Source organism: Pseudonocardia sp. DR1-2, from assembly GCF_023717215.1.
Lineage (GTDB): Bacteria > Actinomycetota > Actinomycetes > Mycobacteriales > Pseudonocardiaceae > Pseudonocardia > Pseudonocardia alni.
Genome location: NZ_JAMQOF010000011.1, coordinates 1 through 179,143 on the forward strand (window position 1 = coordinate 1; position 179,143 = coordinate 179,143).

The window sequence follows — 179,143 nt, forward strand, 5'->3', positions numbered from 1 at the left end:
TCTCCGGCCCGGTACTGGCCGCCCGCCTGGGCAGCCCCGAGGAGCGCGCCGCCGACGTCGCCCTGGCCTGGAACAAGGGCTTCACCCCACGCCGGTTCACCCTCGCCGAGCCCCCCGCGGACTCCCCGATCTTCCCGTTCGCACCCGGCCTGTTCGGCATCGGCGCCAACCTCGCCGTGCGGGCCGGCGCCGCCCGCGCCGTCGGCGGCTTCGACGAGGCCATGGGCCCGGGCACCCCCACCCACGGCGGCGAGGACTGCGAGTTCCTGGTCCGCATGATCCTGGCCGGCAACGTCCTCGGCTACGCCCCGGGCGCCTACCTGTGGCACCACCACCGCCCCGACCAGGCCGCGCTGAACACCCAGCTCGAGGGCTACGCGATCGGGCTGGGCAGCTTCCTGGCGAAGGTGGCGCTGTCGCCGCAGGGCCGGTCGGTCGCGCTGCGCCGGCTCCCGGCGGCGGTCGCCCGGCTGCGCCACATCTCCGACCGCGAGGCAGGCGCCGGCGACGCGATGCCCGACAGCGGGCTGCTGGAGCGCGGCGGCCGGATCGCCCGCGGCGGCTGGGCCTACCTGCAGCGGTCCCGCGAGGTGCGGCGCAACGGTGGCGCGGTGCCGCCGATGCTGCTGCCCGCGCGCTCGGCACTCGTCCCGGCGCACATCCGCCGCGCCGCCGAGGCCGCGCGGGTCCGGGCCGGGGCCGGCGCCCACGTCGGCCCGGCGGCCGTCCCGGCTCCGCGTCCCGACCGGCAGGCCGAGGCCGAGGCCGGCGACGACCGCGGGGCCGCGGAGCTCGCCCGGAACTCCGCGGCCTGAACCGCTACAGCCCGTAGGACTTCCCGATGATGTCGCGCTGGATCTCGCTGGTCCCGCCGTACACCGTCGAGACGACGCTCTGGCGGAGCAGCCGCTCCATGCCGTACTCGGTGGCGTAGCCGTAGCCGCCGAGCATCTGCATCCCCTCCAGGGACAGGTGCTTGGCGAGTTCGGTGGCCTTGAGCTTGGCCATCGACGCCTCGCGCGGGAACAGCGCACCCGCGGGGGCCTCGTCGATCACCCGCGCGGTGTCGTGCACCAGCAGACGGGTGGCCGCCAGCTCGGTGGCGTTGTCGGCGATGCGGTGGCGCATCGCCTGGAAGCTCCCGACGGGGCGGCCGAACTGCTTGCGCTCCTTGACGTAGGCGACGGTGTCGTCGAAGGCGCGCCGCGCCAGTCCGAGCATGAGCCCGGCCAGGATCATCCGCTCCAGGTTCAGCCCGGCCATGAGCTGGCGCCAGCCCTGGCCCTCGACGCCGACGACGGCGTCGGCGGGCAGCTCGCACCCGTCGAAGTAGAGGTCGTTGACCTCCTTGCCGCCCATCGTCTCGATGCCGTGGATCGACAGGCCCGCCGCGTCGGCGGGCACGACGAACATGGTCAGGCCGTCGTGCTTGCCGCCCTCGGTGGAGGTGCGGGCGACCAGCAGGATGTGCGACGCGATGTGCGCGTTCGAGCACCAGGTCTTCTGGCCGTCGATCCGCCAGCCGGTCTCCGTCTTCGTGGCCTTGCACTTCAGTCCGCCGACGTCGGACCCGGCCTCCGGCTCGGACATCGAGATCGACAGCACGTCGCCGCGGCACATCCCGCCCAGCAGCTCCTGCTTCTGGGCCTCGGTGCCGAACTTCTCGATCGCCGCGGCGGTGATGGTGGTCGTGCCGAACCCGGCGATCGGGGCCTGGCCGTACGCGGACTCCTCCAGGAAGACCAGCAGGTCACGCATGCCCTGGCCGGCGCCGCCGTACTCCTCGGGGGTGGCGATGCCGAGCCAGCCGAGGTCGGCCATCTTGCGGTAGATCTCGTCGGAGTGGGCGTGCCGCCCGCCGCCGGTCAGCTCGTCGCGGCGCTCCTTGCTGCCGATCTCGCGACGGCAGAAGTCGCCGATCGCCTTCGCCAGGTCGGTCTGGTCCTCGGTCAGGGTGACGGGCATCAGGGGTCTCCTCGGTCGTCGGACCACATTCCGGTGCGGTCCAGGTGGGTGAGCAGCAGGTCCCGGCCGTCGAGCACGTGACGGCGCATCGCCGCCCGCGCGGCGTCGGGATCGGCGGCGCCGAGCGCGTCGAGCAGGACGACGTGGGCGTCGACCGCGCCGGCCCGCCACTCGGGCGAGCCGGTGTAGAAGTGCGCCGGCAGGTAGTGCGACGAGCGCCCCACCAGCCAGGCGAGCTTGCGCGAGCCGGCCAGCCGGTTGACCTCGGCGTGCAGCCGGTGCTCGGCGGACACGAGCGGGTCCAGCTCGGCCGGGTCGTGGGTCTCGGGGGTGCGCTCGCACAGCGCGGCGATCCGGTCGGCGAGCTCGCGCAGCGGTGCGAGGTCGGCGGGGGACAGCCGCTGCGCCGCGCGCGCGGCCAGCGTCCCGGTCAGGTCGGCCTGCACCTCGAACAGGTCCGCGACGTCGTCACGGGTCAGCTCGGCGACGACGAACCCGCGCCGCGGCACCGCGTGGACCATGTCCTCGGCGCGCAGCGACTGCAGGGCCTCGCGGACCGGGGTGTGGCTGACGCCCAGGTCCGCGGCGATCCGGTCCATCCGCAGGAAGGTGCCCGGGCGCAGCTCACCGGAGAGGATGCGGTCCCGCAGGACGAGCGCGATGCGGTCGGGCAGCTGCGGGGCGCGGCCCGGGGCGAGCTCACGCACGAAGTCGGCCGTCGACACGGCAACTATCATATACGATTTCGCCGGACCTGCGTCGCCGACGACCGAGGGAGAAGAACGTGCCGGGTCAGAGCCCTGCCGAGGATTTCCGCCTGACCGACATCCTCGCCGATCCCGACCGCGCCGGCCTCGTCGCGCTGTCGTTCGACGGCGCGACGACCACCTACGGCGAGCTCGAACAGCGCGCCGGGCGCACCGCCGCGGCCCTGCGCGACCTCGGCCTCGGGGCCGGGGACCGCGTCGTGTGGATCGGGAAGAACCGGCCGGAGTTCCTGGAGCTGCTCTTCGCCGCGCCGCGGATCGGCGCGGTGTCGGTCCCGCTCAACACCCGGCTCACCGAGGCCGATCTGCTGGCGCTCGTCGCCGACGCCCGGGCCGGTCTCGTCGTGCTGGGGCCGGACTTCGCGGGGCTGCGCGATGCGCTCGAGGGGCGCCGGGTCGTCGTCGTGGGGGAGGACCACGCGGACTGGCGTGACGCGGCCGCCGACGTGCTGCCGCCGTCGTCGCCGGCCGGGTCCACCCCGGACGACACCGTGCTGCAGCTCTACACCTCCGGCACCACGGGGCTGCCCAAGGGCGTGCTGCTCGCCCACCGGCAGTTCTCGGCGCTGCTCCTCGCCGCCGGGCACTGGTCGATCGACCCCACCTCGACCGCGCTCGTCGCGATGCCGCTGTTCCACATCGGCGGCGTCGGCTACGCCCTGGTCTGCCTGGCCGCCGGGGCGCGGTGCGTACTCGTCGCCGACATCGTCCCCGGGCCGCTGCTCGACACGATGTCCGACGAGCGCGTCACGAACGCCTTCCTCGTGCCGGCGGTGCTGCAGATGCTCTCCGCGGTGCCCGGTGCCGCCGACCGCGACTGGTCCGCGCTGCGGTCGATCGCCTACGGCGCCTCGCCGATCACCGTCGGCGCGCTGCGGGCGGTCGTCGAGACCTTCCGGGCGCCGCTGTTCCAGGTCTACGGCGCGACCGAGACCACCGGTGCGATCACCCAGCTCGACCCGGCCGACCACGACCCGGACGGCCCCCGGGCGCACCTCATGCGCTCGGCCGGACGGGCGTACCCGTGGGTGCGGCTGACGATCGTGGACCCGGCGACCGGCCGGGAGCTGCCGTCCGGCGAGGTGGGGGAGGTCCGGATCCGGTCCGACCAGGTCACCGCCGGCTACTGGAACCGGCCCGAGGACACCGCGGCCGCGCTCGGCGACGACGCCACGCTGCGCACCGGCGACGGCGGCTACCTCGACGCCGAGGGCTACCTGTTCCTCACCGACCGGATCAAGGACATGATCGTGACCGGTGCGGAGAACGTGTATCCGATCGAGGTGGAGAGCGTGCTGTCCGAGCACCCGGACGTCGCCGACGTCGCGGTGATCGGGGTTCCCGACGAGCGCTGGGGCGAGGCGGTGAAGGCCGTCGTCGTGCCGCGGCCGGGGGCGACGATCGATCCGGACGCCCTCATCGAGTGGGTCCGGCCGCGGATCGCGGGCTTCAAGCGGCCCCGCTCGGTCGACGTCGTGGAGGCGCTCCCGCGCAACCCGAGCGGCAAGATCCTCAAGCGCGAGCTGCGTGAGACCTACCGCAGGGCCTTCACCTGACCGCGATCGTCGGTTAGCCTCGCCTCAGTACCGGTGAGGGAGGGCTTCCATGTCTCTGCGTCTGCCGACCGGCAGCATCACGGTGCTGCTCGGGCCGTCGGTGCAGCGCCGCCGCATGATGAACCGGCTGGACGACGCGAGCGGCCGGTGTGCCGACGGGCACGACGCCGTGGTCCGCAGGCTGGGGGCCCGCGCGACCGAGTCGGCGGCGGACCGGCTGGCCACCGTCGACGCGGCCCGCCGGGGCCCCACCGCGATGGTCCTCGCCGACCGCCTGACCGACGGTCTCGACGCACACGACCGCAACACGGTGCTGTCCGCGCTGCGGGCCGTCGCTGCGGACGGGGTCGCCGTCCTCGTCGACGACATCGACCCCGTCGCGGCCCTCGCCGTCGCCGACGGCGCGTTGCGCGTCGACGAGCGTGGCGAGGTCCGGGCGGAGGAGCTGGCCTACTTGGCCTCGTAGGTGAGGCAGTCGGCGGCGTCGGCGCCCGCGCCGATGTTCACCGACGACGCCGTGCACTCGAGCTTCTCGTTGAACCGGCAGTCCGAACGGTGGCAGGCACCGACGAGGCCGTTGCCGCTGCCGCCGCGGAACGAGATCTCGACGAAGGTGCCGCAGTGGGCGTGCTCACCGGAGATCGTGATCGCCCCCGCGCCGCAGCTGGAGTCGGAGTTGTAGGAGCAGCTGGTGGCGGAGCACTGCTGAACCTGGGGCATGTCCTGGGCCGTGGTCATGACGCTCAGGTTGTCGGGGTCGTGCGGTGCGCGCCAGGCAACAGAGGCTCGCCTGACCGGCGGTGCGGGGCGCCTCATTTGCGCCCTCCACCTGGGCGATCGGTGCGGCAAACGCGGCACTTGTGTGGTGTGAATCACATTGCACGCCCGCCGGACGGGTGATCCGCGGCGGTCACGGAGGTGACCGGCCGGCGACGACACCCGACCGTTCGGTCGCCCGGTGGCGGCAGCCGTCCGTCGCACGGTCCCGCCCGGTGCGACGACGGTGCCGGAGCCGTGCGTGGCCGCCGACCCGCGGTGGGCGATGATCCCCCCGCCGGACCCGCTGGACCGGGCCGGAGAGGGAGGCGACGTGGACGAGGACCTGATGGGCCGGCTCATCCGGTTCGCCGACCTGACCGCCTGGCCGGCGTTCGCGGCGTTCGGGGTGCAGGAGGAGTCGATCGACCGGCTGCTCGCGACGACCGCGGGCCTGGACCCGTCGGCCGTCGCCGGGGTGCGGGCCGGGCTCGCCGGACGGGTCCGCGCCGCGGCGCGGGCACTGCGGAACGAGCCGCCGGTCGCGGACGGCCTGCACCGGTTGGCGCTGCGTCCGGGCGAGCGGATCGTGGTCGTCGGCGACTCCCTGTCCGCCGACCGGCTGAGCTGGGCACGGCTGTTCGCCGAGCTGGTCCCGATGGTCGAACCGGAGGCCTCGGTCGAGGTGCTCGCGCTGTCCGGGCGGACCAGCTCCGAGGCACTCGCACTGGGCCCGGTCCTGGTCTCCCGGGTGCCGACCCGGGTGCTGGTCATGCTGGGCACCAACGACATCCGCCGGGAGGGCGCGACCACCGGGATCCGGATGGTGTCGATCAGCGAGACGGCCCGGAACCTGCGGGCGCTGCGCCTGCTGCTGGAGACCGAGAGCGGCGCCCGGGTGCGGTTCGTCGTCCCGCCGCCGGTCGACCCCGGACGGGTGGCCGCCACCCGCGAGCTCACCGGCGAGTGGTGGGACCCGGCCGACGTCCCCGGGCTCGTCGCGACGGTCCGTGAGGTCGACCCGGACGCGGTCGACCTGTCCCGGATGCCGATCCGGCCCGACTTCTGGGAGGACGACGGCCTGCACCCCAGCCCGATCGGGCAGGTCGCGATCCTGCGGGCGGTGCTGGCCCGGATCTGACCCGGCACGCTCAGCCGCGCAGCGCGGCGATCGCCGCCCGGGCCGCGGCGGCGACCGCGGCCTCCCCGCGCGCCGTGTCGGCCGGGTCGGCCGGGACGGTGAAGACCGTCAGGACCAGCGGTGCGCCGTCCGGCGGGTGGAGCACCCCGGAGTCGTTGCGCTCCCCGAGCGGCCCGGAGCCGGTCTTGTCGCCGACGGTCCAGCCGGCCGGGACCGCCGCGCGGATCTGCCGGTCGCCGGTGGTGTTCGCCCGCAGCCAGCCGGTCAGCCGGTCCCGCTGCGCGGGCGGCAGGGCGTCGCCGAGGACCAGGGTGCGCAGCGTGGCGGCCAGTGCGGCCGGGGTCGAGGTGTCGCGCTCGCCGTCGCGGTCGTTCAGCGCGGTCTCGGACCGGTCGGCGCGGGTGACGCCGTCCCCGGTCGTGCGCAGCCACGCGGTCAGCTCGGCGGGGGATCCGACCTCACGCAGCAGCAGGTTGTGCGCGGTGTTGTCCGAGACGGTGACGGCGGCCTCGCACAGCCGGCCCACCGTCATCCCCGTCGCCAGGTTCCGGGTGGTGACGGGCGCGTACTCCAGCAGGTCGGCGCGCCCGTAGCGGACCGGGCGGTCGAGCAGGCCGGGCTCGGACAGCGAGCGGTGCAGCACGAAACCGGCCATCAGCGCCTTGACCACCGAGCACATCAGGAAGCGGTCGCCGTCGCGGTGCCCGGCCGCCGCGCCGGTACCGGTGTCGAGCACGTGCACCCCGATCGTGCGGGCGTACTCGCGTTCGACGTCGGCCAGCGCGGGGATCGGCGCGCTCCCGGCACCCGGGCCCGCCGGGGCGGGCGCCGCGGGTGCGGCCGGTGCCGCCGGTGCGCAGCCGGTCAGCGCGGCGCCGCCCAGTGCGGCACCGGCCAGGAGCAGGGAGCGGCGGGTGATCGTCATGGTCGCACCGTGTCGCATCCGCACCGATAGCGCGAATACGATCGTGCTTCGCGTGTGATAGCCGTTCGATATGGGGCGAGGCCGGTGGACCTGCTGCGGCACCTGACGTTCTTCGTCGCCGTCGCCGAGGAGCGGCACTTCGGGCGGGCCGCCGCCCGGCTCGGGATGACGCAGCCGCCGCTGTCCCAGGGCCTGCGACGGCTGGAGGCCCGGCTCGGCACCCCGCTATTCGACCGCGGACCCGGTGGCGTCTCCCCGACGGCGGCCGGTCGCGACCTGCTGCCCCGCGCCCGTGCCCTGATCGAGGACGCCGCGGCGCTCGGCCGCGCCGCCGCCCGGCACGCGGAGGCGGCCCGGGTGCTGCGGCTCGGCGTCGTCGCCGACCTCGGCCCGGCCGCCACCGCCCGGCTGGCGGTCCGCGCCGCCGCCGCGACCGGCCTGCGGGTCGCGCCGACCGTGGCGACCACCGTCGCGCTGGTCGACGCGGTGTCGGACGGGACGGTGGACGTCGCCGTCGTCGCGCACCCGACGGTGCTGGAGTCGGCGCGGGCCGGGCCGGTCGTCGCGCTGCCGACCGAGGTCCTGCTGTCCGCAGGCCACCCCGCTGCGGCCGGGCCGGGGCCGGTGGTGCTGCGCACCCTGCGCGGGACGGCGCCGGCCACGGCGCCGCGGGCGCACGCCCCGGCCGCCCACGACCTGCTGCTCGACACCCTCGACGCCCGCGGGTGCCCGGCCGGCCCGGCCGACGCGGCGTCCCCGGCGGAGGCGCTGGCGCTGGTCGCGACCGGCGCCGCGTTCCTCCTCACCGCCGATCCCGGCCTCGCCGGCGACGGTGTGGTCCGCAGGCCGGTGGCGGGGGAACCGGTGCCCTACCGGGTCCGGGTGGTGCACCGCGACGGCGTCCCGGACGGCCTGGTCGGGGCGCTCGCCGACGCGCTGCGGGAGGGTGCGTGACACCGGCCGCGGAGGTCCGCGCGGTGTTCCGCGACGCCGGGGTGCGCGGCTGGCTGCACGCCCGCCCGGTCACCGGCGACGGGACCCGCCCGACGGCGCGCGAGGTCGGCGTCGGCGCACACGTGCCGGTCGTGATGGCGTCGGTCTACAAGGTGTTCGTGCTGGTCGCGTACTGCCGGGCGGTCGACGCCGGCACGATCGACCCACGCGAGCCCGTGGTCGTCCCGGTGCGGCGCACACCGGGGATCACCGGGATCTCCGCGCTGGCCGACCCGGTGACGATGAGCTGGCGGGACCTGGTCACCTCGATGGTGACGGCCTCGGACAACGCCGCGGCCGACGTCGTCCACACCCGGGTGGGGCGGGATCGGGTGGCCGCGCTGCCCGCCGAGCTGGGCCTGGGCGGCACCCGGATCCGGGGCGGCACCGACGACGTGTTCGCCGACCTGCTCGCCGACACCGGTACCGACGACGTCGCCGCGGCCTTCGGGGTGCTCGCCGACAACGACGTCCCCGTCGAGACCCGTGCGCTCAGCCCGGTCTACGGCTCCTCCACCACGGCGGCGGACACCACCGCGCTGCTCGGGCTGCTGTGGCGCGGCGAGCTCGCCTCGGACGGGTCCACCGCGTTCGCCCGCCGGGTGCTCGGTGCCCAGATCTGGCCGCACCGGCTGCGCGCCGGGTTCCCCGCGGCCGCGCGGGTGGCGGGCAAGACCGGCACGGTCGGCGCGGTCCGCAACGAGGTCGGCGTGGTGACTTACCCGGGGGAGCACCCGGTCGCCGTCGCCGTCTACACCCACGCCGCGCGCAGCGATGCCGCCGTCCCGCGGGCGGACGCGGCGATCGGGGCCGCCGCGCGGGTCGCGGTGCACGCGCTGCGCGCCCCCGCCCTCTGACCCCGGTCAGCCGGCCGGCAGCCACTCCCGCGCCGCCGCGACCAGCGCCGCGACGCCGACCGACAGCGTCGGCTCGACCACCGGCGCGTAGCGGGGGGAGTGGTTCGACGGCAGCGACGCGGTCCGCTCCCGGATCTCCGCGACGGTGCCCGCGCCCTCGAACGCGGCCGGGTCGGCCCCGCCGAGCAGCCAGTACACGCACGGCACCCCGGCGGCGACGGCGAACCGGCCCACGTCCTCGCTGCCGGTGACCGGCCCCGGGTCGACGACCGGGAGCGGGGTGACCGCGGCCAGTGCGGCCCGGGTGCGCTCGGCGGCGTCGGCGTCGTTGACGACCGGCGGGAAGGACTCCAGCAGCCGGATCTCGGGGTCGGTCGGCGCCCCGGAGGCCGCGGCCTCGCCGCGCACGGTGCGCTCGATCCCGGCGAGCACCCGGTCCCGGACGCCCGGGGTGTAGGACCGCACGGTCAGGCCCAGCTCGGCGGAGTCGGGGATGACGTTCTCCTTCGTGCCCGCCCGCAGCATGCCGACGCTGAGCACGGCGGTCTCGGTCGCGGCCACCTCCCGCGGCACGACGGTGTGCAGGCGCAGCACCGTCGCGGCGGCGAGCAGCACCGGGTCGACCGTCGTCTCCGGGCGCGAGCCGTGCCCGCCCGAGCCGTGCAGGGTCACCCGCACGGTGTCGCTGCCCGCGAACGCCGGGCCGGCGGCGAGGGCCAGCAGCCCCGCGGGCAGCGGCGCGACGTGCTGGCCCAGCACGACGTCGGGGGTGCCGAAGCGGGCGAACAGACCGTCGTCGAGCATCGCGTCGGCGCCGGCGCCGAACTCCTCGGCGGGCTGGAACACCACCAGCAGCGTGCCCCGCCAGCTGTCGCGGGCGGCGGCCAGCTCGGCGGCGGCGCCCACCAGGCAGGTGACGTGCATGTCGTGCCCGCAGGCGTGGGCGACGGCGGTCTCCTCCCCGTCGCGGCCGACGGCGCGGACGGTGCTGGCGTAGTCCAGGCCGGTGTCCTCGGCGACCGGCAGCGCGTCCATGTCGGCCCGCAGCAGCGCGGTCGGGCCGTCGCCGTTGCGGAGGACCCCGACGACACCGGTGCGTCCGACCCCCTCGGCGACGTCGTAGCCGGCGTCGCGCAACCGGGCCGCGGCGATGCCCGCGGTGCGGGTCTCGGCGAAGGACAGCTCCGGGTGACGGTGCAGGTCGCGGTACAGGTCGGCGAGTTCGGCGCTGCTCACCCGAGTGAACCTAGGCGGCAGGTGCCGGAGGTGGCTGGGCCGGACGAGGTCCCTCCGATGCCGTCACACGGACCGGTGAATCCGCCATCCCAGGGACAACCACAGGACCGGTCGAGTTAACCCCTTGTTCAAGGGGGTCCTATCATTCGCTCATGGCGGAACCTTTCGGGACGAGCCGGTGACCCTCGAGGAGACACGGCGCGGCGCACCGGCCGCGGCCGACCGCTGGCGCGGTCTGGCCGTGTTCGTCGTGCGGTCGGCGGCCGCGCCCCTGCTCGACGAGGCCGTCGCCGGTGTCGCACGCGGGCTGGAGATCCTCGACGTCGTCGTCCTGGACGACGCGCAGGTCGCCCGGGTCCGCGGCACGCTGCCCGCGCCGGCGTCGCGCCCGGTCCCGTCCGGTGCGCCCTACGCCCTGATCGTGGCCTGCGACGTCGTCGCCCCGGTCGGGACGTCGGGCGTGCAGGCGGTCGCCGACCGGGTCGCCGCCGTCCTGGACTACACCGACAAGCGGGTCCTGCGCCGCGTCCCGCCGCGGGAGCACTACCTGCCGGTGCAGGCGTCGTCGTCGCCGGAGCACGCCCTCGCCCTGCTCGACGCGCTCGGCGATCCGGGGATCCTGCACCGCATCGCCGGACCGGTCGAGGACCTCGGCCGCCGGTGCGCGATGCCCTTCCCGGTCGTGCGGATGCTCGGCGGCACCTCGCCCGGGTTCCGCGCCCGCGTCGCGCTGGTCCACCACCCGGTGCACGGGCCGTCGGTGTGCAAGGTGTTCCGGCCCGGGGCGCACGAGGCCTTCGGCCGCGAGCTGCGGGCCCGCCTCGACCTCGGCGACCTGCCCGAGGTCCCGGAGCTGCTCGAGCACGGCCCGAACTGGCTGCTCACCCCGTTCTACGGCGACACCGGACGGCACATCGTGCGCCGGCTGCCCGGCGAGCTCGCCCAGCTGCGCCCGGAGGTCGTGCGGACGCTGCTGCGGTTCTGCCGCGACCTGCACGAGCGCGGCCGCTTCGTGCTCGACCTGTCCCCGCACAACCTCGTGTGGGACGAGCGGGCCGGGCTCAAGGTCCTCGACCTGGAGTTCGTCCTCGAGTACCCGGGCGAGCCGCCGGCGTGGTCGGACTGCTGGAGCCTGCGTGGCGTGCCGCCGGCCTACCGGGCGTCGGTCGAGGGGCTGCCCGACCTGGTGCTGACCCGTGGCGTCGGCAACTCGGTTTTCCACCCGGCGATCTCCGGGATGCGCCGCGCCCGGCTGCTCGCCGAGCCGCGCCGGGGCGAGGCCGCGCACAGCGGGGCCACCCAGCTCGCCTGGTTCAGCGCCCTCGGTACCGTCGGGCGGTTGCATCCCGCACTCCGCGGGAAGCGGCACTGACGGCGCGCCCCCCGACGCGCCGACCCGCCCCGACGACCGGAGGACCCGCGTGACCGGACCCGGTGGCGACCTGCCCGACGACCCGACCCGGCCGCTGCGGCCCGTGCCCCCGGAGCCCGCACCGGCCCCCGGCCCGCCGGGTGCGGCGGGTCCGTCGGCATCGTCCGGGTCGTCGCTGACCGCGCGGACCGCGCGCGGGTTCGCGTGGGCGTTCACCGGCACCGTCGGACAGGCGGTGCTGCAGATCGGCGCCACCGTCGCGCTGGCCCGGCTGCTCACCCCGGAGGAGTTCGGTGCGGCCGCGGCCGCGCTGCTGATCGTCGGGCTGACCCAGCTGGTCACCCAGCTCGGCGTCGCCGCCTCCCTGGTGCACCGCGAGGACCTCGACGACCGCGACGTGACGGCGGCGTTCTGGTTCTCGGTGCTGGTCGCGGCGGCGTTCGCCGCGGTGCTGGCCCTCGGCTCGCCGGTGATCAGCCCGCTCGTCGGGCTCCCGGCCGACTCCGCGCTGCTGCCGCTGCTGTCGATCGCGCTGCTGTTCGCGGGGGCCTCGGCGACCCCGCTCGGCCTGCTCCAGCGCGACCTGCGGTTCCGTTCGATGGCGACGGTCGACCTGCTCGCGGCGGGCCCCGCGCTGATCGGGGTCAGCGTCGTCCTGGCCGCGGCCGGGTTCGGCGCCTCCGCGCTCGCGTTCGGCGAGATCGCCGCCGCCGTCGCCAAGTGCGCGGGCTACCTCGCGCTGACCCGGCCGCGGTTCCGCCCCGAGGGGCCCACCGCGAGCTGGGGCCGGCTGCGGCCGCTGCTCGGCTACGGCGCCGGGTTCTCCATCGCCCAGCTCGGCAACTGGTTCGCGCTCAACGCCGACAAGCTCGTCGTCGCCAACGCGCTGGGCACCGGTCCGCTCGGTGTCTACGGCCGCGCCTACAACCTGCTCTCCGAACCCGCGAACATCATCGGCGGCGCCGCCGACAAGGCACTGTTCCCGGCGATGGCCCGGGTCCGCGACGACGGCCCCCGCCTGCGCGCCGCCTACGTGCGCAGCGCGAGCCTGGTCGCGCTGGTCACCGCGCCGGCCGCGGTGCTGCTCTGCGTGCTCGCCCCCGAGGTCGTCCGGGTGCTGCTCGGGGCACAGTGGGACGCCGTCGTGCCGCTGGTGCAGCTGTTCGCGCTGGTCCTGCTGCCGCGCACCTCGTACAAGATCAGCACCTCGCTGACCCGGGCCACCGGCGCCGTCTACCGGGCGGCCTGGCGGCAGTGGCTCTACGCCGGCTACGTCGTCGTGCTCACCGTGACCGGCGGGCTGCTGTGGGGCCTGGTCGGCGTCGCGGCCGGGGCGTCGCTGGCGATCGTCGTCCACTTCCTGGTGATGCTGCAGTTCTCCGCACGCGTCTCGCCCGGCCTGATGGGGGCGGTGCTGCGGATGTACGTCAAGCACGTCCCGGCGCTGGTGCTGACCGTGGCCGCGACCTGGGGCGTGGCGGTGCTGGTCCGCCCGCTCGGGATCGACCTGGTGACCCTGGCCGCCGCGGCCCTGGCCGGCGGGGTCGCGTCGGTCGGCACGCTGGTCGTGCTGCGCGGCCGCTTCGCCGCCGAGCTGTCGGTGGTGCGGAGCCTGCGCGGGGGCGGCGCGCCGCGCGGGCCGAGGCCGGACCGCCCGGCCGACGCGGCCGCCCCGGCGGCGACCGGGGGCCGTCGTCGCCTCCCCGACGACGCCACCGTGCAGCTGCCCGCCGTCGGTCGCGGGGACGCGCCCCGCGCCGTGGGGCACCCGGCCGACCGTCGCTGAGCCGACGGCCTGGCCCGGAGGGGGCGGCGTCCGGGTCCGCCGCCCGCGTGCGCGGCCGCCGCACGGCCGCGCCGGCGGAGTGAGGCCGGGCACCCGTCGTCGCGCCGGGTTGTGCCCCGCCCCCCGCCGACGGAAGTCTCGACGGTTCGACCGCGTCCCGGAGATCCCGGGACGCGCAGAGGGAACTGAGGTGCTCATGGAGCGCGTAGGCGTCGTCGGCTGCGGTCAGATGGGATCCGGGATCGCGGAGGTCGCGGCACGGGCCGGGTACGGGGTGCGGGTCGTCGAGACCTCCGCCGCCGCGGTGGAGGCGGGCCGGGCCCGCCTGGAGTCGTCGCTGGCCCGGGCGGAGAAGCGCGGCCGGATCGACTCCGCCGAGGAGGTTCTGGCCCGCCTCGAGGTCGTCGAGGGGCTGGACGCGCTGGCCGACCGGGAGCTCGTCGTCGAGGCGATCGCCGAGGACGAGGCGCTCAAGACCGGTGTCTTCCGGGAGCTGGACCGGCTCGTCACCGACACCGGCGCGGTGCTGGCGTCGAACACGTCGTCCATCCCGATCATGAAGCTGGCGGTGGCGACGAAGCGTCCCGAGCAGGTCGTCGGCATCCACTTCTTCAACCCGGTGCCGGTGCTGTCGCTGGTCGAGCTCGTCCCGAGCCTGATGACCTCCGAGGACACCCTGGCCCGGGCGCGGAGCTTCGTCTCCGACGGTCTGGGCAAGAAGGCGATCGACTGCCAGGACCGCGCCGGCTTCGTCGTCAACGCGCTGCTGGTGCCGTTCCTGCTGTCGGCGATCCGGATGATGGAGTCCGGCTTCGCCACCGCCGAGGACATCGACGAGGGGCTGGTCCGCGGCTGTGCGCACCCGCAGGGCCCGCTCGCGCTGTCCGACCTGATCGGCCTGGACACCGTGCAGGCCGTCGCGGAGTCGATGTACGCGGAGTTCAAGGAGCCGCTGTACGCGCCGCCGCCGTTGCTGGCCCGCATGGTCGACGCCGGCCTGCTCGGCAAGAAGACCGGGCGGGGCTTCCACACCTACGCCTGACCGGGCGTCCCGGGGGGCGCGATTGTGCTCCCCGGGACAACGTCAGTGCTCCCGGTGCCAAGACCGGCGCGCGGCGGGCGACCAGTCTCGTGGGTGACGCCATCCCACCACGAGGCGAGGAGCACCCATGACCGCGACGCACGAGGCCCCGGCCACGCCGCTGACCGAGAAGGTAGTCAAGGCCGCCTGTCCCCAGGACTGCCCGGACACCTGCGCGATGCTGGTGACCGTCGACGGCTCGGGGACGGCGACCTCGGTCGTCGGCGACCCGGACCACCCGTACACCAACGGCGGCCTCTGCGTGAAGGTCAACAACTACCTCGACCGCGTGTACGACCCGGGCCGCGTGCTGTTCCCGATGCGCCGGACCGGGCCCAAGGGCAGCGGCCGCTTCGAGCGGATCACCTGGGACGACGCCGTCACCGAGATCGCCACCCGCTTCACGGCCATCGCCGCCGAGCACGGTCCCGAGGCGATCATGCCGGTCAGCTACCTGGGCACCCAGGGCATCCTGAACGGCCTCAACGTCGGCGACCCCTTCTTCGCGAAGCTGGGCGCCACCGTCGCCGAGCGCACCTACTGCGACTCCGGCTCCTGCACCGCCTACGCCATGACCATCGGCGACACCGCCGGGGTGGACCCGGAGAGCCTCGTGCACTCCAAGTTCATCCTGGTGTGGGCCTGCAACATCATGAGCACCAACCTGCACCTCTGGCCCTACATCGCGAAGGCGAAGAAGAACGGCGCGAAGGTCGTGGTCGTCGACCCGGTCCGCACTCGCACCGCGGCCGCGGCCGACCAGCACATCCCGATCCGCCCCGGTACCGACGGCGCGCTCGCGCTGGCCATGGCACACGTGATCATCGCCGAGGGCCTCACCGACGACGACTACATCGCCAACCACACCGTCGGCTACGACGAGTTCGCCGAGCGCGTCTCCCGCTACACCCCCGAGTGGGCCGAGACCGAGACCGGCGTACCCGCCGAGACCATCCGGGTGCTCGCCCGCGAGTACGCCGGTGCGCAGCCGTCGGTCATCCGGATCGGCGTCGCCGTCGAGCGGCACGCCGGCGGCGGCCAGACCGTGCGCGCCCTGTCCTGCCTGCCCGGCCTCGTCGGCGCCTGGCGCAGGCCCGGCGGCGGCATCCTGCAGCTGCCGCTGTGGGCGTTCCCCGTCAACTGGGGCGCCTTCATGCACCCGGAGATGCTCACCCCCGGCACCCGGGTCGTCAACCAGTACCGGCTCGGCGCCGCCCTGGCCGGTGACCTGCCCGCCGGCCCGCCGATCAAGGGCCTGATGGTCTACAACTCCAACCCGGTCGTCACCACGCCCGACCAGGACCGGCTGATCAAGGGCCTGGAGCGCGAGGACCTGTTCACCGTCGTGTCGGAGCAGTTCATGACCGACACCGCGGAGTACGCCGACATCGTCCTGCCGGCCACGACGCAGCTCGAGCAGGACGACATCATGTTCTCCTGGGGCCACCTGTTCGTGACCTACAACCACCGATCCATCGAGCCGCTGGGCGAGGCCGTCCCGAACACCGAGATGTTCCGCAGGCTCGCCGCCGCGATGGGCTTCGACGACCCGGTCTTCCGGCGCACCGACTCCGAGATGATCGCCGAGGCGTTCGACTGGTCCCACCCGCACATGGAGGGGATCACCGTCGAGTCGCTGAAGGAGAAGGGCTGGCAGCGGCTCAACGTGGCCCCGCCGGAGGCCTACGCCCCGCACGCCGAGGGGAACTTCCCGACGCCGTCGGGCAAGGCCGAGTTCGTCTCCGCCGCGGCGGCGGGCGGCAACTTCGTCGTCCCGCTGTTCCGGCAGGGTTCCAACGACCACCAGCCCGGCCAGCCGGTCGACCCGCTGCCGCACTACATCCCGCCGCGCGAGTCCGCCGCGGCCGACCCGGAGCTCGCCGCCCGCTACCCGCTCAATCTGCTCACGCCCAAGTCGCACGCGTTCCTGAACTCGAGCTTCGGCAGCCACGAGTTCCACCGCCGCGTCGCGAACGAGCACACGCTGATCATCCACCCGGACGACGCCGCCGCCCGCGGCATCGCCGAGGGTGCGCCGGTGCGCGTGTTCAACGACCGGGGCGAGTTCACCGTCGTCGCGTCCCTGCAGGACACCGTGTCCCGCGGGGTCGTGGTGAGCCCGATGGGCGGCTGGCGCAAGAACTCCAAGGCCGGCACCACCCTGGCCGCGGTCAACCCGACCGTGTTCGGCGACCTGGGCAACGCGCCCACGTTCTCCGACACGCTCGTCGAGGTCGAGACCGCCTGAGCCGCACGGCCCGGCCGGATCGCCCTTCTCGGCCCGGCCGGGCCGTGCCCCACCCCGACCGTCCACATCGGAGGAAAGACTCGTGGCCTACGTCGTCACCGAGGCCTGCATCGACATCCAGGACCGCTCCTGCATGGAGGAGTGTCCGGTCGACTGCATCTACCCCGGCGAGCGGATGATGTACATCCACCCCGACGAGTGCGTCGACTGCGGCAAGTGCATGCCCGCCTGCCCCAGCGAGGCCATCCACTGGGAGCACAAGATGCCCGCGGACCTGCTCCCGTTCGTCGACGCCAACGCGGCGTTCGTGCGCGAGCAGGGGTTCTCCGGCGGTGGCGAGGACGCCGACCCGGCCGACAGCGACCACCCGCTGGTCACGCAGCGGAAGCCGCGATGACCGGGGAGCTCACGGCCGACCTGGTCGTCGTCGGCGCCGGGCCCACCGGCCTCTACGCCACCTACTACGCCGGCTTCCGCGGGCTGTCCGTGGTCGTCGTCGACGCCCTGGACCAGCTGGGTGGGCAGATGTCGGTGCTCTACCCGGAGAAGCCGGTCTTCGACGTCGCGGGCTTCCCGCGGGTCCGCGCGCAGGACCTGGTCGACTCCCTGGTCGAGCAGGCCGCCCTGGCCGAGCCGACCTACCTGCTCGGGCACGACGCCGTGGAGCTGGAGCAGTTCGACGACGGCGTCGCCGTCACCACCGACCGCGGCGTGCGGGTCCGGGCCGGGGCGCTGCTGGTCACCGGCGGCATGGGCCGGTTCACCCCGCGCCCGCTGCCCGCCGGTGGCGACTACGCCGGCCGCGGGCTGCGCTACGCGGTGCCGCGTCCGGCCGAGCTGTCCGGCCGCGACGTGCTGATCGTCGGCGGCGGGGACTCCGCGGTCGACTGGGCGCTCTGCCTGGAGCCGATCGCCGCGTCGGTGACCGTGGTGCACCGCCGCGACGCCTTCCGCGCCCACGAGCGCAGCGTGACCGAGCTGCGCGCGTCGACGGTCCGGATCCTGACCCCGTACGAGGTCGCCGACGTCCGCGGCGACGGCCGCGTCTCCGAGGTCGACGTGTCCGGCCCGGACGGCGTCGAGACCCTGCGGGTCGACGAGATCGTCGCCGCGCTGGGGTTCAAGGCCGACCTCGCGGCGCTGTCGAGCTGGGGGATCGGGATGAGCCGCCGGCACATCGCCGTCGACCGGTCGATGCGCACGACGCTGCCCCGGGTGTTCGCGGCCGGGGACATCACCGACTTCGAGGGCAAGGTCCGCCTGATCTCGGTCGGTTTCGGCGAGGCCGCGCTGGCGGTCAACAACCTCGTCCCGCTGGTGCGCCCCGACCTCCCGGTGGTGCCCGGACACTCGAGCGACGCGGCATGACCGGCGCGGCGCCCGACCGGTCCGGGGTGGGGTGGGCCCCCGGCAGCACCGGCGCGGCGATGATCGGACACCCCCGCACGTGCGGGCGCACCACCACGGTGCACCAGGCCCGGGAGGTGTTCCGCGACGACCACGTGCACGCGCTGCTCGTCGTCGACCGGGGTGTGCTGCTGGCCGTGGTGGAGCGCGGCGACCTCGCCGGCCGTCCCGCCGCGGCGCCGGTCCGCTGGCTCGGCACGCTGGCCGGGCGCACCGTCGCCCCCACCGCGCCGGCGACCGCGACGCGCGACCGGATGCGGGCCGAGGGGCGCAGGCGGCTCGCCGTCGTCGACGGGCACGGCCGGTTGCTCGGTCTGCTCTGCCTCAAGCGGTCCGGGGCCGGCTTCTGTACGGACGAGGGGGTGCGGGCCCGGGCGGCCGAGCGGGCCGCGCGACGATCTCCTCACATCGGAGCAACACGTCCGTGACGTCCACGTGCGATGCTCGGGTATGGCATTGGTCACGATCGACACCACCACCGTGGCCGAGACCGACCGGCTGGACTTCTGGCGCGCGACGGTGTGCGACCAGTTCGTCGCGCTGGACGTGACACCGTCCACCACCGGGTTGGTCTCCGGACGGGTCACCGCCTCGTCGGTGGCCGGCACGCATCTGCGGCGGATCTCCTCGGTTCCACACCGCTTCGACAGGACAGTACGCCAGGTTCGCGCCGCAGACGAGGACTACCTGCAGATCGCGCTGGCCCGCCGTGGCCGCACACTCGTCGCACAGGACGGGCGGGAGGCGGTGATCGGCCCCGGCGAGTTCGTGATCTACGACAGCAGCAGGCCGTTCACCTTCGTCACCACCGACAGCTTCGAGTACCAGGTCTGCCTGCATCCCAAGAGCGCGCTGCCGCTGTCCCGGGCGGAGATGGCCGAGGCCACCGCGGTCGCCCTCGACGGCCGTCGCGGCGTCGGCGCGATGCTGCCGCCGCTGCTGTCCTCGCTGGACCGGGCGATCGGCGACGACGTCCCCGTGGCCGCGCAGGAGGCCGTCGCACGGACCATCGGGGACGTGTTCGTCGCGCTGGTCCGCAGCACCGTGCCCGCGTCCGCGCCGGAGAACCTGCACATCGCGCGGGCCCGCGGGCACATCCGCGAGCACATCGCCGACCGCGACCTCGACCCCGCGGGTGTCGCCGCCGCCTGCGCGATCTCGGTGAGCTACCTGCACAAGCTGTTCGCCGAGGAGGGCACCACGGTGGCCGGGGCCATCCGCGAGGAACGCCTGCAGGGCGCGTGGACCGACCTGCGCCGACCCGAGCTCGCCCACGTCGGGGTCGGCGCGGTCGGTGCCCGTTGGGGGATGCCGGACCCGGCCGCGTTCAGCCGGGCCTTCCGGGCGCGCTTCGGGCGGTCCCCGAAGGCGCACCGCGACTCCTGATCGCCGGCCGGGCGGGGCGACCCCGCCCGGCCGCTCCGTTCAGATCCGCTGTTCGCCGAGGAACCCGGTGACCAGCTTCGTCAGGTCCTCGGGCCGCTCCAGGTGCATGCAGTGGCTGGACCCCGGCCCGGTGACCAGCTCGAACCGGGCGCCCGGGATGCGCTCGGCCACCGCGCGGGACTGCCAGTGCGGGGTCAGCAGGTCCTGCTCGCCGACCACGACCAGCGTCGGTGCCGTGATCGCGTCCAGCCGGTCGAGGGTGTCGTGCACGAGGTCGGCGTCCCACTGCTCGACGGTCACCTGCATCTGCGCCTCGTCCTGCGGGAACGCCGGCAGCAGCGCCTCCAGCAGGGCGCCCACGTTCGGGTCGTCGAGGGCCTGTGGGGAGAACGCGAGCCCCGACGCGGCCAGTGCGGACTCCATGTCACGGTGCACGTAGGGCAGGCGCAGCGCGGTGAGCACCGCGCGCTGGAAGCCGTCGGTGCGGCCCCAGGTGCCGTAGAGGACCTGCGAGGCGACCTGCTCCGGGCGGGACAGCGCCATCTCCTGCGCGACGGCCGAGCCCAGCGACCAGCCGAGCACGTGTGCCCGCGGGATCTCCAGGGCGTCGAGCAGGGCGGAGGTGTCCGCGGCCATCGACCCGACGCTGATCGGGCCGGCGCCGCGGTCGCTGCCGCCCAGGCCCCGGTTGTCGAAGGTGATCACACGATGGGTCTCGGCGAGCCGGGACGCGAGCTCGCCCCACAGCGGGATCGCGCCGGACGTACCCATGATCATGAGCAGGGGGTCGCCGTCGCCTGCGGTCTCGTAGTTCAGCTCGACGCCGGTGGACACGGGGATGCGGGGCACGGTGGGTCTCCTCGGGGTGTGCGGTCGGTCGGGGTCAGCGGTACTGCAGGCCGTCGTCGAGGTCGGCCTTCGGCAGCTCGACCCGGTCGACGTCGTGCTCGTGCATGTGGGTCCAGGGCTCGCGGTCGCCCTGCCCGAACATGCGGTGCTGGGAGCGTCCGATGTAGCCGGGGTTGAAGTTGTCCTCCGAGACCCACGGCAGCCGTGGCATGTCGGCGTCCTGGGCCCGCAGCGTGGGCACGACGACCCGGTCCCCCCGCTCGTCCATGCGCGCCAGGATGCGGCCGATCAGGTCGTTGACCAGGTCGATCCGCAGCGTCCAGCTGTGCCGGAAGTACCCGAAGGCGTAGGCCATGTTCGGGATGTCGCTGATCATCAGACCGCGCCAGGTGACGTGCCGGGTGAAGTCGACCGGCTCGCCGTCGACGGTGAAGGGGATGTCGCCGAACACCGCCAGGTCGAAGCCCGTCGCGGTGACGACGACGTCGGCCTCGATCACCTCGCCGGAGGAGACCTGCACGCCCTTCTCGGTGAACTCGGAGATGGTGTCGGTGACGACCGAGGCCTTCCCCTCGCGCATCGCGGCGAAGAAGTCGCCGTCGGGCACGAACGCGATGCGCTGCTGCCACGGCCGGTAGCGGGGGACGAAGTGCTTCTCGACGTCGGTGCCCTCGGGCAGCAGCGGCCGGATGGACTCGACCAGGAACTCGTGCAGCGCGTCCGGGTCGTCGCGGCCGGTGGTCGCCAGCCAGTCGAGCTGCTGGACGTAGGTGCGGCGCAGGATCTCGTGGGTCCACTCGCCGGGCAGGTCGAGCGGCTCCAGCATCGTCGCGAGCTCGTGCACGGTCGGCGCCGGGAACCAGTACGACGGCGAGCGCTGCAGCATCGTCACGTGCTCGGCGGTCGCGGCCGTCGCCGGGACGACCGTCGCCGCGGTCGCGCCGGATCCGATGACCAGCACCTTCTTCCCCGTGACGTCGAGGTCCGACGGCCAGGACTGCGGGTGCACGACCGTCCCGGCGAAGCGCTCGGTGCCCGGCCACTCCGGGGTGTAGGGCTCGTCGTGGTTGTAGTAGCCCTGGCACATCCACAGGAACGACGCGGTCATCCGCAGGGTCTCGCCGGTGTCGGTGCGCGTGACGTCCGCGGTCCAGAGGTTCTCCTCCGAGGACCAGCTCAGCGCGGTGACGCGGTGGTGGTAGCGGATGTGCCCGGCGAGGTCGTCCTCGTCGATGACCTCGCGGAGGTAGGACAGGATCTCCCCGCCCGCTGCGATCGACGGTCCCTTCCACGGCTTGTGCCGGTAGCCGTAGGTGAACAGGTCGCTGTCCGAGCGAGCACCCGGGAAGCGGTGCGTCCACCAGGTCCCACCGGGGGCGTCCTGGGCCTCCAGCAGCACGAAGCTCCGCTCCGGGAACTCCTCCCGCAGCCGGTGCGCGGCGCCGATGCCGGACACCCCGGCCCCGACGATCAGGACGTCGACGTGCTCGGTGGTCGTGGTGGCCATGGGGGTCCTCCCGGTGCAGGGGTGACGACGGTCACCCGACGCTAGGTCGGACCGGGCGTCCCACGGGTGTCCGAACTTCGGACAGCGACAGGTGTTGACCGGTGACGCATCATGTGATGACGAGCACAGAGAGGTGCGTCGATGGGGGATCTGCTCGCACGCCGCCGCGAGCTCGTGTCCGCGCGGGCCGAGCTGCTCGACCGGCCCGACGTCGCGCTGCCCGGCGTGCCCGGCCACGTCGTCGCGTCGTGGCGGCGCAGCATCGCGGGCGGGGTGGACCCGGCGATGATCGTGAACCGGTTCCACCCCGACCTCGACACCGGCTCCCGGCTGGTCCGCTGCGCGCGCCCGGTGATGGAGCAGCTGGTCGAGCAGGTCGCCGGGATCGGGGTGTGCGTCGCGCTCACCGACCACCGGGCCCGGCTGCTGGTGCGGCTGGACACCGACGCGGTGATCGCCCGGTCCGCGGACGTCAACGCGTTCGCCGCCGGGTTCGGCTACGCCGAGGGCGCGGTGGGCACCAACGGGGTCGGGACCGTGCTGGAGTCCGGCCGGCCGGTGCACATCGTCGGCGCCGAGCACTTCGTCGAGCAGCTCCACGACTACGCCTGCGCCGGCGCCCCGGTGCGCGACCCGGCGACCGGGCGGATCGAGGCGGTACTCGACCTGTCCTGCCGCGCCGAACACTCCTCGCCGCTGCTGCTGTCGCTGGTGCGCTCCGCGGCCGCGCGCATCTCCGACGCCCTGCTGCACGACCGCGACCCCGCCCAGCAGGCCCTGTTCGACGCCTACGCCCGCACCGAGTCCCGCACCCGGCGGGCGGTGCTCGCCGTCGGGCGCCGCACGGTGCTGGCGAACACCGCGATGCAGACCCTGCTCGACGCGGGCGACCACGCCGCGCTCACCGACCACGCCCGGTTCCTGCTGCTCCGCGGCCCCGGCGTCGACGACCGGGTGGACCTGCCGTCGGGGACGCGGGCGCGGCTGCGCGGCGCGGTCGTCCCGGTCGGCGGGTCGGTCGCCGGCCTGGTGGCGGTGGTGACGCTGCTGCGCGAGCCGGACGGCGGCGGCCCCGCCGGACCGGTCGCGGCGACCCCGCGGTCCGACGCCGGCGGGGTGAGCCCGGCCTGGCGGGCGGCGCGGGCCGCCGTCGCCGGGGCGCTGGGGGCGGGGGAACCGCTGCTGGTCACCGGCGAGCCCGGCTCCGGCCGGGCGCGGCTGGTCACGGACTCCTGGCCCGGCCCGGTCGTCGAGGTCGGCCCGGACGACGACGGCGCCGACCTCGAGGACCGCGTCCGGCGGGCCGGGCGGCGGGCGCTGGTGCTGCTGCGCGACCTCGACCGGCGCGACGCCGGGGTGCCGCCCGCCGTCGCGCGCGGGGGTCTGCCGACGGCCGGCACCCGCGCGGACACCGCCGTCCCCGACCCCGTCCGCGACGCCGTGCTGGCCCGGTTCCGGGTGTCGGTGCCGGTCCCGCCGCTGCGCGGCCGCCCCGGCGACCTCCCCGGCCTGGTCGCCGCGCTGCTCGCCGAGCTCGCCCCCGGTCGCGACGTGCGGCTGTCCGCCGGGGCGCTGCGGACGGTGAGCAGGCATCCGTGGCCGGGGAACGTGACCGAGCTGCGCGACGCGCTGACCGCGGCCCTGGGCCGGCGGCCGGTGGGTGTGGTCGAGGCGACCGACCTGCCCGAGTCCTGCCAGAGCGCGCCGTCCGGGACGCTGCGGGCGGTGGACCGGGCCGAGCGGGACGCGATCGTCGCCGCGCTGCGCGACACCGACGGGAACCGGGCCGCCGCGGCCGCGGCGCTGGGGGTGGCCCGGTCGACGCTCTACCGGAAGATCGCGCAGTACCGGATCACGGACTGAGCGGGCCGCATCACCCCGTCAGGAACGCGGTCAGCTCCCGCGCCACCTCCTCGGGGCGCTCCTCGGGCAGGTAGTGGTCGGCGTCCAGGGCCGTCCCGTGCACGTCCGTGGCGTAGCCGGCCCACACCGCGGGGACGTCGTAGGACCGCCCGACGAAGGAGTGCGCGCCCCACAGCGCCAGCAGCGGCGCGGTCACCCGTCGGCCGGCGTCCACGCCGTCGTGGACGCGGTCGATCCCGGCCGCGGCGCGGTAGTCGGCGCACGACGCGGCGATCGCGGCCGGGTCGGCGAAGCAGCGGACGTACTCGGCGACGGCGCGGTCGTCGAACGGGGTGCCGCCGTGGTGGCGCGACCGCATCCGAGCGGTGATCCAGAACTCCGGGTCGCCCCCGATGAGCCGCTCCGGGATCCCGGCCGGGGCGGTGAGGAAGAACCAGTGCCAGTAGCCCAGCCCGAAGCCGGCGTCGGCGGTGTCGAACGCGTGCCGGGTCGGGACGATGTCGAGCACCGCCAGCGCCGACACCGCGTCCGGCGCGTCGAGGGCCAGCCGGTGCGCGACCCGGCCGCCGCGGTCGTGCCCGGCGACGGCGAACCGGTCGAACCCCAGCTCCCGCATGACGGCGAGCTGGTCGGCGGCCATGGCGCGCTTGGCATAGGCGGCGTCGTCCGGGCCCGGGGGCGGCTTGGCGCTGTCGCCGTAGCCGCGCAGGTCGGTCGCGACGACGGTGAACCGGTCGGCGAGCAACGGCGCGACCCGGTGCCAGATCGCGTGGGTCTGCGGGTAGCCGTGCAGGAGCAGCAGCGGCGGCCCGGATCCGCCGGTCACGGTGTGCACCACCGTCCCCGCCGCGTCGACCGTGCGGGCGGTGAACGGGGCGGGCAGCAGGGTCCGCGGGCTCATCGTGCCGGACCCCCGTGGGCTGGGGTAGGACGGGCGGCATGCCGCTGCCGGGCCCCGTGCCGACCGACCCCGTGCCGACCGACGCCGTGCCGACCGACCCCGTGCGACCCGGCGCCGCGCTGCCGGACACCGTCCTGCTCTGGGACGCCGACGAGGTCGCCGACCCGCCCCCGGAGCCCTGCTGCCTGGCGGGGACCGCGCCGGGCGACCGGGCCGTGGTCTACCGCACCGGGCCGGGCGGCGGCGTGACGGCGCTGTTCGCGTTCACCGGTCCCGCCGAGCCGCACCCCGGGGGACGGCACGCGGCGGGCGTCGTCGTGCCGGTCGGACGGCCGGTGCCGCGGGCCGAGCTGCTGGCCGACCCGGTGCTCGCGCCGGTGTTCCGGCACCTGCGCGGCCGTCGCAGGCTGCCGCCCGACGCGGCCCGTCGCCTGGTCGCGCTCCTCGCGGGCTGAGCCGCGACGCCCGGCCGCCGGGGCGCGCCGGCCGGGTCGGGACGGGCTCATCCCCGCACGACCTCGGCGATCGCCGCGCCCAGCTCGGCGGTCGTCGCGGTGCCGCCCAGGTCCGGGGTGACGGTCGCGCCGCCCCGCCCGACCACGTCCTCGACCGCGGCCAGCACGGCCGCCGCGGCCTCGTGCTCGCCGAGGTGCTCCAGCATCATCGACCCGCACCAGATCTGGCCGACCGGGTTCGCGACGCCCTTCCCGGCGATGTCCGGTGCGGACCCGTGCACCGGCTCGAACAGGCTCGGGAACTCCCGCTCCGGGTTGATGTTCGCGCTCGGCGCGATGCCGATCGTCCCGGTGCAGGCCGGCCCGAGGTCGGACAGGATGTCGCCGAACAAGTTGCTGGCGACCACGACGTCGAACCGCTCCGGGCTCATCACGAACCGCGCCGCGAGGATGTCGATGTGGGAGGAGTCGACGTCGACGTCGGGGTACTGCGCCGCCATCGCCGCGACCCGCTCGTCCCAGTACGGCATGGTGATCGCGATGCCGTTGGACTTCGTCGCCGAGGTCAGGTGCCGGTTCGGGTGCCGCCGCGCGAGCTCGAAGGCGTAGCGCAGGATCCGGTCGACGCCGGTGCGCGTCATGACGGTCTCCTGGATCACGATCTCGCGGTCGGTGCCGGAGAACATCCGCCCGCCCACCGACGAGTACTCACCCTCGGTGTTCTCCCGGACGATCAGCATGTCGATGTCGCCGGGGGAGCGGCCGGCGAGCGGGGCGGCGACGCCGGGCAGCAGCCGGGCCGGGCGCAGGTTGACGTACTGGTCGAAGCGGCGGCGGAACTGCAGCAGGCTGCCCCACAGCGACACGTGGTCGGGCAGCACCTCCGGCCACCCGACGGCGCCGAAGAACAACGCGTCGAAGCCTCGCAGCTGCTCGAACCAGTCCTCGGGCAGCATCGTGCCGTGCTCGAGCCAGTGGTCGGCGCTCGCGAAGCCGAACTCGGTGAACTCCAGCCCGATCCCGAACCGCTCCGCGGCCGCGGTCAGCACGCGGACGCCCTCCGGGACGACCTCCTTGCCGATCCCGTCGCCCGGGATGACGGCGATGCGGTGCGCGGTCATGTCGTGTCCTCCTCGACTCGGTTGCTTCTATCCTGATCGGCGAACCGGACGCGGTGAACCGTCGTCCGGACCGGACAGTCTTTCCGCAGGCGAAAGGAGTGGGTGTGGAGCTGCCCGAGTTCGACGACCTGCGCTTCTTCGCCGGGGTCGCCGCCGCGGGCACGCTGACCGAGGTGGCGCGCCAGTGGGGTGTGTCGGTGTCGGCGGTCAGCAAGCGGCTCGCCCGCCTGGAACGACGTCTGGGCGTCCGCCTGGTCAACCGGTCCACCCGGCGTCTCACCCTGACCGACGAGGACCGCCGCTACGCCGAGGGCGCCCGCGACGTGCTGGGCCGGATCGACGACCTGGAGGACGAGATCGGCCGGCGTCGCTCGGGGCTGCACGGGCGGATCGCGGTGCACTCGTCGATGGGGTTCGGCCGGGCGCACGTCGCGCCGCTGCTCGGCACGTTCGAGGCGGCCAACCCGGACCTGCGCATCGACCTGGAGCTGTCACACCTGCCGGTCGCCGTCGGCGGCTCCGGCTATGACTTCGCGGTGCGCGTCGGACCGCTGCCCGACTCGCGGCTGCACGCCCGGGTTCTGCACCGCAACCGGCGCGTGGTGTGCGCGGCGCCGTCGTACCTGGGCCGCCGCGGCGCCCCGCGCACCCCCGCCGACCTGGCAGGACACGACTGCATCGTGATCCGGGAGAACGACACCGCCTACGCCCACTGGCGTTTCGGGACCGACGCCGACGCCGCCGGGGTCCGCGTGACGGGCGCGATGACCTGCAACGACGGCGAGGTCGCGACGGCGTGGTGCCGGGCCGGCCGCGGGCTGGTGATGCGCTCGCTGTGGCAGGTCGCGCCGCTGCTCGCGTCGGGGGAGCTGGTGCAGGTGCTGGCGGACATCCCGACGCCGTCGGCGGACCTGCTGGCGGTGCACGGGGCGGACCCGCCACGGCGGGTCCGCGCGGTGCTCGACCACCTCGTCGACGGGCTGGCGGAGCGGCTGCCGGTCAGGCCGGCTCCCGTTCCCGCCGCCGCGTCCACGCCCACGTGATCACCGCCCACCCCACCGCGACCAGAACGAGCTCGACGACCAGGTAGACCGGCCACGGGCCCAGCAGGTCCAGCGCGGAGGCGTTGGTCGGCTTGTGGGCGAGGAAGCCGTAGTTGGTGCCCACGGCCAGGTTGAACGGCAGCACCACCGCCGCCCAGGCGATCGTGGCCGCCAGCGTCACGGCCATCCCGCGCCAGGTCGGCCGCACCCCGGCGCCCCAGGTCAGGTACACCGCGGCCCACGTCACCAGCAGGTGCAGCGCCCAGAAGTGCAGGAACGCAACGTGCGGGAAGTCGGGGGAGTCGGTGGCCGGGGTGAGCAGCGCCTGCGGGGTCAGCGTGAGACCCCAGTAGTACAGCGGCGCGCACACCCACCAGCGCCGTGTCCACAGGGCGACCGCGGCGGTGACCCACGACAGGTCCGACAGCTGCAGCGGCAGCGAGATGTGCACGTCGAAGGTCTGCGGGGTCAGCAGCCGCAGCTGCAGCGGCACCAGCAGCACGACGACCACGACGGCGAACGCCCGCGAGACGCCCGGCTCGGCGGGGGTGCCGCGCAGCCGTCGTCCCAGGGCCACCAGCGCGACGGCGCCGAGGACCCCGACGGTCAGCGCGGCCCAGTGGGTCGCGCCGTAGGGCACGAAGACGCCGGTGTCTCCCATCGCCCGATCATGACGGACCGGTCAGCGCCGCGAGCAACCGCCACAGCGGGCGCTGCACCGCGTCGGGGATCCCGGCGAGGGTGAAGTCCAGGTCGTGGGCGACGTTGAGCCGCGCGAGGCGGCGCAGCGGCGGCAGCCGCCCGGCCGTCGCCAGGATCCGGAACTGCTCCTCCAGGGACCCGGCGGGGGTCTCGACGGTGCGCACGCGCACCGGGCCGTCGCCCCCGTTGCCGAACGAGTGCGTGACGCCGGGCGGCACCACGATCCCGTCGCCGGGGTGCAGCAGGCTCGTCCAGCCCTCGACCCGGACCCGCAGGACGCCCTCGAGCACGGTGAACGACTCGGTGGCGCCCCGGTGCCGGTGCGGCGGGGGACCGGCCACCCCGGGCGGTACGACGGCCTCGAACTCGAAGGCCGGGGCGCCGCTGTGCAGCACGTCGATCGTCTCGCCGGACGGCATCTCGATGCGGCTCACGGCGGCCTCCCGGGTCAGGCGCCGGCGGTCCCGGCGGTCTCGGCGTCGTCGTCGGTGTCGTTCTTCTTCCTCCGCTTCGGCACCAGGTGCGCCACGGCGACGATCACCGCGCCGACCACGACCCCGAGGATCGCCGAGCCGACGGTGTTGGTGAGCCAGCCCAGGAACCCGCCCAGCGCACCGGTCGCGTCGGCGACGGCCACCTCCAGATGGTGCACCAGGTCGTAGATCGGGGAGAAGCCCAGCTCGTCCATCCCGACGAGCAGGATGTGCCCGCCGACCCACAGCATCGCCGCGACGCCGACGACCGACAGCGTCGTCAGCACGATCGGCATGGCCTTCACCAGCCCGCGCCCGAACGACGCGACGGGGCCGGAGCCGCGCTTCGCCAGGGCCAGGCCGGCGTCGTCCATCTTCACGATGAGCGCGACCGCGCCGTAGACGAGCGCGGTGATCGCGACGGCGACGACGGCCAGGATGATCGCCCGGGACACGATGCCCTCGGACGCCACCTCGTTCAGCGCGATGACCATGATCTCGGCCGAGAGGATGAAGTCGGTGCGCACGGCGCCGGAGACGACCCGGCGCTCGTTCTCCGCCGGGTCCGCCGCGACCTTCTCGTCGCGCTCCTCGGGGTGCTCGGAGTGCCCGGAGAAGTACTCCCAGAGCTTCTCCGCGCCCTCGTAGGCCAGGTAGCAGCCGCCGACCATCAGGATCGGGGTCAGCAGCCACGGCGCGAACTGGGACAGGATCAGCGCGACCGGCAGGATGAACACGATCTTGTTGATCAGCGAGCCCCTGGCGATCCGCCAGATGATCGACAGCTCGCGCTCGGGCTTGAGCCCCTGCACGTAGCGGGGGGTGACCGCGGCGTCGTCGACGACCACCCCTGCGGCCTTGGCCCCGGCGCGCCCGGCGGCCCCGGCGACGTCGTCGAGGGAGGCCGTCGTCAGGCGCACCAGCGCCGCGACGTCGTCGAGCAGGGCGAACAGTCCGCTCATCGGGTCACCGTCCGTTGCATGGCCGAATCCGTGCGCACGCGCGGAGCCTACGGCGCGGGCGGGACGAACGGGACCGAACCCGCCCGATCGCGGGGCTTGACCGTGCCGCGGCGGCACGGTGTCGACTGGGCCCATGGCAGAGGACACGACCACCGCCGCGCCGACCGCAGGCCCGGACACCGTGGACCCGTCGGACCCGGTCGCCGGCTTCTCCGCGCTGCGCGAGGTCGCGGCGGTCGTGGAGATCCCGCTGGAGATCCCCGGACGGCCCACGCAGCAGGGCCTGATGGTGACCCGGCACGCCGAGGTCCGCGCGATGCTCACCGACGACCGCTTCCGGCACGACGCGGCCGCGGTACCGGAGGCGGAGAACTACCTGCGCAACGCCCAGACCGGGCTGATCGGGCTGCCCGAGGACCTCGACCTGCTCCGCCGTCCGATGCTGGGCCGGGACGGGGAGGACCACGCGCGGCTGCGCCGGCTCGTGTCGCGGGCGTTCACGGTGCGCCGGGTGAACGGGCTGCGTCCCCGCGTCGGGGCGATCGTCGACGGCCTGCTCGACGACGTCGCCGCGGCCGGTGCCGGCGGCACCCCGGTCGACCTGGTGGAGGCGCTGGCCTACCCGGTGCCGATCGCGGTCATCTGCGAGCTCGTCGGCGTGCCGGAGGGCGACCGGGACCGCTGGCGGGAGTTCGCCCGGCTGCTGATCCAGCCCGACCCGGCGCGGATGCCCGACGTCGCCCGGGGGATGGTCGCCCACGTCCGGGACCTGATCGAGGCCCGTCGCCGGGAGCCGGCCGACGACCTGCTGTCCGGGCTGGTCGCGGCGCACGACGAGGACGGCGACCGGCTCTCGGAGCAGGAGCTCGTCGACATGACGGTGAACCTCACCGTCGCCGGGTTCGAGACCACCGCGCACGTGCTGGCCAAGGGCACACTCGCCCTGCTCAGCCGCCCGGACGAGCTCGCCGCGCTGCGGGCCGACCCGCAGTTGTGGCCGACGGCGGTGCACGAGCTGGTCCGCACCTGCGGTCCGATCCCGGCCGGTGCCCCGCGCTACGCCGCAGAGGACCTGGAGATCGCCGGGACCCCGGTCCCCGCCGGGACCGCCGTGCTGCCCGGTCTGCTGCCGGCGAACTTCGACCCCCGGGTGCTCGACCGGCCCGGGGAGCTGGACGTGCGCCGCGACCCCGGACGCGGCGAGGGGCACCTCGGGTTCGGGCACGGGGCGCACTACTGCCTCGGGGCGGCGCTGGCTCGCCAGGAGGTCGAGGTCGTGCTGTCGGCGCTGGTCACGCGCTTCCCGGGGCTCCGGCTCGCCGAACCGGCGGACGGCCCGTCGCGGCTGGGGTTCGAGCGGCTGCCCGCCCTGCCCGTCCACGTCGACCGCCCGCCGGAAGGCTGACGCTCAGCGCGCCGCGCGGGTCTCGTAGAGCCGGCGCGACCACAGCAGGCTCCCGACGGTGATCACCACGCACCAGCCGACGGCGAGCGCGGCGTCGGCGCCGAGCCCGGCCCCGCTGCCGGGCCCGGCGCCGAGCAACCCGCGCAGGGTGTCGATGACCGGCGTGAACGGCTGGTACTCCGCGAACCACCGCAGCCCGGCCGGCATGGACTCCACCGGCACGAACCCGCTGCCCAGGAACGGCAGCAGCATCAGGAACATCGGGGTGTTGCTGGCCGTCTCCACACTGGCGGCGGCGAGCCCGAGGGCCACGGTCAGCCAGGTCAGGGCGACCGTGAGCAGCACCAACATCCCGGCGACGCCCAGCCACGCGAGCGGCCCGGCACTGCTGCGGAACCCGAGCGCCAGCGCCACCCCGAGCACGACGACCAGACCGACCGCGGTCTGCACGAACGCGCCGACGACGTGCCCGGTGAGGACGCTGGACCGGGCGATCGCCATCGTCCGGAAGCGGGCGACGACGCCCTCGGTCATGTCGGTGGCGACCCCGATGGCGGTGCCCATCGCGACGCTCGCGACGGTCAGCAGCAGCACCGCGGGGGTGACGAAGGCCAGGTAGTCGCTGCGGTCACCGCCCAGCCCGGCGCCCATCGTGCCGCCCAGGACGACCACGAACAGCAGCAGGAACACCAGCGGCTGGGCGATCAGCATGATCGTGAGCGACGGGTAGCGGCGCAGGTGCCGGATGCGGCGGCGCAGCATGGTCACCGAGTCGGTGAGCAGGCGGGGACGGTCGAGGGCGGTGGTGTCCATGACGGCGGCGCTCATGACGCGGCCACCTCCGGGGTGCTCGGGTGGCCGGTGAGGGCCAGGAAGACGTCGTCGAGGTCGGGGGTGTGGGTGGTCAGCTCCTCGGGTTCCACCCCGGTCCCGGCGAGGCGGTCCAGCAGGTCCCGCAGGTCGCGGGCCCCGGCGGCGGGCAGCTGCAGCGTCACCGCGGCGGTGTCGGCGACGGCGGCGGGCAGCACGGTGCGGGCGGCGGCGAGGGCGTCGTCGTCGGCGAAGCGCAGGCGCACGTGCCCGCCGGGGACCCGGGCCTTGAGCTGCGCCGGGGTGCCGCGGGCGACGAGCCGGCCCCCGTCCAGGACGGCCACCTCGTCGGCGAGCTGGTCGGCCTCCTCCAGGTACTGGGTGGTCAGCAGCACGGTCACGCCGCGGCCGACGAGGTCGCGCACGGCGTCCCACAGGCCGCGGCGGCTGCGCGGGTCCAGCCCGGTGGTCGGCTCGTCGAGGAACAGCACCTGCGGGTCGGAGACCAGCGTCATGGCCAGGTCCAGCCTCCGGCGCATCCCGCCGGAGTAGGTCCCGGCCCGGCGGTCCGCGGCGTCGGCGAGGTCGAACCGGTCGAGCAGCTCGCGTACCCGTTCCCGGCGCCGCCCGCGGGGCAGGTGGTGCAGGTCGGCCATGAGCCGCAGGTTCTCCGCCCCGGTCAGCAGGCCGTCGACGGCGGAGAACTGGCCGGTCACCCCGATGGCGGCGCGGACGCCGTCGGGGTCGGTCGCCGGGTCCCTCCCGGCGATGCGGATCCGGCCGGAGTCCGGCGCGAGCAGCGTCGACAGGATCCGGACCAGGGTGGTCTTGCCGGCGCCGTTCGGGCCGAGCAGGGCGAGCACGGTCCCGGCGGGGACGTCGAGGTCGATGCCGCGGAGCACGGCGTGGTCGCCGTAGGACTTGTGCAGGGCGGCGACGGCGACGGCGGGCGGGGGTGTGGGCACGGTGGTTCCTCTCGTGGTGGTGACGGTGGACGGCGGTGCTCAGGCGCGGCGGACGACGATGTCGCCCTCGCGGGACCGGGCGTGCACGGCGACGGTGTCGACGGCGTCGCCGTCCGGTGCCTCGCGCGGTGCGAGGTCGTTGCCGACCCGGCCGGTGGTGTCGAGGTCGAGCCAGGCGGCGCTGCCCTGCGCGACGCCGATCTCCAGCCGGCCGTGCGTGCTGGTCAGCGACACCTCGCCGCGGTGGACGCGGCCGAGCCGGACGTCGCCGTAGGCGGTGCGCACGCGGGCGCCCGCGCCGAGCTCGTCGACGTCGATGGGGCCGTGCGTGCCGGTCAGCTCGGCGTCGCCGGTCAGCTCGTCGGCGCGGATGCCGCCGTGCTTGCTGCTGAGCGTCGCGGTTCCGCCGATGCGGTGGATCTGCATGCCGCCGTGGTCGGAGCGGACCGTGGCGTCCCCGGTGACGGTTCCGCCGATCCGGACGTGACCGAAGCCGGTGCTCAGGTCGGCGGAGGCGGCGTCGTCGACGCGGACGTCGCCGAAGCGGGTGCGGGCCTCGCAGGCCCCGAGCGGGCCCTCGACGACGATCCCGCCGTAGGTGGTGGCGGCGGTCAGCGCCGACCCGGCGGGCAGGGCGATCCCGACCTCGATCGAGCGGCCGGGGGTGCGCGGGGTGAGCTTCTGCAGCAGCCCGAGCTGCGGGCCGGTGACGCGCAGCTCCCGCCCGGTCAGCTCGACCCGGACCCGGTCGGCGTGGGCGCGGTCGGCGTCGGAGCTGCGGACCTCGACGACGGTGTCGGTGCGGTCCGACGCGGTCACCCGCAGCTCGCCGATGGCGAGGTCCACGATCGCGGTGACGGGCTCGGGGGTGTCGTAGGTGGGCACGGGGCATCGCCTCCTCGGCGTCGCGGTGACGCCGTGAGTCAGGGGTGGGTGGCAGAGGTCGTGTGGCTCAGCCGAACCAGCCGACGCGGCCGCGGCGGGCGGCGTCGGGACGGTCGGGCGTGGTGGCGGGGCGGTCCAGCGCGGCCGCGGCCACACGGGTCAGCCAGGTGTTCACGCTGAGGCCGTCCCGCCCGGCGGCCTCCTCGATCCGGGTCTTGAGCGTCTCCGGCGGCCGGAAGTTGATCCGGGCGACCGGCCCGGACTCGCCGTCGGCGCCCGCCGGTGGCGATGGCGCCACGGGTGGCACCTCCGTCGTCGCCGGGGGTGCCGACGGCGGGGCCGACCCTGCGGTGACGACGAACTCGGGGTCGCTGCCGCGCAGCCGCACGTGCACCGACCCCGGTGCGAGCTCGAGGGTGATCTCGTCGGCCGCCGCGGCCAGCGCCTCGAGCAGGACCAGGCGGGTCGTCGACGTCAGGGGCGTGAGCAGCCGTTCCGCGGCCGCCCGCGTGTCCTCGCCCGCGGCCTCGCCCAGTGCGGCGAACTCGGTGCGCAGGCGGTCGACATATCCGTCCAACTCCATGGCGCAACTATGGCGCACGATGGCGCCATCGTCAAGAGTGTGGCGCCACGCAGATTGGTCGGCGCCGCGGGCTTGACCCTGCCGCGACGGCACGGTGTCCGATGGACCGGACCTGCTGACGCCGTCGAAGGAGTACGTCGTGGACCGCACCACCTGCCCGGTCGCCGCCTTCGGGCGCCTGCGTGAACAGGGGCCCGTCGTGGCGATGCCGGAGTCGCCGATGGTCGCCGCGTCGCTCGTCACCCGGCACGACGACGTGCACGCCCTGCTCCTCGACCCGCGGTTCCGCAACGACCCCACCGGGGTGCCCGGCGCCGGGGACGTCATGGGCCCGCTCCTGACGGGGCTCGGGCTGCCGCCGGAGCTCGACCACCTCGGCCGGGGCCTGCTCGTCCGCGACGGCGCCGACCACGCCCGGCTGCGCCGGCTCGTCTCACGGGCGTTCACCGTGCGCCGGGTCGCCGCGCTGCGCCCGCGCGTGGAGCAGCTCACCGCCGAGCTGCTCGACGACGTCGCGGCCGCCGGCGCCGACGGCAGCCCGGTCGACCTGCTGCCCACGGTGTTCCGCGCGCTGCCGATCGCGGTGATCTGCGAGCTCGTCGGCGTCCCGGTGGAGCAGCGCGGACTCTGGCGGGAGCTGGCCGCCCTGCTCGTCGCACCCGACCCGGAGCGGATGCCCGACGTGGCGCGCGCCGTCGTCGCACAGATCCACGAGCTCGTCGCGGCCCGGCGGGCCGACCCGCGCGACGACCTGGTCGACGTGCTCGTCGCGGTGCACGACGACGGCGACCGGCTCACCGCCGACGAGCTGGACGTCCTGCTGTTCGACCTGGTCGTCGCCGGGTTCGAGACGACCGCGCACGTGCTGTCCCGGTCGACGCTGGCCCTGATGACCCGCCCCGACCAGCTCGCGACGCTGCGCGCCGAGCCGTGGCGGTGGCCCACCGCGGTGCACGAGATCGTGCGGACCTGCGGCGCGGTCCCGGTGAGCACGCCCCGGTACGCGAGCGCCGACGTCGTCGTCGGCGACACCCGGATCGCGGCGGGGGAGTCGGTGACGGCCGGGCTGGTCACCGCGAACTTCGACCCGCGCCGGTACGACCGGCCCGACGAGCTCGACGTGACCCGGGACCCGGGTCGCGGTGAGGGGCACCTCGGGTTCGGCCAGGGCGCCCACTACTGCCTGGGGGCCGCGCTGGCCCGCCAGGAGATCGAGGTGGCGCTGCACGCGCTGGTCGAGCGGTTCCCCGCGCTGCGGCTCGCCACACCGGCCGACCGGCCGTCGGACCTCGGGTTCGAGCGCCTCGGGTCGCTCGAGGTACGGATCGACGCGCCGTGACCGCCGGTGTTGCGCGACCACACCCGTGCTGCCGTCGTGCCCGGTTCCGGCCAGGATGACCGGTGTGACCCGTGACCCGCACCCCGCCCGTCTCCGTCGCGCCGGGACGGCGGCCGCGGCCGTCGCCCTGATGGTCGCCGCCGGCTGCGGCGCCGCCGCACCCGCGCCCGCCGAGCCGGCGCCCGCGCCGCCCACCACCGACGCCCCGGCGGCGGCCGGGGACCTGGCGCCGGTCGTCGTCGCGGGCGGGTTCTCCCACGTCTGGAGCGTCGGCGTGCTGCCCGACGGGCGCGCGCTGGTCACCGAGCGGGACGGGCGCCTGTCGCTGCTCGCCTCGCTCGACCCGGGCACCGCGGTCACCCCGGTCGCCGCCGATCTGGGCGACGTGTTCGCCCGCGGGGAGGGCGGGCTGATGGGCCTGGCCGTGCACGCCGACTTCGCGACGTCGAACCGGTTCACCACCTGCCAGACCCACGCCGAGAACGGGAGCCCGGTCGACGTCCGGCTGGTCACCTGGACGCTGTCCGCGGACGGGGCCACCGCGACCCGGGTCGCGGACCCGCTGGTCGGTGGCCTGCCGATCGCCTCGGGCGGACGGCACTCGGGCTGCCGGGTCGCCGTCGACGACACCGGGGCGCTCGTCGTCGGGACCGGCGACGCGGCGATGCCCGCCACCCCGCAGGACCTCACCTCGCTCGGCGGCAAGACCCTGCGGGTCGACCCGGCCACCGGCGGGCCCGCGGCCGGCAATCCCTTCGCCGACGCCGCCGACCCGGCCCAGCGGCTCGTGTACACCTCCGGGCACCGCAACGTGCAGGGCGTCGCTGTCGAGCCGGGCACCGGGCGGGTCTTCACCGCCGAGCACGGCCCCACCCGCGACGACGAGGTGAACCTGCTGCGCCCGGGCGGCAACTACGGCTGGGACCCCTCGCAGGGCGGCACGGTGACCACCTACGACGAGTCGGTCCCGATGACCGACCGGGACCGCTTCCCCGACGCCGTCCCCGCCGTGTGGGCCTCCGGCAGCCCGCCCGAGGCGCTGGCCGGCGCCGCGTTCCTCGACGGCGACGCGTGGGGGCAGCGGAACGGGATGCTCGCCGTCGCCGCGCTGCGCGGGCAGAAGCTGCTGCTGATGCGGGTCGGCCCGGAGGGCACCGACGGCGCGGTCTCCGACGTCGAGATCCCGGCGGCGCTCGACGGGGACTCCGGGCGGCTGCGCGGGGTGTACGCCGTGCCCGGCGGTCCGCTGCTGGTCACGACCTCGAACGGCGACGACGACCGGATCCTGCGGATCGACCCGAGCTGACCCCGCGGTACGGGGCCGGCCCGGGCCGGTGGTGGTGCCGGGTCAGCGCCCGGGGTCGGTCCGATCCCGCAGCTCGCTGCCGGTGGCGACCTCGCCGCCCCCGGTGCCGACGGTCGCCACGGCGGCCGTGCGCTCGACGGCCCGGGCGTCGTCGTCGGCGCCGGGCTCCGCGGCGGCGTCGTTCTCGGCCCTCATCAGCTGGTCGACGTCGACCTGCCCGGGGTCGTCGAGCACGGCCCGCAGCCGGTCGCGGTCCAGCTCCCCGGTCCAGCGGGCGATGACCAGGGTGCCGATGCCGTTGCCGGTCAGGTTGGTCAGCGCGCGGCCCTCGGACATGAACCGGTCGATGCCCACGATCAGGGCCAGTCCGACCAGCGGGATGATGTGGTCGAACGCCGCCAGCGACGCGGCGAGCGTCACCAGCCCGGCGCCGGACACCCCGGCCGCGCCGTTGGACGAGATCAGCATGAACAGCAGGATCCCGATCTGGGTGCCGAGCGGGACGTCCACGCCGAACGCCTGGGCGATGAACATCGCGCCCATCGTCATGTAGATCGCGGTGCCGTCGAGGTTGAAGGAGTAGCCGGTGGGGATGGTCAGCCCGACGACGTGCTTCGGTGTGCCGGCCGCCTCCAGCTTGCGCATCATCCGCGGCAGCACCGTCTCCGACGACGACGTGCCGAGCACGATCAGCAGCTCGTCCTTGATGTAGCGCAGGTACTTGAACAGCGAGAACCCGGCGAGCCGGCAGATCGGGCCGAGCACCACGAAGACGAAGATCAGACAGGTCGCCCAGAAGGTCAGCATGAACCCGGCCAGGCTGCCCAGGATCGAGCTGCCGTGCTGGCCGATGGTGAACGCGATCCCGCCGAACGCGCCGAGCGGGGCGACCCACATGACCAGCTTGATCACGCCGAACATGACCTGGGCGAACGAGTCCAGGGCCCGGGTGATGCCCTTGCCCCGCTCGCCGAGCATGGTGATGGCGACGCCGACCAGGATCGCCAGCAGCAGCACCTGCAGGAGCTGGCCGTCGGTGAAGGCCGAGGCGAACGAGTCCGGCACCAGCGCCAGCAGGAAGTCGGTGAGGCCCCCGCCCGCGGCGGCCCCGGCCGACTCGATGGTGGAGTCCGCGGCCGAGCCGTCGAAGCTCTCCCGGTCGTAGCCGAGCCCGACGCCCGGGGCGATGACGTTGATCGTCAGCAGGCCCAGGGCCAGCGCGATCAGGGTGGTGACGTTGAAGTAGACCACCGTGCGCCCGGCGAGCCCGCCGACCTTGGCGAGGTTGCCGAGACCGGCGATCCCGACCACCACGGTCGCGAAGATGACCGGCGCGATCACCACCTTCACCAGGCTGATGAACAGCGTGGCGAGCCACTGCATCTGCGCGCCCACCTCGGGCAGCAGCAGGCCGACGAGGATCCCCGCGGCGATGCCGGCGAGCACCCAGACGTAGAGGTGCTTGTAGATCGGGGTCCTGGTCCGGGGCCGTGGTGCGGCCGGGACGGCGTCCGCCGTTGGACTGCTCATGCTCGCTCCCTCGCGTGACGATGCCGGCCCGACGGTGGTCGGGCGGGACGTCGTGCGGGGCCGGACGACCGGATTCTTGGGCTGTTCTTGGGATTACCGGCATACCGGACGAAAACGTAGGATGCGGACATGGCCGGATGGTCGCGCCGCGACGTGCTGCGGGGCGGCGGACTGCTCGCCGGGACCCTGCTCGCCGGTGGTGCGCTGACCGGCTGCGCGACGCCGCCGCCCCGGCCGCCGTCGCCGTTCCGGCTGGCCACGGGCCCGGAGGGCGCGGTCTACCGTGAGATCGGCGCCGCGCTGGCCCGGCTGCTGGACCGCGAGTGGGGCCGTGAGGTCGTCGAGGTCGTGCACACCGACTCGGCCCCGGAGAACGTCGCGCTGCTGACCTCCGGGCGGGCCGAGCTGGCGTTCGTCAACGTCGACGTCGCCCTCGCCCACCCGGAGCCGGTCGTCGCACTGGCCCGGGTGTTCGACTCGGTGCTCCACGCGCTCGTGCCCGCCGCGAGCCCGGCCCGCGACGCCCGCGACCTCGACGGCCTGATCCTCGCCGGCGGTGCGCCCCGCTCCGGGACCCGGTTCGTCACCGAGCGGCTGCTGGAGGTCGCCGGGGTCCGGGCGACGCTGCGCAGCCACACCCAGGCCGACTCGGTGCGGGCGTTCCGGGCGGGGGAGGTCGACGGCGTCCTGAGCCTCACCGGCATGCCGACGCCCGCGGTCACCGAGCTCGCCGCGTCCGGCGGGGTCCGGCTGCTGGACCTGACCGTGCAGGTGGAGGCGCTGGTCGCGCGGCACCCGCTGGAGTACGTGCCGGTCGTGGTGCCCGCGACGATGTACCCGCCGCTGGCGGCCGCGCCCGCCCCGGCCGTCCCGACGCTGCTCGCGGTGTCGCCGTCGATGGACGACGCCCTCGCGCACTGGCTCACTGACCAGCTGTTCGTCCACTCCGGCGAGCTGTCCCGCGTCCGGCTGGAGGCGGGCCAGATCAACCCGCGCACCGGCGCGGCGACGACGCCGGTCCCGCTGCACCCGGCCGCGCGCCGCTGGTTCCGCGACCACAAGCCCTAGGCCGGGGTCGGGGCGACCCGGGCCCCGGCGCCGACGGCTCCGGTGGACGTGGTGATCACGGCCGCGGGTGCCCCGGGGGTGACGTCGGCCGGGTTCCTCGTGGGGCGGTCGTCGTCGGCGGCGGCGGTGTGGAGCGCGGCGGCCATAACCTGTCACGGAGGACGCGTCGACGGCCGGTCGCCCGGCCGGGAGGAGCCGCACGTGATGCCCGAACGGTTCGAGGTCACCGTCACCGACGCCGAGATCGCCGATCTGCGCGACCGGTTGCGTCGGACCCGCTGGCCCGAACCCGAGCCGGTGCCGGACCGGTCGCAGGGCCTGCCGCTCGCCGACGCGCAGGAGCTGTGCCGGCGCTGGGCCGAGGACTACGACTTCGGGTTCGCCGACCGGGTCAACGCCTTCCCCCAGTTCCGCACCACGATCGACGGGATCGGCATCCACTTCCTGCACGTCCGCTCGCCGGAGCCGGACGCGTTCCCGTTGGTCCTCACCCACGGCTGGCCGGGGTCGGTACTCGAGTTCCTCGACGTCCTCGGGCCCCTGACCGACCCGCGCGCGCACGGCGGGGACCCGGTCGACGCGTTCCACGTCGTCGCGCCGTCGCTGCCCGGCTACGCCTGGAGCGACAAGCCCCCGACGACCGGCTGGGGGGTCGAGCGGACGGCCCGCGCCTGGGACACGCTGATGGTGTCGCTGGGCTACCCGCGCTACGGCGCGCAGGGCGGCGACTGGGGCTCGGCGGTGTCCGGCGCGCTGGGCGAGGTGGCGCCCGACCGGGTCGCCGGCGTGCACGTGAACCTCGGATCGGTGGAGTTGGGCGGGTTCGACGACCCGACGCCGGCGGAGCGCGCCGCCCTGGAGGCCGAGCGGGAGTTCGCCCGGTCCGGACGCGGCTACTCGGCCCTGCAGGCGACCCGCCCGCAGACTCTCGGCTACGCCCTGACCGACTCGCCCGCGGGACAGGCCGCCTGGATCGCCGAGAAGTACCTGGCCTGGACCGACGAGGCGAGTGCGGTGTCGACGCAGGCGCTGCTCGACGAGATCTCGGTCTACTGGTTCACCGCCTCGGCCACGTCGTCGGCCCGGCTCTACTGGGAGAGCTTCGCCCGCTTCCGCGACCCGGTGCACGCCCCGTCCGGGCTGTCGGTCTACCCGCACGACATCACCCGTCCCTCGCGACGCGAGGCCGAGCGGCGGTTCACCGATCTGCGCTGGTTCGCCGAGCTCCCGCACGGCGGCCACTTCGCGGCGCTGGAGCAGCCGGCCTCGTTCGTCGAGCAGGTGCGCGGCTTCTTCCGCCTCGTCCGCTGAGCCGTGGCGCCCGGCCGTCGCACGGCGCGACGCCCTCCGGGCCTGCGGGACCACCCCGGCTCGGGGACGGACGGGCGCACGGCCTCCGCGTCAGCGGTCCCGGCCTGTTCCCCGGTGCGGACGCCCCGTCGCCGTACCCCCGTGGGGCGCCGCGACCGGCCCGGGCACCGTGACCACCGCGGTGAGTCCGCCACCCGGGGTGGCCTCGAGCGACAGCGCGCCGCCGGCGTCGTCGAGCACCTGCGCGACGATCGCCAGCCCCAGCCCGGTCCCCGGCACGTTCTGGTCCCGCGGCGAGCGCCAGAACCGCTCGGTGGCCCGCCGCCGCCCGGCGGGGTCGAGGCCGCGGCCGTCGTCGGCGACGGTGAGGCGGTAGCCGCCGACCGGGGCCGCGGCCCCGCGCACCGTGAGGGTGCGCCCGGCGGAGAGCCGGCAGGCGTTCGCGACCAGCTCGTCGACGGCGGCGGCGAGCCCGCCGGTGGGCTCGCGCACCGTGGTGGCGGTGTCGGCCAGCTCGGCGGTGAAGGCCAGCCCGGCGTCGCCGGCCACGCCCCGCCAGACCTCGGCGCGCCGCCCGAGCGCCCCGGCGACGGTCGCGGTGCCCGCCGGGCGGTCCCGCAGCGCGGTCGCGGCCAGCATCCCGTCGACGACCGAGCTCATCCGGTCCAGGTCGTCGACGGCGTCGTCGTAGGTCGCGCGGGCGTCCGGGTCGCGCTCGGACAGGTGCGGGGCGAGGTTCTCCACCGACAGCCGGGCCGAGGCGATCGGGTTGCGCAGCTGGTGCGCGGCGTCGGCGACGAAGCGCTGCTGGCGCTCGATGGTGCGGTGCACCGCCTCGACCATGTCGTTGAACCCGGCGGCGAGATGACGCAGCTCCGGCGGGCCGCCGGCCGGGGCGGCCCGGGCCCCGAGGTCACCGGCGCGGACGGCGGCGGCGCTGCGCTCCAGGTCGGTGACCGGCCGCAGGATCCACCGCGTCATCGGGCCGACCGCCCCGATCACCAGCGCCGCGACCAGGGCGAACAGTCCGCCGAGCAGGCCCCAGTCGCGCAGGATCTCCCCGCGGACGGTGTCGGTCGGGACCGCGAACACCAGCGCCGCGACGACCTGCGAGTCCCGCCCGACCGGCGTCACGACGATCTCGTCGGCGGTGTCCCACGGCCACACGGTGCGGTCCAGCGGCGGCAGCCGCCCGGCCATCGCACCGGTGAGCCGGGGCAGCGCCGTGTCCGGCGGGCTGCCCGCGTGCCCGGGCCCGGTCGCGTGCAGGACGTGCTGTTCGCGGTCGAGGAACCAGACACCGGTGTCGTAGAGGTCGGCGTACTCGTCGAGCTCGGCGCGCAGTCGCGCCAGGTCGGCCTCCAGTGCGGTGCCGCCGGTCAGTGCGGTCAGTGCCAGCACCGAGAACCGCGACGCGTCGGCGAGCCGGTCCGACACCAGCGTGGCGGTGTGCCGCTCGGCGATCGTCGCCGCCGTCGGCACCAGCACCCCGAGCAGCAGCAGGACCAGCAGCGGGGCGACCGCGACGACGAGCCGTCGCCTCACGGCCCGGCCTGGTAGCCGACCCCGCGCAGGGTGCGGATCCGCAGGCGCCCCTCGACCTTCCCGCGCAGCGTCGCCATGTGGGTGTCCAGGGTGCGTGAGCGCGCCTCGGACGGGGCCGACCACACCCGGTCGAGGATGACGCCGCGCTCGACCGGGCCGTCATGGGCGAGCAGCAGGGCCAGGACGGCCGACTCGGTCGCGGTGAGGGCGACCGACCAGCCGTCGTCGGTGTCGGACAGGGTCCGGGCGGTCGTGTCGAGCTCGAGCGACCCCCGCCGGTGCACGACCGGTGCCGGTGCCTCGCGCAGGGCGCGGGTGCGCCGGCTGACGGCCTCGATCCGGGCGAGCAGCTCGGCGAGGCTGAACGGCTTCACGACGTAGTCGTCGGCGCCGGCGCGCAGCCCGACGACCCGATCGGTCTCGCCGTCCTGCGCGGTGACGATCAGGACCCCGGTCGCGGGGTGGTCGCGCAACCGTCGCACGACGGCGGAGCCGTGTCCGTCGGGCAGCCCCATGTCGACCAGGGCCAGGTCCGGGACCTGCTCGGCGATGGCCTCGTACGCCTCGGCGACGTCGGCGGCGCGCACGACCCGGTAGCCCGCGCGCAGCAGGGCGCGCACGAGGCCGCGGGCCACGCGGTCGTCGTCCTCGACCACCAGGATGCGCATCCGGCCAGGATAGTCCGGCAAGACGGACAAAACGCACGGAAAGGGTGTCCGGACGTCTGAACCGCCCGGAGCCGGGTAGGCGGCGCGGATGGTCGTGCCCGAGGAACCCGTGACGGTGTCGCTCCCGGCCGGGGCAGCGCTGTCCGGGCTGTCCGCCTACGACGTCTGGGTCCGCTACGCGGGTCTCGGCGGCACCGGCAGCGAGCACGACGTCGCCGACATGCTGACCGACCCGGCCGCGGGCGCCCGGGCCGACCGGGTCCTGCTCGCCCGGGTGCTCGACGCACACCTGGTCGTGCTGGGCTGCCGCCGCCGGGTGCGCCCGGACACCGGCGACGACCCGGCCCCGCCCGCCGTGTCCTGACCCGGCGGGCTCAGCCGCGCACCGACCGGGCGAAGCCGACGACGTCGCGCACGGCGTGCGCGTAGACGTCGGGCATCGCGTCGCGGAACAGGATCATCCCGACGTGGCAGAGCCCCGGGTACACGAGCCCGACCGACGGCACGCCGGCGGCGAGCAGCCGACGGTGGTGGGCGAGCCCCTCGTCGCGCAGCGGGTCCAGCTCCGCGCACGCGATCACGTGCGGCGGGAGCCCCTGCAGGTCCTCGGGGCCTGCGGCCGCGGCCCAGCAGGTCGGGTCGTCGGCGTGTACGGAGCCGGGGTCGTAGACCTCGGCGAGCAGTGGGAACAGCTCCCGGTTGAGCCAGTAGCGGTCGTTCTCCCACAGCGACGCCAGGTCCGCGGGCGGCCGGTCCCAGGACCCCAGCACGTAGGGGCACTGGGCGTAGACCCCGGCGATCCGCCCGGACCAGCCGTCGCGACCGGCCCGGATCGCCAGCCCGAGCGCGAGGTTCGCCCCGCCGGAGTCCCCGGTGACGATGACGTGCGTCCCGCCCAGCTCGGCGAGGTGTTCGTGCACCCAGTGCAGGCCGGTGACGCAGTCGTCCAGGCCCGCCGGGAACGGGTGCGGCCCGAGCCGCCCACCGCCGTTGCGGTACTCGACCCCCACGACGACGGCGCCCTCGGCGGCCAGCTCGTCGCGCCAGCGCACGTAGAGCGGCCCCTCGGTGGCCAGCATGACCATCCCGCCGCCGTGGACCTGGTAGATCACCGGCAGCGGCCCGTCGACGCCGGTGGGGCGGTGGACGTGCAGGGTGATCTCGTGCCCGTCGGCGGCGGGCACGGTCCGTGTCGTGCGGTCGATGCCGGACATCGGGGCCCAGCCCGCGGCCAGCGCCGCGAAGAGCCCCTCGAAGCCCTCCTCGACGGCGTCGACGAACCCGAGCAGCGCCGGGCGGCCCGCGGTGCGGTCCATCGGGGCGTCGTCGGCGTGCCCGGTCAGGCCGAAGCCCTCCAGCACCGCGACCATCCGCGGATCGGCCCGCGGATCGTCGCCGATCGTGGTCGCCGGGTCCCCGAGCCTGCCGGGTGCGCGGGTGGGTACGGAGGCGTCGGTGCTCATGCGGGCTCCTCGGACGGCGGATGGCCGCCCGATCGTGTCCCGCGTCACACGCGTCCGTCAACGGCGTCGTCGCGCCGCGCCGGAGCGGCCGGTTCGAGCAGGTGGACCTCCCGTTCGAGCTCGCCCATCCGGTCCCGCTTCACCGGCGGCGGCTCGGGCACCGGGCCGCCCTCGCGGATGACGCGCACGGTGTCGGCGAGCCGGTCCACCCGGCGCAGGATGCCGTTGCGGTGCAGGAACCAGGCCAGGAACCGGGTCAGCACGGCGACCGCGAGCGCGATGCCGACCGACAGGTAGTCGCGGAGGCGGATCTGGTTGATCTCGTCGATCCGGTCGTCGAGCAGCTCCCGTTCACCGGTCCGCATCTGGTCGACGCGGCTGCGGATGCCGTCCATGAGGTTCTTGCCGTAGGCGAGGTCCTGCCGGATTTCGCCCTCGGTGTCCCCGCCCGCGGCGACGACGTCGCGCTGCCGGGCCAGGTCGGTCATCTGCTTCGACGTCAGGTCCCGCAGCTCGGCGATCCGGGCCAGCTTGTCCGTGCGCGGCCTCTCCCCGGGCTCCGCCGCGGCCAGCGTCTCCAGCCGTCCCAGCACCGCCGGGAGCTCCGCCGACGCGTCGGTGAAGGGCTCCAGGTACTCCGTGCGCCCGGTGAGCTGGTAGCCGCGCACCCCGGTCTCGGCGTCGACCATGAGCGTGGTGAGTTCGCCGAGCGATCCGGTCATCTCGAACTTGCGCTGGATGTCGGTCTCGATGTCGACGCGCTGCAGGTTCCCGGTCAGGGCCAGCCCGGCCGAGATCAGCACCGCGAGGAGCGGCAGCCCGATCGTGATGCGCCCCTGCACGCGCATGGGCAGGTCGTTCCAGTACCGCAGGACGGGTCGCGCCGGAGCGCTCAGGGTGTCGCGAAGGCTCCTGGCCACCGACGGAGTGTACGGACGGGTCGCACCGGCCGGCCCGGCCGAGTGGCCGGGGTCGGCACCCGCCCCGGCCACCGGCGGCCGGGCCCGGCGTCGCTGTCCCGGGCGACGTGCGGCGTGCAGACCTCAGCTCCGGCGCTCCACGAACGCCCCCGCGACGAGCGCGACGGTCCGGTCGGCGTCGTCGGCGAGCCGGCGCAGCACCGACCGCGGACCGGGGCCGGGCAGCTCGACCAGGGCCTGCGCGACCCGGATCCGGGTCGCGGGGTCGGTACCGTCCAGATCGCGGGTCAGCGCGTCGAGGACGAGCCCGGTGGCCACCGGGTCGTCGTGCGACAGCGCCGCGAGGATCTCCGCGGCCTCGACGTCGTCGACGCCCGCGCGCACCATCGCCACCAGCTCCGGGACCGCCCCGGTGCCGCCGGCCCGCCCGACGACCGGCGCGGCGCGGCGCCGCACCGCCGGGTCCGGGTCGGCCAGGGCGTCGGCGAGCGCCGCGTCCGCCGCAGGCGACGGTGCGGCGTCGGCCAGCGCGTCGGCCGCCCTCCGCCGGACCCCGGGCTCGCCCGAGCGCAGACCCGCCGCGAGCGCGGCCACGGCCGCCCCGTCCGGGTCGCCCGCGCGGGCCACGGCCCGGCGCAGGGCCCAGCGCAGCGCGCCCGCGGCGTGCGGGTCGGTCTCGGCGAGCAGCGTGCGGGCCAGTACCTCGGCGGGCAGCGCGGGCCCGTCGCCCGCGGCCAGCGCGGCCTGCTGGCGGTGCCCCGCCGTGGGGGAGCCGAACGCCCGCAGCAGCCCGACGACGTCGACGACCTCCGCCCACGTCCCCGGCCCGGCGGCGTCCACGGTGCGCAGCCGGGCGAGCAGCTCCCGGTCCTGTTCCAGGCGCTCCTCGGTGGCCCGGACCAGGTCCGCGACCAGCGCCGACGGGTCGAACCCCGGGTCGTGCAGTGCCTCGCCGACCTGGGCCAGCGACAGCCCGAGCGTCCGCAGGCCCTCCACGTGGAAGAGCCTGCGGACGTCGTCGGGGGAGTACTCCCGGTAGCCGCCGGCGGTGCGTCCGGTCGGTCGCAGCAGTCCGACGGCGTCGTAGTGGCGCAGCATCCGCACGCTCACTCCGCTGCGGCGGGCGACCTCCCCGATCAGCACGGCGGCCCGCCCGGCACGGCGCCGATCAGCACGGCGCCGATCAGCACGGCGCCGATCAGCACGGCGCCACCTCGTGTCCCGGGCCGAGCGCGACCAGCCGGCGGGCCTGCTGCACGGCGTCGTCGAACCCCGCGTCGGGGTCGGCGCGCAGGAGCAGGGTGGCCCGTGCGTGCGTCGCGACCACCGGGTCGGGGTCGGCCGCGGCCCGGTCGAGGACGCCGTCGGCCGCCTCACCCAGGTCGGCCAGCGCCCGGGACAGGCTCAGCCGGACCGCCCGGTCGCCGCGGCCCAGCTGACGGCCCAGCTCCGCGGCGAGCGCGGCACGGCCGCCCGCGGCGACGAGCACGACGGCGGTGCGCCACGCGGTGCGCGCGACCTCGTCGTCGGGGTCGCGCAGCAGGGCGGGGGAGACCCGGTCCGCGGTCGCCGGGTCGGCGATCTTGGACAGGGTGTGCAGGGCCTGGGCCCTGGCCCGCGGCCGCGGCGAGCCCAGCTCGACGTCCAGCCGGGGCAGCACGGTCGCGGCGGGGAGCCGGGTCAGCGCCCAGGACAGCATGTCGCGGACGAAGAAGTCCGGCTCGTCCCCGCAGCGCTCCACCAGGGCGTCGAGCAGGTCAGGGTCGGCGGCCGACCCGGCGGCGAGCGCGGCCCGCAGCCGGACCGACGGGTCGGCGGCGGACAGGGACGCGGTGATCTCCGGTGGTGTCATGGCCGCCACCCCAGTGCCTGTCACGGTGTCAGGGTCAAGCCCGCCGCCCCGCGGGCGCAGGCGACGGCGACGGCGACCACCGGATCGCGGGGCTCGCTGCGCCCGGCGAGGACGGCGCGGTCCACAGCGGTGGTGATGCCGCCGACGACGAACCCGGCCACCAGGTCCGCGTCCGGAGCGCCGTCGCGGAGCCCGCGGTCGAGCAGGAACGCCCGCAGGTCGGTGACCAGCACGTTGTCCGAGAGCGCCTCCCGGCTCGTGACGGGTCTGCCGTGGAACAACGCGTCGTGCAGGGCCAGGTCGTCGAGGTAGCCGTGCACGACGCCCGCGGCCCACGCCGCGAGCACGTCCCCGGGCGGTGCGTCCTCCGGTGCCGCGTCGGCGGCGGCCCTGGCCCGGCCCAGGATCCCGTCGGTGAACCGCTGCTCCAGGGCTGCGACCAGCTCGTCCTTCGAGGTGAAGTGGTGGTAGACCGCGCCCTTGGAGACACCGGCGCGGGCGGCGACGCGGTCGATGCTCGTGCCGCCCACGCCGTGCTCGACGACCAGCTCGTGCGTGGCGTCGAGCAGCGCCGCCCGCCGCTGCGCGGCCGGCAGGGTCCGGCTCACGCGGGCACCGCGACGTGGCCGGCGACCCAGACGCCGAAGGCGGCGAGGAAGCCGGTCAGCAGCTCCCGCACCGCGTCGGACCGCAGCATCCCGTCCGCGTCGAGCATCGCGTCGCTGCCGCCCAGGTAGGCCTCCGGCTGCTGCATGGTCGGCATGTCCAGGAACACCAGCGACTGCCGCAGGTGGTGGTTGGCGCCGAACGCGCCCATCCGGCCCGGGGAGAGGCTGACGATCCCGGCCGGGCGGCCGGCGAACACGTTCCGCCCGTGCGGGGCCGACCCGACGTCGACGGCGTTCTTCAGCGGCGCGGGTACCGACCGGTTGTACTCCGGGGTGACGAACAGGACCGCGTCCACCGCGCGGACCTCGGCCCGGAAGCGGGCCCACGGCGCGGGCGGTGGGCCGGCGTCGAGGTCCTCGTCGTAGAGCGGGAGGTCGTCGATGCGCAGCGGGCGCAGGGTGAGGCCAGCGGGGACCAGCCCAGCCATCGCGGTCGCCACCTTCCGGCAGATCGAGTCGCGGCGGAGGCTGCCCACCAGCACCCCGGCGGTGAACTCGGCGGGCGCGTGGGACGTGTGGTCGCTCATGTCGGAAGCGTAGCCGACCGACCGTCGGTCGGTCGAGTGTGCGGACGGTTCCCCGACGCCCGTTCGGCGTGCCCGCGTCGGCCGCGGTCCGGTCCTCCCGACGACCCCGCACGGGGCCCCGGCGCGGGCGGGGCCCCGGGAGCGGACGTCACGCCGGGGTGATGACCACCTTGAGCGCCTGGTTCGCCGCGGCGTTCTTGAACACGTCGTAGGCCTCGTCCATCTGGTCGAAGGTGAACGAGTGGGTGCCCATCTTCTCCGCCGGGATCCGTCCGCCCGCGACCATCTTGAGCAGCGTCGGGATGGACACGGTGTCGACCAGGCCCATCGTCAGCGTGACGTTGGAGATCCACATGTCCTGCATCGGCAGCTCCACCGGGGTGCCGTGGACGCCCACGTTGGCGATCGTGCCGCCCGGGCGCACCAGCGACGCCGCCGTCAGCAGCGTCTCCGGGTAGCCGACGGCCTCGATCGCGACGTCCACGCCGAGCCCGTCGGTCAGCGCGGTCACGTCGGCGACGGTGCCCGGCCCGACCTCGACGCTGTCGGTCGCGCCGAACTCGACGGCCTTCTCCAGCCGGAACTTGTTGGAGTCGATCGCGATGACCTTCGACGCGCCCCACAGGCCGGTCGTGAGGATCGCCGAGAGGCCGACCGCACCCGCGCCGACGACGGCGACGGTGTCGCCCGGCCGTACGTTGCCGGCGAGCACACCGACCTCGTAGCCGGTCGGCAGCGAGTCGGCGAGGAAGATCGCCTGCTCGTCGCTGACCGACTCCGGCACGGCGTAGAGCGAGGTGTCGGCGTAGGGGACCCGGACGTACTCGGCCTGGGTGCCGTCGATGAGGTGGCCGAAGATCCAGCCGATCCCGCCGACGGTCTGGCAGTGCGACGGCATGCCGCGCTGGCAGTAGTCGCAGCGGCCGCACTTGGTGATCGCGGGGACGAGGACGCGATCGCCGACGGCGAACCCGGACACGGCGTCGCCGACGGCGGTGATCGTGCCGACGGCCTCGTGGCCGAGGATGCGGCCGTCGGTGACGGCCGGGACGTCGCCCTGCAGGATGTGCAGGTCGGTGCCGCAGATCGTGGTGGTGTCGACCTTGACGATCACGTCGGTGGGGTCCTGGATCGTCGGGTCCGGGACCTCCTCCCAGGCCTTGGCGTCCGGTCCGTGGTAGACGAGTGCCTTCATCTGCTCACTCCGTTGGTCGCAGGGGGTGCCGAGAGCGTCGGCGGGCCCGACGCTAATGCGGGAGTGCGCATGTGACTGTCCCGTTCTGGGACGACTCCGCGGGCGGCACGACCCCCGGCGACGGCGGTGTGTCCCGGTCCCGGGACACCTCAGCCGATGTAGCTGATCCCGAACGCGTCGATCTTGCGGTAGAGCGAGGACCGGGCGATCCCCAGCAGCTCGGCGGCCTGGTAGCGGTTGCCGCGCGCCTCGTAGAGGGCCTGGATGATCACGTCGCACTGCGCCGCCTCGAGCATCGACATCCGCGGTGCGCCGCCGGTGAAGCACGACGACGGCAGGTCCGGTGCCTGCACCACGCCGACCGGCTTGCGGGCGATGACGTAGCGCAGCACGTCCTCCAGCTCGCGCAGGTTCCCCGGCCAGGCGTAGCCCTCCAGGACCCGCACCACCTGCATGCTCAGGCTCAGCGACCGGCCGCCGGACAGCGAGTGCAGCACCGACCGCGCGAGCTCGCCGAGCTCGTCGGCCCGGTACCGGAGCGCGGGCACCCGGACCGTGTCGTGGAAGTGGCGCAGCAGCAGCCCGTAGGGCCGGGTGGCGTCGACCGAGGGGGTGTCGATGCACCCGACGACCGTCGGTGCCGCGGGTGTGGCCACCAGCAGCCGCAGCGACTCGTCGAGGCGCCGCGCGGCGACCGACCCGAGCAGCGGGAGCCGGCGCAGGACGAGCAGCCGCGGCCGGTCCCCGTCGGTGCCGCGGACCGTCGGCAGGAGGGGGCCGCCGGACTCCGCGATCCGCGCGCAGTCGAGCACCTGCACCGTCCCGGACGGGTGGCTGCGGCGGAACTGCTCGACGGCCAGGGTCTGCTTCCCGACCCCCGGCTCGCCGACGAGCAGCAGGTGCCTGGTCCGGGCGGCGACCGCGGCCGCCACGTCGCGGCGGGCGCGCAGGTAGGGGCTGAGCAGCTCGCGGTTCGCGCGGCGCCGCACCTCGGCGGCGGCGCCGTCGGCGTGGGCGTCCCGGAAGTCGGCCGCGAAGTCCCGGCGGGCGGTCGGCGCGACGTGCGACCCCTGGCGGCGCATCGCGTCCGTCACCAGGGCCCCGGCCGGTACGGGAACGCTGCGCCGCCCGGAGCTGACGTGGCCCACGACGGCACGGCCGTCGCGGACGACGGAGGTGACGACGTCGTCGCGGCGGCCCGACGGGAGGGCGGCCGTGGACCCGGCGGGCGGCGGCTCGGCGAGGGCGGCGTCGGCGAGCGCCCGGTCGAGCAGGTGGTCGCGGTCCTCGCGGGGCAGGGCCCGGAACCCGGGGCTGCACAGGGTCGCCCGGCCGTCGGTCGCGAGGACCCACTCGGCCCCGGAGCGTGCGCAGACGTCGTCGAAGCGGGCGTGCAGCATCCGCCCGGCCCGGTGCCCGCGGTCCCGGACACGCTCGCCGACCTGGCGGGCCAGCTCCGCGGCGACGGCCGCACGCAGCGCCGACGTAGCGCCCGGCGTCGACCGGTGCGTCACGACCACCACCGTCTGCGGGGCCGCGTCGGTGTCGGACGGCACCGGTGCGGCGGCCTCGGCCAGGTGGGCGAGGTCGGGGTGGAGGTGCTCGGGACCGTCCACCCGGGCGGCGCGACCGGTGGCCCGCACGAGCGCGGACGCCGTCGTCGCCACGTCCTGCTCGGCGATCCGGAAGCCCGGTGCGACCAGGACGGCGTCGAGCAGCGCGGCGAGGTCCGGGCAGGCGTCGCGGCGGACGCGGACCACACCGTCACCGTCGACGAGCAGCACCGAGCAGTCCAGGTCCTCGGCGCCGACGAGGAAGCGGTCGAACACCTCGTCCGCCTCGGCGACGGCGGCGGCGCCGGGTTCGTGCCCGACGTAGGTCGCGGACCGGGCGAGGTCGGCGCCCAGGTCGACCGACCGCTGCCAGGACTCCGCGACGACCGGGCGGACGTGGGCGCCCACGTCACCGACGTGCCGGGCGTGCCGCACCCGCCGGGCGGCGGCCTCGACCCCGGCGCCGGCTTCCACGGCCCGAGCGTAGCCACCCGGTGCCCCGCGCCGCGAGGATCGTCGACACCCGCCCGCCCCGCGGGGAGCCCCGGTGACCACCTCGGCCCGGGCGTGGCGACGGACCCGCGCGGCCGGCCCGATCGGCGTACCGTCGAGTCCACGGCCATGTGCTGCTGGACAGCCGGATGCTCCGCCAGTCGGGGGGCACGCACGATCCGGAGGATCCGCCGGGGTTCCCGGGTCCACACGGCGACGCGTCCTGCTCCGCCGTGACCATGCCCGCGTCCCGCCGGACGGCCGCCCTGCAGGGCGCCGCCCGCCGGCCCGCGGCGGCCGAACGGAGCCACACCGTGAGCGATTCCCGTACCCCGTCACCCACCCGCCCCGCCGCCCCGCCGCGCCCGTCCGCGGCGCGTGTCGCGCTGAAGGAGGATCCGAGACCGGTCGGGGAGGTCGACGGGGCGTGGTGGCCGCGCTCGCGCGTGCTGGTCGACGAGCTGCGTGAGCTCGGCGCGGGGGTCGGCGACCGGCTCGGCCCGGTGACCCGGGTCGGCTACAGCCTGCGGACCTGGTCGTCGGTGCCGCGCCGGACGACGACCGACGGGCACCTGATCCGCCTCGGCGGCTTCGCCAGCACCCCGCCCGAGGTCGTCGACGTGTTCGGGGTGCACGGCCGGCTGTGCCTGCTCGTCGTGCCGCCGGAGAGCTCGGACGCCGACGCGCGGCGCTGCCTCGACCGGGCGTCGGCCGCCGGGAACGACGAGGACGTCGCGACGCTGCTGGCCGGAGTCGGGACCCGCGCGAGCGCCTGAGCGTGTCGTGGGATCCGGAGGGCCGGCTCTCAAGGTCCTCCGCCGGTCGGCTTCCCCCTCCACGTCACCACGGGGCGGGGGAGCCGCCGTCGTCGGTCAGCCGCACTCACCGGTCCCGGGCGGTGCGGCCGCTCGGGGCAGCACGGCTAGGCGGGGAAATCCGCGCTGCGGGAGAGGTCCTCGTTCGCCCGCAGGTCGGCCAGGGTCTTCTCCAGTGCATCGGTCACGGCGTCGTATCCGCTGTTGCCCAGGACCAGCCGGCGGGGCGGCGGATCCTGGGACATCGCCATGATCACCGCACGGGCACCGCGGTGCGGGTCGCCGGGCTGCACGCCGTCCATTCCGACGAAGACGGCCCGGACCTGCTCCAGCATCTCGTGGTACACCGGGATCGCCTCCTCGACGGCTTCGTCGGCGAATCCGGCGTAGGCGTTGGTGCGGAACGCTCCCGGTTCGACGGTCAGCACGGAGATGCCCTGTGCGGCGACCTCGTCGTGCAGCGCATCGGTGACGGCTTCGACGGCGGACTTCGTCGCGCTGTAGTAGCCGAACCCGGGCGCCGGGACGAGCCCGGCCACCGAGGACACGGTGACGATCCACCCGTCGCCGCGGGCGCGCATCCCCGGCAGCACTGCGCGGGTCACGGAGAGCACGGCGAAGAAGTTCAACTCGAACATCGACCGCATCGCGGACTCGTCCATCGCCTCGATGGATCCGTACCAGCCCCGGCCGGCATTGTTGACCAGCACGTCGATACCGCCGAAGTGCTCCTCGGCTGCTCGTACCGCGCGCTGCACCTGCGTCGCGTCGGTCAGTTCCAGCGGTACGACGAGAACGCGGTCACCGAACTGGTCCGCCCACGTCGCCAGCTCCTGCGGGCGGCGGGAGGTCACCACCACGCGGTCACCGGTGTCGAGCGCCGCCTCGGCGAAGGCCATCCCGAAGTTGCCGGGCGTGCCACCGGTGATGAACCATCGCCGCGTCACGGCTCGATCACCAGCCGACCGATCACTGCACCATCGAGGGTGAAACGGTAGTTCAGGTCGACGACCCCGCCCGGGAAGTCGCCCTCCAGATGCTGCCCGACGTCGACGCCTCCGTCGGTCGTGGACGCACCGGTGAACTCGGCGGTGTAGGTGTACTCGGTGACCGCGGTCGCCAGCCAGGCCCCGATCTCCTCGGTGCCCACGTGGTCGCGCCCGTCGTCGGTCACCACGGCGTCGGAGGCGAAGGTGGCGAGTGCCCGATCGAACTCCTGGGAGTCGAGTGCGGGCATGAACGTCTTCACGGTTTCCGGGAGTGCTTCCCATTCTGCTGTGGACATGGCCCCACGATGGAGTTTCCTGTCAGGGGAAGGTCAACCCGTGGTCGCGAGCATCCCGCGACGTTGACCTTGCCCCGGGGTGAGGCTTCAGGATCGCCTCGTCCGGCAGGCGACGCGACGTGGAGGAGAACGCCATGGGGGCCCAGGTCTCGATCGGTGACTTCGCGTTGATGACCGGTCTGAGCCGTAAGGCACTACGCCACTATCACGACATCGGCATCCTCGAACCGGCCCATGTCGACCCCGGCACCGGCTACCGCTTCTACGACACCGGCCAGGTCGACCATGCGCACATCATCCGCCGGTTCCGCTCCCTGGGCATGTCCATCCCCGATATCAAGGCGCTCCTGAGCACCGACGACGCCGGGGCCCGCACCGCGATCATCACCACCCATCTCGAGCAGATGGAGGCAGCGCTCGCGCAGACCCGTGACACCGTGGGGGCGTTGCGTGAACTGCTCGCCCCGGCGAGCCCTCCCGCCGACGTCACGTTGCGCCACGAGCCGGCGCTCGCCGTGTGGTCCGTCAGCGCCACCGTCGACGTCTCCGAGATCGACGACTGGTTCGCAGCGGCACTGCGGACACTGCACCGGGCTGTCGCCACGGCCGCAGGCGCGCCCGACGCGGTGGTGCCGGGCGGCCTCTACGAGAGAGCGCTGTTCCTCGAACAGCAGGGCCGCGCAACCCTGTTCGTCCCCGCACCACCATCGGTCGGTCCGCCGGCGGGTGTCCGGGCCGAGGTCCTCCCCAGGACCGAGTTCGCGGTGCTCACCCATCCGGGCGGCCACGATGGCATCGACCGCAGTTACGCCGCCCTGGGGATCTATGTCAACGAGCATCTGATCAGCAGTCAGGGGCCCATTCGCGAACACTACTTCGGGGGTACCCCCACGGATCCGGCCCGGTTCACCGCCACCGAGATCTGTTGGCCGATCTTCGGCACCACGGCACCCCCGGTATGAGCGGCCCGGAACGCGATCCTCGTGACGGCGATCGTCACCGGCGGGCCGGCCCCGCTGCATCGCCCGCCGTCGTCACCGGATCGTCGACCGCCACGGGCGGGACGACACGCCCTCACCGGCCCACGGGGTCGCGCAGGATCGTCCGCAGGTGGTCCTGCGGCGTGCTCGCGGTGAACGGATCGAGGTGGATCTCGTGGTGGTCGGCGACCCGGCGCAGGCCGTGGCCCGCGGCGAACGAGCCCAGCTCGGCGAGGGTCCGCCGCTCGTCGGCGAACGGCCCGCGGTGCAGGACCTGCACGACCAGGCGCTCGGGCAGCGTGTGCAGCTCGACGTCCGCCCCGTCCGCCGCGGCGGCGAGCTCCTCGTCGGTCGTCGCCGGGTCGACCTGTGCGAGCACCCGGTACTCCAGGTCGTCGACCGGGTTGACCCAGTAGAAGTCCGCGATCCCGACCGGGACCGAGCCCTCGGGGTACCGGTAGAGGATCTCCACGACGGCCCCGGAACCGGGCACCCGCCGCGCGGGAGGCAGCGCGCGCTCCACCGTGCGCACGGTCCGCTTCGCCCGGTGGAACGCCTCGGTGCCGGGGCGCCCGCTGCCGCGCAGCGAGACGAAGGTCGTGGCGGGCGCCACGACCAGCTCCGGCTCGTCGGCGGCGGCCAGGTGCGGGGTCGTGGGCACGGCGTCGGTGGTCATCGGGGTCCTTCCGGTGGGGAGTCGCGGTACCGCCGACGGTAGGAGCGGTTGTGGACCGTTCCCGTCCGGAACCCGGACCTATCCTGCGACGGTGCTCAGCGCCTCGCACCGGCTCCTCCAGCTCCTCACGGTCCTGTCGACCCGCCCGGAGTGGTCGGGTGCCGAGCTGGCGGACCGGCTGGGCGTGCACGAGCGGACCGTCCGCCGCGACGTCGTCAAGCTGCGTGAGCTCGGGTACGGCGTCGAGACGTCCACCGGACCGTTCGGCGGGTACCGGCTCGTCGCCGGGTCACGGACGCCCCCGCTGAGCCTCGACGACGACGAGGCGCTGGCCACCGCGATCGCGCTCCGCCGGCTCGCGTGGAGCCACCCCGACGGCGAGGGACGCGCGGCGCCGGCGGCCCTGCTCAAGCTGCGCCGGTCCCTGCCGCCCCGGGCCGCCGAGGCACTGGGCCGGTTCGACCTCGCGATCGCCGAGGCCGGGGTGCGGCCGGACGCCCGCGGCGAGGTGGACCCGGACACCCTGACCGCGCTCGCCGGCGCCTCCCGGACCCGCGACCGGGTCCGGTTCCGCTACCACGACCGCCACGGGGCGGAGAGCACCCGCGCGGTGGAGCCCGAGCAGGTCGTCCGCACCGCGCACCGGTGGTACCTCGTCGCCTGGGATCTCGACCGCCGGGACTGGCGGGTGTTCCGGGTCGACCGCGTCGCGGCCGTCGCCCTCACCGGCCCGGCGGACCCGCGCCGCAGGGAGGTCGACGCGACGGCGCTGGTCGAGGAGGCGATCACCACCACGCCCTACGCGACCTACGCCGAGGTCGAGATCCACCGCTCCCTCGACGAGACCCGAGCCCTGCTCCCGGCCACCATCGCGCGGCACCGTGCCGACGGCCCGGAGCGGACCCTGAGCACGGTCGGCGGGCTCGACGCCCGGTGGATCGCGGAGTTCCTGCTCCGGCTCGGGGTCCCGTTCCGGGTACTCGGACCCGACGAGGTCCGCGAGCACGTGGTGGCCCGGCTGGAGGAGCTGCTGGCGCTGCAGCGCCACCCGTGACGCGGGCCACCGTCGCCGGTTCCGGACAGGAGCGGTCCGGAACCGGACCTAGCGTCGTGGTCACACGAGACGAAGGGCGTGACCATGATCGACGACACCGGGCCGGCCGACGACGGACTGGCCGACGCACGCAGCCGCGCCCGCGAGGTGCGGGCGCTCTACGAGCAGCTCGAGGACCGGCTGCTGGGGCGCACCTGGACCCTCCCGGAGCTGGCGCTCGGGTTCACCCACGACGCCGCCTACGTCGGACGGCTGGTGCTCGCGGCCGAGCGCACCTGGGACATCGACGGCGACACCGACGCCGAGCTGCGGCACAAGCTCGCCGAGTGCCTGTGGTGGCTGTTCGTGCTCGCCGACCGGCTCGACGTCGACCTCCCCGAGGCCTACGGCGCCACGATGGAGCGCATCGGGGGCGGACTGCGGCGCGCGGTCGCCGAGGGGGCCGGGTGACGGTGCGTCCCACGGCGGCGCCGGGTCAGACGCGTCGCGCCAGCACGTCGGACCAGTGCCGCTGCGCGACCCGGGGGTGCGAGCGCAGCCAGCCGGTCAGCGCGTTCTCCCCGTAGCGCGCGTCGAGCGGGTTGTCGGCGTCCTCGCTGATCCCGCGGGCGTCCGCGGCCAGCTCGGCAGGCAGGTCGAGCGGCGCGACGACGGCGTCCAGGCGCGGCGCGAGGAAGAACGGCACCGAGATCCGGTCGACGCCGGGCGGCGGCGACACCACGCGGTGCCGCGTCGCGGTGAGGTAGCCGCGGGTGGCGATCTCCAGCATCTCGCCGATGTTCACCACGAACGAGCCCGGCACCGGGAGGGCGTCGATCCAGCCGCCGTCGGGGCCCTCGACCTGCAGACCGCCGACGTCGTCCTGCTGCAGCAGCGCGAGGTAGCCGTAGTCCTTGTGGGCGCCGACGCCCTGGTCGGAGTCCGGGTCCGGCCGCCCGGGATAGCGCACGATCTTGAGGTGCAGCGAGGACTCCTCGTCGAACCAGCCGTCGAAGTAGCCCTCCTGCTGGCCGAGCGCGGCGGCGAGCGCACGCAGTACCTCGCGGGAGACCCGCAGCGCCTCGGCCTGCCAGCGCAGGACGACCTCGCGCAGCTCGGGCAGGGCGGCCGGCCACTGGTTCGGTCCGATCAGCCGCAGCCAGTCCGGGTCCCCGGGACCGGGGTCGACGGCCGTGCGCTCGGGCCCGATGTCGATCTGCTCGCGCCAGTCGGCGGTGCCGCCGGTGTGCTCGGTCCCGGCCCGGGTGTAGCCGCGGAACTGGGGGGAGTGGACGTTCTCGATCGCGAGACGGTCCTCCATCCGCAGCGCGAAGAAGCGGCGGGCGAGCGCGTCCATACCGGTCAGGACGTCATCGGGGACGCCGTGACCGGTGACGTAGAAGAACCCGACCTCGCGCGCGGCGCGACGCAGTTCGGCGAGGAAGGCCGCCCGCTCATCCGGATCGGCACGGAAGCGGGACAGGTCGAGGACCGGGAGCCGGTCGGTGGCAGGGGGCGGCATGGTGCCTCCGACGGGGTGGCGGGCGGCACCTCGGACGTGGTGCGCCGGGCGTACCAGACAACCCGGCCGTCGGAGGGGGCGTCAAGGCACCGTCCGCGGACCGACCGTCGTGATCAGCCGCGGCTGCTGCCGACGAGATGGGCGAACACCACGGTGTTGTCCCGATAACTCCGCGCGCTCGAGTCGAAAGATCCGCCACAGGTGATCAGGCGCAGTTCCGCGCGGTCGACGTCGCCGTAGACGGATTCGGTCGGAAACGCATTCTTGGGAAACGACCGGACCTCGTCGACGCGGAACGTCGCGGCGATCCCGTCGGCCCGTGTCACGACGATGTCCTCGCCCGGACGCATCCGGCCGAGGTCGTAGAACACCGACGGTCCCTCGGCGGCCGAGTCGACGTGGCCGAGGATGACCGACGGGCCGCGGAAGCCCGGCGCCGACGACCCGCGGTACCAGGACGCCCGGTCGTAGCCGGGGCCCGGGGCCGGGACCTCGAGGGTGCCGTCCGGAGCGAGACCGGACTGGTCGACGACCGACTCGACCCCGATCGACGGGATCGAGATCGACCGGGGCGGGGAGGGCGGGAGCACCTCGCCCACCGGCCGGGCCCCGGCGGGCGCGGTGCCCACCACGGCCGGTCCCACCGGGCCGGCGGCCGCGGCCACCGGCTCCGGGGGACCGCCCGCCGTCAGCGCCGACACCAGTACGACCACACCCGCGACGGCCAGCAGCAGCGCGCCCAGCGGAGCGAGCAGCCGCCGGACGCGGGACGGGTGTGGTGCGGTCATCGGGTGCTCCGGTCCTGGTGCCGGTCGGGGAACCGGTCGTGGTGGTCCACCACGACCGGAGCCGGGTGTGCCGCCCGCCTGTGCGGACGGCACACCCGGGGTGGATCAGTGCCCGCGGACGCCGCGACGGCGGACGACGAGCACCAGCGCGGAGCCGGCGAGCAGCGCGACACCGGTCACGACCAGCGCCGTGTCGGTGCCGGAGGTGCTGCCACCACCGGTCTCGACGCCACCCTGCGGCATCGGCATGGTCCCGCTCGTCGTGTTGACGACGATCGTCGCGATGCCGATGGTGGTGCCGCCCTTGAGGGCGTCGGTGGAGAAGGCGCCGTTCAGGGCCTCGGCGGCCCCGGCGTTCAGGGTGACGGTCGTACCGGTCAGCGTCGCGGTGCCCGCCGACTGGTCGATCGTGATGGGCTTCAGGGTCGAGCCGTTGAGGTCGAACAGGGTGGTCGACTCGGCGACGGTCTGGCCGCCGGCGCGGACCCGGCCGGTCAGCACGGCGGGGTCGCCCGGGTCGATCACGAAGTTGTCGAGCGTGACCTCGGTGTCACCCTTGGTGAGGGTGAGCCCGCTGCCCATGTGCTCGATCCTGCCCTGCACGTAGGGCAGGACCTCGTTCGGCTTGTAGACGGTCACGTTGCCACCGGTGATCGGGAACGACGCGGTGCCGTCGGAGATCGAGGCGGACCCGAACGGGCCGGGGGTGACGTCGAGCGAGGTCAGCGCGTCGGTGAAGCCCTTGTCCAGCGCGACCGAGGTGCTCTTGCCGGTCAGGTTGGAGATCATCGCGACCGGGGGAGGGGTCTCCTGCGCGGAGGCGACCCCGGCGCCCAGCGCGGTCGTCGCGGCGGCGACCAGGCCGATCGTGGCCAGACCGATCACACGTCGTACTGAATTCGCCATGGTGGTTCTCCTCGGATCACACCGACCGACGGGCGATTCCCGGCGACCTTTGCTCCTGTATTCGACGGCCGGAGCTCGGGGGTTCGGAGAAATGCGGGAAAGAATGTCCCGGAGCCCGGATATCACTGCCGGTGACGTAATCCGGACCCCGGGCAGCGGAGCGTGTGCGGCGGAGCTCAGCCCCCGGGGCGGCCGAGCTCGTGGTGTCGGATGCGGGCCCTCATCTCGGCGACGCCGTCGGCGAACCGCCTCGCGTAGACCTCCTCGACGGCGGCCGCGCCGGCCGCGGTGACGCTCCCGTCGGCGTCGATGAGGCCGAGGGCGAGCAGGTGCCGGGCCACCGCCGGGCGCAGCAGGTCGACGTCCACCTCGCGCGCGTCGAGCAGTTCCAGGGCCCGTGACTCGTCGCGGGTCAGGAGCATCCGCCTCACCTCCACCCCTGGGTTCGTGCGCGGGGCGCGAGGGGTTCACCCCGGCCCGGCGACGGACCCGGCGGGCCCCGGCGACGGCGGTCCCCCCGGGGGACCGGTGGCGGCATGCTGCCGGGATCCGGTCACGAACGGCCCCGGCCCCGGCCGTGTGCCGCGGGTCAGATCAGGCCCGCCGCGCGGGCCGCGATGACCGCCCGCGCCCGGTTCTGGGTGTCGAGCTTGCGCATCGCGCTGTGCAGGTAGGCCTTGACCGTCCCCACCGTGATCCCGAGCTGCGCGGCGATCTCGGCGTTGGTCGCGCCCACCGCGACGTGCTGCAGCGCCTCGATCTCCCGTGGGGAGAGGGCGGGCGTCTCCCCGACCGTCCGGCCCGCGGTCGGGCGCACCCCGGCGAGGCCGGTGTGGATCCGGCGCAGCCTCTCGCGCAGTTCCGGGTCACCGGTGCTCTCGATCAGCGCAGCGAGCTCCAGCAGTGCGTCGGTCCGGCTCCCGGCGTCCGCGGCGGCCGGGTACGCAACGGCCGGGGGAGCGTGCTGGTCGAGCAGGGTCGTGGCGTCCCGGGCGATGGTGGCGGCCACGATGCCGGCGTTGCGGACCGCGACGTCGCCGATCGGCCGGTGCTCGCGCATCGCCCCGTACATCACCCCGCGGACCGAGCCGCGGACGACGATCGGGTACGCCAGGATCGACGCGAGCCGCTCGTGCTCGACGACGACGTGGTCGTAGTCGTGGGTGATCCCGGGGGTCGAGGCATAGTCGCTCACCCGGCACGGGATCCGGCGGGCCATCGCGGCACCGCCGAGTCCGCGTCCGGTCAGGACGCTGAGCAGCCGCAGCGAGTCGCCGAAGGTGCCGATCAGCTGGTTGATCGAGAGCTGCTGTTCGTCGCCCACCGTCCGGGTGGTCCCGCCGAAGACGACGGGCAGGCCGGTCGTCGCGCTGAGTTCGTGCAGACGCCGGGGCATGACCCGGTCCAGGGCCCGCGCGACTGCGTCGTCGTCCTGCACGAGTGCTCCTCCCCGTCCTGGCGGCGTCGTCGCCGGCTCCGGACCACCTCGTCACGTGCAACGAGTCGTGCCCGGCGGGGATGTTGTGCCAGACACGCCCCGGCGCGTCAATCGGCCCGGTCGGTTCCAGCCTGTCACCTGCCACCGGCGACCTCACGGCGGCGGGCACGTCGTCCGGGCCGTGGGACCCGCTCCGTGGACCCGAACACTGACTTCGGTTGGTAGCGGACGGTGGACCGCTGCGGCGAGTCTCGGTGCTCCCACCAGGCCGCGCTCGACGAGGAGCCACGCATGACCACCACCCCCGCACCGGTCCCCCTGAGAAGGGTGGCCGCGGCCAGCTGCGCGGGCACCACCATCGAGTTCTACGACTTCTTCATCTACGGGACGGCCGCGGCGCTGGTGTTCCCGAAGGTCTTCTTCCCGGCCCTGGGCTCCACCGCGGGCACCGTCGCCTCCTTCGCGACGTTCGCCGTGGCGTTCTTCGCCCGCCCGGTCGGCGCGATCGTGTTCGGCCACTACGGCGACCGGATCGGCCGGAAGAAGACCCTGATCTCGACGCTGTTGTTGATGGGCATCGCGACCGTCCTGATCGGACTGCTCCCGGGCGCGGAGACGATCGGCGTCGCGGCCCCGCTGATCCTGGTCTTCCTGCGGTTCTGCCAGGGCTTCGCCGTCGGCGGCGAGTGGGCGGGTGCGACCCTGCTGACCGCGGAGTACGCGCCGAAGGAGAAGCGCGGCCTGTACGGCGTGTTCCCCCAGCTCGGCCCGGCCATCGCGTTCGCGCTGTCCTCGGGCACCTTCCTGGTCACCGGGTTGGTCATGGGTGACACCGACGACGCGTTCCTGACCTACGGCTGGCGGATCCCGTTCCTGCTGTCGATCCTGCTCGTCGGCGTCGGGCTGTGGGTGCGGCTCTCCATCGAGGAGACCCCCGCGTTCGCCGAGGCCCGGCGGCGCGCGGCCGCGGAGGCGACCGCGCTCGACCGCTCGAAGCGGCTGCCGTTCCTGGAGGCCGTCCGGGCGCAGCCGCGTGAGGTCCTGCTGTCGGCCGGTGCGCTGTCGATGCTGTTCGCGTTCTTCTACATGGGCACGGCCTACCTGACCGCCTACGGCACGAACCCGCAGGGTGCGGCCCTGGACCGCCCGGTGGTGCTGGGCATCGGCATCGCCGCGGCCGTCGTGTTCGGGCTCGCGACCGTGGCCGCCGGGATGCTGTCGGACCGGTTCGGGCGTCGCGCGGTCATCCGGACGTCCTGCGTCGCCGGGATCGTCTGGGCGCTGGCGCTGTTCCCGCTGCTCGACACCGGCAGTGCCACCGCGTTCGCGGTCGGCCTCTGCGGGACCTTGGTGATCTTCGCGGTCGCCTACGGTCCGGCGGGCTCCTTCCTGCCCGAGCTGTTCTCGGCCCGGCACCGCTACACCGGCGCCGGGCTCGGCTACAACCTCGCCGGCGTCCTCGGCGGGGCGATCCCGCCGCTGGTCGCGCCCGGTCTGGCCGCGGCGTACGGCTCGATCGCGATCGGCGTGATGCTCTCGCTGATCGGCGTGATCTCCCTGGTCTGCGTGTCGCTGCTGCAGGAGACCCGCAACGTCGCGCTCGAGCACGAGCGCCCCGCGACCGCCCCGACGACGGTCTGACCCGCACCACCGACCCGGAGGTCGTCCGCCCCATGGCCAACCACGACATCTACCGCGACGCCCGTGACCGGCTCGTCGCGCTGCACGGCGAGCACGAGAAGGCCGTCGCCGACTTCACCTGGCCGCAGTTCGACGGCGCGTTCCAGTGGGCGCACGACTGGTTCGACGTGATCGCCGACGGCGAGTCGCGGACCGCGCTGCGCATCGTCGAGGAGGACGGTGCCGAGGGTGCCTGGACCTTCGACGAGCTGCGCCGCCGCTCCAACCAGGTGGCCCGCTGGCTCGCCTCGCACGGCGTCGGGCGCGGGGACAGCGTGCTGGTCATGCTCGGCAACCGCGTCGAGCTCTGGGAGTCGATGCTCGCGGTGATGAAGCTCGGCGCGGTGATCATGCCGACGACCACCGCGCTCGGCGCCGTCGACCTGCCGGACCGGCTGGAGCGCGGGGGAGCGCGGTTCGTGATCGCCGACGCGTCCTGCACGGGCAAGTTCGACGGCCTGCTCGACGGGCTCACCGCGGTCTCGGTCGGCGGGTCCGCCGAGGGCTGGCTGGACCTCGCCGACTCCCGCGACGTCGACGACGCCCCGGTCGAGCACCCGGGCACCACCGCCGACGACCGGCTCCTGCTGTACTTCACCTCCGGCACCACCAGCCGGCCGAAGCTGGTCGAGCACACCCAGACGTCGTACCCGGTCGGGCACCTGTCCACCATGTACTGGCTGGGCATCACCCCGGGCGACGTGCACCTCAACATCAGCTCGCCGGGCTGGGCCAAGCACGCGTGGAGCTGCTTCTTCGCGCCGTGGATCGCCGGGGCGACGATCTTCCTCTACAACTACACCCGCTTCGACGCGGCGTCGCTGCTCGGCCAGATCCGGGACAAGGGCGTCACCACGTTCTGTGCTCCGCCGACGGTCTGGAGGATGCTGATCAAGGCCGACCTGTCCGGCGGACCCGGCTCGCTGCGCGAGGTCATCGCGGCGGGCGAGCCGCTCAACCCGGAGATCATCGAGCAGGTCCGGGCGCAGTGGGGCCTGACCCTGCGCGACGGGTTCGGCCAGACCGAGACGACGGCGTCGGTGGGCAACACGCCCGGCTCCGTCGTGAAGCCCGGGTCGATGGGGCGTCCGCTGCCCGGTGTCCCGGTGGTGCTGGTCGACGAGCTCACCGGCGAGGTCTCGGGGACCGAGGGCGAGATCTGCATCGACCTGTCCCGGCGGCCCACCAGCCTGATGGTCGGGTACCTGGACATGCCGGAGAAGACCGCCGACGCCATGGCGGGCGGCTTCTACCACACCGGTGACACCGCGACCCGCGACGAGGACGGCTACCTGTTCTACGTCGGCCGCACCGACGACGTGTTCAAGGCCAGCGACTACAAGATCTCGCCGTTCGAGCTGGAGAGCGTGCTCGTCGAGCACCCGGCGGTGCTGGAGGCGGCTGTGGTGCCCCAGCCCGACCCGGTCCGGCTCGCCGTGCCGAAGGCCTACGTCGCGCTCGCCCCCGGCTACGAGCCGACCCGGGAGACCGCGGCCGCGATCTTCGCCCACGCCCGGGACCACCTGGCGCCCTACCTCCGGGTGCGGCGGATCGAGTTCTCCGAGCTGCCGAAGACGATCTCGGGCAAGATCCGGCGGGTGGAGCTGCGGGCCCGCGAGCGCGACGAGGCCGGGGCGGCCGCGGGCGGGGAGTGGCGCTACGAGGACTTCCCGGAGCTGAAGGGCTGACCGCCCTCCCCGGGAATGCTCCGGGGCGGTGTCCGCCGAGCCGCCTCGGACCGGACGGTCGGCCCGTCCCGGGGACGGGTCGACCGTCTCTCTCACTGCGTGGAAAGTGCTACCGTCCAGCGGGAGACAGCCGGGTCCGTGTCGCGACGACCGGCGCGCTCGACCGAGGTGAGGACTCCCGTGGAGATGCTCCGTTTCCCTGCGGACACCATCAGGGCCCAGATCGCCGGCGTGCTGACGGCGTGGGGGATGGCACCGGAGCAGGTCGTGACCACGGCCGCGGTGATGACCCACACCGACCTGTCCGGGATCGACTCGCACGGGATATCGATGCTGATGTCCTACGAGGAGCTGTGGCGCTCGGAACGGCTGCGGCTCGACGCGCAGCCGGAGGTCGTCCGCCGGACCGCTGCGATGGCGTTGGTCGACGCGCAGGGGGGACTCGGTCACCCGGCCGCCGTCGCCGCGATGGAGCTGGCGATCGGGATGGCCCGCGCGGCCGGTGTCGGGGTGGTGTCGGTGCGCAACTCCCATCACTTCGGCGCGGCCGGCTACTACGCCGCGATGGCGGCCGAGGCCGGGCTGATCGGCCTGGTCACGACGTCGGCGAAGGTGGTCAGCGTCGTACCGACCGGTGGTGCGCTCCCGCGGCTGACCACCAACCCGATCGCGTTCGCCGCGCCCGCGCGGCGCAACCCGCCGTTCGTACTGGACATGTCGACCAGCACGGTCGCCGCGAACAAGATCAAGGTCCACGACCTGCTCGGCCGGCCGGTGCCGCAGGGCTGGGTGACCGACGAGGCGGGGGACCCGGTCACCGATCCGGCGGCCGCGATGGCCTACCTCCACGAGCACCTGTACGGCGGGCTCACCCCGTTGGGGGGTGACGGTGCGACCGGCGGCCACAAGGGGTACGGCCTGGCGGTCATGGTCCAGATCCTGAGCGCCGCGCTGTCGGGCGCCGATCTCGCCGCGCGTCGTCCTCCCGGGGCCCCGGAGGACATCGGGCACTTCCTCCTCGCTCTCGACCCGTCCGTGCTGCGCCCCGACGGGGGATACCTCGACGACGTCGACGAGCTGCTCGACACCCTGCGCGAGACGCCGCCCGTGGACGCCGAGGTGCCCGTCGTGGTCGCCGGCGATCCCGAACGTCGGCACCGCGAGGAACGTGCCAAACACGGTGTTCCCCTGCCCGGCAGCCTGCTCCGGAAGCTCGAGGCCGTCTGCGAGCGGGCCCGGGTCCCCTTCCTGCTCGACGCCTCCCGCTCGGCGGACGGGGGCACGAGCACCTCGTGATCGGCGGCACCGCCGCCCGGGGGGAGTCTCAGCCGGCGGGGACCGCACGGCCGATGGCCAGCGCGGCGCGCTGCACCTCGAGGCCGAGCGCGGCCGTGCGGGCCTCGGGGACGTCCTCGGTGTAGCCCGCCACCTGGACGGCGGCCCGGACGTCGCCGTGCAGCGGGATCGCCGCGGCGACGCTGGCGACCCCGGGGGCCCGCTCGTTGTAGGCCACCGAGTAACCGAGTTCGCGGGTGCGGGCGAGGTCGGCCAGCACCGCCTCGACGTCGGGTGCCGGGTGCTCGGCGGTCTCGCCGAGGCCCTCCAGCAGTGCGCGGGCGTCCTCCGCGCTCCGCTGGGCCAGCAGCGCCTTGCCGGCGCCGAGGTGCAACGGCAGCCGGGCCCCGACCGGCAGCTCGTACCGGAGCCTGCGCTGCGCGTGCGCCCGGGTCAGGACGACGCGGGTGTCGTCGTACTCCCGGAACAGCGACGCGGTCAGCCCCGTCTCGACCGCCAGGTCGATGAGGACCGGACTCGCAACGAGCAGTAGCGGGTTGGTCGTCAGGTAGGCGTGCGCACCGAAGGTGAGGGCGACGCCGGGACGGTAGCCGGCACCGCTGCGCTCGACCCGGTCCCGCGACTCGAGCACCGCCAGGATGCGCTGCGCGGTGGGCACCGGCAGTCCTGCGCGCCGCGCGATCTCGGTGAGCCGCAGCGGTTGACGCGCCTCGTCGAGCACCTCGAGGACGTCGATGGCCCGTTCCAGGGACCGCATCGTCGAGCTCTTGTCCATGCCGTCCCGCTTCCGTCGCCGATCACGCCACGCCACCCCCACCTTCTCACACAGTGGTAGATCGCCTCGCCAAGCGGGCGCGGCGACGCCCTTGACAGACCCGGAACCACCACCCACACTCATTCCGCGAGCAAGACTTCCATTCTGTGAGACATCTTCTCACCAGAGTCCAACATCGACGTCGGGACTGGTCCACATGCCGATCGCGCTCCTAGCGCTCTGTGCGTTCATCGCCGTCATCGTGACCTGGAACGTGGTCCTGCGCCGGAACATGGGCGAGGCCATGCTGATCGGCCTGCTGGTCACGGCGCTGTTCGCCGGTACCGGAGCGCCCCGGGCCCTGCTCGACGGCATGGTCGGCGCACTGGAGCACGAGGTCCTCTTCGCCGCGATGGCGTTCGTGCTGATGGCGTACGTCATCGACCGCCTCGGGCTCATCCAGCGGCTGCTGGCGATCCTCAACTCGGTGTTCGGGCGGCTGCGGGGCGGCCCCGCCCTCGTGGACACCGCGGGGTCGGCGGTCATGGGGGCGTTGTCGGGGTCCAACTCCGGCAACACCGCCGCGACGGGCTCCTTCACGGGGCCGTGGATGGTGCGCAGCGGCTGGGACCCGGCGCGCAGTGCCACGGTGCTCGCCGGGAACGGCGGCATGGGTGCGGCGCTCCCGCCGAGCGCCTCCATGGTCATCATGATCGGTTTCGCCGGCTCCATGGTCACCACCGGCCAGATCTACCTCGCCCTGCTCATGGCCGGGATCTACCAGATCGTGTGGCGGTTCCTGCTGATCTACTGGTTCGTCCGCCGCGACGGCATCACCCGGGTCGACGACGAGGCGATCACCCCGCTGCGCGCCAGCGTCCGCACGGCGGGGGCCGCCCCGCTGATCATGATCGGCGCGTTCGTGCCGATCCTGCTGACCGTCGGCCCGCTGTCCGCGCTCCTCGGGACCGACGACCGTCTCGGTGACTCGCTCGGCGACATCTCGATCCTGATCTGGATCCCGGTGCTGATCACGGCGATCGCCCTGGTCGTCGGACACAAGCAGCTGCCGCGCACCCGTGCTGGGTGGTTCGACTTCACCACCGGCGCCATGCCCCGCCTCGCGGTCATCGGCTCGCTGCTGTTCTTCGCCGTCGCGGCCAGCGAGGTCCTCAACGGCCTCGGGCTCTCCGACGACGTCGACCGCATCCTCGGCGGTCTGGCCATCAACCAGTACGTGATGGTCCTGATCGTCGCAGTGCTGGTGGCCGTGGTGGCCGGGCCGTTGTCCTCGACCGCGACCCTGACCGCGGTCGGTCAGGTGTCCCTGCTCGCGCTGGTCGCGGTCGGCGTGGACCCCGTCCTCGCCGTGACGGCCATCCTCGTGTTCGCCTCGACCGAGGGCGCGTCCCCGCCGGCATCCGGATCGATCTTCGTCGCGGCCGGGCTCACCGGTGCGAAGCCGGAGAAGACCTTCGTCCCGCTGATCGTCTACTACATGCTCCCCGTCCTGCTGATCGGATGCCTGATCGCGTGGGGCGTCCTGCCGGTGACGCTGTGAACGACGACGCACACCGTCCGCACCCCGCCCAGCCCCGAGGAGACGAGCCGATGTCCACCACGCACACCACCACCCCGGTCGGCGTACGCGGCCGCGCCCGGTCCGTCGTCAGGATCCTGTTCCTCGCGGCGATGGCGGTGTTCGTCCTCGTCGGCGCCACCCTCGTCGTGATCCAGGCGCTCGGTGTCGTCCTGATGCGACCCGCGCTCGTCTCCGGAGCGTCCGACGCGCTGCTCGTCCCGGCCATCGGCGCCGCGGTCGTCTTCGGGCTCATCGCCTTCGCCGGTGGCTACCTGGAGGACCGCGATCCCGCCGAGGACGGGTCGACCGGGGACTGACACCGGGCGAACCCGCCGCCCGTACACCCGCTCCATCTCGAGAAAGGCTCTCTCATGCACGCCACCGTTCTGGGACTCGGCGAGGCCGGCGCCGTCTACGCCTCCGGTCTCGCGGCTCACGGATGGACCGTCACCGGCTACGACCCGGCGTCGGTCCCCACGCCCGCGGGGGTGCGGCGGGAGACCGGTCCCGCCGACGCCGTCCGCGGCGCCGACCTGGTGCTCAGCCTCGTCGGTGGGCGGCACGCGCAGTCGGCGGCCGAGGCCGTCGCACCACACCTCGACGAGTCGGCCGTCTACGCCGACATGAACGCCGGGGACCCGGCGACCAAGATCGTGATCGCCGACGCCGTCGGGGCGGGCCGCTTCGCCGACGTCTCGGTGATCGGGCCGGTACCGCGCCACGGCATCGCGACGAGCGTGGTGATCAGCGGGGCCGGGGCCACGGCCGTGGCCGGGTGGTTCCGCTCCTTCGGCGCCGAGGTCGACGACATCGGGGGAGCCCCCGGCGACGCGTCGGCGCGCAAGCTGCTGCGTACGACGTGGATGAAGGGGCTCGGAGCACTCATCACCGAGGCGCTGCGGGCCGGGCGGGCCGCGGGTGCCGAGGAGTGGGTCGCCCGGCAGATCGACGGCGAGCTGGTCGACGGCACGGCGACCCGGGAGCGCCTCCACATCGGCACGGCCAAGCACGCGGCACGCCGCGCCGGCGAGTCCGATGCGGCCGCCCACCTGCTCGACCAGCTGGGGGTGGCACCGGGCATGACCCGCGCGACGGCGCAGCTGCACCACGCCCTCGCCGACGAGCAGCTCGTCGACCAGGACGCCCTCCTGGACACCTACCGCGGGCTCGCGGTGGCGACGATCGGCGACGCCCAGGACCGCATGGGCATGATGGACGGCGGCATCCACGCCCTCTACAAGGGCGCCCGCGCGGTCGGCCGGGCCCGCACCGTGTGGGTCCGCAGCGGGGACAACGCGGCGATCCACCGGGCGCTGCAGAACGTCCGGCGCGGTGACCTGATCGTGGTCAACGGGCACGGCGACACCACGCGGGCCCTGATCGGGGAGCTCATCGCGGAGCGGGCCCTGGCCCGCGGCGTGACCGGCATGGTGATCGACGGGGCGGCTCGCGACGTCGTCGAGCTGGAGAAGATCGGCTTCCCGGTGTGGGCGCGGGCGACCACGCCGGCCGGGCCGTTCAAGCACGGGCCCGGACGGATCGACGAGCCGGTCGCCGTCGGTGGGGTGGTGGTGCAGCCCGGCGACGTCGTCGCCGCCGACGACGACGGCGTCATCGTGGTCCCCGCGGCCCGCGCCGCCGCGACCGCGGTCCGCGCCCAGGAGGTGACCGCGGACGAGGAGCGGCGCCGTACCGCGATCCGCGCCGGAGCGGCCTGACCCACCGGCACGGCCCCGACGGGCGTGCGGGCGGCCGTCCGTCCGAGGTCGCGGACGGTCCTCCCGCAGCCCGTCCTCACCGCGGGCTGACCGGACCCGCCGGGGCCGGGACGGACGCGCGGGCCCCGAGGAGCGCAGCCACGAGGGCTCCGGTCACCCGGGCCGGTGGTCAGGCCGGGGACGGGACGGGCAGGAACGCGGCCTCGGCGGCCTCGGCGACGACCCGGTCCTGCTCCCCGCTGCCTCCCGAGACCCCGACCGCGCCGACGACGTTCCCGTCGCTCCCGTGCAGCGGCACCCCACCGGCGAAGATCATCACTCGGCCGTGGTTGGAGCCGTTGATGCCGAAGAACTGCTCGCCGGGCTGGGAGCTCGTCGCGAGGTCGCCGGTCGGGATGTCGAAGGCCCGCGCGGTGAAGGCCTTGTTGATCGAGATGTCGATGCTGCCCATCCAGGCGTCGTCCATCCGGATGTGGGCGACCAGGTTCCCGCCCGCGTCGACGACCGCCACGTTGCTCGGAGAGCCGATCTCGTGGGCTTTCCGCTCGCCCGCGGCGATCACCCGGCGGGCGTCCTCGAGGGTCACTGTCTCGATCTGTCGCATCGTCGTGTCCTTTCGGGGCCGGCCGCCGGGTGCGGCGGTCCGGCCGGTCTGCTCGGTCAGCCGGTTCGGGAGGGGGTGCGGACGACCTCGGTCCGGCCGTCCCCGCGGGCGGTGGCGATGGCGGAGGGCATCGGGTGGCGGTTCCTCCCGCAGGCGGGTCCGTGTGCTGCCCGCCGCCGTGCCGGTGCGTCGGTCAGGCCCGGGCGGGCACGGCGGCGAAGCGGGTGACGATCGCGGCGCAGAAGGCGGGGAGGTCGAACGGGGACCGGCTGGTGACGAACTGACCGTCGACGCAGACCTCCTCGTCGACGACCTCGGCGCCCGCGTTGCGCAGGTCGGTGCGGATGCTCGCCCACGAGGTGAGCCGGCGCCCCCGGACCACGTCGGCCTCGACGAGGGTCCACGGGCCGTGGCACACCGCCGCGACCGGCCTGCCGGTGGCCACGAAGGTCCGTACGAACTCCACCGCGACCGGGTGGGTGCGCAGCTGGTCGGGGTTGACCGTGCCCCGGGCAGCAGCAGGGCGTCGTAGTCGTCGACCGAGGCCTCGGCGACGTCCCGGTCGACGGTGACGGTGCCCGCGGGGTCCTTGTCCCACTCCCGGGTCCACAGCGATCCGGTGTGGACGGACAGCACCTCGACCCGGGCCCCGGCGCCGTAGAGCGCCCCCCGGGGGAGGTCGAGCTCGACCCGTTCCACGCCGTCGGCGGCCAGGATGGCGACCGTCCGGCCGTGCAGGCTCCCGGCCGTCATCGGTCGGCCCCGTCCCGGACGGGCCGGCCGGCGCCGGGGTGCCCGGGCCGATCGAGCAGGTCCTGGACGACCTCGGTGACGACGCGGCAGTGCTGCGGGAGTTCCGGTCTGCGCTCGCGGACCCGGGTGACCAGGGTGAGGGCGAGGTCGGCGAGCTTGGTGTTGGTGTGCTGGGAGATGCGGGTCAGCAGGGCGAACGCCTCGTCGGCCTCGATGCCGTAGTGGGCGACCAGGACGCCCTTGGCCTGCCCGATCGCGTCCCGGGAGTGGAGGGCTCGGGCGAGGTTGTCCACCCGCCGCTGGAGCACGGTGGTCGGGTTCTGGTCGGGTCCGGTGGCCGTGCGGGGCCGTTCCCGTCCCGGGTGGTCGGTGGCGAGCTGTGGCGGCATCAGGGGTGTGCTCCCCTTCCGGTGGCTGCGGTGGGTTGGTGCGCCGGGCCCGGCGGGTCCCTGTGGCGCGGTCACGACGCTAGAGAGCCCCGGAGCACCGCGATCGGGCCCGACATGCCCAGCGACACCGTGCAGGTCCGGCCCGGCGGGCCGTGGCCGCCCCGGTCGGAGCAGGCCGGCACCCGGCGGTCAGAGCAGGCCGTGTGTCCGCGCCCGGGAGATCACCTGGGCCCGGTTGCGGGCCTCGAGCTTGCGCATGACGGTGCCCAGATAGGCCTTGACCGTGTTCGGGGACAGGTGGAGCTGCTCGCCGATCTCGGTGTTGGTGAGCCCCGTGGCGACGAGCCGGATGACGTCGTACTCGCGGGCGGAGACCACCCCGCCGCCGCGGGGCGGCTGCCGGCCGTCGGCGCGGTCCGGGGGCCGGTACCGGCCGGTGCGGGCGACGTCGCGGACGGCGACCGCGAGGGTGTCCGCCGACGCGTCCTTGACGACCATCCCCGCTGCCCCCGCCGCGAACGAGGGGCCGACGCCCGCGTGCTCGGGGAACGCGGTGAAGAGCAGGATCCGGGTGCCGGGTGATGCGGAGCGGATCTGCGCCGCGACGTCGGGGGCGGGCCGGTCGGGCAGCCGGACGTCGAGCACGACGACGTGCGGACGGAGCCGGGCGGCCTCGGCGACGGCCTGTCCGCCGGTGGTCGCGACGCCGACGACGCGGATGTCGTGGTGGCTCGCCAGCTGGGCGGCGACGCCGTCGCGCACCACGGGGTGGTCGTCGACGACCAGGACGTGCACGGTGCCGCCCGGTCCCGTCAGCACGGCAGCTCGATGCGCCACGTGGTGCCCCCGTCCGGGTCCCCGTCGACGGTGAGCCGGCCGCCGACCCGGGCGACGGCCTCGGCGGTGGTGCTCAGACCGATCCCGTGCGGGCGGCCGGGGGTGATGCCGACGCCGTCGTCGGTGACCGCGACGGTGAGGCGCTCGGGGGTGCGGCGGCGGCCGACGGACACGACCACGCCGTGCGCACCGGCGTGCTTCTCGACGTTGTGCAGGGCCTCGCGGACGGCGGTGACGGCGATGTCGCGCCGGGTGGGCGCGAGGGTGAGGTCGTCGTCGAGCATGATGAGCTCGGCGGGAGTGCCGGTGCGCTCGGTGAACGCGGTGCAGTCGGCGCGCAGCGCGACGGCGAGCTCCAGGGCGGCGGGGGAGGCGCGCAGGGTGCGCATCGAGTCCCGCAGCGCGGTCGACGCCTCCGCGGCCTGCGACCGGAGCTGGTCGAGGCGGGCACGCAGGACGGGGTCGGCGCCGGCGGACTCGGCGAGCCCGGCCATGCCCGAGCCGATGGAGAACAGCAGGGCCCCGACGCTGTCGTGCAGCTCGGCGGCCAGGCGGGAGCGCTCGGCGTGGACGGCGGTGTCGCGCGCGGCGCGGGCCCGGTCGGCGACCTCGACGGCCCGGGCGACCTCGTCGGCGACGGTGGTGGCGTGCCCGACGGCGACCGAGCCGAACGCGCCGTCGGTGCGCACCCCGACGCCGAGCACACCGAGGGTCCGGCCGTCGGCGACGACCGGGACGGCGAGCAGGCGGCGGATGCCCTCGTCGGCGATGTGGGTGTCGAAGGTGTGGGTGATGCGGGCGGCGGTGAAGTAGTCGTCGACCCACTCCGCGCGGGCGAGGTCGAAGACCTTGCCGGTCAGGCCGTGCCCGGGCGGGATGTGCAGGGCGTGGAGGGTGGTGGTGCGGTCCCCGTGCAGGTGGCGCAGGACGGCGCCGCCGTCGGGGGCGTCGGGGTCGAGCTCGGCGATCCACGCGACGTCGCCCAGCGTGCGCGTGACGACGTCGACGCAGGCGCGCCAGGCCCGGTCGCGGTCGGCGAACGCGGCCAGACCCGCGTGCTCGCGCACCAGGCCGCGCAGCGTCGCGGCACGGTCGTCCCGCGGGACCGGCGCCGGTTCGTCCACCGGGTCAGTCAACCGTCCGGCCGTCGACGCTGTCGACCTCCACGGTCTCGATCAGCTTCCGGCGCATGATCTTCCCGGTGGAGGTGGCCGGCAGCGCGTCGACGAACCGCACGAGACGGGGGACCTTGTAGGCGGCCAGGTGCTCGCGGGCGTGGGCGATCAGCTCGGCGCCGGTGGTGGTGTCCCCGTCGGCCCGCACGACGTAGGCGCAGGCCAGCTCGCCCTTCACCGGATCGGGCACCGGGCCCGCGGCGACCATGGCGACGCCGGGGTGGCCGGCCAGGACACGTTCGATCTCCGCGGGGTAGACGTTGTACCCGGCGGTGATGATCATGTCCTTGCGGCGGTCGACGACGAACACGTAGCCGTCCTCGTCGACGGTGGCGATGTCGCCGGTGTGCAGCCAGCCGTCGGGATCGAGCACCTCGGCGGTGGCTTCGGGCCGTCCGTGGTAGCCGAGCATGACGACCGGGCCGCGGATCATCAGCTCGCCCGGCTCCCCGGTCGCGGCGTCGCGGGCGGTGTCGTCGAGGTCGGCGATGCGCACCTGCACGCCGGGCAGCGAGACCCCGATCGACCCGGGCCGCGGCGGGGCGTGCAACGGGTGGGTGGTGCCCAGCCCGGAGATCTCGGTCATCCCCCACAGCTCCAGCAGCGGCGCCCCCGAGCGCTGCTCCCACCGCTGCACCGTCGACACCGGGATCGTCTGCCCGCCGACGGTGCACCGGGTCAGCGAGGACAGGTCGGCGGCGGCGAGGTCCGGGTGGGCGAGCAGCATCGCGTACATCGCCGGGACGCCCTCGAACAGCGTGGCCCGGTGCTCGGCGATCAGCCGCAGGGTCTGTGCGGGGTCGAACCGTGGCATCAGCACGACCGTGCCGCCGGCCAGGAACGTCCCGTTGATCACCACGTTGCCGTAGACGTGTGGCGCGGGCAGCGCCGTGACCACGACGTCGTCGGCGCTGCGCCCGTGCATGGTCGCGGTGGCCGCGCAGTTCCACAGCACCGCGCGATGGCTCTGCACCGCGCCCTTCGGGTGCCCGGTGGTGCCCGAGGTGTAGCCGATCGTGCACGGCGCGGTGGGGTCCGGGTCGGGCAGCGCGGGCACCGGGCCGGTCGCCTCCGACAGCTCGGCGAACGGCACCACCCCGTCCGCCGGGGCCGCCGCGGGGGGCCCGAACGCGATCACGCTGCGCAGCTCGGGCAGGTCGGCGACCAGCTCGGCGACCCGGCCCGCCTGCTCGGCGGTGGTGAACACCGCGGCCGCGCCGCAGTCGCGGAGGACGAACGCCAGCTCGTCCACGGTCAGCATCACGTTCACCGGGTTCACCACGGCGCCCGCCTTCAGGGCGCCGTGGTAGGCCACGACCCACTCCCAGCTGTTCGGTGCGTAGATCGACACCGGCCTGCCGGGGCGCACGCCACGCTCGGCGAGCCCGGCCGCGACCCGGTCGCTGAGCCCGTCGAGCTCGGCGAAGCTCAGGACGCGGTCGGGGGTCACCAGGGCGGTCCTGTCACCGAACCGGCGGGCGAGGCCGCGCAGGATCTGACCCGGCCCGTTCACGACCGGCCCTCGTGCGGCCGGGCCCGGTGACCGGGCCACAGCCCGTCGCTCTCCGCGTTCATCGGCACTTCCTCGTGTCGGACGGGTCTCGTCGACGACAGTCAAGGCGAGCGGCCGGGACCTGCACTACACCCGAACGGACATGGTGGCGGGACCGGCCGCCGCGGATGCCGCCGGCCTCGTCGGCCTCGAGTTCAGCCGGCCAGCAGCCTGGGGAGCAGGAACACGACCGAGAACGCCTCGTAGTAGGCGCCGACCACGAGGACCACGACCGTCGGCACCGCCAGTCGTGCGAGGCGCCGCAGGCCGACGACGTACGCGCCACGGCGCGTCGTGGCTCCGAGGTAGGACGGGCGGACCCATCCGCGACCGAGCTGGTAGACCCCGAACATGACCACGGCGTAGCCGGTGAGCTCGATCAGCAGGGTCAGGGCGTGCGGGACGAGCACGGTCGCGGTCGTCGGATCGGTCGGCGCGATCGAGACGCCGACGTCGAACATGTACAGCGTGATGACGGGGACACCCAGGAAGGGCACGACGAGCGAGGGCACCACGATGCCGCCGACGGCGGCCACGAACAGGTTGATCAGAAGGATCGTGGTCCCGAAGAGCCAGGGATTCGTGATCATCGTGCGGACGAGGTCGTCGGACACGCCGCCCGCGACCAGGGTGGGCAGCTCGAGGTCGGGGAACAGGACACCGACCCCCATGCCGACCAGGAGCGCGCCGAAGATCAGCGCGACGAGCAGTGTCAGCCCCAGTGGGTCCGAGCGCAGGATGTCGGTCGTCCGGCGGAGCGCGGTCATGGTGTCCCTCCCGGGAGGTCGGTGGTACGGCTGTCGGCACGGCGGGTGACCGGCGGCGGGAACCGCCGCACGGCGCTGCCCCGGTCCACCGGGAGCACGGCGCCGCCGATCGTGCGTGAGGGCCGGGCCCGCGAGGCCCGAGGCCGGTCAGCTGCCGCACCGGGCGCCCGGCGGCGGTGTCACGAGGTCGACGAGGTAGTCGGTGACGGCACGGTCGACGCAGGCGTTGCCGCCGTAGAGGGCGATGCCGTGCTGGGCCGCCTCGACGGTCAGCAGGCTGCCGCCCAGAGCTCGGGCGAGGTGGACACCGCCCTGGTAGGGGGTTCCCGGGTCGTCGGTCAGCGAGAGGGTCAGGGTGGGTGGCAGCCCGGCCGTGTCGGTGCTCCAGGGGAGGGTCCGGCTGGGGGGCTCGGGCCACGCCTCGCACTCGTAGTGGGTCGGTCCGCCGGGGCGGCCGGGGTCGAGGAACGGGGCGGCTCGCCGGGCCTGGTCACGCAGCTCGGCCTGTGCGGCGGGGGTGCGGCGGGGGTTGTCCATGCAGCGGGTGGCGAGGTTGGCGTCGATGTGGGTGGAGCCGCCGTAGTGGCCGTCGGGGCCGCGTCCGAGGGCCGCGTCGCGCAGGGCGAGCAGCGTGTCCCCGCGTCCTGCGGCCAGGTCACGGAGGCCCTGGAGGAGCTGGGGGCGCTGGGCGGGGGAGAACAGCGAGCTGTAGACGGCCGGGACCATGTCGGCGTAGGTGAGGGTGCGGCCGTCGGTGGTGGGGGCAGGGTGGTCGAGCAGGGGGCGGGTGAGGTTCTGGAAGACCTCGGTCGCGCGGGCCGGGTCGCTGCCCAGCGGGCAGTCCGGCCCGGTGGCGCAGGTGGCGGCGAGGTCGTCGAACGCCTTCTGCCAGGCCTCGAACTGGGACAGCCGGAGCTGTGCCTCGGAGATGTCGGGGTCGACGGCGCCGTCGACGACCATGGCGCGCAGGTTCTGCGGGAACGCCTGTGCGTACATCGCGCCGAGCTCGCTGCCGTAGCTGTAGCCGAGGTAGGTGAGCTTCTCCTCGCCCAGGGCGGCGCGCACGACGTCCATGTCCTGCACGACGTTGTCGCTCCCGACGCTGGTCAGGGCCTCGACACCGCCGGTGGCGTCGGCGCACCGGCCGGCGATGTCGCGGGCCCGGTCGGCGTCGGCGACGTCGAACAGGTAGGTCGAGGGCAGTGCGTTGCGGTCGGTCTCGGCGTCGGTGAAGCAGTCCACTCGCGGTGTCGACGCGCCGACTCCACGTGGGTCGAACCCGATGACGTCGAAGCGCTCCCCGACCGGGACGTTGTCCCAGACCGGGCCCAGCGAGGCCACCAGGCTCGCTCCGGACCCGCCGGGACCACCCGGGTTGACCAGCAGCGAACCGATCTTCTCGCCGCGTGCCTCCGCCCGGAGCAGGGCGACCTGTCCGCGGGGGCCGTCGGGGTCGGCGTAGTCCAGCGGGACCTGGACGCGTGCGCAGTCGAAGCGGTCGTTCGCGTAGAGGGTCCGGTCGGCCGCCGAGGTGGCGAACCCGTCGCAGGGCTGCCAGGTGATCTGCTGGTCGTGGAAGGCGGCGAGCTGTGGTGGCGGTGTGGGCGCGGCCGCGGCGGCTGCTCCGGGTGGGGCGGGGGCGCCGCAGGCGGCGACGGCGGTCAGCGACACCACCCCCACGGCGAGCCGGAGCAGGTGCGAGCGGAACATGTCGTCTCCTCGGGTCGATCGGGTCGTGTCCCATCGCACCCGCGCACGCACCGGTGGCACAGTGGCGTGAGGTCACCGCGGCACATGACGTGGTGTCACTACCGTCGCCGAGGAACGTGCCGGACCGTGGACGACCATGAAGCTGCTGGACCTGGTCCTCACCGCCGTCACCGTCCTCTCCGTGACCGTGGTCATCGCCTACGTCGGACTCGCCCACGACACCGGGCTGTTCACCGTGCTGCCCGAGCCGGTCACCGCGTTCTTCCTGCGCAACGGCTCCCTGCAGTGGGTGGCGCTCGCCGTGCTCGTCGTGGGGCTGATCGGCAAGACTCTTCTCGGGCGCATGCTGAAGCAGCGCCGCCCGCAGCCGACGCGGTCGTGACCGACCGCCCCACCGGGAGCCCCATGGCCGACTCCGATGCCGCCGCCACCGATGCCGCCGACTCCGATGCCGCGGACACCGATGCCGCCGGCACCGGCGCGGCTACGGGGACCGCGGCCGCCCGGGCGCGCCGGGCCGCGATGCTCACCGCCCTCGCCGCCATCGCCCCGCTGTGCGTGGTCGGTGTCGTGCTCACGGCGCACAGCTGGTGGGAGGGCGCCATCGTCGCGGTGGGTCTGGTCCTGGCCCTCGGGGTGCTGCGGCAGTGGAGCCTGGACGGCTACTCGCGCGGCGCCGTGTTCACCCTGGCCTTCACCGGGGTGAACTGGCTCGTCGCGGCCCTGAGCGCCGCGAGCCCGATCACCTTCGTGCCCTTCGCGCTCATCGGGTCGCTGCTGGTGTCCGCCCGCCCGCGCCACCGGCGGGCGTGGGTCGGTGCGCTCGCCGTGGTCGTCGCGGCCTCCGGCGCCGCGGCGCTCCTGCCCCGGCCGCCCACCGTGGCCCTCGCCGGCCAGTACGTGCTCCTGCCCCTGCTCGGCACCGTGTTCGTCGCCGGCGCCATCGTCGTCTCCGAGTACGCGTGGGCCGTCGTGCGTCGTCTGGAACGCGCCCGCGAGGCCGAGCGGGAGCTGGCGGTCGCCCACGAGCGGATGCGTTTCGCGGGCGACCTGCACGACATCCACGGGCACTCGCTGCACGTCATCAAGCTCAAGGCCGCCTACGCCCAGAGCCTCGTGCGCGGCGGCGGCGAGGACGCCACCGCGACGGCCGTCGCCGAGCTCGGTGAGATCCGGGGACTCGTCGACGACGCCCTCGCCCGGACCCGCGAGCTCGCCCACGCCCGCCACCGGCTCAACCTGACCGCCGAGCTGGAGAACACCCGTCGGCTGGGCGAGGCCGCCGGAATCACGGTCGAGGTCCGCCACGACCCCGGCGCCGCCCCCGCCCACCCGCTGCTCGCCCAGGTGCTGCGCGAGGCCACGACCAACCTGCTCCGCCACGCCCGCCCGAGCACCGTGCGCATCACCACGTCGGCGACCCGGGTCGAGATCACCAACGACGGGGTCGCCCCGGCCGCGGACGCCGGGCCGGAGCTGCGCGGCCTCGCCCGCCTGCGGGACCGCCTGGCCGCGGCCGGCGGCGACCTGGACGTGACCACCACCCCGACGACGTTCACCGTCGCGGCCCGGCTCGCGAGCCCCGGGGCGGGCACGCGCGGTGACGGCGCGGCCCGACCCACGGGAGGCGGGGACCATGACCGGCGCTGAGCCCGTCCGCATCGTCCTGGCCGACGACGAGAAGCTGCTGCGCACCGCGATGGCGGCGCTGCTGCCCCGGGACGGGACGATCGTCGTCGTCGCCCAGGCCGAGGACGGCGACGGGGCCGTGCGGGAGACCCTCGAGCACCGTCCCGACGTGCTCGTCGTCGACCTGGAGATGCCCGGGGCCAACGGCCTCGACGCCGTCGCCCGGATCCGGGAACACCACCCCGGGCAGGCGGTGCTCATGCTCACCCGCCACGCCCGCCCGGGTGTTCTGCGCCGGGCGCTCAAGCTCGGGATGCAGGGGTTCATGAGCAAGAGCGCCGACCCCGAGGACATCGTCGCGGTCGTCCACGAGCTGCGGGCCGGGCGTCGGTGGATCGCCCACGAGGTCCTCGAGGCATCCGTGATCGACGACTGCCCGCTCACCGACCGCGAGATCGACGCCCTCGCCGAGACCCGCGAGGGCTACTCCGTGGCACACATCGCCCGCCGGCTGCACCTCGCCCACGGGACCGTCCGCAACTACCTGTCCAGCGCGATGCAGAAGACCGGCACCGCCACCCGCCACGACGCCGCGCGCCACGCGCACGAACGCGGCTGGCTCTGACGTCGCGACCGGCCGGGCTCCCACGGCGGGCCGCCGCTCGCGGTGGGACGGTGCAGACCACCCCCGTCGATCGGCGCCCGGCCGGTCGCCCGCGGTGTCACCCGGCCGTCAGGACGCGGCCGCCGCGTCGAGCTCGGCGGCGTGCTCCTCGGCCCACCGCGCGAGCTCGAGCACCGGACCGTGGGCGAGTGAGGTGCCCAGCCCCGTGAGCCGGAATCCCGCCCGGTCCGGGACCGCCTCCACGAGGCCGTGGGCACACAGCCGCGCGAGCGATTCGTGGAGGACCTTGTCACTGACGCCACCGACGTCCCGGAGCAGCTCGCGCCGCCGCGCCGGCCCGTCACGCAGCCGCGTGAGGACGACGGCGTCCCAGGTGTGGGCGATGAGCTGGACGCCGAGCCGGACGTGGCAGTCGGCGGTGAACGGGCGACCATCGGGCATGCGAGGAGTATGGCGCGACATGTCCTACCGGACGGTAGGAAGCGCAGGTCCACGCTGACGGCCATGACACCGACATCGGAACCGATCGGAACGACCACGGCCGCCGAGCCGCATCGGGGAGGCGGACGGCCGGTCGTCGTGCTGGGCGGGACGGGGGCACAGGGCGGCGCCGTGGCGCGGGCGCTGCGTCGCGCCGGGTGGCGGGTCCGTGCGCTGGTCCGCGACCCGTCGTCCGGCCGCGGCGATGCCCTCGCGGCGGCCGGCGTCGAGCTGGTGCCTGGCGACCTCGGGGACTCCGCGTCGCTGAGGGCGGCGTTCGCGGAGGCGTACGGCGTCTTCAGCGTGCAGCCCAGCTCGGGGCAGGCGGGATCCGGCGTGAGCGACGAGCAGGAGGTCGCCTTCGGTCTCGCGGTCGCGGACGCGGCGTCGTCCGCCGGGGTCTCCCACCTCGTCTACAGCTCGGCGAACGCGGTGGGGTCCGAGCCGACCGGTGTCGGGCACTTCGACTCCAAGCGGCGCGTCGAACGACACCTCGCCACGGTGCCCATCGCGACGACCGTCCTGCGACCGGCCGCGTTCATGGAGATCCTCATGCTGCCCGGCACGGGGCTGGACCGGGGGGAGATGTCGTTCCTCATGCGGCCCGACGCGCCGATGCAGTTCATCGCGGTCGACGACATCGGCCGGGTCGCGGCTGCCGTGTTCGACGGCGGTGACCGGTACGCGGGGCGCACCCTGGAGCTGGCGGGGGACGAGCTGACCGGCGACGGGCTGGCTCGGATCCTGACCCGGGCCACCGGCCGTCCGGTCACCTACCGACGCTTCCCGGCGGAGCTGCTCGACGGGAACCCGTTGCTCGATGCGCTCGCCCGGCTGGTCGACGACGGTCGGCTGGCCGGCGGCGCCGACCTGAGGTACCTGGAGGCGGAGTTCGGCCCGTTCCTGCGGTTCGGGCAGTGGCTCGACGGCCCCGGGGCGCCGGCGCTGCGGGCCGCATCGGCCGAGGGTGCCTCCCGCGGTGGGCCGTCCCTGCGCTGACATCGTGACGGCGGACGCTAGACCGGCTGGAAGCGAGTTTGACGAGCGATCGCTCGTGGGGCTCTCATGTACCGGTGCCCGACGACTTCAGCGTGGACGAGCTCGACGAGATGAGTCAGGCGGTGGGAGACCTGCTCGCGGCATCGCACACCGTCGTCGGCCGGCTCGCGCAGTCGTCCGGGCAGAACGCCAACGACATGTTCGCGATCGGGCTGCTGATCCGGCACGGCCCACTGGGTGCGGGGGACCTCGCCCAGCGCCTCTCGATCACCACCGCGTCCGCGACGGTGCTGATCGACCGGCTGGAGGCCTCCGGGCTGGCGCGCCGGGAGCGCGACCCCGCTGACCGGCGCCGGGTACGGGTGCACGAGACCCCGATGGCCCGGGAGCTCAACCTCACCCTCTGGCTGCCGGTGATCCGGGGCGTCGACGCCGTGTGTCGCGACCTGCGTGGTGCCGAGCGGGAGGCGGCTCTGCGGCTCGTCCGCCGGGTCACGGCGGTCATCAACAGCGACGGCCGCGCCCCCGACGGCGTCCCCGAGCCCTCCGCGGGAGGCCCGGCGGCGCCCTGAGGACGGCCTCGCGCCGGCCGCCCCGCGACGCGGGACCGCCCGTACCGCGGCCGTGTCCTCCCCGGGCCCGCCGGGATCACTGCCCCCCGGTGGGCCGGGCCGCGGTGGTGTCCGGGACCTCCTCCGGGACGTCGGTCGCGCCGGAGGGGGCGAGGACCGCGCAGAGCACCGCGCCGAGGAGGGCCACGGCCCCCGCGGCGACCAGTCCGACCTGCACGCTGCGGGCGAACGCGTCCCCGGCCGCGGTGAGCAGGTCGGTCCCCGCCGGCCCCAGCTCGGTCGCCACCGCCCGCGCCTCCGCCAGTCCGGCGGCGACGCGGTCGCCCTGCTCGGGCGGCAGCGCGCCGGTGACCCCGTCGAGCTCGGACCGGTAGGCGCCCAGCGCGACCGCGCCCAGCGCCACGGCCCCCAGAGCCGGCCCGACCTGGCGTCCGACGTCGTTGAGGGCCGATCCCGAGGCCGGCCGGTCCGTCGCGACACCGCTCAGCACCAGGGCGGTCGCGCTGGTGAGGGTGGCGGTGACACCGGCGCCGAACAGCACCAGGGCTGCGACGGCCGGGAGTGGCGACGGCCCGGGCACCGCGACGGCGAGCACCACGAGCGCCAGAGCGCCGCCCGCCGCGCCGGCGGCGCCGACCCACCGCGCCCCGAAGCGGCCGAGGGCCCAGGGGAGCACGGGTGCGGCGAGGAGCAGGCCCACGTCGTTGGGCAGCAGGGCCACCGCCGAGCCCAGTGTGGACAGACCGAGGACACCCTGGAGGTACTGCGGCCCGAGGAACGTCGGGACCGAGAAGGCGCCGAAGGCCAGTACCAGCAGCGCGAGTCCGGCGAGCACCGAGCGGTCACCGGGGCGGCCACGTGGCACGATCGCCGCGGCCCCCCGGCGCTGCAGCCGTCCGACGGCGAGGAGTGCGACCACCGCGACCGCCAGCGCGCCCAGGGTGACGGGGTCGGCGATCCCGGCCCCGGCCTGCCCGACGCCCAGGACCAGCGCCCCCAGACCGACGAGGACGAGCAGGGCGTTCCACGGGTCGACGCGGACGCCCGGATCGGGCGCGTCGCGCACCGTCCGGCCGGCCGGCAGCACCAGGCCGAGGGCGAGAAGGCCCAGGGCGAGCGGCATGGCCCACCACCCGACCCGGTCGGTCAGAGCGCTCCCGGTCAGGGCGCCGACGGTCGCCGACAGCGACGTGGTCACCGCCCACACCGACACCGCCGTGGACCGCCGGGAGGCCGGGAAGGCGTCGACCAGGACGGTCAGGGCGGTGGGCAGCACCGCGGCCGCGCCGAGGCCGGCGAGCACCTGGAGGCCGATGACCGGGACCGGCGTCCCGGCCAGCGGGAGCACGACGTTGGCGATCCCGAACGTCAGAAGACCCAGGATCAGCACCCGGCGCCGGCCGAAGCGGTCGGCGCCGCGACCCGCCGGGAGCAGCGCCCCCGCCAGCGCGACGCCGAACGCGCCGGCGATCCACCCCAGCTCGGTCTGGCCCGCGCCCACCTCGGCCGCGATGACGGGTAGCGCGAGGCCGGTGGAGGCGAGTGAGGCGTTGACCGAGACGAGGGCGAGGCAGGCGGTCAGCAGTGCCGGTGCTCGGATCGCGGTGTCGGCGGGCCGCGACGGTGTCGTGGAGGGGCGGGTAGCCATATTAGCTAGATAACCTAGTAGTCAGGCGCCGAAACCTCTCGCGCTTGAACGCTCAGCATGTTCTATGTTGGTAAACATAGAGACTGGCTCGCGTCGCGGAAGGGGAGAGACATGCAGTGGGGACGTTCGGTCGCCCTCGTCACCGGAGGTGCCCGGGGGATCGGCCTCGGGATCGCCCGGGCCCTGGCGCGCCGGGGGGTACGCCTGGCGATCTCCGACATCGACGAAGACGCACTGGCGTCGTCCGTGCGGGAGCTGTCGGACCGGACCGAGGTCCGGGGCCACCGGCTCGACGTACGCGACCGGGACGGGTTCGCGGCCACTGCGGACCGGATCGCCGAGGACCTGGGGCCGGTGGACCTGCTGTTCAACAACGCGGGGGTGATGGCGCACGCACCGGTGTCGGGCCTCGACTACCCCCTGTGGGACCTCGCCCTCGGCGTCAACCTCGGCGGGGTGGTCAACGGCGTGCAGACGTTCCTGCCGCGCATGATCGAACGCGGGGCGGGCGGGCACATCGTCAACACCGCCTCGGGGGCCGGGCTGGTCCCGAACCGCAGCGTCGCCTACACCACCGGCAAGTTCGCCGTCGTCGGGCTCTCCGAGTCGCTGCGCGCGGTCGCCGAGCCCCACGGCATCACCGTCAGCGTGGTGTGTCCCGGACCGGTGGCGACCGACATCCTGCGCAACACCCGGGCGCACAACGGCGACGACGCAGTCGACCTGGCGGACGACCGGCGCGCTGCGGTGGAGGAGTACCTGCGCGGCGGGGTGGGCATCGACGAGGCGGGGGAGAGCGTGGTGGAGGGGGTGCGGCGGCGGTCGACCTGGATCCACACCGACGCGTCGGTGCGGGACGACCTGCGGCGGCGGGCCGACGCGCTGCTCGCCTCCCTGCCGTCGTGACCGGCGCGCGCGGGGGAGTCGTGGACGGGCCCGGCCGGTCCGCGCTCCCGGGGGGCGGGCGGTCGGTCCTCGCGCTCGTCCTGGCCCTGCAGGTGGTCGACAGCGTCGACGTCGCCGTCTTCGCGGTGTTCTCCGCCGACATCCGGGACGACCTGCAGGTGTCGGAGGCGGCGGTCGCCACGGTCGCCTCGTTGGCCGGGGTGATGGTGGCCCTGGCGTCGCTGCCGCTCGGCCTGCTGGCCGACCGGCGGCCGCGCACCCTGATCGCCGGCGTCCTCACCGTGGCGTGGGCCGCGGCGGCCGCGCTCCTCGGTGCGGTGCAGTCGCTGTGGCAGCTCGTGGCGGTGCGGGCCGTCGCGGGCCTGGGCAAGGCCGGGGAGGGTCCGGTGCAGACCACGATGCTCGTCGACGCGCACCCGCCCGCCGTCCGCGGCCGGGTGCTGGGTGTGCAGCGAGCGGGCCAGCCGTTCGGAGCCGCGGTCGGCCCCGCTCTCGCCGCGGTGGTGGCTGCATCCGTGCCGGCCGGCGAGAGTGCCTGGCGCTGGGCGTTCGCGATCCTGGCCGTGATCGGAGCCGTCCTCGCGGTGTGCGCCCTGCGGCTGCCGGACCCGGGGCGCGGGCGGTTCGACGGGACGTCGCCCCTCGTCGCCCCCGTGCCGGTGCGTGTCGCGTGGCGGCGCCTGTACGCCGTGCGCTGCCTCCGCGCGGTTCTGGTCGGGCTGGGGGCACTCGGCCTGTGCCTGGCCGCGATCCCCTCGTACCTGGGCTTTGTCCTCGCCGACGACCTGGGGCAGGACGCGGCAGCCCGCGGCGTGATCACCGCGGTCTGCGCGTGCGGTGGCCTCGTCGGTGCCGTCGTCGCGGGTGCGGTCGGGGACCGCCTGTTCCGGCACAGCCCGCCGCTGACCCTGCGCGTCGCGGGGACCGCGCTGGCCCTGCTCGGCGTGGGGTTCGCCGTGCAGGCCCACGCCTCCACCGTCACGGTCTTCGTCGTCACGGGGGTGCTCACCCAGGCCCTGACCTTCGCCGGGGTCGTGCTGGTGACCCTGGTGGTCTCCGCGGTCACTCCGCCCGAGCTGCGCTCGACGGCCTTCGCCGCTGTCGGTGTGTACCTCGCCGTCGTCGGTGGTCTCCTCGGCGCCCTGATCACCGGGGTGGCTGCGGACCTGTGGGGCGCCCGCCCGGCGATCGCGGTGGTGGCGGCACCGGCGTCGGTCCTGGCCGGGGCCGTCCTGGTCGCCGGCGCCGCCCACCTACGACGGGACGTCGCCGCCGTCGCCGCCCTCCGGGGCCGGGCTCCTTCCGACATCCGATGACCGCTGCGGGCTCGCGGTCGGGGGCGCGGTCCAGACCTCGGTGAGGTGGGTCTCCACCAGGCCGGCGATCGCGGCCAGGGCGGCGTCGAGGTCGACGTCCGCCGGACCGACGAGCGATTGCAGGTGGATCCCGAGCAGGGCCCCGTTCAGGGCGACGGCGACGTTGCGTTCGCGTACCGCGGCCGCCTCCGGGTCGACGCCGGCCGGCCGCTGCGTCTGCAGCCAGCGCTCGAGGCCCTCGACGCGGCGGGTCACGAAGTCCTGGTACCGGGCCCGGACGTCCTCCCGGCCGCCGATCGCCTCCGCCAGCATGACCAGCATCAGCGCCGAGTCGCCCCGGCGGGCCAGCTCCGCGGTGTCGGCGAAGACCTCCGTCAGCGGGGTGGACCCCGTGTACCGGCCGGGCGGCATCGCCCGTTCGATGGCGCGTTCCACGACCGCGACCACCAGGCCGTCCTTGTTGGCGAAGTGCCACGGGATGGAACCGCGGCTGATCCCGGAGCGTTCGGCGATGTCCACGAACGTCGTGCGGGCGGGCCCGCGCTCGGCGAAGAGCTCCTCGGCGGCATCGAGGATGCGCCGGCGGCTCTCGTCACCGATCTCGTCGATGCGGCGGCGGGCGGTCACGGGGTGAGGCTAGCCGCGACACCGGACCGGGCCGGCGGGATCGGGCACTCCCACGTTGCAGCTAGTGAAACTAGCGATTAGTTTATCTAAATATACGGGCCGATCGGTCACCGTCGTCGTCCATCACGGAGGAACGTCATGTCAGAACGTCCGACCAGCAGGCACGCGGTCGTCTCCGGCGCCAGCATCGCCGGGCCCGCGCTCGCCCACGAGCTGTCCGCGCGCGGCTGGCGGGTCACGGTGCTGGAGCGCGCCCCGCAGCTGCGCGACGAGGGGCAGAACGTCGACATCCGGGGCGCGGCCCGTGAGGTGTGCCGCCGGATGGGCATCGAGGAGGCCGTCCTGGCCGGTGGCACCGGGGAGGCCGGTCTGCGCTACGTCGACGCCCGGGGCGCCACCATCGCCGAGCTCCCGGCCGGTGACAACGACACCGACGGCGCCACCGCCGAGGCCGAGATCCTGCGGGGCGAGCTCGGTCGGTTGCTCCACGACCGCACCCGTGACCGTGTCGACTACCGCTTCGACGAGCAGATCGCCGGGATCGACGACCGCTCGGACGGGATCTCCGTACGCCTGGCGGGTGGGGACACGCTCGAGGCCGACGTCCTGGTGATCGCCGAAGGCGCCCGCTCGCGGACCCGGGCGACGGTCTTCGACGACGTGACGGTGGAGGAGCTGGGCCTGCACGTCGCCTACCTGCCGGTTCCCCGCATTCCCACCGACGACCGCTGGTGGGCTGTGCACCAGGCGACGGGATCGCGCGCGGTCGGACTCCGGCCGGACAACGTCGGGTCCACCCGGGCGGCGCTGACCTTCATCAGCGCGGTGCGCGGCCTGGAGACCCTGGACCGCGACGCGCAGATCGAGGTCCTCCGCCGGACCTTCGCCGACGTCGGCTGGCAGGCCGACCGCGTGCTCGCCGCACTGGACGAAGCGCCGTTCTACTTCGACGCCACCGCCCGGGTGAAGGTCGGCCGCTGGAGCCGGGGGCGGACCGTCCTGCTCGGAGACGCCGCCTGGTCGGCCGGACCGTTCGGGACCGGGACCAGCCTCGCGCTGGTCGGGGCCCACGTCCTGGCCGGAGAGCTGGCCGGTCGCGACGACCACGTGGCGGCGTTCGACCGCTTCGAGCAGGTGATGCGCCCGTTCGTCGACCGGGCCCAGTCGGTCGGTATGGGCACGATGAAGGCGATGAACCCGTCCGGATCGGCCGGACTGGCCGTGCAACGGGTCGTCCTGCGGGCCGCGGCACGGCTGGCGGCGACGCCGCTGCGCGGCCTGGTGGAGGCGATCAGTCGTCCCCCGTCGGACGCCGTCGACCTGCCCGACTACCCGCCCGCGCGCCCGGCGGCCCTCGCCGCCGTACCGGGGGGCGACCGCGGTGTCGAGGGGATGTCGGCGTGAACCGCGACCGTGTGCTCGGCCTGACCATGCCCGTGCTGCGCCCGGCCGTGCGCATGCTGGCCCCGCTGCGCCGGGCCGACCTCGCCGCGCTGCCCGCGCCGGACGGACGGGTCGTGCTCTACGGCGACAGCATCACCGAGGCGGCGGAGTGGGACGAGCTGCTGCCCGACCTCCCGACCGCCAACCGCGGGATCGGTGGCGACACGACCGTCGACCTGCTGGCCCGGCTCGGCGACGGGCCGGGCCGGCCGCGGGCGATCTCCCTGCTCATCGGCACCAACGACCTGCACGCCGGCCCGCGGACGCGCCGTCCGGCTGGCATCGCCGACCGGGTCGAGGACATCGTGGGCCGCCTGCGTCGCGCCCATCCCGACGCGATCCTGGTCGTGAACGGCCTGACCCCCCGGACCGGTCTGCTCGCCCCGCGGATCCGGCAGCTCGCCACGCTCTACCGCCGGATCGCCGAGCAGCACGGCGCGCGGTTCCTGGACCCGTTCCCGCTGCTCGCCGACGCGGAGGGGAACATCCGCCCGGAGTACGCCCACGACCGGCTCCACCTCACCACGGCCGGGTACCGCGTGTGGTGCACGGCGCTGCGCCCACTGCTCGACGACGTCGGGCCGGCCCTGCGGCACCACCAGGGCCCGGACCGGACCCCGGAGCCGGGGAGCCGGGTGTGACCGGACCCGGTGGAGCGGACCCCGGAGCGACCCACCGCCGCGGAACGGTCACTGCCGGGATCGGCGCCGTTCCGTGGGACACCGGAGAGCTGCAGCCCGCCCTGCAGCGACTGGTCGCGGACGGGGGCCTGCGCGGTCCTGTGCTGGACTCCGGCTGCGGGGCCGGTGAGCTCTCGTTCGCCCTGGCCGAGGCGGGGCACGAGGTCCTCGGCGTCGACATCGGGCCGACCGCCGTCGCCGCGGCCCGGGCGGAGGCCGGACGGCGGGGGCTCGACGCGCGCTTCGACGTCGCGAACCTCACCCGGCTCCGGGAGTCGCCGACGCGGTTCGCCACCGTCGTGGACTCCGTCCCGCTGCGTGGCCTGGACGACGCCATGGCGGCCGAGCACGCCCGGGGACTGGCCGAGCTCGCCGTGCCGGGGGCCCGGCTGTGGGTGCTGGCGTTCAGCGACCGGGTCCGCCTGCCCGGGGTCCTCGGTCGGTCCCGGGAACGGCTCGCCGAGGTCGTGGGTGGGGCGTGGTCGGTCGACGAGGTCGCGGCGAGCTCGATCAGCTTCCTGGCCCCGGACGGGGTCGGCGCGGAGTTCGGACGGGACCCGACGGGTCACCTGCTCCTGCCCGCCTGGCTGCTGTCCGCCCGCTGGGGCGGGTGAGCGTGCGCTCCTCACCCGCCCCGCAGGATCCGGGCCCACCGGGTGTCGTCCTCGGCGAGGTCGAGGGTGGCGACGACGTTGTCCAGCAGTCCGGTGGCGAACCACCGGCGGACGGCGGCCTCGTCCCCGTCGAGCAGCTCGGCGACAAGGGTGACCTGCTCGGCGTAGCAGGCCCGGACGGCGTCCCGCACGACCGGCTCGTCCACGGCGCAGTGGGCCTGCTGCAGGAAGCGCAGGACATCGCGGTCCGTGACGAGTTCGCTGAACGCCGTCCGGAGGTGGTCGGCCTGTTCGTCCGACGGTGGACCGGGCGCCGCACCGCGACGCAACGCGGTGGAGAGCAGGTCGCCGACGTGCGCGACTGTCCGCGCGAACAGGGTCGGTTTGTCGGGGAACAGCCGGTAGAGGTAGGGCTGGGAGATGCCGGCGCGCTCGGCGATCTCGTGGGTGGTCGTGCCGTAGAGACCCCGCTGGGCGAAGCAGGCCACCGCCGCCTCGAGGACGCGCTGCCGACGTTCGTCGCTCCTGCTCGTGTCACCGGCGGCGGGCATGCCGGCCAGTCAATCATCCGGTCGTGCCCGCGACGGGGAGTGACCCCGTCGCGGGCACGGGCACGTCAGCGTGCGAAGACCTCCGACACTCCGTCGGCACCCGCACCGTCCGTGGCCAGGGCCCGCATCGCCACCAGCGGGTTCCAGTAGTCGTCGAAGCGCGTGATCCGGCCGTCGTGATCGGTGTGCGCGACACCGATGCAGTGCTGCTCGAACGGCCTGCCGGTCGGCCTGGCCGTGCCACGCAGCACGAAGGTGGCCACGGCGACGTCCGGGGAGGCCGTCTCGACGAAGACCGGGGGGTCCGCCCGGGTGTCGAAGGCCTCGGGGAAGTTGCGCATGTGCGCCGCGACCGCCTCCCGACCGTGCAGCTCGGTGGCCATGCCCTCGGCGAAGGGGAAGGTGAACACGCAGTCGTCGCTGAAGAGTGCGGCGTGTCGGTCGAGCTCGCCCGCGGTGAGCAGTCGCAGGTGCTCCGCGAGTGCGTGCTGGGCCGGTGTCCGCTGGTCGGTGCTGGTGTCGTGAGCCATGACTGCATGTTAGTGATTGACCTATAATGAAGCGATGACGTGGTTCTCACAGGCCCCGGGGTGGCGCTCCTGTGCGGGTCCTGCTCCGCGTCGAGAAGTGCCTGAATCGCCGAACGTGGGCGCCTGCCGTCCGGCAGTGGGCCCGAACCGCCGTCGATCACAGAAGGGAACAGTGACGTGACACCCGAGGACACTGTCGACGAGCTTCTTCGCAGGTTCGCCGGGAGGGACGCCCCACCCGAGAGCCTGGCCGAGTTGTTCGCGGAGGACGTCGACTTCTTCGTCGCCGGTGACACGGACGTGGTGCCGTGGATCGGCCGCAAGACGGGCCGTGCCGGAGTCGCCGACTTCTGGGCCCAGATCCAGGATCGTCTCGAGTCCGAGCACTTCGTCGTCTCGGACATCATGAGCAAGGGCGACCGGGTCGTCGTGCTGGGTGATCTCCGATCGCGACTGCGCGAGACGGGACGCGTCATCTCCACCGAGTTCGCCTTCGACGTCGAGGTGTCGAACGGTCGGATCACCCGGTTCCGGATGCTGGAGGACACGTTCGCCGTCGCTCGGGCGTTCGTCCCGTGAGTCGCTGCGGACGACGGTCGTGCCGCGGAAGGTCCGGCGTCCCGCCACCGCGCAGAGGCCCTGCGGGAGGTGTGGCCGGCGATCTTGTCGCCCGGGTGCTGTCGTCGACCGTTGCGGAAACCGGTTCCCATCCGGCTCCTTGAGGGCACCGGGTCGGAGGCTCGTCGTTGTGCCTCTGGCCTGTGTGCCCCCGGCAGGATTCGAACCTGCGGCACCCGCTTTAGGAGCTTTCACCTATCTGTTTCGATAGCCGGTGAACAGGGATTTCAGTGGCAGAGGGCCGGGCATCAATGGCTCCACGGGTGTGAGTGGGCGCGAGTTCGCGCCACGAATGGCTCCACGCCCGGTGGCTCGGGGCTCGGTTGCGCGCTATGGCGTAGCTTCGAGGGCTCATCCGACTGCCGTGGTCGCCCGGACCCTGTGCCCGCGGACGTCGAGCGCCCCGGTGGTGCGCTATCGGCAGAGAGTGTGTCCTTGGCGGAAGACGAGATCTCGCTGGAAGCCCACATCGCCCTGGTCGAGGAGCTTCCTCACCGCATCGCGACCGTGGTCGCCGCGGGAGTTCTGACCTCGTCGGAGGCGCAGGACGTCGTGTCACGGGCCAGGCTGTTGCTGCAGGCGAGGGTGGCGATCGAGAGCGCTGCCCGAGCCAGGCTCTGAGGTCCCACCGTCTGCATCCCCCATTTGGGGGATTACTGCCATGGTGGGCGTGTCGTTGTTCAGGGCAGGGGCTCCGGAGTGGCGCCCCACGAATCCCGACCTCGGAGATGCGGCCCCGGACCCGGTCGCCCCGTCGGGCCGACACGAGGAGACCTCGTGTTTCACGGTTTCACGAAGAAGTTCCTGAACGACTCGATCGAGCGCAGCACCGACAACGCGATGGACCGTCGTCGCTTCCTGCGCGCGGCCGGGCTCACCGGTGCGGGGGTTGCCGGTCTCGGTGTTCTCGGCAGCGGCATCGCGTCCGCGAGCGAGGGCGGCCTGCTGGGCGGGCTCGGTCTCGGTGACAGCGGCGGCGGCAGCGAGGACGGCGGAGTCTCCGACGCCGCCGTCCTGAACTTCGCGCTCAACCTCGAGTACCTGGAGGCCGAGTTCTACTTGCGCGCGGTCACCGGCGAAGGTCTGAAGGACTCCCAGATCGACGGCAAGGGAGACCTGGGCGGCGTCACCGGCGGCTACAAGGTCCGTTTCGAGACGAAGATCGGCCGCCAGTACGCCGAGGAGATCGCGCAGGACGAGCGGGCGCACGTCGACTTCCTGCGCTCCGCCCTGGGCGAGGCCCGCGTGGCGCGTCCGGAGATCAACCTGCAGGAGGCCTTCACCGCAGCCGCGCAGGCTGCCGGGGTGATCGGCAAGAACGAGACGTTCGACCCGTTCAAGGACGAGACGAGCTTCCTGCTCGGCGCCTTCATCTTCGAGGACGTCGGCGTCACCGCCTACAAGGGGGCGGCGCCGCTGGTGTCGAACAAGACCTTCCTGGAGGCGGCCGCCGGCATCCTCGCCGTCGAGGCCTACCACGCAGGTCTGGTGCGGACCCTGCTGCTCCAGGGCGGTGCGGCCGACGTGGTCGGGAAGATCTCCGACGCCCGGGACTCGCTGGACGGGCCGTCCGACCTCGACCAGGGGATCGTCGACGGCAACGGCAACGCCAACATCGTCCCGGCCGACGAGAACTCGATCGCGTTCTCCCGGACCCCGGGTCAGGTTCTCAACATCGTCTACCTGAACCCCGAGGCCGTCACGTCGGGAGGGTTCTTCCCGGAGGGCGTCAACGGGACGGTGGACACCAGCGACGCGAACGGCTGACCTGCCGAGATACGCCGCTCGGACACAGACAGAAGGGCCGGTACGCCACACCGTGGCGTACCGGCCCTTCTGCTCCTCGGGCTGGCTTCGCTCAGCCCTCCAGGCCGGCGGTCTGGTCGAGGATGCTCTTCTGCGCCTGCTCGGTCGAGGCGCTGGTGCCCTGCTCGTTGGTCGAGTCGATCGAGTTGTCCTGGACGACGGACTGGCTGCTGCCGCCCTCGGAGTCCTCGTTGGCGAAGTCGCTCAGGCCCAGCACGTCGGAGACGTTGAAGGCGGGGTTGAGCTGGGTCACCGGGGCGAAGCTGGAGCTGCTCTGCTCGGTGGTGGCCCCCTGCTCGCCCGACACGGTGCCCTCGGTGGTCTGGGACTGCTCGCGGGTGGAGTCGCCCTCGTCGGCGAACGCCATGCCGGCCACCCCGAGGGTCATCGGAACGGCCATCGCGGAGGCGACGAGGGTACGCACGGACTTACGCATGAATGCTCTCCTCTGAATGTGATGCACAAACGGGGTAGACCGAAGTGCTGATTACGACGCTATAGGGAAGTCGCTGTTCGGGGCGCCGGGGGTGGGTGACGAAAATCGCCGTAATGAGGTGAACGAAGTGACCTCTGTCTGCGAAGCGCCGACCTGTTCAGAGCTGTGAACTGCGGATACGTGGGGCGGGGCGACTCTATATGAATCTTGCTATACATTTCGGTGCGCACGGATCCGATGTCACTCAATGGAGTGAAAACTGCAATTTGTTCAGCTGCGAATAGTGCGCTGACGCTGCTTGATGATCGTCATCTGTCGACGTGCAGAATGATCGCGGGGCTGACGTCCCCGCGGATGACGGCCGCCGCCAGGTCGCGAAGAGGTTGCCCGCTGCGACGCGCATGGTTGCGCATGCAGGCGAACGCGGTGCCGACGTCGACGGTGCCGTGGGCGGCGAGCATCCCTTTCGCCTGCTCGACGACGACCCGGCTCGCCAGGGCGGCCCGGAGCTGGCTCGACTCCAGTGCGATCCGTTCGGCCGCCGCGGCTCGAAGCAGCGAGACGGCCGCCGCCTCGACCAGCACCTCGGCCACGCGCAGGTCCGCGTCCTCTGTCCCGGACCCGAGCATCAGCAGTGCACCGAGGGTGTCGTCCCCGTGGCGGATGGGCAGGGCCCAGGCAGCGCCGACCCCGGCGGCGATCGCCTTCGTGGCGAACACGAGCCACCGGGGCCGCTCGCGCCTCAGGTCCGGACAGAGGACGGGGCGACCTGTACGGGCGCACTCACCGCCGGGTCCCTGGCCGAAGCCTGCGGACAAGGCTTCGAGGGGCTGCGCGGGGCCGGACCGCACGACGCCACGCACGGCCCCGTCCGACAGCAGTGCTGCTCCCGCCGGCAGCCCGGAGATGCGATGGACGGACTCCACGAGGTCGGTGAGAACAGGACCGGGGTCGGCGTCGTTCATCGCGACAAGCCTGAGTACGGCGGCACCGACGTCTGCTGAGTTGTCCATCGGACAGTGTTCGAAAGCTCACGCTGGTCCGGTTCTTGCTGAGCACTCGGAGACTGCTCGCCCAATCCCGAAAGGCGACCCCGCCTCGATGTCAGGCCCTGGCCAAGCCTGAGTCTTCGCGGCGGTCCCGCGACCAGGCGTGCCCGCCGGGGGCATGGGGGCGTGGCAGAAGCCGACCTCGTGGTCGAGGAGGGGCGTCCGCTGTGCAGTGGTCGGTCGATGCCGGCTGCTCGACCGCTGGTCGGTCGTCGTGAAGACCTGTCGGCATCGGTCGGAGGATCGTCGTTGTGCCTCTGACCTGCGTGCCCCCGGCAGGATTCGAACCTGCGGCACCCGCTTTAGGAGAGCGGTGCTCTATCCCCTGAGCTACGAGGGCCTGAGGGGAGCCTACCCGGACGCCTCCCCGCCGGACCGCCGGTGCCGCCCGCCGCGCCGCGGAACGGCGGATCCGCCGTTCCGCACGGAATCCGGGAATCGTCGCCGTGACGTCGCCCACTACGACACCGGAAGGCTTCTGCGAGTGCACGGCGACAGCGACCTCCTCGCAGCCGGAACGGTGCCACGGGCCGCGTTGACCTGCGGATTCGTGGAACCGGGACGATGCCGCCGCCACCTCGCAGTTCACGCCGGGAGGCTGCTGCTCCCCTCTGGCACCTGATCCGTTGGGGCGATCGGGAAATCGTTCTACGGTCCCCGCAGCCGACGGGGGAGGGCCAGTGCGATCGTTGTTCCGGAACACGCGGTTCCGCCGGTTGTTCACGGCCCAGGTCGTCGCTCTGGTCGGGACCGGTCTCACGACGGTCGCGCTCGGGCTGCTCGCCTACGACCTGGCCGGCGAGCGGGCCGCGCTCGTCCTCGGCTCGGCGCTGACGATCAAGATGGTGGCCTACGTCGTCGTCGGGCCGGTCGTCGGCGCGGTCGCCGACCGGGTCCCGCGACGGATGCTGATGGTCGGTGCGGACGTCGTCCGCGCGGCGGTCGTGCTCGTCCTGCCCTGGGTGACCGGGATCTGGCAGGTGTTCGTCCTGGTCGCGGTGCTCCAGGTCGCCTCGGCGACGTTCACCCCCGTGTTCCAGTCGGTCATCCCCGACGTCGTCCCCGACGAGCGGGACTACGCCGGGGCGCTGTCGGCCTCGCAGCTCGCGAGCAGCGCGGAGACGGTGCTGAGCCCGCTGCTGGCCGCGGCGGCCGTCGCGGTGATGAGCTACTCGACGCTGTTCGTCGGCACCTGTGCCGGGTTCGTGTTCTCCGCGGTCCTCGTGGCGTCGACGGCCGTCCCGCCGGTCGCGGGCCGCGCCCAGGGCGGCTTCGCGACCCGGCTGCTGCTCGGGGTCCGGCTGTTCCGGGCGGTCCCGCAGCTGCGGGGGCTGCTGGCGCTGAACGTCGTCGTCGCCGCGGTGGGGGTGGTGTCGCTGGTGACGACGGTGAACGTCGTCCGCGACCTGCTCGGCGGCACCGAGGCCGATGTCGGGCTGCTGCTCGCGGTGTCCGGCGCGGGCACGGCCGCGGCGGCGCTGGCCTCCCCGTGGGTTGCCCGGCGGCTCCCGGTCCGGACGGTGATGCTGGCCGGTGCGGCGGTCTCCTGCCTGGCGGCCGGCGCGACCCTGCTGCTGGCGGCCGCACCGTCGTGGACGACCGCGGCGTTCGCGTGGGCGCTGGTCGGCTTCGGCCCGGGGTGGATCATGGTCAACACCGGTCGCCTGCTGCGCACCTCGGCCGGGCCCGGCCAGCGGCCCGCCCTGTTCAGCGCGCAGTTCTCGCTCTCGCACGCCTGCTGGCTGCTCACCTACCCGCTCACCGGCTGGCTGGCGGTCTCGGCCGGCTGGACGGTCACCTGGTCGGTCCTCGCCGCGCTCGCCGTCGTCGCGCTCGGGGTGGCGGTCACGGTCTGGCCGACGGCCGGCGCCGACCTCGTGCGGCACCGCCACGACCACGACGCCGACCACGCCCACGTCGTCACCGCCAGCCCCTCGGTGCACGGCTGGACCCACGCGCACCGGCTCGTCGTCGACGACCTGCACCCGCACGGTCCCGTCCCGGTGTGACCGTTCAGGCCGCCGGGAGCAGCCCGTCGGCGACCTCCCGGGCCGCGCGGATCGGCCCCGCCCCGTGCTCGACCACCGCCATCGCGGCCGCCCCCTCCAGGAGGATCATCAGGGTCCCGGCGAGCGCCGCGGCCGGCTCGGCCGTCCCCAGCCGCTCGACCTGGGTCTGCAGGTAGCTGCGCAGCGCGGTCTTGTGGTGCCGGACGACCTCGCGGGCCGGGTGGTCGAGGCGCGGCAGCTCGGAGGCCGCGTTGAGGAACGCGCAGCCGCGGAAGCCCTCCCGGGACTGCCAGGTCTCGTAGGCGTCGAAGACGGCGAGGATCCGGTCCCGCGGCGACGCGTGGTCGGCGGTGATCCGGTCGACATCGTTCTGCCACCGGCGGTCGCGGTCCCGCAGGTAGGCGACGACGAGCCGGTCCTTCGAGCCGAAGTTCGTGTACAGCGCCGTCTTGGTGACGCCCGCCTCGGCGGCGACGGTGTCCACCCCGACCGCGTTGATGCCGTCCCGGTAGAAGAGCCGGGACGCGGCGTCGAGCACCTTCGCCCCGGCGTCGCCGCGCCGTGTGCGTGCCATGCGTCCTCCTGGAGTGAACCGAACGGTCTGTTCTGAAAGGCGACTCTAGCAGCAGAGACGATGCTGTCCGTGGGCACGAGTTGCAAACAAACAGACAGGTCTGTTCACTACCGGTATGACGGCGACCTGCGAACGGCCCGGACCTGCACCCGCCACCGACCGGCCCTGGTGGACCACCGCGCTGCTCGGCGCGGGGGTGATCGCGCTCTGCTACGGCGTCGCCCGCTACGCCTACGGACTGTTCGTGCCTCGCTTCACCGAGACGTTCGGCCTGACCCCGGCCGCGGTCGGCGTGCTCGGCGGGCTCTCCACGGCCGGCTACGTCCTCGGGCTGCTCGCCGCTCCGGCGCTGTCGGCGCGGTCGGCGCGCGGCGCCACGATCGCGGCCGCCGTCTCCGCGACGGTGGGGCTGCTGCTCATGGCCCTCGCACCGGGCGTGGTGGTGTTCGGTGCCGCGATCGTGGTGGCGGGGGCCGGGGCCGGCATCGCGACACCCGGGGTGGCGCAGCTCGTCGTCGAGACGGTCGGTGGCCTCGCGCGCACCCGGGCACAGGCCTGGGCGAACACCGGCACCGGGGCGGGGCTCGCGCTGACCGCGTTCACGCCGCTGCTGCCGGGGGACTGGCGGGCCGTCTGGCTCGGGTTCGGTCTGGTCGCGGTCGTCGTCACCGCTGCCGCCGCGTGGTTGCTGCCGCGGGGGGTCCCCGGGGCGGCGCCCACGCAGCGCGGGCACGGCCGGGTGCTGCCGCTGCTGGCCGTCGCCGGGCTGCTGGGTCTGGTCAGCGCGCCGTACTGGACCTTCTCGACCGCGCGGCTCGACGAGCTCGGCGCCGGGCCGGTCGTCGGCACCGTCGCCTGGTGTGCGATCGGTGTGGTCGGCGTGCTCGGCGGCGCGGTGGGACGGGCGGCGCAGCGGTACGGGCTGCGGACGGTCGGGCTCGTCGTCTGGACCCTGTTCTCGGCCGGGATCGCCCTGCTCGCCCTGCCGGAGCCGGGTCTGACCGGCGCGGTCGTCTCGGCGGGCCTGTTCGGCGCCGGCTACATCGGGCTGACCGGGCTGTGCATCCTGTGGGCCGCACACATCCTCCCGGGCGCTCCCGCGCGCGCGGTGACGTGGGCGTGCCTCGCCCTGGGCGTCGGTCAGACGGTGGGCGCACCGCTGGCCGGGGGGCTGGCCGGCCGGATCGGGACGGCGGGGACGTTCGCCGTCGCCGCCGCGCTGGGGCTGCTGGCCTGGGCTCAGCTGCACCCTCGGCTGGCGCCGCCGGACGCGGACCGGGCCCGCACGACGGCGTCCCCCGGCGCGGACGTGCCGCACCGGGGGACGGGGGTCAGCGACGGGCCGGGGTGCGGCCGTGCGTGACGGCACTCCAGGTGTCGATGCCCACCCAGATCGCACGGAGCACGTTCCCGGTGCGCCGGCCGGCGTCCCGCAGGGTCTCGGACCAGGACGGCATCGGGGTCTCGTGGGTGGTCATCGGCTACCTCCTCGTAGTGGTCGACTCGGAAGCTGCTCTGTCCGACTCGCACCACGAGAGTAGCTTCTGAGACAACGTTGCCTCAACGGTGACCATCGTGTGTCATGCCTCATCCGCTCGGAGCAACACCGGTGACGGGCCGCAGCAGCCGGGCGCAGACGCGTGACCAGCGCGGGCCGCTCCCGTGACGCGGCTCGTTCGCCGCGGCACCGGCGTGGTGCTTTCATGAACATTGCCCGCTTTTCGTCTGGACAACCGGTTCAGCGAGCGCCGCGCGCAGGAGGACCGCTTGTTCAGCATCACCGTCCGGGACCACGTCATGGTGGCGCACAGCCTGCGCGGCGAGGTCTTCGGACCGGCGCAGCAGCGCCACGGCGCGACCTTCCTCGTCGACGCCACCTTCCGGCGCCCCGAGCTGGACCCGGACGGGATCGTCGTCGACATCGGGCTGGCCACCGCCCAGCTCGCGGAGGCGCTCGCCGACCTCAACCACCGCGACCTCGACGACCACCCCGAGTTCGCGGGCGTCAACACGACCACCGAGTTCCTGGCCCGGGCGATCGCGGACCGGCTCGCCGACCGCATCGGCGCGGGCAAGCTCGGCGGCAACGCCGGCGGGCTGACCGGCCTGACGGTGACGCTGCACGAGTCGCACGTCGCGTGGGCGAGCTACGAGCGGGACCTGTGACGGCTCCCGCACCGCCCCGCACCACGGGGCGTGCGGTGCACGTCGTCGTCCCCGCCGGGATCGACGACCCGCGCTCCCCGAGCGGCGGGAACCGCTACGACCGCGGTGTCTGCGCCGCGTTCGACCGCCCGGTGCGGGAGATCGCCGTCGCGGGCGGCTGGCCGGATCCGGACCGGGCCGCCCTCGAGCGGCTCGACGCCGCGCTCACGGGTGTCCCGGACGGCGCGTCGGTGCTGCTCGACGGGCTCGTCGCCTGCGCCGCGCCCGGGGTCCTCGCCCGTCACACCGGCCGGGTACGCGCGGTCGTCCTGGTGCACCTGCCGCTGGGCGACGAGCACGGGCTCGCCGCGCCGGTCGTCGCGGACCGCCGGGGCCGGGAGCGCGCGGCGCTGCACGCGGCGGCCGCCGTCGTCACCACCAGCCGATGGACGGCACGGCGGGTGGTCCGTCTGCACCAGCTGCCCCTCGCCCGCGTGCACGTCGCGTCGCCGGGGGTGGACCCTGCCCCGATGACGTCCGCGCACCCGGCCGGTACCCGGCTGCTCGCGGTCGGGGCCCTCACCCCGACCAAGGGCCACGACCTGTTGGTCGAGGCCCTCGCCCGCGTCGCCGACCGGGAGTGGACGTTGCGCCTGGCCGGGCCGCTCGACCGCGACCCCGCGCACGCCGCGGCCGTGCGCGCGGCGGTGGACCGGCACGGCCTGGCCGGGCGGATCACCCTCACCGGCCCGCTGACCGGCCCCGCCCTCGACGCCGCCTACGCCTCCGCGGACCTGCTCGTGCTGCCCTCGCGCACCGAGAGCTACGGGATGGTCGTCACCGAGGCGCTGGCCCGGGCCGTCCCGGTGATCGCCGCTGCGGTCGGCGGGGTGTCCGAGGCGCTCGGCGACGGTGGGCTGCTCGTCGACCCCGGCGACCGGGACGCGCTGGCCGGCGCGCTGCGGTCCTGGCTGACCGACCCGGGGATGCGCGCGGACCTGCGCGCCGCCGCCCGGGACCGCCGGGACCGGCTCGACGGCTGGGCCGACACCGCCCGCAGCCTCTGCGCGGTGCTGCCGTGAGCGCCGCCGCCGACCGCGGCATCGACCACACCGCCGTCCCGATCCAGGGTGCGGCGGGCAACCCGGTCTGTCCGCCGGAGTGGCTCGCCCTGCGCGAGCCCGCCGACGCCGACGCCCGCTCGACCGCGCTCGCCGACGCCGTCCGCGACCTCCTGCCGCCGGGCCCGCTGCGGGTGCGCGACCTCGGCTGCGGCACCGGGTCGATGGGCCGCTGGCTCGCCCCGCGCCTCGCCCGGCCCGGTGGCCAGCACTGGGTCCTGCACGACCGCGACCCCGTCGTGCTCTCCCACGCCGTCGCATCGCTGCCCGGCGGGGTGACCGCCGAGGCCGGACCCGGCGACCTCACCGGGCTCGGCGCCGACGCGCTGACCGGGACGTCGCTGGTCACCGCGTCCGCGCTGCTCGACCTGCTCACCGCCGACGAGATGGACGCCCTGGCCGCCGCCTGCACCGCCGCCGGCTGCCCCGTGCTGTTCACCCTGACCGTCTCCGGCCGGGTCCGGCTGCACCCCGAGGACCCGCTCGACGCCGAGATCGGCGCCGCCTTCGACGACCACCAGCGCCGCGACGAGAACGGCCGCCGGATGCTCGGGCCGGACGCCCCCGCCGCCGCGACGGCCGCGTTCGCCCGGCACGGCGCGCGGGTCCGCACCGCCGACTCGCCGTGGCGGCTCGGCCCCGACCGGCCCGCGCTGCTCCGCGAGTGGCTGGCCGGACGGCTCGATGCGGCGTGCGCGCAGCGTCCCGGCCTCGCCGCACACGCCGGCGCCTACCGCGACCGGCGCGAGCGCGCCCTCGACGCGGGGGAGCTCACCGTCTCGGTCGGGCACACCGACCTGCTGGCGGTACCGGGGGAGCGGTCGTGAGACGCCGGGTGGGTCCGGCCCTGCGGCTGCTCGCCGGGGTGGCGCTGCTCGCCGTGCTGGTCGTGCAGGTCGGCGTCGGGCCGGTGCTGGAGCGCCTGCGCGGCGTCGGGGCGGCGGCGGTCGTCGCCGCGCTGCTGCTCGGCGCGGTGGCGACCGTGCTCAGCGCGTGGCGGTGGCGGATGGTCGCCCGCTCGATCGGGCTCGGCCTGACCCCGGGACGCGCCGTCGCCGACTGCTACGGCGCCACCTTCCTCAACTCGCTGCTGCCCGCCGGGGTCCTCGGCGACGTCCACCGCGCGGTCAGCCACGGGCGCAGCGAGGGGGATCTCGGCGCCGGGGTGAGGGCCGTGGTGTTCGAACGGGTCGCGGGGCACCTGGTCGCGGTGGTGGCCGTCGCCCTCGTCCTGGCGCTGCAGCCGGACCTGCTGCGGGCCGCGGCCGGGGCGGTCCCGGGCGGCGCGGCGCTGCCCGTGCTCGCCGTCGTGGCCGCGCTCGGCGGGGCCGGGTGGCTGCTGCGTGCCCGGCTCGGCCGGGTGTGGTCCGACGCGCGCACCGTGCTGCGCCCACGCACCGCGGCCGGGGTGGTGCTGACCTCGGCCGGAGCGCTGGCCTGCCACCTCACGTTGTTCGTGCTGGCCGCGCGGGCGGCCGGCGCGACCGCACCGCTCACCGTCCTGCTGCCGTTGCTGCTGGTCGCGCTGCTGGCGATGACGATCCCGCTCACCGTCGGCGGGTGGGGGCCGCGCGAGGCGGCCGCCGCGGCCGGGTTCGCCGCGGTCGGGCTGCCGGCCGCCGAGGGGCTCGCCGCCGCCGTCGCCTACGGGGTGCTGGCGCTCGTCGGGGTCGCGCCCGGCGCGCTCGTGGTGCTGCGGCGCCGCCGCGCGGCCCGGGCGACCGCGCCGTCAGCGCCCGGCGAGCACCCGCAGGTGGCCCGCGAAGGCGACCACGAGCGCGTCGAGCAGGCCCCGGCCCTTCTCGGCGGTGGCGAGCGACGGCCGTCCCACCACACCGGAGGCGGAGTAGGCCGCGAGCCCGGTCGTGAGCAGGTGCGGCCGCTCGTCGGCGAGGTGGTCGGCGGCGCGGTACGACGGCCGGACCTGGTCGGGAGCGGTGTGCAGCAGGATCGAGGTCTCCAGCTCCCCGGCGTGCATGTCGGCGGTGTTGGAGGTCTCGCACCCGGCGGCCCGGCGGGCGGCGGTCCAGTCCTCGGAGACGGGGAACAGGGCCATCGGCAGCGGGCCGACGGAGGCCTCCTGGACGACGTTGCGCAGCACGTGGTTCCCGCCGTGCGCGTTGACCAGGACCAGCGCGGTGGTCCCGGCGGCGCGCAACGAGGCGGCGACGTCGGCGACGACCGCGACGAGCGTCGTCGCGGAGATGCTCACGGTGCCCGCCCACGCGGCGTGCTCGTGGGAGCAGGAGATCGTCAGGGGCGGCAGGACGCGCACGGGGTGGGCCTGCGCGATCCGGGCGGCCACCGCGGACGCCACGAGGGTGTCGGTGGTCAGGGGCAGGTGCGGTCCGTGCTGCTCGAGGCTCCCGACCGGGAGCAGGGCCACGGCGGCACCCCGCTCCCGGACGTCCTCGGTGGTGTCGGCCGGGAGGGGATTCACGCAGGCGAGGCTCTCACGGCCCCGCCCGATCATGGAGGAGCGAGGGTGCACGACGACCGACACGAGTTCGCCGAGTCCCGGTTGACCACACGGCACGGGGAGTTCCGTGCGATCGCCTTCCGCGAGTACGACGGCGGCCCCGAGCACCTCGCGCTGGTGCACGGCGACCCCACGGCGGTGGACGCCCCGCTGGTGCGGATGCACTCCGAGTGCCTCACCGGCGACGTCTTCGGCGCGCGCCGCTGCGAGTGCGGGGCGCAGCTGTCGATCGCCGTCGACGCCGTCGTCCGCGCGGGCCGCGGCGTGATCGTCTACCTGCGCGGGCACGAGGGCCGCGGCATCGGCCTGCTCGCGAAGATCCGCACGCACGTGCTGCAGGACGAGGACGGTCTGGACACCATCGACTCGGCCGTCGCGCTGGGCCTGCCGGTCGACGTCCGCGACTTCGGTGCCGCCGCCGTCGTGCTGCGCCACCTCGGGATCGGCCGGGTGCGGCTGCTGTCCAACAGCCCGGCGAAGGTCGAGGCGCTGACCGGGCACGGCATCGTCGTCACCGAGCTGGTGCCGGTGCTGGAGCCCGCCGACGAGCACAACGTGCGCTACCTGACCGCCAAGCGCGACCGGCTCGGGCACGTCCTGCCGCAGGTCGACGCCGCGCCGGACGCGCCGCGTGGCCACACCGCGACCGGCTACTGACCCCCGTGGTGCGACACCCGGAGGCACAGCGACGGGGGCCCGCCCGCCGCCATCGTGGCGAGCACGGCCGGCAGCTCGTCGAGCGTGCAGTCGCCGCCGACCAGGGCGTCGAACCGGGGGTCGGCGAGCAGCCGCAGCGCCAGCGCCATCCGGTCGCCGTAGCCGCGGCGCGCCCGGCGCGGGGACACCGTGCCGACCTGGCTGGCGCGGATGGTGAGCCGGCGGCTGTGGAACGGCCCGCCCAGCGGCAGTGGCACCGAGCGGGTGCCGTACCAGCTGAGCTCGACCACCTCGCCCTCCGGCCCGAGCAGCTCCAGCGAGCGCGCCAGGCCGGCCGGGGTGGCGCTGGCGTGCACGACGAGGTCCCGGTCGCCCTCGGCGTCGTCGGGAGAGGCGAACCCGACGCCGAGCGCCGCGGCGACGGCGGCCCGGTCCGGGTCGGGGTCGACGAGCTGCACCCGCGCGCCGGGGAGCCCGGCCAGGACCGCGGCCACCGACGCCCCGACCATCCCCGCCCCGACGACGGCGATCCGGTCGCCGACCAGCGGGGCGGCGTCCCACACCGCGTTCACGGCGGTCTCGACGGTGCCGGCGAGCACGGCGCGCGCGGCGGGCACGTCGCCGGGGACGACGGTGACCGCGTCGGCGGGCACCGCGAACCGGCTCTGGTGCGGGTACAGGCAGAACACGGTCCGCCCGGCGAGCTCCGGCGGGCCCTGCTCGACCTCGCCCACCGCGAGATAGCCGTACTTCACCGGGGCGGGGAAGTCGCCGTCCTGGAACGGGGCCCGCATCCGCTCGTGCTCGGACTCCGGGACCTCGCCGCGGAACACCAGGGTCTCGGTGCCGCGGCTGACCGCGGTGTACCGGGTGCGCACGAGCACCTCGTCGGGCCCGGGGTCGGGCACCGGCACCGTCCGGATCTCGCCGTGCCCCGGCGCGGCCAGCCAGAACGCCCGTGCCTCGTGCCCCACCGCGCCGTCCCCGATCCCGGCGCCCGGCGCGCCGACGGCCCCGACAGTATCCGGACGTATCGGGCGACGGCCCGGTGTGCGGAGGTGGTCTGAGTGGACCGGCCGTACGTGCTGGCGTCGGTCGCGATGTCGCTGGACGGCTACATCGACGACGCCGGCCCGGACACCCTCGTGCTCTCCGACGCCGACGACCTCGACCGGGTGGACGCCGTGCGCGCGGGGGTCGACGCGATCCTGGTCGGCGCGGGCACCGTCCGCGCCGACGACCCGCGGCTGCTGGTGCGCCGCGCGGAGCGGCGCGCCGGGCGGGTCGCCGACGGCCGCCCGCCGTCGCCGCTGCGGGTGGTGCTGACCACCGGGGCGTCGCTGGACCCGTCGGCCCGGGTGTTCGCGGGCGGGGACGCCCCGCTGGTGTTCACGGCCGGACCGTCCGCGGCCGCGCTGCGCGAGCGGCTCGGCGACGCCGCCGAGGTCGTCGCCGCGGGGGACCCCCCGGACCCGCGCGCGGTGCTCGACGACCTGGCCGCCCGCGGCGTGCGGCGGCTGCTGGTCGAAGGGGGTGGCGCCGTGCACACCGCGTTCCTCACCGCCGGGCTGGTCGACGAGCTGCACGTGGTCGTCGCGCCGTTCTTCGTCGGCGACGCCCGGGCCCCGCGCTTCGTGCGCGACGGCCGGTTCCCGCAGTGCCCGCAGCGCGGCATGGCGCTGATCGAGGCCCGCGCGATGGGTGACCTGGTGCTGCTGCGCTACCGCGCGTCCTGAGCCGCCGGTCAGGAGAACGCGGCCAGGAACCGGTCCCGGAACCCGGCCATCGGCCACGGCGGCGCGTCCGGCGGCGGGAGCAGCCCGGGCGTCCAGCCCCAGCCGTCGATGCGGTCCAGCACCCCGGCATCGCGGGTGATCACTGAGACCGGGACGTCGGAGCCGGCGCCGGGCCCGGACACCGTCGCGCCGGGCTCGTGGTCGCCCAGCAGCAGGACGACGAGGTCCCGGTCGCCCTCCGGGCGGTCGGCGACCCAGCCGGTGGCGCTGCGCAGCGCGTACTCCAGCGAGGTGAGGTAGTCCGCGCGCAGCGTCGCCCGGTCCAGGGAGAAGATCGTGTCGTAGGACTGCTGGCCGCCGGCGTACGGCCCGTAGACGGCGCCGTCGCCGATCCCGGCCGGGTCCAGCAGCGGCGGCACCGGCGACCACGGCGCGTGGCTGGAGGTCAGCACCACGGTGCCGAGCACCGGGCCCCGGTCGGGACGGTCGAGCTCGAGCCGGGAGAACGCGTCGAGGGTGTACTGGTCGGGCATCGGGGACCAGCTGAACGGCGGGCCGGCGTAGCCGAGGTCGTCGCCGGCGTACACCCGCTGGTGGCCGAAGAACGCGGCCTCGGGCCACTCCCGCGTCGTCGCCGGGGTGACCACGGCGGTCTCCCACCCGGCGTCGCGGAACGCGCGGGGCAGCGTCAGCCGGTCGGACGCGGTGAGCCGGTCGTGCGCGCCCTGGTCGGCGATCGACAGCCCGGAGAACAGCGTCGCGTGGGCGAGCCAGCTGCCGCCGCCGTTGATCGGTGCGGTGAGCACGCCGCTGCGCGCGCCGTACCCGGCCGCGGTGAGGCGGGCGTCGGCCTCGGCGAGGACCGGCCGGATCCGGGGTGCCATCTCGGGGGCGTGCTGGGCGTTGCGGCCGTAGCTCTCCACGAAGGTGATCACGACGTCCTTGCCGCGCAGCGCGGACAGCAGCGCGTCGGGCGGGGCGCCGTCCCAGCCGTCGCGGGCGAGGCTCTCGGTGAGCTCGCGGCGCTCCCGCAGCGTCTCGGGGACCTGCTGGGCGCGGTGCGCGACCTCGGCGACGCCGTCGGCGGCGGCCACCGGCACCCCGGGGACCAGGCGGGCGTCGGCGACCGTGCCCACGACCAGCCAGGCCGCGGCCAGCAGCGCGGCGGCGCCGACGGTGGCCCGCCGGTGCCGGGCCGCGAGCCGTCCCAGCCGGACGGCCGCGGCGGCCGTCGCCACGACCAGGCCCACCGCGACGACGGCGGCGAGCACGACGACCGCCGTCCCGGCTGCGCCGGCGGCGCCGCGCAGGAAATCGTGCGCGTTGCCCAGCAGCGACCAGTCGGACACGGCGTCGAACCGGCGGCCCTGGAAGGTGAGGAACCCGATGTCGGCGAGTTTGAGCAGCCCGAGCGCGGCGAGCAGCGCCCCGGCCAGGGCGGCGGCGACCCACCGGGCCCGCCCGGGCAGCAGCGCGAGCACCGCGGCCCCGAGGACCGCCTCGATCGGCAGCCGCAGCAGCCCGGCCGGGCCGAGGGCGGCCGGGTCGGCGGGCAGCACCAGGACCCCGCCGACGAGCGCGGCGCACAGCGCGGTGAGCAGCGCGGCCCCGGCCCGGCGGCCGTGGAACGCGTGTCGGTCGCTCGCCCGCCACAGCTGCACCACCGACACCCCGAACGACCACACCAGAGCGGCCAGCGCGACCCCGACCGCGATGAGCGCGACGACGGCGGGCAGCACCCCGGCCGCGGTCACGACCAGCACGATCCCCTGCAGCGCGGCGACGACCTTCGCCGAGTAGCGCGGCGGCAGGGCGCCGCGCAGCCACGGCGCAAACCGCCCGGCTGCGACGAAGGCGTAGCGCAGCAGGCCCAGCGCGGTGACCCACCAGTGCCCGGTCGTGGCGGCGACGTGGACCGACAGCACCATCAGCAGGAACGCGTCGGTCTCCATGTCGAACCGGGCGCCCAGCGCGGTCACGGTGCCGGTGCGGCGCGCGACCGGGCCGTCGACGCCGTCGAGGGCGAGTGCGACGGAGGTGAGCGCCACCAGCGCGACGGTCCCGGCGCCGTCCAGGCCGACCAGCGCGACGACCGCCACGGCGAGCGCGCCGCGGGCCAGCGTGACCACTCCGGCCGGGCCGAGCGTCCGCTCCCCGGCGCGGCGCGCGGCCCGCAGCAGCAGCGCCGCGGCGACGACGCCGGTGACGGCCGCGGCGGTGACCCGCAGGACGCCCGCCCCGGTCGTCGGCACGAGTGCGGCGAGGACGGCGGCGAGCAGCGCCACGCCCGCCGCGACCTGCGGGGCGACGGGGGCGGTGGTGGCGGCGGTGCCGCGGGACGGGCGGAACATCAGGCGCTCCAGCATGCCCGACTTGTCCGGTGATCTTCCCCGGTGGTGGGTCAGTCCGGCAGGTGGCGGGCGTAGACGTCGCCCGAGCGGCCCAGCGGGCGGCGCCGGTCGAGCAGGGCGCGCAGCGCCGCGGCGTCGACCCAGCGGTCGCCGGCCGAGACGTCCCAGGTCATCGTCTCGACGGGGGAGTAGCGGTAGACGTGGCGGCCGAGGGCCTCGATGCGGTCCAGCGAGTCCAGGGTGGCGTCGTGCGCGGCGGGCAGGTACTCCACCGACAGCGCGGGCAGCGGCCGGGACAGCCCGTCGAGGACGTCGGCCTCGAAGCCCTCGACGTCGATCTTGCAGAAGGCGGGGACGCCGTGCTCGGCGATGAGCGCGTCGAGCGTGCTGACCGGCACCTCGATCGAGGAGTCCCAGGTCACCCCGGCGAACCCGGCGTCGTCGGCGACGGTGTCGCGCCAGCGCTGCGACAGCGTCGAGACGGTGGGGGTGGCGCGAGAGACCCCGAGGCGGGCGGTGCCCGCCGCGGCGCCGAGCGCGAGGGGCAGGACGGTCACGGCGTCGTCGCGGCCGAAGAACAGGCGCAGCAGCCGGGTGAAGTCCGGCTGCGGCTCGACGGCGACCACCCGTGCTCCCAGGGCGCGCCAGGCGCGGACCCGGTTGCCGGCGTGCGCACCGACGTCGAAGGCGAGGTCGCCGGGACGCAGGAACGCGGAGTAGAAGCGGCGCATCCGGCGCTGCCGGCCCGGGATCCCGTGGTAGGTCGCGAGGGAGCGGGCGATGCCGGAGGCGCGGGTCAGCACCCCCCGATCGTAGGGGGCGAAAGGGAGGAACCGGACGTGCGGATCAGGGGGTGTCCGGGCTGCGGCCGGCGGTCTCCACGACCCCGGCCAGCAGCGTCCGCTCGGTGACCCCGACGATCTCCTGCCGGGCGAGCCTGCCGTCGTGCGCGGCGAGGACCGCCCGGGTCAGCAGGGCGTAGAGCGCCTCGGTCATCCACGTCGCGGACTGGGTCACGCAGAAGGCCCCGCTCCGCTGGCCGCGCCGGAACAGCTCGACGAGCAGCGTGTCCATCTCGGCGTAGCGGGCCAGGACCTCGTCGCTGGACTGGATGCGCTCGGCGAGCACCCACAGGTCCACCGAGGGCAGCAGGCCGACGATGACCCGGCGCACCGCCTCGATCGGGTCGCCTTCGTCGGTCCGGGCCTCCCGGATCGCGGCGATCCCGCGCTCCACGCCCATCTCGCTGAGCTCGGAGAGCAGGGCCTCCCGGCCGTCGACGAGCCGGTGCAGGGTCGCCCGGCTGATGCCGGCGCCGGTCGCGATCTCCGACATCGACGCGGCCGGGTTCTGCACGAGCACGGTCGCGGCCGCGAGGAGCACGTCGTTCCGCTCGATGGCCACGCCGGAGACGGTAGACCTCTCGGCGTCAGACCATCGCAGCCGTTCCGACCTGCGGATTCGCGCTGAAGAAGCGGACCATCGCATCGACGTGCCCGGTGAACGGCGGGCAGTGGACGCCGAGCCCGCCGAGCATCGCCGTCGTCGCGTCGGTGTCGTAGTGCGACGGGTGGGTCAGGTATTCCAGCGTGCTCGACGGGACCCGGAACAGCCGTCCGACGCCGGGTACGTGGTCGATGGAGAACGCGGCGAGCCCGACCGGCATCGGCACCACGCGCAGCTGCTTGCCGAGCCGGTCGGCGAAGACCTCGCACATCTCGGTCACCGTCGGCGGGGCCGGCTGCGCCAGCGCGAACGTCCGGTTCACCGCCGGGCCGTGCCCGGCCAGCGCGGCGATCCCGTCGACGACGTAGTCCGAGGGCACCAGGTTGAACCGGGTCCGCGACGCGGCGCGGGGGAGCGGCGCGAACGCCGTCCGGCCCTGCCGGGCCAGCAGCTGGAGCAGGTAGTAGGGGCCGTCGAACTTCTGCGTCGCGCCGGTCACCGAGTCCCCGACGACGACCGAGGGCCGGTAGACCGACACCGGCAGGCCGGCGTCGCGGGCCTTCGCCACGACGCGCTCGGCCTCGTGCTTGGTGTGGTCGTAGTGGTTGGCGAAGGGCTGGCCGAGCTCCAGGTCGGTCTCGGAGAAGATGCCGTCGTAGCGGCCCGAGACGTAGCAGGTCGACACGTACTGCAGCCGGACCAGCTGCGACGCGGCCTCGGCGAACCGCACGACGTGCCGGGTGCCCTCGACGTTCACCCGCCAGGCGACGTCCGCCGGCACCGAGAGGTCGTAGACCGCGGCCAGGTGGAAGATCTCCAGCGGTCCGCCGAGCAGGCGCTCGCGCTCGACCTGCTCCAGTCCCAGCCCGTCGACGGTGATGTCCCCGACGACGAGGTCGGTGCGCCCGGCGATCTCCGGCGCCGCGCGCTCGATCCGGGCCAGCGTCGTGCGGGCCTGGTCGAGGAACTTCGCCTGCACCAGTGCGACCGCGCGCGCGTCGGGCGCGCGGCGCAGCGTCCGCGGCAGCAGGGCCGACCCGAGGAACCCCGGGAACCCGGTGAACAGCACGACACCCACGGGTGCACCGCCTCTCGCGCGGCGTCCGTGCCGCATCGTCGCTCGTCGGGACGGTATCCGGTACCGGCCGTACCGTCCGGGTGGGTGTGACCTAGATCAGCGTCGACGCGTGGTCGGGCACGTCGCGCTGCACCTCGCGCGGCGGGCGCTCGTAGCCCGTCGACGGCTTCCGGTCCGGCAGCGTCAGCACCTGTCGCGCCACCGGCTCCCAGGGGATCGACCCGAGCAGGTGGTGGATCATGTTGATCCGCGCGTTGCGCTTCTGTTCGGCCTCGACGATCCACCACGGTGCGTACTCGGTGTCGGTGTGGATCAGCATGTCGTCGCGGGCGCGGGAGTAGTCGTCCCAGCGGGTCATCGACTCGAGGTCCATCGGCGAGAGCTTCCACTGCTTGAGCGGGTTCTCCAGCCGCTCGGCGAACCGCCGCGCCTGCTCCTCGGCGCTGACCGAGAACCAGTACTTGCGCAGGTGGATGCCGTCCTCGACGAGCATGTTCTCGAACACCGGCGCCTGGCGCAGGAAGCGGCGGTACTCGGTCTCGGTGCAGAACCCCATCACCCGCTCGACGCCGGCGCGGTTGTACCAGGACCGGTCCATCAGCACGATCTCGCCGGCCGCGGGCAGCTGCTCGACGTAGCGCTGGAAGTACCACTGCCCCTTCTGGCGCTCGGTCGGCGCGGGCAGCGCGACGATCCGGGTGAACCGAGGGTTGAGGTACTGGGTGACCCGCTGGATCGCCCCGCCCTTGCCCGCGGCGTCGCGTCCCTCGAAGACCACGACCACCCGTGCGCCCGACGCCCGGACCCACTCCTGCATCTGCAGCAGCTCGCCCTGCAGGCGGAGCAGCTCGGCGTCGTAGACCTTGCGCGGCAGCTTCGGGGTGCTCACCCGCACAGCCAACCAGAAGGCGGGGTGACGTGGCGGACAGCACGGTGGGCTGGCGCGCCGCCTATTTACTCGTTTAGCGTGTTTATTCGCGACGACGACGCCGCCTCCCTGTCCCGCCACTCCCCGGAGGGGGCACCCGATGCGTGCCGTCACCACCCGTCCCGCCTTCGCGCTCGCCGCACTGGCCGTCGGCGCCTTCGCCATCGGCACCGGCGAGTTCGTGATCATGGGCCTGCTGCCCGACGTCGCCGGCGGGCTCGCGGTCGACATCCCTGACGCGGGCCGGCTGATCTCGGCGTACGCGGTCGGCGTCGTCGTGGGGGCCCCGCTGCTGGTCGCGGCGGCGAACCGGTTCCCGCGCAAGCACGTCCTCATCGGACTCATGGCCGGCTACGCCGCGTTCAACGTGCTGTCCGCCGTCGTGCCCGGCTACCTGCCGGTGCTCGCCGCACGGTTCCTCGCCGGGCTGCCGCACGGCGCCTTCTTCGGGATCGGCGCGGTCGTCGCGAGCGGGCTCGTGAGCGCCGACCGCCGGGCCCGCGCGATGGCGACGATGTTCGCCGGGCTGACCCTGGCCAACGTCGCGGGCGTCCCGGTCGGGACCCTGCTCGGCCAGCAGCTCGGGTGGCGGCCGGTGTTCGGCGTCGTCGGGGTGATCGCCGCGGTCGCCGCGCTGGCCGTCGCCGCCTGCGTCCCCGACGTCCGCGACGCCACCCCGGTGCGCCTGCGCGCCGAGCTGCGCGCCCTCACCCATCGTCCGGTGTGGACGGCGCTGCTGGTCGCGACGGTCGGCGGGGCCGCGCTGTTCAGCACCTACAGCTACATCACCCCGATGCTGGTCGAGGTCGCCGGATTCACCCCGACCGAGGTCACGCTGCTGCTCGCGTTGTTCGGCGTCGGCATGACCGTCGGGAACCTGGTCGGCGCCCGCCTGGCCGACATCGCGACCATGCCGACGATCTACGGCGCACTCGTCGCCGACGCCGTCGTCGCGTTGCTGTTCGTGCCTGCGCTGCAGAACCAGGCGACCGCGGTCGTCGCCCTGTTCGCCTTCGCCGTGACGACGTTCGCGCTGGTCCCGGCGGTGCAGCTGCGGATCATCAGCGGCGCCGGTGACGCGCCGAACCTGGCCTCGGCGGCCAACCAGGCCGCGTTCAACGTCGCCAACGCGATCGGGGCCGCGCTGGGCGGCATCGTGATCGCGGCCGGGTTCGGCTACGCCTCGCCGAACGTCGTCGCGGCCGGGCTGGCCGTGGTCGGGCTGGTCGTCGCGGTGCTGGCCGGGCGTGGGGACCGGACGGCGGCGTCCCGGGCGCGCGCGGTCGCCGCGGCGGTGTGACGGGGTTCAGTACCCGGCGCGACGCAGCGCCTCGGCGAACACCTCGGTGATGGCGGCGTAGCCGCGGTCGTTGGGGTGGAACCGGTCGGAGGCGAGCTTGCCGCGCCAGTGCCGCGTCCGCGGGTCCCGCAGCTCGGCCAGCACCAGCCCGCGGCGCCGCACGGCGTCGTCGATCAGGCCGTTGACCTGCACCGCCGCGGCGAAGGTGCCCGGCTGGTTGCCGACGACCGTGCCGCGCGGGAGCCGGTCGAGCAGGGCCGCGTACCGGCTCCCGACGCCCTCCTGGTGCTTGGGCTGCATCAGGTCGTTCGACCCGATCAGGCACAGCAGCAGGTCCGGGTGCAGCCGCAGCGCCGCCGGGAGCTGCGCGTCGAGGACGTCGTCGACGCGGGCGCCGTACTGGGACAGGTTGACCGTGCGCCAGCCCGGCAGCAGCCCGACCAGCTGCCCGAACCAGCCGCACTCCGGGGCCGACGCGCCGACGCCCTGGGCCATCGAGTCGCCCAGCGCGACGCACAGCGGCCCGGTCCGGGCGAGCTCGGTGCGGTTGCGCTGCTCCCAGTACGCGGCGTAGGGCTCGATCTGCTGCTGCACCCGGCGGATCGCGGGCACGAACCGGGACACCGCGGTGATCACCCGGCCCGGCGGGCGCCCGGTCCGGTTGGAGAAGCCGAGATCGCCCGCGTCGGTCACGTCCCCAGTGAAGCAGAGACCGTCATCGCACCGTCGTCTCCCCGTGCGCGATCCGCGCGGTCAGCGGGGTGTCGGGGAACGACCGCAGGCTCCGCTTGAGCTCGGCGAACCCGGGCCAGGTGGCGAGGGTGTACGTCGCGTCCCACAGCCGCAGCGCGTCCTCGCCGAACGGCACGGAGTCGATCACCGGCCCGAACAGGGCCGGCCCGTCCGGCGGGGAGAACGACAGGATCGGGGTGCCGACGTCGTCGCCGCACCGCCGCCGGGCCTCCGCCACGTTCGCGGCGAGGCCCTCGTCGAGGTCGGTGCCCGTCGCGGCGTCGGCCAGGGCAGGGTCCAGGCCGAGGTCCTCCAGCACCGGACGCAGGTCCCGCTGCTGCGCCATGACGCGCATGACCGGGTCGAAGCCCTCGCCGTCAGGTGCGGGGGAGTCCCACACCAGCTCGCCGAACCGGGTGTAGAGGTCCCCGACGACCCCGGGACCCGCCACCGCCTCGGCCGCGGCGATCACCCGCAGCATCTCCAGGCCGCGGAGGTGGGAGTCCGGGTAGGACTCCGAGACCTTCCGCCGCTCCTCGTAGGAGATGCCCTCGTTCAGCATCGCCAGCGGCAACGGGCGCCAGTGCACCGCCAGCTCGCGACGACGGCCCACCTCCACCACCCAGCGGGACGTGACCCAGCAGAACGGGCAGATCGGGTCGAAGAAGAACTCGATGTCGTCGCTCATCCCACCCGGGTACCCGGTCGGGGTGCCTGCAGTGCCGCGCAGGCGCGACGGGGCCCGACCCGCGACGGACCGCTCCGGACCACACGGCCCGGCGTGCGTCGGCGCTCCCACGGAGATCGACCTACGGTGGGTCCATGACGACCGTGGCACTGCTGGGAACCGGGATCATGGGCGCCGGGATGGGGCACAACATCCTCGCGGCCGGGCTGGACCTGCGGGTCTGGAACCGGACCGCGGCGAAGGCGCAGCCGCTCGCGGACGCGGGCGCGGCCCTGCACACCGATCCGGCCGACGCCGTGCGCGGCGCCGACGTGGTCGTGACGATGCTGGGGGACGCCGACGACGTCACCGCCGTCCTGGAGCAGGCCGCCGGCGGTCTCGCGCCGGGCCAGGTGTGGCTGCAGACGACCACCGTCGGCGTCGAGCCGTTCGACGGGCTCCGCGCGATCGCCGGGCGCCACGGCCTGACCCTGCTCGATGCGCCGGTGCTCGGCACCCGAGCGCCCGCCGAGTCCGGGCAGCTCGTCGTGTTCGTCGCCGGCGACCCCGCGGCGCGTCCGGTCGTCGACCCGGTGCTCGACGCCGTCGGCAGGCAGACCGTCTGGGTCGCCGAGGACAACACGACCGCCCAGGCGAGCCGGCTCAAGCTCGTCGCCAACAGCTGGGTGCTGGCGATCACCGCAGCGACGGGGGAGTCCGTCGCGCTGGCCCAGGGACTCGGCGTGGACCCGCAGGCCTTCCTCGACGCCGTCGCCGGCGGTCCGCTGGACCTGCCCTACCTGCAGAACAAGGCGAAGGCGATCCTCGACGACGACTTCACGCCCAGCTTCACCGTCGACAACGCGGCCAAGGACGCGGGCCTGATCGTCGCCGCGGCGGAGGCCTCGGGCACCCGGCTCGACGTCGCGCCCGCGGTGCGGGACCGGTTGCGGCGGGCGTCGGAGCGCGGGCACGGCGGCGACGACATGGCGGCCGCCTACAAGGCGTCCTGATGAGCGGGCGCTGATCACCATCCGCTGATCAGGGCCTGCTCAGGTTCCTCTCAGAGCCGTCGGCGAGACTGGCGCCCATGCGCATTCTGGTGGTCGACGACGACAAGGCGGTCCGTGACTCGCTGCGTCGTTCGCTGGCCTTCAACGGCTACCAGGTCGACCTCGCCGAGGACGGCCAGGTCGCGCTGGACAAGATGCTCACCGACCGGCCCGACGCGCTCGTCCTGGACGTGATGATGCCGCGCGTCGACGGGCTGGAGGTGTGCCGGCGGTTGCGCAGCGCCGGCGACGCGCTCCCGATCCTCGTACTGACCGCCCGCGACGCGGTGTCGGACCGGGTCGCCGGGCTCGACGCCGGCGCCGACGACTACCTGCCCAAGCCGTTCGCGCTGGAGGAGCTGCTCGCCCGGCTGCGGGCGCTGCTGCGCCGCCGCACCCCCGACGCCGACGGCGACGCGGGCACCAGCCCCGCGCTCACCTTCGGCGACCTGTCGCTGGACCCCGACACCCGCGAGGTGTCCCGGGGCGGACGGCCGATCAGCCTCACCCGCACCGAGTTCTCCCTGCTGGAGCTGTTGCTCGCGCACCCGCGCCGGGTCCTGACCCGCGCCCAGATCCTCGAGCAGGTGTGGGGCTACGACTTCCCGACCAGCGGCAACGCCCTGGAGGTCTACGTCGGCTACCTGCGCCGCAAGACCGAGGCCGAGGGCGAGCCCCGGCTGATCCACACCGTGCGCGGGGTCGGCTACGTCCTGCGGGACACCCCGCCGTGACCCAGCTGCTCCCGCCCGACGAGGAGCGGGCCGAGCGCTGGTGGCGCCGCGGGCCCGCGGCCGAGCCGGACCGCGAGCGGTTCACGCTGCGCGCCCGGATCGGGGTGCTCGCCGCACTCGTCGCCGCCGCGATGGTGCTGCTCGTGTCCGCCGCAGCGTTCCTCGTCGTGCGCCAGAACCTCACCAGCTCGCTGGACGAGACGCTGCGCCAGCGCGCCTACGCCGCGGCGCAGAGCGACCTGATCGACCCGCGGCTGCTCGCCGCGCTCCCGCCCGACGTGCTCGGCGCGGCCGACCTGCACATCGCGCTCGTCTACTCCTCGGGCGTCGCGACCTCGGCGGACGAGTCGTCACGGCCGCCGCTGGGCGAGCCGGAGATCGAGGTCGCCCAGGGCGGGCCGACCCAGCCGGGCCGCACCGCCGAGCTCGACGGCGTGCCGTACCGGATCGTCGCGGTCCGGGCCGGGGACGGCCGCGCGCTGGTGCTGGCCCAGCGGCTCGACACGATGACCCGGGTGGTGACCCGGATGGGCACCGCGCTGCCGATCGTCGGGCTGGGTGGGGTCGTGCTGGCCGCGCTCGCCGGGGTCGCCGTCGCCCGGACCGGGCTGCGGCCGGTGCTGCGGCTGACCGCGGCGACCGAACGCGTGGCCAAGACCGGTGACCTGCGCCCGATCCCCATCTCCGGGTCCGACGAGCTCGCCCGGCTCACCCAGTCGTTCAACACGATGCTCGGCGCGCTGGCCGCGTCGCGGGAACAGCAGCGCCGGCTCGTCGCCGACGCCGGGCACGAGCTGCGCACCCCGCTGACCTCGCTGCGCACCAACCTGGAGCTGCTCGCCTCCGCCGACCGGCCGGACACCCCCGACCTGCCCGCGCAGGACCGCACCGAGCTGCTCGACGACGTCCGCGCCCAGGTCGAGGAGTTGTCCCACCTCGTCGGGGACCTCGTCGAGCTCGCCCGCGACGACGCCCCGACCATGACCAGCGAGGCACTGGAGCTCACCGAGATCGTCGACCGCGCCCTGGACCGGGTGAAGCGACGCGCGGGGGAGGTCGAGTTCGACGTCCACCGCACCCCGTGGATCCTCGACGGCGACGCCAGCGCCCTCGAACGGGCCGTGCTGAACCTGCTCGACAACGCCGTGAAGTGGAGTCCGCCCGGCGGCACGGTGCGGCTGTCGATGGTGCCGATCTCGCCGGAGTGGCTGGTCATCGAGGTGGCGGACGCGGGTGACGGGATCGCCGCGGAGGACCTGCCGCACGTGTTCGACCGCTTCTACCGGGCCGACACCTCGCGGACCATGCCCGGCTCCGGGTTGGGGCTGTCGATCGTCGCGCAGGCGGCGGCACGGCACGGCGGAGAGGTGCGGGCCGGGCGCGCCCCGGAGGGCGGTGCGCTGCTCTCGATGGCCCTGCCGGGCCGGTACGTGGCGGAGCCGGACAGCCCATAGCCTGGTGTGACACGACGTGACACACCGGTGACACGACGGACGGAGACGACGGACGGTGGACGCATGACCCAGGACAACCCGCCCGACGAGCCGACCCGCACCGGAGCGGGGACGTCCGGCGGGGCCTCCGGGGACGCGGCCGGCCGCGAGGGCGGGCCCTCCGCCACCGCGGGAGCGGCCGGGTCCTCCGGCGACGCCGCCCCGGAGCAGGACGGGCCACGGTCGTCGTCGTCGGGGTCCTCCGCCGACGGGTCCGCGTCGGACGGGGTCACCGACGCTCCGGCCACCGGCTCGCCGGGCGCCGCCGGGGACGGCGCCGGAGCGGGCCCGGCCGGCGACACCGCCGCGGCCGGCGCGGGCGGCGAGTCCGCGACGACGCCCGCGACCGCCGACGGCGACGCGTCCACCCGGTCCGGCACGACCGCGACGACCGCGGCCGGGGCGTCGCCCGCCGTCCCGGCGGACGAGGACGCCACCCCGCAGCACGACCACGGCCCCGACACCGAGGCCGTCTCCACCCAGGACCCGCCCACCGACCGCTGGGCCGTGCCCGCCAACCCGTGGGCCCGCCCCGGCTCCACCGCCGCGGACGCGCCCGTCGCGGGCTCCGACGGTGCCGCGCCCGACGCGGCCGCCCCGGACACCCCGACCGACACGACGCCGGTGCCGGCGGACGGCACCCGGGAGCTCCCGGCGCACCCGGACGCGACCGGCGCGGCCGCCCCCGGCGAGCCTGCCCCGCCCCCGTGGGCGGTCGGTGCGCCGCCCACACCGCGCCGCCCGCCCGGCCGCGGCCGCCGGGGTGTCGTCCTGGTCGCGGCCGGGCTGCTCGTCGCGCTGGTCGCGGGTGCCCTCGGCGGCCTGATCGGCGCGCGCCTCGCAGGCGGGTCGGGGGGCGCGGCGCCGTCCGGCTCGGTCGAGGCCGTCGCCGAGAAGGTGCTGCCCGCCGTCGTGCAGATCCGCGTCGACGGCGGCGCGGGCAACGTCGGTGACCGCGGCGAGGGCTCCGGCATGATCGTCGGCAACGACGGCCTGATCCTCACCAACAACCACGTCGTCGCCCCGGCGGCCCAGGGCGGCACGCTGCGCGTGGTCCTGCAGGACGGCCGCACCGCCATCGGCACCATCGTCGGGCAGGACCCGCAGTCCGACATCGCGCTCGTGCGCACGGACCTGCCGGGCCTGAGCACGGTCGAGCTCGGCGACTCCGACCGCGTCCGGGTCGGTCAGCAGGTCACCGCGTTCGGGTCGCCGCTCGGGCTCGGCGGGTCGGTCACCACCGGCATCGTCTCGGCCGTCGACCGGGCCGTCGGCATCCCCGCCGAATCGGGCGCGCCGGGGGCGAGCGACACCGTGCTGAACGCGATCCAGACCGACGCCGCGATCAACCCCGGCAACTCCGGGGGTCCGCTGGTGGACTCCGACGGCCGGGTCGTCGGCATCAACTCCGCCATCGCGACGGCCGGGCCGGGCGGCGGCTCGATCGGCGTCGGCTTCTCCATCCCGATCAACCAGGCCCGCCGGATCGCCGACCAGCTGCGCGGCGGCGGCAAGGCCACGCACGCCGTGCTCGGCGTGACCGTCGGCAACGACCCGCAGCTGCGTGGCGCGGTGATCCAGGAGGTCACCCCGGACGGCGCGGCCGCGAAGGCCGGGCTGCGCCTGCAGGAGATCGTCGCCCGGCTCGGCGACCAGCGGATCACCACCGGCACCGATCTGCAGGCCGCGGTGCGGTCGCAGCCGCCGGGCAGCGTCGTCCAGCTGGACGTCGTCGACGCCGGCGGGGCGACCCGGACGGTCGAGGTGACACTGGGCGAGCAGTGAGGGCCTGCCCGGGTGCAGTCCGTCCGACCGGACGGGGCCGGGTGGGTGGCGCGCACCGCACGTCGTTGACGGGTGAAGAACCGGCGTGATGGGGTGTCCCCGTATTCGGTGGTGCCCCACCGAATACGCCCGGAGCGTCGTGTCGGTGCCGGTCCCCCCTCCCCGCACCGGCACGGCCTCCCCCGGGGCCGTGTCCCGGCCGACGCTAGGGTGACCGCCATGGAGATGTCGGGTCCGCAGATCGGCCGTGCCCTCGTGGTGATCGTCGACGACCGGGTCAGTGCGGGTGAGCGGTCCGACGGCACCGGGCCGCTGGTCACCGAGCTGCTGGAGGAGGCCCACTTCCTCGTCGACGGCGTGGTCTCGGCCCCCGGCGACGTGGTGGCCATCCGCAGCGCGCTGAACACCGCCGTGATCGGCGGCGTCGATCTGGTGGTGACCGTCGGCGGCACGGGCGTGTCGCCTCGTGACGTCACCCCGGACGCCACCACCGGTGTCCTCGACCGGCCGGTACCGGGGATCGCCGAGGCCATCCGCGCCTCCGGCCTCGCCGCCGGTGCGGTCGACGCCGGGGTGTCCCGTGGGGTCGTCGGCGTCTCGGGCAGCACGCTGGTGGTCAACCTGGCGGCGTCCCGCGCCGCCGTCCGCGACGGCATGGCGACGCTGACCCCGCTGGTCCCGCACGTCATCTCGGAGCTGTCCGGCCTCGACGACTGACCCCCTGCACGACGGACGGGCCCCGGCGGATCGCCGGGGCCCGTCCGTGTGCGTGGGCTCAGTTCGCCGGGGGCACCGGCGGGACGCCGCCGTCGTCCTTGCGCTCCGGCGGCACCGGCGGGACGGCCGGCGGCTGCTGCGACGCGGCCGGGTTGCCCTGCGGCGCCAAGGCGTCGCCCCCGGGCGGGGCGGGCGGCACCGGCGGGACGGCGTCGCCGTGCGTGCCGGCGCCGGGGGCGGCCGGGCCGGTGTGCCCGAGTGCACCCTCGACCTTGCCCTTCACCCCGTCGATCTGCTCGGAGTACTTGCCGCCGGTGGCCTGGTCGACCTTCTCGGCGGCCTTCTCGACGAGCGGGCCCGCCTTCTCCTTGGCCTTCTCCAGGTGCGGGCCTGCCTGCTCCATCGCCTTGTCCAGGTGCGGCTTCGCCTTCTCGATCGCGTTCTCGGCCGCCTCGCGTGCCTTGTCCAGGAACCCCATGAGCGGTCCACCTCTCCTGTCGTCGCCCGGGTGCCCGGGCGGATGCGTACGGCTGACCCCATGGTGTCACCCGGACGCGTCGTCGTGGGGCGTCACGGGCACGGCACGGCACGGTGACGCGGGATCGGTGTCCACCCGCGCCGCCCGCGCACGGCACCATGGGGCCATGAGCGAGCCCGCGGACCGGATGCGCCGACGGATCGAGGAGATCTTCGGTGACGACCCCTCGACCACCGCCGACGAGCGAGCCGACTACGGCGCCGCCGACGAGCGCGACACCGCGGACCCCGACCGCTGGTTCACCGAGAACCGCCCCCCGCACCACGGCGGCTGACCGCCCGGAGCGCGCTCAGAGACCGAGGGCCGCCCGTACCGCCGGGACGGCGCGGCGCGACACCGGGATCCGTTCGGCACCGGCCCGGTCGGTGCCCACCGTCATGCCGTCCGGTCCGCGGTGCACCGTCCGGACCCGCGCGGTGTTCACGAGGTGCCCGCGGTGCACCCGCAGGAAACCGGCGGGCGCCAGCTCGCGGGCCAGCCGGTCGATCCCGCGGTGCGCGGCCCGCAGCACGCCGAGGTCGGTGACGAGCCAGACGTCGTGGCCGTCGGCGCGGGCGTGCCGGACGTCGTCGCAGGCCAGCAGGTGCAGCCGCCCGCCCCGCCCGACCGCGGCGACCCGGTCCGGCGCGACCCCGCCGGCGGCCGGCGGTGGGGCCGGCAGCACGTCGCCGGTGACCGACCCGGTGCGGTCGGCGACGGCGAGGAAGCCGACCGGGCCCGCGTCGCCGGACACCGGGCGCAGCCGGAACGCCAGCGGCTCCGCACCCCCCGCGGCACCGACGACGACCGTCCCCGACCAGGTGTCGTCCCCGCAGGCCCGGACCAGCGCGGGTGCGACGGCCCGGCCCAGCGCCCGCCCGCCGTCGGAGCGGGGGAGCAGACCCCGCCGGCAGGCCGCGGCGTTCGCCGCGACGACCCGGCCGCCGCCGTCGAGCGCGATCAGCGGCCGCCGTTCGCGCCGGTCCAGGTCGACGAAGGCGCCCGCCAGCACGGCGCTGGAGCGGGCCGCGGCGTCGCACAGCACCCGGAGTGCGGGGCCGGTCGCGAGGAGCAGGTCGTCGGGGCGGACCGGCAGGCTGCGGCCCCGGGTGGAGACGGTCAGCGCCGCCACCGCCGTCCCGAGCACCGGGTCGCACACCGCCGTCGAGACACAGCTGCGGTCGTGCAGCGCCGAGCTCCAGTGCTCCGGCCCCCGCACACAGACCGCACGCGGGTGGGCGAGGGCGGTCCCGGCGCCGTTGGTCCCGGCCCGCGCCTCGGCCCAGACGCTGCCCGTGGCCGCGGCGGACCCGCCCGATCCGCGCGCCGCCCACGAGGCCAGCACCCGGCCGTCGCCGTCGGTGACGGCGGCGACGCACCCGTCGTGCCGGCCGGCGATCCCCGCGGCGACGGCGCCGAGCATCGTGAACACCGAGGCGTGCTCCCGGCGGTAGACCGCGTCGTCCCGGGCGGGGGCGTGCACCGGCGCCAGCGGGTCGAGCCGGTGGAGGTCCCGGCAGCGCAGCCAGGACAGCGCGATCGACAGCGGCACGTCCGCGGGCACCTCGTCGCCCGCCGCGAAGCGTTCCCACGCGTCCCGGGTGCGGGTGAAGGCCGCCGAGCCGTCCCGGTCGGGCATCAGCGCACCCCCGGGACGGTGCCGATGCCCTCCATGGATCGTGTGAAGGGGAGCGGGTCGCCGTCGGCGAAGACGTCGGGCGTGTAGCCGGGGTCGGTCATGACCCCCCAGGTGCGACGGCGCTGCATCGCCAGGTTGCCGGCGTCGTAGAGGGGGAAGACGGCGGCCTCGCGGTAGAGGCGCTCCATCGGGAACCGGCGGTCCAGGGCGTTCACCCCGACCACCCGCATGCAGTCGTTCACCACCTGCGTGACCAGCTCGGTGCAGAACGTCTTCGACATCCCGGCGAGCGCCTGGCCCTGCCCGTCGTGCCGGTCCAGGTAGTGCGCGGCCTTCCAGCACAGGTAGCGGGCCGCCTCGATCCGCGCCGCGACGTCGGCGAGCAGGTTCCCGACCGCCTGGTGCTCGATGACCGGCGCCGAGCCGCCGCCGGTGAAGGTCCGCGCCCACTTGAGCGTGAACTCGAAGGCGGCCCGCGCGACGCCGACCGCGGCGATCCCGGCGATCGGCCCCGACCAGGTGAAGGCCCGGTTGACCAGCAGGTCCCCGTCGCCGTGGGCGAAGACGTTCTCCTCGGGGACGCGGACGCCGCGGAAGGTCATCGTCACGTTCTGGCAGGTCCGGTGGGCCAGCTTGTCGATCACCTCGAACGACAGCCCCGGCGCGCCCCGCTCGACGACGACGGCGCTCAGTGCCGAGGTCCCGCCCGCCGTGCGGTCGGTCCGCACGATGCAGACGGTCAGGTCGGCGCCCTGCAGGTCCCAGCCGCCCGCGTTGCACGGCCAGTGCTTCTCACCGTGCAGGACGTACTCGCCGCGGGCGCGGTCGTGGGTGGCGACGAGCTGGACACCGGCCCGACGGTCGGGGTGGTCGAAGTTCGCGGTCCCACCACGCTCGCTCACCGCCCAGCCGGCCAGGAACCGCCCGGTGGGGTCGCCGGTCGCGCGCCGGATCCACCGGTCGCGCAGCTCGTCGGGGGCGGCCCAGAGCAGCGGCTTCAGCGCCAGGCCGTTGACGAGCAGCGTCGTCGCGAAGCCGGGGTCGACCGCGCACAGCTCCTCGACCGCGACCAGGAAGTCCACCTGGGACAGCCCGCCACCGCCGAGCTCGCGGGGCAGGAACAGTGTGGTCAGCCCGGCGGCGTAGGCGGCCTCGTAGGCCGGGCGGGTCGCCCGGAACGCCTCCTGCGGGTCGGGCAGCGCCTCGGCCCGCTCGACGACCGGGCGCAGCACCTCCCGGGCGAACTCGCGGGCCCGGCGCTTCAGGTCGCGCTGGGAACGGGAGAGCGTGAAGTCGACGGCCATCGGGCACCTCCTGCCGGTCCGGTCACCGGGAGGAGCCGGACCCGTGGCCGCGGAAGCCGGTCCCGGTGAGCTCGAGGGCTCCGCGCAGCCCCAGGTCGTTGTCCGCGATCTGGTCGAGGGTCGCGGCGTCGAGGACGGCGAAGTAGGCGTCCAGCGCCTCGGAGAAGACGTTGCGGGCCCCGCACACCCCCGCGATCCGGCAGTAGCGCGCCGGCCCCAGGCACTCGACGACGGCGAAGTCGCCCTCCATCGCCCGCATCACCGCCCCGACGGTGATCGACGACGGCCGTGCGGCCAGCCGCACACCGCCGCCCCGCCCGCGCGAGGTCGCGACGATCCCGGCGGCGGCGAGCCGCTGGACGACCTTCTCCAGGTGGTGGCGGGAGACGCGGTGGGCGTCGGCGATCTCGCCGACCGAGCCCCGGCCGTCCGGGGCGACCCGGAGGTACATGAGGACACGGAGGGCGTAGTCGGCGTGGCTGGTGTGTTTCACGGGCGCGTGCGCTCCTCGTCGCCGGGGGACCGGAAGCAGTATTCGATCTACCGGTTACAGCTGCGTTTCCCCAGGTGAAGCTCGTGTGGCAGGTACCGGGACGGCGTCGCGAACGGGCCTGTCGAGGCGGGTGAGGGTGTCGCGTGACCGCTGGTGACAGGGCCCGTACCGCTCGTGCCACAGGGCTTCCGTCGGGCGCGGCCGCGGTCCGATCGTCGGCGGCCACCGGGTCGGATCCGAACCGGTACGCCCGGTACCGGTTCCGCCCGGTGCCGTCCCCGATCCCGATGCGAAGGGAAGCGCCATGCCTGTCGACTTCACGTTGTCCGACGAGCAGCGCAAGCTGCAGCACGACGTCCGAGCGTTCTCCGAGAACGTCCTCCAGCCGGTCGTCGCGGCGGCGGACGCCGAGCCCGACCCGCTCGAGGGCTTCCGGATGACCAAGGGTGCCTACGTCGAGGCGTACAAGGCGGGCATCGCCATGTGCATGCTGCCCGCCGAGTACGGCGGCGGCGGGGTCTCCTGCGTCGACCTGGTCATCGCCGCCGAGGAGATCTGCGCGGTCGACCCCGGCTTCGCCTGCACCGTGCTCTGCAACGGCCTCGGGCTGATGCCGATCGCCTGGTACGGCAGCGACGAGCAGAAGGAACGCATCCTGCGGGCGGCCACCTCCGACCCGACCGGCACCTACCTCGGCGGGTGGACGGCGAGCGAGCCGCCGGGCAACCCGGGCGGCACCGCGAACTTCGACATCCCGCTGCCGCGACCGGCCGGCGTCGGCCTGACCGCGGTCCGCGACGGCGACCACTTCGTCGTCAACGGGCGCAAGTACTGGCCGTCGTCGGCCGGGTGGGACGAGACCGGCACGAACGCCGGCACCCTCATCGTCCGGACCGACCCGGAGGCGGGCGGCACCGAGGGGCTGTCCGCGCTGATCCTGGAGGGGGACACCCCCGGTGTGACGTTCCGGCACCTCGACAAGATCGGTCACCGGCTCGCGTCCAACGCCGAGATCGTGTTCACCGATGCCCGGATCCCGGTCGAGAACCTCCTGCCGGGTGCCGAGGGCAACGGCGACCTCGTGATCAACCGGAACTTCGCCTGGTCCGGGCCGGTCGCGGCGATCGCCGCCGTCGGCATGGCACGCACCGCCTACGAGACCGCGCTGGAGTTCGCCCGCAACCACACCGCGGGCGCCCTGAAGCCGATCATCGAGTTCCAGAACGTCGGCTACGTGCTCGGCGACGTCGCCTCGAAGATCGAGATGGCGCGGTACTTCTGCTGGCGTGCCGCGGACTACCTGGACAAGCACGACCAGCACGCCGAGCTGGTCGGCGCGATGAACAAGATCCAGGTGACCGAGCTGATGATCGACTGCGTCTACAAGTGCATGCAGATCGTCGGCGTCAACAGCCTGGAGACCGCGAACGGCTTCGGCAAGCTGCTGCGCGAGGTCGCGGTGCTCCCGATCTACGACGGCGGCAACATGGGCATGCAGCGCCGCCGCGTGCACGGCATCCTCGCCGACCCGCTGTTCAACCCGCGGGCGATCATGGACGACGAGATGGTCGTCTTCGGCAAGCAGCACGAGTCGATCGGCACGATCGCCGGCTGAGGCCCGGCGCCACCGGGGCTCAGCGCAGGGTGACCGTGACCTCGCCGGCCAGCGTCGCCGCGGCCACCGCGGTCGCCTCCGCCTCGGGCAGCGCGACCAGCACCAGCGGTCCCGGGTCCGCCCGCGCCCCGGCGGCCCCGGGGGCGGGTGGCAGCACCGCCACCACCCCGGCCCGGGCGGCCAGCACACGCGCGCCGTCCGGGCCGCCCGCCACCACGTCCACCCGGGAGCCGGGGGACAGCAGCGCGGCCACCGCCGGGTCGGCCGGGCGCAGCGGCACCGCCGAGGCGCCCGGCCCACCGGTGACGACGGCGAGCGCGGACCCGACCAGCCGCAGCTCGCCGATCGGCTCGCCCGCGGTCACCGGTCCGGCGAGCAGCCGCCCGGCCACGGCGTCGGGCACGGTCAGGACACCGGCGGGGGCGAGGGCGGGCGGCCAGGAGGCCACGACGACGTCGGCCGGGCCCAGCGCCGTGCCGGGGGCGAGGTCACGGGCCGCGACCAGTACCGGGACCCGCTCGTCACCCGCGGCGGGGAGCAGCGCCACGACCACGGCCGCGACCGCGAGGGCGCCGGCCAGCACCCGGCGGGCCAGCAACGCCCGTGACCAGGAGGGTCGCCGCAGCAGCCGGTCCCACGGGCGGTCCGCCCGCTGTGTCTGCTCCGCCATGGCCGCCCCTCCGCCGTCGTCGTTCCGACGCTAGGGCGGGACACGGCCGGTGACGGGCCGATCCACCGGCCTGTGGACAACTCGGCCGGTTGTGGACGGATCAGGAAGCGGCGGCCTTCGAGGACGAGGTGCCGGCCGAGCTCGACGAGGAGCTCGACGACGAGGAGTCCGAGCTCGACGACGAGGAGCTCGACGAGGACGAGGAGTCCGAGGACGACGAGCTCGACGAGGAGCTGTCGGACTTCGCCGACTCCGACGAGGACCCGGACCCGCTGCTCACCGAGCCCGAGCGGGAGTCGGTGCGGTAGAAGCCGCTGCCCTTGAACACGATGCCCACCGAGGAGAAGACCTTGCGCAGCTTCCCGCCGCAGTTCGGGCAGGTGCTGAGGGCGTCGTCGGAGAACGACTGCACCGCCTCGAAGCGGTGGTCACACGCGGTGCATGCGTACTGGTAGGTCGGCACAACATCCTCCGGACGAACTGGGGCGGTGCCCGCCCGCGGGCTGGCACTCGGCGAGAGCGAGTGCCAGCATACTCCGAGGCGACGGTCGCTCCGACCCGTCCACACGGTCAGGGCGAGAGATGCACCACCCCGTCCCGGGGGAGGACGACCGCCCCCACCGCGACGTCGTGGTCCTCGGCCGGGACGTCGTCGAGCAGCTCGCCGTCGTGCAGCGGGACGACCAGCACGGCGCCGGGCGCGGCGAGCGCGAGCGTCCGGTCGTAGAAGCCGCCGCCGCGACCCAGGCGTCGCCCGCGCCGGTCGACGGCCAGCGCGGGCACCACCACCAGGCCGGCCGACGCGAGCGCGGCGGGCCCGAGCCGGGGACCGGTCGGCTCGACGACCCCGAGCGGCCCGGGGGCCAGGTCGTCCGGGCCGCGGTAGACCGTCCAGTCCAGCGGGCCCGGCGCGTCCGGGACCACCGGGGCGAGGACCTCGTGACCGGCGGCGACCAGCGCGTCGGGCAGCGACGGCACACCCGGTCCCGCACCGCCGGGTTCGGTGCCGATCGGCAGGTAGCAGGCCACCGGGCCGGGTGTCGCGGTGGCGAGCGCGCACAGGTGCTCCGACAGCGCGGCGGTCGTCGCGGCCCGGTCGGCGACCGGGCGCCCGCGACGTGCCGCCAGCAGCGTGCGCCGCAGCGACCGCTTGGCGTCAGCGGCTCGTCCACCCTGATCAGGCGACGATCCACCCCTGTCGTCCGCGCGAGCCGTCACGGCTCCAGGCTAGAGCTGTGGCTAGGCTCGCCGACCATGAGCGTGCAGACGTCCAGCGGCACCGGGGCCTTCCGCACCGCCGTCGTCCCGGCGGCGGGTCTGGGCACCCGGTTCCTGCCGACGACCAAGGCCGTGCCGAAGGAGCTGCTCCCCGTCGTCGACACGCCCGGGATCGAGCTGGTCGCCGCGGAGGCCGCCGAGGCCGGCGCACAGCGGCTGCTGATCGTGACCTCCCCGGGCAAGGACTCGGTCGCGGCCTACTTCCGCACCGACGACGAGCTGGTGAAGACCCTGGAGGGCCGCGGCAAGGGCGAGCTGGCGGACAAGGTCCGCCGCGCCCCCGGCCTGCTCGAGGTCGACTCGGTGTACCAGTACGAGCCCAAGGGTCTCGGCCACGCCGTCGCCCAGGCCGGCCCGGCACTGGCCGACGACGAGCAGGCCGTCGCCGTCCTGCTGCCCGACGACCTGGTCCTCCCGACCGGGGTCCTCGCCCGCATGGCGCAGGTCCGCGAGGAGCACGGCGGCAGCGTCCTCTGCGCCTTCGACGTACCGCGCGAGCAGATCTCGGCCTACGGCGTCTTCGAGGTCTCCGACACCGGCGACGACGACGTCAAGCAGGTCCACGGGATGGTCGAGAAGCCCGCCCCGGACGAGGCCCCCTCGACCTTCGCCGCGGCTGGTCGCTACCTGCTCGACCGTGCGATCTTCGACGCGCTGGACCGGATCACCCCCGGCGCGGGCGGTGAGCTGCAGCTGACCGACGCCGTCGCTCTGCTGATCTCCGAGGGGCACCCGGTACACGTCGTCGTGCACCGCGGCGGGCGCCACGACCTGGGCAACCCCGCCGGGTACGCGCGGGCCTACGTCGACTTCATGCTGCAGCACCCGGAGTACGGCGAGGACCTGCGGACCTGGCTGAACGAGCGACTGAAGGACTGAGAGTGCGCACGGTCACCGATCACCTGTCCCGCATCCTGGACGTGGCGGTGCGCCCGGCCCCGGTGCGCGTCGCGATCACCGACGCGCAGGGGCTGCGCAGCGCCGAGGAGGTCGTCGCGGCGCGTCCGCTGCCGGTCTTCGACCAGGCCGCGATCGACGGCTACGCGGTGCGCAGCGTCGACGTGGCCGGGGCGACCGACGCCTCCCCGGTCACCGTCCCGGTGGTGGGCGAGATCGCCGCCGGGTCGCGTCAGCCGCTGCGGCTGCAGCCCGGCCAGGCCGTCCGCGTCGCGGCGGGGGCGCCGCTGCCGACCCTCGCCGACGCCGTCGCACCGCTGGGGTGGACCGACGGCGGCACCGCGCGCCTCACGATCCGCCGCGGCGTGCCGTCGGCCGGCTTCGTGCGCCGGGTGGGGGAGGACGTCCAGTCCGGTGACGTCGCCGTCCGCGAGGGCGACGTCGTCGGATCGGCCCAGGTCGCGATGCTCGCCGCGGCGGGCCGGGACAAGCTGCTGGTGCACCCGCGGCCACGGGTCTCGGTCGTCTCGGTCGGCGACGAGCTGGTGGAGGTGAGCCGCTCGGCGTCGTCCGGGCAGGTCGCCGACGTCTGCTCGCACGCCGTGGTCGCCGCCGCCCGCGAGGCGGGCGCGGAGACCAACCGGCCCCGCACCGTCGGCGGCAGCGCCGCGGAGATCCGTGGCGCCGTGGAGGACCTGCTGCCGGCCTCGGAGATCGTCGTGGTCTGCGGCGCGGGCGGTGGGACGACCGCGGCCGAGGCCAAGAGCGGGCTGGCCGACCTCGGTGGCATCGACGACACCCGCGTCGCGATGCACCCCGGTTCCGCGCAGGGCTACGGCCGGCTCGGCCCGGACGCCGTGCCGGTGTTCCTGTTCCCGTCGCACCCGGCGACCGCGCTGGTGCTGTTCGAGGTGTTCGTCCGGCCGCTGATCCGGCTGGCGCTGGGCCAGGAGCCGATGCGGCGCACCTGGACCGCCCGGCTGACCTCCCCGATCGTCTCCCCGGCCGGGCGCCGGTCCTACATCCCGGCGCGGCTGCTGCGCTCCGACGACGGCGGCGAGCTGCTCGCCCAGCCGCTCGGTGTGTCGGGCACCCACCTGCTGGCCGTGCTGTCCGAGGTCAACGCGCTGGCGGTCATCGACGAGGACGTGACCGAGATGACCGTCGGTGAGCACGTCGAGCTGGTTCCCCGCGGGCGGAACTGAGCCGCGTGCCGCCGTCCGCCGTCCCCGAACCGCCCGGCGGTCACCCCGGCTGGCCCGCCGTCCTCGGACCGCTGCGGGTGCGCGGGCACGAGGTGGGGCTGCGTCCGGTGCGGCTGCGCGACGGCGGTGACTGGGCCCGGATCCGGGTGCGCGACGAGCAGTTCCTGCGTCCCTGGGAGCCGACGACCTACGGCGGGTGGTCCCGCCGCAACTCCGGGGTGGAGTGGCCCGGGCGCTGGTGGCTGCTGCGCGGGGCCGCCCGGCGCGGGCTGTCGCTGCCGTTCGCGATCACCGTCGACGGCGCGATGGCCGGCCACGTCATGGTCGGCAACGTCGTGCGGGAGCCGCTGCTGTCGGGCTACGTCGGTTACTGGCTCGACTCGACCCTGGGCGGGCGCGGGATCACCACCGCGGCCGTCGCGCTCGTCCTCGACCACTGTTTCGGCCCGGTGCGGCTGCACCGCGTCGAGGCCACGGTCCGCCCGGAGAACGTGGCCAGCATCGCGGTGCTCGCCCGGCTCGGGCTGCGCCGCGAGGGACTGCTGCAGCGCTACCTCGACGTCGACGGCGCCTGGCGCGACCACTACGCCTACGCGGTGACCGCCGAGGAGGTCCCGCCGGGTGGTTTCGCGGCCCGGCTGGTGCGGGACGGACGCGCCTCGCGTGCCTGACCCTGCGCAGCGTCCACACCTCGTCTGATCACTCACCGGAGTCACACGTGTACCGCACGTCCCTGGTTTCGCACCGTCCGTCCGAGGGACCACGGCGCGTCGCGACCCGGGTGCGGACGTCCGCCCGATTACGGTGATCGGTGGTGGCGCGGATCGGGGCCGTTCCACCGGGTGGACTGCGCCGGTCGGGGGAGGAGGCAGCCGTGCCCAGCTCTCTGATCTTCGTGGGTCTGGTCGTGCTCTGGCTGCTGATCCTCGTTCCGACCGTCGCCCGGCGTCAGCAGGAAGTGGCCCGGCTCAGTCCGGCGCTGCTGTCCGGGCGGGTGCTGGAACGTCCCGCGCGGCATCGACACCCGGAGGTTCTTGTGACACAGCGATCCGGTCCGACCACGGTCGGCGAGCTGGCGGAGGCGCGGGACGACGTCCCCGCTCCCCGTGAGCGCTCCGACGAGGCCGACCAGTACGCCTACGACGACGTCGAGGACACCGAGATCGACGACGAGCGCCGGGTCCGCGGCCCCGGAGACGTCGACCACGACGACCACCTCGTCGGCCACGACGACGACGCCGATCCCGACGAGCGGGTCCGGTCGGACCGGGAGCGCGACCCCCGGCCCGACGACGACCACGAGCCCGCCGGGCCCGTCGACGCCGACGACGAGCACGGGACCGACGCCGAGCGCCTCGACGAGGTCGACGAGGTCGACGAGGTCGACGAGGAGGGCTGGTCCCGCCCGCCGGCCCGCTACCGCCCCGGCCGCGGGGGCTTCGACCCCGAGGCCGCCGCCGCGGCCGCGCACGCCAAGTACGCGTTCCGGCAGCGCGTCGTCCTCGGTCTGCTGGTCCTGCTGCTCGCCGCCGGTGCGGCCGCGCTGCTGGTCTCGACGGTGTTCTGGTGGGTCACCGGTGTCGTCGGTGCGGGCCTGGTCGGCTACCTGACCTACCTGCGCCGCCAGGTCCGCATCGAGGAGGGCATCCGGGCCCGCCGCGCCGCGCGCCTGGCAGGCACCCGGCAGTCCCCGGCCGCCGACGACCCCGAGCTCGACGAGTGGGCCCACCGCGGCCGCGACGCCTCCGCCGAGGAGCGGGCCGACGACGAGATCCGCGCGACCGCGGCCCCTGTCACCGCGGGCGCCGACGAGGACGACGACTGGACCGCCGACGACGGCGAGCCCACCCGGGTCCGCGGTACCGGCGAGCCGCTGGGCGTGCTCCCGGCCCGCGGACGCACCGTCGAGGGGCCCGTCGGGACCGAGCACGAGTCGTCGCTCCCGCGCCTCGCCGCGGCCCCGCCGCCGCCCGTCCCGGACGGGACGTCGCTGGTCGACGTCGACGCCGAGGAGGAGCCCGACGAGTTCGACACCGGTACCCCCCACCGGCGTGCGGTGGGTGAATAGGGGTCTGTTAGGGTTCTTCAGGTCGGCCCGCGAGGGCGGGCCTGAGACACCTGGGGCTGTAGCGCAGTTGGTAGCGCGTCTCGTTCGCATCGAGAAGGTCAGGGGTTCGATTCCCCTCAGCTCCACCACCACACGGCCGGACCCGACGGGTCCGGCCGTTCGTCGTTGCGGGGCCCCGGTCGCTGCGGATGCACAGGGGTATCGCGAGATCCTCTCGTCAATCGTGACGATCTTCGTGGAACGGCGCCCGTCCCGCCTGGATCCGCGTGATCGCGAACCGCATACTCGTCCGGGTGACCGAATCCCCCGACGGTCGTCCCCTCGACTCCCCGGAACTGTTCTGCCGTGACTTCGCCGCGGTGCTCGACGCCCGCGGCGTGTCCGTCCGTGAGGCCGCCGAACGCTCGAACTGGAGCAAGAGCGCGATCGGCAACGCCCGCACGGGACCCCGCCTGCCCCGCGGCGACCTGGTGACGACGGTCCTCGCCGCCGTGGGAGTACCCGCGCCGGAGGTGCGGGAGTGGGCGCGCCGGCACGCGGCGCTGGCCGCGGCCCCCGCAGCGCCCTCGTCGCCCACCACGGCTCCGGCGACGCTCTCGGCGACCGTCTCCGCGGACGTCGCGGCACCGGCGACGAGAGCGCCCGCGGCCCGGGACGCGACGGAGACCCCGCGAACAGGCGGGACGGAACCGACGGGCGCGGCCGCCGGGGGGACGGAACCGACGGGCGCCGAGGACCCGAGGGGGCGTCCGGCGCGGGCGGTGGTCGTCGCCGTCCTGGCCACGGCCCTGGTCGCGGGCGGTGCCGGCTGGCTCGCCGCCCGGGCCCTCGGAGCGCCGGCCGCGGCGTCGGCGGGGCCGGCCGTCGTCACGGTGCAGAACAAGGTCGCGCTCGGCGCGGAGGATCTCGTCGAGGACTCCGGGCCCGCCTACCTGTCGTCACGGGCGATCGCGTTCTGCGGCTCCCGGGGCTGCAAGGAGGACGGCACCGACGTCGTCAGCGGGGCGCTGCTGCCCGCGACCTGCACGGTCGTCGGCGAGCGGATGTGGAACTACAACCTCGACTCGCCCGCCGCGCACAACCCGCACCGGGTCGAGTCCGCGCTCTGGTACCGCGTGACCTGGCCGGACGGGCGCTCCGGCTACCTCTCGGAGGTGTACCTGGATCCGGGGTCCCGTGGCGGGCTCGGACTCCCGGCCTGCGGTTGATATCACCCTCACGGCCTATTGATGAGCCTAACCTAACCTGATGGTCTACGACCGCGCCGGCGAGGGACGCCGCCGTGGAGGTGGCGACGATGGTGCGGGCACGAGTGGTCGGACTGATCGCGACGGCGCTGGCGGTCGTCGTCCTGGCGGGGTGCGGTGGTGCGCCCGCGCCCGCCGCGGCACCCACCGGGGCGACGATCGAGCACCGCTACGGCAGCACGACGGTCCCGGCGCAGGTCGAGCGGGTCGCGACGGTCGGCTGGAACGATCAGGACTTCGTGCTGGGGCTCGGGGTCGTCCCCGTCATGACCCGCTCCTGGTTCGACGCCTACTGGACCTTTCCGTGGGTACGGGCCGTGACGAAGGGCGCCGAGGTCCCGCAGTCCGGCGAGGACGGCATCGACCTGGAGGCCGTCGCCGCGAGCAGGCCGGACGTGATCATCGCGATCTACGAGGACATCGACGAGGACATGTACCGCACGTTGTCCGCGATCGCGCCGACCGTCGTGCAGTCGGCGGCGTACCCGCCGGAGAAGACCCCGTGGGACGTGCAGCTGCTCACCACGGGGAGGGCCATCGGCCGGGAGGACCTCGCCGAGCAGCGCGCCGCCCAGGTCCGGGACCGGATCGCCGCGGTCCGCGCCGCCCACCCGTCGTTCGCCGGGAAGGTGCTCGTCGAGGACTTCGGTCCGGAGAACGGCGGGCACTACCTGATCCCCGCGGGCGACCCGCGGCGCGCGCTGTTCGACGCGCTCGGGTTCGCGACGCAGGAGCACTCCGGCGACGTGAGCGAGGAACGGCTGGACCTGCTCGACCGCGACGTGCTGTTCGTCAACGGCGCGACCGAGCAGCAGATGACGGCGTCGGTGCCGTTCGCCCGCCTCGGCGTCGTCCGCGAGGGCCGCACGCTCTACACGACGTTCTCCGACCCCCTGGGCGGCGCGCTGTCCTACGGCGGCCCGGACGCGCTGCTCCACGCGATCGACCGGCTGGAACCGCAGCTCGCCGCCGCGACGACCCGCTGACCGCTCAGGCGGTGTGGGTCAGGGTCGCGGCGACCCCGGTCGCAGCGACCAGCACCAGCACCTCCACCGCCGCCCACACCAGCACCGGCAGCCGCCCGGCGCGCAGCCGGGCCCGCGTCGCGCCGCCCAGCGCGGCGGCGCAGGCCAGCAGCACGACCTTGGTGAGGACGACCGCGCCGTAGGCCGTCGTGACCAGGTCGGTGGGGGAGGACAGCCGCGCGGTGGCGGCGAGCAGCCCGGTCACCCCCAGCACGACGACGGCGGCGAGCGCGAGCCGGGAGAACCGGGGCACCGCGACGGTGCGCACGTCGGCGTCGCGGGCGGTGACCAGCAGCGCGCCGAGCCCGCCCACCCACAGCAGCGCCGCCGCGACGTGGGCGACGACCGCCGGCACCGCGTACGCCGCGACCGTCGACGCCGCGGTGTGCCCGGTCGCCGCGGGCGCCGCCGCCGCGACGACGACCACCAGCAGCGCCAGCACCGCGGGCCCCGGACCGGCGCCCGGCCGGGCCGGTCGCGACCCGGCGACGCCGACCAGCGCGAGCACCGCGGCCAGCGCCACCACCTGGCCGGTCCCGGCACGCGGACCGGCCAGGAACTGCAGCAGGTCCGGGCCGCGCACGTCGGCGAGCCCGCGCCCGGACACGACCGCGCCCCGGACGAACGTCTCGACCAGCAGCACCCCGAGCCAGAGCGGCGCGACGGTCGTCAGGACCCGGTCGGCGCCGGGAACCCGGTCGGGGGCGAGCAGCGTGACCAGCGCCGCACCCGCCGCGACCACAGCGGCCAGGTCCGCCGCGGCCCGTACGACGGTCTGGGCCAGGTCGAGCGCGACGCCGTCCGGCCCGATGCCACCGCCACCGGTGAGCCCGGCGACGCCGACCGCGGCCCCCACCAGCACCGCGACCCACCCGGCGACCGCGGGCGCGGGCTCGCGGACCGGGTCGCCCAGGACGCCGCCGCCGGGGGAGGTCCCGTCGATGGTCAGGCCCGCGACCGGCGCAGCGCGAACACGGCCCCGGCCCCGATCACGACGACGGCGAGCACCACCCACGGCCAGACCGGGGCGCCGCCGTCGTCGGCCGCGGTGGGGACGGTCCGGGGCGCGGTCTCCGGTGCGGCGGCCGTCGGGGCCCCGGAGGCGGGCGCCGGGGTGGTGGCGGCCGCACCCGGCCCGGGGGAGGTCAGGGTGAACGGCACCGTGCCCGAGACGGGGTGGCCGTCGTCGGAGACCACCCGGTAGGTGACCGTGTAGGCGCCGGCCGCACCGAGCGGGCGCAGCGGCACGGTGAGGGTGTCGCCGTCGCCGGTGGCGGGGCCCGCCGCGTAGTCGGTGCCGCCGGGGCCGGCCACCGAGACGGTGGCGTCGGCGGCCGCGATGTCCTCGGAGAACGTCAGCGACACCGATGTCGGCGCGGTGCCGACCTGCGCGTTCGCGGCGGGGCTGCTGGACTCGAGCTCGGTGTGCGCCCAGGCCGGTGCGGCCCCGGCGACGAGGGCGAGGAGCACGGCGGGGAGGGCGACCGCGAGGCGGCGGAGAACGGGGCTCACGCCGGGTTGGTCGTCGCACCGCCCGCCGGAGTTCCGGGCGTCACCCGGACGGAGCAGATCAGCGCCAGGACGGCAGCCACAGCTCGGCCTGCCAGTGCGCCGCGGTGATCGGGTCGCCGACCAGGATCGGCCACAGCCACACGAAGTTGACCCCGATCAGCGCCACCCACGTCGCGACGACGAGCAGCCCGTTGCGGCGACGGCGCGCGCTCATCCGCGAGTGGCCCAGCATCTGCCCCATCGCCAGCACGACGCCCAGGACCAGGAAGGGCACCACCGGCATCATGTAGAAGAAGTACATCTGCCGGTCGATGTTGAAGAACCACGGGACGAACCCGGCCGCGTAGCCGACGAGCACCGCCGTCCACCGCCAGTCGACCCGGGTCACCGCCCGCCACAGCCCCCAGAGCAGCACCGGGATAGCCGGCCACCACAGCGCCGGGGTGCCGATCAGCATCACCGCGGAGACGCAGTCGGTCTCCCCGCAGCCGGTCGCGTCGTCGGCGTAGCGGTAGAGCATCGGCCGCAGCCCCATCGGCCAGGTCCAGGGCTTGGACTCCCAGGGGTGCGCCCCGGCGGACTGGGTCGTCAGGTTCTCGTGGAAGGCGAGGACCTGGCCGTGGTAGTACCAGAGCGACCGCAGCGCGTCGGGCACCCAGGCGAACGCCCCGCCGGTGCCGATCTCCCGGCCCACCTCGTGGCGGTCGATGCCGGTCTCGCTGCCGAACCACGCCCACCAGGACCCGACGTAGGTCAGCACCGGGATCAGGACGAGCGCCCACAGCGCGGGGGCGACGTCGCGCACCATCGTCCCCACCCACGGCCGGGCGACCCCGGCGCGGCGGCGCACCGAGACGTCCCACAGCACGCACAACAGCCCGAACGCGGCGATGTAGTAGACGCCGTTCCACTTCACCGCACACGCCAGCCCGAGCGAGACGCCCGCGGTCAGCCGCCACCAGCGCACACCCCAGCGCGGGCCCCACACGGTGTCGCCGACCCGCCCCTCGGCGACGACGCGCGCCATCCGGGCGCGGACGTCGTCGCGGTCGGCGAGCAGCGCGGCGAACGCGGCCACCACGAACAGCGCGGAGAAGACGTCGAGCATCCCCATCCGCGACTGCACGTGCGACAGCCCGTCGGCGCACAGCAGCAGCCCGGCGAGCCCGCCCAGCGCCGTGGAGCGGGTCAGGCGCCGTCCGGCCCGGACGACGAGCAGCACGGTGAGCACCCCGGCCAGCGCGGCCGAGACCCGCCAGCCGACGCCGTCGTAGCCGAAGACCATCTGGCCCAGCGCTATCAGCTGTTTCGCCAGCGGCGGGTGGACGATCTTCTCGTAACCGGGGTTGCTCTCCACCCCGCCGTTGCGGACCATGTCCCAGGCCTGCGGGACGTAGTGCTTCTCGTCGAACACGGGGGTGCCGCGGTCGGTGGGCTCGCCCAGGTCGTAGAACCGCAGCAGCGCCGCGACCAGCACCACGCCCGCGGTGACCAGCCAGCCCGTCAGCCGGTCCGAGGGTGGCGGCGCGCCGAGCCGCGCGGCCGGGCCGGGATCGGCGCGGCGCAGCGGTGGCGGGGTGCCCCGCGGGGTCAGACCGGGTTCGGGTGCCGCTCCGGCGACCCGGCTCCCGGCATCGGCGCTCGTGGTGGCCATCGCGTCCGATCGTAGGCTGGCCGACGTGACTCCCGCCCCCGACTCCACGCCCGACACGGCGACGACGACCGGTCGCCTGGTCCTGGCCGCGACCCCGCTGGGCGACCCGCGGGACGCGTCGCCGCGGCTGCGGGAGCTGATCGCCACCGCCGACGTCATCGCCGCCGAGGACACCCGCCGGTTCCGGACCCTCGCCGCGGCGCTGCCGGTCACCTACACCGGCCGCATCGTCAGCCACTACGACGCCGTCGAGGCCGAGCGGCTGCCCGGCCTGCTGTCCGCGGTCCGCGACGGCGCGACCGTGCTGGTCGTGTCCGACGCCGGCATGCCCGCCGTCTCCGACCCGGGCTACCGGCTCGTCGCCGCGGCCGCCGCGGAGGACCTCCCGGTCACCTGCGCGCCCGGCCCGTCCGCGGTGACCACGGCACTGGTCCTGTCCGGGCTGCCGTGCGAGCGGTTCTGCTTCGACGGCTTCCCGCCGCGCCGCTCCGGCGAGCGCCGCCGGTGGCTGGAGACCCTGCGCGACGAGCGCCGCGCCGTGGTGTTCTTCGAGTCGCCGCGGCGGACCGCGGACACCCTCGCCGATGCCGTCGCGGTACTGGGCGAGACCCGGCGTGCCGCGGTGTGCCGGGAGCTGACCAAGACCCACGAGCAGGTCGTGCGCGGCACCCTGGCCGAGCTGCACACCTGGGCCACCTCCGGCGACGTGCTCGGGGAGGTGACCGTGGTGCTGGCCGGCGCCGAGGCCCGGGAGGCGCCGCCGGTCGAGTCGCTGGTCGACGCCGTCCGGGAACGCACCGACGACGGCGAGCGTCTCAAGGACGCCGTCGCCGCCGTCGCCGAGGCCGCGGGCGTGCCGAAGCGGGACCTCTACAACGCGACCCTCGCCGCCCGGGACTGACACCGCACCCCGCGCGCTGTCGCCGCACCCGTCGCGGCGGGTGCGACGGCCCCCGGTGGGGTGCGACGGCGGGCAGGGCGGGGCGAGCGGGCGGTCAGGCCGTCGCGGGGGTGCGCGTCGGGATCGCCCGCATGACGGGCTCGACGTAGCGGGCGGCGATCGGGCCGAGCACCGCCATGATCAGCACGTACGCCGTGGCCAGCGCGGACAGTTCGGCGGGCACGGCGGCGTAGCCGACGGCCAGCCCGGCGATGACGATCGAGAACTCCCCGCGGGCGATCAGCGCGGCCCCGGCGCGGGCCCGGCCCATCCGCCCGATCCGTGCGCGCTTCGCCGCCCACCAGCCCGTCGCGTACTTGGTCGCGGCCGTCGACACGGCGAGCACGAGCGCCCAGCCGAGCACCGGCGGGATGGCCCGCGGGTCGGTCGACAGCCCGAACACCACGAAGAACACCGCGGCGAACAGGTCCCGCAGCGGCTCCAGCAGCTTCGTCGCGTTCTCCGCGGTCGAGCCGGAGATCGCGATGCCCAGCAGGAACGCGCCCACCGCGGCGGACACCTGCATGGCCTGGGCGAACCCGGCGACCAGCAGCGCGGCGCCGAGCACCTTGAGCAGGAACACCTCGCGGTCGTCGGAGTCTACGACGGCCGAGACGTAGCGGCCGTAGCGCAGGGCCACGACCAGCACCACCGAGATCACCGCGAGCGACACCGCGACCGCACTGATCCCTCCCCACAGCGTCACCCCGAGCAGCAGCGCCGTGAGGATCGGCAGGTAGAGCGCCATCACCAGGTCCTCGAAGACCAGCACCGACAGCACCACCGGCGTCTCCCGGTTGCCGAGCCGGCCCAGGTCCGACAGCACCTTCGCGACGATCCCGGAGGAGGAGATGTAGGTGACCCCGCCCAGCACCATCGCCCCGACCGCGCCCCAGCCCAGGACCAGCGCGACGGCGACGCCGGGCGCGGCGTTGAGCACGATGTCCACGATCCCGGCCGTCCAGGACCGGCGCAGCCCCGTGACCAGCTCGACCGCGGAGTACTCGAGCCCGAGCAGCAGGAGCAGCAGGACGACGCCGACCTCGCCGGCCAGCGAGGTGAAGTCGCCGATGTCGCCCAGCGGGATGACGCCGCCCGCCCCGAACGCGAGGCCGCCGAGCAGGTAGAGCGGGATGGGGGACAGGCCGATCCGTTGGGCGAGCCTGCCGAGCAGGCCGAGCCCGAAGAAGACGGCGCCGAGTTCGAGCAGTTCGAGTGCGGTGTGGTCCACGGCTACCGGGGCGGCCTCAGCCGCGCGCGAGGATGTCGGCGGCCTGCTCCAGCTTCTCGGCCGTCCCGACGGCGATCACGATGTCCCCGGCCGCCAGCACGTGGTCCGGCGTCGGCGACGGGATCACCTGGCCCGCGCGCATGATCGCGACCACCGACACCTGGGTGCGGGTGCGCAGCGCGGTGTCGCCGAGCGGGCGGCCGTCGAACGGGCTGTTGAGCTTGATCGGCATCTTGCGGGTGGTGATGCCCGGGAGGTCCGCGTGCTCGTCCTTCAGCTGGTTGACCAGCTGCGGGGCGCCGAGCAGGTTCGCCAGGGCGCCCGCCTCCTCGGTGGTCAGCGGCAGCTCCGCGACGCAGGCGTCCGGGTCGTCGGCACGGGAGAGGATCAGGTCGATCTTCCCGTCGCGGTGCGCGATGACCCCGACCCGGCGGCCGCTGCGCAGCTCGATCTCCTTCCGCACCCCGATCCCGGGCAGCGGCGTCACGTCGACGTTCACCCCTGCAACGGTACGCCGCGCACACCGGCCGTCGGAAACACGCTCGTGACCGGCGCCGCCGAATGACCGGGCCCGCCCGGGGGTAGCCGAGGATCATGCCTTCGGACCTGCCCCCGCACGTGATCGTGCTGTTCGGCGCCACCGGCGACCTGGCGAAACGCAAGCTCTTCCCGGGTCTGCTCCACCTGCAGAACGAGGGGCTGCTCCCCGAGGACTTCCGGGTCATCGGGTCCGGCCGGCACTCGCCCGGCTCCGACGACGAGTTCCGCGACCGCATCCGCGGCGCCCTGTCCGACGACACCGGCTGGGACGACTTCGCGGCGCGGCTGAGCTTCGTCGTCTCCGACGCCGACGACGGCGCCGACCTCGCCGACGCGGTGCGGCGCGCGGAGAAGGACCTCGGCTCCGACGACGTGCGCCGGCTCGTCTACCTCTCCGTGCCGCCGACCGCGATGACCCCGATGGTCGCGATGCTGGGGGAGACCGGCATCGCCGAGCGCTCCCGGCTGGTGCTGGAGAAGCCGTTCGGCACCGACCTGGAGTCCGCGAAGGAGCTGAACGCGGGCCTGAAGGACGTCTACGACGAGGCCGACATCTTCCGCATCGACCACTTCCTCGGCAAGGAGTCGGTGCAGAACATCCTCGCCCTGCGCTTCGCCAACGGTCTGTTCGAGCCGGTGTGGAACCGCCAGAACATCCGCTACGTGCAGATCGACGTCCCCGAGGAGATCGGGATCGAGGGCCGGGCGTCGTTCATGGAGTCCACCGGCACGTTCCGCGACATGATCTCCACGCACCTGTTCCAGATCCTCGGGTTCGTCGCGCTGGAGCCGCCGCACGAGATCGCGCCGGACGCGCTGCACGCGGAGAAGGCGAAGGTGTTCGGATCGATCCGGCCGCTCGACCCGTCGCGGGTGGTGTTCGGCCAGTACGCCTCCTACCGCGACGAGGAGGGCGTCGCCGACGACTCAGAGTCCGAGACGTTCGTCGCGCTGGAGACCTACGTCGACAACTGGCGCTGGTTCGGCGTCCCGTTCTTCCTGCGCACCGGCAAGGCGATGGGCGCGACCCGGCGCACCGTGACGATCGGCTTCGACGAGCCGGCGCTGACCATGTTCCCGGGCGGGTCGTTCACGGGCGACGCCCACGACGGGCCGCCCACCGAGCTCGTGATCGAGCTGGCCGACCAGGTGTCGGCCGAGCTCGACGTCCGGGCGAAGGTCCCCGGCCCGGAGCTGAAGGTCGGCCGCGGCCGGATGCGGCTGGACCTCGACAGCGTCGGTGACCCCGACGACGCCCTGGAGGCCTACGAGCGGCTGCTCCTCGACGTCATGAAGGGGGACCGCACGCTGTTCACCACCACCGAGGAGGTCGAGCGGCTCTGGGAGCTGTGCGACCCGGTCCTCGCCGACCCGCCGCGGACGCAGACCTACTCCGACGGGTCCTGGGGCCCGCAGGACGCACTCGACCTGCCCGGCCCGCGCGGCTGGCGGGTGCCGGAGTGAGCCCCTCGCGCAGCGAGCGCTACCTCCCGATCGCCGAGCACGGGATCATCGGCGACCTGCGCTCCGCGGCGCTCGTCGGCACCGACGGCACCGTCGACTGGTTCTGCCCGGGCCGGTTCGACGCGCCCAGCGTCTTCGCCTCGCTGCTCGACGCCGACCGCGGCGGCCACTGGAGGCTCGCGCCGTGCGTCGACGAGACCCAGCTCGCCAGCCAGCAACAGTTCTACTACCCCGACTCCAACATCCTCATCACCCGCTTCCTCACCGCCGACGGCATCGTCGAGGTGCAGGACCTCATGGTGGTGCTGCGCCCGCACGACCCCGACCACCGCCAGCGGCTCGTCCGCCGGGTGACCGGGGTCCGCGGGTCGGTGCCGATGACCGTCGAGGTGGTCCCGCGACCCGACTACGCCCGGGAGACCCCAAAGGTCGAGAGCGCGGGCGCCGGCATCCGGTTCACCGGCAGCGGCGTCACCCTGGACCTGACGTCGTCGGTGGAGCTGGAGATCACCGACCACGCCGCGGGCGCGGAGTTCCGCACCGCCGAGGGCCGCACCGAGGTGTTCGTGCTGGAGGTGGACGCGACCGGGGAGCCCACCCCCTGCGACGACGCCGCGGAGGCCCTGTTCACCGGGACCGTCTCGTTCTGGAAGGACTGGCTGGCGCACTCGTCGTACACGGGGCGGTGGCGCGAGCGCGTCCACCGCTCCGCGCTCACCCTCAAACTGCTCACCCACGAGCCGACCGGCGCGGTGATCGCGTCGCCGACGATGGGGCTGCCCGAGCAGCTGGGCGGCGAGCGGAACTGGGACTACCGCTACGTCTGGATGCGCGACGCCGCGTTCACCCTCTACGCGCTGCTGCGGCTCGGGTTCACCGAGGAGGCGGGCGCGTTCATCGGCTGGCTGTCGGGCCGGTTCGGGAGCACCCGCGACGGGGACCAGGGTCCGCTGCGCGTGATGTACACGATCGACGGCGACGAGACCCCCGACGAGGTCGAGCTCGACCACCTCGACGGCTACCGCGGCTCGCGCCCGGTGCTGGCCGGCAACGGCGCCGCGGACCAGCTGCAGCTCGACATCTACGGCGAGATCATCGACTCGGTCTACCTGTACGACAAGTACGGCGACGGCGTCGGCCACGAGGACTGGACGAACCTCTGCACGATCCTCGACTGGCTGCGCGAGCACTGGGACTCCCCGGACGAGGGCATCTGGGAGACCCGTGCGGGCCGCCAGGACCACGTGTTCTCCCGGCTCATGTGCTGGGTCGCGGTCGAGCGGATGATCCGGATGGCGCGCCGGCGCGGCCTACCCGGCGACGTCGGGGCCTGGACCACCACCCGCGACGAGATCTACCACCAGATCATGGACCGCGGCTGGGACCCCGACGTGGGGCCGCGCGGGTCGTTCGTGCAGCGCTACGGCGCGACCACGCTGGACGCCTCGGTGCTGCTCATGCCGATGGTGAAGTTCTGCGCGCCCACCGAGCCGCGGTTCCTGGCGACCCTGGACGCGATCAACGACGACCTCGTCGTCGACACCCTGGTGTTCCGCTACGACGTCGAGGACTCGCCGGACGGTCTCGACGGCGAGGAGGGCACGTTCTCGATGTGCTCGTTCTGGAACGTCGAGGCGATGACCAGGGCCGGCCGCCTGGAACAGGCCCGGATCGCGCTGGAGAAGATGTTCTCCTACGGCAACCACCTGGGCCTCTACGCCGAGGAGATCGGCCTGACCGGGGAGCAGCTGGGGAACTTCCCGCAGGCGTTCACGCACCTGTCGCTGATCAGCTCCGCGATCAACCTGGACCGGGCGCTGGGGTGAGGCCGTTCAGCGGGTGAACAGGCAGGACTCGTAGAGCCGGACCCCGTGGCGCAGGGCCTGCTCGCGGGTCACGGGGCTCTCCGGGTCCAGCCAGGCCAGCACGATCTCGCCCATCCCGCCGAGGCAGAAGTGCCCGGCGACGCGCAGGTCGTCGGGCTCGATCCGGGTGTCGGCGGCGCCGCTGACCATCAGCTCGGCGAAGCCGCGGTTGGCGCTGCGGCGGCGCGCGAGCAGCGCAGGACAGCCGACCGCGTCGACCAGCGCCACGACCCGGCGCGGGTCGCGGTCGACGTCGTCGAACCACGCGGTGAGGGCGGCCCTGATCTGGGCGGCCGGGTTCGGGGCCGCCGACTGCACCGCGGCCATCGTGGCGGCGGCGCGCTCGTCGACGACGTGGTCGAACACCGCACACCCGAGCTCCACGCCCGAGGCGAACTCCGCCGCGGCGGAGGCGGGCAGCCCGGCCCGTTCCGCGGCCGAGGAGGGGTCGATGGCGGGCCACCCGCCGTCCACCCACTGCTGCAGGGCCGCGTCGAGGAGTGCCTCGCGGTCCCGTTCACCCCGGTCCATGGGCGCCACTATGACACCAGCAGGGGGAACGACACCCGTCTCCGCGAGCTATCCCCATCTTTGGTGATGTGCCGCCGCAGAACGGGATGGCGACGGTGAATACGCTGGAGGGCATGAGTAAAGCCGTGCTGACCGCCGTGGCGTGGCCCTACGCCAACGGCCCCCGGCACATCGGCCACGTGTCCGGCTTCGGTGTGCCCTCCGACGTGTTCGCCCGGTACCGGCGGATGGCGGGGGACCGGGTGCTGATGGTGTCCGGCACCGACGAGCACGGCACCCCGATCCAGGTCCAGGCCGACGCCGAGGGGCTGACCCCGCGCCAGCTCGCCGACAAGTACAACGGCGTGATCACCGACGACCTGCAGGGTCTCGGGCTGAGCTACGACCTGTTCACCCGGACCACGACGTCGAACCACTACCGCGTCGTGCAGGACATGTTCACCGCGCTGTACAAGAACGGCTACGTCGTCCCGAAGACGCAGCTGGGCGCGATCAGCCCGTCCACCGGCCGCACCCTGCCCGACCGCTACATCGAGGGCACCTGCCCGATCTGCGGCTACGACGGCGCCCGCGGCGACCAGTGCGACAACTGCGGCAACCAGCTCGACCCGGCCGACCTCAGGAACCCGCGCTCGCGGATCAACGGGGAGACGCCGAAGTTCGTCGAGACCGAGCACTTCTTCCTCGACCTGCCCGCCTTCTCCGAGGCGCTCGGCAGCTGGCTGTCGACCCGCACCGACTGGCGCCCCAACGTGCTCAAGTTCTCCGCCAACCTGGTGGAGAACCTCAAGCCGCGCGCCATCACCCGCGACCTGGAGTGGGGCGTGCCCGTCCCGCTCGACCTCTGGTCGGACAACCCGCTCAAGAAGATCTACGTCTGGTTCGACGCCGTCATCGGCTACCTGTCCGCCTCGGTGGAGTGGGCCCGCCGCGGCCCGGACCCGGACGCGTGGAAGCAGTGGTGGACCGACCCGGCCGCCGAGGCCTTCTACTTCATGGGCAAGGACAACATCACCTTCCACTCGGTGATGTGGCCGGCGATCCTGCTCGGGCAGAACGGCGCGGGCGACCGCGGCGGCGAGCCGGGGCCGTACGGGACGCTCGACCTGCCCAGCGAGGTCGTGTCCTCGGAGTACCTGACGATGAGCGGGTCGAAGTTCTCGACCAGCCGCGGCACCGTCATCTACGTCGGCGACTTCCTGCGCGAGTTCGGGCCGGACGCGCTGCGCTACCACATCGCCGTCGCCGGGCCGGAGAACCAGGACGTCGACTTCACCTGGGACGAGTTCGTCCGCCGGGTGAACTTCGAGCTGGCCAACGAGTGGGGCAACCTGGTCAACCGGTCCATCTCGATGGCCCACAAGAACGTGGGCGCGGTCCCCACGCCGACGGCGCCGCAGCAGGCCGACGCCGAGCTGCTCGCGTACTCGCGGGCCGGGTTCGACACCGTCGGCGGGCTGCTCGCGCGGAACCGGTTCAAGCAGGCCGCGGGTGAGGCGATGCGCGTGGTCACCGCCGCGAACCGGTACCTGTCCGACCAGGAGCCGTGGAAGCGCAAGGACGACCCGGAGCGCCGGGACACGATCCTGCACACCGCGCTCCAGGTCGTGCAGGACGCCAACACCCTGCTGACCCCGTTCCTGCCGCACGCGGCGCAGAAGGTGCACGAGGCGCTCGGTGGTACCGGGGTGTGGGCCGCGCAGCCGGAGAAGACGACCGTCGACGACCTCGGCGACGGCCCCGCCTACCCGGTCCTCACCGGCGACTACGCCGCCGAGCAGGCCCACTGGGGGTCGACGCCGATCGAGGTGGGACGCCCGCTGGCCAAGCCGTCGCCGATCATCGCCAAGCTCGCGCCCGAGCTGGGGGAGACCGGACCGGAGTGGGCCCCGGTCCAGAAGTGAGCGGACACGGCCGCCGGCCGCGTCCCGAGCCGCCGGAGCCGCTCGCCGCGCCGACGATCGACAGCCACACCCACCTCGACGCGTGCGGCTGCGAGACCGACGCCGACGTCGTCGCCGCGATGGACCGGGCGGCGGCGGTCGGCGTCGTCGGCGCGGTCACCATCGCCGACGACCTCGACGGCGCGCGGTTCGCCGTCCGCGCCGCGCACGCCGACGACCGGGTGTGGGCGGCCGTCGCGCTGCACCCCACCCGGACGGCACGGGTACCGGCCGCCGACCTCGCCGAGATCGAGCGGCTGGCCGCCGACGACCGTGTCGTGTCGATCGGCGAGACCGGCCTGGACTACTACTGGGACCACAGCCCGCCCGCCGCGCAGCAGGACGCGTTCCGCTGGCACATCGGGCTGGCCAAGCGCACCGGCAAGCCGCTGATGATCCATGACCGGGACGCCCACGACGACGTCCTGCGCATCCTCCGCGAGGAGGGCGCCCCGGACACCGTCGTCTTCCACTGCTTCTCCGGCGACGCCGCGATGGCCCGGGAGTGCGCCGACGCCGGGTACGTCCTGTCCTTCGCCGGGCCCGTCACCTTCAAGAACAACCACGAGCTGCGCGCCGCGGCGGCGCTGGTGCCCGCCGGGCAGTACCTCGTGGAGACCGACGCGCCGTTCCTCACCCCGCACCCGCACCGCGGCCGCGCCAACGAGCCCTACGTGCTGCCGTGGACCGTGCGGGGGATCGCCGCGACCCGCGGGGAGTCCGAGGCCCTGGTCGCCGAGACGGCCCGCCGCAACGCCGAACGGATCTTCCGGCTGCGCACAACCGATTGACGCCGTCCGCCGTGACGAGTGGCGGGGTTGTCGTCACTCACCGTCGACCACCGTCCGCTCGTCGCCACGCGCGCGTCGGAAACGCTGCGCCGGGTCACGGTCCGCTAACGTCCGTCGTCGTACCCGCCGGGACGGGGTCGCTCCCCCGACCCGCGGGACGACGACCGGTCCGCTCCCCAGCGACGGTTCCGCTCCCCGGCACCGCGCCGGTCGTCGTTCCCGCAGGTCATGGCCCTTCCCGGACAGCCGAGCCCCCGGGAAGTCATGTCTTCGCGTCACGCCGCACCGCTCGCCGACGACGAGCTCACGCGACCGCTCCCCGTCATCGCGCCCGCCGGTCTCGCCGGCGACGAGGCCGGGTACGTCACCTACGAGGGCCGTCACCGCACCGCCGGTGCCCGCTCCCGGGCCGGGGTCCGGACGGCCGCTGCGGCCGCGCTGTTCTCGGTCCCCACCGGCGGCCTCGCCGCCGCGGTGCTCACCGCCCCGGCCGAGCAGCCCGCCCGGGAGCTCCAGGCCGGGCTCGCCGCGAACGCCACCGACCTCGGCACGGCGTCGATGAACCTCGACCGGCCCTCCTCGCCCGCGTCGTTCGCCCCGGTCGCCGCCCCGACCACCGGCTCGGACATCGTGAACGCCCAGATCGTCGAGTCGCAGAAGCTCCCGGCGCCGGAGCAGGAGGTGCAGGACCCGTCGCTCGACGAGGGCACCCGCACCGTCGTCGACCCGGGCCGCGAGGGCGCCCGCAGCATCATCTGGCGGGTCACCTACGACCAGGGCCGCGAGATCGCCCGCGAGCGCGTCGGCGCCGGTCAGGACACCCCGGCCATGCCGCGCGTCGTCAAGGTCGGCACCAAGAAGAAGGTCGAGGAGACCGTCGAGAAGGCCGCCGCGAAGGCGAAGTCCTCGGCGCCCGCGGTCTCGAACGGCGCGACCTGGGACAAGCTGGCCAAGTGCGAGTCCGGCGGCAACTGGGCGATCAACACCGGCAACGGCTACCAGGGCGGGCTGCAGTTCAACAAGCAGACCTGGCAGGCCTACGGCGGCGGGCAGTACGCCCCGACCGCGGACCAGGCCTCCCGCGAGGAGCAGATCGCGGTCGCGGAGAAGGTCAAGGACGACCGCGGCGGCTACAGCGCCTGGCCGTCCTGCTCCTCCAAGCTCGGCCTGAGCTGATCCCGCACGCACCCCGCCCGGGGTGCCCGGCGAGAATGGTGCCGTGAGCGACCACGGGACCGACGGCGGCCGGAGCCGGAGCATCGACGCCGACGGCGACCGGAGCCGGACCACCGCCACCGCCCGCCTGCTGGGCCCGGCCGACGTCCGGGTGCTGGCCGAGCGGCTCGGTCTGCGCCCCACCAAGAAGCTCGGCCAGAACTTCGTCCACGACGCCAACACCGTCCGCCGGATCGTGAAGTCCGCCGGTGTCGACGGCGACGACGTCGTCCTCGAGGTCGGCCCCGGTCTCGGCTCGCTCACCCTGGCGCTGCTGCCGGTCGCGGCCCGGGTGCACGTCGTCGAGATCGACCCGGTGCTGGCCGGGCTGCTCCCCGCCACCGTCGCTGAGCGCGCCCCCGAGCTGGCCGGTCGCCTCACCGTGACCGGGGCCGACGCCATGCGGGTCGGCGCGGACCGGCTCGCGGCCGACGCCGGGCCCGGTGCGGCGCCGCCCACCGCGATCGTCGCGAACCTGCCCTACAACGTCGCGGTGCCGGTGATCCTGCATCTGCTCGCCGAGCTGCCGTCGCTGCGGACCGGGCTGGTCATGGTGCAGGCGGAGGTCGCCGACCGGCTCGCCGCCGGACCCGGCTCGCGCGAGTACGGCGCCCCCAGCGCCAAGCTCGCCTGGTACGCGGCCGCCCGCCGGGCCGGGCCGGTGCCGCGCGCGGTGTTCTGGCCGGTCCCCGGCGTCGACTCCGGGCTGCTGGCCTTCACCCGGCACGACCCGCCCGCCGACGCCGACCGGGCGGCGACCTTCGCGGTCGTCGACGCGGCCTTCGCACAGCGCCGCAAGGTGCTGCGGGGAGCACTGTCGGGCTGGGCCGGCTCGGCCGCGGCGGCCGAACAGGCCCTGCGCGCCGCGGGGGTCGACCCCACCGCCCGCGCCGAGACCCTGGCGGTGTCCGACTTCGCCCGGATCGCCCGGAACCGCCCGGCTGGGCACCCTCCCACCCGACCGGACCGTGCCGGGGGCGGCGCATGATGGCGTGGTGACGCGGTCGAGGGAACAGGTGGTCAGCGCCGACGGGACGAACCCGTGGCCCGCGCTGTGGGCGCTGGTGATCGGGTTCTTCATGATCCTGGTCGACGCCACCATCGTCACCGTCGCGACGCCCGCGCTCCTGACCTCGCTGGACGCCGACGTGAACTCCGTCGTCTGGGTGACCAGCGCCTACCTGCTCGCCTACGTCGTCCCGCTGCTGGTCACCGGGCGGCTGGGGGACCGGTTCGGGCCCAAGCGGGTCTACCTGTGCGGGCTCGCGGTGTTCACCCTGGCCTCGTTGTGGTGCGGGCTCACGACGACCGTCGGCGCCCTGATCGTCGCGCGGGTCGCCCAGGGCTTCGGCGCCGCGATGATGACGCCGCAGACCATGGCCGTCATCACCCGGACCTTCCCGGCGGCCCAGCGCGGGCGCGCGATGAGCCTGTGGGGCGCCGTCGCCGGCGTCGCGACACTCACCGGGCCGATCGTCGGCGGGCTCCTCGTCGGCGGCCTCGGCTGGGAGTGGATCTTCTTCGTGAACGTCCCGGTCGGGGTGATCGCCTTCGTCGCCGCCTGGCGGCTGGTGCCCTCGCTCGAGACCTCGCGCCGCCGGTTCGACGTCGTCGGCGTGGTGCTGTCCGCAGCGGGCATGTTCCTGCTGGTCTTCGGCATCCAGGAGGGCCAGAAGTTCGGCTGGAGTGCCGGGATCTGGGCGCTGATCGGCAGCGGCGTCGTCGTGCTGGTCGCGTTCGTGTGGTGGCAGCGGGTCACCACCAGCGAGCCGCTGGTCACGCTGCGCCTGTTCCGGGACCGCAACTTCTCGCTGGCCAACATCGCGATCTGCACCGTCGGCTTCGCGATCACCGCGCAGGGCTTCCCGCTGATGATCTACGCGCAGAGCGTGCGCGGCTTCACCCCGACCCAGGCCGCGCTGCTGCTCGCGCCACTGGCGATCTTCTCCGGCGCGCTCGCGCCGTACACCGGGCGGCTGACCGACCGCGTCCACCCGCGGCTGATCGGCGGCTTCGGGATGTCGACGTTCGTCATCGCGCTGGCCTGGCTGGCGTGGGTGATGGGCCCGGACACCCCGGTCTGGCAGCTGCTGCTGCCGCTCACCCTGCTCGGCATCTCCAACTCCTGCGTCTGGGCGCCGATCTCCACCAGCGCCACCCGCAACCTGCCGATGGACCAGGCCGGATCCGGGTCGGGTGTCTACAACACGACCCGTCAGGTCGGCGCGGTGCTCGGCAGCGCGGGCATCGCGGTGCTCATGGAGTCGCGGATTGCCGCGCTCGTCCCGGGCGCGTCGGCGACCGGCGGCTCCCCGGAGGCCGCCGCGACCGGCGGCCCGCTGCCCGAGATGCTCCGCGAGCCCTTCGCGACGGCGATGGCCCAGTCGATGCTGCTGCCCGCGGCCGTACTGGTGATCGGGTTCGTGGCCGTCGCCTGCTTCGCGACGCCGCGCCACCTGGTCGAGCGCCGCGCCGCCACGGAGCGCACCGGCTCCGCGGAGTCACTCACCCGGTAGCTCCTCCTCCAGGAGCGGGCGTCTCCTCCGGGAGCGGGCGTCGGCGGTGGGCCGGGTGATCGGTCAGGCGGCGGTCCTCGGCGCTCCGCCGTGCCGCCCAGACCGTCTGGCCGTGAGGTCTGCACCCGCGAGGTCTGCACCGTGTGGGATCCGCGCCGGGCGATCCGCCTCGGGCGGTCCGCGCCGGGCGATCGCGGATGCCTGTTGTGCGAGTTCGCTTACCCGGTGAGCGAATTCGCCGGAGAGACGGTGTCGGTGGGGACGATCCCGGTGCCGACGGTGGTAGATCGGGCGGTGTCGGGTGGGGGGCGGTCTCGGGCGGGGCGGGCGGTGGCCGTCCCACCGGCAGCGCTGTCCTACCCATCGGCCCGCGTGGGTGCCGGTTCTCCGAACTCGCTTACCGGGTAAGCGGATTCGTCGGGGGACGGGTGCCCGTGACCGGGGCTGATCGGCCTGCCGCGTCACCCGGTGCCGCGCCGCCGGGGTCGGATCGGCCGGGGTCGGATCGGCTGGGTCGGATCGGCCGAGGTCGGGCCGCCGGGGTCCGGCCGGCCGGCCGGACCGGGAAGTGCGGCCGGACCGGGCAGTGCGGCCGGACCGGGCAGTGCGGCCGGACCGGGCAGTGCGGCGGACCGGGCGGCCCGGCCGGACCGGTGAGCCCGGCCACCCCGGATGCCGGGCGGCGGCGGCCCGTCCCGTGCTGCCCGTAGGGTTGAGCGGTGCTGTCCGCCGTGCCGCGACCGGTCACCGTCCGGGTTCCCGCGAAGATCAACCTGCACCTCGCCGTGGGCGGGGTGCGGCCGGACGGCTTTCACGACCTCGTCACGGTGTTCCACGCCGTCAGCCTGTTCGACGAGATCTCCGTCGAGCAGGCCCAGGAGCCCGCGCTGGAGGTGCACGGCGACGGCGTCGCCGAGGTGCCGCTGGACGCCACCAACCTGGCCTGGCGGGCGGTCGAGCTGCTCGCGGAGAAGGCCGGGCGTGACCCGGACGTGCGGGTGACCCTGCGCAAGGGCATCCCGGTCGCGGGCGGCATGGCGGGCGGCTCCGCGGACGCGGCGGGCACGCTCGTCGCGCTGTCCTCGCTGTGGCGGCTGGAGCTGGGCCGCGACGAGCTGTCCGAGCTGGCCGCCGAGCTCGGATCGGACGTCACGTTCGGCCTGCACGGCGGTACCGCGCTCGGCACCGGCCGCGGCGAGAAGATCATCCCCGTGCTCGCCCGGCACCGGCTGCACTGGGTGATCGCGCTGGCCCGCGGCGGGCTGTCCACGCCGGCGGTGTTCTCCGAGCTGGACCGGCTGCGCGGCGACGGTCCGATCGCCGAGCGGCCGGTCGAGCCCGTCCTGGAGGCACTGTCCTCGGGGGACCCGCGCCGGCTCGCGCTCAACCTGGGCAACGACCTGCAGGTGGCCGCCGTCTCGATGGCCCCGGACCTGCGCCGCACCCTGCGCGCCGGGGTCAACTCCGGCGCGCTCGCCGGGCTGGTGTCCGGGTCCGGGCCGACCTGCGCGTTCCTGTGCGCCGACGCCGACTCCGCCGTCGAGGTCGCGACCGAGCTCGCCGGGATGGGGGTGTGCCGGACGGTGCGGGTCGCCCACGGCCCGGCCGGCGGCGCCCGCATCGTCGACACCTCCGAGACCGGCGGCGACCACCCCCCCGACCGCGGCGGTCCCTCGAGCTCCGGCTCGTGGCCCCCGGTCCGTGCCTGACCTTCCCGACGGTGGAGACGTAGTTGCCCGAGAACCTGCTCAACCTGGAGAACGTCACCGCGCACGTGCCCGGTGACGCCAGCCGCGTCCTGCTCGACGGTGTCTCGCTCGGCGTCGAGCGCGGCGACCGGATCGGCGTCGTCGGCCTCAACGGCGGCGGGAAGTCGACCCTGCTCGACGTGATCACCGGCGACCGGCCCGTCGAGGGCGGCCGGGTCAGCCGCCTCGGGGGCCTGCGGATGGCGCACCTGGTGCAGCACGACCGCTTCCCGGCCGGGTCGACGGTGCGGGACATCGTCCTCGCCGAGTACGGCGCCGACCACGAGTGGGCCGCCGACGCCCGGGTCCGCGACGTCCTCGACGGGCTCGCCATCTCCGACATCGAGCGACCCACCGACGGGCTGTCCGGCGGCGAGAAGCGCCGGGTCGCGCTCGCCGCGGCGCTGATCGGGGAGCTCGACCTCGTCGTCCTCGACGAGCCCACCAACCATCTCGACGTCGAGGGCATCGGCTGGCTCGCGACGCACCTGACGTCGCGGCGGATCGCACTCGTCGTCGTCACCCACGACCGCTGGTTCCTCGACACCGTCTGCACCCGGACCTGGGAGGTCGCGAACGGGCGCGTCGAGTCCTACACCGGCGGCTACGCCGACTGGGTCTACGCCCGCGCCGAGCGCGGCAGGCAGGCCGACGCCGCCGAGCAGCGCCGCCGCAACCTGGCCCGCAAGGAGCTGGCCTGGCTGCGCCGCGGTCCGCCCGCCCGGACCTCGAAGCCCCGCTACCGGATCGAGGCCGCGGAGGCCCTGATCGCCGACGTGCCCGCGCCGCGCGACACCGTCGAGCTGATGGCGTTCGCGACCAACCGGCTCGGGCGCACCGTGCTGGAGCTGGAGGACGCGACCGTCTCCGTCGCCGGGCGCACCCTGCTCGACGACGTGACCTGGCGGCTCGGCCCGGGCGACCGGGTCGGCATCGTCGGGGTCAACGGCTCCGGCAAGACGACGCTGCTGCGTGCCCTGTCCGGGGAACGTGCGCTCGACTCGGGCCGGCGCGTCCAGGGCAGCACCGTGAAGATGGCGCAGCTGTCGCAGGAGCTCGTCGACCTGCCCGCCGAGATGCGCGTGCTGGAGGCCACCGAGGCCGTCGCCAAGTACGTGCGGTTCGGCAAGCAGGAGATGACCGCGTCGCAGGTGCTGGAGCGGCTCGGGTTCCCCGCGGCCCGCCAGTGGACCCCGGTCGGGCGCCTGTCCGGTGGCGAGCGCCGGCGGCTGCAGCTGACCCGGCTGCTGATGGACGAGCCGAACGTCCTGCTGCTCGACGAGCCCACCAACGACCTGGACGTCGACACCCTCGCCGGGCTGGAGGACCTCCTCGACGGCTGGCCGGGCACCCTGGTGGTCGTCAGCCACGACCGGTACCTCACCGAGCGGGTCTGCGACCAGGTCGTCGCCCTGTTCGGCGACGGGCACCTCACCCACCTGCCCGGCGGGATCGGCGAGTACCTGACCCGTCGTGCCGCCACCGGCCACGGCCCCGCCGGGGCCGCACCGACCGCGCCGGTACCGGCCGGCGCGCCCGTCGCACAGGCGGCCGGGCCGAAGGCGAGCGCCGCGGAGCAGCGGGCCGCCCGCAAGGACGCCCAGCGCCTGGAACGACGGATGGGGCAGCTCACCGCGCAGGAGGAGAAGCTCCACGCCCGGCTCGCCGAGGCCGCCACCGAGCCCGGAAAGCTGATGGAGCTGGACCGGGAGCTGAAGGCCGTCGTCGCCGAGCGCGAGAGCGTCGAGCTGGAGTGGCTCGAGGCCGCCGAGCGCGCTGAGGGATGAGGGGTCTCTCCTACCCAGGTAGGAGAGACCCCGGGTAAGAGATCAGTAGTTCGACCGATCCGCGGCCCCCGGGTGCGCGGATACCGTCGTACTCGCGTCACGGCGGGCTGGGGAGCCTCGCCGGGGCGCGGGGGGAGAGACGGGCCGGTTCCGTCGCCACAGTCGGGGGGTGGCGACGGGACCGGGCTCGTGGCGGCGAGTCCGCCACCCGCGGCTGTCACGCTGATGCCAGCGCCGTACCAGGGCCGTGTCAGCGTCCGGGCGCACGCTCACCGGCATGAACACTCCCGCTATCGAGGTCGACGGCCTGGTCCGGACCTTCGGTGACGTCCGCGCCGTCGACGGGATCTCCTTCTCCGCCGGGCGCGGACAGGTCCTCGGGCTGCTCGGCCCGAACGGCTCCGGCAAGACGACGACCGTCCGCATGCTGGCCACGCTGCTCCCGCCCTCGGCGGGCCGGGCCGCGGTGCTCGGCCGCGACGTCGTCGGCGACGCCGCCGGGGTCCGCTCCCTGATCGGCCTCACCGGCCAGTACGCCGCCGTCGACGAGTCCCTGACCGGTCGCGACAACCTGTACCTGATCGGCAGGCTGCTCGACCTGCCGCGCCCGGCCGCCCGGGCCCGCGCCGTCGAGCTGATCGAGCGCTTCGGGCTCACCGACGCCGCCGGGCGCCGCGCCGGCACCTACTCCGGCGGCATGCGCCGGCGGCTCGATCTGGCCGCGAGCCTCGTCGGGCGCCCCGAGGTGCTGTTCCTCGACGAGCCCACCACCGGGCTGGACCCGCTGCACCGCAACGAGGTGTGGGAGGCCGTGCGACGGCTCGCCGAGGACGGCGTCACCGTCCTGCTCACCACCCAGTACCTGGAGGAGGCCGATCAGCTCGCGCACGACCTCGTCGTCCTGGACCGGGGGCGGGTCATCGCCTCGGGCACGGCCGCGCAGCTGAAGTCCCGGGCCGGCGGGCGACGCCTGCACGTGCGCCCCGAGCTGCCGCGCGAGGCACCGCTGGTCGCCGCCGTCGTCGCGCAGGAGGCCGGCGCCGAGCCGACGGTCGAGCCGTCCGGGGAGGTCACCGCGGCCGTCGCCGACCACGGTGCGCTGCGCCGCACCGAGGACCGGCTGGTGGCCGAGGGCGTCGCCGTCGCCGAGATCGGTCTGCGCCTCCCCAGCCTCGACGACGTCTTCCTCTCCCTCACCGGCCACGCGGCCGAGACCACCTCCGGAGGCCCCCGATGACCGCCACCCTCGAGACCCCGCCCACCAGCCCGAGCTCCGGCCGGTCGGCCGGCTCCGCCCCGATGCTGCCCTCGACGGTGCGGCACGGGCTGTCGCTGGCCCGCCGCGGGATCGTGAAGACGATCCACTCACCGGAGGCGCTGATCGACGTCACGCTGCAGCCGGTCGTCTTCCTGCTGCTGTTCGTCTACGTTTTCGGCGGCGCGATCGCCGGCAACAGCACGGAGTACCTGCACTACGCCCTGCCCGGTGTCCTGCTCCAGACGGTGGTGTTCGCCTCCGCGGGCACCGGCGTGGGCCTGGCCGAGGACCTCAGGACCGGGATCTTCGACCGCTTCCGCAGCCTGCCGATCTCCCGCGCGGCCCCGCTGGTCGGCGCGATCGGGGCGGACCTCGTCCGCTACGTGACCTCCGGCGTGATCATGCTGGTGTTCGGGTTCGCGCTCGGCTACCGGACCCCGGCGGGCCCGCTCGGCATCCTCGCCGCGTTCGGGCTGGTCGTCGCGTTCGCGTTCGGACTGTGCTGGGTGTTCACCGCGCTCGCGATGGTCGTGAGGCAGCCCCGCTCGGTGCAGGGACTGTCCGCGCTGATCATGCTGCCGCTGACGTTCGCCAGCTCGGTGTTCGTCCCGACGCAGACGATGCCCGGCTGGCTGCAGGGCTTCGTCGCGGTCAACCCGGTCTCGCGGACCGCGGACGCCGTGCGCGCCCTGCTCGACGGCGCGCCGGCGGGTGGCGCGGCGACGGTGTCGCTGCTGACCTCCGCGGGCCTGGTCGTGGTCTTCGCGCCCCTGGCCGTCGCGCTCTACCGCCGCCGGACCTGAGGGCGCGGCGGCCGGGCGCTCACGGTGTGGGGGGCGCGTCCCGGGGGAGGGCCCGGCCACGGTCGACCGCAGCCTCGGCCGCGGCCGGGCCCAGCCGTGCGCGGACCCCCTCCAGCGTCGCGACGACCTCGGGCAGCCCCAGGTGCAGTGCCCCCCGGCGGGCCAGGGCGACGCCGAGCAGCTCCCCGGCCCGCTCCGCGTCCCCCGCGTCCAGCGCCCACCGCGCGGAGGTCTCGGCGACCAGGCCGAGGATCGGTCCGTCCTCGCTGGCGACGGCGGACCGCCCGGCCTGCTCCAGCCGTTCGCGGGCGTCGCCGGGACGTCCGAGGGCGAGCAGCGCGGCCGCGATGAGCGCGTGCGTCGACGCCTCCCGCTGCAGCCGTCCGGGGCCGGGCCGGGCCGGCGCGTCGCACTCCTGGAGCAGGTCCAGGGCCTCCTGCGGTCTCCCGAGCCGCAGCTCGACGTCGGCCCGGCCCCAGCGCAGGCCGAAGTCCGCACGGGGGTCGTCGACGATGTCGTGGTCGACGGCCAGGCGGAGGTGCTCGCGGGCCTCGGTCTCGTCGCCGTCGCGGGAGGCGAGCCGGGCGAGCTGCAGGTGGAACTGGGGGACGTCGTCGGCGTTGCCCAGCTCGGCGGACAGCGCGACCGCCTCGGTCCAGGCCCGGCGGGCGGCGTCGGTGTCCCCGGCGTAGTCCTCCAGCTCACCGAGCGCGAACGTCGTCATCCCGAGCCCGAAGCGGTCCCCGGTCCGGGCGAACAGCTCGTGCGCGGCCCGCAGCCGGACCCGCTGCACGTCGAGGTCGCCGGTGTTCTCGGCGTACGCGGCGATGATCTGCGACGCCGTCGCCCGCAGCCACGGCTCGCCGTCGCCGTCGGCGATGGCCACGAGCGCGGAGCGGTCCCCGTCACCGAACAGCAGGCCCGTGGGCCGGGCGAGCTCGACCACGGGGTGCCGCGGCTCGGGCAGCTCCGGCCACAGTGCGACGACGGCGTCGAGCTCCGCCTGCGCCGCACCCGGCTCGTCGCCGAACCCGATGTGGACCGTCGCCCGGATCGTGCGGGCGAACGCGACCGCGGCGGCCGGTGCCTCGGCCGGGACCGTCGCCGTCCGGTCGGACCAGCGCTTCAGCGACCCGAGGTCGCCGCGGACCATCCAGCTCCAGCCCAGTGCCGCGAACAGCCGGTGTGCCCGGGGACCGTCGCCGGCGTCGACGGCGCGGTCCAGCGCGCGGACGGCCTCGCCCTCCACCCGCCGGACGACGGCGAGCTGGTCGAGCTGGTCCCCGGTGCGCAGCCGTGGTTCCCCGGGCTCCAGCACCGCGAGCAGGTGGTCGGCGTGCGCCGCGGTCACGGCGTCGTGGTCCGGTGCGTCGGCGAGCCGTGCGGCGGCGTACTCGCGGATCGTCTCCAGCATCCGGTAGCGGGTCGCGCCGTCCTCGGCGCCGTCGACCGGGACGACCAGCGACTTCTCCACCAGCGCCGGGAGCAGGTCGAACGCGTCGTCGCCGCAGACGGCCTCGACGGTGCGGGCGTCGACCGGACCGGCGAACACCCCGAACCGGGTCGCGAACGCACGCTCGGCGGGGGAGAGCAGGTCCCAGCTCCAGTCGACGACGGCCCGCAGCGTCTGGTGGCGGGGCAACGCGGTCCGCGCACCGGTCACCAGCAGCCGGAACCGGTCGGCGAGCCGGTCGGCGATCTCGGCCGGGGTCATGCTGCGCACCCGGGCCGCCGCGAGCTCGATCGGCAGCGGCTGACCGTCGAGACGACGGCAGATCTCGGCGACGGCCCGGGCGTGGGCGGCCGGGTCGAGGTCCGGCCGGACGGCGACGGCCCGTTCGGCGAACAGCCGCGTCGCCTGCGCCGGGTCCAGCGACCCCAGCGGGTGCAGGACCTCGCCCGGCACCCCGAGGGGTTCCCGGCTGGTCGCCAGTACCCGCAGCCCGGGCAGCCGGGCGAGCAGGTCGTGGACGAGGTCCGCGACGTCGTCGACCAGGTGCTCGCAGTTGTCCAGCAGCAGCACCAGCTCGCGGCCGGTCAGCGCCGACACCAGCCGTGTCCCGGCGTCCGGACCACCGCGGTCCGCGACCGACAGCTCCGGCCCGCCGACGGCGTGCAGCGCGGCCGGGACCACCTGGTCGCCACCGGTCAGCGCGGCCAGCTCGACCACGGCGACGGCCGTACCGACGTCGCGCACGGCCTCCTGCGACAGCCGGGTCTTCCCGGCCCCGCCCGGCCCGACCACGGTGACCAGCCGCGTCGAGCCGAGCAGCGCCCGCACCCGGTCCAGGTCCTTCTCGCGGCCGACGAACGAGGTGAGCGCCACCGGCCGGGTCCGCTCCTGCGGCGGTCCCGGCCGCCGTGCGGGGACCGCGGTGGCGGCGGGCGGGTCGTCGCGCAGCAGCTCGGTGCGGGTCCGCAGCAGCTCCGGGCCCGGGTCGACGCCGAGCTCCTCCGCCAGCGCGGCCCGGGTCCGGTCGAGCACGGCCAGCGCGTCGGCCCGCCGTCCGGCCGCGTGCAGCCCGCGGGCCAGCGCGACGGCCGTGGTCTCCCGGAGCGGCTGCTCGGCGAGGACCGCGGTCAGCGCGTCCAGACCTGCCGTGGGCACGCCGGCCGCGAGCCCGCGGGCGGCCAGCTCCTCGGCGGCGCCCGCGCGGGCGTCGGTCAGCCGGGTGGCGGCCGGTGCGGCGAACGCGAGCCCGTTCAGCCCGCCCAGCGGCGCACCGTGCCACAGGTCGAGGGCCTCGGTGAGCAGGGCGCGGGCGCGGTCGTCGTCCGGGTCGGCCGCCGCGGTCCGGCGCAGTGCGGCGAACCGCAGGGCGTCGACCTCGTCCGGGTCGACGGCCAGCAGGTAACCGCCGGTGGCCGACCGCACCCGGTCGGCGCCGATCGCGCGGCGCAGCCGGGTGGCGAGGGACTGGAGCGCGTTCGCCGTCGACGGCGGGTCGTCACCCCACAGCGCGTCGACCAGCGTCGCGGTGTCGACCGGATGCCCGGCGTCGAGCGCGAGCCGGGCGAGCAGACCCCGCACCCGGGCGCCGGCGGGCAGCAGCTCGCGCCCGCCGGCGTCGGTGAGGGAGACGGGGCCGAGCAGCCGGATCGACATCACCGGCCATTCTGCCCCGCAACGGCCACCGGTTTCCGGCCGACCGAGGTCAGCTCGACCGCTGGACCACCTGCGCCAGCTCGTCGAGTGTCGTGAGGGTCTCGGACTCCGGGAGGGTCGGGAGCAGGAACGTGACCCGCTCGACGCCGACCTCGGCGTAGCCCGCGACGACGTCGGGGTCCGGCTCCCCGCCGAACACCGTGGTCGGCACGTCCGGCTTGCCCCGCTCGGCGAGGTCCTCGCGGACGCGGCGGATCTCGTCGTAGGAGGTGTGCGAGCGCGGGAGCCAGCCGTCGCCGACCTCGGCGAGCCGGTTCAGCGCGGCCTCGCTCTCCCCGCCCAGGTAGATCGGCGGGGTGCGGACCGGCTTGGGCCAGGAGAAGGACCGCTCGACGTCGAGGTGCTTGCCGTGGAACTCGGCCTCGTCCTCGGTCCACAGAGCCCGCAGCGCGTGCAGCTGCTCGGTCATGAGCGGCCCGCGGGTGCTCGGGTCGACGCCGTGGTTGCGCATCTCCTCGCGGTTCCACCCCGCGCCGACGCCGAACAGCAGCCGCCCGCCGGACACCAGGTCGAGGCTCGCGGTCTGCTTGGCGGTGTGGATGACGTCGCGCTGCGGCAGGAGCACGATCCCGGTGCCCAGCAGCAGGTCGGTGGTCGTCCCCGCCATCGCGGTGAGCGCGACGAACGGGTCGAGGGTGCGGTAGTAGACCCGCGGCAGGTCGCCCCCGCCGGGGTAGGGCGACTCCCGGCTGGTGGGGATGTGCGAGTGCTCGGCGAGGAACACCGAGTCGAAACCGCGTTCCTCCAGCGCCCGGCCCAGCGGCCCGGGGCGGATGCCCTCGTCGGTCACGAACGTTGCGATACCGAACTTCATGGTGCCGGGTACCCGCCGTGCGCCGTCCGCACGCGGGGCCGACCGCCTCAGCTCGCCGGCACCGGCGGTGGAGCGCTCCCGCCGAGGCGTGCGGAGAGGTCGTCGGCCGCCTCCCGCAGCATCGGGACGAACCCGACGAGCTCGTCACGCCCGGCGCGGACGGCCGGTACCGACACCGACAGCGCGGCGACCGCGCCGGTGTGGTCGAAGACGGGCACGGCCACGGCGACGACCCCGGGGACGCGCTCCTCCAGCGAGATCGCATAGCCGTCGCCGCGGACCACCTCGATCTGCCGGTCCAGCCGTTCCTGCGCGGACGTGTCCCCGGCGAGCCGCGCCCGGGCAGCGGCGAGCCGCTCGGGGGCGACATGGGCGAGGAGCGCCTTCCCGGGCGCGCCCTCGTGCGGGGGACGGGGCGCGCCGAGGTCGGTGTAGATGCGGCGCAGTGGTTGCTGGGACTCCACCTGGGCGATGGTCCGGCGGCTGGGCTCGGCGTCGAGGACGTGGAGCCCGACGGTCTCCCCGGTCCGGTCGCGGAGCCGCGTCATGATCGGGAGGGCCTGCGACTCCAGGGACAGCTGCTCGCGGGCGACCTCGCCGAGCCCGAGCAGCCGGGGGCCGAGCGAGTAGGCGGTCGAGCCCGGTGCCTGCGCCATGAATCCGTGGCTGGCCAGCGCGCTCACCAGGCGGTGGGTGGTGCCCCGGGTCAGCCCGGTGAGCCGGGCGATCTCGGTGATCCCGGCGATCGGCCGGGCGCGGGAGAAGACGGACAGGATCGCGACGGCCCGGTCGATCGACTGGACACCGCCCCCGGTCGCCTGCTCCCCGGCCTCGTCGCGTCGTGCCTCCACGGGGCCGGAGCTTAACGACGTCCCCGCGGTGCGGCCGTTGCCCGGGCGCCCACCTGTCGTCTACGGTGCCCGCATTACGAAACACTGTTCCGAAAGGTGGGCACTATGGCAGTGCAGTCAGGGGCTCGAGCCGGTTCGACGGAGGCGTCCGACGCGGAGAGGGCGGCCGGGAGCAGCCGCTTCGACAGCGTCCGCGCCCGGATCGGCCTGCCCGTCGGGCCGCTCGGGTTCCTCGCGGTCCTCCTGCTCGCGGACGGACTCGTCTGGCCCCAGCGGGCGCTCGCCGCGGTGTTCGTGCTGGTCATGGTGTGGTGGGTCACCGAGGCACTGCCGCTGGCGGTGACGGCCGTCTTCGCGGTCCTGATGTGCGTGTTCCTCGGGGTCGCCGACGAGGAGACCGTGCTCGGGGCCTTCGGGACCGACACGATCTTCGTGTTCCTCGGCGGCTTCGTGATCGCCCGGGCCATGAGCGTGCACGGGCTCGACCGCCGGATCGCGCTGCGTGCGCTCTCGGTGCCGGGCATCGCCGGGTCCCCGGTGCGCACGATGATCGCGTTCGGCGTGCTGGCGGCGGTGATCTCGGCGTTCGTGTCCAACACCGCGACGGTGGCGATGCTGCTGCCGATCGGGATCGGCATCGTCCGCTCGGTGAGCACGGTCAGCACCCGTGAGGGCGGCCCGGACCTGTCGCGCTCGCGCTGGGCGACGTCGGTGATGCTGATGATCGCCTACGGCGCGTCGATCGGAGGGCTCATCACACCGGTGGGCGCGCCGCACCAGCTGATCGGCCGCGACCTGGTCGAGGCGCAGACCGGCCGCACGATCGGCTTCGTCGAGTGGGTGACGATGTTCCTGCCCATCGTGCTGGTCATGTTCGTGGCGCTGGCCGTGCTGCTGCTCCTGCTCAACCGGCCCGAGGTCACCCGCCTCGAGGGCGCCGCCGAGTTCGTCGCCGAGCAGCGGGCGGCGCTGGGCGGCGTGACCCGCGGGGAGAAGAACACCGTCGTCGCGTTCCTCGTCGCCGTCGTGCTCTGGACCACCCCGGGCGTTCTCGGGGCCGTGATCGGCGAGGACACCACGCCCGTGCTCTGGCTCACCGAGCACGTGACGGAGGGGGTCGCGGCCGTCTTCGCGGCCACCCTGCTGTTCCTCCTGCCGGCACGGTCGGCCACCGGTGGTGGCCCCGCCCCGACGCTCACCTGGGCCGAGGCGGTGAAGATCGACTGGGGCGTGATCCTGCTCTTCGGCGCCGGCACCGTGCTCGGGTCGATGTCCTCGGAGACCGGCCTCGCCCGGACCTTCGGCGACGGCATCGCCTCCGGGCTCGGGGTGTCGTCGCTGGTGGCGGTGACGGTGCTGGCGGCCGTCATGGCCCTGCTCGTGTCCGAGACGACCAGCAACACCGCGAGCGCCGGGATCGTCGTGCCGATCGTGGTCCCGATCGCGGCCGCCATCGGCGTCGATCCGCTGATCCCCGGGCTCGTCGCGACGGCCGCGGCCGGATACGGGTTCATGCTCCCGGTCTCGACCCCGCCCAACGCCATCGTCTACGGCTCCGGCCTCGTCCCCCTCACGAAGATGATCCGCAGCGGCGTCGTCTTCGATGTCGTCGGCGTGGCGGTGCTCGTCGTCGGAGTCCTGCTCATGGCCCCTCTGGTCGGCCTGTGACCGGCCGTCCCACCCCGCACCCCACGACCCAGGAGACAACCGTGTCCCACCCCCTGCAGGCCCTCGTCCGCCGGATCCTCGACCGGACCGGTCCGCTGCCGGACGAGGTGCTCGCCGCCGCCCGGCGCACCGTCGCCAACGTCGTCGCCACCGCCGTCGGTGCGGCCGGCGCCCCGGCCGTGGACGCGGTCGTCGCGGCGTCCACCGCGATGGCGCCCGGCGGGACGGCGGTCGTCCCGGGCCGTCCCGAGCGTCTCCGTCCGCTCGACGCCGCCCTGGCCACCGGGCTCGCCGCGCACCTCGACGACTTCGACGACACCCACCTGCGCACCGTGATCCACCCCGGCGCCGTCGAGCTGGCGACGCTGGTCGCCCTGCAGGACGGGCCGGCAGCCCGCGACGCCGACGAAGTGCTCACCGCCGTGGCCTGGGGCGTCGAGGCGCAGCTGCGGCTGGGCAACGCGATCTCGCCCGAGCACTACGACGCCGGCTGGCACATCACCGGCACCTGCGGCCCGGTCGGCGCCGCGGTCACGGCGGGCCTGCTGCGGGGGCTCGACGCCGACCGCCTCGCCGTCGCGGTGGCGCTCGCGGCGAGCGGCCCGGTCGGCAACCGGGAGGGCTTCGGCTCGATGACCAAGCCGTTCCACCCCGGGCAGGCGGCCGTCGTCGGGCTGCGTGCGGTGCAGGCGGCCGTGGACGACGCCCCGTGGCCGGGTGACGTCCTCACCGGCCCGGCGGGACTCGCGACCCGGCTCGCCGGCGGGGCGTTCCGGCCCGGCGAGCTCCTCGACGACCTCGGCACCCGGTGGGAACTGTGCGCCAACACGTTCAAGCCCTACCCCTGCGGCATCGTGACCCACCCGGCGATCGAGGCCGCCGAGGCCCTGCACAGCGGGCTCCCGGCCGGTGACACCCGCGTGATCGAGGAGATCGAGCTCGTCTGCCACCCGCTCGTCCCCGAGCTCACCGGCAACCCCGACCCCGTCGACGGGCTGCAGGCCCGCTTCTCCACCGCGCACGGGATCGCGGCGGGGCTCCTCCTCGGGCAGGTCGGCCTCCCCGCCTACGACGACGACCTGGTGCGCAGCGACGAGGCCGTCCGGCTGCGCTCGCTGGTCCGGTTCGAGGCCCTCGACGACTGCGCCCGCGACGCCGCCCGGATGCGGGTCCGGGTCGGGGGCGAGTGGCGTCACCACGACGTCGAGCACGTCCGGGGGAGCCTGGCCCGCCCGATGACCGACGACGACCTGGCGGCGAAGGCCCGCGCGCTGGTCGAGCCGGTCCTGCCCGGGCGCGCCGCGGAGCTGGACCGGGCGTGCCGGGCCACCGGACCCGGCTGGGTGACCGCGCTGCTGGCCGCGACCACGCCCGGCCGGGCGCTGCCCCGCCGGGCCCCGGAGTCCACGGTTCCGGTCGCCGGAGCCGACCCGGCACTGGCCGAGCTCGTCGCGGAGCGCGCGGTCCGGCCCGGCCCGCGGGCCGCGGAGCTGCTGGCCCACCTGGTCGACCGGGGACGGTCCGCCCTGGACGACGCCCCGCACGAGGCCGATCCGCGCCGCCGGGCCCTGGTGGTGGCGCACGCGCTGGGGAGCGAGCACGACCCGGCGGTCACCGCGGCGGTGGCCGCCGCACTGGCCTGCGGGGACGGCACCGACGCGGTGGCACCCGCCGTCGCCGGGGCCGGTGTCGCCCTCGACCTGGCGGGGGTGCTGGAGGTGCCCTCCCGTGCGGTCACCCGGGTGGCCGCGGCGCTGGCGGCCGCCGTCGCGGCGGGCTCGTCGGCCCGGGTCGTGCTGCACGCCCTCGGGCTCTCCGCCACCCAGGTCACCGGGGTGGCGGGCGACGCGGGAGGCGGTGGGACGCACGCACGGTCCCGGGCCGACGCGGTGGTCGACGGTGTCGCCGCGGCCCGGCTGGCCGCGGCCGGGGTCACCGGGCCGGCGCAGCCGCTGCACGGCAGGCGCGGCGTGCTCGCCCTGCTGGGCACCGACGACGCGGCACGGCGGGAGATGACCGCGGCGTCGGCGGCGTCGGCGCTGGAGGGGGCGGCGGTGCCGGTCGTGGCCCCGCTGTGACCGGACCGGGCGCGGCGCTCAGCCGCGCCCGGCGAGCCGGTCGAGCAGCAGGGCCTCCGCCAGCACCCCGCGCCCGAACATGCCCAGGTGCAGGCTCTCGTCGATGCCGTGCCAGCGGCTGGCCGGGTCCCCGACGCCGGTGACCAGCACCGCCGCGCCCGGGAACGTCCGGGCGAACTCGGCGATGAACGGGATGGACCCGCCGATGCCGGTCTCGACGGCGTCGTTGCCGTAGGCGGCGGAGAACGCGGCGCGGGCGTGGTCGTAGACCTCGCCGGCCGACGACAGGCTGAACGGCTCGGCGACGCCGTGGCCGGGCGTCACCGACACGTGCGCGCCCCACGGGACGTTGGCCTCCAGGTGCTCCGCGAGAGCGCGCTGGGCCTCGCGGGCGTCCTGGCCGGGGGCCAGCCGCATGCTGACCATCGCGCGGGCGCGGGGGAGCAGCACGTTCGAGGCCTCGGCGACCTTCGGCGCGTCGATCCCCAGCACCGCGACGGCGGGGGCGTGGTTGACCCGGTCCGGGATCGAGCCGGTGCCGAGCAGCTCGACGCCGTCGAGCAGGCCCGCGTCGGAGCGGTAGGTCGCCTCGTCCGGGTCGGGCGCGTCGGAGCTGCCGCGCACCAGGCCGGGGACGGCGACCTCGCCCTTGTCGTCGTGCAGGGTGGCCAGGGTGCGGCACAGCGCGGTCAGCGCGTCCCCGACCGGGCCGCCGTAGACCCCGGAGTGCACCGGGCGCTCCAGCATCGACACCTCGACGACGACGTCGACCAGGCCGCGCAGGCTGGTGGTCAGCGCCGGCACGTCGACGGCCGGGTTGGCGGCGTCGGCGATCACGATGACGTCGGCGGAGAGCTTGTCGTGGTGCTCGGTCAGCAGCGCGGTCAGCGTGGGGGAACCGGACTCCTCCTCGCCCTCGATGAACAGCACGACCCCGACCGGCGGCCGTCCCTCGTAGGCGCGGAGCACGGCGAGATGGGTCATGACGCCGGCCTTGTCGTCGGCGGCGCCACGGCCGTAGAGCCGCCCGTCGCGCTCGGTCGGCTCGAACGGCGGGCTGGTCCACTCGTCGTCGCCGCCGGTGGGCTGGACGTCGTGGTGGGCGTAGAGCATGACCGTCGGCATGCCCTCGGGTGCGGGCCAGTGCGCGACGACGGCCGGGGCCCCGCCGTCGGCGGAGATGATCTCGACCGAGGCGGCGCCCGCGTCGCGGGCCAGCGTCGCGACGGCGTCCGCGGAGCGGCGGGTGTCCTCGGCGTGTGCCGGGTCGGCCCAGATGCTCGGGATACGGACCAGCGCCTCGAGGTCCGTGCGCGCGCCCGGGAGGACGGCGTCGACGGCGGCGGAGAGGTCGGCGGGAGCGGGGGCGGTGTGCGGCTCGGCCATGCGCCCGGATGCTACGCCGCGGCGCGTCGCGTACGGCCGGTCGTCGATCGTGCCGCCCCGCACGGGCGGTTCGTCGCTACATTCGGGCCCATGTCCCGATTCCTGGCGACGTTGCTGGAGTCCGCGACCGTTCCCGGCGGGCTCGCCCGTGGGATGACGACGGGGGAGCCGCACGATCCCGTGCGGCGTTCCTGGGCGGAGGTGCACGAGACGGCCCGCGGGATCGCGGACGCCCTGCGACGCCCCGGCGAGGACGGCGGCCCGGCCCTGCCCTTCGGCGGCGCCGTCGGGGTGCTGGCCGGCGAGCCCGCGGCGATCGCCCCCGCCGCGCAGGCGGTGTGGCTGTGCGGCGGCAGCGTGACGATGCTGCACCAGCCGACCCCGCGCACCGACCTCGCCGAGTGGGCCGCCGACACCGTGACCACCCTGGGCATGGTCGACGCCGCGATGGTGCTGCTCGGCCCGCCCTTCGACGCGCTCGCGCCGGTGCTGACCGAGCGGGGCGTCCCGTTCCGGATGCTCGACTCGCTGACCGGCGACCCCGCCGCGTTCGTCGCGGACGCCGCCGTCGCCGACGAGGGCGACACCGCGCTGCTGCAGCTCACGAGCGGTTCGACCGCCGCCCCGAAGGCGGTGCGGATCACCCACGCGAACCTGCACGCCAACATCGGGGCGATGGTGACCGCGTCCGCTCTGGACGTCGCGACCGACCGGATGGTGTCGTGGCTGCCGCTGTTCCACGACATGGGGATGGTCGGATTCCTGACCGTCCCGATGACGGTCGGGCTGGACCTGGTCACCGTCACCCCCGCGGACTTCCTGGGCCGCCCGCGGCTGTGGGCCGAGCTGATCTCGTCCTACGGCGGCACCGTCACCGCGGCCCCGAACTTCGCCTACGCCGTGCTGGCCCGCCAGCTCGCCCGGGTCGACGACGGCGCGCTCGACCTCTCCTCGCTGCGGCTGGCGCTCAACGGCGCCGAGCCGGTGGACCCGGCGGCCGTCGCGGCGTTCACCGAGGCCGGTGCCCGCTTCGGGCTCCGACCGGAGTCGGTCCTGTGTGCCTACGGGATGGCGGAGACCGCGCTCGGGGTGTCCTTCGCGCCCGTCCACACCGGGCTGACGGTGGACCGGGTCGACGCCGAGTCCCTGGAGACGCACCGGCGCGCCGAGCCCGCGGGCACCGGTCCGGTGCGGGAGTTCCCCGAGCTCGGACCGCCGCTGCCCGGGATCGAGGTGAAGGTCGTCGGCAGCGGCGGTCGCGTACTGGGCCCCCGGGAGGTCGGGGTGCTGCACCTGCGCGGCGACGCCGTGACGCCCGGCTACCTCACCGTCGACGGCCCGGTGTCCACCCAGGACCGCGACGGCTGGTTCGACACCGGTGACGAGGGCTACCTGACTCCCGACGGCGCCGTCGTGGTGTGCGGCCGCACCAAGGACGTCATCATCATGGGTGGGCGCAACATCTACCCGACCGACATCGAGCGGGCCGCCGGTGCGGTCGAGGGCGTGCGCGCGGGCAACGTCGTCGCGGTCCGGATCCCGGCAGGTGACGGGCGGCACCGGGAGTCGTTCGCCGTCGCCGTCGAGGCGAAGGGGGCCGACGGCCCCGAGGCGGTGCGTGCCATCCGCGACGACGTGATCCGCCGCGTCGTCTCCGCGGTGGGGGTGCGGCCGGCCGAGGTCGCGGTGCTGGCCCCGGGGAGCCTGCCGAAGACGCCATCGGGGAAGCTGCGCCGCGCCGCGACGGCGGACCTGCTCACCGCCCGCCGCTGACCCGGACGCACGGGAGCCCCGGTCCCTGCGGAGGGACCGGGGCTCCCGTGGAGGACGGGGCTCAGCCCGACAGCGGGTGGAACCGGTTCTGCGCCGGCTCCAGGCCCTCGGACAACAGGGCCTCGGCGGCGTCCGCGGCGAGGTCCAGACCGAGGTCCAGCTCCTTGTTCTCCACGCCGGAGAACCGCTTGAGCACGTAGTCCGCCGGATCCTGACGACCCGGCGGGCGGCCGATGCCGAACCGCACGCGCAGGTAGTCCTTCGTCCCGAGCGCCTTGCTGATCGAGCGCAGGCCGTTGTGCCCGCCCTCGCCACCACCGCGCTTGAGACGGATCACGCCGAAGTCGAGGTCCAGCTCGTCGTGGACGACGATCACCTCGGTCGGCGGGATCGAGAAGTACTGCACCAGCCCGGCGACCGGGCCGCCCGAGAGGTTCATGTACGTCCGGGGGACGGCCACGGTCACCGGGCGACCGGCGAGCCGGCCCTGCGCGATGTCGGAGTTCGACCGCTTGTGCGCGGAGAACCGGCCGGCGCCGGCCCGCGTCGCCAGCAGTGCGGCGACGCGGGTACCGACGTTGTGCCGGGTGCCCTCGTAGTCCGGCCCCGGGTTCCCGAGTCCGACGACGAGGGCCGGCCCCGGCACGGGGCTCACTTGTCGGAGGACTCGGAGTCGCCCTCGGAGTCCGCGGAACCCTCGGCGGAGTCGCCCTCGGCCTCGGCGTCGGCGGCCTGCTCCTCGTCGGACGGCTCCTCGACCACACCGGCGCCCTCGGTGTCGATCTCGGCCTCGAGGTCCTCCTCGGTCGGGGCCGGGACGACCTGCACGACGAGGTACTCCTCGTCGGTGCGCAGCTCGACGCCACCGGGGAGCTTCAGGTCCTTGGCGAAGTACTGGGTGCCGATCTCGGCGTCCTCCACGGAGATCTCGATGTTCTCCGGGATGTTCAGCACGTCGGCCTCGACCAGGACGGTGTTGAGGTCCTGGGTGATCAGCGAGCCGGGGACGGCCTCGCCGGTGACGACGACGTCGAGCTCGACCTCGACCTTCTCGCCACGCTTGATGACGAGCAGGTCGACGTGCTCGATGTAGGGGCGCAGCGGGTGCACGACCACGGTCTTGGTCAGCGCGAGCTGCGGGCTGCTGCCGTCGACGTCGAGCTCCAGCACGGCGTTGCGGCCCTGCTCGCGGACGACCGCGGCGAACTGCAGCGACGGCAGCGACAGGTGGACGGGGTCGGTCCCGTGGCCGTAGAGGACGGCGGGGATCTTGCCGGCGCGACGGGTGCGGCGGGCGGCGCCCTTGCCGAACTCGGTCCGGGTCTCGGCGGGAATGCGGGTCTGGGCCACGGGAACTGCTCCTCGAACTGTCTGCGGTGGAAGGCGCGCGCGGCGAGGAGCCGACCGGGATCGGCCCACGTCGATCACGGCGGGTCAAGAGTGCACCCGCCCTCGCCGCGGAGATGCCGAGAAGAGTACGCCAGGCCCGTGGCCGTGCCGGGGCCAGCCCCCCGGGACGGCCACGGACCCCGCTGGTCAGGCCGCCGAGTGCGGGACGCCCTGGCCCGGGTCGATGCGGTGCGGGCCGTTCTTGCCCGGCTTGACGTCGAAGTCGAAGATCCCGGTCGGCAGGTAGACCGTCGAGCACGAGTTCGGGATGTCGACCACACCGGACAGCCTGCCCTCGATCGGCGCCGCCCCGAGGATCATGTAGGCCTGGATCGGGGAGTAGCCGAAGTTCGTCAGGTAGTCGATCGCGTGCAGGCAGGCCCGCTGGTACGACAGGTGCGAGTCGAGGTAGCGCTGCTCGCCGTCGAGGGTGACCGAGGTGCCGGAGAACGCGATCCACTCGCTGTACTGCGGGTCGGTGTTGCCCGGTACGAAGATCGCGTTCTCGGAGACGCCGTAGGTCGCCATGCCGCCCTTGATGACGTCGACGTGCAGGTCGATGAAGCCGCCCATCTCGATCGCGCCGCAGAAGGTGATCTCGCCGTCGCCCTGGGAGAAGTGCAGGTCGCCCATCGACAGGTTCGCGCCGTCGACGAACACCGGGTAGAAGACCCGGCTGCCCTTGGTGAGGTTCTTGATGTCCTGGTTGCCCCCGTTCTCCCGGGGCGGTGCGGTGCGCGCGGCCTCCGCGGCGGCCCGGTCGAAGTCGGCGCCGGTCAGCGAGCCGAGGATCGCCGAGTCCGGGTTCGGCGGCAGGGCCAGCGGCGGCACCCGCTCCGGGTCGGTGTCGATCAGCGCCTGCTCGCGGGCGTTCCAGCGGCCGAGCAGCTCGGGCGATGGCGCCGTCCCCATCAGCCCGGGGTGGACGATCCCGGTGAACGACACCCCCGGGACGTGCCGGGAGGTGGCCGTCCCGCCCTGGAAGTCCCAGATGACCTTGTAGGCGTCGGGGAACTGCTCGGTGAGGAAGCCGCCGCCGTTGCGGGTGGCGAACACCCCGGTGTAGCCCCAGCCCTGGCCTGCCAGCGGCCCGGAGTCCTCCTGCGGGATCGGGCCGACGTCGAGGATGTCGACGATCAGCAGGTCACCCGGCTGCGCCCCTTCGACGGCGATCGGCCCGGACAGCACGTGCACCCCGGCGAGCGGTGCGTTCAGGATGTCGTCGGCGGAGTCGTCGTTGTGGATGGCGCCGTCGAACCACTCGCGGCAGTCGACCCGGAACGTGTCCCCGGGCTTGACGTGCACCTGCGCCGGGATGTCGGGGTGCCACCGGTTGTGGCCGGTCAGCTGCTGGTCGGTGAAGGTCTTGGTGCTGTCGAGGGGGAAGACGTTCCTGGGCATCGGACACTCCCGGGGTCGGTGCGGACGCGGGCGGGGCGGACGGGGTGCAGCGGTCGGGGCGGGGCGGTGCGACGCGGTCAGGGCCGCGGCAGACCGCGGGTGGCGGGGTGCAGCGGCGGCCCGCCGGGGCGCAGCGGGCGCGGCGGTGGGGCGGAGACGACCTGCGGTTCGTGGGCGGTGGCCGTGGTGCGGTCGATCAGGGCCATCCGGCCGCGGTCGGCGAGGCCGAGCATCGGTGCGGTGATGACGCGCGGGGACTGCTCCCCGCAGGTGGGGCAGCGCGCCGTCGCGGGGGCGCTGCCGATCGGGTGCCGTTCCTCGACGGGGCCGTCGGCCCCGCACCGGTAGACGTAGAGCGCCACGGTCGTACCTCCCGGCACGCCGGGCGACCCGACATGCATCCGAGGAAATATTTTCCTGGGAAAGTACGACCGACGGGCCGGGGTGTCAACGCACCCGTCAGAGTTGCTGGACGACGTCCCAGGCCACCCCGTCGGCGACGGCGAGGAACACCTGCTGGCGCAGGTGCCGCCCGTGCACCTCGACGGTCCCGCGCGGGCTCTCGTAGGCCAGCCCCTCGGCCACCGCGGTCATCGCCGGGACCTCCGGCGACCCGGCCCGGCGCATGAGCTCGGTCAGCAGCCGGACGCCCTCGTAGCAGGACTCGCCGAGGCTGTTGAGCACCGGCGCGTCCGGGCCGAAGCGGTGGGCGTGCGCGGCCGCGAAGTCCAGCCCCGACGCGGTCGCCAGGTCCTCGAAGTAGCCGGCCGAGGTGAGCAGGCCGCGGGTGTTCTCCGGCCCCGAGGCGAGCAGCACGTTCTCCTCGATCAGCGAGCTGAACCGCAGGATCTCCCGGTCCAGCCCGAGGGCGCAGAACGCCCGGTTGAACTCGACGGCGTCGTTGCCGATCAGCAGCATCAGGACGGCGTCGCAGCCGCTCGCCTCGACCCGGCGCAGCACGCGCGAGAAGTCCTCGGTGCCCAGCGGGACGTACATCTCGTCGCAGACCGTCCCGCCGATCCGGCGCAGGTGCTCGGCCGCGACCTGCGCGGACCGGCGCGGCCACACGTAGTCGTCGCCGACGATCGTCCAGCGGCGCACCCCGGCGGCCTCGGCGAACCAGCTCAGCGACGGGCCCAGCTGCAGGTCCGGGGTCTCCCCGGTCAGGAACAGCCCCGGTCGCTGCTCGCCGCCCTCGTACAGGGCGGTGTAGGCGTAGGGCACCCGCCCGCGGATCCGGGGCGCGACGGCCTCGCGGACCGCCGAGATGTGCCAGCCGGTGACCGCGTCCACGGCGCCGGCACTGACCAGCGCGTCGAGCTCCGCGGCGACGACGGCGGGTGGCGCGCCGCCGTCGACCGGCACCAGGTTCAGCTCCCGGCCGAGCACCCCGCCCGCGGCGTTGACCTCCTCGGCGGCCAGCGTCGCGCAGGTCTCGCAGGACGGGCCGAAGATGCCCGCCGGACCCTGCAGCGGGACGACCAGCGCCACGTTCAGCACCTCGCTCCCGCGCGCCGGCACCGCCGTCGCGCGCCCGGGGTCCGGGAACGGAGTCATGCAGGTGACGCTATCCATCGTGGCGTCGCCCACCTAGCGCCTCGTCGGAAAACGTCCGGTTACGATGCGCTCATGTCGGAGCCCGCGGAGCACGTGCGGCCGTCCGGGGACGAGTCGCTGCGCCTGCTCTGCGCGGTGGGCCGGACGCTGGACCAGGAGCTCGACGACGCCCTGCGCGGCTGCGGGTCCGACGTCGACCAGTGGCGGGTGCTCGGCCTGCTCGCCTCGCGCGGCGGCTGCACGATGAGCGTGGTCGCCGAGCACGCGCTGCTGCTGGCGCCGCGGGCGACCAAGCTCGTGGACCGGATGACCGCGGCGAACCTCGTGCACCGCAGGCCCGACGTCGTCGACCGGCGCCGGGTGCTCGTCGTCGCCACCGGGCGGGGCCGCGCGGCACTCGCGGACTGGGACGCCGCGGCGGCCGGGGTGCTGGACCGCTACCGGGACCTGCTGGGTTCCGACGCCGCCCTGTTCGACGACGTGCTGCGGCGACTGCAGGACGCCACCGGGCGGGCCGGGGCGCCGGGCCTGGCGCGGCTCGCCACGACCGAGGGCTGAGGCGGAACGACCGACGGCGCCCCACCCGCGGGTGGGACGCCGTCGGCGGACGTGCGGAGTGCTCAGGCGTTGCCGTCGAACAGGCTCGTGACCGAGCCGTCCTCGAACACCTGGTGGATCGCCTCGGCCAGCAGCGGGGCGATCGGCAGCACGGTCATGCTGTCGAACCGCTTCTCGGCCGGGATCGGCAGCGAGTCGGTGAAGATGACCTCCGACGCGCCGCAGTTCGCGAGGCGCTCGGTGGCCGGGCCGGACAGCACGCCGTGGGTGGCGGCCACGATCACGTCCGAGGCGCCCTCCTTGAGGAGCACCTCGACCGCCTTCGCGACGGTGCCACCGGTGTCGATCATGTCGTCGATGACGACGCAGCAGCGGCCCTCGATCTCACCGACGACCCGGTTCGCGACGGCCTCGTTCGGCTTGCGCGGGTCGCGGGTCTTGTGGATGAACGCCAGCGGGGTCCCGCCGAGGGTCTCGGCCCAGCGCTCGGCCAGGCGCACCCGGCCGGAGTCGGGGGAGACGACCGCGAAGTTGTCGGTCGGCCGGGTGCTCTTGATGTGCTGGGCGAGCACCGGCAGCGCGAACAGGTGGTCGACGGGGCCGTCGAAGAAGCCCTGGATCTGCGACGTGTGCAGGTCCACGGTCAGGATCCGGTCGGCACCGGCGGTCTTGAACATGTCCGCGACGAGGCGGGCCGAGATGGGCTCGCGGCCGCGGTGCTTCTTGTCCTGACGGGCGTAGCCCCAGAACGGCATGACCGCGGTGATCCGCTTGGCCGACCCGCGCTTGAGCGCGTCGACCATGATCAGCTGCTCCATGATCGCGTCGTTGATCGGGGCGGAGTGCGCCTGGATCACGAACGCGTCGCTCCCGCGGACCGACTCCTCGAAGCGGCAGAAGATCTCACCGTTCGCGAAGGAGTAGGCGGACTGCGGGGTGACCGTGACGTCGAGCTCCTTCGCCACGTGCTCGGCGAGCTCCGGGTGCGCCCTCCCCGAGAACAGCATCATGTTCTTCTTGGGAGTGCCTGCGATCGCGCTCACCGTGCGGTGCCTCCTCGGCTGAGGTCTCTCGGGTCCGTCGTACCGGCGGAGGTGGTGTGACCTGCGCCGTCGTTGCTGGTCGTGCCGTTCGTGGACGGGTCGCTGCCCGCCCGCTGTGCCGCCTCGGCGGCCGGGGTGCCGGGCCGCTTGCGCGGCACCCACCCCTCGATGGTGCGCTGTGCTCCACCCGACACCGCGAGCGCCCCCGGCGGGACGTCGTCGCGGAGCACGGTTCCGGCGCCGGTGTAGGCGCCGTCCCCGACCGTGACCGGGGCGATGAACATGGTGTCCGACCCGGTCCTCACGTGGGATCCGACGACGGTCCGCTGCTTGCGGACGCCGTCGTAGTTGACGAACACCGACGAGGCGCCGATGTTGCTCATCTCGCCGATCGTCGCGTCCCCGACGTAGGTCAGGTGCGGGACCTTGGTGCCCGCGCCGATGTCGGAGTTCTTGACCTCGACGAACGTGCCGATCTTGCCGCGCTCGCCGAGGACGGCGCCCGGGCGCAGGTAGGCGAACGGCCCGACCGAGGCGCCGGGCCCGATCCGGGACTCCGACCCGTGGGTGCGGACGACGCTCGCGCCGGCCCCGACGACGGTGTCGGTCAGCGTGGTGTCGGGCCCGATCACCGCGGCCTCGTCGACCTCGCACGCGCCGTGCAGCTGGGTGCCCGGGTGCAGGACGACGTCGCGCGCGAGCCGCACGCCGACGTCGACCCGGGTGGTGGCGGGGTCGACCACGGTGACCCCGGCCAGCATCCACTCCCGCAGCACGCGGCGGTTCAGCTCCGCGCCGAGCTCGGCGAGCTGGACGCGGTCGTTCACGCCGCGCACGCGCCACTCGTCGTCGCAGCGGACGGCGTGCACCGTGCGGTCCGCGGCGACGGCGGCGGCGACCAGGTCGGTGAGGTAGAGCTCCTGCTGGGCGTTGTGCGCGGCCAGGCCCGCGATGCCCGCGCGCAGGAACGCGGCGTCGAAGGCGTAGACGCCGGAGTTGACCTCGGCGATGGCACGCTGCTCCGGTGTCGCGTCGGTCTGCTCGACGATCCCGGTGACGGCTCCGTCGGCGGTGCGCACGATCCGGCCGTAGCCGGTGGGGTCGGCGACCTCGCAGGTCAGCAGGGTGACCGCGGCGCCGTGGTCGGCGTGCTCGGTGACCAGCGCGGACAGGGTCGCGGTGTCGAGCAGCGGGACGTCGCCGTAGGTGACCAGGACGGTGCCGGTCAGGTCCGCGGGGAGCGGGGTGAGGCCGCTGCGGACCGCGTCGCCGGTGCCGAGGCGCTGCTCCTGGACGGCGGTGGTGACGGTGCGCCCGAGGGCGGCGGAGATGCCGTCGACGGCCTGCTCCACCCGCTCGCGCTCGTGTCCGACGACGACCACGAGGTGCTCGGGGGCGGTACCGGCCAGTGCGTGCACCGCGTGGCCGAGCATGCTGCGCCCGCCCAGCTCGTGGAGCACCTTCGGCGTCGACGACCGCATCCGCGAACCCGCGCCCGCCGCGAGGACGATGCCGGCTGCGACCGTCGCGGATCCGGGTGCCGGTCGGTCACCGGTGCCGGCCCGGTCGGGTTCGGGCATGTTCGGTTCCTCCTGCCGGACTCGCCGCCCGTGCCGGGCGGAGGACGCGGGGCGCGCCGTGCCGGTACGGCATCGTACGGGGACGGCCCCGGGTGACCCGGCGGGCCCGTCGCGCCCGCGGTGACGCCGCCGTAAACCCAAGATCAACCCTTCGGGTGGTAACCGGTCGGGTGCCGGTCTCGTTCCACCGTTCAGACGACGGTGACCGGCCGGTCACCGTCCGCGATGATGAGCGGAGTGCGATGACGCGCGAGGTCGAGGGACGCCGTCGGCGGCCCCGGGTGATGACGGTCCTGGCCACGGTGGTGGCCCTGGTGCTGGCCGGGCTGACCGCCGGGATGATCGGGACCGCGTCCGCGGCGCCGACGGAGTCCGACCGGGGCGGCCCGGGTCGCGCCGAGGGGACGCCCTGCTCGGCGGCCGCGCGCGCCTGCGTGGACCTCGCGAACAGCACGGCGTGGCTGATCCGCGACGGGAGGATCGAGGCCGGGCCGGTCCCGGCGTCGTTCGGGAAGAAGGGCCAGCGCACCCCGGCCGGCGTCTTCCAGGTCCAGTGGAAGAACAAGGACCACCGCAGCGCGGAGTTCAACAACGCACCGATGCCGTTCGCGGTCTTCTTCGCCCCCGGCGGCATCGCCTTCCACGAGGGCAACACCGAGACCGAGTCCGCGGGCTGCGTCCGGCTGTCCCGCGCGAACGCCGAGCGCTGGTTCAACTCGCTGCAGGTCGGCGACCGGGTCGAGGTCACCAACATCCCGCAGTGACCGGAGGCGTTTCGCGGTCCGGGGTGGCGGGAACGGCTGGGGCGGAGAAGACTGCCGAGTGATCGGTTGTGCAAAATCGGTCCCCACGACACGGAGGTAACGATGCCCACGCGCAGCGCCCGCACCGCATGGAACGGCTCTCTGGAGCAGGGATCCGGCCAGGTCGAGCTGTCCAGCTCCAAGGTCGGTACCTACGAGGTCAGCTTCCCCAAGCGCGCCGCGGACGACGCCGGTGGCACCACCAGCCCGGAGGAGCTCATCGCCGCGGCGCACTCCGCCTGCTACGCGATGCAGCTCTCGGCGAACATCGCCGAGGCGGGTGGGACCCCCGAGTCCCTCGATGTCTCGGCCGACGTCTCCCTCGGCCCGGACAAGGACAACGGCGGCTTCAAGCTGACCGGCATCACGCTGACGGTGCGCGGTGAGGTCACCGGACTCGACGCCGACGGCTTCGCCAAGGCCGCGGAGGCCGCCAAGGCCGGCTGCCCCGTGTCGAAGGCGCTGACCGGCGTCGAGATCACGCTGGACGCCGCGCTGGAGAGCTGATACCCGGCACGTCGCGACGCCCTCGACCGGATCCCGGTCGGGGGCGTCGTCGTGTCCCGGGGTCAGCCGTCGAGCCCGTCCAGCACCGTCCGCGACGGCACGAAGAACGTGCAGCCCGTCGTCGGGGTCGAGTAGTCGAGGATGCGGTCGTGCAACGGCGGCGGGTCGCCGACGAACATCCGCCGCAGCATCGTCTCGACCACCCACAGGTGCCGGCTGTAGCCGATGAAGTAGGTGCCGTACTCGCCCCGTCCCGGCGCGGCGAACGGCATGTTGTCCCGCAGGATGTCGTGCTCGACGCCGTCGTCGTCGGTGATCGTGCACAGCGTCTTGTGCGACTTCTGGCCCTCCTCGGCGTCCGGCAGCTCCACCCCGTCGAACTTGGTCCGCCCGACGATCTCCTCCTGGGTGGCCACGCTCCGCCCGCGCCAGGCGGCCATGTCGTGCAGGTACCTCTGCACGACGACGTAGCTGCCGCCGGCGTGTGCCGGGTCCTCCTCGCCGACCAGGGTCGCGGCCGGGAGGCCCGCCCCGTCCGGGTTGGCCGTCCCGTCGGCGAAGTCGAGCAGGTCCCGGCCGTGCCGGTAGCGGAAGCCGGCGGTCTCGTCGACGGTGGTGACGGTGTCGCCGAAGGCGTCCAGCAGCATCATCTCGAACCGCACGATCAGGTCCGTGGTGTCCGCCCGCAGGTGGTAGAGCAGGTCCCCCTCGGTGGCGACGGCGGTGTGGCTCGCGCCGGTGATCTCGCGGAACGGTGAGAGCTCGCGCGGCGGCGGCCCGCCGACGGCCCGTTCCCACACCCGGTGCCCGATCCCGACGGTGCAGTGGAACGCCGCCCCGTCGGCGCCGATGCGGACGTTCCTGACGAGGTCGGAGGTCGCGGCGAGCGTCGACCGGACCCCGGCGTCGGAGTCCGGCCCGTCGCCCACCCGCAGGACGAGGAAGGCAGCCGCGGCGGTGAGCGGGGCGGTGACGTCCTGGGGCTCCGGTGGTGGGACTGCGCGTTCGGTCGCCTGGGTCACACCGCCGGAGCGTAGCGACCCCGTGGCTACGGTGGGGCCGTGACGACCCCGCCCTCCCGGCACCGCGGCATCGTCCTGTTCGGCCCCGGGGCGGGCGGCGACCCCGGCCGCTACACCACGCTGACCGGTGCGCTGCGCGACGCCGGCTGGGACGTCCTCGCCCCGCCCGCGGAACGGTTCACGCCGGGGACCGTGACGCCCGGGCAGCTGCGGACGCGGGTCGGTCTGCTGCACGACGCGCTCGCGGCACACCCCGACCGCGACACACTGCCCGTCGTCGCGGTGGGGCACTCGATCGGTGGGTGGGCGGCGCTCTGCCTCGCCGGTGCCCGCCCGTGCACCCGCGACGGCGCGGAGCTCGCGGTGCCCGCCGAGCCCCGGGTGTCCCGGCTCGTCGCGATCGCGCCGCCGGTGGGCTGGTTCGCCGCGCCCGGCGCGCTCGCGGCCGTGACGGTGCCGGTCGCGGTGCACGTCGGGGCGTCGGACACGGTGACGCCGCCGTCGTCGACGGAGCTGCTGCGCGCCGCGCCCGGGCCGGTGACGGTCACCGTGCACGAGGGCGTCGGGCACTTCGACGTCGCCATGACCGAGCTGCCGCCGGGGGAGCGCCCGGCGGCCGGGCTCCACCACCGGGCTTTCCTGGACGGGCTGGCCGCCGCCGTCGCCGGGTTCCTCGCCACTCCGTGACCCGGGCCGGGCCCCGGTCCGCCGGTCGCGAGGGTGATGCGGATGCCGGTGACCTCTCCACCGGCGCTGTCGGTGCTGCTCCGGCCTCCGGTCTCCTGCCTGCTGCCCGTGGGGTCCGAGGTCGGCTGCTCCCGTGACGACGACGACCCGGGGAGCGAGGGCGGACGCGAATACGGGTAGCTGAACTATCCGTATCGCTGTTACGGTGAGTTCGACTATCCACTCGGGGTGCATGGGGGCGAAGCTCGATGAACAGGGATCACGCGGTCGTGGCCGGGGCCGGTGTGGGTGGTCTGCTGATCGCTCACGTGCTGGCCGACACCTTCAGGCGAGTCACGGTCGTGGAGCCGGACGTGCTCGACGGCAGGAGCGGGCATCGCCGAGGAGTGCCGCAGTCGGAGCACGCACACGTGCTGCTCACCCGAGGCGCCGACGCTCTCGAGGACCTGCTCCCCGGACTGCGGTCGGAGCTGGTCGCGGCGGGAGCGGCCGTCGCGCCGGCCCGCATGGGGCCCGGTCGGGGGACGCGCGTGGTCGGTCCGGCCGGACCCTTCACCGATGTCGAGGCGGAAGGGGAGACGTTCCTCGGCGTCAGTCGGCTGCTGCTGGAGGGGCACATCCGGTCACGCGTTCGGAGCCGTCCCACCGTGGACTTCCTCGACGGGCACCGGGTGACGGGGCTGCTCGTCGCGCAGGCCGTCTCCCGTGTGACCGGAGTGTCGGTGCGCGCCGGCGAGGCCGACGGCGGCGCGGCCCGGTCTCTGTATGCCGATCTGGTCGTGGACGCGACCGGACGGCGATCCTCGATGCCCAGATGGCTCACCGAGGCCGGGTTCCCGAGCGCGCCGGAGACGACGATCGAGACCGGGATCGGCTACGCGAGTCGCTGGTATCGACGCCCCGCCTCGCCCACCGCGTCGTGGGACGCCATGATCATCAATCTCCGGCCCGGGGTCAACAACAGGTTCGGGGTCCTCCTTCCCGTCGAGAACGGGGAGTGCGCCGTCAGCATCGGTGGCGGCGCCGGTGCGTACCCTCCGTCGGACGAGGAGGGCTTTCTCCGGTGGGCGCGCGATCTGCCGGACCGTCAGCTCCATGACGCGATCGTCGAATCCGAGCCACTGTCGGACATCAGTGCCTATCGCACGCCGACGAGCCGCCGTCGCCACTACGAGAAGCTCCGCGCGTGGCCACAGGGCCTCCTGGTCGCCGGGGACGCGGTGTGCGCCTTCAATCCGATCTACGGCCAAGGAATGTCGGTCAGTGCGCTGGAAGCGCTCGCTCTGCGTGACTGCCTCCGGCGTGGTCCCGAGAACCTGGAACGGGATTTCCGCGACCTGGTGGCGGACATCGTCGCGGGTCCGTGGAGCCTCGCCACGGCGGAGGACATGAAGTTGGCGTCGGTGGGTTCGAGGAAGCGGCGGTCGCTGCCGGCCCGCCTCCGGGACCGCTTCATCTACGCGGGCCACGATGCCGCGACGTCGGATCCGGTCGTGGCCAGGACGTTCGGGGACATCATGATGATGCGTGCCGAGCCGACGGCGCTGCTGCGTCCGCACACCCTGGCCCGCATTCTCCGCCACCGGCTCCGCTCCACGCGCGGCCCACGCAACCGGACTGCGGAGCCGTCGCCGTGACCGGCGTCGCGATGGACACCTGCGCGCAGCACGTCCCCGACGAGGCGGGGCGCCGGCCGGTCGCGCACACGACGGCCTGCTCGGCGAGGGCGGTCGATGTCGGAGCCGGATGCCGGGAGCGGTGTGCGGCCCGGACGGGGGAGACCCTGCCGGGCCGTTCCCATGTCAGCAGCCTGCTCCGCCGCCAGGATTCGAACCTGGACCATCGGAACCAAAATCCTGGCCGCGGTCGGAGTCGACACATGTCTCGGCAGGTCACCGCGCGGGGTTCGTCCAGGGCAGTCCGCGGTGGACCGGCTCAGGGCTCGCTGACTGATGTCGGTTGGTGATGTCAGGCTGTGCCTGCCCGCTTGCCAGTGCCATCCCGTCGACCTGCTGCAAGCCGACCGCGCGGGCGGCCGTGGGCGGTCCTCGATGCAACCGCCGGCCGACGTCGTCAAGCCCCGCCCACGGTTGTCCGTGTGGTAGCCCGGAGGGAGGTCGGCGGGATGGCACGCCCACCATCCCGGAGATCTGCCCGCCCGGCGAGGGCATGTCAGTGATGGGGCC

At 74.7% G+C, this 179,143-nt stretch carries 174 protein-coding genes, 2 tRNA genes and 2 pseudogenes; 89 read left to right on the forward strand and 89 right to left on the reverse strand.

What is annotated here, in order from left to right; genetic code table 11:
- Window positions 1–815 (forward strand): glycosyltransferase family 2 protein (locus ND486_RS25660; RefSeq protein WP_251786941.1); only part of this gene is annotated, 815 nt, incomplete at its 5' end.
- Window positions 816–819: 4 nt separating this feature from the next.
- Here the strand turns inward: ND486_RS25660 and ND486_RS25665 are convergent.
- Window positions 820–1,965, reverse strand: coding sequence for an acyl-CoA dehydrogenase family protein (locus ND486_RS25665; RefSeq protein ID WP_224403642.1), 1,146 nt, complete (start codon window positions 1,963–1,965; stop codon window positions 820–822).
- Window positions 1,965–2,690: a GntR family transcriptional regulator gene (locus tag ND486_RS25670; protein ID WP_251786942.1), complete on the reverse strand. Its 726-nt coding sequence runs from the start codon at window positions 2,688–2,690 to the stop codon at window positions 1,965–1,967. Before ND486_RS25670 ends, ND486_RS25665 begins: the two co-directional genes overlap by 1 nt.
- 59 nt (window positions 2,691–2,749) lie before the next feature.
- Here ND486_RS25670 and ND486_RS25675 point away from each other — a divergent pair, with 59 nt between their 5' ends.
- Both ND486_RS25675 and ND486_RS25680 read left to right on the forward strand, forming a co-directional pair.
- Entirely contained in the window at window positions 2,750–4,288 is a 1,539-nt protein-coding gene (locus ND486_RS25675; RefSeq protein ID WP_251786943.1) for a long-chain-fatty-acid--CoA ligase, read from the forward strand.
- 49 nt (window positions 4,289–4,337) lie between these two features.
- Window positions 4,338–4,754, forward strand: coding sequence for a hypothetical protein (locus ND486_RS25680; RefSeq protein WP_251786944.1), 417 nt, complete (start codon window positions 4,338–4,340; stop codon window positions 4,752–4,754).
- On the opposite strand, the gene ND486_RS25685 is transcribed toward ND486_RS25680, so the two are convergent.
- Window positions 4,739–5,026 carry a DUF1540 domain-containing protein gene (locus tag ND486_RS25685; RefSeq protein ID WP_062399966.1) on the reverse strand — a complete coding sequence of 96 codons (288 nt, stop codon included), beginning with the start codon at window positions 5,024–5,026 and terminating at the stop codon, window positions 4,739–4,741. The two genes, ND486_RS25680 and ND486_RS25685, sit on opposite strands and share 16 nt — an antisense overlap.
- 352 nt (window positions 5,027–5,378) lie before the next feature.
- Between ND486_RS25685 and ND486_RS25690 the strand changes: the two genes are divergently transcribed.
- Window positions 5,379–6,185 (forward strand): SGNH/GDSL hydrolase family protein, encoded by an 807-nt coding sequence (locus ND486_RS25690; RefSeq protein WP_251786945.1) that lies wholly within the window; start codon window positions 5,379–5,381, stop codon window positions 6,183–6,185.
- A 10-nt stretch (window positions 6,186–6,195) separates the two neighbouring features.
- Here ND486_RS25690 and bla read toward each other — a convergent pair whose 3' ends face one another.
- The gene (bla, locus tag ND486_RS25695) at window positions 6,196–7,110 is read right to left on the reverse strand and encodes a class A beta-lactamase (protein WP_251786946.1); all 915 of its coding nucleotides are present in this window, start codon (window positions 7,108–7,110) and stop codon (window positions 6,196–6,198) included.
- An 84-nt stretch (window positions 7,111–7,194) separates the two neighbouring features.
- Between bla and ND486_RS25705 the strand changes: the two genes are divergently transcribed.
- Window positions 7,195–8,064, forward strand: a complete 870-nt coding sequence (locus tag ND486_RS25705; RefSeq protein WP_062399970.1) for a LysR family transcriptional regulator — start codon at window positions 7,195–7,197, stop codon at window positions 8,062–8,064.
- Window positions 8,061–8,960 (forward strand): serine hydrolase, encoded by a 900-nt coding sequence (locus ND486_RS25710; protein ID WP_178374644.1) that lies wholly within the window; start codon window positions 8,061–8,063, stop codon window positions 8,958–8,960. The genes ND486_RS25705 and ND486_RS25710 overlap by 4 nt, the downstream gene beginning before the upstream one ends.
- A gap of 6 nt (window positions 8,961–8,966) precedes the next feature.
- On the opposite strand, the gene ND486_RS25715 is transcribed toward ND486_RS25710, so the two are convergent.
- Window positions 8,967–10,196, reverse strand: coding sequence for an amidohydrolase (locus ND486_RS25715; RefSeq protein ID WP_251786947.1), 1,230 nt, complete (start codon window positions 10,194–10,196; stop codon window positions 8,967–8,969).
- A 178-nt stretch (window positions 10,197–10,374) separates the two neighbouring features.
- Between ND486_RS25715 and ND486_RS25720 the strand changes: the two genes are divergently transcribed.
- The 8 genes from ND486_RS25720 to ND486_RS25755 all read left to right on the forward strand — a co-directional run bounded on the left by ND486_RS25720 (window position 10,375) and on the right by ND486_RS25755 (window position 19,476).
- Window positions 10,375–11,568, forward strand: a complete 1,194-nt coding sequence (locus tag ND486_RS25720) for a hypothetical protein (RefSeq protein WP_251786948.1) — start codon at window positions 10,375–10,377, stop codon at window positions 11,566–11,568.
- A gap of 49 nt (window positions 11,569–11,617) precedes the next feature.
- The gene (locus ND486_RS25725; RefSeq protein WP_251786949.1) at window positions 11,618–13,354 is read left to right on the forward strand and encodes a lipopolysaccharide biosynthesis protein; all 1,737 of its coding nucleotides are present in this window, start codon (window positions 11,618–11,620) and stop codon (window positions 13,352–13,354) included.
- 196 nt (window positions 13,355–13,550) lie between these two features.
- Window positions 13,551–14,396, forward strand: a complete 846-nt coding sequence (locus ND486_RS25730; protein ID WP_251786950.1) for a 3-hydroxybutyryl-CoA dehydrogenase — start codon at window positions 13,551–13,553, stop codon at window positions 14,394–14,396.
- Window positions 14,397–14,523: 127 nt separating this feature from the next.
- Window positions 14,524–16,683 carry a molybdopterin-dependent oxidoreductase gene (locus ND486_RS25735; protein ID WP_251786951.1) on the forward strand — a complete coding sequence of 720 codons (2,160 nt, stop codon included), beginning with the start codon at window positions 14,524–14,526 and terminating at the stop codon, window positions 16,681–16,683.
- Between the two features lie 82 nt (window positions 16,684–16,765).
- On the forward strand, window positions 16,766–17,080 hold the full coding sequence (fdxA, locus tag ND486_RS25740) for a ferredoxin (RefSeq protein ID WP_226355016.1): 315 nt from the start codon (window positions 16,766–16,768) through the stop codon (window positions 17,078–17,080).
- Window positions 17,077–18,051, forward strand: a complete 975-nt coding sequence (locus ND486_RS25745; protein WP_251786952.1) for an NAD(P)/FAD-dependent oxidoreductase — start codon at window positions 17,077–17,079, stop codon at window positions 18,049–18,051. Before fdxA ends, ND486_RS25745 begins: the two co-directional genes overlap by 4 nt.
- Window positions 18,048–18,518 (forward strand): CBS domain-containing protein, encoded by a 471-nt coding sequence (locus ND486_RS25750; protein ID WP_251786953.1) that lies wholly within the window; start codon window positions 18,048–18,050, stop codon window positions 18,516–18,518. Before ND486_RS25745 ends, ND486_RS25750 begins: the two co-directional genes overlap by 4 nt.
- A 22-nt stretch (window positions 18,519–18,540) precedes the next feature.
- Entirely contained in the window at window positions 18,541–19,476 is a 936-nt protein-coding gene (locus tag ND486_RS25755; protein WP_251786954.1) for a helix-turn-helix domain-containing protein, read from the forward strand.
- 39 nt (window positions 19,477–19,515) lie between these two features.
- Here the strand turns inward: ND486_RS25755 and ND486_RS25760 are convergent, their stop codons facing one another.
- Together ND486_RS25760 and ND486_RS25765 are read right to left on the reverse strand one after the other, a co-directional pair.
- Window positions 19,516–20,325, reverse strand: coding sequence for an alpha/beta fold hydrolase (locus ND486_RS25760; RefSeq protein ID WP_251786955.1), 810 nt, complete (start codon window positions 20,323–20,325; stop codon window positions 19,516–19,518).
- Between the two features lie 34 nt (window positions 20,326–20,359).
- Window positions 20,360–21,832 (reverse strand): NAD(P)/FAD-dependent oxidoreductase, encoded by a 1,473-nt coding sequence (locus ND486_RS25765; RefSeq protein WP_251786956.1) that lies wholly within the window; start codon window positions 21,830–21,832, stop codon window positions 20,360–20,362.
- Between the two features lie 141 nt (window positions 21,833–21,973).
- Between ND486_RS25765 and ND486_RS25770 the strand changes: the two genes are divergently transcribed.
- Window positions 21,974–23,695 (forward strand): sigma-54-dependent Fis family transcriptional regulator, encoded by a 1,722-nt coding sequence (locus ND486_RS25770; protein WP_251786957.1) that lies wholly within the window; start codon window positions 21,974–21,976, stop codon window positions 23,693–23,695.
- Between the two features lie 10 nt (window positions 23,696–23,705).
- Here the strand turns inward: ND486_RS25770 and ND486_RS25775 are convergent, their stop codons facing one another.
- Window positions 23,706–24,596 carry an alpha/beta fold hydrolase gene (locus tag ND486_RS25775; RefSeq protein ID WP_251786958.1) on the reverse strand — a complete coding sequence of 297 codons (891 nt, stop codon included), beginning with the start codon at window positions 24,594–24,596 and terminating at the stop codon, window positions 23,706–23,708.
- 38 nt (window positions 24,597–24,634) lie between these two features.
- Between ND486_RS25775 and ND486_RS25780 the strand changes: the two genes are divergently transcribed.
- Window positions 24,635–25,051 (forward strand): hypothetical protein, encoded by a 417-nt coding sequence (locus ND486_RS25780; protein ID WP_251786959.1) that lies wholly within the window; start codon window positions 24,635–24,637, stop codon window positions 25,049–25,051.
- 47 nt (window positions 25,052–25,098) lie between these two features.
- Here the strand turns inward: ND486_RS25780 and ND486_RS25785 are convergent, their stop codons facing one another.
- Entirely contained in the window at window positions 25,099–26,172 is a 1,074-nt protein-coding gene (locus ND486_RS25785) for a tartrate dehydrogenase (protein ID WP_251786960.1), read from the reverse strand.
- A gap of 104 nt (window positions 26,173–26,276) precedes the next feature.
- Between ND486_RS25785 and ND486_RS25790 the strand changes: the two genes are divergently transcribed.
- Entirely contained in the window at window positions 26,277–27,215 is a 939-nt protein-coding gene (locus tag ND486_RS25790; RefSeq protein WP_251786961.1) for a LysR family transcriptional regulator, read from the forward strand.
- On the opposite strand, the gene ND486_RS25795 is transcribed toward ND486_RS25790, so the two are convergent.
- Genes ND486_RS25795 through ND486_RS25805 form a run of 3 tightly spaced genes read right to left on the reverse strand, consistent with a single transcriptional unit; the run spans window position 27,172 to window position 29,352 of the window.
- Window positions 27,172–27,876 (reverse strand): TIGR02206 family membrane protein, encoded by a 705-nt coding sequence (locus ND486_RS25795; RefSeq protein WP_251786962.1) that lies wholly within the window; start codon window positions 27,874–27,876, stop codon window positions 27,172–27,174. The genes ND486_RS25790 and ND486_RS25795 overlap by 44 nt on opposite strands.
- Before the next feature lie 7 nt (window positions 27,877–27,883).
- Window positions 27,884–28,351 (reverse strand): cupin domain-containing protein, encoded by a 468-nt coding sequence (locus tag ND486_RS25800; RefSeq protein ID WP_251786963.1) that lies wholly within the window; start codon window positions 28,349–28,351, stop codon window positions 27,884–27,886.
- A gap of 14 nt (window positions 28,352–28,365) precedes the next feature.
- Window positions 28,366–29,352, reverse strand: a complete 987-nt coding sequence (locus ND486_RS25805) for a DUF808 domain-containing protein (protein ID WP_251786964.1) — start codon at window positions 29,350–29,352, stop codon at window positions 28,366–28,368.
- Window positions 29,353–29,485: 133 nt separating this feature from the next.
- Between ND486_RS25805 and ND486_RS25810 the strand changes: the two genes are divergently transcribed.
- Entirely contained in the window at window positions 29,486–30,757 is a 1,272-nt protein-coding gene (locus tag ND486_RS25810; RefSeq protein ID WP_251786965.1) for a cytochrome P450, read from the forward strand.
- Between the two features lie 3 nt (window positions 30,758–30,760).
- Here the strand turns inward: ND486_RS25810 and ND486_RS25815 are convergent, their stop codons facing one another.
- The 4 genes from ND486_RS25815 to ND486_RS25830 form a co-directional block, all read right to left on the reverse strand.
- Window positions 30,761–31,585: an ABC transporter permease gene (locus ND486_RS25815; RefSeq protein ID WP_251786966.1), complete on the reverse strand. Its 825-nt coding sequence runs from the start codon at window positions 31,583–31,585 to the stop codon at window positions 30,761–30,763.
- A complete protein-coding gene (locus ND486_RS25820; protein WP_251786967.1) occupies window positions 31,582–32,532 on the reverse strand; it encodes an ABC transporter ATP-binding protein in 951 nt (316 codons plus the stop codon). The genes ND486_RS25815 and ND486_RS25820 overlap by 4 nt, the downstream gene beginning before the upstream one ends.
- A 39-nt stretch (window positions 32,533–32,571) precedes the next feature.
- A complete protein-coding gene (locus tag ND486_RS25825; protein ID WP_226355037.1) occupies window positions 32,572–33,417 on the reverse strand; it encodes a DUF4097 family beta strand repeat-containing protein in 846 nt (281 codons plus the stop codon).
- Window positions 33,418–33,484: 67 nt separating this feature from the next.
- Window positions 33,485–34,000 carry a hypothetical protein gene (locus tag ND486_RS25830; protein ID WP_251786968.1) on the reverse strand — a complete coding sequence of 172 codons (516 nt, stop codon included), beginning with the start codon at window positions 33,998–34,000 and terminating at the stop codon, window positions 33,485–33,487.
- Between the two features lie 94 nt (window positions 34,001–34,094).
- On the opposite strand from ND486_RS25830, the gene ND486_RS29940 reads away from it, so the two are divergent.
- Window positions 34,095–35,339: a cytochrome P450 gene (locus ND486_RS29940; RefSeq protein WP_251786969.1), complete on the forward strand. Its 1,245-nt coding sequence runs from the start codon at window positions 34,095–34,097 to the stop codon at window positions 35,337–35,339.
- Window positions 35,340–35,394: 55 nt separating this feature from the next.
- Window positions 35,395–36,645, forward strand: a complete 1,251-nt coding sequence (locus tag ND486_RS25840) for a sorbosone dehydrogenase family protein (RefSeq protein WP_251786970.1) — start codon at window positions 35,395–35,397, stop codon at window positions 36,643–36,645.
- Window positions 36,646–36,687: 42 nt separating this feature from the next.
- Here ND486_RS25840 and dctA read toward each other — a convergent pair whose 3' ends face one another.
- Complete coding sequence (gene dctA / locus ND486_RS25845) at window positions 36,688–38,175, reverse strand: C4-dicarboxylate transporter DctA (protein ID WP_251786971.1); 1,488 nt, start codon at window positions 38,173–38,175, stop codon at window positions 36,688–36,690.
- A 129-nt stretch (window positions 38,176–38,304) separates the two neighbouring features.
- Between dctA and ND486_RS25850 the strand changes: the two genes are divergently transcribed.
- Window positions 38,305–39,243 carry a TAXI family TRAP transporter solute-binding subunit gene (locus tag ND486_RS25850; protein WP_251786972.1) on the forward strand — a complete coding sequence of 313 codons (939 nt, stop codon included), beginning with the start codon at window positions 38,305–38,307 and terminating at the stop codon, window positions 39,241–39,243.
- Here ND486_RS25850 and ND486_RS25855 read toward each other — a convergent pair.
- Window positions 39,240–39,389, reverse strand: coding sequence for a hypothetical protein (locus ND486_RS25855; RefSeq protein WP_251786973.1), 150 nt, complete (start codon window positions 39,387–39,389; stop codon window positions 39,240–39,242). The genes ND486_RS25850 and ND486_RS25855 overlap by 4 nt on opposite strands.
- Window positions 39,390–39,444: 55 nt before the next feature.
- Here ND486_RS25855 and ND486_RS25860 point away from each other — a divergent pair, with 55 nt between their 5' ends.
- Window positions 39,445–40,554, forward strand: a complete 1,110-nt coding sequence (locus ND486_RS25860) for an epoxide hydrolase family protein (protein ID WP_251786974.1) — start codon at window positions 39,445–39,447, stop codon at window positions 40,552–40,554.
- 90 nt (window positions 40,555–40,644) lie between these two features.
- Here ND486_RS25860 and ND486_RS29945 read toward each other — a convergent pair whose 3' ends face one another.
- Together ND486_RS29945 and ND486_RS25870 are read right to left on the reverse strand one after the other, a co-directional pair.
- Complete coding sequence (locus ND486_RS29945; protein ID WP_251786975.1) at window positions 40,645–42,099, reverse strand: HAMP domain-containing sensor histidine kinase; 1,455 nt, start codon at window positions 42,097–42,099, stop codon at window positions 40,645–40,647.
- The gene (locus tag ND486_RS25870) at window positions 42,096–42,767 is read right to left on the reverse strand and encodes a response regulator transcription factor (RefSeq protein ID WP_251786976.1); all 672 of its coding nucleotides are present in this window, start codon (window positions 42,765–42,767) and stop codon (window positions 42,096–42,098) included. Before ND486_RS25870 ends, ND486_RS29945 begins: the two co-directional genes overlap by 4 nt.
- A 94-nt stretch (window positions 42,768–42,861) precedes the next feature.
- Between ND486_RS25870 and ND486_RS25875 the strand changes: the two genes are divergently transcribed.
- Window positions 42,862–43,131, forward strand: a complete 270-nt coding sequence (locus tag ND486_RS25875) for a hypothetical protein (protein WP_251786977.1) — start codon at window positions 42,862–42,864, stop codon at window positions 43,129–43,131.
- A gap of 10 nt (window positions 43,132–43,141) precedes the next feature.
- Here ND486_RS25875 and ND486_RS25880 read toward each other — a convergent pair whose 3' ends face one another.
- The 8 genes from ND486_RS25880 to ND486_RS29950 form a co-directional block, all read right to left on the reverse strand.
- Window positions 43,142–44,230: an alpha/beta hydrolase fold domain-containing protein gene (locus ND486_RS25880; RefSeq protein WP_251786978.1), complete on the reverse strand. Its 1,089-nt coding sequence runs from the start codon at window positions 44,228–44,230 to the stop codon at window positions 43,142–43,144.
- Between the two features lie 44 nt (window positions 44,231–44,274).
- On the reverse strand, window positions 44,275–45,150 hold the full coding sequence (locus ND486_RS25885; RefSeq protein WP_251786979.1) for a CHASE3 domain-containing protein: 876 nt from the start codon (window positions 45,148–45,150) through the stop codon (window positions 44,275–44,277).
- Between the two features lie 123 nt (window positions 45,151–45,273).
- The gene (locus ND486_RS25890; protein WP_251786980.1) at window positions 45,274–46,293 is read right to left on the reverse strand and encodes a MerR family transcriptional regulator; all 1,020 of its coding nucleotides are present in this window, start codon (window positions 46,291–46,293) and stop codon (window positions 45,274–45,276) included.
- Window positions 46,294–46,348: 55 nt separating this feature from the next.
- Window positions 46,349–47,002: a HEAT repeat domain-containing protein gene (locus tag ND486_RS25895; protein ID WP_251786981.1), complete on the reverse strand. Its 654-nt coding sequence runs from the start codon at window positions 47,000–47,002 to the stop codon at window positions 46,349–46,351.
- Between the two features lie 20 nt (window positions 47,003–47,022).
- Window positions 47,023–47,610 carry a TetR/AcrR family transcriptional regulator gene (locus ND486_RS25900; protein WP_251786982.1) on the reverse strand — a complete coding sequence of 196 codons (588 nt, stop codon included), beginning with the start codon at window positions 47,608–47,610 and terminating at the stop codon, window positions 47,023–47,025.
- The gene (locus ND486_RS25905) at window positions 47,607–48,197 is read right to left on the reverse strand and encodes an NADPH-dependent FMN reductase (protein ID WP_251786983.1); all 591 of its coding nucleotides are present in this window, start codon (window positions 48,195–48,197) and stop codon (window positions 47,607–47,609) included. Before ND486_RS25905 ends, ND486_RS25900 begins: the two co-directional genes overlap by 4 nt.
- A 148-nt stretch (window positions 48,198–48,345) precedes the next feature.
- Window positions 48,346–49,392: an alcohol dehydrogenase catalytic domain-containing protein gene (locus ND486_RS25910; RefSeq protein WP_251786984.1), complete on the reverse strand. Its 1,047-nt coding sequence runs from the start codon at window positions 49,390–49,392 to the stop codon at window positions 48,346–48,348.
- Between the two features lie 149 nt (window positions 49,393–49,541).
- Entirely contained in the window at window positions 49,542–51,419 is a 1,878-nt protein-coding gene (locus ND486_RS29950) for a helix-turn-helix domain-containing protein (protein ID WP_251786985.1), read from the reverse strand.
- Window positions 51,420–51,751: 332 nt separating this feature from the next.
- Between ND486_RS29950 and ND486_RS25920 the strand changes: the two genes are divergently transcribed.
- Entirely contained in the window at window positions 51,752–52,213 is a 462-nt protein-coding gene (locus tag ND486_RS25920) for a DUF5994 family protein (RefSeq protein ID WP_251786986.1), read from the forward strand.
- 146 nt (window positions 52,214–52,359) lie between these two features.
- On the opposite strand, the gene ND486_RS25925 is transcribed toward ND486_RS25920, so the two are convergent.
- Both ND486_RS25925 and ND486_RS25930 read right to left on the reverse strand, forming a co-directional pair.
- The gene (locus tag ND486_RS25925) at window positions 52,360–53,199 is read right to left on the reverse strand and encodes an SDR family NAD(P)-dependent oxidoreductase (protein WP_251786987.1); all 840 of its coding nucleotides are present in this window, start codon (window positions 53,197–53,199) and stop codon (window positions 52,360–52,362) included.
- Window positions 53,196–53,489 carry a nuclear transport factor 2 family protein gene (locus tag ND486_RS25930; protein WP_251786988.1) on the reverse strand — a complete coding sequence of 98 codons (294 nt, stop codon included), beginning with the start codon at window positions 53,487–53,489 and terminating at the stop codon, window positions 53,196–53,198. The genes ND486_RS25925 and ND486_RS25930 overlap by 4 nt, the downstream gene beginning before the upstream one ends.
- 167 nt (window positions 53,490–53,656) lie before the next feature.
- Here ND486_RS25930 and ND486_RS25935 point away from each other — a divergent pair, with 167 nt between their 5' ends.
- Entirely contained in the window at window positions 53,657–54,499 is an 843-nt protein-coding gene (locus tag ND486_RS25935) for a MerR family transcriptional regulator (protein ID WP_251786989.1), read from the forward strand.
- Window positions 54,500–54,611: 112 nt separating this feature from the next.
- Here ND486_RS25935 and ND486_RS25940 read toward each other — a convergent pair whose 3' ends face one another.
- On the reverse strand, window positions 54,612–55,193 hold the full coding sequence (locus ND486_RS25940; RefSeq protein ID WP_251786990.1) for a GyrI-like domain-containing protein: 582 nt from the start codon (window positions 55,191–55,193) through the stop codon (window positions 54,612–54,614).
- 91 nt (window positions 55,194–55,284) lie between these two features.
- Between ND486_RS25940 and ND486_RS25945 the strand changes: the two genes are divergently transcribed.
- Both ND486_RS25945 and ND486_RS25950 read left to right on the forward strand, forming a co-directional pair.
- On the forward strand, window positions 55,285–56,247 hold the full coding sequence (locus tag ND486_RS25945; protein WP_251786991.1) for a YafY family protein: 963 nt from the start codon (window positions 55,285–55,287) through the stop codon (window positions 56,245–56,247).
- Window positions 56,248–56,331: 84 nt separating this feature from the next.
- The gene (locus ND486_RS25950) at window positions 56,332–56,697 is read left to right on the forward strand and encodes a hypothetical protein (protein ID WP_251786992.1); all 366 of its coding nucleotides are present in this window, start codon (window positions 56,332–56,334) and stop codon (window positions 56,695–56,697) included.
- A 25-nt stretch (window positions 56,698–56,722) separates the two neighbouring features.
- On the opposite strand, the gene ND486_RS25955 is transcribed toward ND486_RS25950, so the two are convergent.
- The 5 genes from ND486_RS25955 to ND486_RS29955 form a co-directional block, all read right to left on the reverse strand.
- Window positions 56,723–57,748, reverse strand: a complete 1,026-nt coding sequence (locus ND486_RS25955; RefSeq protein WP_251786993.1) for an isopenicillin N synthase family oxygenase — start codon at window positions 57,746–57,748, stop codon at window positions 56,723–56,725.
- A gap of 113 nt (window positions 57,749–57,861) precedes the next feature.
- Entirely contained in the window at window positions 57,862–58,536 is a 675-nt protein-coding gene (locus ND486_RS25960) for a class F sortase (RefSeq protein ID WP_251786994.1), read from the reverse strand.
- A gap of 105 nt (window positions 58,537–58,641) precedes the next feature.
- A complete protein-coding gene (locus ND486_RS25965; RefSeq protein ID WP_251786995.1) occupies window positions 58,642–59,442 on the reverse strand; it encodes a hypothetical protein in 801 nt (266 codons plus the stop codon).
- 176 nt (window positions 59,443–59,618) lie between these two features.
- Window positions 59,619–59,864, reverse strand: coding sequence for a hypothetical protein (locus tag ND486_RS25970; protein ID WP_251786996.1), 246 nt, complete (start codon window positions 59,862–59,864; stop codon window positions 59,619–59,621).
- A 167-nt stretch (window positions 59,865–60,031) separates the two neighbouring features.
- Window positions 60,032–60,880 (reverse strand): LuxR C-terminal-related transcriptional regulator, encoded by an 849-nt coding sequence (locus ND486_RS29955; protein WP_208826505.1) that lies wholly within the window; start codon window positions 60,878–60,880, stop codon window positions 60,032–60,034.
- Window positions 60,881–61,171: 291 nt separating this feature from the next.
- Here ND486_RS29955 and ND486_RS25980 point away from each other — a divergent pair, with 291 nt between their 5' ends.
- From ND486_RS25980 to ND486_RS25990, 3 genes are all read left to right on the forward strand, one after another.
- Window positions 61,172–62,521 carry an MFS transporter gene (locus ND486_RS25980; protein ID WP_251786997.1) on the forward strand — a complete coding sequence of 450 codons (1,350 nt, stop codon included), beginning with the start codon at window positions 61,172–61,174 and terminating at the stop codon, window positions 62,519–62,521.
- Between the two features lie 32 nt (window positions 62,522–62,553).
- Window positions 62,554–64,248, forward strand: coding sequence for an AMP-binding protein (locus ND486_RS25985; RefSeq protein ID WP_251786998.1), 1,695 nt, complete (start codon window positions 62,554–62,556; stop codon window positions 64,246–64,248).
- A gap of 186 nt (window positions 64,249–64,434) precedes the next feature.
- On the forward strand, window positions 64,435–65,544 hold the full coding sequence (locus tag ND486_RS25990) for an Ldh family oxidoreductase (RefSeq protein ID WP_251786999.1): 1,110 nt from the start codon (window positions 64,435–64,437) through the stop codon (window positions 65,542–65,544).
- 28 nt (window positions 65,545–65,572) lie between these two features.
- Here ND486_RS25990 and ND486_RS25995 read toward each other — a convergent pair whose 3' ends face one another.
- On the reverse strand, window positions 65,573–66,319 hold the full coding sequence (locus ND486_RS25995; protein ID WP_251787000.1) for an IclR family transcriptional regulator: 747 nt from the start codon (window positions 66,317–66,319) through the stop codon (window positions 65,573–65,575).
- 196 nt (window positions 66,320–66,515) lie between these two features.
- Here ND486_RS25995 and ND486_RS26000 point away from each other — a divergent pair, with 196 nt between their 5' ends.
- From ND486_RS26000 to ND486_RS26010, 3 genes are read left to right on the forward strand one after another with little or no spacing between them, the layout of a single operon-like run.
- Entirely contained in the window at window positions 66,516–67,859 is a 1,344-nt protein-coding gene (locus ND486_RS26000) for a TRAP transporter large permease subunit (RefSeq protein ID WP_251787001.1), read from the forward strand.
- A gap of 50 nt (window positions 67,860–67,909) precedes the next feature.
- Entirely contained in the window at window positions 67,910–68,197 is a 288-nt protein-coding gene (locus ND486_RS26005; protein WP_251787002.1) for a hypothetical protein, read from the forward strand.
- Window positions 68,198–68,251: 54 nt separating this feature from the next.
- Window positions 68,252–69,598: a DUF1932 domain-containing protein gene (locus tag ND486_RS26010; protein WP_251787003.1), complete on the forward strand. Its 1,347-nt coding sequence runs from the start codon at window positions 68,252–68,254 to the stop codon at window positions 69,596–69,598.
- A 169-nt stretch (window positions 69,599–69,767) separates the two neighbouring features.
- Here ND486_RS26010 and ND486_RS26015 read toward each other — a convergent pair whose 3' ends face one another.
- The 8 genes and pseudogenes from ND486_RS26015 to ND486_RS26050 all read right to left on the reverse strand — a co-directional run bounded on the left by ND486_RS26015 (window position 69,768) and on the right by ND486_RS26050 (window position 77,385).
- The gene (locus tag ND486_RS26015) at window positions 69,768–70,202 is read right to left on the reverse strand and encodes a heme-binding protein (RefSeq protein WP_251787004.1); all 435 of its coding nucleotides are present in this window, start codon (window positions 70,200–70,202) and stop codon (window positions 69,768–69,770) included.
- A gap of 193 nt (window positions 70,203–70,395) precedes the next feature.
- A pseudogene (locus ND486_RS26020) lies at window positions 70,396–70,955 on the reverse strand (type 1 glutamine amidotransferase domain-containing protein).
- Window positions 70,952–71,344 carry an ANTAR domain-containing protein gene (locus ND486_RS26025; RefSeq protein ID WP_251787005.1) on the reverse strand — a complete coding sequence of 131 codons (393 nt, stop codon included), beginning with the start codon at window positions 71,342–71,344 and terminating at the stop codon, window positions 70,952–70,954. The pseudogene ND486_RS26020 and the gene ND486_RS26025 overlap by 4 nt, the downstream one beginning before the upstream one ends.
- Window positions 71,345–71,533: 189 nt before the next feature.
- Complete coding sequence (locus ND486_RS26030; protein ID WP_251787006.1) at window positions 71,534–72,163, reverse strand: response regulator transcription factor; 630 nt, start codon at window positions 72,161–72,163, stop codon at window positions 71,534–71,536.
- Window positions 72,157–73,305, reverse strand: coding sequence for a GAF domain-containing protein (locus tag ND486_RS26035; RefSeq protein ID WP_251787007.1), 1,149 nt, complete (start codon window positions 73,303–73,305; stop codon window positions 72,157–72,159). Before ND486_RS26035 ends, ND486_RS26030 begins: the two co-directional genes overlap by 7 nt.
- A 4-nt stretch (window positions 73,306–73,309) precedes the next feature.
- On the reverse strand, window positions 73,310–74,869 hold the full coding sequence (locus tag ND486_RS26040; RefSeq protein ID WP_251787008.1) for a class I adenylate-forming enzyme family protein: 1,560 nt from the start codon (window positions 74,867–74,869) through the stop codon (window positions 73,310–73,312).
- 194 nt (window positions 74,870–75,063) lie between these two features.
- A complete protein-coding gene (locus ND486_RS26045; protein WP_251787009.1) occupies window positions 75,064–75,675 on the reverse strand; it encodes a stage II sporulation protein M in 612 nt (203 codons plus the stop codon).
- Between the two features lie 147 nt (window positions 75,676–75,822).
- Window positions 75,823–77,385: an alpha/beta hydrolase gene (locus tag ND486_RS26050; RefSeq protein ID WP_251787010.1), complete on the reverse strand. Its 1,563-nt coding sequence runs from the start codon at window positions 77,383–77,385 to the stop codon at window positions 75,823–75,825.
- Window positions 77,386–77,521: 136 nt separating this feature from the next.
- On the opposite strand from ND486_RS26050, the gene ND486_RS26055 reads away from it, so the two are divergent.
- From ND486_RS26055 to ND486_RS26065, 3 genes are read left to right on the forward strand one after another with little or no spacing between them, the layout of a single operon-like run.
- On the forward strand, window positions 77,522–77,767 hold the full coding sequence (locus ND486_RS26055; RefSeq protein ID WP_251787011.1) for a hypothetical protein: 246 nt from the start codon (window positions 77,522–77,524) through the stop codon (window positions 77,765–77,767).
- 23 nt (window positions 77,768–77,790) lie between these two features.
- Window positions 77,791–79,035 carry a sensor histidine kinase gene (locus ND486_RS26060; RefSeq protein WP_251787012.1) on the forward strand — a complete coding sequence of 415 codons (1,245 nt, stop codon included), beginning with the start codon at window positions 77,791–77,793 and terminating at the stop codon, window positions 79,033–79,035.
- On the forward strand, window positions 79,022–79,639 hold the full coding sequence (locus tag ND486_RS26065; protein WP_251787013.1) for a response regulator transcription factor: 618 nt from the start codon (window positions 79,022–79,024) through the stop codon (window positions 79,637–79,639). The genes ND486_RS26060 and ND486_RS26065 overlap by 14 nt, the downstream gene beginning before the upstream one ends.
- Window positions 79,640–79,747: 108 nt before the next feature.
- Here the strand turns inward: ND486_RS26065 and ND486_RS26070 are convergent, their stop codons facing one another.
- Window positions 79,748–80,080: a helix-turn-helix domain-containing protein gene (locus ND486_RS26070; RefSeq protein ID WP_251787014.1), complete on the reverse strand. Its 333-nt coding sequence runs from the start codon at window positions 80,078–80,080 to the stop codon at window positions 79,748–79,750.
- 63 nt (window positions 80,081–80,143) lie between these two features.
- Between ND486_RS26070 and ND486_RS26075 the strand changes: the two genes are divergently transcribed.
- Both ND486_RS26075 and ND486_RS26080 read left to right on the forward strand, forming a co-directional pair.
- Window positions 80,144–81,118, forward strand: a complete 975-nt coding sequence (locus ND486_RS26075) for an NmrA/HSCARG family protein (protein WP_251787015.1) — start codon at window positions 80,144–80,146, stop codon at window positions 81,116–81,118.
- Window positions 81,119–81,192: 74 nt separating this feature from the next.
- Window positions 81,193–81,690, forward strand: coding sequence for a MarR family transcriptional regulator (locus ND486_RS26080; RefSeq protein WP_251787016.1), 498 nt, complete (start codon window positions 81,193–81,195; stop codon window positions 81,688–81,690).
- A 76-nt stretch (window positions 81,691–81,766) separates the two neighbouring features.
- Here ND486_RS26080 and ND486_RS26085 read toward each other — a convergent pair whose 3' ends face one another.
- Window positions 81,767–83,338, reverse strand: a complete 1,572-nt coding sequence (locus ND486_RS26085; protein WP_251787017.1) for an MFS transporter — start codon at window positions 83,336–83,338, stop codon at window positions 81,767–81,769.
- A 111-nt stretch (window positions 83,339–83,449) separates the two neighbouring features.
- Here ND486_RS26085 and ND486_RS26090 point away from each other — a divergent pair, with 111 nt between their 5' ends.
- Both ND486_RS26090 and ND486_RS26095 read left to right on the forward strand, forming a co-directional pair.
- The gene (locus tag ND486_RS26090; RefSeq protein ID WP_251787018.1) at window positions 83,450–84,244 is read left to right on the forward strand and encodes an SDR family oxidoreductase; all 795 of its coding nucleotides are present in this window, start codon (window positions 83,450–83,452) and stop codon (window positions 84,242–84,244) included.
- A 20-nt stretch (window positions 84,245–84,264) separates the two neighbouring features.
- Entirely contained in the window at window positions 84,265–85,560 is a 1,296-nt protein-coding gene (locus ND486_RS26095; RefSeq protein WP_251787019.1) for an MFS transporter, read from the forward strand.
- On the opposite strand, the gene ND486_RS26100 is transcribed toward ND486_RS26095, so the two are convergent.
- Window positions 85,498–86,187, reverse strand: coding sequence for a TetR/AcrR family transcriptional regulator (locus tag ND486_RS26100; RefSeq protein ID WP_251787020.1), 690 nt, complete (start codon window positions 86,185–86,187; stop codon window positions 85,498–85,500). The two genes, ND486_RS26095 and ND486_RS26100, sit on opposite strands and share 63 nt — an antisense overlap.
- 138 nt (window positions 86,188–86,325) lie before the next feature.
- Between ND486_RS26100 and ND486_RS26105 the strand changes: the two genes are divergently transcribed.
- The 3 genes from ND486_RS26105 to ND486_RS26115 are packed head-to-tail and all read left to right on the forward strand — an operon-like array spanning window position 86,326 to window position 88,924.
- Window positions 86,326–87,591, forward strand: a complete 1,266-nt coding sequence (locus tag ND486_RS26105) for an FAD-dependent monooxygenase (RefSeq protein WP_251787021.1) — start codon at window positions 86,326–86,328, stop codon at window positions 87,589–87,591.
- Window positions 87,588–88,271, forward strand: a complete 684-nt coding sequence (locus ND486_RS26110; protein WP_251787022.1) for a GDSL-type esterase/lipase family protein — start codon at window positions 87,588–87,590, stop codon at window positions 88,269–88,271. Before ND486_RS26105 ends, ND486_RS26110 begins: the two co-directional genes overlap by 4 nt.
- A complete protein-coding gene (locus ND486_RS26115; protein ID WP_251787023.1) occupies window positions 88,268–88,924 on the forward strand; it encodes a methyltransferase domain-containing protein in 657 nt (218 codons plus the stop codon). The genes ND486_RS26110 and ND486_RS26115 overlap by 4 nt, the downstream gene beginning before the upstream one ends.
- 11 nt (window positions 88,925–88,935) lie before the next feature.
- Here ND486_RS26115 and ND486_RS26120 read toward each other — a convergent pair whose 3' ends face one another.
- On the reverse strand, window positions 88,936–89,475 hold the full coding sequence (locus tag ND486_RS26120; protein WP_251787024.1) for a TetR/AcrR family transcriptional regulator: 540 nt from the start codon (window positions 89,473–89,475) through the stop codon (window positions 88,936–88,938).
- A 65-nt stretch (window positions 89,476–89,540) separates the two neighbouring features.
- Window positions 89,541–90,005, reverse strand: a complete 465-nt coding sequence (locus ND486_RS26125) for a nuclear transport factor 2 family protein (protein WP_251787025.1) — start codon at window positions 90,003–90,005, stop codon at window positions 89,541–89,543.
- A gap of 177 nt (window positions 90,006–90,182) precedes the next feature.
- On the opposite strand from ND486_RS26125, the gene ND486_RS26130 reads away from it, so the two are divergent.
- From ND486_RS26130 to ND486_RS26140, 3 genes are all read left to right on the forward strand, one after another.
- A complete protein-coding gene (locus ND486_RS26130; protein ID WP_251787026.1) occupies window positions 90,183–90,584 on the forward strand; it encodes a nuclear transport factor 2 family protein in 402 nt (133 codons plus the stop codon).
- A 474-nt stretch (window positions 90,585–91,058) separates the two neighbouring features.
- Window positions 91,059–91,244: a hypothetical protein gene (locus ND486_RS26135; RefSeq protein ID WP_139282967.1), complete on the forward strand. Its 186-nt coding sequence runs from the start codon at window positions 91,059–91,061 to the stop codon at window positions 91,242–91,244.
- A gap of 156 nt (window positions 91,245–91,400) precedes the next feature.
- A complete protein-coding gene (locus ND486_RS26140) occupies window positions 91,401–92,390 on the forward strand; it encodes a ferritin-like domain-containing protein (protein ID WP_374231837.1) in 990 nt (329 codons plus the stop codon).
- Window positions 92,391–92,481: 91 nt separating this feature from the next.
- Here ND486_RS26140 and ND486_RS26145 read toward each other — a convergent pair whose 3' ends face one another.
- The 3 genes from ND486_RS26145 to ND486_RS26155 form a co-directional block, all read right to left on the reverse strand.
- Window positions 92,482–92,865, reverse strand: a complete 384-nt coding sequence (locus ND486_RS26145; protein ID WP_251787027.1) for a hypothetical protein — start codon at window positions 92,863–92,865, stop codon at window positions 92,482–92,484.
- 308 nt (window positions 92,866–93,173) lie between these two features.
- Entirely contained in the window at window positions 93,174–93,830 is a 657-nt protein-coding gene (locus ND486_RS26150; RefSeq protein WP_251787028.1) for a GAF and ANTAR domain-containing protein, read from the reverse strand.
- A gap of 351 nt (window positions 93,831–94,181) precedes the next feature.
- Window positions 94,182–94,254 (reverse strand) — tRNA-Arg (locus ND486_RS26155).
- A 376-nt stretch (window positions 94,255–94,630) separates the two neighbouring features.
- On the opposite strand from ND486_RS26155, the gene ND486_RS26160 reads away from it, so the two are divergent.
- Complete coding sequence (locus ND486_RS26160; RefSeq protein ID WP_251787029.1) at window positions 94,631–95,923, forward strand: MFS transporter; 1,293 nt, start codon at window positions 94,631–94,633, stop codon at window positions 95,921–95,923.
- A gap of 4 nt (window positions 95,924–95,927) precedes the next feature.
- Here ND486_RS26160 and ND486_RS26165 read toward each other — a convergent pair whose 3' ends face one another.
- A complete protein-coding gene (locus tag ND486_RS26165; RefSeq protein ID WP_251787030.1) occupies window positions 95,928–96,497 on the reverse strand; it encodes a TetR/AcrR family transcriptional regulator in 570 nt (189 codons plus the stop codon).
- Window positions 96,498–96,612: 115 nt separating this feature from the next.
- Here ND486_RS26165 and ND486_RS26170 point away from each other — a divergent pair, with 115 nt between their 5' ends.
- Complete coding sequence (locus ND486_RS26170; RefSeq protein ID WP_251787031.1) at window positions 96,613–97,860, forward strand: MFS transporter; 1,248 nt, start codon at window positions 96,613–96,615, stop codon at window positions 97,858–97,860.
- On the opposite strand, the gene ND486_RS26175 is transcribed toward ND486_RS26170, so the two are convergent.
- The gene (locus ND486_RS26175) at window positions 97,829–97,975 is read right to left on the reverse strand and encodes a hypothetical protein (protein WP_168172173.1); all 147 of its coding nucleotides are present in this window, start codon (window positions 97,973–97,975) and stop codon (window positions 97,829–97,831) included. The two genes, ND486_RS26170 and ND486_RS26175, sit on opposite strands and share 32 nt — an antisense overlap.
- 289 nt (window positions 97,976–98,264) lie before the next feature.
- On the opposite strand from ND486_RS26175, the gene ND486_RS26180 reads away from it, so the two are divergent.
- The 4 genes and pseudogenes from ND486_RS26180 to ND486_RS26195 form a co-directional block, all read left to right on the forward strand.
- Window positions 98,265–98,663 (forward strand): 6-carboxytetrahydropterin synthase, encoded by a 399-nt coding sequence (locus ND486_RS26180; RefSeq protein WP_179761110.1) that lies wholly within the window; start codon window positions 98,265–98,267, stop codon window positions 98,661–98,663.
- Window positions 98,660–99,724, forward strand: a complete 1,065-nt coding sequence (locus tag ND486_RS26185) for a glycosyltransferase family 4 protein (RefSeq protein WP_251787032.1) — start codon at window positions 98,660–98,662, stop codon at window positions 99,722–99,724. The genes ND486_RS26180 and ND486_RS26185 overlap by 4 nt, the downstream gene beginning before the upstream one ends.
- Before the next feature lie 41 nt (window positions 99,725–99,765).
- A complete protein-coding gene (locus ND486_RS26190) occupies window positions 99,766–100,590 on the forward strand; it encodes an SAM-dependent methyltransferase (RefSeq protein ID WP_251787079.1) in 825 nt (274 codons plus the stop codon).
- 8 nt (window positions 100,591–100,598) lie between these two features.
- A pseudogene (locus ND486_RS26195) lies at window positions 100,599–101,432 on the forward strand (lysylphosphatidylglycerol synthase domain-containing protein); the annotation flags it as partial.
- A gap of 60 nt (window positions 101,433–101,492) precedes the next feature.
- On the opposite strand, the gene ND486_RS26200 reads toward ND486_RS26195, so the two are convergent.
- Window positions 101,493–102,236, reverse strand: a complete 744-nt coding sequence (locus tag ND486_RS26200) for a creatininase family protein (RefSeq protein ID WP_251787080.1) — start codon at window positions 102,234–102,236, stop codon at window positions 101,493–101,495.
- Window positions 102,237–102,248: 12 nt separating this feature from the next.
- Here ND486_RS26200 and ND486_RS26205 point away from each other — a divergent pair, with 12 nt between their 5' ends.
- Window positions 102,249–102,899 (forward strand): GTP cyclohydrolase II, encoded by a 651-nt coding sequence (locus tag ND486_RS26205; protein ID WP_251787081.1) that lies wholly within the window; start codon window positions 102,249–102,251, stop codon window positions 102,897–102,899.
- Here the strand turns inward: ND486_RS26205 and ND486_RS26210 are convergent.
- Window positions 102,893–103,873: a zinc-binding alcohol dehydrogenase gene (locus ND486_RS26210; protein WP_251787033.1), complete on the reverse strand. Its 981-nt coding sequence runs from the start codon at window positions 103,871–103,873 to the stop codon at window positions 102,893–102,895. The genes ND486_RS26205 and ND486_RS26210 overlap by 7 nt on opposite strands.
- Window positions 103,874–103,966: 93 nt before the next feature.
- On the opposite strand from ND486_RS26210, the gene ND486_RS26215 reads away from it, so the two are divergent.
- Window positions 103,967–104,635 (forward strand): dihydrofolate reductase family protein, encoded by a 669-nt coding sequence (locus ND486_RS26215; protein ID WP_251787034.1) that lies wholly within the window; start codon window positions 103,967–103,969, stop codon window positions 104,633–104,635.
- An 8-nt stretch (window positions 104,636–104,643) separates the two neighbouring features.
- Here the strand turns inward: ND486_RS26215 and ND486_RS26220 are convergent, their stop codons facing one another.
- From ND486_RS26220 to ppk2, 5 genes are all read right to left on the reverse strand, one after another.
- Window positions 104,644–107,001: a CDP-alcohol phosphatidyltransferase family protein gene (locus tag ND486_RS26220; RefSeq protein ID WP_251787035.1), complete on the reverse strand. Its 2,358-nt coding sequence runs from the start codon at window positions 106,999–107,001 to the stop codon at window positions 104,644–104,646.
- Between the two features lie 35 nt (window positions 107,002–107,036).
- Complete coding sequence (locus ND486_RS26225) at window positions 107,037–107,789, reverse strand: FkbM family methyltransferase (RefSeq protein WP_251787036.1); 753 nt, start codon at window positions 107,787–107,789, stop codon at window positions 107,037–107,039.
- Between the two features lie 43 nt (window positions 107,790–107,832).
- Window positions 107,833–108,390: a TetR/AcrR family transcriptional regulator gene (locus ND486_RS26230; protein WP_251787037.1), complete on the reverse strand. Its 558-nt coding sequence runs from the start codon at window positions 108,388–108,390 to the stop codon at window positions 107,833–107,835.
- Between the two features lie 25 nt (window positions 108,391–108,415).
- Window positions 108,416–109,510 (reverse strand): SDR family oxidoreductase, encoded by a 1,095-nt coding sequence (locus ND486_RS26235; protein WP_251787038.1) that lies wholly within the window; start codon window positions 109,508–109,510, stop codon window positions 108,416–108,418.
- A 91-nt stretch (window positions 109,511–109,601) separates the two neighbouring features.
- Window positions 109,602–110,399 (reverse strand): polyphosphate kinase 2, encoded by a 798-nt coding sequence (gene ppk2, locus ND486_RS26240; protein WP_062404145.1) that lies wholly within the window; start codon window positions 110,397–110,399, stop codon window positions 109,602–109,604.
- Window positions 110,400–110,538: 139 nt separating this feature from the next.
- Between ppk2 and ND486_RS26245 the strand changes: the two genes are divergently transcribed.
- Window positions 110,539–111,738, forward strand: a complete 1,200-nt coding sequence (locus tag ND486_RS26245) for an MFS transporter (protein WP_251787039.1) — start codon at window positions 110,539–110,541, stop codon at window positions 111,736–111,738.
- Window positions 111,739–111,744: 6 nt separating this feature from the next.
- Here the strand turns inward: ND486_RS26245 and ND486_RS26250 are convergent, their stop codons facing one another.
- Window positions 111,745–112,431, reverse strand: a complete 687-nt coding sequence (locus ND486_RS26250; RefSeq protein WP_251787040.1) for an SGNH/GDSL hydrolase family protein — start codon at window positions 112,429–112,431, stop codon at window positions 111,745–111,747.
- A 22-nt stretch (window positions 112,432–112,453) separates the two neighbouring features.
- Window positions 112,454–113,158, reverse strand: coding sequence for a DsbA family protein (locus tag ND486_RS26255; RefSeq protein WP_251787041.1), 705 nt, complete (start codon window positions 113,156–113,158; stop codon window positions 112,454–112,456).
- A gap of 134 nt (window positions 113,159–113,292) precedes the next feature.
- On the opposite strand from ND486_RS26255, the gene ND486_RS26260 reads away from it, so the two are divergent.
- The 5 genes from ND486_RS26260 to ND486_RS26280 all read left to right on the forward strand — a co-directional run bounded on the left by ND486_RS26260 (window position 113,293) and on the right by ND486_RS26280 (window position 118,918).
- The gene (locus ND486_RS26260) at window positions 113,293–114,150 is read left to right on the forward strand and encodes an NAD(P)-dependent oxidoreductase (protein ID WP_226364516.1); all 858 of its coding nucleotides are present in this window, start codon (window positions 113,293–113,295) and stop codon (window positions 114,148–114,150) included.
- A 77-nt stretch (window positions 114,151–114,227) separates the two neighbouring features.
- Entirely contained in the window at window positions 114,228–114,923 is a 696-nt protein-coding gene (locus ND486_RS26265) for a response regulator transcription factor (RefSeq protein WP_062400160.1), read from the forward strand.
- Between the two features lie 5 nt (window positions 114,924–114,928).
- On the forward strand, window positions 114,929–116,377 hold the full coding sequence (locus ND486_RS26270; RefSeq protein WP_285899337.1) for a HAMP domain-containing sensor histidine kinase: 1,449 nt from the start codon (window positions 114,929–114,931) through the stop codon (window positions 116,375–116,377).
- Between the two features lie 63 nt (window positions 116,378–116,440).
- Window positions 116,441–118,201, forward strand: a complete 1,761-nt coding sequence (locus tag ND486_RS26275; RefSeq protein ID WP_251787043.1) for a S1C family serine protease — start codon at window positions 116,441–116,443, stop codon at window positions 118,199–118,201.
- Between the two features lie 225 nt (window positions 118,202–118,426).
- Entirely contained in the window at window positions 118,427–118,918 is a 492-nt protein-coding gene (locus tag ND486_RS26280; protein WP_373324192.1) for a molybdenum cofactor biosynthesis protein B, read from the forward strand.
- Window positions 118,919–118,976: 58 nt separating this feature from the next.
- Here the strand turns inward: ND486_RS26280 and ND486_RS26285 are convergent, their stop codons facing one another.
- Window positions 118,977–119,396, reverse strand: a complete 420-nt coding sequence (locus tag ND486_RS26285) for an antitoxin (protein ID WP_208823188.1) — start codon at window positions 119,394–119,396, stop codon at window positions 118,977–118,979.
- 166 nt (window positions 119,397–119,562) lie between these two features.
- On the opposite strand from ND486_RS26285, the gene ND486_RS26290 reads away from it, so the two are divergent.
- Window positions 119,563–119,730, forward strand: coding sequence for a hypothetical protein (locus ND486_RS26290; protein WP_167379102.1), 168 nt, complete (start codon window positions 119,563–119,565; stop codon window positions 119,728–119,730).
- Window positions 119,731–119,745: 15 nt separating this feature from the next.
- On the opposite strand, the gene ND486_RS26295 is transcribed toward ND486_RS26290, so the two are convergent.
- From ND486_RS26295 to ND486_RS26305, 3 genes are read right to left on the reverse strand one after another with little or no spacing between them, the layout of a single operon-like run.
- Window positions 119,746–121,074: a DNA-binding protein gene (locus ND486_RS26295; protein ID WP_251787044.1), complete on the reverse strand. Its 1,329-nt coding sequence runs from the start codon at window positions 121,072–121,074 to the stop codon at window positions 119,746–119,748.
- Window positions 121,074–122,378, reverse strand: coding sequence for an acyl-CoA dehydrogenase family protein (locus tag ND486_RS26300; RefSeq protein WP_251787045.1), 1,305 nt, complete (start codon window positions 122,376–122,378; stop codon window positions 121,074–121,076). Before ND486_RS26300 ends, ND486_RS26295 begins: the two co-directional genes overlap by 1 nt.
- Before the next feature lie 22 nt (window positions 122,379–122,400).
- Window positions 122,401–122,871, reverse strand: coding sequence for an Rrf2 family transcriptional regulator (locus tag ND486_RS26305; protein WP_208823182.1), 471 nt, complete (start codon window positions 122,869–122,871; stop codon window positions 122,401–122,403).
- A 304-nt stretch (window positions 122,872–123,175) separates the two neighbouring features.
- Between ND486_RS26305 and ND486_RS26310 the strand changes: the two genes are divergently transcribed.
- Complete coding sequence (locus tag ND486_RS26310; RefSeq protein ID WP_251787046.1) at window positions 123,176–124,486, forward strand: acyl-CoA dehydrogenase family protein; 1,311 nt, start codon at window positions 123,176–123,178, stop codon at window positions 124,484–124,486.
- A gap of 19 nt (window positions 124,487–124,505) precedes the next feature.
- Here ND486_RS26310 and ND486_RS26315 read toward each other — a convergent pair whose 3' ends face one another.
- The 3 genes from ND486_RS26315 to ND486_RS26325 all read right to left on the reverse strand — a co-directional run bounded on the left by ND486_RS26315 (window position 124,506) and on the right by ND486_RS26325 (window position 126,374).
- Window positions 124,506–125,156, reverse strand: a complete 651-nt coding sequence (locus tag ND486_RS26315; protein WP_251787047.1) for an SAF domain-containing protein — start codon at window positions 125,154–125,156, stop codon at window positions 124,506–124,508.
- Between the two features lie 100 nt (window positions 125,157–125,256).
- Window positions 125,257–125,619: an FmdB family zinc ribbon protein gene (locus tag ND486_RS26320; RefSeq protein WP_251787048.1), complete on the reverse strand. Its 363-nt coding sequence runs from the start codon at window positions 125,617–125,619 to the stop codon at window positions 125,257–125,259.
- 107 nt (window positions 125,620–125,726) lie between these two features.
- Window positions 125,727–126,374 (reverse strand): 5-formyltetrahydrofolate cyclo-ligase, encoded by a 648-nt coding sequence (locus tag ND486_RS26325; RefSeq protein WP_251787049.1) that lies wholly within the window; start codon window positions 126,372–126,374, stop codon window positions 125,727–125,729.
- Window positions 126,375–126,410: 36 nt separating this feature from the next.
- On the opposite strand from ND486_RS26325, the gene ND486_RS26330 reads away from it, so the two are divergent.
- The 7 genes from ND486_RS26330 to ND486_RS26360 all read left to right on the forward strand — a co-directional run bounded on the left by ND486_RS26330 (window position 126,411) and on the right by ND486_RS26360 (window position 132,837).
- Window positions 126,411–127,313 (forward strand): UTP--glucose-1-phosphate uridylyltransferase, encoded by a 903-nt coding sequence (locus ND486_RS26330; protein ID WP_251787050.1) that lies wholly within the window; start codon window positions 126,411–126,413, stop codon window positions 127,311–127,313.
- Between the two features lie 2 nt (window positions 127,314–127,315).
- Window positions 127,316–128,536, forward strand: coding sequence for a gephyrin-like molybdotransferase Glp (glp, locus tag ND486_RS26335; RefSeq protein ID WP_100879581.1), 1,221 nt, complete (start codon window positions 127,316–127,318; stop codon window positions 128,534–128,536).
- A gap of 5 nt (window positions 128,537–128,541) precedes the next feature.
- On the forward strand, window positions 128,542–129,207 hold the full coding sequence (locus ND486_RS26340; protein WP_062400178.1) for a GNAT family N-acetyltransferase: 666 nt from the start codon (window positions 128,542–128,544) through the stop codon (window positions 129,205–129,207).
- 203 nt (window positions 129,208–129,410) lie between these two features.
- The gene (gene glpR, locus ND486_RS26345) at window positions 129,411–130,604 is read left to right on the forward strand and encodes a gephyrin-like molybdotransferase receptor GlpR (protein ID WP_251787051.1); all 1,194 of its coding nucleotides are present in this window, start codon (window positions 129,411–129,413) and stop codon (window positions 130,602–130,604) included.
- Window positions 130,605–130,656: 52 nt separating this feature from the next.
- Window positions 130,657–130,732, forward strand: a tRNA-Ala gene (locus ND486_RS26350).
- Window positions 130,733–130,897: 165 nt separating this feature from the next.
- Window positions 130,898–131,812 carry a hypothetical protein gene (locus tag ND486_RS26355; RefSeq protein WP_251787052.1) on the forward strand — a complete coding sequence of 305 codons (915 nt, stop codon included), beginning with the start codon at window positions 130,898–130,900 and terminating at the stop codon, window positions 131,810–131,812.
- Between the two features lie 89 nt (window positions 131,813–131,901).
- Window positions 131,902–132,837 (forward strand): ABC transporter substrate-binding protein, encoded by a 936-nt coding sequence (locus ND486_RS26360; protein WP_251787053.1) that lies wholly within the window; start codon window positions 131,902–131,904, stop codon window positions 132,835–132,837.
- Between the two features lie 4 nt (window positions 132,838–132,841).
- On the opposite strand, the gene ND486_RS26365 is transcribed toward ND486_RS26360, so the two are convergent.
- The 3 genes from ND486_RS26365 to ND486_RS26375 form a co-directional block, all read right to left on the reverse strand.
- Window positions 132,842–133,738, reverse strand: coding sequence for a CopD family protein (locus ND486_RS26365; protein WP_251787054.1), 897 nt, complete (start codon window positions 133,736–133,738; stop codon window positions 132,842–132,844).
- 83 nt (window positions 133,739–133,821) lie between these two features.
- Window positions 133,822–134,388, reverse strand: a complete 567-nt coding sequence (locus ND486_RS26370; RefSeq protein ID WP_251787055.1) for a copper resistance CopC family protein — start codon at window positions 134,386–134,388, stop codon at window positions 133,822–133,824.
- Window positions 134,389–134,446: 58 nt separating this feature from the next.
- On the reverse strand, window positions 134,447–136,042 hold the full coding sequence (locus ND486_RS26375) for a dolichyl-phosphate-mannose--protein mannosyltransferase (protein ID WP_083474529.1): 1,596 nt from the start codon (window positions 136,040–136,042) through the stop codon (window positions 134,447–134,449).
- A 25-nt stretch (window positions 136,043–136,067) separates the two neighbouring features.
- Between ND486_RS26375 and rsmI the strand changes: the two genes are divergently transcribed.
- Complete coding sequence (gene rsmI, locus ND486_RS26380; RefSeq protein ID WP_251787056.1) at window positions 136,068–136,943, forward strand: 16S rRNA (cytidine(1402)-2'-O)-methyltransferase; 876 nt, start codon at window positions 136,068–136,070, stop codon at window positions 136,941–136,943.
- 94 nt (window positions 136,944–137,037) lie between these two features.
- Here the strand turns inward: rsmI and ND486_RS26385 are convergent, their stop codons facing one another.
- Complete coding sequence (locus tag ND486_RS26385; RefSeq protein WP_251787057.1) at window positions 137,038–138,213, reverse strand: cation:proton antiporter; 1,176 nt, start codon at window positions 138,211–138,213, stop codon at window positions 137,038–137,040.
- A 16-nt stretch (window positions 138,214–138,229) separates the two neighbouring features.
- Window positions 138,230–138,712, reverse strand: coding sequence for a cation:proton antiporter regulatory subunit (locus tag ND486_RS26390; protein WP_073577611.1), 483 nt, complete (start codon window positions 138,710–138,712; stop codon window positions 138,230–138,232).
- 95 nt (window positions 138,713–138,807) lie between these two features.
- Between ND486_RS26390 and zwf the strand changes: the two genes are divergently transcribed.
- The gene (gene zwf, locus ND486_RS26395; protein WP_251787058.1) at window positions 138,808–140,217 is read left to right on the forward strand and encodes a glucose-6-phosphate dehydrogenase; all 1,410 of its coding nucleotides are present in this window, start codon (window positions 138,808–138,810) and stop codon (window positions 140,215–140,217) included.
- Window positions 140,214–142,043 (forward strand): glycoside hydrolase family 15 protein, encoded by a 1,830-nt coding sequence (locus tag ND486_RS26400; RefSeq protein ID WP_251787059.1) that lies wholly within the window; start codon window positions 140,214–140,216, stop codon window positions 142,041–142,043. The genes zwf and ND486_RS26400 overlap by 4 nt, the downstream gene beginning before the upstream one ends.
- 6 nt (window positions 142,044–142,049) lie before the next feature.
- Here the strand turns inward: ND486_RS26400 and ND486_RS26405 are convergent, their stop codons facing one another.
- On the reverse strand, window positions 142,050–142,613 hold the full coding sequence (locus ND486_RS26405) for a TetR/AcrR family transcriptional regulator (RefSeq protein ID WP_251787060.1): 564 nt from the start codon (window positions 142,611–142,613) through the stop codon (window positions 142,050–142,052).
- A 113-nt stretch (window positions 142,614–142,726) separates the two neighbouring features.
- Here ND486_RS26405 and metG point away from each other — a divergent pair, with 113 nt between their 5' ends.
- The 9 genes from metG to ND486_RS26455 all read left to right on the forward strand — a co-directional run bounded on the left by metG (window position 142,727) and on the right by ND486_RS26455 (window position 154,674).
- Entirely contained in the window at window positions 142,727–144,517 is a 1,791-nt protein-coding gene (gene metG, locus ND486_RS26410) for a methionine--tRNA ligase (protein ID WP_251787061.1), read from the forward strand.
- Complete coding sequence (locus ND486_RS26415) at window positions 144,514–145,347, forward strand: TatD family hydrolase (protein WP_062400196.1); 834 nt, start codon at window positions 144,514–144,516, stop codon at window positions 145,345–145,347. Before metG ends, ND486_RS26415 begins: the two co-directional genes overlap by 4 nt.
- 264 nt (window positions 145,348–145,611) lie before the next feature.
- Entirely contained in the window at window positions 145,612–146,523 is a 912-nt protein-coding gene (locus ND486_RS29430) for a resuscitation-promoting factor (protein ID WP_285899302.1), read from the forward strand.
- A 127-nt stretch (window positions 146,524–146,650) separates the two neighbouring features.
- Window positions 146,651–147,550, forward strand: coding sequence for a 16S rRNA (adenine(1518)-N(6)/adenine(1519)-N(6))-dimethyltransferase RsmA (gene rsmA, locus ND486_RS26430; protein ID WP_224403981.1), 900 nt, complete (start codon window positions 146,651–146,653; stop codon window positions 147,548–147,550).
- Between the two features lie 7 nt (window positions 147,551–147,557).
- Window positions 147,558–149,078 carry a DHA2 family efflux MFS transporter permease subunit gene (locus ND486_RS26435; RefSeq protein WP_251787062.1) on the forward strand — a complete coding sequence of 507 codons (1,521 nt, stop codon included), beginning with the start codon at window positions 147,558–147,560 and terminating at the stop codon, window positions 149,076–149,078.
- 719 nt (window positions 149,079–149,797) lie between these two features.
- A complete protein-coding gene (locus ND486_RS26440) occupies window positions 149,798–150,787 on the forward strand; it encodes a 4-(cytidine 5'-diphospho)-2-C-methyl-D-erythritol kinase (RefSeq protein WP_251787063.1) in 990 nt (329 codons plus the stop codon).
- Between the two features lie 23 nt (window positions 150,788–150,810).
- Complete coding sequence (locus ND486_RS26445) at window positions 150,811–152,613, forward strand: ABC-F family ATP-binding cassette domain-containing protein (RefSeq protein ID WP_208818758.1); 1,803 nt, start codon at window positions 150,811–150,813, stop codon at window positions 152,611–152,613.
- A 277-nt stretch (window positions 152,614–152,890) separates the two neighbouring features.
- On the forward strand, window positions 152,891–153,850 hold the full coding sequence (locus ND486_RS26450) for an ATP-binding cassette domain-containing protein (RefSeq protein WP_083474532.1): 960 nt from the start codon (window positions 152,891–152,893) through the stop codon (window positions 153,848–153,850).
- Complete coding sequence (locus ND486_RS26455; protein ID WP_251787064.1) at window positions 153,847–154,674, forward strand: ABC transporter permease; 828 nt, start codon at window positions 153,847–153,849, stop codon at window positions 154,672–154,674. Before ND486_RS26450 ends, ND486_RS26455 begins: the two co-directional genes overlap by 4 nt.
- A gap of 19 nt (window positions 154,675–154,693) precedes the next feature.
- Here ND486_RS26455 and ND486_RS26460 read toward each other — a convergent pair whose 3' ends face one another.
- From ND486_RS26460 to ND486_RS29960, 3 genes are read right to left on the reverse strand one after another with little or no spacing between them, the layout of a single operon-like run.
- A complete protein-coding gene (locus tag ND486_RS26460; protein ID WP_251787065.1) occupies window positions 154,694–157,780 on the reverse strand; it encodes a BTAD domain-containing putative transcriptional regulator in 3,087 nt (1,028 codons plus the stop codon).
- 49 nt (window positions 157,781–157,829) lie between these two features.
- Window positions 157,830–158,654, reverse strand: a complete 825-nt coding sequence (locus tag ND486_RS26465; protein WP_251787066.1) for an LLM class F420-dependent oxidoreductase — start codon at window positions 158,652–158,654, stop codon at window positions 157,830–157,832.
- A gap of 47 nt (window positions 158,655–158,701) precedes the next feature.
- Window positions 158,702–159,505, reverse strand: coding sequence for an IclR family transcriptional regulator (locus ND486_RS29960; RefSeq protein ID WP_251787067.1), 804 nt, complete (start codon window positions 159,503–159,505; stop codon window positions 158,702–158,704).
- 105 nt (window positions 159,506–159,610) lie between these two features.
- On the opposite strand from ND486_RS29960, the gene ND486_RS26475 reads away from it, so the two are divergent.
- Together ND486_RS26475 and ND486_RS26480 are read left to right on the forward strand one after the other, a co-directional pair.
- Complete coding sequence (locus tag ND486_RS26475; RefSeq protein WP_251787068.1) at window positions 159,611–161,173, forward strand: DASS family sodium-coupled anion symporter; 1,563 nt, start codon at window positions 159,611–159,613, stop codon at window positions 161,171–161,173.
- A 41-nt stretch (window positions 161,174–161,214) separates the two neighbouring features.
- Entirely contained in the window at window positions 161,215–163,251 is a 2,037-nt protein-coding gene (locus ND486_RS26480; RefSeq protein ID WP_251787069.1) for an MmgE/PrpD family protein, read from the forward strand.
- A gap of 18 nt (window positions 163,252–163,269) precedes the next feature.
- Here the strand turns inward: ND486_RS26480 and ND486_RS26485 are convergent, their stop codons facing one another.
- Window positions 163,270–164,637 (reverse strand): dipeptidase, encoded by a 1,368-nt coding sequence (locus ND486_RS26485; protein WP_251787070.1) that lies wholly within the window; start codon window positions 164,635–164,637, stop codon window positions 163,270–163,272.
- 90 nt (window positions 164,638–164,727) lie between these two features.
- Here ND486_RS26485 and ND486_RS26490 point away from each other — a divergent pair, with 90 nt between their 5' ends.
- Window positions 164,728–166,410 (forward strand): fatty acyl-AMP ligase, encoded by a 1,683-nt coding sequence (locus ND486_RS26490; protein ID WP_251787071.1) that lies wholly within the window; start codon window positions 164,728–164,730, stop codon window positions 166,408–166,410.
- A 61-nt stretch (window positions 166,411–166,471) separates the two neighbouring features.
- Here ND486_RS26490 and pth read toward each other — a convergent pair whose 3' ends face one another.
- The 5 genes from pth to ND486_RS26515 form a co-directional block, all read right to left on the reverse strand.
- Window positions 166,472–167,065: an aminoacyl-tRNA hydrolase gene (pth, locus tag ND486_RS26495; protein WP_062400221.1), complete on the reverse strand. Its 594-nt coding sequence runs from the start codon at window positions 167,063–167,065 to the stop codon at window positions 166,472–166,474.
- Window positions 167,062–167,760: a 50S ribosomal protein L25/general stress protein Ctc gene (locus ND486_RS26500; RefSeq protein ID WP_251787072.1), complete on the reverse strand. Its 699-nt coding sequence runs from the start codon at window positions 167,758–167,760 to the stop codon at window positions 167,062–167,064. Before ND486_RS26500 ends, pth begins: the two co-directional genes overlap by 4 nt.
- A 186-nt stretch (window positions 167,761–167,946) precedes the next feature.
- Entirely contained in the window at window positions 167,947–169,200 is a 1,254-nt protein-coding gene (gene fmdA / locus ND486_RS26505; protein WP_178374498.1) for a formamidase, read from the reverse strand.
- Window positions 169,201–169,277: 77 nt separating this feature from the next.
- Window positions 169,278–169,562: a zinc ribbon domain-containing protein gene (locus tag ND486_RS26510; protein WP_062400225.1), complete on the reverse strand. Its 285-nt coding sequence runs from the start codon at window positions 169,560–169,562 to the stop codon at window positions 169,278–169,280.
- A 97-nt stretch (window positions 169,563–169,659) separates the two neighbouring features.
- Window positions 169,660–170,757, reverse strand: a complete 1,098-nt coding sequence (locus ND486_RS26515) for a substrate-binding domain-containing protein (protein ID WP_251787073.1) — start codon at window positions 170,755–170,757, stop codon at window positions 169,660–169,662.
- A gap of 72 nt (window positions 170,758–170,829) precedes the next feature.
- Here ND486_RS26515 and ND486_RS26520 point away from each other — a divergent pair, with 72 nt between their 5' ends.
- A complete protein-coding gene (locus ND486_RS26520) occupies window positions 170,830–171,315 on the forward strand; it encodes a MarR family transcriptional regulator (RefSeq protein WP_251787074.1) in 486 nt (161 codons plus the stop codon).
- 62 nt (window positions 171,316–171,377) lie between these two features.
- Here the strand turns inward: ND486_RS26520 and ND486_RS26525 are convergent, their stop codons facing one another.
- Window positions 171,378–172,358, reverse strand: coding sequence for a ribose-phosphate diphosphokinase (locus ND486_RS26525; protein ID WP_062400231.1), 981 nt, complete (start codon window positions 172,356–172,358; stop codon window positions 171,378–171,380).
- Window positions 172,355–173,839, reverse strand: a complete 1,485-nt coding sequence (gene glmU, locus ND486_RS26530; protein ID WP_251787082.1) for a bifunctional UDP-N-acetylglucosamine diphosphorylase/glucosamine-1-phosphate N-acetyltransferase GlmU — start codon at window positions 173,837–173,839, stop codon at window positions 172,355–172,357. The genes ND486_RS26525 and glmU overlap by 4 nt, the downstream gene beginning before the upstream one ends.
- Window positions 173,840–174,180: 341 nt before the next feature.
- On the opposite strand from glmU, the gene ND486_RS26535 reads away from it, so the two are divergent.
- Window positions 174,181–174,702 carry a L,D-transpeptidase gene (locus ND486_RS26535; RefSeq protein WP_168172174.1) on the forward strand — a complete coding sequence of 174 codons (522 nt, stop codon included), beginning with the start codon at window positions 174,181–174,183 and terminating at the stop codon, window positions 174,700–174,702.
- Window positions 174,703–174,804: 102 nt separating this feature from the next.
- A complete protein-coding gene (locus ND486_RS26540) occupies window positions 174,805–175,248 on the forward strand; it encodes an OsmC family peroxiredoxin (protein WP_251787075.1) in 444 nt (147 codons plus the stop codon).
- Window positions 175,249–175,310: 62 nt separating this feature from the next.
- Here ND486_RS26540 and ND486_RS29965 read toward each other — a convergent pair whose 3' ends face one another.
- Complete coding sequence (locus ND486_RS29965; protein ID WP_251787076.1) at window positions 175,311–176,270, reverse strand: Dyp-type peroxidase; 960 nt, start codon at window positions 176,268–176,270, stop codon at window positions 175,311–175,313.
- A gap of 39 nt (window positions 176,271–176,309) precedes the next feature.
- Here ND486_RS29965 and ND486_RS29970 point away from each other — a divergent pair, with 39 nt between their 5' ends.
- Complete coding sequence (locus ND486_RS29970; protein WP_251787077.1) at window positions 176,310–176,957, forward strand: hypothetical protein; 648 nt, start codon at window positions 176,310–176,312, stop codon at window positions 176,955–176,957.
- Between the two features lie 269 nt (window positions 176,958–177,226).
- Window positions 177,227–178,594, forward strand: a complete 1,368-nt coding sequence (locus tag ND486_RS26555) for an FAD-dependent monooxygenase (RefSeq protein ID WP_251787078.1) — start codon at window positions 177,227–177,229, stop codon at window positions 178,592–178,594.
- Window positions 178,595–179,143: the final 549 nt, after the last annotated feature.

Coding starts and splice junctions, on each gene's coding strand:
- ND486_RS26000 (WP_251787001.1), top strand. CDS start 66,516: ATGCCGATCGCGCTCCTAGCGCTCTGTGCGTTCATCGCCGTCATCGTG.
- ND486_RS26075 (WP_251787015.1), top strand. CDS start 80,144: ATGACACCGACATCGGAACCGATCGGAACGACCACGGCCGCCGAGCCG.
- ND486_RS26015 (WP_251787004.1), bottom strand. CDS start 70,202: ATGCGACAGATCGAGACAGTGACCCTCGAGGACGCCCGCCGGGTGATC.
- ND486_RS25895 (WP_251786981.1), bottom strand. CDS start 47,002: ATGACACCACCGGAGATCACCGCGTCCCTGTCCGCCGCCGACCCGTCG.
- ND486_RS26010 (WP_251787003.1), top strand. CDS start 68,252: ATGCACGCCACCGTTCTGGGACTCGGCGAGGCCGGCGCCGTCTACGCC.
- fmdA (WP_178374498.1), bottom strand. CDS start 169,200: ATGCCCAGGAACGTCTTCCCCCTCGACAGCACCAAGACCTTCACCGAC.
- ND486_RS26125 (WP_251787025.1), bottom strand. CDS start 90,005: ATGGCTCACGACACCAGCACCGACCAGCGGACACCGGCCCAGCACGCA.
- ND486_RS25955 (WP_251786993.1), bottom strand. CDS start 57,748: ATGCCGCCCCCTGCCACCGACCGGCTCCCGGTCCTCGACCTGTCCCGC.
- ND486_RS26245 (WP_251787039.1), top strand. CDS start 110,539: ATGCGTGCCGTCACCACCCGTCCCGCCTTCGCGCTCGCCGCACTGGCC.
- ND486_RS26535 (WP_168172174.1), top strand. CDS start 174,181: ATGACGCGCGAGGTCGAGGGACGCCGTCGGCGGCCCCGGGTGATGACG.
- ND486_RS26405 (WP_251787060.1), bottom strand. CDS start 142,613: ATGGACCGGGGTGAACGGGACCGCGAGGCACTCCTCGACGCGGCCCTG.
- ND486_RS26475 (WP_251787068.1), top strand. CDS start 159,611: ATGGCAGTGCAGTCAGGGGCTCGAGCCGGTTCGACGGAGGCGTCCGAC.
- ND486_RS25940 (WP_251786990.1), bottom strand. CDS start 55,193: ATGACCACCGACGCCGTGCCCACGACCCCGCACCTGGCCGCCGCCGAC.
- ND486_RS25880 (WP_251786978.1), bottom strand. CDS start 44,230: ATGAGCACCGACGCCTCCGTACCCACCCGCGCACCCGGCAGGCTCGGG.
- ND486_RS26300 (WP_251787045.1), bottom strand. CDS start 122,378: ATGGCCGTCGACTTCACGCTCTCCCGTTCCCAGCGCGACCTGAAGCGC.
- ND486_RS26360 (WP_251787053.1), top strand. CDS start 131,902: ATGGTGCGGGCACGAGTGGTCGGACTGATCGCGACGGCGCTGGCGGTC.
- ND486_RS26285 (WP_208823188.1), bottom strand. CDS start 119,396: ATGGGGTTCCTGGACAAGGCACGCGAGGCGGCCGAGAACGCGATCGAG.
- ND486_RS26070 (WP_251787014.1), bottom strand. CDS start 80,080: ATGCCCGATGGTCGCCCGTTCACCGCCGACTGCCACGTCCGGCTCGGC.
- ND486_RS26175 (WP_168172173.1), bottom strand. CDS start 97,975: ATGACCACCCACGAGACCCCGATGCCGTCCTGGTCCGAGACCCTGCGG.
- ND486_RS29430 (WP_285899302.1), top strand. CDS start 145,612: ATGTCTTCGCGTCACGCCGCACCGCTCGCCGACGACGAGCTCACGCGA.
- ND486_RS25905 (WP_251786983.1), bottom strand. CDS start 48,197: ATGAGCGACCACACGTCCCACGCGCCCGCCGAGTTCACCGCCGGGGTG.
- zwf (WP_251787058.1), top strand. CDS start 138,808: ATGCCTTCGGACCTGCCCCCGCACGTGATCGTGCTGTTCGGCGCCACC.
- ND486_RS26310 (WP_251787046.1), top strand. CDS start 123,176: ATGCCTGTCGACTTCACGTTGTCCGACGAGCAGCGCAAGCTGCAGCAC.
- ND486_RS25750 (WP_251786953.1), top strand. CDS start 18,048: ATGACCGGCGCGGCGCCCGACCGGTCCGGGGTGGGGTGGGCCCCCGGC.
- ND486_RS26460 (WP_251787065.1), bottom strand. CDS start 157,780: ATGTCGATCCGGCTGCTCGGCCCCGTCTCCCTCACCGACGCCGGCGGG.
- ND486_RS26260 (WP_226364516.1), top strand. CDS start 113,293: ATGACGACCGTGGCACTGCTGGGAACCGGGATCATGGGCGCCGGGATG.
- ND486_RS25755 (WP_251786954.1), top strand. CDS start 18,541: ATGGCATTGGTCACGATCGACACCACCACCGTGGCCGAGACCGACCGG.
- ND486_RS25780 (WP_251786959.1), top strand. CDS start 24,635: ATGCCGCTGCCGGGCCCCGTGCCGACCGACCCCGTGCCGACCGACGCC.
- ND486_RS25980 (WP_251786997.1), top strand. CDS start 61,172: ATGACCACCACCCCCGCACCGGTCCCCCTGAGAAGGGTGGCCGCGGCC.
- ND486_RS25775 (WP_251786958.1), bottom strand. CDS start 24,596: ATGAGCCCGCGGACCCTGCTGCCCGCCCCGTTCACCGCCCGCACGGTC.
- ND486_RS26025 (WP_251787005.1), bottom strand. CDS start 71,344: ATGCCGCCACAGCTCGCCACCGACCACCCGGGACGGGAACGGCCCCGC.
- ND486_RS25910 (WP_251786984.1), bottom strand. CDS start 49,392: ATGAAGGCACTCGTCTACCACGGACCGGACGCCAAGGCCTGGGAGGAG.
- ND486_RS25830 (WP_251786968.1), bottom strand. CDS start 34,000: ATGGAGTTGGACGGATATGTCGACCGCCTGCGCACCGAGTTCGCCGCA.
- ND486_RS26165 (WP_251787030.1), bottom strand. CDS start 96,497: ATGGCACGCACACGGCGCGGCGACGCCGGGGCGAAGGTGCTCGACGCC.
- ND486_RS25805 (WP_251786964.1), bottom strand. CDS start 29,352: ATGAGCGGACTGTTCGCCCTGCTCGACGACGTCGCGGCGCTGGTGCGC.
- ND486_RS25685 (WP_062399966.1), bottom strand. CDS start 5,026: ATGACCACGGCCCAGGACATGCCCCAGGTTCAGCAGTGCTCCGCCACC.
- ND486_RS26375 (WP_083474529.1), bottom strand. CDS start 136,042: ATGGCCACCACGAGCGCCGATGCCGGGAGCCGGGTCGCCGGAGCGGCA.
- ND486_RS26290 (WP_167379102.1), top strand. CDS start 119,563: ATGAGCGAGCCCGCGGACCGGATGCGCCGACGGATCGAGGAGATCTTC.
- ND486_RS25970 (WP_251786996.1), bottom strand. CDS start 59,864: ATGCTCCTGACCCGCGACGAGTCACGGGCCCTGGAACTGCTCGACGCG.
- ND486_RS25855 (WP_251786973.1), bottom strand. CDS start 39,389: ATGGCCGCCGCGCTCCACACCGCCGCCGCCGACGACGACCGCCCCACG.
- ND486_RS26105 (WP_251787021.1), top strand. CDS start 86,326: ATGTCAGAACGTCCGACCAGCAGGCACGCGGTCGTCTCCGGCGCCAGC.
- ND486_RS26005 (WP_251787002.1), top strand. CDS start 67,910: ATGTCCACCACGCACACCACCACCCCGGTCGGCGTACGCGGCCGCGCC.
- ND486_RS26450 (WP_083474532.1), top strand. CDS start 152,891: ATGAACACTCCCGCTATCGAGGTCGACGGCCTGGTCCGGACCTTCGGT.
- ND486_RS25965 (WP_251786995.1), bottom strand. CDS start 59,442: ATGGCGAATTCAGTACGACGTGTGATCGGTCTGGCCACGATCGGCCTG.
- ND486_RS25680 (WP_251786944.1), top strand. CDS start 4,338: ATGTCTCTGCGTCTGCCGACCGGCAGCATCACGGTGCTGCTCGGGCCG.
- ND486_RS26065 (WP_251787013.1), top strand. CDS start 79,022: ATGACCGGCGCTGAGCCCGTCCGCATCGTCCTGGCCGACGACGAGAAG.
- ND486_RS25960 (WP_251786994.1), bottom strand. CDS start 58,536: ATGACCGCACCACACCCGTCCCGCGTCCGGCGGCTGCTCGCTCCGCTG.
- ND486_RS26220 (WP_251787035.1), bottom strand. CDS start 107,001: ATGCTGGAGCGCCTGATGTTCCGCCCGTCCCGCGGCACCGCCGCCACC.
- ND486_RS26120 (WP_251787024.1), bottom strand. CDS start 89,475: ATGCCCGCCGCCGGTGACACGAGCAGGAGCGACGAACGTCGGCAGCGC.
- ND486_RS26295 (WP_251787044.1), bottom strand. CDS start 121,074: ATGCCCGACCGGGACGGCTCGGCGGCCTTCACCCGCACCCGGGACGCG.
- ND486_RS25930 (WP_251786988.1), bottom strand. CDS start 53,489: ATGCCCGCACTCGACTCCCAGGAGTTCGATCGGGCACTCGCCACCTTC.
- ND486_RS25765 (WP_251786956.1), bottom strand. CDS start 21,832: ATGGCCACCACGACCACCGAGCACGTCGACGTCCTGATCGTCGGGGCC.
- ND486_RS26090 (WP_251787018.1), top strand. CDS start 83,450: ATGCAGTGGGGACGTTCGGTCGCCCTCGTCACCGGAGGTGCCCGGGGG.
- ND486_RS26265 (WP_062400160.1), top strand. CDS start 114,228: ATGCGCATTCTGGTGGTCGACGACGACAAGGCGGTCCGTGACTCGCTG.
- metG (WP_251787061.1), top strand. CDS start 142,727: ATGAGTAAAGCCGTGCTGACCGCCGTGGCGTGGCCCTACGCCAACGGC.
- glmU (WP_251787082.1), bottom strand. CDS start 173,839: ATGCGGTCGTCGACGCCGAAGGTGCTCCACGAGCTGGGCGGGCGCAGC.
- ND486_RS26455 (WP_251787064.1), top strand. CDS start 153,847: ATGACCGCCACCCTCGAGACCCCGCCCACCAGCCCGAGCTCCGGCCGG.
- ND486_RS26315 (WP_251787047.1), bottom strand. CDS start 125,156: ATGGCGGAGCAGACACAGCGGGCGGACCGCCCGTGGGACCGGCTGCTG.
- ND486_RS26280 (WP_373324192.1), top strand. CDS start 118,427: ATGTCGGGTCCGCAGATCGGCCGTGCCCTCGTGGTGATCGTCGACGAC.
- ND486_RS26170 (WP_251787031.1), top strand. CDS start 96,613: ATGACGGCGACCTGCGAACGGCCCGGACCTGCACCCGCCACCGACCGG.
- ND486_RS26485 (WP_251787070.1), bottom strand. CDS start 164,637: ATGGCCGAGCCGCACACCGCCCCCGCTCCCGCCGACCTCTCCGCCGCC.
- ND486_RS26045 (WP_251787009.1), bottom strand. CDS start 75,675: ATGACCGCGCTCCGCCGGACGACCGACATCCTGCGCTCGGACCCACTG.
- ND486_RS25785 (WP_251786960.1), bottom strand. CDS start 26,172: ATGACCGCGCACCGCATCGCCGTCATCCCGGGCGACGGGATCGGCAAG.
- ND486_RS26200 (WP_251787080.1), bottom strand. CDS start 102,236: ATGATCGGGCGGGGCCGTGAGAGCCTCGCCTGCGTGAATCCCCTCCCG.
- ND486_RS25985 (WP_251786998.1), top strand. CDS start 62,554: ATGGCCAACCACGACATCTACCGCGACGCCCGTGACCGGCTCGTCGCG.
- ND486_RS26275 (WP_251787043.1), top strand. CDS start 116,441: ATGACCCAGGACAACCCGCCCGACGAGCCGACCCGCACCGGAGCGGGG.
- ND486_RS25665 (WP_224403642.1), bottom strand. CDS start 1,965: ATGCCCGTCACCCTGACCGAGGACCAGACCGACCTGGCGAAGGCGATC.
- ND486_RS25850 (WP_251786972.1), top strand. CDS start 38,305: ATGGCCGGATGGTCGCGCCGCGACGTGCTGCGGGGCGGCGGACTGCTC.
- ND486_RS26330 (WP_251787050.1), top strand. CDS start 126,411: ATGAGCGTGCAGACGTCCAGCGGCACCGGGGCCTTCCGCACCGCCGTC.
- dctA (WP_251786971.1), bottom strand. CDS start 38,175: ATGAGCAGTCCAACGGCGGACGCCGTCCCGGCCGCACCACGGCCCCGG.
- ND486_RS25810 (WP_251786965.1), top strand. CDS start 29,486: ATGGCAGAGGACACGACCACCGCCGCGCCGACCGCAGGCCCGGACACC.
- ND486_RS26060 (WP_251787012.1), top strand. CDS start 77,791: ATGGCCGACTCCGATGCCGCCGCCACCGATGCCGCCGACTCCGATGCC.
- ND486_RS26540 (WP_251787075.1), top strand. CDS start 174,805: ATGCCCACGCGCAGCGCCCGCACCGCATGGAACGGCTCTCTGGAGCAG.
- ND486_RS26150 (WP_251787028.1), bottom strand. CDS start 93,830: ATGAACGACGCCGACCCCGGTCCTGTTCTCACCGACCTCGTGGAGTCC.
- ND486_RS25990 (WP_251786999.1), top strand. CDS start 64,435: ATGCTCCGTTTCCCTGCGGACACCATCAGGGCCCAGATCGCCGGCGTG.
- ND486_RS26490 (WP_251787071.1), top strand. CDS start 164,728: ATGTCCCGATTCCTGGCGACGTTGCTGGAGTCCGCGACCGTTCCCGGC.
- ND486_RS26465 (WP_251787066.1), bottom strand. CDS start 158,654: ATGAAGTTCGGTATCGCAACGTTCGTGACCGACGAGGGCATCCGCCCC.
- ND486_RS25995 (WP_251787000.1), bottom strand. CDS start 66,319: ATGGACAAGAGCTCGACGATGCGGTCCCTGGAACGGGCCATCGACGTC.
- ND486_RS26515 (WP_251787073.1), bottom strand. CDS start 170,757: ATGACTCCGTTCCCGGACCCCGGGCGCGCGACGGCGGTGCCGGCGCGC.
- ND486_RS26085 (WP_251787017.1), bottom strand. CDS start 83,338: ATGGCTACCCGCCCCTCCACGACACCGTCGCGGCCCGCCGACACCGCG.
- ND486_RS25840 (WP_251786970.1), top strand. CDS start 35,395: ATGACCGGTGTGACCCGTGACCCGCACCCCGCCCGTCTCCGTCGCGCC.
- ND486_RS25795 (WP_251786962.1), bottom strand. CDS start 27,876: ATGGGAGACACCGGCGTCTTCGTGCCCTACGGCGCGACCCACTGGGCC.
- ND486_RS25815 (WP_251786966.1), bottom strand. CDS start 31,585: ATGAGCGCCGCCGTCATGGACACCACCGCCCTCGACCGTCCCCGCCTG.
- bla (WP_251786946.1), bottom strand. CDS start 7,110: ATGACGATCACCCGCCGCTCCCTGCTCCTGGCCGGTGCCGCACTGGGC.
- ND486_RS25870 (WP_251786976.1), bottom strand. CDS start 42,767: ATGCGCATCCTGGTGGTCGAGGACGACGACCGCGTGGCCCGCGGCCTC.
- ND486_RS26050 (WP_251787010.1), bottom strand. CDS start 77,385: ATGTTCCGCTCGCACCTGCTCCGGCTCGCCGTGGGGGTGGTGTCGCTG.
- ND486_RS26255 (WP_251787041.1), bottom strand. CDS start 113,158: ATGAGCGACGACATCGAGTTCTTCTTCGACCCGATCTGCCCGTTCTGC.
- ND486_RS25745 (WP_251786952.1), top strand. CDS start 17,077: ATGACCGGGGAGCTCACGGCCGACCTGGTCGTCGTCGGCGCCGGGCCC.
- ND486_RS25730 (WP_251786950.1), top strand. CDS start 13,551: ATGGAGCGCGTAGGCGTCGTCGGCTGCGGTCAGATGGGATCCGGGATC.
- ND486_RS25950 (WP_251786992.1), top strand. CDS start 56,332: ATGATCGACGACACCGGGCCGGCCGACGACGGACTGGCCGACGCACGC.
- ND486_RS26145 (WP_251787027.1), bottom strand. CDS start 92,865: ATGCGTAAGTCCGTGCGTACCCTCGTCGCCTCCGCGATGGCCGTTCCG.
- ND486_RS26520 (WP_251787074.1), top strand. CDS start 170,830: ATGTCGGAGCCCGCGGAGCACGTGCGGCCGTCCGGGGACGAGTCGCTG.
- ND486_RS26055 (WP_251787011.1), top strand. CDS start 77,522: ATGAAGCTGCTGGACCTGGTCCTCACCGCCGTCACCGTCCTCTCCGTG.
- ND486_RS25770 (WP_251786957.1), top strand. CDS start 21,974: ATGGGGGATCTGCTCGCACGCCGCCGCGAGCTCGTGTCCGCGCGGGCC.
- ND486_RS25735 (WP_251786951.1), top strand. CDS start 14,524: ATGACCGCGACGCACGAGGCCCCGGCCACGCCGCTGACCGAGAAGGTA.